The following is a 230,686-nucleotide window of genomic DNA, read 5'->3' as shown; positions in this document are numbered from 1 at the left end:
AGCCAGGCAGCCCAGGCTTCCTTCGACACCGATTCGTAAATCTTCTTGCCCAGTTCGCCCGGGTACGGCGGGAAATCCAGTCCTTCGGCTTCCTTGTTGAGTTTGATGCAGTGGATCGTGCGGGCCATCTGTGCTCCTGAATCAGTGTAGAGATAAAGCGTGATTATAAGGCACTTTGCGCCTGCCCTCGCGGGGCCGTCGCGGCCTGGCGACACGCCGTTTGCCGCGCCCTTGCGCTGGATCAAATTTGATCTGCGCCGCCCCAGCTAGTAAGATGCCTTATCGCGCCAGCCGCTGGCTGCGCCTCTTCCAAGCAAGTAGTAACAATTAACCAATATGGAATCCCTATGACCTCAGTGAAAGTCCATGGCATCGACGTCAGCAATACAGGCAGCTTCGCGCTGTTTGGCGGCATCAACGTGCTCGAATCGCGCGATCTGGCCATGCGCGCCTGCGAAGAATATGTGCGCGTGACGCAAAAACTGGGCATTCCCTATGTGTTCAAGGCCAGCTTCGACAAGGCCAACCGCTCGTCGATCCATTCCTACCGCGGTCCGGGCCTGGAAGAAGGCATGCGCATCTTCCAGGACGTCAAGGCGGCGTTCGGCGTGCCCGTGATTACCGACGTGCATGAGCCATGGCAGGCGCAGCAGGTGGCCGAAGTGGTCGATGTGCTGCAACTGCCCGCCTTCCTCGCGCGCCAGACGGACCTCGTCGTGGCCCTGGCGAAAACCGGTAAAGTCATCAACATCAAGAAGCCGCAATTCTTGAGCCCTGGGCAGATGGCCAATATCGTCGAAAAATTCAAGGAAGCGGGCAACGATCAACTGATCCTGTGCGACCGCGGCACCTGCCTCGGCTACGACAATCTGGTGGTCGACATGCTGGGCTTTGGCGTCATGAAGAAGACGTGCGACGACCTGCCCATCATCTTCGACGTCACGCACGCGCTGCAGCAGCGCGACCCCGGCGGCGCCGCCTCGGGCGGCCGCCGCCAGCAGGTGGCGGACCTGGCCCGCGCCGGCCTGGCCGTCGGCATCGCCGGCCTGTTCCTGGAAGCCCATCCTGATCCCGACAACGCCCGTTGCGACGGCCCCAGCGCCTTGCCGCTGGACCAGCTGGAGCCATTCCTGGCGCAACTGAAGGCGCTCGATGACCTGGTCAAATCGTTTGCGCCGCTGAATATCAAGTAATGATATTTCAGTAAAGAAAAAGCCCGGCATGCCGGGCTTTTTCAGTTTTACAGGGTCTTGATCAATACTTGCGATTTACGCTGCCAGTTATACATATGCTGGCGGTCCTTCGGCAAATCGTCGACGGTGGCCGGCACGAAGCCGCGCTTCTTGAACCAGTGCGAGGTACGCGTGGTCAGCACGAACAGCTTGTTCAGGCCGGCGGCGCGCGCGCGGTTTTCCATGTGTTTCAGGATGCGTTCGCCGTCGCCCTGGGCTTGCACTTCCGGGTTGACGGTCAAACATGCCATTTCCGCCATCTTTTGCGCAGGGAACGGGTACAGGGCGGCGCAGCCGAAGATCACGCCATCATGCTCGATGACGGAGAAATAATCGATTTCGCGTTCGATCAGCTCGCGGCCCCGCTTCACCAAAGTGCCGTCCGCTTCCAGCGGTTCGATCAGCTTGATGATGCCGCCCACGTCTTCGATGGTAGCCTGACGCAAACTTTCCAGGTTTTCATGGCTGATCATGGTGCCCACGCCATCATGGGTAAACAATTCCAGCAGCGCCGAACCATCCATCGAGAACGGTACGATGTGCGAGCGCTCGACGCCGTTGTGGCATGCCTTGACGCAATGTTTCAAGTAAAACGCCGTCGCGTCGGGCAGAAAGCCCGCCATCAGCACGGCTTCGGCCTGGTGCGACGACAGTTCGCGGATTTCCACGCCCGTCGCGTCTTCCATCATCGGCGTTTCGGTAATGAAAATCAGTTTATCCGCGTGCAGGGCGATGGCGGCGCTGCACGCCACGTCTTCCATGGTCAGGTTGAACGCTTCACCGGTAGGCGAGAAGCCCAGCGGCGAGAGCAGCACCAGGCCGTCCGAACCGAGGATGGAATGGATGGTTTCGGCGTCGACCTTGCGTGTGATGCCCGTCAGTTCCAGGTCCACGCCATCGATCACGCCCAGCGGGCGCGCCGTGATGAAGTTGCCGGAAATGATACGGATGGCCGCATGCGACATGGGCGTGTTCGGCAAGCCCTGGCTGAACGCGGCCTCGATATCGAGGCGCAGCTCGCCGGCGGCTTCCTTCGCGCATTCCAGCGCGGCGATGTCGGTGATGCGCACGCCGTTGTGGAAGCGGCCTTCGACGTTACGCAAGGCCAGTTGTTCCGCCACCTGCGGCCGCGAGCCGTAGACAACAGTGACATTGATGTCCAGCGCATGCAGCAGGGACAAATCATGGGCCAGCACCTGCAGCGCCCCGGCGCTGACGAGTTCACCGGGGAAGGCGACCACGAAGGTCTTGCCGCGAAAGGCGTGGATGTAGGGCGCGACGGAGCGCAGCCATTGGACGAATTGGGTAGGGTTTTCCATTAAGCGCATTATAATTCGCTGCGCGATGTGCGCGCTTAAAATACCTGTAAAAAACAATGTCTTCAGCCAGCAATAAGTCTTCCCCTCCTTCCAACGTTGCAAATGTGCCCGCCAGCGGGGATGTTGCCGCGCCTGCCGCCACGCCTGCGCAGGGCCGCGCGCGCCCGCCCGTGAGCCAGCAAAGGCAGCAGCCGCCGCGCGCGGAACAACAGAAACAGCAACAGCAGCAGCAGCAGCGATCGGCAGAGGGCAGGCCCCAGGCCGCGCGTCCGCCGCGCGAGGGGCAGGAAAGCCGCGAGAGCCGTGACGCAGCCCGCGCCGCGCGCGAAGCGGAAAAGGCCTTCCGCAATCCGCTGCCGCCGATTACGTATCCGGAAGACTTGCCCGTCTCGGGCCGGCGCGCCGAAATCGCCAAGGCATTGACGGAAAACCAGGTCATCATCGTCTCGGGCGAGACGGGTTCCGGCAAGACGACGCAGTTGCCGAAGATTTGCCTGGAGCTGGGACGGGGACAGAAGGGCATGATCGGCCACACGCAGCCGCGGCGTATCGCCGCCTCGTCGACGGCCAAGCGCATTGCGCAGGAACTCGGTACGCCGCTGGGCGAAACGGTGGGTTTCAAGGTGCGCTTTACCGATACCCTGAGCCGTGGCGCGTCCGTCAAGCTGATGACGGACGGTATCTTGCTGGCCGAGACGCAGACAGACCCGTTGTTGAAAAATTACGACACCATCATCATCGATGAAGCGCACGAACGCAGTCTGAACATCGATTTCCTGCTCGGCTATCTGAAGCAGCTGCTGCCGCGCCGGCCCGATCTGAAAATCATCATCACCTCGGCCACCATCGATGCGGAACGCTTCTCGCGCCATTTCGGCACACCGGAAAAACCGGCGCCCGTGATAGAAGTGTCGGGCCGTCTGTACCAGGTGGAAGTGCGCTACCGTCCTGTGGAACGCGAACAGGTGGCCATGCCTGGTGCCGCCAACCCCGACAAACCTGGCCAGCGCACCGCGGCTGCGCGCGAAAAGCGCGACTTGATGGATGCCGTCGTCGATGGCGTGGAAGAACTGTGCCGCATCGGCTCGGGCGACGTGCTGGTGTTCTTGCCGGGCGAGCGCGAAATCCGCGACTGCGCCGAAGCGCTGCGCAAGCACCATCCGCCGCACGTGGAAATCCTGCCCCTGTTCGCCCGCCTGTCGGCCGAGGAGCAGGAGCGCGTGTTTAAAACCAGCAATGCGCGCCGCATCGTGCTGGCCACCAACGTGGCGGAAACCTCGCTGACCGTACCGGGCATCCGCTACGTGGTCGACGCGGGTCTGGCGCGCGTGAAACGCTACAGCTACCGCAATAAAGTGGAGCAATTGCAGGTCGAGCCGATTGCCCAGTCCGCCGCCAACCAGCGCGCCGGCCGTTGCGGCCGCGTGGCCGATGGCGTCTGCATCCGTTTGTACGAAGAGCAGGATTATCTGCTGCGCCCGAAATTCACGGAACCGGAAATCCTGCGTTCCTCGCTGGCGGCCGTCATCCTGCGCATGAAATCCCTGCACCTGACGGACGTGGAAACCTTCCCCTTCATCGAGCCGCCGCTGGCGCGCGCGATCGCCGACGGTTACCAATTGCTGCAGGAACTCGGTGCCGTCGACGAGGTCAACAAACTCACGCCGCTGGGTAACAAGCTGGCCAAGCTGCCGCTGGACCCGCGCGTGGGCCGCATGATCCTGGCCGCGCTCGATAACGCGTGCTTGAGCGAAGTGCTGATCGTCGCCTCGGCCCTGTCCGTGCAGGATCCGCGCGACCGCCCGATGGAACACCAGCAGGCGGCTGACGAGGCGCACAAGAAGTTTGCCGATGAAAAGTCGGAATTCCTCAGCTACCTGAAAATCTGGCGCTGGTTCGAATCGGCCATCGAGCACAAGAAAACCAACCGCCAGTTGCAGGATAATTGCCGCACGAATTTCCTGTCGCAGATGCGCTTGCGCGAATGGCGCGACGTGCATTCGCAGTTGCTGACCATCGTCAAGGAGCAGGGCTGGCGCCTGAACGAAGCGCCGGCCACCTACGATAACCTGCACATGGCTTTGCTGACCGGCTTGCTGGGCAATATCGGTTTCAAGGGCGAGGACGAGCCGGGTGCGGGCTACCTGGGCGCGCGCGGCATCAAGTTTCATATCTGGCCCGGTTCCTCGCTGCTGAAAAAGCCGGGCAAGTGGATCATGGCGGCCGAGCTGGTCGACACGACGCGCCTGTACGCGCGCTGCGTGGCGCAGATCCAGCCCGAGTGGCTGGAAAAGGTCGGCGAGCATTTGCTGAAGAAATCGTGGGGCGAACCGCGCTGGGAAAAACGCTCGGCGCAGGTGACGGCATCCGAACGGGCGACCTTATATGGCCTGGTGGTGTACAGCCAACGCCGCATCAACTACGGCAATTTCAACTTGCCGGAAGCGCGCGAAATCTTCATCCGCGACGCGCTCGTCGGCGGCGACTTCGACACGCGCGCGCCGTTCTTTGCGCACAACCATAAATTGATCAAGGACATTGAAAACCTCGAACACAAGTCACGCCGCCTGGACGTGCTGGTCGACGATGAACTGATCGCCGCTTTCTACGATAAATTGGTGCCGGCGGACGTGTGCAATGGCGCCGGTTTCGAGAAATGGCATAAAGAGGCCACGCGCGACAATCCGAAGCTGCTGTATCTGAACCGCGAAGAGCTGATGCGCCACGAGGCGGCCGGCGTGACGACGGACCTGTTCCCGAAAACCATGTCCGTGACGGGCCTGGAAATGGGCCTGACCTATCACTTCGAGCCGGGCAGCGTGCGCGATGGCGTGACCTTGGCCGTGCCGCTGTATGCGCTGAACCAGTTGCCGCGCGAGCGCTGCGAATGGCTGGTGCCGGGCATGCTGAAGGAAAAAGTGCATCTGCTATTAAAATCGTTGCCGCAAAAGCTGCGCCGCCACTGCGTGCCGCTGCCCGACTATGCGGCCAAGTTCTGCGAGCGCGTGCATGCAGCGGGCGTGTTTGGCCGCGGTGACCTGATCGACGCCATCATTCTCGACATCCGCACGCAGATCACCATCAATGTGCTGACGACGGATTTCAAACCGGAAACCCTGCCTGCCCATCACTTCATGAATTTCAAGGTGATCGATGAGCACGGCCGTCAGCTGGACATGGGCCGCAACCTGGCCACCCTGCAAGCGGAATTCGGCGGCCAGGCGCGCCAGAGCTTCCAGAAACTGGCCGAAGTGTCGGGCGTGTCCGGTACGGGCACGCCCGGTGCCAAGGTGGCGGGCGCGCAAGTGGCGTCGCGGCTGCAGGCGCAAGCGCAGGGCGCCGCCGCCAATGCGGCGGCAGGCAAGGGCGGTGCGCCAGCCAAGGGCACAGCCGCTGCCGCGCCGGCATCGCCGAATGCCACCGTCTCGCAGCACATGGGCTTGACGGCCTGGACCTTTGGCGAATTGCCGGAGTTGTTAGAAATCGTGCAAGGCAAGCTGACCCTGATCGGCTTCCCCGCCCTGGTCGACAAAGGCACGCATTGCGACCTGGAAGTATTTGACGATCCGACCGTGGCCGCCCGCACGCACAAGATCGGTTTGCGCCGTTTGTTCGCGCTGCAAATGAAGGAGCAGATCAAATACGTCGAGAAAAGCATTCCCGGCCTGCAGCAGATGGGCATGCAATTCATGGCCCTCGGTTCGCAGGAAGAGCTGCGCGAGCAAATCATCAACAAGGCGCTCGACATCGCCTGCCTGCAAGATCCGCTGCCGCTGGACGCCGCCTCGTTTGCCAAGCGCCAGACGGAGGGCAAGTCGCGGTTGGTTCTGTTGGTGAATGAAATTGCCCGCCTGCTGTCGCAAGTGCTGACGGAATTCCACGGCTTGCCGAAGCGGCTACAAAATATTCCCGCAGCGGCGGCCACCGATATCCAGGCGCAGTTGCAGGGCCTCGTGCATAAGCGCTTCCTGACGGAAAACGAATACACGCAGCTGGCGCATTTCCCCCGCTATTTGAAGGCGATCAATGTGCGCCTGGAAAAACTGCGGGCCGACCCCGCGCGCGATATCAAGCTGATGGCCGAATGGCAATCGGCCGCCGCGCCGTATCTGCGCCAGACCAAGGACCGCCAGGCCGGCAAGAACACGGACCCGAAACTGGTCGACTTCCGCTGGATGCTGGAAGAGCTGCGCGTGTCGCTGTTTGCGCAGGAGTTGCGCACGCCGATGCCGGTGTCGGCCAAGCGCCTGCAGAAAGTATGGGAGTCGATGCAACGGTGATGGCACCTCTATAAACCTACCGCGCAGCTCACTATCGCGTCGGCGTTGCTCACCGTACTAGAGTACGGTTGCGCTACTCAACGCGATATTGAACTTGCTCGCTACGGTTTCTAGAGGCGCCTTGACGCTAACGATGGGCAGCAACATGCTCCGCTAATCCATCCTACCCGACCTACGTTCCACCTGATCTCTCAAGTGCGCTTGTTGAGATCATCATCATCGCTGAGCGATGAGCGCGAACCCAGGTCGCTCTGGCTGCCGCCCGTGCCGGCGCGGCTGCCGCTCATGGAACTGCCGGACATGCTGCCTTCGCTGCCCGATTGCAGGCTGGCGCCGCTGCGCAGGTCGCTGCCGGAGGGCATGTGGCCGCCTGCCATGGCGCCGCTGCCGTAGCGCGTGCCGCTGCCATAGAACGCTTCCATCTGCTGGTTCCACGCTTCGCTGCCCATGTCGGGCCAGTTGTTCTTGTCGAAGCCGGGAGCGTCTTTCAGCAGGTCTTTGTCGACGTTGAGCAGGAAGCGCTTGTTGACGGTGTCCAGGGTCAGGCGTTCCCAGGGCACGGCAAACAGCTTGTCGCCCATGCCCATGATGCCGCCGAAGGACAGCACGGCATAGGCGATCTGGCCGGTGCGCATGTCGAGCATGATTTCCTTGATGTCGCCCAGTTCCTCGTCGTCGTGATTGTAGACATCGTCCCCGATCAGGGTATCGGCCCCCATCAGGGCCGGCCCCGGGCCGTCGTGGTTGCGGTACATGCCCAGGATGTCGCGGTCCAGATAGCTCATGGTGTTCTCTCCTCGTGTGAAGTGCTGATTGAACATCCAGATTAAGCATACGCACTATGTAGCGTTTGATCTGCCTCAATGGTGCCAGCGGCACTTTATCGGTGTGCAACCGTACGGTGTGGTCAGCCAATTGCGGTACTCTATGCGTTCCAAGGAGGAGGCCGCACATGCTGACGATGCAACGCTGCAGAGGGATGAACTTGCGGTACGCTCCACAACGACACGCGCGCCGCGCGCCATGGTAAAGCCCGCCACCAAATGGCTGCGCGGGCTGTTGCGCGCCGGTAAGGCGCAGCAGCGCACGGCGACCAAGCTGGCCAAGGTGCTGTTCGGCCCGGTGCCGGCCAAGCCCAAGGCCAAACCCCGCAGCAAGCCCGTGGCCAAGACCAAGGCCAAAGCAATCGCCAAGCCGCGCGCCAGGCCCGCCAGCGACGCGGTGCCCGCCCTGGCGCCCTTTGCCACGCCCCTGTCGCCACCGCGCGTGCGCAAGCGAACGGCGCCTCCGCCGGGCAAGTGGCTGGCCGCCCACTATGCGCCGTTGCCGGAACTGGGCCAGTTGCCGGGCCGGCGCCTGCCGTATTTCCTGTACCTGCCCGAGAAGGCGCCAAGCGCCGCCATGCGCAGCCGGGGGCGGCCGCTGCTGGTAATGCTGCACGGCTGCGAGCAGAGCGCCACGCAGTTTGCCGAAGGCACGCGCATGAACCGCCTGGCCGAACGCAAGGGCTATGCCGTCCTGTATCCGCAGCAATCGCTGCGTTCGCATGCGCGCCGCTGCTGGAAGTGGTACGACAAGCTGACGCAGGAGGGTGGCGGCGACGTGCGCCTGATCGTCGGCGCCATCGAGCAGGTGGCGGCCCGCTATGCGATCGACCGCGCGCGCATCTATATCTGCGGCATTTCCGCCGGCGCCGGCATGGCGCATATCGTGGCCCTCAACCATCCTCATCTGTTTGCGGCGCTGGGCCTGCATTCCGGGCCCGTGTTTGGCGCCGGGCATAACCTGATCGGCGCGCTGGGCGTGATGCAGCATGGCGCCAGCTCCCGTGCCGACGCGGCCATCGATGAAGTGCTGGCGCGCCAGCCGGCGTTTCCCCGCCTGCCCACCATCTTGCTGCAAGGGCTGGCCGACAAGGTGGTGCGGCCCATCAACCAGACGCAGCTGGTGCGCCAGAGCGTGCGCGTCAACCGCTTGCCATTCGATACCGTGGTGACGGCGCAGCGCCTGCCTGGCGGCGCGGCGGGCGGGCGCAATCCGGCGCATGCGTATGCGCTGCACGATTATCAGGTGGGCAAGGATGTGCTGCTGCGCGTGGCGCAGGTCGAGCACCTCGAGCACGCGTGGAGCGGCGGCGACGCCAGCCTGCCATTCAACGACAAGGCCAGGCCCGACGCCAGCAAGATGCTGCTCGATTTCTTCGCCAGCCACCGCCGCCGGTAAGCCAGTGTGCCGCGCGCCGCAACGGTGCGCGGGCACTGGTACGCATCGTTCTTCCTTTCCCCCACAGGGCTGCTGCCGCGCGCCGGCACGCTGGCCGCGCCCTTTCCAGCGCAGATTTCCCAATGTCGCAGCAGCATGAATTTTGCAAAGTGGTATTGTTTCGGTATTTAAAAATTACAAAAATAGGCGCTAAAAATACGAACTGGTATACAATTGGTACACGTTTTCAGTGTGAGCGTGTCTGCCGCCCCATGCCCCGACGGCAGATACGCACTGACGGCAGCCACCCACGTTACGGAACGCGCCATGTCCATCAAGTCCAAGCAGTTGCTGTGGTTCTTTGCGTTTTTCCTCGTCTTTGAACTGAATATTTATTTGTCGAACGACATGATCATGCCGGCCATGCTGGGCATCGTCGGCGAGTTCCAGGCAAAGGAAAAATTCGTTCCCCTGTCCCTGAGCCTGTATCTGCTGGGCGGCAGTTCCCTGCAGATTTTCCTGGGGCCGCTGGCCGACACCATCGGCAAGCGCAAGCTCGTGTTGACCGGCAATACCTTGTTCCTGCTGGCCACCTTGGCCGTGCCATTTTCCACGTCGATCGAGCAATTTCTCGTCGCCCGTTTCATCCAGGGCATGGGCTGCTGCTTCATTTTCGTCGGCTATGCCATGATCCATGAACTGTTCGACGACATGGCCGCCGTCAAGCTCAGCAGCATCCTGTCGAGCACCACCATCCTCGCGCCCCTGGCCGGCCCCATCCTTGGCAGCGCCATCATCAGCCGGCTGGACTGGCGCTACGTCTTTTTCCTCTCTGGCCTGCTGGCGCTGCTGTCCTTGCTGGGCCTGTTCAAGACCATGCCGCGCGCGGCGCCGGCCGTCATGCGCCCGGACCTGGCCGTCATGCGCCCGGACCTGGCCGCCATCGTGCGCAGCTATGTCGCCATTTTCAGCAACGGGCGCTTCATGTTCGGCATGTTCACGGCCGGGCTGGCCACTGTGCCCTTGACGGCCTGGATCGGTTTTTCGCCTATTTTCGTGCTGCAGGAAATGGGCGCCTCGTACGCCACGTATATCGCCCTGCAATGCGTGATCTTGTCGGGCTTTGTCCTCAGCAGCATCGCCATCCAGCGCCTGCGCCAGGATTTTCCGCTCGTTTCCCTGCTGCGCCTGGGCGGGCTGATCGCAGCCGCCGGCATGCTGGGCGCCGGCGCGGGCCGCCACCACGTCGACGTGTTTGCCGCCTGCATGTTTGTCTATTCCATCGGCTTTGGCCTGTTCAATGGCGCCCTGATCCGCAGCGCGATCACGGCCAGCAAGGAGTCGATGACCTTGACGACGGCCGCCATGAGCTTGCTGTACTGCATTTATCTGTCCGCCTGGCTGCAGCTGTACAACGTGCTGTGCCAGCGCTTCGGCTATGCGCTGGAAACGTATGCGCTGCTCAATATTCCCGTCATCGTGGTCATCACGGCCTGCCTGCTGCTGTTTACGCGGGGCATGGCGGGGCGCCGGGAAAGCGGGGTGCGGCTGGCCCGGCACTGAAGGCGCAGCGATGCGCCTGTTCTCGACCTTGTTTTACCTCCTGCGAAGTTCATTGACACTCTCCTGCGGAAAATGGTGCGCCCATGAAAATAGATGACCTGGCCTCGAAACACGATCAAGCAAAGATTTTCAACCTCGAATACGAGTTCCGCATCAACCGGCTGAAACTCGATTACATCACCCTGGCCGATGTCCGGCCCGCTGGCAGCGACCTGGAGCAACTGGCCGTGGAGCACCAGGCGGGCATCGCGGCCTTGCGCAGCTTCGTCGCCCTGAACTTCAACCATTTCAACGCGGCAAGCTGCTCCTCTCTCAGCTGCATCCCCACGCGCGCGCTGGGTGACGACGAGCGCTACCTGCACCGCATCTGGATGGGCGGCCCCTTGCCGGCCATCGCTTCCGAAGCGATCTGGCAGTGGGGCGCGGCGCTGGAGGAAGTCCGCTACAACGGCGGCGCGCCGTACGTCTCCATCCTGTGGGTGTGGGATGCGCAGCAGCTGCGCAATGACGAGCGCTTCAGCCCCACGGGCGGCGCCGGGCGCTACACGATAGGCCGCTACGCCATCGGCGGCACGACCCTGCATATCAACTCGCTGCGCGCGCTGGCGCTCGATTTCGCGCCGGCCCGCTTCGGCATCCTCGATACCCTGCATACGCAGCGCTACTTCGCCACCTTGTCCGATTATTTCCGCATCCTCATCATGTGCGAATACGGCGGCATGTATATGGATGTCGATACGGTGCCGCATAATCCGGCGACGATTTTCCTGATGAAGCCGGAAGTGCCCGATTATTTCCAGCGCAGGGAAGGCGAGGGAGAAGAGCGCCGGCATGTCAGCTGGATGAATCTGTTTCTCGATGAAACGGGCATGCTGATCGCCAAGAAGAACGATGCGGCGCTGCGCGTGATCCAGCGCAATGTGAACCTCGCCTATGCGGGTATCGATGCGCAGGTTCCCCGTTCCTGCCCGCAATTCGAGGCGCAGCTGTTTGGCCAGTTCTATGCTGAATGGAAGAAGAACCTGGGCGTGACCCTGCTCAGCCATGCCGAGTTCTACCAGCGCTATTGCGTGTTATATGACGGCGCGCGCGAAGCGGTGGCGGGCGGCATCCGCGGCATGCGCCTGCTGGACGATATCATTACCGACATGCACGTCCCCTTGAGCGACGAGGAACGGCGCGCATATGCCCGCTGCGTCGCCAGGCTCGACGACATCGACTGGCGGCTCGATGATCCTTTGCGCCTGCCCGACATCGTCGACGTGTTCGACATCGAGGAAGTGCCGCGCATGGCGTATGCGGCCCAGCTGCGGGCCGACATCGATCATTTTCACTATTACTCGGTGCTGTCGGACGACCCGCAGCTGGACCGCGTGAATGCCGTCTTTTGCCGCTACCTGTTGGCCCACCGTTCGCAGCAGATTACCGCCGGCAATTTCTGGCGCCCGACGGTGGGCCGCCACGGCAGCCGCATGCCGGCCGCCGGCGATGCGCCCCCGCCAGGCGACGAGGCGCAGGCGGACTTGCTGTCGCATGCGCCGCTCACGCTGGTGGCGGGCGAATTGCTGGACGACGAGACGAAGAACCGCATGGCGAAACTGCTGTTTGCCACCAGCTACCTTGAATACTGCTCGTTCGGCAACAAACTCAATCTGCAATTTGTCGAATTGCAGCGGCGGCAAAATATCGACCCGTATCTGGAACACATCCACGGCCTGCATGACGAGGACGGGCGTTTCATCGGCTTTTTCACGGCCGCGACGATGGACGAGTTCCAGGCCTGCGGCGCCGTGTCATATTATCGCGACGACATGAAGGCGCTTGACGATGCGTATGACGCCTTCGTGCTCGCGCATGCGCGCGCCGACGACTGTTTCGTCAGCAGCCTGGCCATCGACGAGAAATACCGGGGCCAGGGTTTGTTCCGGCAAATGTTCCATGAAATCCGCGACCTGGCCAGCCGCAAGGGCTGTGCGCGCATCACCTTGACGGTGTGGGAAAAGAGCGAAGCGCTGCAAGTGTATCTGCACAAGGGGTTTCGCAGCGTGGGCACGTTCGACTACGCCTACAGCCTGTTCTATGACCGGCTGCATTTTCTCGTGTATGAGGGTAACTGAGGAAGGATGCTGAAGGGTAGCGGGGCGGTCGGCAACCGCCCCGTGATGAGGCTTACAGGGCCAGGAAGGCCACGGCAGACACGGCCGTTGGCAGCAGGGCGCCGGCCAGCAGACCGACGGCGCCGATCGATTCATCCTTGAAACCGCGGCGCAGCAGGGCCACGCCGGCCGGGTTCGGCGCATTGGCGATGACGGTCAGGCCGCCACCGGCCACGGCGCCGGCCATCAGCATGTATTTCGCTTCGTCCGTCATGCCGACGATCAGCGAACCGAGGTAAGTGAGGGCCGCATTGTCGGTAATCGCCGTCAAGCCCAGGGCGCCGAAGAACAGGGCCAGCGGTTTCAGGCTGGAAACGATGGGCTGCAGCCACCATTGCTGCATGCCGCCCAGTACCACCAGGCCGCCCAGGAAGAAGCCGACCAGCAAGCCTTCCTTCAGGATCAGCGGGCTTTGATAGCGCTCATACGCCTGCACGAAGCCGAGGAAGAACAGGAACAGGCCGATGAACAGCACGGGATGGTGCGCCAGTGTCACCACGCCGGCCAGCACGATCATGTGCACCAGGCTGACGGCCAGCGGCACTTTCGGTGCTTCCACCTCGCCCGCTTTCGGCTTGATGTCGGAAGTGTTGCTGTGCAGGTATTTGCGCAGCAGGATGCTCACGCCCGTGGCGTTGACGAGTACGGCGATGGCGGCCTTCCAGCCGAAATGGCTGGCCATGTAGGCGCTGTCCCAGTTCCACGTGGTGGCCACCATCAGCACGGGCGGCGCCGCGTACGAAGTGAGGGTGCCGCCGATGGAAACGTTGACGAACAGCACGCCCAGCGCGCCATATTTCAGCCATTCAGGGATGCCCGGGCGGAAGATTTGCGGCGCCAGCATCAGCGCGGCCAGGGTCATGGCGGCCGGTTCCGTGATCAATGAGCCCGTCAGCGGCACGAGCGCCAGACCCAGCCAGACGAGGGCCAGTTCCGTGCGCAGCGGCATCACGCGCGCCACGCTTTTCAACAGGCGCTGCACGGCGTCGAGCACGGGGCGCGAGGCGGCCACGACCATGACGACAAAGACGAACAGCGGCTCCGTGTAATGGCGCGACTCGGCATACTCGATGGCCGCATCGCTGCCCGAGACAAAGGCCATGATAATGATCAGGATGAAAGCCCAGAAGCCGAACACGACTTCGACTTCGCCCAGCAAGTGCAGCAGGCCCGCATGGCGGGGATGGCGCCGCGACAAGGTTTCAAACGACTTGGCGGCAAAAGTGTGGATGAGCGCAAGGCCGAAGACGATGGCGCTGATGATTTGGATGGTGGTCAAATGCGTTTCCTTATGAACGGAGGAAGCCACCCGGTGCATTGCCGAGCGGTAAGGAGAGTGCTTATGGTACAGCAATCGATACCAAAAACGGGGTTTTTCGGACATGGCGGAGCGGCCCCTGCGGTAGCGGCAGTGAGATAAACCTTGCCAAAAGCGGGGCTGGATAGTACTGTATATGCATACAGTATTCATCTATCTATTCAATGATGCAACATTCTCAATTGATGGCCTCGCCGGAAGCCTTGCACCCGTCTTTATGGCGCGCATCGCAGCTGGGGCAGGGCGCCACGCGCTGCCTGGACACGGGCTTTGCCGCCCTGTCCGCGCAGCTGCCCGGCGGTGGCTGGCCCAGCGGCAGTCTCATCGACCTGCTGGTGCAGCAGGCGGGCAGCGGCGAATTGCGCCTGCTGGCGCCCGCGCTGGCGCAACTGCAGGGCTTGCCCATCGTGCTGCTGCAGCCGCCCCATCCGCCGCAGGCGCTGGCCCTGGTGGCACAGGGGCTGGCGCCGTCGCAGCTGCTGTGGCTCAAAAGCGCCGGCAGCAAGGATGCCCTGTGGGCGGCGGAAAACATCTTGCGCAGCGGTACGTGCGGCGCCTTGCTGTTCTGGCAGCAGCACGTGCGCGCCGACAGCCTGCGCCGCCTGCACCTGGCCGCGCAAGGCGGCAACACCCTGTTTTGCATGCTGCGCCCGCTGCACGGCGCGCAGGATGCGTCGCCGGCGCCGCTGCGCCTGTCCGTGCGCCCGGCCGCCGGCGGCATCGAGATCGGCTTCATCAAGCGCCGGGGACCGCAGTGCGACGCGCCCCTGTTCCTGCCCCTGCAACCTCCTTCATTATTGCCACGCCATGCGACTCTGGATCGGCCTGTGCCTGCCCCGGCTCCCGCTCGAAGTGTTTTGCCCGCGCTGGTCGGCTGACCATCTGGGCGTAGTGCTGGAGCAGGAGCAAGTGATGGCCGTGTCGCCGCTGGCGCTGGCCGCCGGCATCCGGCCTGGCATGCGCCGCGCCGGTGCGTTGATGCTGGCGCCGCAGGCGCGCCTGCACGAGCGCTCGCTTGAACTGGAAGCGCAAGCCTTGCAAGCGGTGGCGCTGGCGCTGCTGCAATATTCGCCGCTGGTGGCGCAAGGCGAGGAAGCGACCCTGCTGGTCGACGCGGGCGCCAGCCTGCGCCTGTTTGGCGGCGTGCGCGCCCTGTGCCGGCAGATCGCGGCCAGCTTGCGCGCGCTCGGCTACACGGCCCAGCTGTCGTGCGCTCCCACAGCGCGCGGCGCCTGGCTGCTGGCGCGCGCCGGCACGCGCCGGAGCCGCGTGCTGGGCATGGAGAGCCTCACCCGCCGCCTCGACGGCCTGCCGTGCGCTCTGCTGCCGCCCGCGCGCCCTTACCTGGACTGGTTCGAGGGCATCGGTTGCCGCACCCTGGGGCAGCTGCGCCACTTGCCCCGGCCCGGCTTGCAGCGCCGCTGCGGCGGGGCTTTGCTGGCCATGCTCGACGATGCGCATGGCCACAGCACGGAACTGTGCGTGTGGATTGAGGCGCCGCCCACGTTTCGCGCCAGCCTGGAATTGTTCGACCGCGTGGAGCACGCCGACGCGCTGCTGTTCGGCGCGCGCCGCCTGCTGCAGCAAATGACGGGCTGGCTATGCGCGCGGCAATTCGCCGTCGAGCGCATTCAATTGCTGCTGGCGCACGAGCGGGGCAGGGTGGCGCGCCCGCCCACCGTCATCGACCTGGCGCTGGGCGAGGCCGTCTGGCGCGACGAGCACCTGGTGCGCCTGCTCAAGGAGCGCCTGGCGCAGCTGGCGCTGGAGGCGCCCGTCATCGGCTTGACCTTGGAAGCGCTGCAGGTGCAGCCGATGGCGGCGCCCAGCGACAGCCTGTTCCCCGAGCCGGGCGGCACGCCGCAGGAACGCCAGCGCCTGCTGGAATTGCTGGTGGCGCGCCTGGGGAGCGAGAATGTCTTGCAGGCCGCACCGCGCGCCGACTACCGCCCCGAAGCGGCCAACCAGTGGCTGCCGCTGCCGGCCAGGCCAGGAGCAAAAATCGCGCAGCCGGACTTGCCGCCCGGCTTGCCCGGCATGCCCCGTCCCGGCTGGCTGCTGGCCCAGCCCATCGCCCTCTTGATGCGCGAGCACCGGCCGTTTTATGGCTCGCCCCTGAAAATGGTGTCCGTTGCCGAGCGCATCGAAGCGGGCTGGTGGGGCCAGTCGCAGGCGCGCGATTATTTTATTGCCGAAGGCCTCGACCACGCCCATTACTGGGTCTACCGCGAACGCATCGCCGGCAGCGCGGAAGACGCCGCGCCGCGCTGGTTTTTGCATGGCTTGTTTGGCTGAATGCGCTGTCCTGCTGAAATTGCCATGCTTGGCTATACTGGCTTCCCGGTGCCGCATCTTTCATTGAAACAAAGGATATCCATGACACAGCTTTCCGACTTCCCCATTACCCAAAAATGGCCTGCACTGCATCCCGAGCGCCTGCAGCTGTATTCGCTGCCCACGCCGAACGGCATCAAGGTTTCCATCCTGCTGGAAGAGCTGGGCCTGGCGTACGAGCCGCACCTGGTCAGCTTCGAGCAGAATGACCAGCTGTCGCCCGCCTTCCTGTCCCTCAATCCGAACAACAAGATTCCCGCCATCCTCGACCCGGACGGTCCCGATGGCAAACCGCTGGCCCTGTTCGAGTCGGGCGCCATCCTGCTGTACCTGGCAGAAAAGACGGGCAAGTTCATCCCGCAGGACGCGGGCCTGCGCTATGAAACGATCCAATGGCTGATGTTCCAGATGGGCGGTATCGGCCCCATGTTTGGCCAGGTGGGCTTCTTCCATAAATTTGCCGGCAAGGACTACGAAGACAAGCGTCCGCTCGAGCGCTATCTTGGCGAAGCCAAGCGCCTGCTGGGCGTGCTCGAGCAGCGCCTGCAGGGCCGCGACTGGATCATGGGCGAGCAGTACACGATTGCCGACATCGCCATCTTCCCGTGGGTGCGCTGCCTGGTGGGCTTCTATGGCGCAGGCGACCTCGTCGGTTTTGGCAATTTCCCGAACGTGCGGCGCGTGCTGGATGTTTTCCTGGCCCGGCCTGCCGTTGCCAAAGGCGTCAATATTCCTAAGCGCGATTAACGCAGGCAGTGGCCGGGCGGCGCTACAATGCGCCATCGGCCGCCCTGCGCGGCAGCTTTGATCTGAGACAATGAAATCCACCCGGCAAGATTTTCCCGGCGCACACGGCCATGTGCTGGCGGCGCGCCTCGATGCGCCAGACGGCGCCATCCGCGCCTACGCGCTGTTCGCCCACTGTTTTACTTGCGGCAAGGACGTGCTGGCCGCGCGGCGCATCGCGCAAGGCTTGACGGAACATGGCATCGCCGTGCTGCGCTTCGACTTCACGGGACTCGGTGCCAGCGAAGGCGAGTTCGCCGCCACGAATTTCTCGTCGAACGTGGACGACCTGGTCGCCGCCGCCGACTTTTTGCGGGCCAGGCACGCCGCACCGCAATTGCTGATCGGCCATAGCCTGGGCGGCGCCGCCGTGCTGGCCGCCGCGTCGCAAGTGCCGGAAGCCACTGCCATCGCCACCCTGGCCGCGCCGAGCACGCCCGCCTACGTGACGCGCATGTTCAGCGACCACCTGGAGAAAATCGCCGCCGAGGGCGAAGCGCTGGTGCAGCTGGAAGGGCGGCCTTTCCGCATCCGCCAGCAATTCGTCGACGACGCGGGCAGCCACAGTTTAAAGGAACACATCGCCGGCCTGCGCCGAGCCCTGCTGGTGATGCACGCGCCGAACGACACGACGGTGAGCCTGTCGAATGCGATGGATATCTTTACGGCGGCCAAACACCCGAAAAGCTTCGTTTCGCTCGACGATGCCGACCATTTATTGACGGGGCGCGATGACGCGGCGTATGTCGCCAACGTCATTGCCGCGTGGAGTGCGCGCTATTTAACGCAAGCAATCGATGGCTGATGACTGCGAGGTTTAAGGCATGAGGTTGTTTTACCTCCATGCATGATTAATGGTTGGCTGCCTTTTATTCATCTTCAGGCAGGTCCAGCCATATCTGATACAAGCCATTGTGTAATAGGATGCGGGCACAGCATTCAAATACTGAGTATTCGTTCAGGTCGCCAGCGACGAGTGCGGCGTGAAAATCGCGGGCAATGTACTTGGACAGGTAACCAGTGATACTGCCGGACATTTCTACCGATATCGCACCATCGGGATGCCGGCGCAGAAGGGCGGGTAAGCTATTGCTGGCAAACTCTTCACCATAGGTAATGATGCTTCTGGCTATTTGTTCCTGATGCGTAAATACTCCTGCCACCTCGATGCCGAACTTTCCCTCCCCCGTAATGATGGGGATGATGTCATTTGCAATGGCGATTGTATTTACAGTTGTGGCGACTGTAATGCCCTCTGACACACTTACAGCAGATTCTACGTTGTGCAAGTGGCTATACCAATGCTCTTCGCTCAGAATGGTGAGTTCGCAACCTGACTCCTGATATGCAATCGCTTTTTCTATTTTTCTGCCATGCGTCGAATGCAGCCAGTTCTCATTGCCGGTGACACCAACCACTAGATAATTGAGTTTATTGGTGATCCCATTCAGGCAGATGCCGCCACGTTGCTCGATTTGTGCTTGACACCACGAGCGTGTACCAGACTGAAATGTTCCTGTGAAACAGAAATATTTCCCTTTGAATGTGACGGGAGAATTGTTGTTTATCGGCAAACGTGTACTCGGTTGCGCCGAGGGATCATGTGTGTCTGGAATAACTGTGCTACCGATGGTGTTTCTCAATAGGATGAGTATTTCCGTGGCATCGTTTGATTGCATGGCGCCCTCAGAAAGCGCAGCAGCCAGACGTGGATACAAGGCTTTGGCTGGCCAGAGCAATGCCACTTTACGATTGGCTTCCATCCAAGCTAACAGAAACTCCACTTCGCCTTGCGTGACCACGTTATCTGCAAGTACGCCTTTGATTATGCCGATGAGCTCGTCAACCTGGCGATCAGCGACAGCTTGATGGCGAAATGCTGTCACGGACTGTGTATTTTCTGATGAAATAGCCAGGCTCCTTCAAGAATTTGAATATTACAAGAATGCCTGGTGATTCTACTGTACTAGTATTGCCTTCCTGTGCATTGAATTACTTTTTTAGCTAAAAAAAAGCCGCCTCTGCAAATACAGACGCGGCGTTTTGGCTGAAAAGGTAAAGGATCAGTCTTCGTCAAACTCGGCCGAAAGATCCTTCCAGCCTTTACTGATTGCAAAGGCGGAAAATTCCTCGGGCGCTTCCAGAACGATCAGTTTCTTGTCTTGCAGGCCAAGGTCGCCATGGCCGAAGTCGGGGCCAACGTAGCCGAGGCTGCGCAGGCGGGCCAGGATGTGGCCGACCAGGGTCTTGTCCTTGTAGGCGCCCGCTTCGAGCGGGGCGGCGAAATCGACGTAGACGTCGATGATGCCGTAGCCTTCGTCGAAGATGCGGATGGCCTTGATGTCGTGGGCACGGCCGGAGCCGTCGGTGGCCTTGAAGGGGCCGCTGAGCTGGATGTCGGTGTCATTATTCATGCCGCCAGCATACACCAAAAGCCGGCCCCGCATGGGGGGCGCCATGCAAAATCCCCTTGGAAGGAGCTTGTAAAAATTTCTTACAAATTTCGCGAGGTCTGGGGTGCTTTTCGCCAATTTCAAGGCCTTGAAGGCCGCTTGATCGTCCTTAGATTGGTAACAAGCGGATGCTCATGGTGAGGTCCGCCCCTCTTATCGCTTCATTTGAAAAGGATATTTATCATGCGTACTTTTGACCTTGCTCCCCTGTATCGTTCCGCCATTGGCTTTGACCGCCTGGCACAGCTGCTCAACGAACAACGCGCCGATGCGCAACCGAGCTACCCACCGTACAACATCGAACTGGTGTCGGAAGATAAATACCGCATCGTGATGGCCTTGGCCGGCTTCTCGCGCGAAGAGATCGACATCATCACCGAACGCGACTCCCTGCACGTCACGGGCCGCAAGCAGAAAGATGGCGTTGAGCGCACGTTCTTGCACCGCGGCATCGCTGCCCGCGATTTCGAACAGCGTTTCCAGCTGGCCAACCACGTGAAGGTCACGGGCGCCACGTTTGAAAACGGCATGCTGACCATCGACCTGGTGCGTGAAGTGCCGGAAGCGCTGAAACCGCGCAAGATCGAGATCGGCAGCGGCGGCGATACCGTCAGCGTACTGGAACAGCGCCAGGCAGCCTGATCTGAGCTGATCTGAGCCGACCCCGGCGCCCCTCCGGCGCCCAGGCAGGCTCTTTCCATGCAGTAAAATACTGGCCGGTTGATCCGGCCAGTGTCACGTCCGGAGCCCGTTCGGGGCCTCCTTGATCGCCATGCGACATGCGTGCGGCAGGCAAGATTAAACCCTGCTTAAAGGCGCAAATGCCTGTTTCCAAATGGAAAAATGTTAAGCACCGCCTAAGACTCGTGGCCCACTATTGCATACATCAAAATCTCATTGAATGAGGAGCAATTCATGGAACAGCAAAAGAATACCGCATCCCTGAAAATCAAACGCACCGTAGCCGCGCTGGCCGCGATCGGTGTGCTGGGCGCCGGTGGCGCCATGGTGGTGCATCAGAACAATGCTGGCGCGAATGCCGCAGCGGCCGCCGCCGCAGCACCCGTGGCCGCCACTGTCGCGCCTGCCGCTGCCTCGCCGCTGGTGGCCTTGCCCGACTTTAGCCAGATCGCTTCGCGCAACAGCCCGGCCGTCGTCAATATCAGCGTCACGGGCAGCACCAAGGTGGCCTACGACCCCTCGGCCCAGGCTGGCAATGACGATTTCGGCAACGATCCCTTCTTCGAATTCTTCCGCCGCTTCCAGGGTCCGCAAGGCGGGCAGCGCGGCGGCCGCGACGTGCCCACGCACGGCCTCGGCTCCGGCTTCATCGTCAGCCCCGACGGCATCATCATGACGAACGCCCACGTGGTGCGCGATGCGCGTGAAGTGACCGTCAAGCTCAACGACCGCCGCGAATTCCGCGCCAAGGTGCTCGGTACGGATCCGAAGACCGATATCGCCGTCTTGAAGATCGACGCCAACAACCTGCCCATCGTGCCGCTCGGCCATTCCAGCGACCTGAAAGTGGGCGAGTGGGTGCTGGCCATCGGTTCGCCATACGGCTTCGACAGCACGGTCACGGCGGGCGTGGTCAGCGCCAAGGGCCGCTCCTTGCCGGACGACAGCAATGTACCGTTCATCCAGACGGATGTGGCGGTGAACCCCGGCAACTCGGGCGGCCCGCTGTTCAACACGCGCGGCGAAGTGGTCGGCATCAATTCGCAGATCTACAGCCAGACGGGCGGCTTCCAGGGCTTGTCTTTCGCCATCCCCATCGACCTGGCCGGCCGCATCAAGGATCAGATCGTGGCCACAGGCAAGGCCAGCCATGCCAAGCTGGGCGTGACGGTGCAGGAAGTCAACCAGGGCTTTGCCGATTCGTTCAAGCTGGCCACGCCGGAAGGCGCGCTGGTCGCCAATGTGGAGCGGGGCAGCCCGGCCGACAAGGCGGGCCTGAAGTCCGGCGACGTGGTGCGCAAGGTGAATGGCCAGCGCATCATCGGCTCGGCCGACTTGCCGGCGCTGGTGGGGACCTCTTTGCCAGGCGACAAGATCAGCATGGATGTCTGGCGTGACGGCAAGATCGTCAGCCTGACGGCAACCCTGGGCAATGCGGCCGACAAGGTGGCCGAAGTGGCGAAGAGCGACAGCGCCGCCGGCAAGGTAAAGCTGGGCCTGGCCCTGCGTCCGTTACAATCGGATGAAAAACGCGAGGCGGGCATCAGCGCCGGCCTGCTGGTGGAAGACGCGGGCGGCGCCGCCGCGAATGCCGGAGTGCAGCCGGGCGACGTGCTATTGTCGGTGAATGGCCGTCCCGTCAACACGGTCGAGCAGGTGCGCGACGTGGTGGAAAAATCCGCCAAGTCGGTCGCCTTGCTGATACAGCGGGGACCCGACAAGATTTTTATTCCCGTACGTTTAGGTTAATGAAGAAGCAAACCCAAGGGCAAATACTGGGGTCGAACCCTCAGGGTTCGACCCCGGTTTTTCGCCTTTGGGGTGAAAAATTGAACAAGGAGCAGCCATGCGCTTATTGCTGGTAGAAGACGATACGATGATCGGCGAGGTGGTGCTCGATTTGCTGCGCGCCGAGCATTACGCGGTGGACTGGGTCAAGGATGGCGACATGGCCGATACGGCCCTGCAGACGCAGACCTATGACCTGGTGCTGCTGGACCTGGGCTTGCCGCGCAAGGATGGACTCGACGTGCTGCGCTCGATGCGTTTGCGCAAACTCGACACGCCGGTCCTCGTGGCCACGGCGCGCGACGCCGTCGAGCAGCGCATCGCGGGCCTCGACGCGGGCGCCGACGATTACGTGCTCAAACCGTATGACCTCGATGAATTGCTGGCACGCATACGCGCCTTGCTGCGGCGCGCCTCGGGGCGGCCGGAACCGATCTTCGAGCACCAGGGCGTGTCCATCAATCCGCTGACGCGCGAAGTGATCGCCGAGGGCCACCCCGTCAACCTGTCGGCGCGCGAATGGGCCGTGCTGGAAGCGCTGATCGCGCGTCCCGGCATCGTGCTGTCGCGGGCGCAGCTGGAAGAAAAACTGTACAGCTGGAAGGATGAAGTCAACAGCAATGCCGTGGAAGTGTATATCCACGGCTTGCGCAAGAAGCTGGGCAGCGACTTGATCCAGAACGTGCGCGGCCTCGGCTACATGGTGCCTAAGGCATGAGGATGAAGGTCACGGTGACGCATTCGCTGCGCGGCCGCCTGCTGTGGTTTTTGCTGGCGGCCATCATCATGGCGGCCTTGGCGCAGGCGTCGATCGCCTACCGCAGCGCCCTGTACGACGCCGACCAGATTTTTGATTACCACATGCAGCAGATGGCCCTGTCGCTGCGCTCCGGCGCGCCGCTGGCCAACCATGCGCAAGCCTTGCCGGCCGACCCCGTCAACAACGACATGGTGGTGCAGGTGTGGACGCCGGACGGCGTGCAGGTGTTCCGCTCGATCACGCGCGCGGAACTGCCGCAGCGCGCCGTGCTGGGCTTTTCGAATGTAAAGGCGAACGGCACGACTTACCGCATCTTTTCCGTACAAACCAGTTCCCAGACCGTGCAGATCGCCCAGGACATGGCCGTGCGCAAGCGCATGGCCGGCAGCCTGGCGCTGCGCACGGTGGGGCCCATCGCGCTGATGGCGCCGATATTGATGCTCGTCGTCTGGTGGGTCGTCAGCGGTTCGCTGGCGCCCGTCTCGCGCGTGCGCAAGCAGGTGGCGGCGCGCCAGGCGGACGATTTATCTCCCGTTTCGGAAGCGGGCTTGCCCGACGAAGTGCGCCCGCTGGTGCATGAGCTGAACTTGCTCTTCGGGCGTGTGAAAACGGCGTTCGATGCGCAGCAGCACTTTGTTGCCGATGCCGCGCATGAATTGCGCACGCCGCTGGCGGCCCTGAAGCTGCAAGTATTGAGCCTGGAACGGGCCGAGTCGGCAGAAAAACGCAGCCTGGCAATCAGTCGCGTGAGCGCCGGCATCGAGCGGGCCACGCGCCTGGTCGAGCAGCTGCTGGTGCTGGCACGCCAGGAAGCGAGCGCCGCCAGCGGCGACCAGCTGCAGGCGGTGGACTTGAACGATGTCGTCAAGCGCGCGCTGGGCGACATGGCCGGCATTGCGCAGGCGCGCAAGATCGACCTTGGCCTGCATCACATGGACCCGGCCAAGGTGGCGGGGCAGGCCGATGCGCTCAACATCATGCTGCGCAACCTGGTCGACAACGCCATCAAGTACACGCCGCAGGGCGGCACGGTCGATATCGACCTGCGCGCCAGCCCCGTCGGCGTGACCTTGTCGGTGGAAGACAACGGCCCCGGCATTCCGCCCGAAGAGCGCGAGCGCGTCTTCAGCCGCTTCTACCGCGTGCCCGGCACGGACGCCAACGGCAGCGGCCTGGGGCTGGCCATCATCAAGGCCATCGCCGAGCGCCATGGCGCGCGCCTGGTGCTGGACAAATCCGAGCGCCTGGGCGGCCTGTGCGTGCGCGTGGAATTCCCGCAAGCCGTGAAAAAATAATATTTTGATCATGATCTTTGGCATGTTGCATTGACGCGCGCGCCGCTGGCATATATTGTCTGCGCAATAAGCAATCAAGCAAACGGAGCGCAGCATGCAGAAGATCGGCTTTTCAGGCACACTCGACCCCATCACCAACGGCCATATGTGGGTGATCGGCGAGGCGCGTTCGCTCGCCGACGAGGTGATCGTGTTCCTGTCGCAAAACCCCGCCAAGAAGCCGCAATTCCCCGCCGAAGACCGCAAGCGCATCATCGAACAGAGCGCGCGCGAATGCGGCTGGGACAATGTGCAGGTGGTCATCGTCAAGGGCGACTACACGGCGCGCGCGGCGAAAAAGCATGGTTGCGACTACCTGATCCGCGGCATCCGCACGACGGCCGATTTCGACTATGAAAACCTGATCCAGCAAACCAATGTGGACGTGCTGCAGGGCGCCAAGACCATCTTCGTGATGCCGCCGCGCGACCTCGGTTCCGTCAGCTCCAGCTTCGTCAAGGCGCTGGAAGGCCCCGTGGGCTGGAACTGGACCATGAAGAAATTCGTCCCCGGCCCCGCCTACCAGGCGTGGATACTCGACTGCCTGCGCAAAGAGTGGGAGGCGCTGTGGAACTACGCCACCGCCTCGCCAGCGGACATCGCGCTGGCGGATCACTGGTTCGCGCACCTGACGGGGCCGCAGGCATATGGCGGTGCGGACCGCCACTATCACAACCTCGACCACCTGGTGCACGGCCTGTCCGAGATCCGCGTGTGGGCCGACAATACCTTTGCGCCCAAGCGCGACAGCGCGCTGGTCAAGAAAGCGTTCTGGTTCCACGACGCCGTCTACAGCCACGACGACGATGCCCTGTATTCGAGCGAAGAGGCGAGTGCCCAGCTGTGGCTGGCCAGCGGCCTCGATGCGGGCGACAACCTTGATGTGGCGCAACTGATACGCGCCACCGACCACTTCCAGGGACCCGGCATCAGCCACGCGCTGAAGGACGCCATGCTCAGCGCCGACCTGGCCATCCTGGGGCAAGATGAAGAGGTGTATCAAGCCTACACGCAAGCCATCGGAAGAGAATACGCGCACGTGGACCCCGTGCGCTTCAACGAGCAGCGGGGCCTGGCCCTGCAGCACCTGAGCGCCAAGGCGCAGGCGGGCCAGCTGTTTGGCGATGCGTATTTCGCCGACCAGTACAACGCGCGGGCCATTGAAAACATGCAGAAAGAGATCGCGGCGCTGGCGGGCGGCTGATCGGATGCGCCCATGTTGGCCGCTGCCCGCCTCTATTGCATGGACTGCTTCACCGCATGCTGTACCTGCAACAGCATCGAGTCGCATTCGGCGCGCAGTTCCACGGTTCTGCGGTTGATGGGGCCCCATAGGCGGCGCCTGAGCCGAAGCCCGAGCGCCGCCAGTTCGACGGCGAAGGCGGGACAGGACTTGGAGAGTTGCTGGAATGCCAGGCCAGCCTTTTCCGTACCATGATTTTCCAGCTCGTCAGGCTTGCAATGCACGCCTTCCCGGAAGACCGATAGCAGTTCCGTGGAGTTCGCATACGAGGCGAATAGCTGGCGCATCAGGGCCGAGTGTCCTATCAGGTTATAGCTGGATTGGAACAGCCCCGCCTCCGCCGTGTCTGCCGCCATATTGCGGGCACTCCTGTCGCGGCCTTCGCAATAGCGGCCAGAACTTTCGCGCATGCCCAGGCCCGTCAGGAGGACATACAGATGCCGCAGGGTATCGGCGCCATCCTTGTCATTCTGCATGCCCAGGGCCGCGAATTGCTCGTCATACCAGTCCAGCGCATCGTTGTCGTCGTTGCCATGTGCGGCTGCGGCCATGGTCACGGCAATGGTATCGCCCTTGCTCCAGTTCAGGTATGCCTTGGCAAATGCCATGGCCATGCCCTTGATGTAGCCTGCTGGCGCGACGCCGCGGTCGAGCCAGCGGTAACGTGCCAGTTCGGTTCGGGCCGCGATTTCCAGTATTGTTTCTTGCAGCTGGGCCCCTAACTCGGCTGTCAAACGAGCTGGCGGCGGCAAGGCCGATGCCGTCAGCGGGGCGGTGGCGATGTCGCTCAGTTGCTTATCCATGGGTATGCTCCGTTTCTCATTGCGATATGGGTTTGTCATCGCAATCTGGAGAAAGTTCGCAGCAAGGGATTTATTCAGCCTCGGGTTTGCCAATTCGCAGGCAGGAGTCGATTTCGGCCGGGGCGAGCCCGCTCAAAGCCGTAGTCCGGGCCAATTGAGCGATGCGCACGGTTTTACTCCTGCCGTTTCTGCTGGAGCTGACGCAACTGTTCCTGCCGAGCTGCCGCGCCGGCCCGTGCGCGTGACTTTAACGGGTTGTGGCCGCCGCCTTGGCGCGCGCCGCATGCAACTTCTTGAAGCTGTCGATCAGGCGCTGGTGCCGGTCGAGGCCTTCCAGTTGCATGCTGGTCGGGGTCAGGCCGAAGAAGCGCACGCTGCCGTCCACCGAGCCCAGCACCGCGTCCATCCGTTCGTTGCCAAACATGCGGCGGAAATTGACGACGTAGTCGTCCAGCTCCAGTTCGTCGTCGAGTTCCACTTCCAGCACCACGTTCAAGGCTTGATAGAACAGTTTGCGCTCGAGCGTGTTGTCGTTGTACTGCAGGAAGGTTTCCACCAGCTCTTTCGCTTCTTCGAATTGCTGCAGGGCGAGATGAATCAGCAGCTTCAATTCCAGGGTCGTCAGCTGGCCCCACACGGTATTTTCGTCAAACTCGATGCCGATCAGGGTGGCGATGTCGCCGTATTCGTCGAGCTCGCTGTTTTCCAGGCGGTCGAACAAGTCTTCCAGGCTGGCATCGTCCAGGCCATGCAAGTTCAGGATGTCGGCGCGGAACAGCAGCGCCTTGTTGGTGTTGTCCCAGATCAGATCTTCGACCGGATACACTTCCGAATAGCCGGGCACGAGGATACGGCAGGCCGTGGCGCCCAGCTGGTCGTACTCGGCCGTGTAGACTTCTTTGCCCATGCCGGCGAGGATACCGAACAGGGTCGCCGCTTCCTCGGCATTCGAATTTTCGCCGTGGCCGGAAAAATCCCACTCGACAAAATCGTAATCGGCCTTGGCGCTGAAGAAGCGCCACGAGACGATGCCGCTCGAATCGATGAAGTGTTCGACGAAGTTGTTCGGCTCGGTGACGGCTTCGCTGGCAAACGTCGGCTGCGGCAAGTCGTTGAGGCCCTCAAAGCTGCGGCCCTGCAGCAATTCCGTCAGGCTGCGCTCGAGCGCCACTTCCAGGCTCGGGTGCGCGCCGAACGAGGCAAACACGCCGCCCGTGCGCGGGTTCATCAGGGTGACGCACATCACCGGATACACGCCGCCCAGCGACGCATCTTTGACCAGCACGGGGAAACCTTGCTCTTCCAGGCCGGCGATGCCGGCCAGGATGCCCGGGTATTTCGCCAGCACGTCCTGCGGCACGTCGGGCAGGGCGATTTCGCCTTCGAGGATTTCGCGCTTGACGGCCCGCTCGAAAATTTCCGACAGACATTGCACCTGCGCTTCAACCAGGGTATTGCCGGCGCTCATGCCATTGCTGACGTACAGGTTTTCGATCAGGTTCGACGGGAAATACACGACCTCGCCATCGGAGTGGCGCACATACGGCAGCGAGCAGATGCCGCGCTCCGTATTGCCAGAGTTGGTGTCGATCAGGTGCGAACCGCGCAGCTCGCCATCGGGATTGTAGATGTCGAGGCAATACTCGTCGAGTATCTCCTTCGGCAGCGCATCCTTGCGGCCCGGTTTGAACCAGCGCTCGTTCGGGTAGTGGACAAATGCCGCGTTGGCGATGTCCTCGCCCCAGAACGATCCCGCGTAGAAATGGTTGTTGCTGAGGCGCTCGATGTACTCGCCCAGGGCCGACGCCAGCGCGCTTTCCTTGGTCGCGCCCTTGCCGTTGGTGAAACACATGGGCGAATGCGCGTCGCGGATATGCAGCGACCACACGTTCGGAATGATGTTGCGCCACGAGGCGATTTCAATTTTGATGCCCAGGCCCGCCAGCAGGCCCGACATATTGGCGATGGTCTGTTCCAGCGGCAAATCCTTGCCGACGATATAGGTATTCGCGCCAGGGGCCGGATTCAGGGCCAGCAAGGCTTGCGCATCGGCGTCCAGGTTCTCGACTTCTTCAATGACGAACTCAGGGCCCGTTTGCACCACTTTTTTCACCGTGCAACGGTCGATCGAGCGCAGGATGCCCTGGCGATCCTTGGCCGAGATATCGGCCGGCAACTCGACCTGGATCTTGAAAATCTGCTGGTAACGGTTTTCCGGATCGACGATATTGTTTTGCGACAGGCGGATGTTTTCGGTGGAAATATTGCGCGTATCGCAATACAACTTCACGAAGTAGGCAGCGCACAGGGCCGACGATGCCAAAAAGTAATCGAACGGGCCAGGCGCCGAACCATCACCCTTGTAGCGGATGGGCTGGTCGGCGATGACCGTAAAATCATCGAACTTGGCTTCGAGACGCAGCTTGTCGAGAAAGTTGACTTTAATTTCCATGAGGTAATCCAATACTGTGCTTATGAGTTAGGCGCTATTATCCGTGCTTTCTGCCGCAGGGCAAACATTGTTCACTGCGGCTGTGCTGGCTGGGAGCGGCCGGGGCAATGAGGCAGGCTGATAATTGGGTGAGGCGACGTAACTGAACATGCGAATAACATTGATGCGCCACGGCGAGCCGCAACTCGCCAAGGGCGGCTGGATAGCGCCCATGCAAATGGGGCAGTGGATTGATCTCTACGATCAATCGCTGATCAAAGAGGGCGATATTCCTGTGGCGTGCCCTGTGGCAGCACTTGCCGCGTCGACCATCGTGGCCAGCACGGCGCCCAGGGCATGCTCATCTGCCAGGGCATTGGGCGAATTGCCGTTCATGCAAGAGGCGATTTTTATTGAGGCCGGGCTTCCCTTTGCGCTCTGGAAAGCACCCTGGTTGCCGCCTCAAGCTTGGGCAGCGATTTTTCGCCTGCTCTGGCTTTGCGGTTATGCGCGCGGCTCGGATTCGTTCACGCTCACCCGGCGGCGCGCCAGGGCTGCCGCCGAGCGGCTTGTCGCGCTTGCCGCCAAGGGGCCTGTGCTGCTGGTCGGACATGGCATCATGAATCGTTTGATCGGCAAGGAGCTGCAGGCATTGGGTTGGCTTGCCCGCAACAGGCAAGGCAGCCGCTACTGGAGCATGGGCGTGTATGAACTGTGAAAGTGCGCTGTGAAACTGGTGCGGCGTGGATCGATACAATAGATGTTGATGTTGTCGAAACGCTTGGACCTTCCCATTGCGAAGGTCAGCGTCGTCCATAAAGAAGGCCGTGCCGATGCAAATTTCCATGAATGATGTGATCGCTGAGCAAGAAGTGATAGCCCTCTACAAGGCCAATCACTGGTCGTCCGCGGAAAAGCCCAAAGAGCTGATGGCCGCGCTGCGCAATTCCCACAGCCTGGTGACGGCCCGCGCCGATGGCAAATTGATTGGCATCGGCAATGCCATTTCCGATGGCCATCTGGTTGTCTACTTTGCGCACATGCTCGTCGATCCGATGGCGCAAGGCCAGGGCGTCGGCAGAAAGATGATGGCGGCCATGCTGGAAAAATACGCGGGGTTTCACCAGCAAATGCTGACAGCGGACGGCAAGGCCATCGCGTTCTACGAATCCATGGGTTTTGTTCGCGCCGGAAAAACAGAACCCATGTGGATCTATGCGGGCGATGAGCATTGAATGGTGACGCCGACATAAAAACAGCGGCTGCCCATGCTGGCGCAGCCGCTGTTTTTTTTATGCGGAAACGGTGATCAGAACTTCACCCACAGCCGGCCAAAATACGAAGCGCCGTTCAGGCCGAACTGCACGCTGTCGTATTTGAAACCATTATCCGTCTCGTTTGCGTTTTGCGTGGTGGGCTTGACGTTGAAGATGTTGTTGCCGCCAAAGGTCAGCTTGGTGTTCTTGTTGATGCTGTAAGTAAAGCTCAGGTCGGCCGAGGTCTTGGCCGCGTAGCGGGCGTTCGGCACGCCGGCGGCCGTGCCGCTGAACGTGCCCAGGGTTTGCGGGCCAAAGTAGATGACGCGCAAGTCGGACTCCAGCTTGCCCGTGATGTAGTCGAAGCCCAGGGTGGCTTTCGCGCGCGGGCCGCCCTGTTCGATGAACAGGCGTTCGCGCTCGGACAGCAGCACATCCTCGAAGCCCGTCAGCGAGGCGGGCGTCTTGACTTTCGTCACTTCCGTTTTGCTCAAGTTCAAGGCCAAGAAGGTGTTCAGGCGGTTGCCGGCCAATTCTCCCTTGTGCGAAGCCGTCAGGTCCAGTCCGCGCGTGCGCGTGTCGACGGAATTGACGAAAAATTGCGCCTCCGTCACGCCCAGCTGGGCCAGGCGTGCCCCCAGGTCCGGGTAATTGCCGGCATTGAAACGGCCCGACAGCACGATGCGGTCCTTGATCTTGATGTTGTACAAGTCGGCTGTGACGGAAATGGCTTGCGTCGGCGTCCAGGTGGCGCCGAACGTAAAGCTGGTGGATTTTTCCTCTTTCAACTTGGGAATGCCGGCCGCGTTGGCGACGGCGCCGCCATTCGGCGCCAGCACCACGTCGGTGGCCACGCCGCCGACGAAGTCGGTAAAGGTGGACGAGAAATACACTTGCTGCAACGATGGCGCGCGGAAACCCGTGCTGGCCGAGCCGCGCAGCAGCACGTTCGGCGCCACTTTATAGCTGGCGGCCAGCTTGCCCGTCACGGTGGCACCGAAGTCGCTAAATTTTTCATAGCGCAAAGCCGCCTGGGTTTTCAGGCGCTCCGTCCAGTCCAGTTCCACGTCGCCATACGCGGCGATACTGTGGCGTTTGGCTTTCGTCACATCGCTGGGCTGGAAACCGGGAAAGCCCTGGCTGCGGCCATTGCCGCCCACGCCCACGCCGTCGACGTCGCTGTAGGAGCCCGGTTCGCCGGCCATGATCTTGTATTCCTCGCTGCGGTATTCGGCGCCGAAGGCCACGTTCATGCCGCGCATCACCGTGTCGTAGTAGCGGCTGAAGTCGGCGTTGCTGGTCAGTTGCTGGAACGAAAAGCCACCCGCATCAAAGCTGCTGGCGCTGACGCCCTTGCCGCCGTTCATCAGGTCGAGATTGGCGATCGAGGCGTTCAGGGTATGGCTGACGTTGTAGCGCATCTTGTTGTAGCCATAGGTTTGCGAAAAGTCCGCATGCCATTCGCCGATCTGGCTGCGGTGGCCGATGGTGGCGTACTGGTCGTCGATCTTGCCGTTAATGAAAGGCACGAAACCATCGGGGTACATGGCGGCCGAATTGCGGGCAGGGACGTCAACGCTGCCGATGCCGTCGCGGCCAAACGCGGCGCTCGAGGCATCGCGCGTCTGCGCGCCGGCCGTGAAGTACAGCTTGCCCGTGCCGCTGGTGGCGTAGTCGCCATTCACGTACAGGGTTTTGTTTTCGGATTTGGTGTCGCCGATGATGCGCATGCTGTCCGCGTCGGCCCGGTTCGAGCGGCCCCGGTCCAGGTATTCGCCCGTGATGGCGATCGTGCCCTTGTCGCCCAGCGCAATGCCGCAGTAGGCCGAGGTCATATAATTCTTGCCGTCGCCTTCCGAATACTGGCTGTAGCCGGCCACCGCTTCGCAGCCCAGGCTTTTTTTCAGTTCGATGTCGATCACGCCAGCGATGGCGTCCGAGCCGTACTGCGCGGCGGCGCCGTCGCGCAGCACTTGCACGTTCTTGATCGCCAGCAAGGGAATCGCATTCATGTCCGTGCCCGTATTGCCGCGGTTGCGCGCGCCGAACAGGTTGACGAGGGCCGTCGTATGGCGCCGTTTGCCGTTCACCAGCACGAGGGTCTGGTCGGAACCGAGGCCGCGCAAGGCGGCTGAATCGACCAGGTCGGCCCCGTCGGCGCCCGACTGGCGCGTGGAATTGAACGAGGGAGAAATGTATTGCAGCGACTGCGCCAGGTCGAACTGGCCGCCTTGCTCGGCCACCTTGGAAATCGGAATGATATCGACCGGCACCATGGTATCGGTGGCGGAACTGGCGACGCGGCGCGAGCCGACCACGCTGACCGTTTGCACGGGGCCGTCCGTGGCCGCAGGGTCGTTGCTCTGCGCCATGGCGGCGGGACTGAAGGCGGCCAGGGCGGCGCTGCCGTACAGGCTGATGAGGACTGCTTTACGCAAGGTGGTGAGGGTCGGCACGCAGTATCTCCAAGTGGCTGATGAGCAAGATTCGTGACTTGATTCTAGTGCCATCATTTCATCATTCACCAGCGATACTTTGTTTTGTTATTACAAATTTGTAGTAACTGTTGTTTCCTGGTTGATTATCTTTTCGCCGCTGCCTGGCTTGCCTTGTACTGGTGCAGCATGCCCCGTTCAGGTGCTGCGTTGCACCATGCCTCCCACCCATATTGCCTGCGCGCTGTATTGCACCTCGATCAAACATGGCTGCTGCGTCACGTGGCCCTGATGCAGGCGCAGCGACTGTTGCAAATGCGCTGACAGCGCGCCTGCCGCCACGCCTGTGGCGCTGTCTTCCAGTGCCGGATCGAGGTGGTTGAAGTTGCGCCCCTCGTACTCGTGCTCACCCGTGCGGCAATACGCATAGCAGCCATTGATTTGATGTAAAGCGCTCCAGTCGGCGATCAGTTCCAGGTTCGGCCGCAGCGCGCGCAGGGTGGTGCGGTCGGCCACTTCCAGCAGCAGTTTCGGACTGCCGACGGAGGCGATGACGGGCGGTGACAGCAAGTGCATGTGCTGTCCCATCAGTTCGGACGGCACATATTTTTCCAGCATGACGAGCGGTGCCGGCTGCGGCGCCAGGCCGATAAACAGACCGGCTGCGTTGTACACCAGCTGCAAGGCTTGTCCGCGCATGGCCGTGGTGACCGTCAGGGTTGCTGGCGCGCCAGGCGCCGTCAGCAGCACATGCGCGGCCGCCAGGGTGGCGTGCAGGCACAGCGGACTGCGCGTGTGCGGATAAAAATAGTCGAGCACGAGGCATCCCTCCGCGCCGTCCGCCTGCCGGTCGATGAAGACGCAGGCGCTGACCTGGCGCTCGCGGGCGAATTGCTGGCGCGCCGTTTCGCTGCTGCCGTCGTTTTCCACGACCAGCGCCGCATTGCCGCCACCGGGTGCGGCGCCGAAACATTTCAAGAGATGGACGATCATGGCGGGCGATGCGCAAGGTAAAACACCAGCATAACCGAGAAGCCGTATTCCAGATGAGTATAATATACTGTGTTTATATACAGTATTGAGGTAGATCATGTGGGGCGCCGTCTTACCCGAGTATGCTGAGTTGTACTGCCTGAGCAATTTCAGCTTCCTGCATGGGGCCTCGCATGCGGAAGAGCTGGTGGCGCGCGCCGTCCAGCTTGGCTACAAGGGGCTGGCCATTACCGACGAGTGCTCGCTGGCGGGTGTCGTGCGCGCGCATGCGACGGCCAAGCGGGCTGGTTTCCCCTTGATTGTCGGCGCGCATTTTCACTTGACGCAGGCCGACGGCAGTCCGGCCCTGTCCCTGCTGGCGCTGGTGCGCGACAGCGACGGTTATGGCAACTTGTCGGAACTGATCACGATGGCGCGCACGCGGGCGGCCAAGGGGCGCTATTTGCTGACGCCAGACGATTTTGCCGCGCCTTCGGCCGAGTTTGCCCATTTGCGGGGACTGCCCGGCTGCCTGATGATCTTGCTGCCCAGCTATCCGGCCCAGCCGGAAACCGTGCGCGCGCAGGGCGCGTGGATGGCGGCCACCTTTGGCGGCGAGCGCAGCTGGATCGGCCTGAACCTGCTGCAGCGGGCGCAGGATGACGCGCACCGCAGCGCCGTGCAGGAGGCGACGCAGGCGCTGGGCTTGTCCGTGGTGGCTGTGGGCCATGTGTGCATGCACGTGCGTTCGCGCAAGCCCCTGCTCGACACCCTGTGCGCGATCCGCGTGGGCAAGTCGGTGGATGAGTGCGGCTACGCGCTGGCGCAAAACGCGGAGCAGCATCTGCGCGCGCGTCTGCGCCTGGCCAATGTGTATCCGCGGCAGGCGCTGGCGGAAACCGTGCGCATCGCCAAGAAGTGCACATTTTCCCTCGACAGCCTGCGCTATGACTATCCAGTCGAGCTGGTGCCGCACGGCCACACGCCGGCGACCTATCTGCGCGAAGAAACGTATGCGGGCGCGCGCAGCCGCTTTCCGCTGGGTATTCCGGCCAACGTGCAGGAGCAGATCGAGCAGGAACTGGAACTGATCGCCGAGCTGTCGTATGAAGCGTACTTTTTGACCGTGTACGACATCGTGCGCTTTGCCCGCTCGCAAAATATCCTGTGCCAGGGCAGGGGCTCGGCCGCCAATTCGGCCGTCTGTTATTGCCTGCACATCACGGAAGTGGACCCGGCGCGCGGCAACTCGCTGGTCGGGCGCTTCATGTCGCGCGAACGCAACGAGCCGCCCGACATCGACGTCGACTTCGAGCACCAGCGGCGCGAAGAGGTGATTCAATATATCTATGGCAAATATGGCCGCGAGCGGGCCGCGCTGGCGGCCGTGGTGATCAGCTACCGGCCGAAGAGCGCCTTGCGCGACAGCGGCCGGGCGCTGGGGATCGACCTGGCCATCGTGGAAAAAGTGGCCAAGGCGCATCGCTGGTTCGACGGCAAGCGCGATCTGCTGGAGCGCCTGGCCGAATGCGGGCTCGACCCGGAGGCGGCATTGTCGCAGCAGTGGGCCGGCCTGGCGCAGCAACTGCTGGGTTTTCCCCGCCATCTGTCGCAGCATCCGGGCGGCTTTGTGATTGCGCAAGGAAAATTGTCGCGACTGGTGCCGATTGAAAACGCCAGCATGGCCGAGCGCAGCGTCATCGAGTGGGACAAGAATGACCTCGAGGAGCTGGGCTTGATGAAGGTCGATGTGCTGGCGCTGGGCATGTTGTCGGCCCTGCGCCGCGCCCTGGAGCTGGTGGGGGCGCGGCGCGGCGAGGAATTCCGCCTGCAGGATATTCCCGCCGAAGACCCCGCCACCTACGACATGATGTGCCAGGCCGACACCATCGGCGTGTTCCAGATCGAGTCGCGCGCCCAGATGAGCATGCTGCCCCGGTTGCGCCCCCGTGAATTCTACGACCTCGTCATCGAGGTGGCGCTGGTGCGTCCCGGCCCCATCCAGGGCGGCATGGTGCATCCGTATCTGCAGCGGCGCCAGCAGAAAGAACCGGTCGACTATCCGAAGGGTCTGGAAAAGGCGTTGGGACGCACCCTGGGTATCCCGATTTTTCAGGAGCAAGTGATGCAGGTGGCCATCATCGCCGCCGATTTCACGCCCGGCGAGGCGGACCAGTTGCGGCGCGCCATGGCGGCCTGGAAGCGCAAGGGCGGCATGAACAATTACCATGACCGCATCGTCGATGCCATGGTGGACAATGGCTATGAAAAAAAGTTTGCCGAGGCCATCTTCAGCCAGATCGAGGGCTTTGGCGAATACGGTTTTCCCGAGTCGCACGCGGCCAGTTTCGCCCTGCTGACGTACGCCAGTTCCTGGCTGAAATGCCACGAACCTGCCGCCTTTCTGTGCGCCTTGCTCAACAGCCAGCCCATGGGCTTTTACAGTCCCTCGCAACTGGTGCAGGATGGTCGCCGGCATGGCGTGCACGTGCTGCCCGTCGACGTGGCCATCAGCGGCTGGGAAGCGGCATTGGAAGACGGGCAGGGCGCGGCGCCCGCCGTGCGCCTGGGCTTGAACAGCCTGTTCGGCATGCGCGCCGAGGCGGCCCTGCGCATCGAGGATGCGCGCGCCATGGCCGCTTTTGTCGACGTGGCCGACCTGGCCCGCCGTGGCGGCCTGGACCGTCATGACTTGCAGGTCTTGGCAGCCGGCAACGCCCTGCACGCGCTGGCCGGCCACCGGCGCGAGGCCTTATGGCAGGCGGCCGGCGCCGTGCCCGACAGGGATTTGCTGCGCGTCACCACGCAAGAGGAAGACTTGCCCGTGTTGGCCGCACCGACGGAAGGCGAGAGCATCGTCAGCGATTACCGCGCGCAAGGCCTGACTTTGGGTCGCCACCCGCTGGCGCTGCTGCGCAGGCAATTGCTGGAGCAGCGTTTCCTGCCCGCGTCCGCGCTGGCCAGCTACACGGATGGCCAGCTGGCACGCGCCTGCGGCATCGTCACCGTGCGCCAGCGTCCGGGCACGGCCAAGGGCGTGATCTTCATGACACTGGAAGACGAGACGGGCACCGTCAACGTCATCGTCTGGCCCGACCTGGTGGAAAGCCAGCGGCGCGAAGTGCTGAGCGCGCCGCTGCTGGGCGTGTACGGCGTGTGGCAGCGCGAGGGTATCGTGCGCAACCTGGTGGCCAAGCGCCTGGTCGACATGTCGCATTTGCTGGGACGCTTGCGCACCAGCAGCCGGGATTTCTGTTGATGCTTGTCAACATTATCCAGCTGATGGCATGATTGTTATATGACTACTTTGCCCGAACCGATACTGCGTCCCGCCCTGGTTGCCGACGCGTCCGCCATCGTCGCCCTGATCGACGACCTGATGCCCTTTTTGACCCTGCACCCGGATGGCGCGGGGGCGGAAAAGTTCATCGAACATTGCCGCCAGCCAGCCATCGAAGGTTATCTGTCGCAGTCGCGCTACGCGTATCAGCTCGCGTATATCGACGGCGCACTGGCTGGCGTGGTGGCGATGCGCGACAACACGCATCTGTTCCACATGTTCGTGCCGCGCGCCATGCACCGGCGCGGCATGGCGCGCCGTTTGTGGCAGGCCGCCCGCGATGCGTCGCTGGCCAAAGGCGATGTGACGGCCTTTACCGTCAACTCCTCGATGTATGCCTTGCCCCTGTACACCAGCCTGGGCTTTGTCGCCACGGGGCCGAAGGTGGAGGAGGGCGGGATTGCTTTCGTGCCGATGCGCATGGAATTGACTGCCTGATTACCAGCGCACGATCTTCCCCGGATTCATGATGTTCTTCGGATCGAGCGCGTGCTTGAGGGCGCGCATGGTGTCGATGGCGCCCTCGCCATGTTCTTCCACGAGGAAGGCCATCTTGTGCATGCCCACGCCGTGTTCGCCCGTGCAGGTGCCGTCCATGCCGATGGCGCGCGTGACCATGTCGCTGTTGACCTTTTCCGCGCGCGCGATGTCGGCCGGGTCATCGGGATCGACCAGCATCTGCACGTGGAAATTACCGTCGCCGACGTGGCCGATGATGGCGTAGACGAGGCCCTGCGCTTCGCAATCGGCCTTGGTGGCGAGGATGCATTCTGCCAGGCGCGAAATCGGCACGCAGCAGTCGGTGGAAATGGCGCGGCTGTCGGGGCGCATCTGCAGTAGCGCGAAATACGCGTTGTGGCGCGCGGCCCACAGGCGCGAGCGGTCTTCGGGGTGGCTGGCCCATTCGAAATCGCTGGCGCCGTGTTCCGCCGTGATGGCTTGCACCAGCTGCGCTTGCTCGGCCACGCTGGCCGGCGTGCCGTGAAATTCAAACAGCAACAAGGGTTTCTCCGGCAGCGCCATCTTGTCGTAGGCATTGATGGCTTTCACGCCATTTTCATCGAGAAACTCGACCCGCGCCACAGGAATACCCATCTGGATGGTCTGGATCACGGCGCTGACGGCTTCGCCCGTGCCGGGGAACGAGCACACGGCGGCCGAGATCGCTTCCGGCAGCGGATACAGTTTGACCGTCACTTCCGTGATGATGCCCAACGTCCCTTCGCTGCCGACGAACAAGCGCGTCAGGTCGTAGCCGGCCGACGATTTTTTCGCCCTGGTCCCCGTCTTGATGATGCGCCCATCGGCCGTCACCACCGTCAGGGCCAGCACGTTTTCGCGCATGGTGCCGTAGCGCACGGCGTTCGTGCCCGAGGCACGCGTGGCGGCCATGCCGCCCAGCGAGGCATTGGCGCCCGGGTCGATGGGGAAAAACAGGCCCGTGTCGCGGATTTCTTCGTTCAGTTGCTTGCGCGTCACGCCAGCCTGCACGGTGGCCGTCAAGTCTTCACTATGCACTGCCACCATCTGGTGCATTTGCGACAGATCAATCGTCACGCCGCCATGCAAGGCCAGCACGTGGCCTTCAAGCGAGGTGCCGCTGCCATAGGCGATGACGGGCACGTCGTGTGCGCTGCACAGCTTGACGGCGGCCGCCACTTCCTCGGTGGAATGGGCGAAGATGACGGCGTCCGGCAGCATGGGCGGATAGCTCGACTCGTCGCGGCCATGGTGTGCACGCATGGCTTGCGTCATGGAAAAGCGGTCGGCAAAGATCAGGGAAAGTACGGCAGCAAGGGATGCGGGCAGCGGTTTTTTCAGTACCGCCAACTGGTCAGTTTGATTCACGCGAGTCCTCCGTTTTTTTTATTCTACCCCGCGCCCGGGGATTTTATCGGTGGACTCTCGCATCAGCCGCGCTGATCGGGCTTGCCTGCCGGCGACCCTGCCACTAGTGGGACGTGAGCATGTCACCCTGGTGACGATGTCCCAGTACCTCATAGCCGACGACCGTGATGACCGGTGCAAAGAGCAGAATGCCGAGGCATTCAACGATATTCGCGCCAAAGATCGCCGCCATGATCGCCGTCGCGATGACGGCAGCTGTTGCGAGCAGAAGCCATAGATGCAGTTGATCGTAGCGGCGCACAAGAAAATAGTGGAGCGCATAAATCAAGGCGAGAAAAATGGTCACGGGAATCGCGGTGGCGAGCAGGGCCGGGAGTGTGCCGATATGGGCCTTGTTTTCAATCAGGTTCGCCGCGACGTCAAGACCCGCGCCCGTTGCCACAATAGATGCAATGATCAATATCTGCCCATAGCTCCAGATGAAAGCGCGTGAGCGATGCACGTGCAGCACATGCGCCGACGGTAGAATGGAGTACACCCACCACATGCCAAAGGTCAGCCCGACGCCTGCAATGCAAGCGAGTGCCGTTTCCAGCGTCCAGCCCTGGTGCTCCATTTCGGCAGACAAGGTCGCGACCGTACCGACCAGTCCTTCACCCAAGGCAAGGATGGCGAACAGGCTGTAGCGTTCGGCAATGTGCTCCGCGTGCCAGGGCGTACCGCCATCCTTGCGCTCCGCCAGCACGGGGCCGGCAAACTCGATGAGAAACCAGAGGGCAGCCAGGGTCATGGTCACGTCCATCGAGAAAGGGAAAAGAATAATCGCTATCCAGCCTATCTGGGCAATCGCAATGGCGGCGGCATAGGTGAGGCACGCGCGGCGCCGCGCGAGGTCTTGCCTCGCTGCCCGCAACCATTGAAATATCAGCGCCACGCGCATGATCACGTAGCCGAGTACCATCACCGAATTATCCAGCTGCTGGCCGTGTTCGAGGGAAGAGAACAGGCGCGGCAAGCCTACCGCCAGCACCAGCACGCCCGTCATCTGTACCATTGTGGTGATGCGGAAAATCCAGTCGTCAGTGTCGTAGGCGGATGCAAACCACGTGAAATTGAACCAGGCCCAGCAGATGCAGAGGCTGGCGAAGCCAAACCCGATGAGCGCGCTGGCGTAATGGCCTGCCGCGAGCGCGTGTGCGAACTGGGCGGCGGCAAACGCAAAGCATGTGACGAAAGTCAGGTCGAATAACAATTCCAGGGACGATGCGACGCGGTGTGGTTCGTGCGGATCGCGTCCGGACATCCGCCGTAGGTGATGGTGGAAAACTTTGACAACAGAATCAGATGTGCTCATGCTTTATTCCTCGCCTGCGTACGCGATATATCAAGGTGGTTTCAAGAATCAGGTACGGAGTAGCCCGCGAATTGTCCATATGGGAAAATTCAGGCATGGCCCACCCCGGTCAAGCTCTGTCAGGCGGGAAAATCCGTAGATGCGGAGAGGTCGCGCCACATATCCATTTCCTGTGCCACAAAGGCGTTTTTTTCGGCAATCGCAGCCAGCGTGTCTGTGCCCATGGGAAGACGCAGTGGTGGATGGGGCGTGTCTGCAAGGCGGAGCATGGCGGCCGCCAATTTTTGGGGATCACCGGGCTGATTGTGGTTAAGCGCCAACGCCTGTTTGCGCACGGCGCCTGAAGTCGCCGCGTAATCCTCAATTTCATCGGGCGCTACGAGCAGCGACGATGCATCCAAGAAATCGGTGCGGAAATAGCCTGGCTCGACGACAGTGGCGTGAATTCCCAGTGGCTTGAGCTCGGTATGCATGGCCTCGGTGATGCCTTCGACGGCAAATTTTGTCGATGAATACACCCCGAATCCTGCCGCAGCCTGATAGCCGCCTATCGATGAAATATTGATCACGTGACCGGAACGCTGCGCGCGCATTGCCGGCAGCACGGCGCGCGTCACGTTCAGCAAGCCGAAGACATTCGTGTCAAACATCCGTCGCACATCCGCATCGCCAGACTCTTCCACGGCAGCCAGCAGACCGAAGCCCGCATTATTGACGAGCACGTCAATACGCCCAAAATGTTCCAGCGCAACGCGCACACCCTGCCTGGTTTGTTCCTCATTCGTCACGTCTAGCGCAAGCGGCAACAACGCGGCGCAGCTGCCAAGCCGCTCGACGATCGCGGCGACGTTACGCCCGGTTGCGACCACCGCATTGCCGTCCGCCAGTGCCGCCTCTGCAATCAATGCGCCGATGCCTCTTGATGCACCGGTGATCAACCAGACGCGCTTGAATTCATGCTGTTGAACGTTATTCATCATTCTGCTCCCGAGGTGTTTAAAGGGCGAATGATAAAAGCAAAAATTAGCATGAACTAGTGGTCAAATGCTAGAATGATAATCAACTAAAACTTGCTAATCATCATCGCTCCATGAATGATATCCGCGCCATTACCATCTTCGTCCGCACGGCAACGCTGGGCAGCCTGCGGCGCGCGGCCATTGACCAGGGCATTTCGCCACAGGCGGCCAGCCAGTCGGTGATCCAGCTGGAAAAATCACTTGGCGTGCGCCTGTTCCATCGGACCACGCGCAAGCTGAGTTTGACGGAAGAGGGCCAGCGCTTGTTCGATAGCGTGAAACCGGCACTTGCCATACTGTCGTCGTCCCTCGACGAAGCGCGCCGGTCCAAGGAAGAGGTCAACGGGATATTGCGCATCAACGCTCCCCGGTCGCTGGGGCTTTCGGTGCTTTGGCAATTTTTTGAATTATTTCAGCAGCATAATCCCAAAGTGCAACTCGACATCCAGCTCGATGACCAGTTCACCGACCTGGTGAGCGGACGCGCCGATGTGGGTTTCCGGGGAGGGCCGCCGCCTTCGGCAGGGGCGATTGCGCGGCGGCTCATGCCCATCCAGTTGATCGTTTGCGCATCGCCAGACTACATCCAACGCCACGGCGCACCTCAAACGATAGACGAACTGAGCCAGCACAGCTGCACCGGCTATCGGTGGGCAAATACAGGCAAGGTTGCGCAATGGCAGTTTCAGATCGGCGACGAGATTGTGCATCGGGACATCCCGGCAGTCATTTGCGTGAATGACACCGCGATGGAGACACAGGCTGTGTTATCGGGTCTTGGTATTGGACAACTAGGTAGTTTCGAGGCCATGCCACATATCCGCAGCGGCCGGCTTGTGCCTTTGCTCATGCAGCATGTCAGCGAGTGCGGCGCCATCTATATCTATTACGGGCATCGAGCGGAACAGTCACTGCGGGTGAGGACTTTTATTGATTTTATGATCGGGAAACTTGCTGATAACCGTGCTTTTTTCCTGGATCGGTCCGAATTGGCCGCTTCCGTTCCTTTGCTGAAGGCACGTCCTCATGCACAGATCGGGGGCGCCGGGCGCCAGCGTTGATTTTTGCCAGTTGTAAAAAATTTTCATGGCGTGCCGTGCATTGGTTGTAAATGAGAATCATTTCCATTAAAATGCCCGCCAGTAGTTATTTTGCAATGCGTGCTTCCACCCGAAAGGCCATGCCCATGAGATTTCCCCTGTCCTTCGCCGCCGTCCTGCCCGCCTGCGTACTGGCCCTGAGCGCTTGCAGCAGCGTCGCACCCGTCAACGGATCCGGCGCGACCGCCGCCGCGCCCGCTACTGCGCAAGACGTGCGCCAGCTGGGCGAGATCGTCGACCTGCGCAGCGGCCAGCGCTTGACTGCCGAACAATTGCTGGCCCAGCTGGCCGCCGCGCCGCGGGTCATCGTCGGCGAACAGCATGACCAGCTCAGCCATCATCAGATCGAACAATGGCTGTTGCAGCAACTGCAGGGCCAGCGTCCGCAAGGCAGCGTGCTGCTGGAAATGCTGAATCCGGACCAGCAAGCCAAGGTGGACAAGGTCAAGCCATGGCTGCAGACGGATCCCGTCGTGCGCCCAGAGCACGTGGCCGAGCTGCTGGCGTGGCAGCGTAACTGGAAGTGGGAGCAGTATGGCGACCTGGTCATGACCGTGATGCGCGCGCCGTATCCCGTCTGGTCGGCCAACCTGGACCGCAGCGAGATCAAGCAACTGTTTATCGACAAGCCGGCCGTGCAGGGCAAGCACTCGAACCTGGCCAACGATGCCAAGGTGCATGACAAATTGAAGGACATCATCCGCGTCATGCACGACAACCAGATCGACGAACCGCGTCTGGCCGCCATGCTGTCGGTGCAGCAGCAGCGCGACCGCCGCATGGCCGAGCGCCTGCTGGCAGCGCCCGCGCCGGCCGTGCTGATCGCCGGCGCCTACCATGCGCACAAGGACCTGGGCGTGCCGCTGCACGTGCAGGACTTGACGGGCGGCCCGACGCCGCTGGTGCTGGTGCTGGCACAGCAGGGCGCCACGGTGCTGGCGCCGCAGGCCGATTTCGTCTGGTTCACGCCGGTTGTTGCACCTGCCGTTGCCAGCGCCAAATAATTTTTTGTATGTCCGCCGGGCGTTCTGCCCGGCATTCTCCCCCAGCAAGCTCCCCCGCAGCAGCCAGGTAGTCCGTCCGTTTTTTTTGCATGCGCGTGCGCGCCGTTGGCGCAGCCATGCCTGTTACCTGTCAAAGTTCTCATGCGTATCTCTTGTCTTAAAGCCGCCAGCTGCGGTGCCGTTCTTTCCTTCTGTCACGCCACCGCGCAAGCGTCCGCCTTGCCGCATGACATGTCGCCGCTGGGCATGTTTTTCGCCGCAGACCAGGTCGTCAAAAGCGTGCTCATCGGCTTGCTGGGCGCCGCGCTGGCTACCTGGGTGGTCTTGCTGGTGAAAGGCGCCAGTTTGCTGCAAGCCAGGCGCGCGGCTGCGCAAGCCGTCGCTGTGCTGAAGACGGCGATCTCCTTGCCGGACGCGGCAGCAAAGAGCGGGGCGTCCATGCTGGCGCAGCAGCTGCTCGGCGACGTGCAGCAGGAACTGAAGTTGTCGCACGCCAATGCACCGGCGGCGGCCCTGAAGGAGCGGGCTGGCTTTCGTCAGGAGCAGTGGATCGCGCACAATGTACGCAGCATGACGCAAGGCATCGGCCTGCTGGCCAGCATCGGCGCCGTGGCGCCGTTCGTCGGCCTGTTCGGCACCGTGTGGGGCATCATGAACAGTTTTATCGGCATCGCCGTCAGCCAGAGCACGAATCTGGCGACAGTCGCGCCCGGCATTGCGGAAGCCTTGCTGGCGACCGCCCTGGGCTTGGTGGCGGCGATACCCGCCGTCGTCATCTACAACGTGCTCAGCCGCGGCATCAACCAGTACAAGGCGCAGCTGCGCGCCGCTTCCGCGCAAGTGCTGCTGATGCTGAGCCGCGACCTCGACATGCGCCAGCAGGCCTGAGCCATGGCGTCCCTGTTTCCTTCGTCGGACGACGACACGGCCGACATGCCGGAGTTGAGCGAGATCAATGTCACGCCCTTCATCGACGTGATGCTGGTGCTGTTGATCATTTTCATGGTGGTCTCGCCGCTGGCCACCGTCGACCTGAAAATCGACTTGCCTGCCGCCACGGCCAAGCCCGAACCGCGTCCCGAAAAACCGCTGTTCGTTTCCCTGAAAGCCGACCACAGCCTGTACCTGGGCGAGTCGCCCGTGGCGCGCGAGCAGCTGGGCAGCCTGCTCGACGCCCAGACGGGTGGCGACCGCCAGCGCACGCTGTTTTTCCAGGCCGACAAGCAAGCCGCGTATGAAGACGTGCTGGGCGTCATGGACGCTCTGCGCCAGGCCGGCTATCTGAAAGTGGGCCTGGTGGGCCGGGAGGGCGGGTGAATCCGCGCCCTGCATTGAACTGGGGCATCGCCACGTCGCTCGTGGTGGCCGCCGCGTTGGCGCTGCTGCTGTGGGCCAGCTGGCAACCCGTCACCGTGGCGCCCGCCAACCCGGCGGCCAGCGTGATGCTGGTCTTTGCCGCGCAAGCGATGTCGCCGGAAACGCGGGTGGCGCATGCCGTGGGCGTGCGCCAGTCGGCCGCGTCCAGCGCCGCACGGCCGCCCAAGAGTGCAGTCCGGCAGGAAGCCTTGCCGGTGCTGGCACGCGCCGCCGCGCCGGACATCGTCGCCGCGGAAAAAGACACCAAGGCAGCGGCCAGTCCGTCGCCCGATCCCGGCAAGGATGCCGCGAAGGAAGCGTCTGTGCCTGCGCAGGCCAGCAGTAGCGCCACACCGGCGCCAAGCCCCGTGCGCGGTCCGCAGGCGGCGCCGTTCAACAGCGATACGCCGCCCGCCAGCGCGGCGCCCGCCAGCTGGCAAAGCCAGGTGCTCGGCCACCTGGCGCACTTCAAGCGCTATCCGGGCGACGCGCGCCAGCGCAAGAAGGCTGGCGTCGCCTGGGTGCGCTTCCAGGTGGACCGCGACGGCAAATTGCTGGCCAGCGAACTGGTCACCTCGTCGGGCACGGTGCTGCTTGACCGCGAAGCCTTGCAAGTGCTGCAGCGCGCGCAGCCGCTGCCGGCGCCGCCCGCCAGCGTATTGCGACAGGGCACGGTGACGGTCACCTTGCCCGTGTCGTTCAAGCTCGATGCCGGGAACGGTCACGGCGCCAGCTGAATTTTTCAATCACATAAGAAATCGAGGGTGTATGCATATCAAGACAATGACGCAGGCCGTGGGCATCTGCATGGCTTTGCTCGCGCAGCAGGCATGGGCGCAGCAGGCGCAAGACAGTGGCAAGGTGGAATTTTCGCCGCTGAATGTGTCGGGTGAAACTGTCCCGGCGGAACAGCAGGCGCTGGAGAAACCGGGCGCCGTCAGTGCGCGCGGGGCCGATACGCGCTTGCAGAGCGTCGATCAGATCGTGCGCAGCATGCCGGGCACGTTTACCCAGATCGATCCGGCGCAGGGCGCCGTCAGCGTCAACATCCGCGGCCTGTCGGGCCTGGGGCGCGTCAACATGATGGTCGATGGCGTGAGCCAGAATTACTATGGCAGCGCGCCGTCATCCGTGTCGCACGGCGGCGTGCCCAGCAGCCAGTTCGGCGCCCTGATCGACCCGAACTTCATCATCGGCGTGGATGTGTCACGCGGCAATGTCGTCGGCGGCGACGGCGTCAATGCGCTGGCCGGCAGCGCCAATTTCCGCACCATCGGCGTCGATGACGTGGTCTTCTCCGGTGAAAAAACGGGGGCGCGCACGAAAATGTCGACCGGCAATAACGGCGTGGGACGCAGCGCCATGCTGGCCGTGGCCATGAAAAACCCCGCCTTCGATGGCGGCAGCGTGGGCTTCATGGCCGCCACGAGCGCTAGCGTGATCGGCAACAACTACAAGAATGCCAAGGGCGTCAACAGCGAGGAATTCGGTTTCGGCTACAACCGCTATTACAAGCAGAAACCCAAGTCGCAACTGCTCAAGCTGGATCTCAAGTTGAGCGACTTCCATGCGCTGGAACTGTCGGCGCGCGATTACCGCAACACGTTTACGCGCCGCGATATCCAGAGCAATGACTACTACGTGAAATATCACTACACGCCGTTTTCGGAATTGATCGACCTCAATGTGGTGGCCAGCAGCAGCCGCGGCAACCAGAAATACATGCCCGAGGCGCTGACCAATTTCATCAACACGAATGCGGCCAACCGCGCCGACGCCATCGACATCAACAACACCAGCAGCTTCAAACTGGCCGGTGGCGACGCGCTGGTGACCATCGGCGGCAAGCTGATGCGCAATAAATACAGCAAGCACGTGGAAAGCCTGGTCGATGATCCGGACAATCCGGACGCGAACCAGCAATCGATTGAAAACAATACGTTTGGCCCCGAGGGCGTGCAAAAGATCAGCAGCCTGTATGCGGGCCTGCAATACAACCGCGGCATTGTTCAGGTCAGTGCGGGTCTCAACACCACGCACTTTGATTTGACCGGCTATAAGCCCGCCTGCGATCCGCGCGTGCAGTGTTTCCCGCAAGGGGCGAGCAATATTGCGCTCAAGGAGCACGGCATCAGTCCTTCGCTGCTCGTTTCCGCGCAAGTGACGCCGTGGTTCCAGCCATTTGCCAGCGCCGAGCGCACCATGCGCGGGCCGAATCCACAGGAAGTATTTTTCTCGAATGACGGCGGGGCCTCGATGAATCCTTTCCTGAAGGGCGAGAAAGCGACGACCTACCAGCTGGGTTTCAATTCCAGCTTGCATGGCTTGCTGAGCAAGAATGACGTGCTGAACTTCAAGGCTCTGTATTTCAAAAGCAAGATCGACGGCTATATCACCAGCCAGTCCTTCCTCGTGTGCGACCGCGGCCGCAAGTGCAATATCGCGGAAGTGCTGGCCAACGACTGGCAGAATGTGGATGACTACATGACGAACATGTATATCTACATCAACTCGACCACGCCCGTGTACTCGCGCGGATGGGAACTGGAAGCGCAGTATCAGCTGGGGCCGGCCTATGCGCGCCTGTCGTACACACGCGAAACGACGCGCCAGCCCACCTCGATCGCCAGCGCCTGGTTTGGCGCGGCTGACATCAGCGAGCTGCCCAGCGTGTACTACAACCTCGACGTGGGTACGCGCTTGCTGGACAACAAGCTGGAAGTGGGCGCCATCCTCAAGCACACGGGCTCGAACCGCCGCCTGTCGCCGGACAATGAAGCCGATGAAGCGACGGGCGAAGTGCTCAAGGCCGAGAATCCAAAGATCCCGGCCGTGATCGACTTGTATGCGAGCTGGCAGGTGACGAAAAATCTGTTCCTGCGCCTGTCCGTGCAAAACGCCATGAACAAGGATTTCTCGGAAGCGCTGAACCGTTTGAACTCGATGCCGTCCCAGTCGCAGGACAACACGCCGCTGAGCACGGCGCGGGGCAGGACGTATGTAGCGGGGCTGGAGTACCGGTTCTAGTCAAACCCAAGTGCAAATACTGGGGTCGTACCCTCAGGGTACGACCCCGGCCCTGCGCTTGGGGTGAATTAATACTCGCGTGGTGTCGTTCCATAATAGCTGTGAATGGAGTTCACCCACGTGGTATCGGCCATGTTCGGCCAGTTATCCGTATCGAAGCCGGGCGCGTTTTCGATGCGCTCCTTGTCGACGTTGAGGGTGAAGCGCTTGTTGACGGTGTCGAGCAGCAGCGCTTCCCACGGCACGGCGAACAGCTTTTCGCCGATGGTGAAGACACCGCCGTGCGACATGACGGCGTAGGCGATTTTGCCGCTGCGCATGTCGATCATGATTTCCTTGATTTCGCCCAGATGTTCATCCTTGGCGTTGTGCACATGGTCGCCGATCAGGGTGTCGGCACCCATCAGTTCGGGGCCGGGACCTTTGTGGCCGCGGTTGACATACATGCCGTAGGCGTCGCGTTCTTCGTAGCTCATGATGGACCTCCTGTTGAAAATGCCAGTCTGCCGCCAGGGTGCGGCAGGGTCTGTTCGCTCGCCCACACAAAGTATGGAATTGGAAATATTTCAATTATTGCCAGCTTGCAATTTTGTTGTGCGTAGACAGCAGGAGGGGGAGGGATAGTCGGTATTTGCCGCAAATTTCCGCGCGCGGGGAGCGACGCAGGCGGGCTTTAGTGTATAATTTCAATTTCCCGCACGTGCCGTTCGGCACCATCTGCAATGACCAAATTTGTCTTCGTCACTGGTGGCGTTGTGTCTTCCCTTGGAAAAGGGATTGCCGCCGCCTCCCTCGCCGCGATCCTCGAATCGCGCGGCCTTAAAGTCACCATGCTCAAGCTCGACCCGTATATCAACGTCGATCCTGGCACGATGAGCCCTATGCAACACGGTGAAGTATTCGTCACCGATGACGGGGCCGAAACCGACCTCGACCTCGGTCACTACGAGCGCTTCATTTCCACCCGCATGAAAAAGGTGAATAACTTCACCACTGGCCAGATCTATGAATCGGTGATCCGCAAGGAACGCCGGGGCGAATATCTGGGCAAGACCGTGCAGGTGATTCCGCATATCACCAATGAAATCCAGGATTACATCCGCCGTGGCGCCGAAGGCTACGACGTGGCCCTGTGCGAAATCGGCGGCACTGTCGGCGATATCGAATCCCTGCCATTCCTGGAAGCGGCGCGTCAGCTGAGCCTGCGCGCCGGCCGCAAGAACACGGCTTTCGTCCACCTGACCCTGGTGCCTTACATCGCCTCGGCCGGTGAACTGAAAACCAAGCCGACCCAGCACTCGGTGCAAAAGCTGCGCGAAATCGGCATCATGCCGAATGCGCTGCTGTGCCGCGCCGACCGCGCCATCCCGGAAGACGAACGCGCGAAAATCTCGCTGTTCTCGAATATCGAAGAGCAGGCCGTCATTTCCGTGTGGGACGTCGACACCATCTACAAAGTGCCGCAAATGCTGCACGACCAGGGCCTCGACAAGATCATCTGCGACGCGCTGGACCTCGATCCGGCACCGGCCGACCTGTCGATCTGGAGCAAGCTGATCTACACGATGGAGCATCCGAAGGCGGAAGTGACCGTCGGCATGGTCGGCAAGTATGTCGAGCTGACCGAGTCGTACAAGTCGCTGATCGAAGCGCTGCGCCACGCCGGCATCCACACGGAAAGCCGCGTCAACATCGAGTACATCGATTCGGAAGAAATCGAAACGACCGGTTGCGAGAACCTGGGCAAGTACGATGCCATCCTGGTACCGGGCGGCTTCGGCAAGCGCGGCGTGGAAGGCAAGATCAAGGCGGCCCAGTTCGCCCGTGAAAACAAGATCCCTTACCTGGGCATCTGCCTGGGCATGCAAGTGGCCCTGATCGAATACGCGCGCAACAAGGCAGGCATGCCGAACGCGAATTCGACCGAGTTCGACCTTGATACGGATCAACCTGTCGTTGCACTGATCAATGAGTGGCAAAACCACGATGGTAAAGTCGAGTTGCGCGATGAAAACTCGGACCTGGGCGGTACCATGCGCCTGGGCGCGCAGACCTGCGCCGTCAATCCGGGCACCCTCGCCGCCGAGATCTACGGCAGCGTGGTGACCGAGCGTCACCGTCATCGCTACGAAGCCAATAATCACTACCTGGCCCGTGTCGAAACGGCTGGCCTGATCGTGTCGGCCCGCACGCCGAGCGAAGATTTGTGCGAAATCATGGAATTGCCACGCACGGGTGAAAATGCCCACCCATGGTATATGGGCGTGCAATACCATCCTGAGTTCAAGTCGACGCCACGCACCGGCCATCCGTTGTTTACCTCGTTCATCAAGGCAGCGCTGGCGCACAAAGAAGCCAACGCCGCTGCGGAATAACGCGGTCGATCGCGACAGTATTACCCGTAAGACAGCTCCCGGCCAGATCGTTCCCGCCGGGAGTTTCTTTGCCCCCTTTGTGCAATTGCGCATCAGAACGCAGTGTGCAGCCCCCTGTTAAGCTTAACTTTGGAGAATGACATGAGTGCTATTGTTGATATTATCGGTCGCGAAATCCTGGACTCGCGCGGTAACCCGACCGTCGAATGCGATGTGTTGCTGGAATCGGGCGTGATGGGCCGTGCGGCTGTGCCGTCGGGTGCCTCGACCGGTTCGCGCGAAGCCGTGGAATTGCGCGATGGCGACGCCAAGCGCTACTTCGGCAAGGGCGTGCTGCAAGCATGCGAAAACATCAATACCGAAATCTCCGAAGCCATCATGGGCCTGGACGCCAATGAACAGGCTTTCCTGGACCGTACCCTGATCGACCTGGACGGCACGGAAAACAAATCGCGCCTGGGCGCCAACGCCATCCTGGCCGTCTCGATGGCCGTTGCCAAGGCTGCCGCCGAAGAAGCGGGCTTGCCGCTGTACCGCTATTTCGGCGGTTCGGGCGCCATGCAGATGCCAGTGCCGATGATGAACGTCATCAACGGTGGCGCACACGCCGACAACAACCTGGACATCCAGGAATTCATGATCATTCCCGTGGGCGCCCCGTCGTTCAAGGAAGCCGTCCGCTACGGCGCGGAAGTATTCCACACGCTGAAAAAGATCCTGCACAAGAAGGGCCTGAACACCAACGTGGGCGACGAAGGCGGTTTCGCGCCATCGCTGGCCAACCATGAAGAAGCCATCAAGCTGATCATCCAGGCCATCGAAGAAGCGGGCTACGAGCCAGGCACGCAGATCGCCATCGGCCTCGATTGCGCCGCGTCCGAGTTCTACAAGAACGGCAAGTACGAAATGGAAGGCGAAGGCCTGAGCCTGAGCGCTACCGAGTTCACCAACCTGCTGGCGACCTGGTGCGACAAGTACCCGATCATCTCGATCGAAGACGCGATGCATGAAGGCGACTGGGACGGCTGGGCGATTCTGACGGCGGAACTGGGCAAGAAAGTGCAACTGGTCGGCGACGACCTGTATGTCACCAACACCAAGATCCTGAAAGAAGGCATCTCGAAAGGCATCGCCAACTCGATCCTGATCAAGATCAACCAGATCGGCACCCTGACGGAAACCTTCGCCGCCATCGAAATGGCCAAGCGCGCCGGCTACACGGCCGTCATTTCGCACCGCTCGGGCGAAACGGAAGATTCGACCATCGCCGATATCGCCGTTGCCACGAACGCCCTGCAGATCAAGACCGGCTCGATGTCGCGTTCGGACCGCATGGCCAAGTACAACCAGCTGCTGCGTATTGAGGAAGACCTGGGCGACATCGCCAGCTACCCTGGCCGCGATGCGTTCTATAATCTGAAGTAAGCTGATGTAAAACCCACTGGCCGGCCGGAGATATCCGGCCGGTTTGTTAACTGAATACCCCATGCGCCTGATTACGCTCGCCCTGGCAGCCCTGCTGCTGTTGATTCAATTTCCCCTCTGGCTGGGCAAAGGCGGCTGGCTGCGTGTTGCCGACATGGAAGCCCAAGTGGCGGTGGCGAATAAAAAGAATATGGAATTGAAGGCGCGCAACGCCAAGCTCGAATCCGAAGTGCGCGACCTGAAAGATGGGACGGGCGCCGTCGAAGAGCGTGCCCGCTACGAGCTGGGCATGGTCAAACAGAATGAGATTTTCGTGCAGATCGTGCGCAAGGGACAAACCCCGCCACTGCTGGAAACGCCGGTGGACGCCGCTGCGCCACACTGAGTACTGACTACCAACTACTTCCCGCTTGCCAGCCTGGACCGATTGCCAGGCTGACCTGTCACATGACTACTTTGTTACCTTGTACTGCTGCACACGATTGGCCGCATGGCGCGGCGTGCTGCTGCCTTGCTGCTTGCTGATCAGAAACGGGCCTTGCCGGTCGAGATCAGATAAAAATGGATGCTGGTGACCACGACGGCGACAGCGATCAGTGCGGTTTCGAGAAATATCATATAAAAATCCTTTCAGTGTTTTTTATCCGCGCGACGCCAGAAAACGCAATTCCGAAGCCAGATTCGGCATCAGGTTTTCGTAACGGGCCGCTTCCGAGTTCAGCAGGGCGATGTCGCGCTTGCTTGGGCGCACATAGCGCTGTTCTTCGACGTTGCTGGTGCTGGTGTTCGTGGCGATGACTTCCTTCTGTGCCAGTTCGCTGTACGGCTTGGAAGCGAGCAGGGCGCCGAGGAAGGCGCGCGTGGCGCGGCCCAGGTTGCTGAAGTAGTTGTCGTTGTCGTTGCTGTAGGTGTTGGTAAAAGTGGACATATGCCCTCCATGAATGGTCTGTTGTTGCATTGCACAATAATGGAGTTTGCGATATGCGTCCAATTTCAAATTCCAATTTCAGAAATTCAAGAAACGCATAATAAGGGCGTAGCCATCGGCCACGCCCTGAAAATGAATGTGTTACTAAATGTTTATCCTGCGGTTTATCCTGCGGCGATGCGTCCCAAACCCGGATCGTCGCTGAAAAAGCCGTCGAGTCCCGTCTCGATGTAGCGCCGCATTTCCGCCACGGAACCGGCTTCGTTGCGCGCATTTTCGCCATTGCCGTCGCGGAAGTCAGCTGCCAGGAAACGGTTTTCCGGGCGGAAGGTCCACGTATGCAAGAGCAAGCCCGCCTGGTGCGCATCGTCGACGATGGACGAAGGTTTTGCCAGGCGCTGGTCGGCGCCCAGCGCGATGATTGCTCGCGTGGGCGGCGCCACCACGTCCGCATAGGCGGCGATGTCGCGCAGGCCGGCTGGCGTGATCATTTGCCCGAACGTCAGCTTGCCGCCTGCCTTGGCCACGTCCATCGGGCGGATATCGCCACCCACCACCAGCTGCATCAGGCGCACGTTGGCGCGCCGTCCCAGCTTCTCGCGCAGGTATTTCAAATTCGCCACCTCGAAGGACTGGATTTCGATCGGCGCACGGCGCGTGTATTCGTGCGCCAGCAGGGTCGAGAGGAAACGGTCTTCCAGCGCCAGGCCCGCATCGCGGAAATAGGTCGAGCTTTTCAGCTCCGGCACGAGGCCGATGATGCGTCCGCTGGCGGCTGATTGCGCTGCAACAAAATCGATGATTTCTTCCCAGGTCGGGATCTGGAATTGTCCATCGTACAAGGTGTTGCCGGTGCGTACTTTCGGCAGCCGTTCGATGGCGCGCAGGGTTTTCAGTTCGGCCAGGGTGAAGTCGTCGACGAACCAGCCTTCGTGCCATTCGCCATCGACCATCTTCTTGCCGCGCCGGCTGGCAAATTCAGGCCGGCGCGCCACGTCGGTGGTGTCGATCAGATTGCTTTCATGGCGCGCCACGAGGATGCCGTCGCGCGTGGCGACCAGGTCCGGCTCGACGTAGTCGGCGCCGTCGAGGATGGCCTTGGCGTAGGACGCCAATGTATGCTCGGGGCGCAGGGCGCTGGCGCCGCGGTGGGCGAAGACCAGCGGCCGCGCCGGTGGCGGAGCCAGCAGGCCGGCCGCAAAGCCGGGCGCGGCGGCCAGGGCCAGGCCGCCCACGGCCGCCTGGACGAAGCTGCGGCGCGAAAAATGCCGTTGCGGCAAGATTGATGTGCGCATCAGAAATCCGCCGTCAAGGTGAGGAAGCCCTGGCGCGGGGCAATCGGGAAGGTGTTATAGGTCTTGTCGGCCGCGCCGACCACCACGTTCAGCGAGCCTTCGCGGTTGGCCAGGTTGCTGACGTTGACACGCCAGCGCGGGTTTTTCAGCCAGCTGGCCATGGCCGGCAGCTTGCCCGACACGCCCAGGCCCATCAGGAAGTAGCTGGGGACCGATAAATCGTTGGTGTACGTCGCGTAGCGTTTGCCCACATAGTCTCCCGTCAGTTGCACTTCGATATCGCCAAACGTCGCGGAAGCAACAAACTTGTTCAGCCATTCCGGCGAGCCCGGCACGTTCTTGCCGGCCGTCAGTACCAGCGCGGCGCCATTGTTGTAATTGTCCGCGTACTGCGAGCGGTTGTAGGAAAGGGCATTGTAGAACGAGAAATTGTTGCCGAAGTGCACAGTACCCGCGATATCGATGCCGTCCGTGCGCACGCTGCCCACGTTGGCCAGCACGGGGTTGCCGCCTATGATGGAGGAAATCACGGGGGTTGGGCTGATCTGCAGCAAACGGTTGCTGAAATCGACGTGGTAGACGTTGACCTGGCCATCGATGGCCGTGATGGCGCCCAGGTTCAAGGCGTGGCTGCCGCGCACGCCCACTTCATAGGTGAGGGCCGTTTCCGGCTTGGCATCGCGCTTGAACAGGTCGAACGCGGCCTGGCTCGACAAGCTCCACGGCGAGGCGCCGCCGCCGCCATAGGTGACGAACTGGCGCATGTTTTTCTGGATATTGAAATACAGCTGGTCCTGCGGCGTGAAATCCCAGCGCGCGCCCACTTGCGGCAGGAACCATTTTTTCGTGTTGATGGTGCCGACCGGCAAGGCCGTCGAACCGCCGGAAATGGCGCCCTTGGCCGGCTGCACGGGGAACTGGCCATCGGCAAATTGCAGGCTGGACTTGAAGCCGGCCTGCAGGGCGATATCGGGGCGGATGCGCCATTCATCCTGCAAGTGCAGCTGCACCACCTTGTTGTCGATCTCGCTGCCGTACTGCGTGATCAAAGGATTGCTGGGGCGGTCATACGGCGAGGTCGGGTTGTTGACGTCCAGCGCATACCAGCGGCGGTAGGCGGACGAGCGGTTCTGTTCCAGCCACAGGCCCGCTTCCAGCTGATGCTCGCCGATTTCCTTGCGCAGGGTGGAAAGGAAGCCGCCGCGCTTGATGTCGTATTCCGTCGTGCGCACGGCATAGCCCGAGTTGCCGAAGACTTCTTTCAGGTTCTGTTTCGGGTAGTACACGCTGAACAGGCCGGGCAAACCGGCCACGCCGATGGGACCGGCCACCACGCCCGCGCCGTCATCCTTGTGGTAATACACCTGGTTAGACCACGTCATGCCTTCGGACAAGTTGGCGTCGAACTTGGCATACGCCAGGTAATCGGTGCGCTGCGCATCGCTGTAGTAATTGCGGTAATTGTTGCCGTCCGCGGCAGGCGTCGCGCCCGTCGGCGACAGGTAATTGAGGGCCGCCTTGAAGTCCGGGTACAGGAAGGGACGCGTGTACGGCGCGCTCGTTTCGCCGGCCACGTGCACGGTGCTGTCTTCGTTCGGTTCGATCTTGTCCGAGTAATTGAAGAACAGGGTCAGCTTGCCCGCTTCGCTGCGGTTGACGTACTTGGCGTTGAACTGGTCGCCGCCCTGGCGCGCGTCGAAATCCCAGGCCCGCGCTTCATGGTGCAGGATGGAAAAGTAGGCGCTGCTGCCGTCGCCGAAGGCGCCCGTATCGTAGCGGGCAAACGTGCGCGAGGTGCGGTGGCTGCCCACGGTTTGCTGCACGCTGGCGCCCTGCGTGGCCAGCGGGTCGCTGGAATAGGTTTCGATGGTGCCGCCCAGGTTGCTGGTCGAGGCCGTGGCCAGGTCGCCCGCGCCGGACGACAGCACGACGCTGCGCACGTTTTCGCTGATGACGGCGCGCTGCGGCGACAGGCCGTTGTAGTTGCCGTACTGCTGGTCGCCCAGCGGCACGCCATCCATGGTGTAACCGAGTTGCTGGCCGGAAAAGCCATGCACGAATAGCGACAGGTTCTGCTCGTTGTTGCCCCATGGATCGGCCGTCTGGAAGCTGACGCCTGGCAGGGTTTGCAGGGCTTTCAGGGGATTCGTGCCGGGCAGGATTTTCTGGATTTCATTCTTGCTCAGGGCGACGGAAGAACGCGTCTTGCGCGAGGAAATTTCCACGGTGGTCATCGGTGCGCCGTCATCAGCGGCGGCGGCCATGTCGGTGGCGGCCGAAGCCACGGCGGCGGCGACGGCCGTTTGCGCCAGGGCAGGCAAGCTCAAGCCTGCGGCGCAAGCGCCCAGCAAAACGTGGAAGGAATGGCGGCGCAGGGCCAGCGTCAAGTGGGTGGTCATTATCAGCCTGTGGAAAGTATTGGGAGGAATACAAGCTGCGCAGCGTAACGGCGGCGCGTGACGGGCTGATGACGAACTGATGACGGGAGGATGACAGCGGAAACAAAAGCGCCACCTCAAGGGCGGCGCGAAGAATATTACAATTAGTTAATGCTGGCTGCGGGTGGAATCAACACTTCCGCTGGCGCATCCGTGACGAACAGCTGCGCGCAATCGACCTTGTCGAATTCGTAGTGCTGGCCGCAGAAATCGCAGTTCACGCCCACTTGTCCCACTTCTTCCAGGGTGCTGTTGACTTCTTCCTCTCCCAGCATCTTGAGCATATTGCCCACTTTTTCACGCGTGCAACTGCAATGGAAGCTCGGGTGCAGCGGGTCGAAGACGCGGATCGTTTCTTCCCAGAACAAACGCTGCATCAGGGTATCGATATCGGTCGACAGGATTTCCGCCTCTTTCAGGGTCGACGCCAGCATCACGGCACGGTTCCACGTGTCGAGCGCGTCTTCTTCCGACACAGGCGTCGCTTCGGCCTTGCCGCCATGGTGGGGCAGCTTTTGCAGCAGCAGGCCGCGCGAGACGGTGTCGTCCGTGGCCAGCCACAGACGCGTATCAAGCTGTTCCGAGCGCAACATGTAGTTTTCGATCACGGTCGCCATGTCGTCGCCGTCCAGCGGCACGATGCCCTGGTACGGTTGCTGGCCTGGCACCTTGTCGGCCGGGTCCAGGGTGATGATGAAGCGGCCCTTGCCGGTGGCGTTGAGCAATTGCGGCACGGTGGCCACGTCGGGGATGGCGGCATCCGGATCCAGCTTGGCCGTGGCGCGCAGGCGCAGGTCGGAGTCGCACTCGACCACCATCAGGCGCACGGGACCGTCACCATGGATTTGCATGATGATGGAGCCGTTGAATTTCAGGTTGGCCGACAGCAGGGCGGCGGCAGCCACCATTTCGCCCAGCACTTTTTTCACGGCCGTCGGGTAGGCGTGGCGCGACACCACTTCCTGCCAGGTGTGGGACACGTCGATGAACTGGCCGCGTACGGCGGCGTTGTCGAAAATAAATTTTTGCAGGGTATCCTGGCCGCTAACGGCTGCGCTGACCGCGCCCGTGGTTTCAGTCGTCATTCTCTTATCCAATCTTCTTGAGTTGCGTATTAAATAGCTGGCCGCGTTGCACATAGTTCACGGCGTTGCTTTGTAGCCTGGTGATATCGTCTGCCGTCAGGGCCCGCACGGCTTTCGCCGGTGAGCCGATGATCAGCATATTGTCGGGAAATTCCTTGCCTTCCGTGACCAGCGCACCCGCGCCGACGAGGCAGTTCTTGCCGATCTTCGCGCCATTCAGGATCACGGCCTGGATGCCGATCAGGGCGCCATCGCCGATCGTGCAGCCATGCAACATTGCCTGGTGGCCAATAGTGACGTTCGATCCGATGTCCAGCGGGTAACCCGGATCCGTGTGCAGCACGGCGCCTTCCTGCACATTGCTGTTGGCGCCCACGGTGATGCGTTCGTTGTCGCCGCGAATCGTGGCGCCGAACCATACGGACGTATTCGCTTCCAGGGTCACCTTGCCGATCACATTGGCCGTGTCGGCAACAAAAGCGGAAGCATCAATCTGCGGCGCATCGGCGCCCAATTGGTAGAGTGTCATCGTTAGCCTGTGGCGGTGGTGGAAGCGCCGGGCACGGCCGGACGCGGAAGTTTTGCGCTATTTTACGCTGTTGCAGGGCAAGTCCGAGCGTCGGGCGTCAATCCGGTATAATTATCGAACGGTCGTACTTTTATGCCCGCACTATCTACAGACACAGCATGTGGCGCCATCTGCGCCACTTTCAAGGCAGGCAATCGATGAAACCCATGAAACTTTCCCGTTCCGAATTCATCAACATCCGCGGCGCCCGCACGCACGTACGCCACTGGGGCCGCGAAGGGGCGCCCATCCTGTTCATGGTGCACGGCTGGATGGACGTGGCCGCCTCGTTCCAGTTCGTCGTCGACGAGCTTGCCGGCGACTGGCACGTGATCGCCCCCGACTGGCGCGGCTTTGGCCTCAGCGACTACACGCAATCGGACACCTACTGGTTCCCCGACTACCTGGCGGACCTCGACGCCATGCTGCTGCATTACTCGCCGGACGCACCCGTCAACCTGCTGGGCCACAGCATGGGCGCCAACGTGGCCGGCCTGTACGCGGGCGTGCGGCCCGAGCGCATCAGCCGCTTCATCAACCTGGAAGGCTTCGGCATGATGGCAACAAAACCGGAGCAGGCGCCGGGCCGCTACGCCAAGTGGCTGGACGAATTGCGCGAGCCGCCCGCGATGCGCAGCTATCCCACGCAAAAGGCCGTGGCCGAGCGCCTGCAAAAGACCAATCCGCGCCTGCCGGACGAGCGCGCGGCTTTCCTTGCCGAGCACTGGTCGGCGCAGAACGAGGCGGGCGAGTGGGACATCATGGGCGACCCGCAGCACAAGCGGGTCAATCCCATCCTGTACCAGGTGGAAGAAGTGATGGCGTGCTGGCGCCGCATCACGGCGCCCGTGCTGTGGGTGGAGGCCGATGATACAAATATGTGGCAATGGATGGGGCCAAAGGAAGAGGCGCGCATTGAAATCGACCGGCGTTTGGCCTGCATCAAGGATGTGCGCTGCGAGATGATGGCGGACGCGGGCCACATGCTGCATCATGATCAACCGGCGGCACTGGCGCGCCTGGTGGAAGCCTTTTTGGCCTGATGTGTGACGGGAACGCCGCAGCGCGATTGGACAAGCAGCGTACAATGAAAACTTCTTCCATGCTGAGCCCGTGCAGGGTATTGTTTTCACATGCTTAAAGTCGACCTGCATTGTCATTCGAATATCTCCGACGGCGTGTTGTCTCCCGCCGCCGTGGCCGCGCACGCACGCAAGGCGGGCGTCGATGTCTGGGCGCTGACGGATCACGATGAAGTGTCGGGCGTGGCCGCCGCGCGCACGGCCGCGCTGGATCTGGGCATGCGCTTCGTGGCTGGCGTGGAAATTTCCATTACCTGGGCTGGCGAAACCGTGCACATCGTTGGCTTGCAAGTCGATGAAAACAATCCCGGTCTGGTGCAGGGCTTGCACCAGACGCGTTCCGGGCGCGATGCGCGTGGCCGCGAAATCGCCCGCCAGCTGGATCTGGCCGGCATCCCCGACGCCTATGAAGGGGCACTGAAATTTGTCGGCAACCCGGACCTGATGTCGCGCACGCACTTTGCCCGCTACATCGTGGAAATGGGCAAATGCGCGAACATTCCCGACGTGTTCAAGAAATACCTGTCGGAAGGCAAGCCCGGCTACGTCGAACACCGCTGGGCCACCCTGGCCGAAGCAGTGGGCTGGATACGCGGCGCGGGCGGCGTGGCCGTCATCGCCCATCCGGGCCGCTACCGCTTCAGCGACATGGCGCAAGGCGTGCTGTTTGATGAGTTCAAGCAGCTCGGCGGCGTGGCCATCGAAGTCGTCACGGGCAGCCACAGTCCGGACCAGTATCCGGAATACGCGCAACTGGCCAACGCCTACGGCTTCCTCGCTTCGCGCGGCACGGATTTCCATGCGCCAGGCGAGTCGCGCGTGGATTTTGCCATGCTGCCGCCTTTACCTGCCAACGTGACCCCGATCTGGCACGACTGGTTCTAGGGCGCGGCTGGCCTGCGCCTGCCGCGCTGGCTTGAAAAGTCGCGGCCGCATACTTATCTTTTAGCTATTCTTGTTTTTCCGGAGCCAACGCCCATGAAACGTATCGTCCTGTTTATTGCAACCAACCTGGCCGTGATGCTGGTGCTGTCGCTCGTGCTCAGTTTGCTGGGCGTGGGCAATCCGGCGCGCGGCAGCACCCTGAACTTGGGCAGCCTGCTGGTGTTTTCGCTGGTGGTCGGTTTCACGGGGTCGATCTTTTCCCTGTTGATCAGCAAACCGATGGCCAAGTGGAGCACGGGCGCGCGCGTGATCGACAACCCGACCTCGTCGACGGAATTGTGGCTGGTCAATACCGTGCGCGCGCTGTCCGAGCGGGCCGGCATCGGCATGCCGGAAGTGGCCGTGTACGAAGGCGACGCGAATGCGTTCGCCACGGGCGCCTTTAAAAATTCGGCGCTGGTGGCCGTCTCCACTGGCTTGCTGCAAAGCATGAACCGCGATGAAGTCGAAGCCGTGCTGGGCCATGAAATCGCCCACGTGGCGAATGGCGACATGGTAACGCTCACCCTGATCCAGGGCGTGGTGAATACCTTCGTCGTCTTCATGGCCCGCGTCGTGGGCTTCTTCGTCGACAATGTGCTGTTGAAAAATAACAATCGTGAAGGCGGCGGGCGCGGCATCGGTTACTTTGTGACCGTGATGGTTTGCGAAGTGATCTTCGGCTTGCTCGCTTCCATCATCGTCGCCTGGTTCTCGCGCCAGCGCGAATTCCGCGCCGACGCCGGTTCCGCCAAGCTGCTGGGCAGCCCCACGCCGATGATGCATGCGCTGGCTCGCCTGGGCGGCGTGCCGCCGGGCGAGCTGCCGCAATCGATGCAGGCGTTGGGCATCAGCGGCGGCAATGGCGGCTGGGGCGCACTGTTCGCCACCCATCCGCCACTCGAACAACGCATCGCCGCGCTACGCGGCGTACAATAATGCTAACTTAACAAGCTGGTTCGCCAGAACGTTTACACATGAGTCAATTCTTTCATATTCACCCTGACAATCCGCAATTGCGCCTGATCAAGCAGGCGGCGCAGATCATCCAGTCCGGCGGCGTCGTGGCCTTGCCCACGGATTCTTGCTACGCGCTGGTATGCCAGCTCGACGACAAGGGCGCCGTCGAGCGCCTGCGCCGCATCCGTGGCGTGGATGAAAAGCACCATCTGACCTTGCTGTGCCGCGACTTGAGCGAGCTGGGCGTGTACGCCCGCGTGGACAATCGCCAGTTCCGCCTGCTCAAGGCGGCCACGCCGGGCGCCTATACCTTCATCCTGGAAGCGACGAAGGAAGTGCCGCGCCGCCTCAGCCATCCTTCGCGCAAGACCATCGGCCTGCGCGTGCCGCAACACCGTATTGTGCAATGCCTGCTGGAAGAGCTGGGCCAGCCCTTGCTGGGCGCCACCCTGACCCTGCCCGGCGACGAAGACAGCCTGACGGATGCCGACACCATCCGCGAGCGGCTGGAAAAACTGGTCGACCTGATCATCGATGGCGGTGTCTGCGCGCATGGCCCCAGTACCGTGATCGACCTGACGGGGCCGGAGCCGGAAGTGGTGCGTGTGGGACGCGGCGACCCGGCCGTGCTGGGTTTGTAGAGGGGCAGGGCGCGTCCTTTGCCGGGCTGGTCTTCACCTGTTCTTAATGACAACGTAAGAAAGGGCATAGTTCGCCTCTGGTAGAATCGCGGTCATGAGCGATTTCAATACGATAGTCCAGACCGTTGCGGTGTACCTGGTGCCGGTGCTGTTTGCCATTTCCCTGCATGAGGCGGCGCACGGCTACGCGGCCCGCTATTTCGGCGATCCCACGGCCTCGAACGAGGGCAGGCTGAGCCTCAATCCCATCCGGCATATCGATCCTTTCGGCACGATCCTGCTGCCCCTGATGCTGTATTTCACGATCCAGGTGCCGTTCGGCTATGCCAAGCCGGTGCCCGTCGATTTCAGCCGCTTGCGCAATCCGAAGAAGCAGATGGCCTGGGTGGCGTTTGCCGGTCCTGGCGCCAATTTCGTCATGGGCTTCGGCTGGATGATCGCCTTTGTCGTGCTCAGCGTTATGCCGCCGACGGAAATGGGCATGTTTTTCCGCAAGATGGCGGGCGCCGGCGTCAGCGTGAATGCGGCCATGTTCGTGTTTAACCTGATCCCCGTGCCACCCCTCGATGGCGGACGCATCATGACGGGCTTGCTGCCGATGCAGCTGGCGCGCCCTTACGCCAGCATCGAGCGCTACAGCCTGTATGTGTTTGGCGCCCTGGTGCTGCTGATGTACACGGGCGTATTGAACCGCGCCTTGCTGGCGGCGATCGAATTTGTCATCGGCATTTTTGTCACCCTGGTCACGCCCCTGACGGCGCTATTGACTTGATGCCAACAACCGGATGCACGCAAATAATTGATGGAAGTACCGATGCAAGTAACTGAACCAATATTAGAAACCGAAGCGATTTCCGGCTGGCTGCGCCGCTGGGCGCCCCTGATTCCCGGCGGCGAAGTGCTGGATCTGGCCTGCGGCGCCGGCCGCCATGCGCGCCACCTGGTGAGCCTGGGCCACCCCGTGATCGCGCTCGACCACGATCCGGAAATGCTGGAAAAGGCGGCCGGCACGGGCATCACCACCTCGCTGGTGGACCTGGAAGCGCCGGGCGCCGTGTGGCCCTTCGCGCCCGGCCGTTTTGCCGGCATCGTCGTCACCAATTATCTGCACCGGCCGCTGCTGGACGCCATGATTGCCAGCCTGGCGCCCGATGGCGTGCTGCTGTACGAAACGTTTGCCGAGGGTAATGAGCAGTTCGGCAAGCCGTCGAATCCGAAATTCCTGCTGAAGGAAGGCGAAATGCTGACCTGGGCGGTGCAGCACGGCTTGCGTGTGGTAGCGTATGAGGATGGGCGCGTGGAACAGCCAAAAGCTGCTCTGGTGCAACGAATTTGCGCCGTCCGGCCGGATTTTCCACGGTTGGCAGCGCTGCTGCCGACGTTTTGAGCGGCCATACTATGTCAGAATGCACCACAGGCGCGGGCTATCCGCTACAATCGTTGTTTTATTTATCGGCGCTATAAACTTACTATGATCAAGGGCAGCATTGTAGCAATCGTCACCCCGATGCACGCTGACGGCAGTCTGGACTTTCCAGGTCTGCGCAAGCTGATCGACTGGCATATCGCCGAGGGTACGGACAGCATCGTCATCGTTGGCACGACGGGCGAATCGGCAACAGTCAGCGTGGAAGAACACTGCGAACTGATCAAGTTGACCGTCGAACATGCCAAGGGACGCATTCCTATCATCGCCGGCGCCGGTGGCAACTCCACGGCCGAGGCCATCAAACTGACGCGCTATGCGAAAGAAGCGGGCGCCGATGCTGTCTTGCAAGTGGTACCGTACTACAACCGTCCTACCCAGGAAGGCATGTACCAGCACTTCAAGGCCATCGCCGAAGCCGTCGACATCCCCGTCATCCTGTACAACGTGCCGGGCCGCACGGTTGCCGACATGAGCAACGAGACCATCGTGCGCCTGTCCGCCATCCCGAATATCGTCGGCGTGAAAGATGCGACCGGCAATATCGGCCGCGGCATCGACCTGCTGCGCCTGGTTCCAGCCGACTTCGCCGTGTACTCGGGCGATGATCCGACGGCCATGGCGCTGATGTTCTGCGGTGGCCACGGCAACATCTCCGTGACGGCCAACGTCGCGCCGCGCGCCATGCACGAACTGTGCGTGGCAGCGATGGCGGGCGAACGTGCCACGGCGATCGCCATCAATAACAAGGTTTTTCCTCTGCACCAGAAATTGTTTGTCGAGCCCAACCCGGTGCCCGTCAAATGGGCGCTGGCCGAAATGGGCCTGATGCCAGCCGGCATACGCTTGCCGCTGGTGCCGCTGGCTGAAAATTGCCATGCCACCGTGCGCGATGCCTTGCGCGACGCTGGCATTCTGTCTTAAGCCGAACTTCAAGCCCGGACTTGACCAGTCCGGACCTTCCCTGATTCCAGCTGCTACTTAGCTTCTTATCCAGTTACGACATGACTAATTGCAAGAAAACCCCATCGGCGCCTGCCACCATCGCCGTCCGCGGCATCGTCATCGGCGCCGTCGCAGCCAGCCTCGCGGGCTGTGGCATGATCAGTTCGGTAGTCGGCGGCGACAAGGTCGATTACAAATCGGTCAAGAAAGCCAGCACCCTGGACGTGCCGCCTGACCTGACGCAATTGCAGCAGGACAACCGTTATTCATTGCCGGATTCGAAAAACGGCGTGGCCACGGCTTCCGGCTACAACGCCCAGCGCAACGCCACGGCCGGCACGCCCGTCATCATGGGTGCCGACGGCGTGGTTGGTGTCGTGCCCGTCACGGCCGGCGGCGTGAAGGTCGAGCGCGCGGGCAACCAGCGCTGGCTGGTCGTCAAGCAGTCGCCTGAAGTGCTGTGGCCGCAGCTCAAGCAATTCTGGGAAGATTCGGGCTTTACCGTCGCCATCGACCAGCCCACGGCTGGCATCATGGAAACCGAGTGGAACGAAAACCGCGCCAAGCTGCCGCAAGACTTTATCCGCAACACCATCGGCAAGGCTTTCGATTCGATGTACTCGACCGGTGAAAAAGACAAGTTCCGCACCCGCGTGGAACGCCTGGCCGATGGCTCGACCGAGATCTACATCAGTCACCGCGGCGTGGAAGAGGTCGTCACGGGCCGCGACAAGGAAACCACCACCTGGACCGCGCGTCCCAACGATCCGGGCCTGGAAGCGCAATTCCTGGCCAAGCTGATGACGCGCCTGGGCGCGGCCAGCGACGAAGCGCAAGCGAAGACGGCCGTCGACGGCGCCATCGTGCAGCCGCTGCACGCCAAGCTGGTGGGCGACGCCGCCACGCCGGCGCGCGCCATCGAAGTCGATGAAGGTTTTGACCGCGCCTGGCGTCGTGTCGGCCTGGCGCTGGACCGCGTTGGCTTCACCGTGGAAGACCGCGACCGCACGCAAGGCACGTATTTCGTGCGTTACGTCGATCCGGACGCGGTCAAGAAAGATGGTTTCTTCTCGAAACTGTTCAGCTGGGGCTCGTCCTCGGACAAGGACAAGGAAGCGCAGCGCTACCGCGTCCTCGTCAAGGCCGGCAATGGCTCGACCAGCCTGGTCAGCATCCTCAGCAACGAAGGCCAGCCGGACGTCTCGCCAGTGGCCGAGAAGATCCTGGGTCTGCTGAACGACCAGTTGAAATAAGTGGTGTGACAGCGGCAGGTTTGAAAACCTGCCGCGCATTAAAAAGGCTGGCCCGGTGCAAACCGGGTCAGCCTTTTTTATTGCCTGCGTCCGGCGTCATATCCTGCGGACAAAACGCCAGACGCAAAAAAGCCGACCCGAGGGTCGGCTTTCTTTAGTGCAGGGTGCTAAATTACTTAGCAGCCGATGCAGCAGCCGAAGCAGCCGAAGCAGCGTCGGTAGCGGCCGAAGCGGCAGCCGAAGCAGCAGCAGCAGCGTCGGTAGCGGCCGAAGCAGCAGCGTCAGCAGCAGCAGCTGGAGCAGCTTCAACTGCTGGTGCTGGTGCTGGGGTTTCAACTACTGGTGCTGGTGCAGGAGCTTCTTCTTTTTTGCTGCAAGCAGCCAGAGCAACAACCATCAGGGAGGCGATCAGCAGGGATTTTTTCATTTGTTTTCCTTAATTATTTCAAAAAATAAATCAATATTGTTGCGATGAATAATTACCGGTAATTATCGCTCGTTAGGTCGTCTTCGAAGGCTTTTCGTACCAGGTGGTGCCTGCCAGACAACGGAAACTTCCTAACCGAATATTATAGCGATTTTTGGTGCGTCGCAATAGGAGCAAGAGGCAAATTCGCAACTATTTTGTGATATCGCAATATTTGCCGAAGCAAATTGCAAGCAAGTGTAAGCGATTTGCGAAAGCGCGACAAAACGATATAAAAATAATATGTTTTATTGCGCTAGCTCAGATGCTGATATTCCACCTGCTGTAATACCACTTTTGCTACGCCGCACCCATTCAAGCCAGTTCGATCCAGCCATCCTGATACCACGTATATAAGGCATCCATCACGTCATCGGAAGCCTGGGCCACGGCGGCGCCATCAAGGGCGCGTTCGTTGGCCAGGGTTTCCAGGGCCGTTTTATCGGCCTTGCCAATGGCAAACGATTCGCCATTGATGAAGACATTCTTGCCACGATACAGCATCAGCGTCTTGCGCGACAACACGACACCCTTTTTCTGTGCGGCGTCCGCGAAGCGGCCCACCGTCAGCGGCTTGGACAGCGGCGTGAAAAACACATTGTGCTTGGGTTCCGACAGGTGTTCACCGAGGAAAATGGTCACGTCTTCTTCCGTGAAGCGCACCTTGTTCATTTCTTCCGCGATGGTGCTGAGCATTTCGCGGGGGATTTCCGCCGGCTTGCCCGACGCTTTCAGGTCCGGATCGCTATAGATACCCGGCAAGTCGATCGAGTCGGCCATGAATTGCAGGAAAGCTTCGCCCAATTCCTGGAACGTCGGCGAGCGGAAGCCGATCGAATACGTCTGGCAATCGCCGATGGCCACGCCGTCGTGCGCGTAGTGGGGCGGCAAATACAGCATGTCGCCCGGTTCCAGCGTGAATTCTTCGTCGGGCGTGAAGTTGCTGAGGATTTTCAGCGGCAAGCCGTCGATCAGGCTCAGGTCCTTCTGCGCGCCGATGCGCCAGTGGCGCTTGCCCTGGCCTTGCAGCAGGAACACGTCATAGGAATCGAAATGCGGGCCCACGCCGCCGCCATCGGTGGCGAAGCTGACCATCAGGTCGTCCAGGCGCGCGTCCGGCAGGAAACGGAACTGGCGCAGCAGGGCGTCGGCCTTGGCGCTGTGCAGGTTGGCGCCCTGCACCAGCAGGGTCCATTCCTTCTGTTTCAGCGAGGGCAGGCTGGTCAGTGGACCTTGCTGCATGTTCCAGTGGCCATCCGCATGGCTGACCAGGCGCGATTCGACATGGTCGAGGGTAGCCAGCTCGGCCAAGGCCTTGAAATCGAACAGCGCCTTGAAGCCAGGCACGGCTTGACGGATCAACAAGGGTTTTTTATGCCAGTAGTCGCGCAGGAATTGCGCCGGCGTGATATCGCCGAGGAGAGTTAATGTTTTCATGCGCCCATTATAACAACCGGAAATGCAGGAATGCGCCTGCCGTTGGCGGCGTGAAGGTATAATTTGCCAGCTTATACAATGAAAGGAAGCATAATGAAGATTGCCAAAAATACGGTCGTGACTGTCAACTACAAACTGTCAGACGCGCAAGACAATCTGATCGAAGACGGCCGCCAGCCGATGGTCTACCTGCACGGTGATTATGAAAACACCCTGCCAAAGATCGAAGAAGAGCTCGATGGCAAGGAAGTTGGCTATTCCAACACGATCCAGATCGAACCGGATGATGCTTTCGGTGAATACGATCCAGCCCTGGTGAAGGTCGAGCCACGCAATCGCCTGCCTGAGCCGCTGGAAGTGGGCATGCAGTTCGAAGGCATGCCGGAAAGCGATTCGCCGGACGAAGAAGCGATGATCTTCACGGTCACCGACATCGCCGACGACAAGGTCGTGCTGGATGGTAACCATCCTCTGGCCGGCATCGCGCTGCGCTTCTCGCTGACCGTCGCTGACGTGCGCGAAGCCACCGAAGAAGAAATCGCCCACGGCCACGTGCATGGCGCACACGGCCATGACCATGGTGATGATGAAGATGAAGGCGACGAAGGCGATCACTTCCGCACGCATCCTATCCACTAACACCTGACCAAACCTACTGCGCGGCGCGCTTTGCGCCCGGCGATGCTCACCGTACTAGAGTACGGTTGCGCTTCTCGGCCACAAATCACTGCCGCTCGCTACGGTTTTGTCAGGCGTCGTGACGTTTGTTGGTCGTGACGTCTGTTGTTGGATAGATGAAGGCTGGCTGCGTGCCGGCCTTTATTTTATCGGCGCACGGTCGACGCCCTGGCCCTGGCTTGCGCCGATGGCCTGACGGCGCGTTGACGCACCTCAAAGAATGGCGTCTTGCCGGGCCGTACGGCGATGGCGGACCAGTCGTTGTCGATGCTGACGTGGCCCAGGTTGCCTTTCCAGCTGATTTTCGGCCCGCCTGTTTTGGCCGCTGCCTTTTTACTCTTTCCTTCCTTGCCATCCGCGTCGCCATCGCGCTGCGTATCAACCAGTAACACCTTGCCGCTGAATTTTTTCGCCAGGGTGCGGATCTGCTTGCGCGGTCCGGCAAAGCCGTCCTGTTTCGAGCTGAAGCTGGGCAGCAGCGAATTGTCGTCTTCATCGAGCGCGCCCACGTCGCCATCGGAAAACAGCACGATGCCGTCGAGCTGCTTGCGCTGGGCCATGGCGAACAGGCGCTGCAGCCAGGAACGGTTGGCGACCAGGCGGTCTTCGAACTCGCTATTGCGTCCCGCTTCCGGCAAGAAATGGTTGTTATTGGCGGGCAGGTTGACGGTGGCAAACAGCACGCCGCCGTATTCCCAGTGGGCGTTTTCCGCATAGCTGCGGAACTTCGCCGTCGATGACAGCCGTGACAGGGTCAGCTTGCGCTGGCCCAGGCTCTGGTCGTCGGCAAAATACACGTCGCGCAGGCGGTTCAGGCGTTCGATGGCGTTGACCCTGCCGCGCGAATTGCGGCAGTTGGCCCAGTCGCTGGCCGACAACGAGACGATCAGCGGCGGCCCGCTGGCGTCCAGCAAATCCTTGCGCTGGCCATACAGCTTGTCGCTGCACGATTCGCTGGCTGCCTTGATGCCGGTGGCCACGACGAAGGAGGCATTGAAGGCGCTCGTGTCGGCGATGGCTTTTTTCAGGGGACCATCGTCCGGCCCCGCGTTGAAGGAATGGCCCAGCACGGCAAACTCGAAGCCGGCCTGATCGCTTTGGGCGGCCAGCGCCGCTTGCCACGGCAGGCTGGCAGCCAGCAAGCCGGCGGCCAGCAGGTGGATCGTGCCGCGCCGGCAGGTCATGCGGCGGCCAGCCGTTTCAACTGGTACAACTGCTCCAGCGCATCGCGTGGCGTGAGCGCATCGGGATCGAGGTCGGCGATGGCGTCGAGCAAGGCTTGTTGCGCGGCGTTCAGTGCGGCCAGCGGCGCCGCCGCTTCCTCTTCTTCCTCTTGCGCATATGGATCGCTTGCCGGCGCGGCGAACAGGTCGCGCTGCGGCGTGGCGTCGAGCGCCTGCGCTTCCAGGCGCGCCAGATGCTTGCGCGCAGCCTTGATCACGGGCTGCGGCACGCCAGCCAGTTGCGCCACCTGCAAGCCATAGCTTTGCGAAGCGGGACCGGCCTGCACGGCGTGCAGGAAGACGATGCTGTCCTTGTGTTCGACGGCGGACAAATGCACGTTGGCGGCGCTCGGGTGGCTGTCCGGCAGTTGCGTCAGTTCAAAGTAATGTGTGGCGAACAGCGTAAAGCTGCGGCTCGTATCGATCAGATGGCGCGCGATAGCCCAGGCCAGAGCCAGGCCGTCGAAGGTCGAGGTGCCGCGGCCCACTTCATCCATCAGCACCAGCGAGTGCTCGGTGGCGCCGTTCAAAATCGCCGCCGATTCCGTCATTTCCACCATGAAGGTCGAGCGTCCGCCCGCCAGGTCGTCGGTGGCGCCGATGCGCGTGAAGATGCGGTCGATGGGGCCGATGGTGGCGGACGCGGCCGGCACGTAGCTGCCCACGTAGGCCAGCAAGGTGATCAGGGCCACCTGGCGCATGAAGGTCGATTTACCGCCCATGTTCGGACCGGTAATCAACAGCAAACGGCGTTCGTTGACGAAGCGGCAGTCGTTGGCGATGAAGCGTTCGATCTGCTTTTCCACCACCGGGTGGCGGCCTTCGACGATGTTGATGCACGGCTCGTCGACCAGTTGCGGCGCGGCCCAGTTGTGTTGCTGCGCATGTTCCGTCAGCGCGTTCAGGGTGTCGAGCTGGGCCAGGCCCTGCGAGATGGTCTGCAAAGTCCCAATGTGCGGCGCCAGGTCGGCCAGCAGCAGGTCGTACAGCATCTTTTCGCGCACCAGCGCCTTGTCCTGCGCCGACAGGGCCTTGTCTTCGAAGACCTTCAATTCCGGCGTAATGTAGCGCTCGGCATTTTTCAGGGTCTGGCGGCGGCGGTAGTCGTCCGGCACCTTGTCCGTCTGGCCGTGCGTGACTTCAATATAGAAGCCGTGCACCTTGTTGTATTCCACGCGCAGGTTGGCGATGCCGGTGCGCGCGCGTTCGCGCGTTTCCAGGTCGAGCAGGAACTGGCCCGCGTTTTCCGACAGCGCGCGCAATTCGTCCAGTTCCGCATCGAAGCCGGTGGCAAACACGCCGCCGTCGCGCACCATCGCGGCCGGTTCCTGCGCCACGGCGCGCACCAGCAAGTCCAGGCAGGCCGTCGGTGTGGCCAGCGCCGCGTGGATGGCGGCCAGCAAGCCCGTTTCGCCGCCCTGGCCAGGACCATAACAACGGACCACGTCGCCGCGCAGGGCCGGCAGTTGCAGCAAGCCGTCGCGCAGGGCTGCCAGATCGCGCGGACGCGCCGACAGCAGCGCGATGCGCGTGGTGATGCGTTCGATATCCGGCACTTGCGCCAGGGTGGTGGCGAGCGGACCGGCCGCTTCGCTTTGCGCCAGCGCGGCGATGGCTTCATGGCGCGCCCGCGCCACGTTCTGGTCGCGCCGCGCATGGTGCAGCCAGTGGCGCAGCATGCGTGAACCCATGGCCGTGCGGCAATGATCCAGCAGGGAAAATAAAGTGGGCGATTCCTGGCCGCGGATGGTTTCCGTCAGCTCCAGGTTGCGCCGCGTGGCCGCGTCCAGGCCGATGAATTCGCTTTCCGTTTCTGTCGTCAGGGAGCGCACATGCTGCAAGCCGCGGCCTTGCGTCGATTGCGCATAGCGCAGCAGCGCGCCGGCCGCGCCGAACGCGGCGCCTAGGCCATCGGCGCCAAAGCCCGTCAAGGTCGCCACGCCCAATTGATCCAGCAGGGCCTTGTGGCCGCCGACCACGTCGAAATGCCAGTCCGGCACGCGGTTGATGTGCGTGCCTGCGTAGTCGTCGAACAGGTTGCCATTGTCGCCGCTGAGAATTTCGGCCGGCACGATGCGCTCGAGCTCCTGCTGCAGGCGCGCGGCCACGGTGGCGCTGTCGCCGGAAAACTCCATCAGTTTCAGCGCGCCGCTGGCCAGCGACAGCCAGGCCAGGCCCGTCGTCACCGTCTTGCGCTGCGTGATGCTGCACATGGCCAGCAGCGGGCGCTCGGCCTTCTCGGGCAGCAAGTCCGCATCCGTCAGGGTGCCCGGCGTAACCACGCGCATGACCTTGCGCTCGACGGGGCCCTTGCTGGTGGCCGGATCGCCGATCTGCTCGCAAATGGCCACCGATTCCCCCAGCTTGACCAGCTTGGCCAGGTAACCGTCGAGCGAATGAAACGGCACGCCGCACATCTTGATCGGGTTGCCACTGGCCACGCCGCGCGCCGTCAGGGTAATGCCCAGCAGGCGCGACGCTTTTTCCGCATCCTCGAAAAACAGCTCGTAGAAATCGCCCATGCGGTAGAAGACCAACATCGTCGGGTGGTTTTCCTTGATGCCTAAATATTGCTGCATCATTGGCGTAAGCTTTTCAGCGGAATTTTTCTTTGCCGCGGCGGCGTTGATTTCTTTTGGGACGGTGGTCATGTGTTCTTTGTCGTTGGTCCGGCGGCAGGAAAGGCATGCCTGCCGGGCTGTGGGTGGTGCTGTGTGCGTGCCAGGCCGCGCCAGAGGGCGGAGCTTGGGTTCAAGGCCGTCATTTTACCGCTTTCGGCGGGCGGGGCGGCGTATTGCGTGCGGATGTGAAAAAGCCAATCGCGCCATGGTGGCGATTTCGTTGACGGGCCAGGCGCGATGAATTGTCTCGGCCGATGCCAGCGAACTAGTGCAAGGGCCTATGCTTCAACGAGGGTTGTGCTTCGGATACAGGTCGCCGGTATGTCGGCAGCAGCAGGTGTAGGCGACGCCGTGATGGAAAATCTGTGGGTGAATCGATCACACCGTCCGTACGCGCATCAAATAGACGTCATATAAGCATCCCGGCCGCAGTCTGATTGCGGTGCTGTCCTGCCACACCGGGATGCCTGCGGAGATTACCAGCTGCTGCTGCCGCCCACCGAGCTTTCCGGGTCGAAGGAGAAAACGCGCAGTTCTGGCTGGACGTCTTCGCCGCGCATGATGCGTACGGTCATGACGAACGACAATTCCCAGCGGCCGCTTGCATAGCCCACGTCCAAATTGTGCTTCCATTCCTGGCGGATGCGGTGCAATGCCGGCGGTTCTGGTTCACCCAGTAGTTGTTGGATTTCGAAGTCCAGCGGCAGCTGATAGGTGGCACCCACTGCTTGTAAAAATGGTGATGGCGGTGAGTAAATTGTTGGTACTTTCGGACCAATCTGCGTCAGTTGCGGTACGCTGATGATGCAACAGTCGACGATCTGGAATGAGGTGAAGCCACTGTCCTTGGAGCCGCAGCAAGTAATGTCGAGATATACATGTTGGCCCTTCTGGAAGTGTACGCCACCCATGTAGGGGCCGTGGCGCGGATCGGCCGTGCCGTCGCACGAGGTGAAACTGTAATCAAGCTGGTTGGTAATTTGATCTGCATCAAAATGCACGGATAACTTCATCCAAGGGCTTACAGGCGTCATTTTTTACTGTCTCTTTCCAGGTTGATGAGAAATTGTTGGTAGCGGCCGTCGCGCCGCAGGTTCAATAGATCAGGTGTGGACTCGATCAGATTGAGGGGGTAGCCAAGCTTGCTGGCTTTAAATAACGCATCAAGGGCTTCGCTGCGGTTTCCGATGAGCTCGTGAGTGAGGGCGGCGCGAAACTGCACATCCGCTACTTGCGGCCCCAAGCTGAGAGCATGCATGACCCTGCTAAGTGCCTGCTTCTTTTGCTGCGCATAGGCTTGGTAGAGTGCCATGCGCGAATTGATGGTGGTATCGTTGGGCATGCGGTCGAGTAACGGTTGCAACAGGGCAATGGCTCGTTGATACGATTGTTTTGAAGCCTGAACCTGACTTGGTACCCAGCGCTGCGCGTCGGCTAGGTTTGCCCACAGTAAATAGATACCCGGGCCGCCTTTTTTCTCGGAGACAGCGTTTTCAAATGCCTTGACTGCACCCAAGTAATCACCCTTGGCAAAGAGGGATGTGCCCAAATTGGTGTACAGCTCCCAATGGGGGCTGATCTGTAATCCCTGCTGCAAGACTTGCAGAGCCTCGTCACTACGATTCTGTCGCAACAGGGCAGCGTTCAAATACGCATAAGTAATGGGTGACTGAGGGCGCATACGTATGCTTTTGCGGAATGCTTGCTCCGCACTGATGTAGTCATCTTTCTTGTAATACATGTATCCGAGGAGGGAGACGAGCACGTGTTCCTGTGGATAGACAGTCATGGCTTGGTCTAAGACGGACTTCGCCAGTTCGAACTTGTGGTCGACAATGTATAGCCTGGCTTTGCCATACATGGCCAGAAAATTTTTCGGTTCCAGATTCAGCGCAATGCTTGCCTCGCGCAGCGCCTCCTCCTTTTTTCCCTGGAATTCATAAGCCCAGCTCTGCGCGACATGGGCAAGCGCCAATTGGTCATCTGTTGCCAGCGCTTGTTTTGCGCTGACATTGGCGCGTTGTAGCCAGGTGTCGTCACGGCCCTCGCCAATATAGCGTAGGCTTGATGCCAGAGACAGGCCTGCTGCCGCGGCTGCATTGCTAGGATTATGTTGCAGCACGGCCGTAAATTGCGCTAAGGGAAGTTTTTGGCTGGTGTCAAGGTCGAATGTCCGCAGGGCATCCATGCCTGCTTTCATGGCAGCCATCTCGGAGAAGACCAACGTTGCTTGCCGCTCCCGTAGCTTGTCCAACATGTTCGGCCCTTGCCATGCTGCCAGCGCCAGTCCGACAAGCGCGCTGGCAAGCAGTACGGTGCGCTTTACGGGTACCTGTAACCGGATGGCAATCGACACCGGTGGCTTGGCTGGCTCTACTTCAGCGGCTTGCATATCCGCCGGCGCTGAAGATGCCGGCTGCGCCCCGATCGCCTCGCGCACGTCGCGCATGGTGCGTGGCCGTTCGGCCGGGTCGTGCGCCGTCATCGCGCGCACGAGGGCGTTGATGGTGGGCGGGACGGTTTCCGGCAGGTCGGGCCAGGCTTCCGTCGCCTGCATGTGGGCGGCGGCCAGGGCCAGGCCGTTCAGGTGGGCGAAGTGGCGCTGGCCGGCCAGCATTTCGTACAGCATGGCGCCCAAGGCATACACGTCGCCGCGCGTGTCGGGCAGGCGGCCCATCAGGCGCTCGGGCGCCATGTAGGCGATCGTGCCCTGCAAGTCGCACAGGGTGGTCGTTTGCGTTGCTTGCGGGTCGATGTGGCGGGCCAGGCCGAAGTCGAGGATGCGCACCTTGCCATCCGCCTCCAGCATCAGGTTCGACGGTTTCAGGTCGCCGTGCACGAGGTCCATGGCGTGCGCCTCGTCCATGGCGTCGGCGATCTGGTAGGCGATGTCGAGCGCGGCTTGCAGGTCAGCCTTGCCGCTGTGCATGAACTGGCCCAGGGTCTGGCCTTCGACCAGTTCCATGACGATGGACTGGCTCGTGCCCTGGCCCTCGATGGCAAAGATGCGCACGAAGGCCGCATGCTTGAGCGAGGCGGCCAGGCGCGCTTCATTGATGAGTTTTTCCGGATGCAGCACGTCGGCTTGCGGTTTCAGGCGTTTCAGCGCCACGCTACGGCACAGCTTGGCATCCCAGGCTTCGAATACATGGCCGAAACCGCCTTCGCCCAGCAAGCGGCGCACTTCATAGTGCCCGCTGATCGTGTCGTCTTGCGGTGGGGTCTGACGCAGGGAGTCGAGCAGTTCCATATACCTTGGCTTCAGAGTGCATCAACGTGGGCGTCCAGCATCGAAAAAGGGTAATGCGATGTTTGAATGCTCAAGATGATTGATTTTGAGTAACTTCCTGATTTAAAACGATTGTTTCGAATAAGTCAATTAATATTGACAAGGAGTGAACAAAAGTTGCCAATGCAGGCGATTGCCATTTTGGCGGCGGACAAGCCGTCAATGTGCTCGAGCGCAATGACGACTGTGTCGTCGCGCCTGATAATGCAGATGGGAGCGGCAACGTATGGACCGGTGCCGCGGTATGCGCTGGACAGGAACAGGAGGCAGTATGCGTGGCGTGATCCGCTTGAACGACCCCACCAGCCATGGCGGCAAGGTGGTGGGGGCGGCGCCGGACAGTACGGTGCTGGGCGTGGCCGTGGCGCGCAAAGGGGACCCTTGCGTGTGCCCGATCAAGGGCCATGTGCGCTGCGTGATCGCCGAGGGAGATCCGCAGGTGCTGATCGATGGCGTGCCCGTGGCCTTTGACGGTCACAAGACCAGCTGCGGCGCCAGTCTGATGTCCACCGTGGGCAACAGCGGGCGGGGCTAGACGACGCAGGCGTCGATGGCCGCGCCCAGCTTGTCGACGATTTCTTCGACGTGGCTGGCGGCTATGATGTAGGGCGGCGCCAGCAGGATGTGGTCGCCGTGCAGGCCGTCGATGGTGCCACCCATGGGGTAGCACATCAGTCCGTTTTGCATGGCGTGCGCCTTGATGCGCGCGTGCAGGCGGCGGGCCGGGTCAAACGGTTGCTTGGTATTGCGGTCCTGCACCAGTTCCAGGCCCAGGAACAGGCCGCGGCCGCGGATGTCGCCCACGTGCGCATGGCCATCGAAACGCTGGTGCAGCCGCTCTTGCAGCAAGCCGCCCATGGCGCGCACGTTGGCCAGTAAATCACGTTCCTCGATCTGCCGCTGCACGGCCAGGGCGGCGGCGCAGGCCGTGGCGTGGCCGATATACGTGTGGCCATGCTGGAAGAAGCCCGTGCCGGCACGGATGGTGTCGCGGATATCCTTCGATACCATGACGGCGCCGATGGGTTGGTAGCCGGCGCCCAAGCCCTTGGCGATGCAGATCAGGTCGGCCGTGACGCCTTCCTGCTCGCAGGCGAACAGGCTGCCCGTGCGCCCCATGCCGCACATGACTTCATCGAGGATCAGCAGGATGCCGTGGCGCTGGCAGATGTCGCGCATGCGCGCAAAATAGCCGGCCACGGCGGGCAGGGCGCCGGCCGTGGCGCCAACGACGGGTTCGGCAATGAAGGCCATGACGTTGTCCGCACCCAGTGCGGCGATATGGTCTTCCAGCTCCTGGCCCAGGCGCGCCACGTAGTCTCCGTCCGTTTCATAGGCTGGCTGGTCGCGCCAGGCGTAGCAGGGAGAGACATGGGTCACGCCAATGAGCAGCGGCTCGAACTGCTGCCGGCGCCAGGCATTGCCGCCCGTGGCCAGCGCGCCCAGGGTGTTGCCGTGATAGCTCTGGCGGCGCGCGATGACGTGGCGGCGCTGCGGCTGGCCCTGTTCGACGAAATACTGGCGCGCCATTTTCAACGCGCTTTCCACGGCTTCCGAACCGCCCGAGACGAAATACACGCTGTCGATGCCGGCAGGCGCGCGGGCGACGAGGAAATCGGCCAGTTGCTCCATCGGCTCGCTGGTAAAAAACGCGCTGTGCGCGTAGGCCATGCTGGCGATCTGCCGCTGCACGGCGGCAATCACGGCCGCATCGGAATGGCCGAGGCAGGAGACGGCCGCGCCGCCGCAGGCGTCCAGGTAGCGCTTGCCATCCGCATCGATCAGGTAAGGGCCATCGCCGCCCGTGGCGACAGGATAGCTGGCGGTCAAGCTGCGGTGGAAGACATGGCTCATGGCATCGCTTTCTTATCGGCAAGGTAGATGGCCGATTATAGGAGGCGCTGCGCCGCAATGCAACGTTTGATGTATTTGTTTTTAATTTACATCATTTGATGTTTTTGCGTAGGCGCCCAGCGTCCGCAGCTGCTTTTCCGCCGCGCCGATGGCGTGTACGGCGTCCGGCCCCGCGCGCGCCACCAGCAATTCCACCAGGCTTTCCACGGCCGCGACGCCGGCCACGATGGAGGGGAAGAACGACGGGCTGTCGACGGCGATGACGATGCTGGCGTCAGCCTGCAGGGCCAGCGGCGACATGGCGCTGTCGCTGATGGCGACCACCTGGCAGCCGGCCTGGCGTGCCGCCTGCGCCACCAGCAGCGCTTCGCTGGAATACGGCGCGAAACTGATGACGACGACGGCTTCGTCCGCCTGCAGGGCGCGCAAGTCCATTTCCAGCGTGCCGCCCTGGCCACTCAGCAGTTGCACGCTGGGGCGCAGCAGCCGGTACAGGTAGTGCAGGGTGTAGGCGATCGGGTGGGCGGCGCGAAAGCCGGCCACGTGCACGCGGGGCGCCGCCTGCAGCAGGCTGGCGGCCGCGTCCAGGGCGGCGTGGTTGGCGCTTTCCGTGGCGGCCAGGTTGCGCTGCTGCACCGTGAACACTTCGGTGACCAGATTGCCTTCCTTGCCAGCCAGCGCGTTGGCTTTTTCAGCATACCCGGCCGGCCCGGCGCGCAGGCGTTCGACGAAGATGGCTTTGAGTTCCGGCCAGCCGGCAAAGCCCAGCTGCTGCGCCAGGCGCACGAGGGCGGCCGATTGCACTTGCGCGCGCGCGGCGATGCTGCGCATCGACGACACGGCCACTTCGTCCGGATGGTCGGCCAGGTAGCGGGCGCCGGCCTGGAATTGCGGGCTCAGTTCCGCATGGCGCGCCTTGATCAGGTCCATCAGTGCCGCATAGGAATCGTGGGGTGTCGCTGCCTGCATCGCCGTGCCTCATTGAATAGGTTGCGGCGATGGTACAGGATTCGTCAGCGCGCCGGTAGCGGCGCGCCTTGCGCCAGGGCGGCCGTGCGCGGACGCAGGCGGGCAAACAGGTGCGGCCCGGCCGGCTGGCGGCGCGGTCCCGTCGTCAGCACGCGCAGGGCGGTGGGCAGCGGCACGTCGTGGCAATGCAAAAACAGGGCGGCGGCGCCCGTGCCGGCCATTTCCTGCAAGGCCAGCGCATGCTCGACCAGCGCCGCCGTGCGCATGTCGAGCCGCACCGGGATGTCGGGTTGAAATAGCTGTGTGTCGACGTACCGTGCATCGCGCATGCTGTCCCCGCCGGGTTCGATGGTCAGACTGCCAGCATAAAAGCGCCCCGGCGCCGCCACTTTGCGTTAAATCAATTCCTGTGTCGGATAGATTCCACAAGGCAAAAAAAACGCCAACCGTTGCCGGCTGGCGCTGAAAACCCTCGCAGGAAGAAAGGGGGGGTATGAGTTAGTAACTCCAGCGAACGGAGAGGCCCACGACCTTGTCATAGCGCCGCACATCGCGCACGTAGTCCGGCGTGTCGTGGTAGTCGCGGTAGGTCGAGTCGAGCAGGTTGTTCGCGTCCAGGGTCACCGTGGTGTGCGGGTTGAGCTTGTACGACACCGACGCGTCCAGGGTTTTCGTCGGCGCCACGGTCAGGTGGATGCCCTTGCCGCGGTAGTTGTAGTCGTCGACGTACTTGTCGCGCCAGCTGTAGGCCAGGCGCGCCGACCACGCTCCCTGTTCGTACAGGCCGACGATGTTGGCCGACCACTTCGACATGCCCGTGAACGGATGCGCGCTGCCATTCAATTCTTCCAGCTCGCCCGTCATGTAGGTGGCGTTCGCCTGCAGGCCCAGGCCGCTCATCCAGCCCGGCAGCTTGTCGTAGAACTGTTGATAAGCCATTTCCACGCCTTGCAGATGGCCCTTCGAGGTGTTGCGCGGACGCGTAATGTCGTACTCGATGCCGCCATACGTTTCCTTGGCCGAACCGGACAGGATGTAATTCTTGAAGTTGTGGCGGAACACGGTGGCCGTGACGGAGCCCGTCTGCGCGAAATACCATTCCAGCGCCACGTCGAGATTCTTGCCTTCCACGGGTTTGAGGTCGGGATTGCCGCCGCCGCCCGTCGGGCGCACCATTTCCAGGCTCTGGCCCAGGCTCACGCCGGGGTTGAAATCGGCGAAGTTCGGGCGCTGCACGGCCTTGCCGGCCGTCAGGCGGGCGACCAGGTCCTGGCGCAGCATGGCTTTCAGGGTCATGCTGGGCAGCACGTCCGTATCCGAGGTTTTTACGCGCACGGGCGTGATGATGCCGTTTTGCGCGGAATTGCCCTGCAAGTCCTGCTTGGTCTGCACCACGCGCACACCCAGGGTGCCATCGACCGGCACTTGCGCCAGGTCAAAGCCGATGCGTGCCTTGCCGTAGACGGCATTGGTTTTTTCCACATCCTTGAAGTGGGTCATCGGATCGTCGGGACTGCGTTCGCTGCTGCCCGTAAACAGCTGGCGCAGCGCGGCCGTGTTGTTGAGCATGAAGTCGCGGCACGGCGTGAGCCAGCTTTGCAGGCCGAAGTTGCCCGTGTTGTCGTGCGAGGTGCAGGCCAGGCCGGGAATCGCGTCCGCAGTCATGATCGACGTCAGCCCGCCCTGGCCATTTTTTTCGCGGATCGATTCGGCCTTGCGCTTGGCCAGGCGCACGCCGCCCGAGAATTCGCGGAAGAAGCCCGTGCTGTCCATGTCGTAGGTAACGTCGCCGCGCCAGTCGGTCGAGCTGCCTTCGTCGTGGTTGTGATTGTCGTAGAAACCGAGCAGGGTGTAGTTCTTCGGGTCCGTCATGTTGTAGCCGGGGTAGCTGATCTGCGCGCCGCCGTTGACGTTCGTGCTGCCGATCACGCTGGTCGGATGGGCGAGGAAGTCGAGGATGGGGAATTCGCGCTCGAAGTTGCTGACCGTGCGCGCCAGTTCCGTCGTGGCGCGCAGCTGCGGCGTAATGTCCCAGCGCGCGCCGATGGCGCCTTGCGAACCGATCGAGCGGTCGCGCCGCGCCTGGGTCGAGCCCAGCGTGAACGGCGACCATGGGCCGTCGATCTTGCCCACCGTGGCCGCCTGGTTGGTGCCGGGGATCAGGGTGATGTCCGGGTTCTGGCCCCAGGGCAGCGAACCGACGAAGAACTGGCTGTCGAACGCGTGCTTGATCAGGGTCGACATGCCTTCCGCATACACTTCCACCTGCGAGTTCGGGCGCCACTGGAAGGCGGCGTTGGCCGCGTAGCGCTTGCGGTCGCCCACGGTGGGGATCATGCCGACGGAATCGGGGCCCGTGATGTTGCCCGCCTCCGGGCGCTTGACGGGTTCGGCGTTCCAGATCGTCTCGTCATAGTATCTGCCGCGCTGGTAGGACAGGCCGAGCAGGGCGCCGAATTCGCCGTATTGGGTCTTCCAGCGGTTCGAGACCATGCCGCCGACGTTCGGGTCCGTCGAGCCGGACTTGTCGCGGTGCTCGGCGCGCACGTTGCCCGATGCCGTAAAGCCCTTGAAGTCGAACGGTCGGTTGGTGCGCACGTCGATCACGCCGGCCGTGCCGCCTTCGACCATGTCGGCGCCCTGCGATTTGTACACGTCCACGCGCTGCAGCATGGCCGTCGGAATGTCGGCCAGATACAGGCTGCGGCCCACGGACGTGAACATTTCCCGGCCGTTGAGCAAGGTCACCACGCCGGGCAAGCCGCGGATGATGACGGTGCCAGCCTCGCCGCCCTCGCGGCGGATCTGCACGCCCGTCACGCGGCCGAGGATTTCGGCCACGTTCTTGTCGGGGAATTTGCCGATTTCATCGGCGACGATGGAGTCGACCACCTGGTCGTTGTTTTTCTTGATCGTCTGCGCGCTCTGTGCGGCCCTGCGCACGCCCGTGACGGCGACGACGGCGATGCCGCCATTGTCGGCTGCCGCCGGTGCTGCTGCCGGTGCCGTTTCTTCCACCGGTGTGTCCACGGCGGGCGCCTGTTGCGCCCAGACGGAAGCGCTGCTCAGCAGGCCTGCGCCGGCCAGCGCGGCCACCGTCGCCTTCAAGGCCAAGCGTGTGTTTTGTGCGGACGTGCGGGTGCCCGTTGCCATCAATTGCTTCATCTTGTCTCCACCTGTATTTTAGTTATGTTGAGAACGCTGCGGCAGTCGCCGCCAGAGCTGGAACCTGCTCAGAAACATGGTAGGTGGGAATGACTTTGCCCCACAAATGACTTCTTTTGCGATGTCAATACCGATTCCGGTATCCCTGCTGCATTCATGCGCCCTGGCGGTGCGCCGCGCGTTGCCGAACCTGGCGCGTGCGCGTTGCGGACGCTCCACAGGCAGTGTCAGGCGGCGCAGGGCGCGGCGGTTTGCGCCAGCCAGGCCATGAAGTGCGCCTGCGGCATGGGGCGGGCAAAGTAAAAGCCCTGCAATTCATCGCAGCCGGCGTGGCGCAGCACGTCGGCATCGGCCGCGCTTTCCACGCCCTCGGCGGTGACCGTCAAGCCCAAGGTATGGCCAAGGCCGATGATGGTTTTCGTCACCGCCAGATTCTGCGGCGAACCGTGGATATCCTGCACGAAGCTCATGTCGATTTTCAGCTTGTCGAGCGGGAAACGGCACAGGTAGTTCAGGCTCGAATAGCCGGTGCCGAAATCGTCGATCGACAGCGCAAAACCGAGCGCCTTGATGGCGTGCAGGGTGGCGATGGTGTCGTCCACGTTGTCCATCAGGATCGATTCGGTCAGTTCGAATTCGATCTGTCCCGGCGTGACGGGAAACTCGCGCAGCACTTCGCGCAAGGTGGCCACCAGGCCGCCGTTTTTCAGCTGGATGGCCGACAGGTTGATCGACACGGCGATGTCGCCCGCGCCCGCCTCGCGCCAGGCCAGCTGCTGGCGGCACGCTTCGCGGATGACCCATGCGCCGATGGAGACGATCAGGCCCGATTCCTCGGCGGCGGGTATGAAGCTGTCTGGCGCGATCAGGCCGTGCTGCGGATGCTGCCAGCGGATCAGGCTTTCCACGCCATTGACGCGGCTGCTTTTCGCATCGATGCGCGGCTGGTAGTACAGCACCAGTTCGTGACGCTCGATGGCGTGGCGCAGATCGCTTTCCAGGTGCAGCTGCTGCAACTGCTGCTCCTGCATCTGCGGCGTGAACATGCGCGCGTGATCGCGTCCGCCGCTCTTGGCCTGGTACATGGCCGCATCGGCGTGGCGCATCAGGGTATCCATGTCGTCGCCGTGGTCCGGGTAGACGGCCACGCCCACGCTGCACGAGACATACAGCGCGTTGCCTTCCACCTGGTGCGGCTCGCGCATGGCCGGTATCAGCCGCGTGTCGAGCAGGGCGGCGATGGCTGCGGCGTCGCCGATGCCGTTGAGGATGACGACGAATTCATCGCCGCCCAGGCGGCTGACGGTGTCGCCTTCGCGCACCAGCTGCAGCAGGCGCTTTGAGACCGATTGCAGCAGCGCGTCGCCCACATGGTGGCCCAGTGCGTCGTTGACGTGCTTGAAACGGTCCAGGTCGACGAACAGCACGCCCACCTTTTCACCGCTGCGGCGCGCCTGCGCGATGGCGGCCGCCAGGCGCAGTTTCGACACGTGGCGGTTCGCCAGTCCCGTCAGCGCGTCGTGGTGGGCCATGTGCTCGATCTGCCGCTCGCTGGCCTTGCGTTCGCTGATGTCGAGCGAGCTGGCGATGAAATGCGTGGTGACGCCATCGAGGCCGCGCACGGCGTTCATCACCAGCCAGGCGGGATAGCTTTCCAGCGACTTGCGCTGCACCCGGATCTCGCCCTGCCAGTAGCCGCGCCGCGCCAGGGTCCGGCGCAGGCTGTCGAGCTGTTCGGGACTGTTGTCGGGCGCGAGCAAAAAGGCGGGACGCTTGCCGATCAGCTCCACCATGTCGTACAGCGAGTGGCGGCGGAAGGCCTGGTTGACGGTGATGATGCGCATGCCGGCGTCCATCACGATCAGGCTTTCGGCCGACGCCTCGAAGACCTTGGCCCACAGTTCCAGGCGCGACTCCATCAGCTTCATCTTGTTGATCGGCGTGAAGGTCGACAGCACGGCGCGCTGGCCCTGGTAGTCGATCAGGCGCGCGGAAATCAGGGCCCACGTGGGCGTGCCGCCGCCGCTCCAGCACACTTCGAATTCATCGACGGCGCCCAGGTCGCTCAAGCGCTGGAAGAAGCGCGAACGGGCTTGCGGACTCATGCCGCCCACCCATGGATCAAGTTCCAGGCCGCCCTGCCACGCGTGCGCAGCCTGGTTCGCGTGCAGCACCTGGTGATGCGGGATCGAGGTGACCATCAGCGGAATGGGAATGGCGTCGACCAGCTGGCGCTGCGCATCAGCCGCGCTGGCGCGCGCCACCAGTTCCTGTTGCGCCATGCGCTGGAAGTCGAGCTGCTGCAGCATGGTATTGAAGGCGCGCACCAGGCGTCCCGTTTCATCTTCGCTGTCCCAGATGGCGCGCAGGCTATGGTCACCCGTTTCGCGCACTTCCTGCGCCACGCGCGCGAGGCGGCGGATGGGCAGGGCGATCTGGCGCGCGACGAAAAACACCAGGCCCAGTATCATCACCAGCAGCAGCACGGCCGTGCCCAGGTGCAGCCACATGCGCGTAAAAAAGCCGTCCACGCGCAGCTGGATCAGCCGCTGCAATTCATTCGCCGTGTCGCGCCATGCCAGGCGCAGGGCGGCGAGCGCCGCGTCGTCGTGCCGCAGCAGTGCCTGCGTGCCGGCGGGGGGGACTTGCGCGCCGGCCAGCGTCTGGGTGCTGGCGCGGAAGCGCGCCACGGCTTGCTGCAGGGCCGCGCGCGAGGCTTCCAGGTGCTGGCGCAGCAGCGGCGTGCTGGCCGCGAACGCTTCCGTGTAGTCGCTGCCGATGCCGCCCATGGTGGCGTCCATGCGTCCTTCCAGGATCAGGAACTGGGTCTGCAGGCGCTGGCGCTGCGCGCCTTCGGCCGTCGCCAGCTGCAAGGCCAGGGCGCGCGTGCTGTTGATCACTTCCAGCAGCTCGGGAAAGCGCAGGATCACCAGCGACATGGTGTAGTAGCTGTCCAGGTCCGGGTCGAGGATCAGGTTCGACTGGTTGCCCACGCGCGTGAGCAGTGCGCGTCCGGCGACAAAGGCGGGCGAGGGCGCGATGCCGTCGTCGGCTGGGGCGGTAGTGCTGCCGGCCTGGCGCAGCAGGGCGGCAAATTGCGCATTGAGTTCGGCGCTGCGCATGCCGGCGCCGAAGCGGCTTTCTGCCTGTTCCACGGTCGCTGCCTGCGCGCCCGCTTGCGCCGTGCCGCGCGCCAGGGGCAGCAGGGCATCGCGGATCGCGGCGATGTAGTCATTGCCCGCCATCTCCTTGCGCGAGAAATCGATGGCGATATATTTTTCGTTGATGAGGATGCCGGAAATGAAGATCACGGCGGACAGGTCGAGCAAATAGATCAGCGCCAGTTTGCGCCCCACCGTCAATTTTCCGATCATGCGCGAGATTCTGCCCAGCATGCGTGCCCCACCTTCTCGTCAGCCCCTACATGTTTTCTTATGTGCAATTTTCATGCCTGAATTTACAAGCTTGCAAGGGGGCTTTTGCACCATGCGGGTGCGCGCAGGGAGGTGGCGGGCACCAATAAAAAGGGCGGCCCGCAGGCCGCCCTTGTGTGCGATGCGACTACGCTCAGGCTTCGGCGACGCGCTTGGCGATGTGCGCCAGCGCTTCTTCCACCTGGTCGATCAGGATCAGGCACAGATCGCCTTCGCCGAGGCGCGCCAGGGCCTTGTCGATGGCGACGAATTCGCCGTTGATTTCATCGATATGCGTGGTGCGCTTGGCGCCGTTCAAGCCCTGGCGCAGCAAGGCCACGACTTCGCCGTCGGCGCGGCCGCGCTGGCATTGATCCTGGTACAGCAGCACGTCGTCGAAGGCGGCGCCGAGGATTTCCGTCTGCTGGCGGATGTCTTCGTCGCGGCGGTCGCCGGCGCCGCTGATGACCACCGAGCGGCGCTTGGCCGGCATGCTTTCCACGGCCTGCACCAGCGCCAGGATGGCGTCCGGATTGTGGCCGTAGTCGGCGATCAGGGTGGCGCCCTTGTAGTCAAAGACGTTGAAGCGGCCCGGCGCATTGTCGGCTTCATTGGCAAAGGTTTTCAGACCCAGCGCGATGGTTTTCCAGTCCAGGCCCACGGCCCAGGCGGCGGCCAGTGACGCCATGACGTTGTCGACCTGGAAGCCGATGGCGCCGTTGCGCGTGATCGGCACTTGCGACAGGGCGATTTCGTGGCGTTCCTTGCCCTGCGCCGCGACCAGCTTGCCGTCTTCCACATACACGACGCGATTGCCTTGCGCGCGGTGCGTGGCCATCACGGGATGCGTCTTGTCGGCGGCGAAGAAGGTCACCGTGCCGCTGCAATTTTTGGCCATGCGGGCCACGGCCGGGTCGGTGGCGTTCAGCACGGCCACGCCGCTGTCGGCCACGTTCTGCACGATCACGCGCTTCAGGACCGCCAGGTCTTCCACGGTGGTGATGTAGTTCAGGCCCAGGTGGTCGCCGGCGCCGATATTCGTCACCACGGCAACCTGGCAGCGATCAAAAGCCAGGCCTTCGCGCAGCATGCCGCCGCGCGCCGTTTCGAACACGGCCGCGTCCACGTCCGGGTGCAGCAGCACGTTGCGCGCGCTGCGCGGGCCGCTGCAGTCGCCGCTGTCGATCTGGCGTCCTTCGATGTACACGCCATCCGTGTTGGTCATGCCCGTGCGCAGGCCGGAGGTGGTGAGCAGGTGGGCGATCAGGCGCACGGTGGTGGTCTTGCCGTTGGTGCCCGTGACGGCGACGACGGGAATGCGGCCATCGTCGCCCTCGGCGAACATGGCGGCGATGATGGCTTCACCGACGGGGCGCGGCTTGCCGAACGACGGCGCCAAATGCATGCGCAGGCCAGGCGCGGCGTTCACTTCGACGATGCCGGCGTTTTGCTCTTCCAGCGGTTTCAAAATGCTTTCGGAGACGACGTCCACGCCGCAGATGTCCAGGCCCACCATGTGCGCGGCCGCGACGGCGCGCGCCGCCACTTCCGGGTGCACGTCGACGGTGACGTCGGTGGCCGAGCCGCCCGTCGACAGGTTGGCGTTATTGCGCAGGATGACGCGCTGGCCGACCGGCGGCACGGATTCGGCCACATAGCCCTGCTTGGCCAGGCTGGCCAGGGCGATGTCGTCGAAGCGGATCTTCGTCAGCGAGGTGGCGTGGCCGCTGCCGCGGCGCGGATCGAGGTTGACCTGGTCGACCAGTTCGCGCACCGTGTGCTGGCCGTCGCCCACCACCTGCGGCGGGTCGCGGCGGGCTGCGGCCACCATCTTGTTGCCGATGACGAGCAAGCGGAAATCGTGACCCGGCAGATAGCGTTCGACGAGGATATCGTCGCGGAATTCCTGCGCCGCGAGGAAGCCGGCCGTCAGCTGTTCGCGCGTGGTGACGTTGACGGTGACGCCCTTGCCCTGGTTGCCATCTTTTGGTTTCACGACGACGGGCAGGCCGATCTCGCAGGCGGCGGCCCAGGCGTCGTCCGCATCGATGGCGACGCGGCCATGCGGCACCGGCACGCCGGCCGAGTCCAGCAACTTCTTGGTCAGTTCCTTGTCTTGCGCGATGGCTTCGGCAATGGCGCTGGTGCCATCCATTTCGGCGGCCTGGATCTTGCGCTGCTTGCTGCCCCAGCCGAACGTCACCAGGCTGCCTTCGGTCAGGCGGCGGAACGGAATGTTGCGCGCCACGGCGGCGTTGACGATGGCGCCCGTCGATGGACCGAGGCGCACGTCTTCATCGAGTTCCTGCAACTGGTGCAGGGCGCCGGCCAGGTCGAACGGCGCATCGTCGAGCGCGGCCTGGCACAGCTTCTGCGCCAGGGCCAAAGCCAGGCGGCCGACGGCTTCTTCCGAGTATTCGACGACGACCTGGAAGATGCCCGTTTCCAGGGTCGGCGTGGTGCGGCTGAAGGTGACGGGGCAGCCGGCTTGCGCCTGCAGGCCCAGCGCCGCCAGTTCCAGCACCTGCGCCATCGGCGCGGCGTTGTAATTGCCCAGCGGTTGCAGCGGGCTCAGTTGCGGAAAGAGTGCGCGCAGGCGGGCTTCGAAGCCGGGCAGCTGGGCGATGTCGAGTTCCTGCGTGGTGCAGGAAACAATGGCTTCCACGGCGGTGTCGTGGCTCCAGAGGTTAGGGCCCCGCAAGGCCCGTACGCGAGATACTTCCATAATTAAACCGTAATCCTGTTGTGTTCTTGTGGGCCCGGCCATCCTGGCCGGGCTTGAGTGCTGCTTTGCCTGTTGCCGATTAGTTGCCGATGCAGCCAGGGGCCGCATCAAACGTGCGCAAGCCTGCGCAGATCAAATCGACGGGCAGGTTCAGGGCCCACGCGGCGGCCGCGACGGCCAGCACGCTGTCGACATTGCCGGCCGTGGCCGGTTTCAGCAGGTCCAGGCACAGCAAGACCGTTTCGATGCCGCCTTCGGCCAGCACGATATGGTTGCCGCGCACGAAGACAGCGCGCTGGCCGGCGGCCAGTTGCGCCGCGATGGCTGGCAAGCCGCCGTCCTGCGCATACAGGGTCACGGTGCCGTCGCACAGCTCGGCCAGTTCCAGCACGTGCGCGTTGGCGGCGTTGAGCACGGCCACGCCCGTCGGCACCACCACGTCGACCTGGCTGCGCACGGCCTTGTACAGGCCCGCTTCGTCCAGTACGTCGAAATCCTTGACGCTGTCGAGGCTGCCCATGTCCGTGACGACGCCGATCTGGCATTTGTCGTAGGCCAGGCCTTCGGCCAGGATCATGCGCGGATTGCTCTCGAACAGGGCCGTCTGCACGGTGCGGTTGAGCAGCAAACGCTGGCCCGCGTCCCAGTTCACGCAATCGCTGCTGACGACACGGCGCTGGTCCAGATACATGCCTTCGCTGCAGACCGCGCCCGTGTGCAGGCCCGACAGGTTGAGCAGCTTGCACAGCATGCGCACGATCAGGCTGGCGCCGCGCGTGCCCGTCACGCCGATCAGCGGAATGCGGCCCGTTTCCTCGGGTGCGAACAGATGGTCGACGATGGCCGCACCGACAGGGCGGCTCTGGCCCACGCCAGGCTTGATGTGCGCCAGCAGGCCGGGGCTGGCATTGACTTCGATGATGGCGCCGCGCTGCTCTTCCAGCGGACGCGTGATGTCGGTGGTGACCAGGTCGATGCCGGCGATGTCCAGGCCCACCACGCGCGCGGCCAGCAAGGCCGCATGCACGACGGACGGGTGCACGTCGTCCGTGACGTCGATGGCCACGTTGCCGTTCGGCTGGATCAGCACTTTCTGGCCCGCCTGCGGCACGGACAGGGCGGTCATGCCCTGGCGCTGCAGTTCCAGCACGATTTCACCCGATTCGTGCGGCTTGACGGTGCCCAATGGGAAATCTTCGCCTTCGCCGCGGCGCGGGTCGGTATTGATCTGTGTGTTGACCAGTTCCAGCACGGTCGAGACGCCGTCGCCGTCGACCCACAGCGATTCACCCTTGGCAGCCGCGATCAGCTTGTTGCCGACCACGAGCAGACGGTGTTCGTCGCCCGTGATGAAGCTTTCCACCAGCACGGCCGAGCTGTCGCCCTTGCGCGCGGCCAGTTCATAGGCGGCCTTCACGTCGGCTTCCGTCATCAGGTTGAGCGAGACGCCGCGGCCATGATTGCCGTCATACGGTTTCACGACGACGGGCACGCCGATGTCCTGCGCTTCTTCCCAGGCCGCTTCGGCGCTGCGCACCAGGCTGCCCTCAGGCACGCGCACGCCGCACGATTTGAGCAGGAATTTGGTCAGATCCTTGTCGCTGGCGATGCCTTCGGCGATCGCGCTGGTGCGGTCCGTTTCGGCCGTCCAGATGCGGCGCTGCGCGGCGCCGTGGCCCAGTTGCACCAGGTTGCCGTCGTTCAGGCGCAGCGAAGGGATGCGGCGCTCGGTGGCGGCATCGACGATGCTGGCCGTGCTCGGGCCCAGGCAGCGCGCATCGACCATGTCGCGCAGGGGCGCCAGGGCCGCTTCCAGATCGTAGGCTTCATCGTTGATGGCGGCCATCAGCAGTGTGCGCGCGGCGGCCAGGGCGGCGCGGCCCACGTGCTCTTCGCGCGTGCGGAAAGCCATCTTGTAGACGCCGCGCTGGCTGGTCGAGCGCGTCTGGCCGAAGCCGGTGCGCATGCCCGCCAGGTTTTGCAGTTCCAGCACCACGTGCTCGAGGATGTGGGCCGACCACGTGCCTTCGCGCAGGCGCTCGAAAAAGCCGCCCCGTTCGCCCACGCCGCAGCGGTGCTCGATCATGCCGGGCAGCCACGCCACCAGGCGCTCGTACAGGCCGGGCAGGGTATTGGATGGATAGTCTTCCAGTTCGCCGATGTCGACCCAGGCTTCAATCACCGGGCGGTAAGTCCAGATGTTGGGGCCGCGCAAGTGGGTGACGCGGGCAAATTCGATGTTCTTCTTCTTGATCATGTAAGTGGTTTCTTGATAACAAGCCAGGCGTCTGGGCGCCAGATACTTTATGTTGGCTCTACAGAGTCTTTTCAGGCTCGTGCTTGGTTCTTTATCCCGGGTATGCGCAGTGTGCCACTTTTAGCGGCCTCTTGTCGCGTTTGCTGCCCTTATTCTGCTGGTGTTGTCATTCTAATTGTTACTAATTGTTGCCATACTTGTTATAAAGATACCGACTCTGGGCTAAGCTGGAGCATTTGCGCAACAGCGGGCTGTTGTATACTTGCTCCCGTACGACGGACGCCCATTTTTTTGCGCCGTTTCGCCATCATTCCTTACCGGCAGGCATCCATTCGATACAATACAGGAAATTGCCACTGGTGCATCCACCTCGCCATCGCGCAGTACACAAACATTGATCGGGCGTCTGCCCCATCCCCCAAATCCCGCCCTGAAGGGCTTGGCCTCGAGCCGGAGTATGCTTTACGATGACAACTGAACTGAGTGTTCCTGCAACAACTATTCCCCTCACCTCGCTGCCTGAACACTGGCTGGCGGAAGTGGAGAGCAACCTTTCTCCAGGGGAGAACGTTTTAAGTAGCGTTGAGGTTGACCTCGATGCGCGATTACGTTTCACAAAAGGCATAATAGTTGTCACCGAGAAGCGTTTGCTGGCCCGTTCGCCGGGCGATACCGTCTGGAAAAGTTGGTCTTTCCGCCACGGACTGCGCCTGACGCACCACGACCACGCCGGTGTCGGCCACCTGGAATTGTTCGATGACCACGGCCGCCTGGCGTCGTGGCGCTTTACCCTGGGCCAGAACCTGCATGCGATCCGCGTGCTGGAACAGTTCGTCGAGCGCCTCGATAGCCACCTGACGGGCCAGCCCGTGCTGGAAGCGGAGCAGGAAGTCTGTCCTAGCTGCAAGGCGCCTTTGGAGCCGGAGCAGGAAGAGTGCCCGATCTGCGCCAAGGTGCTGCACACGCCGCCATCGACCTGGACCCTGTTCCGCCTGTGGCGCTTCGCCCATCCCTACCGTGGCCAGCTGGCCCTGGGCTTCATGCTGATGCTGCTGAGCACGGCCGCGCATATGATTCCGCCCTACCTGACGGCGCCGTTGATGGACAATGTGCTGATCCCGTATCAGAACGGCAAGCATATCGACCCATGGCTGGTGGTGTACTACATGAGTGGCTTGCTCGGTTCGGCCCTGCTGGCCTGGCTGCTGGGCTGGGGCAAGACGTATGTGCTGGCCCTGGTGTCCGAACGCATGGGCGCCGACTTGCGCTCGGCCACGTATGAACACCTGATGAAGCTGTCGCTGGAATTTTTCGGCGGCAAGCGCACGGGCGACCTGATGGCGCGCATCGGCAGCGGCAGCGACCGCATCTGCGTCTTCCTCTCGCTGCATTTGCTCGATTTCGCTTCCGACGTGCTGATGATCATCATGACGGGTGTGATCCTGTGGTCGATGAACCCGTGGCTGGCCATCATGACCCTGGCGCCATTGCCCTTCATCGCCTGGATGATTCACCTGGTGCGCGACCGTTTGCGCACGGGCTTTGAAAAGATCGACCGCGTGTGGAGTGAAGTGACCAACGTGCTGGCCGATACGATTCCCGGCATCCGCGTGGTGAAAGCGTTTGCGCAGGAAAAACGCGAAGCGGCCCGCTTCCGCGACGCCAACGCGCACAACCTGGCCGTCAACGACAAGCTCAATAAAGTCTGGTCGCTGTTCTCGCCCACCGTTTCCTTCCTGACGGAGATGGGTTTGCTGGTCATCTGGTGCTTCGGCATCTGGCAGCTGTCGCGCGGCGAGATCACCGTCGGCGTGCTGACCGCCTTCATCGCCTACAGCACGCGCTTCTATGGCCGCCTCGATTCGATGAGCCGCATCGTCTCCGTGACGCAAAAATCGGCCTCGGCCGCCAAGCGCATCTTCGACATCCTCGACCACGTGTCGAGCGTGCCGGAACCGGCGCAGCCCGTGAAGCTGGACAAAATCGAAGGCAGGATCGACTTGCGCGAAGTCGGATTCCGCTATGGCAACCGGGCCGTCAACCGCGGCATCACCCTGAACATCAAGGCGGGCGAGATGATCGGCCTGGTGGGTCACAGCGGTTCGGGCAAGAGCACCCTGGTCAACCTGATCTGCCGTTTCTATGACGTCTCGGAAGGCGCGATCTTGCTCGATGGCGTCGACATCCGCTCGTTCGCCGTGTCCGACTACCGCCGCAATATCGGCCTGGTGCTGCAGGAGCCGTTCCTGTTCTTCGGCACCATCGCGGAAAATATCGCCTACGGCAAGCCGCACGCGACGCGCCAGGACATCATCGCCGCCGCGCGCGCCGCGCATGCCCACGAATTCATCCTGCGCCTGCCGCAAGGCTACGATTCGATGGTGGGCGAGCGTGGCCAGGGCTTGTCCGGCGGCGAACGCCAGCGCATCTCGATCGCCCGCGCCTTGCTGATCGACCCGCGCATCCTGATCATGGATGAAGCGACATCGTCGGTCGACTCGGAAACAGAGAAGGAAATCCAGAAGGCGCTGGACAATCTGGTGCAGGGCCGCACGACGATCGCCATCGCGCACAGGCTGTCGACCCTGCACCGTGCCGACCGCCTGGTGGTGCTGGACCGCGGCCAGGTCGTCGAAGTGGGCAGTCACGATGAACTGATGGCGAAAGAGGGCGCCTATTTCCGCCTCTACGAAGCACAGGCGCGCAACAACGAACTCGCCCTGGATGACAAGGAATAAGCATGGCCAGTACAACTTTTACATTAAGCCGCGACACCTTCGGCAAGCTGGTGATGACGGACGCGGACGGCCAGGTCTTTGAAGGCGTGGCGCCTGTGCGCGCCTTCCCCATCCAGTCGCCGGACGAAGGCATTTCGCTGGTGCTGGGCAATGGCAAGGAAGTGGCGTGGATCGACCACATCGACGCCTTGCCGGAACCGGCGCGCAGCCTGTTGCAGGAAGAGCTGGAAGGGCGCGAATTCATGCCCGAGATCGCGCGCGTGAAAAGCGTGTCCAGCTTCGCCACGCCATGCACCTGGCATGTCGACACGGACCGCGGCGAGACGCAATTCGTGCTGAAAGGCGAGGAAGATATCCGCCGCATCGGCGCCACGTCGCTCTTGATCGCCGATAACCACGGCATCCACTTTTTGATCCGCGACATGTTCAATATCGACAAGACGACGCGGAAGATCCTCGACCGCTTCCTGTAAGCGATGCAACAATCAAAAACGGCGCCTTCAGGGCGCCGTTTTACTTTCCATATTCTTTGTCGCTGCCAGTTGCCCTGGATCTGCAGTCATTCCCTTCTCCATTTACGGCGCCGTGCAGTCTGCATGCCCTTCCCAATACATCTCATAAGTCCATTCGAGCACGTAATAATGATGTTCTCTATTCGACTGGAAATCGGGCTGGTAGCGACACGCTTTGTCGCAAGCTTATGGATCATGGAGGAATGTAGTCTGATGGTGATTATTGGTGAGATTCTTGAGGGCAATATCCTTTACACTGCCTGATTTCTAAATTGCAATATATGTTGTCATTGTAGGTATATCAGCCTGGGATTTTTATTCATGGATAAGTTTTACTTTCGACATCAGTTCGAAGAAATCGCAGCAAAAAGAAATCATCTCAAGCCTGTTTATGTCGCCTATGGCCTGATGAACTCCGGTAAAAGTTCATTGTTGAATATGTTAACGAACAATATTGAAGTGGAGTTTTTTAAGACCAATGATATTCGCGAGACGACAGAAAACAAGGAATTCGACGGGGAACGGTGCATTTTCATCGACACTCCCGGCCTCGATGCGAATCATCAAGATGATACTCAAGCCGCATCGGGAGTACGTCAGGCCGATATCGTATTGTTTGTTCATCAGCCTCAGGGTGAGTTGGAAGCAAATGAAATCAGCTTTCTGCAAACGTTGGTTTCATCGTTCGGTGAACACGCATCCAAGCATATTGTTATCGTATTAACAAAAATGGACAAGGAAGATGCGATGAAAATCGATGCGATTGCGCGCCGTATCGGTGAACAGTGTGAATCGGAATTGAATTTTTTGCCAAGCATTTTCAAGGTGTCAAATAGTCGGTATCGAGCAGGAAAACTCAAGAGTCAAGAGGTGTTGGTGGAGCGCAGCAGCATTCCTGAACTTCTTGTTCATCTGGAGAGCCTTGCTGCAAAAGCAATGTCTTCACGCCGGCGGCGCATGCAGGACGAAGTGAGCACCTTGCTCGATGCGATAGGGCTGGCGGAGCAGAAATTGCATGGCGAAAAATTGCACCTGCAAGCGCAAATTAGTCAGGGTTTTATTGGCTTTAATCAGCAAATCGGGCAATTGCGCGCTTTTCTCGATACCAAGGCATCATTTTTCGAACGAATTTAGCACTTGAGGAGTAGAAATGGCACTGCCATGGTTAATAGGCGCCGCGATCGTGGGCGCAGTGGGGGCAATCGCGACGGCAGTCAAGAGCGGAAGCAGCGAGTCGAGCTCTTCGTCCGGTAGCAGCGATAGTCGCAATACGGCAGAGGAGCGCCGCCGCCATGAGATCGCGGCCGAAAAGCGTGAGAGGGAAGAAAAGACGAAACGACAGGCGGATGCCCGAGCCCTGTTTCAGCATGAAGGTTTGGACATTGGCCGTAATTTGGCTGACTCGATGCAGGACTGGGTCAGAACCAGTGCGATTGGCCAGGAGTCTTTCAAAGCGCGTCTGACCGCATCTGGTTATCGCTTGGCCCCCGTTGCAGTCAGTCCGGACAAGCAGGTGGAAGATTTGTTGCGTCGTTCGCTGGACGCCGATGAAGACTTGAATGCGACGATACAAAATCTGGATTTCTATGCTGCTGTGTATGCAGTGCGCCTGGAGGGAGGCGTAGCGCTTGCACGCACGCTTGCCAACCTGGAGGTGCTCGCATATGAACAGGAAGAGTTGATCAAGCTCAAGCATGAGATCCGCAAATTCGAATATGAGGCGTCGCTGTCGATGGCGACCCATTCTTAAGGTAGTCAAATGTCTAAAACGGCAGTAAAAACTTCCCGTAATCGTCGGCAACTGATTGACTCCTTCGATAGCTTGAAACATAGTTTTGATGGTTCTTTGCAACATGCGCGGGACGTGGAGGCGGCATTCGAAGCAGTACGTCGTGATTTTATTACGCGCATCTCCCGCGATTTGCATGCCACTCGCAAGCGCTTGCCGGAAAACAATCCCGTTCGCGAAGAAGTGATGGCGTTTATTGACCTGATGGAACGTACCAGTGTCGCGTGGGATGCCAAGGTAGCGGGACGTGAAAAAGGAATTGCCTTTCGCGCCCACTTTGAAGATTCCCTATTGGTGTTTGTTAATGGCAAGGTCAAGTCGGGAAAAAGCTCGCTGGGCAATTACATGGCGTGGGGCGACACCGATCCTTCGGATGAACAGAAGGATCTCGTAGCAGATACGCTAAAACCACGCTTTTTTTCGCACGCGAAATCCGATGTCGCTGGAGGTGACGGTGAGAAAGAAGCTGAATTGCGTCGCGAGTTCCGTGTAGGCGCCACCGAAGCCACCAGTTCCATTCAGGGTTTCTCATTGCCGGGACTGACGTGGGTCGACTCGCCTGGCATGCATTCGCTCAATATACAGAACGAGCAGCTGGCCCGTGATTATGTGGAACATGCGGATCTCATTCTCTATACGATCAAGTCAGATTCCCCTGGACGTGAAAGCGATCTCGTTGAAATTGCCCATTTGTTGGGCAAGGGGAAAAGAATACTGTTGCTGTTGACTGGTAGTGACGACATGGAGGAGGAACTCGGCGACGATGGTGAATCCCTGGTCCAGACGTGGGTCATGAAGGACGAGGATCGACGGATGCGCCAGCGTACTTATGTACGTGATGCCTTGGAAAAAAACTACCCCGGGCAGTCACTCGAGGACGTTGGCATCATTTCCTTTTCCGCCCGCTATGCGCAATTGCATGCCGACGATGCGGATGCCTACAAAGACAGCGGCATGGGTGATGTGTGCGGGGCGCTGTCGGATCTTTGCCTGTCGGAAGGCTTGCGCATCAAGCAGCGTACCCCGCTGAACAATCTCTCGAACTTCCTGCAAAGTTGCAGCGACGACCTGCAACCTTACCAGGCCTTGATTGACGGATTTCGGCAACCGCTTACAGATCTGAAGGCGAAGTCGTCGAATAGCCTGAATGTCTGCATTCAGCAGGGACAAAGTGCGCTTACCGTCTTTATCGACGATTTTTTTGAGACGGGGGCCAGAGCGCGTGATGACGCCGCTGACATGAGGCGGCAGCTAGCCGCTTTCCAGGCGGCGCTCAATGTCCGCTACCAGGAAATTGCAGCTGAGCAGCTTGGCCGGATATTCAGCGAAGTCTTGAGTGGCTTCGATGAAGCAGTGCATGCCACGTATAGCAACAGTGAGCTGGTGCGCTTGCATGATTTTGAGCTTGAAACAGCCACTGAAAAGGTCGCCAAGGTGCGCAGCGGCACACGCAAGCGCAATACCTTGATTGGTACGGCCTTAGGTGGTCTGACAGGCTTTCTTCTCGGTGGTCCCGCCGGCGCGGCAATTGGCGCCAGCCTGGCCGGTGGGGTGGGCGGAGCGATGGGTGACAGTGCCAGTACGCAATATGACGAAATCGTCATTACTGTCGGTGATAATTGGCTGGACATTCGCCACAAGGCGCTGGCAAGCGCAAACCAGGCATTGCAGGAATGTATGCGCACCAGTGCCGCACGCCTATGGCATTTGATGGATCGCGATGTGGAGCAAATTCTCGCTGGATTGACCGGCGAAATTGCTACGTTCGACAAGCAAGTGCAGAAACTGCTGCATCAAACCAAAATGAATTGAAAGAGCGAATATGGTAATCAATACACAGCAATTATTATCGGCCTACGAGGATGCGCAAGCTTTTGTCAATGATCAGGGTGAGCTGCTGGAAAAGTTTGGCCCGATTGCACATATATTCGAAGAGAAAAAGAAAAAAGCCGATGCCGTGATCATGATTTATGGCGTTTACAATGCCGGCAAGAGCACCTTGATCAATGCCTTGCTTGGCAAGGAAGTGGCGGCTACCGATGATGTACCTTTGACTGATCGCGTATCGGCCTATCCGTGGCGTACATATGACATTCTCGATACGCCTGGTGTCGACGCGCCGATTGAACACGAGAATGTGACGCGGGAACACATGCTCAAGGCTGATGTCGTTATTTTTGTCGTTGATCCACTAGGTACTGCGGAAGAGTTAAAAACCTTGCAGGTGTTGATGGATCTGGTGCAGGAGGGAAAACAGGTTTTCCTGGTCTTCAATGAAAAGAAACCATTGCCAGAGAATGATTACATCCGTCTGAAGGATCAGACACGCCTGCGCCTGCAGGAACTGGCTGCCGCGCGTTGCCTCGTCGATGTATTGAAAGACATTCCGATGGTCAAGATCAATGCCAAGAGGGCATTGCAAGGCTATTTGAACGAGCAGCCCAAACTGGTGGAGTTGAGTGGTTTGCCCATGCTTGAAAAGCAGTTGATTGCTTTCCTGCAGAATATCTCGTCCGATGAAATCTACGGGCGCCTGAAGCTGCAATTGAGCCAGTTTTTGCAAGAATATGTGCAATTGCTGCAAGGCCGCGCGCAATCGGGCGCAGGTAGAAAGTATGATAAGTTGCTACGCAATGTAGGTCTGGAGAAGTCGCGGCTGGCACACAGCATGGCACGTGAATTGAGCCGCCAGCGCCAAAGAATCCATGACAAGAGCAAAGCTTGCATTCGTACTTCGCCAGACGATTGCCAGACGCAGATCGAGAAGATGATGATGCAGGCTGCGGAGGATGTTTGTACAACATTGACGTATGAAGTGCAGGCTTTTGTTGCCACGATCGAAAATGAAATTGATGAAGTGCAATCGGCATTGCCACACCTGGTACTTGCGCAGCAGACGGTGAAATTGCCCGACATAGACGCTGCTGGCGGAGGGCCGGAATACGATGCAATGGCGTCGGCCAGTAGCTTTGACAGCGCTGCGCTGAAGGGCGCCGTGCATCAGATTGGCTCGCTGGCCAAGCCAGAACATATCGTTAGCGGCTTGAAGCTGGTGAAGGACGTAATGCCGACCCTGATGAAGGGAATCGGCGCCAAGACCATGGAGAAATGGGCCGCGCAGCTGACTTCAAAATGGATACCCTACGTCGGCATTGTGTACACCGTAGGGGAAACGTTGTACAGCCTGTTTTCGAAGGACCCCGAGGAAGAGAGTTTGCGTAAGCAGCATGCTGAACAGCAGCAGTCCAACGAGCGTGCGATACAGCAAATAGACGACTTTGCGCTGGAGCTGGCGGATGGTTTCGAAATGTCCATGCGCGAAGCGATGACAAAGGAAGTAGAAAAATTTTTTACCAATATCGCCGCACAGGTTGAAATGCTGCGTCATGGCTTCAATGAAACCGAGCAAGCCAATAGCCAGCGTCTTGGACAATTGCTGGCAATTCAGCAACAGGTATCGGATGCCTGATGCCTTCTTCTAATCGGCAAGCGTTTCCTTGTAGCGGCTGTGGAAAGTGCTGTAGCCGTGTGCATCAGAGCGCCGAAACAGCGTGGCTGGACCGGGGGGATGGGGTATGCCGCAACTATGATGAGGCTGGCAAGCAGTGTTTGATCTATGCTGATCGGCCTCTTGTCTGCCGCGTCGAGGAGTATTACCTCCAACATTTATCGACGCAATTTACATGGGGCGAATTCGTCAAAATCAATCTTGATATTTGCGCCGCGCTTTAATGTGCGCAGACGGCCGTCGGACTGCCATGACGTGGCAGGAAGACGGATGGACCGGCGGAGACATTAGCAGTCGATTCTCTTCGGTATCGTACCTGTCTTAGACAGTTAACGTGCACTGGCTTCCGCCCTTGATCGTTGTTCTGCAAGCCGCCGCTTTTTGCGGCGGCTTGCTATTTCTTCCTATTGAAACGCCACTTCCGCAAAGCTGCGCAATTTGCGGCTGTGCAGCCGGTCCACGCCCTGGCGGCGCAGCAGTTCCACGGCGCGGATGCCGATGCGCAGGTGCTGGTCGACCCGTTCGCGGTAGAAGTGGTTGGCCATGCCGGGCAGCTTGATTTCGCCGTGCAGCGGCTTGTCGCTCACGCACAGCAAGGTGCCGTAGGGGACGCGGAAACGGAAGCCGTTGGCGGCAATCGTCGCGCTTTCCATGTCCAGCGCGATGGCGCGGCTCTGGCTGAAACGGCGCTCCGGCGTGCGCTGCGGCAGCAGTTCCCAGTTGCGGTTGTCGGTGCTGGCCACGGTCCCCGTGCGCATGATGTGTTTTAAGTCATGGCCAGTCAACTGGGTGATTTCCGCCACGGCCGTTTGCAGCGCCTGCTGGATTTCCGCCAGCGGCGGGATCGGCACCCACAGCGGCAAGTCTTCGTCGAGTACGTGGTCTTCGCGCACATACGCATGCGCCAGCACGTAGTCGCCCAGGCTTTGGGTGGTGCGCAGGCCGGCGCAATGACCGAGCATCAGCCAGGCGTGCGGGCGCAGCACGGCGATATGGTCGGTGATGGTTTTTGCATTGGCGGGACCGACGCCGATATTGACCATGGTGATGCCGCTGCCGTCCGCGCGCAGCAAATGGTAGGCGGGCATCTGCGGCAGGCGCGGCGGCGCGGCGCCCAGCGCATCCTCGCTTTCCACCGTCTGGCCGACCCGGCGCGTGACGACGTTGCCCGGTTCGACAAAGGCGATGTAGCCGTCGTCGTCCGAGGGCGCGGCGGCGTCGGGCGCGCGGTCCATCATGGCGTGGCCCAGGCGGATGAATTCGTCGATGTAGAACTGGTAGTTGGTGAACAGGACGAAGTTCTGGAAATGCTGCGGCGACGTGCCGCTGTAATGGCGCAGGCGCTGCAGTGAATAATCGACGCGCGGGCCCGTGAACAGCGACAGCGGCTGCGCTTCGCCATGCGCCGGTTCGTGCGTGCCGTTGGCGATGCCGTCGTCCATGGCCGACAGGTCGGGCAGGTCGAACAGGTCGCGCATGGCCAGGCGGCGGCCCGCATCCATATTGCCTTCGATATGGTCATGCTCGGCGAACGAGAAATGCACGGGAATGGGCTGGGCGCTGACGCCCACTTCCAGGTGCACCTTCTGGCCGCTGTTATGGTTTTTCAGCAGCAGGGTGAATTGGTCGAGGTAGTAATCGCCGAACAGGTCGGGGCGCGTCAGGGTGGTTTCAAACACGCCGGGGCCGGCGACAAAACCGTAGGCCAGCGGCGAGTCGGCGCGCGCCACGGTGTCGGTCTGGATGCGCACGAAGGGGTAGCAGGCGCGCACGCGCTCGTGCATGTCTTCGCCGGCGACAAAGCGCTGCAGCGCATCGCGCAAGTGTTCGATGCTGCTGCGGTAAATGGCTTGCACTTGTTCCAACGCCAGGCGTGGATCGTCGAAGCGGGAGGAGGCGATGAAGGGGGGCGTAAGCAAGCGGATTCTCCTTGTAGCGGTTCGTGCATACCATTGTAAGGCAGCGGGGCAACTCTTGTCGGCGCATCTGGGGCCGCTTGACGGATTCAAATAGAATCTGTATTCTATTTGAATGGTCAGACTCGCAAAATTCAACGAAAACAACTTCATCGACAGCGCGATCGCCGTCGCCGCCCAGTGCGGCGTGGGCGCCGTGTCGATGGCCGCCATCGCCGTCAAGGCCGGTGCCCCCATCGGCTCCGTGTATCACCGCTTCGATTCGCGCAACGCCATCCTGGCGCGCGCGTGGCTGCGCGTGAAAAGCGACTTCCGCGAGGAAGTGGCCAGCCGCTGGCTCGGTGGCGACACCTGGGCCGGCGTGCATGGCTTGCTGGACTGGTGCCGGCGCAAGCCCGTGTATGCGCGCTTCCTGCTGCAATGCGCGGACAGCCCTGATTTCAGCAGTGGTCTCAGCGAGGAATTGCTGGCCGCCGTGGAAGAAGAGCAGGCCGCGCTCGATGCCTGCTTTGTCCGCTGTGCCGAAGCCATGCCCGCCACCACGGAACTGGACCTCGACCACATGCTGCTCAAATTCGTCCTGATCGATGCCCCCGTGGCTGTCGTCAAGCCTTACCTGACCCAGGAGCGGCCGATACCGGCCAGCGTCGACGCCATGCTGCGTGCCTCGCACGACGCCGTGCGCGGCTGGGCCGCCCACACCACACACACTAACCAAGAAGAAAACCATGCGCTATTCCACCCAGCTTGAACACGGCAAGAAAATCCCCCTGCACGACGAAGAAGGTTTCATCGGCATGCGCGCGGCCGGCCGTATCGCCGCCGACACGCTCGACTACATCGCGCCTTTCGTGAAACCGGGCGTCTCGACGGCCAAACTCGACGCCCTGTGCGAAGAATTCATGCGCGCCGCCGGCGCCATTCCGGGCACCATCGACTACCACGGCTACAAGCACGCCAGCTGCATCTCCGTCAATCACGTGGTCACGCACGGCATCCCGTCCGAGACCAAGATCCTCAAAGTGGGCGACATCCTCAACATCGACGTGACGCCGAAGTTCCAGGGCTGGTTCGGCGACACCAGCCGCACCTTCAAGGTGGGCGCCGTCTCCATCCTGGCCAACCGCCTCGTCAACACGGCGTATGACGCCATGATGGCCGGCATCCACACCGTGCGTCCGGGCGCGACCCTGGGTGACGTGGGCGCCGCCATCGAAGCGGTGGCCAAGGCGCAGGGCTTTTCCTCCGTGCGCGACTTCTGCGGCCATGGCGTGGGCCAGGTCTTCCACGACACGCCGCAAGTGCTGCATTACGGCCGCGCCGGCACGGGCATCGTGCTGGAGCCGGGCATGATTTTTACCATCGAGCCGATGCTCAACGTGGGCAGCTACCAGGTCAAGGTCTTGCCCGACAAATGGACGACGGTGACGAAGGACCGTTCGCTGTCGGCGCAGTTCGAGCACTCGCTGGCCGTGACGGACACGGGTTTTGAAATCTTCACTCTGACCGGTTCGACCGAGCCGCTGGTGTAAGCATGGATGAGGCGCGCCGGCAGCAGCTCACCGATATCGTCGCCGCGAAAGCCGGCGTGGATGTCGCTTGCGCGGCGCGCCACCTGGCGCTGCATGACGACGACGTGGCGGCCGCCCTGCGCGGCATCGACGCCGAACGCTACACGCTGACGCAGCGCCTGCTGAACAAATACGGGCGCGATCCGGAAGACGCGCTGCAGCACGTGGCGTTGGCCGTGCTGCAGCAGGAAGACATCCGCAGCGACAGCGTATTGCGCCTTGATCGCATCGCGGCCCTGGCGCCGCCCGTCGCCGGCATGGTGCTGCTGGCCGAGTGGCTGGCCTATGTGGACTGGGAAGGTTTTGACAGCGCCCTGTACGCGAATATCGACGCGGTGGCGGCGATCATCGCCGGTGCATTGGACCTGCCCGAGGTGGCTGCCAACCTGCTGCAAACGCGCGATGAAGCCGTGTTCGAAACGCAGCGCCCCGCGCTGGCCGCTGCGGCCCTGCTGTTCATTGAGCGCCACACTACGCAGTTTCCCTGACGGCTGGCGCTTTGCCGCCGGCGGGCGCGCGTCTTACAATGGCGGCAAGCACTGTTGCCCCATTTTGAAGACTTCCGCATGAGCGATTTTCCCGAAGATATCTACACCGAGCCGTCCGCCGACGTGCACACCCTGAACAACCTGGGCCCCTTGACCGGCATGGCCGGCATCTGGACGGGCACGCGCGGCCTGGACGTCAAGCCGAAGGCGGACGGCCCGCGCAAGCAGGCCTTCGTCGAGCGCATCGAACTGCAGCCGATCGACCCCGTCACCAACGGCCCGCAGCTGTTCTACGGCTTGCGCTACTACATCCACATCACCAAGCCGGATCAGGTCAAGACGTATCATGAACAGGTGGGTTACTGGCTGTGGGAGCCGGCCACGGGCGCCGTGATCCAGACGCTGGCCATCCCGCGCGGCCAGATCGCCATGGCATCCGGCACGACGACGGCGGACGCCAGCAGTTTCGAACTGGTGGCCAAGCGCGATTCGACGGCCTACGGCATCTGCTCGAACCCCTTCCTCGAACACGCGTTCACCACCGTCGAATACCGCATCAAGGTCGATATTCACGCCGATGGCACGTGGGGCTACGACGAGGACACGGTCATGCTGATCCGCGGCAAGGACGAACCGTTCCACCACACGGACCGCAACCTGCTGACGAAAATCGGCGAGCCGACGCCGAATCCGATGGCGCTGCAGGCGCTGGCGGCCGCTGCCGCTTAAGGCTGTCCCTGGGCGACCGCCTTGATCGCGCGTTCCTCGCCCATGGCGGCCGCGATCTTCCAGCGCTGCATGGCGCTGGCGCGGTCGGGGCGTTTCAGTCCCGCCCCTTCCCAGTCCATCAGTCCCAGGTTGTAGATGTCGCCCGCGCTGCCCTTGTCGGCGGCGAGGGTGAACCATTTGCGCGCTTCCTTGTGGTTGACGGGGATCTGGTAGCCGCGCACGTGGTACAGGCCCAATAAGTGCATGGCTTGCGCATTGCCCTTGCCGGCCGCCTGTTTCAGCAGGTCGAGGCCGCGCGCCATGTTGCGCGGTTCCTGCCAGCCTTCGGCCAGCATCACGCCTTTCGCCGTCAGCGCATAGCTGTCGTTCTTCACGAGTCCCTTGCCGATCAGCGGCTTGGCGGCTACCTGGCGCGCTGCGCGCTGCTGCGCCGTTGGCGCCGTGACGGGGCCGGGTTTGCCTTCGCCCATCAGCAGCATCCAGCCATACAGGCCATACGCACCGGCGTCGCCCTTGCCGACCAGGTTCTCCAGCATGGCCAGCGCCTGCACCTTGTCGCCATTTTCATACAGCTTGACGGCTTTGGCGCTGCTCGCATCTTGCGGCACGACGGCTGGCGCATGGGGCGCGACGGGCGCCGACGCGATGGCCGCTTGCGGCGGCGCGGACACCGGGCGCACGCGCACGGGCAAGCCATAACTGGCGGCCAGCACGGCCAGGCTGGCGGGCGCGAGGATCAGCACGTGCGCCAGCTGGTTGCGGCGGCCCTTGCCGGCGATGCCCATGGCCCGTTCGGCTTGCTGCTCGCCGCCCAGTGCTTCGCTCAGTACGGCTTTCACCTTGCGGTTGAACAGCCAGTAGCCGGCGCCCGTGACGAGCAAGCCGGCGACGGCGGCGGCACCGCGTCCCGCGAAAAACCAGGTGGCGATGGCGGCGGCCAGGGCGGCCAGCGCGCTTTTCCACCAGAATTGCTTGGCCAGCCGCGTGTAGACCTGGCGCAAGGCGCCCAGCACGCAGGTGCGCACATTGTTGGCATAGTCGGCGGAGACGACGTCGACGTGCGCGTGGTCGGTTACTCCGCTGAGCACCGATTCAATCACGTCCGCATTCAGTTCCGAGGCGGCCACGTCGCGCAGCGGCGTCAGCAAACCCTGCACGTGGGCCGAGAACAGGCCGTCGTCGGCGCTGCCGGCCAGCGCATCGCTGAGCGCCTTGAGGTCGCCGCGCAGCAGCTTTTCCACGATGTCGTCCAGGGTCAGCCAGCGCAAGTCCGTGCCGTACGCCACCAGGTGGTGCTTTTCGGCGTTGCACGATGCGTCGAGGCGCACGATGCGCAGCTTGGCCGCATACAGGGCGTCGACTTCCTGCGGCTGGTCTTCATTGTAAATGCTCACTTTCGCCAGGCCCAGGCTGCTGGCAATGGCGGCCAGTGAGTGCACGCTCTCCTTGTCGCGGATGCGGCGCGCGTCGTCGGGCGCCTGCTTGGGCAGGCTGACGCTGTAGCCGGGCGCCACGTGCACGTCGACCCAGGCCGCCTTGCCCACCTTGCCGGAACCGTCGCACGGGTTGCAGCGCAAGTCGCCCACGCCGCTGCAGGTGCGGCAAGTCACCTTGCCGCTGGCGCGGCAGGTGCCGCAATTGATGCTGCCGGAACCGTGGCAGGTGTTGCAGCTGACCTTGCCGAAGCTGCAATGGTAGCAATTACGGTATTCGGTGCGGTACTGGGGCCGCGTTTCGCTGTGGTAGCTGGTGTGCGAGCTGCCGTTGCTGTAAGTGGTAGTGGGCACTTGCACCGTGATGTAGTCGGTGACTTGCTCGGACACCGTGCCGCTGCCGCTGCAATACGAGCACGACACCTTGCCGCTGCCGTAGCAGCCATACGCGTCGCAGCTGACGGTGCGCCCGCCGTGGCAGCTCCAGCACGTTTCCGTCGTCGCGCCATAACAGGTGTGGCAGCCGATGCGGCCTTTGCCGGTGCAGTTGCTGCAGGTATCGAGGTGCCAGTACTTGACGGCGTGCGGCAGATAGACGCCCGCTTCGATGCCGTTGTAGGCCTGGGCTGCCTGGCGCAAAACATTGTCGAGCTTGCCCGCCGCGCGGCGCAGTCTTTCCTTTTCCTGCGCGTGAGCGAGCGCTCCCACCTCGTGGGAGCCACAGTGGCAGTCATTGCCCGCCGGCGTGAAATAGCCATTGATGACGCGCTGTTCGAAGCGCGCTTCGAGCGCGTAGTTTGCTTGCAGGGAAAACTCCTGCAGTACGTCTTCTTCGTCCAGCGGCGTGATGTCGTGCGGCTCGAAACGCGTCTTGTCCTGCACCAGGGTGCGCAGCTTGCCCAGCACCGTGGGTATCTCTTCCTTGTCGAGCCGGAGGGGTGCTGGCGCCGTCACGACCGTCTCCGTCACCTGCGGCGCATCCTCGCTGCCTGGGGTTTCATGGGTCGTCTCGGTGCTGGGGTTCATGCGCGTCCTTTTGCTCTCTGGAAAGATGTTTGAATTTTAGCATCCCCATATGACAAACCATGACAAAGCGGATCCGCTTTTCAGCGCAGGCCGCGGCGGAACTGGTCGGGCGTGCCGCCGCTCTGGCGGCGAAACATGGCGATGAAGGCCGAGGCCGTGCTGTAGCCCAGTTCCAGCGCGATCGCCTGCACGGTGTCTCCCTGTTCCAGCAGGGGCAGGGCGGCCAGGAAGCGCTGGCGCTGGCGCCATTCGCCGAACGGCATGCCCAGTTCGCGCTGGCAGCGGCGCGCCAGGGTGCGCTCGGTCACGTGCAGCTGCGCGGCCCACTCCGCCAGTGAGCGGTTACTGCCCGGCTCCGCCTGCAGGGCGGCCAGCAGCGCCGCGATGACGGGCTCGTCGCTGCCGGGCAGGTAGTTGCGGCTGCACGGCGCCAGTTGCAGCTGGTCGACCAGCACCTGCGCCAGGCGCTGGTCGGCTTCGGTGGCGGGCGTGGTGACGTTTCTTTCTGCAAAGTCGCCGAGTATGGCTTTGAGCAAGGGACTCAATACCAGCGCGCACGGCTGGGCCGGCAGTTGCGCGCACAGGCTGGCGTCGATGTAGGCCGAGTGAAACACGACATCCTGGCGGATATAGCCGTCATGCAAGGTCTCGGGCGGTATCCACACGGCGTACTGGGGCGGCGACAGGTAGCGCTGGCCCGCCACCATGATTTCCATCACGCCCGTGGAGCAATACGTGAGCTGGCCCCACGGATGGCTCTGGTAATCGAACTGCTGGTGCGCGTGGTAATCGTCGAGACGGAAATATACGGGATAGGGCAGGGCGTCGGAAACGGCGGGGAAATGCTGGTTGCTGGCCATGGTGTCTTTGTCCTGTTCTTCGCATCGTTTGTCCGGTATTCATTATATCCATGGAATCAGACCATGCGAAAATGGCGGTATTGAATACTGGAGTACGCCGCATGCAAGTGAAACACTATCTGTTGCCCGTGATCGCCGTGCTGATCTGGGCCATCAATACCATCGTCAGCAAGATGGCCGTGGGCGTGATCGATCCGGCCGCCATCTCGTTCTACCGCTGGCTGCTGGCCGGCGTGCTGCTGGCGCTGGTGTTCGCCCGTCCCGTATGGAAGCAGCGGGCCGTGGTGAAACCCTACCTTGGCAAACTGTTTGTACTGGGCATGCTGGGCATGGTCATGTACCAGTGCCTCGCCTACATCGCCGCGCAAACGACGACGGCGACCAATATGGGCATTTTGGCGTCGATGATGCCGCTGCTGGCCGTGGGCCTGTCCGTGTTGCTGCTGGGCGAGGCGCCCACCGTGGGTGGCGTGTTTGGCGGCCTCGTGTCGCTGCTGGGACTGGCCTACTTGCTCAGCCATGGCGATCCGGCCGCCCTGCTCGCCCATGGCGCGGCCGTGGGTGACGCCCTGATGCTGCTGGCGTGCCTGTCGTATGCGGGCTATGGCGTGTTGCTCAAGCGCTGGAAAATTCCCCTGAATAACTGGCATTCCTTGCTGATCCAGGTCTGGTGCGCCGTGCCCGTGCTGTTCGTGTATTACCTGAGCCAGTCTGCGCCGCCCGTCACCAGCGCCGGCTTGCCGTTGGTGCTGTTTGCCGGCATTCCCGCCTCCATCCTTGCGCCGTTTTTGTGGATGCACGGCCTGGCCAAGCTGGGACCGAGCCGCGCCACGACCTTGATGAATCTGCTGCCCGTGTTCACGGTGATCATCGCCATGCTGTTCCTCGGTGAAACCCTGCACAGCTACGATGTGATCGGCGGCGGCGTGACCCTGCTGGGCGTGGTGATGGTGCAGTACCTGAAACGTCCGTTGCGCCGCGCCAGCGCCTAGTTTTTTTGTTATGCTGGTGTTTTGCACAAGGAGGCGCCATGCCAAGCATCGATACTCTGTTGAGCGAACTGGAAGCATTCGGCAACACCAATGACGCGGCGCATGCGGAGCGGACCAGCCGCATGCTCAACATCACGCGTGACACGGGCGAATTGCTGGCCGTGATGGTGCATGCGCGCGGCGCGCGGCGGGTGCTGGAAATCGGCACGTCGAACGGCTATTCCACCCTGTGGCTGGCGCGCGCCGTGCAGGCGCTGGGCGGCAAGGTGGTGACGGTGGAAAAGGCGCAGGACAAGTTCGACATGGCGCATGCCAACTTTGTGCGCGCGCAATTGCAAGGCGTGATCGGCCAGCTGCTGGCGGACGCGGGCGACGTGCTGCGCGATGCGGCGGACGGCGCCTACGATTTCATCTTCCTCGATTCCGCGCGCCAGCAATACGCGCAGTGGTGGCCGCAGCTGGACCGCGCGCTGGCGGCCGGCGGCGTGCTGGTGGTTGACAACGCCAGTTCGCACTACGCGGACATGGCGGAGTTTCTTGAGGCCATCCGCGCCGACAGCCGCTACACGACGTGCCTGGCCACCGTCGGCAAGGGCGAATTCATCGCCGTCAAGGCCGGCAACTGATGTTCAGATGTTCTTGCGCCAGTTGGCGCAACAGGGGCAGGGACGCATGGCCGGCATCGGCTTGCCAGGCCAGGCCGATGCCGGCCGCCAATTCCTCGCCCTCCGCCAATTTTCGGTAGGCCACGCCGTCCAGGCGCAGCGCGCGGAAGGAGTCGGCCAGCAGGGCCATGCCCTTGCCGGCCGCCACGTCGCCGAGCAGCACATGGTGATCGGGCGCTTCACGCAGGAAATGCGGCGCGAAGCCATGCCGGCGAAACACTTGCTGACAATGGTCGAAGAAGGCGGGCTGGCGCGCCCGTTCGAACCAGTAGACGGATTCCATCGAAATGTCGGCCAGGCTGAGCTTGCGCTTTTTCGCCAGCCGGTGGCCGGCGGGCAGGGCCAGCATCATGGGCTGGCGCGCCAGCGGCTGCACGGCCAGTTCGAACGTGGTGCTGGGCAAGGCAAGCAGGGCCGCATCGAGCTGGCCCTTGCGCACGCTAGCCACCAGGCGCGGCGATGGTGCCGCCGTCAATTCCAGACGGACATTGCCCAGCTGCCCCTCCAGCGCCGCCAGCAGCGGGCGGAACAGGCCGGCCGCCACGGAGCTCGTCAGACCCAGGCGCAGGCGCGCGGGGGCAGCATCGCGCTGCAGTGACGCTTGCGCCGTCTCCAGCAAATCGAGGATGTGCAGCGCCTGCGGCAGCAGCGTGCGTCCCGCTTGCGTCAAGGCCACGCCCTGCGTGTCGCGCTCGAACAGGCGCGCGCCCAGCTTGTCTTCCAGCCCTTTGATGGCGCGCGACAAGGGCGGCTGGGTCATGTGCAATTGCTCCGCCGCCTGGCGGAAATTCAGGCAGCGGGCGACGGCGCAAAACAGGGTCAATGCGTGGGTATCGAGGGCTCTCATACCATAAAGGTATCACGAAATCGGGCATTCCCTTGCCAGACGGCGCGGTCCAGACTGGCCGCATTGACATTGAGGGGAGATCAACATGCAACTGCAACAACGACGGATCGGCAATAGCGGCTTGACCAGCTCGGCATTGGGCCTGGGCTGCATGGGCATGTCGGAGTTCTATGGCGCCACGGACGAGGCGCAATCCCTGGACACCCTGGACGCGGCGCTGGCGGCCGGCGTGACCCTGTTCGACACGGCCGACGCCTACGGTTTCGGCCACAACGAGCAATTGCTGGGACGCTTCCTGGCGCGCCACCGGGGCCAGGCGCTGGTCGCCACCAAGTGCGGCCTGGCGCGCGAGGCGGGCAGTTATGCGCGCCGCGTCGACAATTCCCCCGCCTACATCCGCCAGGCGTGCGAAGCGTCGCTGAGGCGCCTGGGCGTGGAGAGCATCGACCTGTTTTACCTGCACCGCCTGAACCTCGACACGCCACTGGAAGCGTCGATGGGCGCGCTGGCGCAACTGCGGCAAGAGGGCAAGATCCGCGCCGTGGGCTTGTGCGAAGTGAGCGCCGCCACCTTGCGGCGCGCGGCGGCCATCTGCCCCGTGGCGGCCGTGCAGAGCGAATACTCGCTGTGGACGCGCGAACCGGAGCAGGGCGTGTTGGCCGTCTGCCGCGACGTGGGCGCGAGTTTCTTTGCCTACAGTCCGCTGGGGCGCGGTTTCCTGGCGGGCGCCATCGCCGATGCGGCCAGTCTGGACGCGGGCGACTTTCGCCAGTTCAATCCCCGCTTCGCGGCCGATAACCTGGCGCGCAACCAGGCCATCGTCGCCCAAGTCAGGGACATGGCGCGCGCAAAAGGCTGCACGCCGGCCCAACTGGCGCTGGCCTGGCTGCTGGCGCAAGGCGATGATGTCATTCCCATCCCCGGCACCAAGCGCATCGCGTATTTGCACGACAACCTCGGCGCGCTGGCCGTGCGGCTGGACGGGGCGGAACTGGCGGCGATGAACGCCGCCTTTCCCTTGGGTATGGCGGCGGGCGCGCGCTATACGGACGAAGGCATGAAGGGCGTCGATGCCTGAAAAAAAGGCTCTGTCATCGATAAATAGGGGATCTGCCTGAATTTTTCCTTGGCTGTGCTGTCTGACTCTGCATACCCGCCATGCAGGAGCCGATCATGCAGCCAGCCGAATGGATACGCTTTATCGCGCAGTTTGCGCAGTTGAACCGACGCCAGCGACAGGCAGGAATAGCCTTGCTGTGTGGCAATGGGCCACACGATGTGACCGTCACGCTGCTTGAAAACGCTACGCAAGCACGCCTGGGCTGTCCCGCCTGCCAATCGTGTCACCTGCACCGGCATGGCCATGCGCACGGCCTGCAGCGCTACCGCTGTGTATCCTGTGGGCGCACATTCAATGCCTTGACGGGCACGTCGCTGGCGCACTTGCGCCATAAATCGCTGTGGCTCGACTATGCGGATTGCCTGCTTGATTCCAGGTCGGTACGCCAGGCCGCTCAGCAGTTGGGACTGCACCGCAACACCACGTTTCGCTGGCGACACCGTTTTCTCAGCGTAGCAAAGACGGATCGGCCGCATTGTCTGCATGGCATTGCCGAGGCCGATGAACTCTACGTGCTGGAATCAGAAAAGGGATCCAGGCAGATGACGCGTCCGGCGCGCCGCCGTGGCGGCCATGCCCATCAGCGCGGCATTTCCAATGAACAGGTTTGCATCCTGGTGGCGCGCGACCGTACGGGCCAGACCCTCGATTTCGTCACGGGCAAAGGGGCGTTGACGAAGGCACAGCTGCATCATTCGCTGCTACCCGTTATCGACAAGGACGTGCTGCTGGTGACCGACGGTCATGCCGCCTATCAGGCTTTTGCGAGGGAAGCGGGCATCAGCCACCAAGCAGTCAACTTGTGCGTTGGCATCCGTGTGCGAGGGGCCGCCCACGTACAGAACGTCAATGCCTATCACAGCCGCTTGCGCGAATGGATACGGCCCTTTCACGGCGTGGCGACGCGCTACCTGCCGAACTACCTGGGCTGGCGCTGGATACTCGACGCCAGGCGCATCCGTTCATCGGAAACGTTATTGAAAGCAACGTTGGGCGAATTCCCACACTTGACGGTGACATAGCCGAAAAAAACGCGCGAGTGTACGCCAGCGTACCTAACTGGCACTTTCTCTGCGGGATAATTGCCGGTGATCTGCTAGCATTTGGCAGGTTGTACCGTGTTCAACGGTCAGGTATCCGATGAGGTGGATGTTGTTAGATGACGATATTTTCGATATAGAACTGAAGTTATTGCTTGAGGGAATACTGCTGCGCTATCAGCACGATTTCCGTGATTATTCCGTGGCGTCGCTGCGCCGGCGCATGCGCCAGGCCATGGAGCGCTTCGGCTGCGCCAGCCTGTCGCAATTGCAGGACCGCATCTTGCACGAGCCGGCCATGTTCGCGCAGATGCTGCAGTTTTTCACTGTGCAAGTGAGCGAGATGTTCCGCGATCCCGCCTATTTTCGCGCCTTGCGCGAAAAAGTCGTGCCCATCCTGCATACCTATCCTTCCATCAAGATCTGGGTGGCCGGCTGCAGCAGCGGGGAAGAGGTATGGTCGCTGGCCATCTTGCTGGAAGAGGAAGGCTTGCTTGAGCGCAGCATGATTTACGCGACGGACATCAACGTGGAAGCGCTGGCCGCCGCCGAAGCGGGCATTTATCCGATCGAGCGCATCGCCCAGTTCAGCGAGAATTACCAGCTGGCGGGCGGCAAGCGTTCGCTGTCCGACTATTACACGGCGGCCTACAAGGGCGCCATCTTTGAGCGGCGCTTGCGGCGCCAGTTCGTCTTCGCCGACCACAGTCTGGCGACGGACAGCGTGTTTTCGGAGGTGCACATGGTTTCCTGCCGTAACGTCATGATTTACTTCAATAAAGACTTGCAAGACCGCAGCCTGGGCCTGTTCCACGAAGCACTGGTGAACCGGGGTTTCCTGGGGCTGGGCATGAAGGAAAGCCTGCATTTCAGCCGCCATGCGGCCAGCTTCAACGAGCTGAGTCCGGCTGAACGCATCTTCCAGCGTGCCTGACATGCTGCCAAGCTGCGACGTGGCGCCACCGCCCGCTGGCCTGCGCCTGATCGCCATCGGCGCCTCGGCCGGCGGCGTGGAAGCGCTGGGCATCGTGCTGCGTGCCTTGCCCGCTACCTGCCGCGCCACCGTGGTGGTGGTGCTGCACCTGGCGCCTGGCCGCTCGAGCCAGTTGCCGCATCTGTATGCGGAACGTTGCCAGTTGCCCTTGCGCGAGGCGCAGGACAAGGAGCCGCTGCAAGCCGGCACCGTGTATTTCGCCCCGCCCGATTACCACCTGCAAGTGGAACCCGATGGCTGTTTTTCCCTGTCGCAGGAAGCGCCCGTGTATTTTTCGCGCCCGTCCATCGACGTCCTGCTGGAAACGGCGGCCCTGGCCTATCGGCGCGCCATGCTGGCCATCATCCTGACGGGCGCCTCGGCCGATGGCGCGGCGGGCCTGGCGCGCGTGCGGCAACTGGGTGGCAGTGCCTGGGTGCAAGACCCGCAACGGGCCAGTTGTGGCATCATGCCGGCGGCCGCGCTCAAGCGGGCCGGTGCCGACCGCGTGCTCGATTTGCCGCAGATGGCTGCCAGCCTGGCATTGCTCGGCGATGGCGAACACAAGTGAATGGAAATAGTGCAGTGCGTGTAATATATGTGAGAATTGAAACAATGTTTATGTCCATATCGAAACACGATGGCATCTTGCCGTTGCGATGCCTGAAGATGACCCCGTGACAGCACCTATCCATATCCTCGTCGTTGACGACATCGCGCAAAACCTGGTCGCCGCCGAAGCCGTGCTGGCACGGCCCGGTATTGTCATCCTGAAGGCAAGCTCGGGCGCGCAAGCGCTGGAATTGCTGTTGACGCATGAAGTGGCGCTGGCCCTGATCGACGTGCAAATGCCGCAGATGGATGGCTTCGAACTGGCCGAGCTGATACGCGGCAGCGAGCGCACGCGCAGCATTCCCCTGATTTTCCTTACGGCCGCGTCGCGCGAACCGAGCTACAGTTTCCGTGGCTACGAGGCGGGCGCCGTCGATTTTCTGTACAAGCCCATCGACGTGAAAGCCTTGCAAAGCAAGGTGGCCGTGCTGGTCCAGTTGTACCAGCAAAAACGCGAATTGTCGGCCCAGCTCGACGAGCTCAAGCATGCATTGCACCTGAATGAACTGTTCACGGCCGTGCTGGGCCACGACTTGCGCACGCCCTTGTCGGTGGTGATGAATGGCGCCATGCTGTTGCCGATGATGAGCGACCACCCGAAGGTGGTCGTCACGGCGCAGCGCATCGAAAGCAGCGCCAAGCGCATGGCGCGCATGGTCGACCAGTTGCTGGACCTGGCGCGCATCCGCTCCGGCACGATGGAGTTGCGCAGCAGCACGCACGACTACCTGGCGCTGGCGCGCGCCATCGTCGACGAGTTCGAGACGGCTGGCCAGGCCGCCCTTGTCGAGGTCAGCAGCGTGGGCGAGCTGCACGGGCTCTGCGATGCTGGCCTGCTGTCGCAAGTCATCTCAAATCTGTTAAACAATGCCCTCACGCATGGCGAGCCGGGCGCGCCGGTGCAACTGGCCCTGGACGGACGCGACGCGGACAGCATTCAATTGCGCATCGCCAATCGCGGCGTCATCCCCGCCGCCTTGCTGCCGACCCTGTTCGAACCGTTCCAGCAGGCGGGCGAGAAGCGCAAGAAGGGGCAGGGCCTGGGACTTGGCCTGTACACGGTCAACATGTTCGTCAAGGCCCACGGTGGCACGGTCGAGCTTACTTCGACGGCTGCGCAGGGCACGCTGGCGACCGTGCGTATCCCGCGCCAGTGCCAGGTGCGCGTGCAAGCGGGACTGTCCACATGAGCGCGCCAGCCTGGCCGCGCGGCGGCGGCAGCATGGGAGAACTGGTGCGCCAGCGCGACTGGTCCGCTACCAGCCTGGGCCCGCTCGATGGCTGGCCCGCCCATTTGCGCACCAGCGTCGACATCGTGCTCCATTCGCCGATGGCGATGGTGCTGATGTGGGGCCCGCAGCACGTGATGATTTACAACGACGACTACATCCACATCGCCGGGGCGCGCCATCCGGCGGCGCTGGGCGATACGGTGCCGGCCGTCTGGCCCGAAATCTGGGACTGGAACGCGCGCATCCTCGACGCGGGGTTGCGCGGCGAGACGCAGGTGCACCGCGAATGCTGTTTGCCGCTGTTGCGCGACGGCCAGCGCGCGGACGTCTGTTTCGACCTGTTTTATACGCCCGTGCATGGCGCCGACGGCCAGATCGATGGCGTGCTGTGCACGGCGCTGGAATTGACGGCGCGCATGGAAGAGGGGCGCCAGCTGAAGCTGGCCACGGCCGAGCTGGGCAAACTCAACACGACCTTGCAGGCCGAGGGCGAGGCCGTGCGCGCGGCCAACCGCCGCCTGGGCGAGGAGCGCGCGCTGCTGCGCGCCCTGTTCCAGCAGGCACCCAGCTTCATGGCTCTGCTGCGCGGGCCGCGGCACGTGTTCGAACTGGCGAATGAGCATTATCTGCGCCTCGTGGGGCACCGCGATTTGCTGGGCAAGACAGTCGAAGTGGCCTTGCCCGAAGTCAAGGCGCAAGGTTTCATCGAACTGCTCGACCAGGTCTACCGCACGGGCGAACCTTACGAGGGGCGCCAGGTCAAAGTGGATTTGCAGACGGCGGATGGGCAGACGGGGCAGCGCCAGATCGATTTCGTCTACCAGCCCATCAAGGATGACGAGGGCGCGGTCACGGGTATCCTCGTCGAAGGCATCGACGTCACCGAGCGCATGGAAGGCGAGGAACGCTTGCGCCTGGCCCAGCAGGCCGGTGGCATCGGAACCTTCGAATGGTTCCCCGAGACGGGCGCGATGCTGGTGTCGCCCACCTTCCGCCGCCTGTGGGGCATTGCCGACGAGGAAGAAGTGACGGAACGCCTGCTGGTGAGCCTGGTCGATGCGCGCGACCAGCAAAAGGTCGGGCCCAGCAAGCTTGCTGTGGCGCCCAATCCCCTCGAATACGTGGAATACCGCATCCGCCGCCCTGCCGATGGCGCGCTGCGCTGGATCGCGCGCCAGGGCGAGGTGGTGGCCGGCCGCGTGCCCGGCCAGCGCCGCTACGTGGGCGTGTCGTTCGACGTGACGGAGCGGCGCCAGATCGAGGATGAACTGAACGCCAGCCAGGAGCGCATGGCCGCCATTTTCGGCCAGGCGTCGGTGGGCTTGTCCGAGCTGGGCCTCGACGGCAGTTTTCAGCGCGTTAACGGCGCCCTGTGCTGCATGCTGGGCCGTTCCGCCGAAGAACTGCTGAGCCTGAACATGAATGACATCATGCATCCGGCGGACGTGCCTGGCAACAGCGTGCTGTTCCAGCGCTTGGTGGAAACGGGCGAGTCGTTCTCGCTGGAAAAGCGCTACCTGAAACCCGATGGTTCGCAAGTGTGGGTGTCGAGCAATGTCAGCCGCCTGGTCGATGAGCAGGGTCATACGCGTTCCTTGATCGCCGTCAAGACGGACATCACGGACCGGCGCCGCGTGGAAAAAGCGCTGCATGAATTGAACGAAACGCTCGAACACCGGGTCGAACAGGAAGTCAACGAGCGCACCAAGGCGGAAGACGCCTTGCGCCAGGCGCAAAAGATGGAAGCCGTGGGGCAGCTGACAGGGGGGATCGCGCACGACTTTAATAATGTGCTGCAAATCATTTCCGGTAATTTGCATTTGTTGCATCATCTGGCGGGCACGGATGGCTTGATGCGCCAGCGCCTGGACACGGCGATCGCCGCCGTCGAGCGGGGCGCCAAATTGTCGTCGCATTTGCTGGCGTTTGCGCGGCGCCAGCCCTTGAAACCCGTCGTGGCCGACCTGGCGCGCGTGGTGCGCAACATGGATGCCTTGTTGCGGCGCGCCTTGGGCGAAGCGATCGACATCGTGCTGGTGGGCGGCGGCGGACTGTGGAATACCCTGGTCGACCGCAGCCAGATCGAGAACGTCATCCTCAACCTGGCCATCAATGCGCGCGACGCCATGGATGGCGCGGGCAAGCTGACCATCGAGCTGGGCAATGTCGTGCTCGATGAACAGTATGTGCACAACCTGGTCGACGTACCGGCCGGCCAGTACGTGATGCTGTCAGTGACGGACACGGGCCGCGGCATGAGCGGCGCCGTCCTGCAGCGCGCGTTCGAGCCGTTTTTCACGACGAAGCCGGAAGGCGCGGGAACGGGCCTGGGTTTGTCGATGGCGTATGGCTTCGTCACGCAAAGCCGCGGCCATATCCGCATTTACAGTGAACCTGGCGTGGGCACGGGAGTCAAAATCTATTTGCCCCGTTCCCTGATGGCGGAAGCGGACGAGGAACTGGAATTGAGCGGCGTCGTCACGGGTGGCACGGAAACGGTGCTGGTGGTGGAAGACGACGTCGGTGTGCGCACCACCGTGGTCGACATGCTCGGTGCGCTGGGCTACAAGGTGCTCAAGGCCGAGGATGGCGAAAGCGCGCTGGCCGTGCTGCACAGCGGCGCGCAGATCGATTTGCTGTTTACGGACGTGATCATGCCCGGTCCCGTCAGCAGCACGGAGATGGCGCTGCAGGCGCGCCAATTGCAGCCCGATATCGCCGTGCTGTTTACGTCGGGCTACGCGCAGGATGTCATCGTGCACGAAGGCAGGCTCGACGCAGGAGTGGAATTGCTTAGCAAACCCTACCGGCGCGAAGAGCTGGCACGCAAGCTGCGCCATGTGCTGGCCAATCGCCAGCAGCAAATGCGTGCGCGCCAGTTTGAGCGGTCCGGCGCGCCGGTGGCCGGCATTCAGGCGGACGGCAGCACGGCGTCCAGCGTGCTGGGCGGTGGCACGCCGGGGCTGGACTTGACGGGCCATGCGCCAACACCGCAGGGTGACATGCCGACATCGATGAAAATACTCGTGGTGGAAGACAATCTCGATTCCCAGCTGATGGTGTGCGAACTGGTGGGCATGCTGGGCCACACGGTCAGCGGCGTGTCCGATGGCGAAGCGGCGTGGGAATTGCTCAACGAGCAAGACTTCGATATCCTGTTTACGGATGTCAGCCTGCCCGGCATGTCCGGCATCGCGCTGGCGCGCATGGTGCTGCGCGACAAACCGGACATGCGCATCATCTTTTCCACTGGCTATGGCAAGGAATCGATGGATGAGCTGGGCTTTTCCGCCAGCGTCTTGCGCAAGCCTTATGATTTGATGGAGTTGCAAGCGGCACTCGACCAACCCTGACGGGCACGCGCCGGCATGGCTTGCCCGTCTCACCCGCAGAGGTAAGGCATGACCCCTGAACTGACGATGCTGGCTTGTACTTTGGTGCTGGCGCTGGTGCAAATCCTGCTGCCCGCGCTGTTTCGCACGCGCGAAACGGGCACGGCCTATAACGTGAGCGCGCGCGACGGCGACGGGCCGCCCGTGGGCAAGATCACGGCCCGCTTGCGGCGGGCCCAGGCAAACCTGTTCGAAACCTTGCCCCTGTTCGCCGCCGCCGTGCTGATCGTCCATGTGACGGCGCAGGAAAGCGCGCTGACCCTGTACGGCACGGCCCTGTACCTGGCCGCGCGCGTGCTGTATTTACCGCTGTATGCGTTTGGCGTGCCCGTCGTGCGCACGCTCGTCTGGTGCGTGTCGATTGCCGGCCTGCTGATGCTGTTCTGGGCCATCCTGTTTACTTCTTGAAGTCCTACACGGGCTGTGGCAGCCGTCCTATGGCGGCGCGCCAGGCCCGGCCGTAAAGTAACTGCAGCCAGGCGCAAGGGCGCCGGCATGGCGCTTTTACTTTTGGGATAGCAATCATGCAGGCTACTGCGAACCAATCCGGCAAGTCCGGCAAGCACATACAGCGCCTGCTGCGCACGGTCTTTGGCGTGACGCGGTTGCGCGCGGGCCAGCAAGACGTCATCGACAGCGTGCTGGCCGGGCGCGACACCCTGGCCATCATGCCCACCGGCAGCGGCAAGTCGCTGTGCTACCAGTTGCCCGCCGCGCTATTGCCGGGCGCCACTTTGGTCGTGTCGCCGCTGATTTCGCTGATGAAAGACCAGCTGGAAAAACTGCATGAACTGGGCATCACGGCCGTGCAGCTCAACAGCAGCCTGTCGCGCACCGAAGAGGACGAGGCCATCGCCCGCATCAGCCAGGGTGGCAGGCTCATCATCTTTTGCACGCCGGAACGCCTGGCCAGCGCCGATTTTCTGTCCCTGCTGGCCAGTGCGCCGCCCAGCCTGGTCGTCATCGATGAAGCCCATTGCATTTCCCAGTGGGGCCACGACTTCCGTCCCGCCTATCTGGAAATCGCGGCCGCCCTGCGCGCGCTGGGCCGTCCGCCCGTGCTGGCGCTGACGGCCACGGCCACCGCAGAAGTGATCGACGATATCGACACGCAGCTGGAAGCGCGCAAGCTGCAAGTCATCAATACCGGCATCTACCGCGCCAATTTGCGCTACCGCGTGATCCAGGTCACGAATGCCGGAGAGAAACAGGACGAAGTCTTGCGCCTGCTGCGCGAGACGGCCGGCGTGGGCATCGTGTATGCGGCCACCGTCAAGGCCGTCGAGGACCTGGCGGCGCGGCTGGAGGAGCTGGGCGAGAGCGTCACGTGCTACCACGGCAAGCTGGCGGCGCGCGAGCGCAAGCACAACCAGGATTTGTTCATGAATGGCGAACGCCGCATCATGGTCGCCACCAATGCTTTCGGCATGGGCATCGACAAGCCCGACACGCGCTTCGTCATCCACTTGCAGGTGCCGGCCAACCTGGAAGCGTACTACCAGGAATCGGGCCGGGCGGGACGCGACGGCTTGCCCGCCGACTGTACCTTGCTGTACTTCCAGGAAGACAAGCGGGTGCAGCAATTCTTTCTGGCGAAGCACTATCCCACGGCGGAAGAACTGGCGGCCATCGTGGCGGCCGCGCAAACATTGCCAGCCACGTTTGCGTTCGCTGCGCTGGCGTCCAGCTTGCCCGAGTTTTCCGACGGCCACTTGAAGGTCTGCCTGAAATTGTTAAAAGACGGCAAGCTGCTGCGCCAGGACCGCAAGCTGGGCTACCGCTTGACAGCGCCGTCGTCCGCCACGCCTTCGTATGCGCAACTGGCGCAGATCTATGTCGACAAGCAGGAGCGCGACAAGCAGGCGCTCGAGCAAATGGTGGCGTATGCGCAAAGCGGCCTGTGCCGCTGGAAACTGCTGCTCGATTACTTTGGCGAGGCGGGCGATTTTGAGCGCTGCTGCACCTGCGACAATTGCCTGTCGCCGCCCGCGCTGGCCGCGCCCATCTCCCTCGACGAGTTCCCTCCAGCGCCTGCTGAAGCGCCGCCGCCCGCGCCGGCGCCCCAGATCGCCGTCGGCAGCCGCGTGCGCGTACCGCGCTACCAGATCGGCACCGTGCTGTCCGTGGCGGGCGACCAGGTCACGATTGCCTTTCCGGAAAACACCACGCGTACCTTCATGGCGGAGTTCGTCGTCCCCGCGTGAAACCATGGTGCGCTGCCGAACAGTGATCTGGCGCAAGCGCGCTAGAATCAGCCCATTCCAACGCGCTTTTTTCAAGGCAGGGGGCAGGGCATGGCAGACATGGTGGTGGTGCGCAAGGAAGGCTTGTACTGTGTGCCGGGTCAGTTTTACATTGACCCGTGGCGCCCCGTCGAGCGCGCCATCATCACGCATGCGCATGCCGACCATGCGAGAGTTGGCCACCGGCATTACCTGTGCGCCGCGCCTGGCGAGCAGGTATTGCGCGCGCGCCTGGGCGCCGTGTCCATCCAGGGCCTCGCGTATGGCGAGACCATCGACCATCACGGCGTGCGCGTGTCGCTGCATCCGGCCGGCCACGTGCTGGGTTCGGCCCAGGTGCGCATGGAAGTGGGCGGTGAAGTGTGGGTGGCGTCGGGCGACTACAAGCTGCAGCCGGACCCCACGTGCGTACCGTTCGAGCCCGTGCGCTGCGATACCTTTATTACGGAATCGACGTTCGGCCTGCCCATCTACCGCTGGCAGGCGCCGCAGGAAATCAATGATGACATCAACCAGTGGTGGCGCAGGAATGCGGCCGAAGGGCGCACCAGTGTGCTGTTCTGCTATGCCTTCGGCAAGGCGCAGCGCATCCTGGCCGGGCTCGATCCTTCCATCGGCCCCATCATCTGCCATGGCGCGGCGCAGGCCTTGACGCAGGTCTACCGCGAATCGGGCGTGGCCTTGCCCGCCACCGTGATGGTGAGCGACGTGACGGACAAGGCGGCCCTGAAGACGGCGATGGTGATCGCGCCGCCGTCGGCCGCCGGCTCGCCGTGGATGAAGCGCTTCGGCGACTACAGCGATGCGTTCGCCAGCGGCTGGATGCTGCTGCGCGGCGCGCGACGGCGGCGTGGCGTGGACCGGGGTTTTGTTCTGTCCGACCATGCCGACTGGCCCGGCCTGATGCAAGCGATCACGGCCACGCAGGCTGAACGCATCATCGTCACGCATGGCTCGATTCCCGTGATGGTGCGCTGGCTGCAGCAGAACGGCTGGCAGGCGGGCGGCTTCGAGACGGAATATGGCGACGACGAGGCGGAAGACGGCGTAGTGGCACAGCAGGAGGCAGCGCCCCATGCGTGACTTTGCTCGGCTGTACGCGGAACTCGACGAGACCACGTCCACCAGCCGCAAGCTGGCGGCCCTGCAAGCCTATTTCCGCTGTGTTTCGCCCGAGAATGCGGCCTGGGCCGTGTACTTCCTGGCCGGCGGCAAGCCGCGCCAGGCCGTGCCCACCAAGTTGCTGCGCGAGTATGCGACCGAGCGCGCGGGCCTCGATGCCTGGCTGTTCGACGAGGCCTACCACGCCGTGGGCGACCTGGCCGAAACCATCGCCCTGATCCTGCCCGCGCCAGCCAAACGCAGCGACGTCGGCCTGGCCGAGTGGGTCGAGCAGCGCATCGCGCCGTTGCGCGGCGCGCCGCCCGACACCATCCGCGCCGACTTGCTGGCCTACTGGGACGAGCTGGAAACGCGCGAACGTTTTTTGTTGATCAAACTGATCGGCGGCGGCTTTCGCGTGGGCGTCTCCAAACTGCTGGTGACGCGCGCGCTGGCCTCCATTGCCGCCGTCGACAGCAAGCTGATCGCCCAGCGCCTGATGGGCTGGACTGATGGCAAGGTCAGCCCCACGGGCGCGGGTTTTCTCAAACTGATCGCCGCGCAGTCCGATGGCGAACATGCGCTGCGCGGCGGCCAGCCATATCCGTTTTTCCTCGCCCATCCCTTGCAGGCGGGGCCGGAGAACTTGGGCGACGTCGGCGGCTGGCTGGCCGAATGGAAATATGACGGCATGCGTGCCCAGCTGCTGCGCCGCGAAGGCGTGAACTGGCTGTGGTCGCGCGGCGAGGAATTGATCACGGAGCGCTTTCCCGAACTGGCGCAGCTGACTTTGCCCGAAGGCACCGTGCTCGATGGCGAAATCCTTGTCTGGCAGCCGGGCGACGTGCCGGCACCCTTTGCCGATTTGCAACAGCGCATGGGCCGCAAGAGCGTCTCGCCCAAGTTGCTGACCGAATTGCCGGCCGTGCTGGTGGCCTACGATGTGCTGGAACTCGATGGCGTGGACGTGCGCCAGCTGCCCCAGATCGAGCGGCGCGCATTGCTGGAAACGGTGGTGGCCGGCGTGGCTTCTCCCGCGCTGCGTTTGTCGCCGCGCATAGCGGCGGCAAGCTGGGAGGCGCTGGCCGCCATCCGCAGCGAATCGCGGGCGCGCGGCGTGGAAGGCTTGATGCTCAAGGCTAGGTCGGCCGCGTATGGCGTGGGCCGCACGAAAGACGTGGGCACCTGGTGGAAGTGGAAGATCGACCCGTATGCCGTCGACGCCGTGCTGATCTACGCCCAGGCGGGCCACGGCCGGCGCGCGTCGCTGTACACGGATTACACGTTCGCCGTGTGGGATGACGTAGCGGAAGGCGAGCAGGGGGAACGTAAGCTGGTGCCGTTCGCCAAGGCGTATTCGGGCTTGACGGATGCGGAAATCGGGCAAGTCGATGCCGCCATCCGCAAGACGACGATAGAAAAATTCGGCCCCGTGCGTAGCGTCAAGCCGACGATGGTGTTCGAGATCGGCTTCGAAGGCATCGCCGCGTCCAGCCGCCACAAGGCGGGCATCGCCGTGCGCTTTCCCCGCATTCTGCGCCGGCGTGACGACAAGGCCATCGCCGATGCGGACACCCTGGCCACCCTGAAGGCCATGCTGGCGCAAAACACATGAGCAAGCGATGAGCAAAAGCGCGCTGGCGCAGCGCATCGACGCCTGGTTCGGCATGCGCGGCTGGTCCATATTCCCGTTCCAGCGCGCCGTCTGGCGTGCGGCTGCACAGGGGCAATCGGGTTTGCTGCATGCGAGCACGGGATCGGGCAAGACCTATGCCGTCTGGTTCGGCGCCTTGCTGCGCGCCGAGCGGCTGGCGCGCAAAAGCAGAAAGCAAGGCTTGCGCGTGCTGTGGATTACGCCCATGCGAGCGCTGGCGGCCGACACCGTGCGCGCCCTGCAAGGTTCTAGCGCAGAGCTTGCGCCCGGCTGGCGCATCGAGGCGCGCACGGGCGATACCAGTGCCGCGCAGCGCGCGCGGCAGGCGAAGGCCTGGCCCGACGTGCTCGTCACGACGCCGGAAAGCCTGTCATTGATGCTGAGCCAGGCGGATGCCCGCGAACGTTTTAGTTTGCTGGAAACCGTGATCGTCGACGAGTGGCATGAATTGATGGGAAGCAAGCGCGGTGTGCAGGTGCAGCTGGCGCTGGTCCGCTTGCGCCGCTGGAATGATACGTTGATGACGTGGGGCCTGTCTGCCACCCTGGGCAATTTGCGGCAGGCGCAGGACGTCTTGCTGGGCGAGGAAAACGCCGGCGTGCTGGTGGAAGGGAAAATTAAAAAACGCATCCTCGTCGACAGCCTGATTCCCACCAACCCCACGCGCTTTCCCTGGGGCGGCCACCTGGGCATTCAGATGCTGCAACCGCTGATCGCCGAGATCGAAGGCAGCGCCACCACCCTCGTGTTTACCAACACGCGTTCGCAGGCCGAGCTGTGGTACCAGCACCTGCTCGATGCGCGGCCCGACTGGGCCGGCTTGATCGCCCTGCACCACGGTTCGCTGGACCGCGAAGTGCGCGAGTGGGTCGAGCAGCACCTGAAAACGGGCGAACTGAAAGCCGTCGTGTGCACGTCCAGCCTGGACCTGGGCGTCGATTTCCTGCCCGTCGAGCGCGTGCTGCAAGTGGGTAGCGCGAAAGGCATCGCGCGCCTGGTGCAGCGGGCCGGGCGCAGCGGCCATGCGCCGGGGCGCATTTCGCGCGTCACCCTGGTGCCCACCAACAGCCTGGAATTGCTGGAAGCGGCTGCTGCCCGGGCCGCCCTGGCGCAAGGCCACCTGGAAGCGCGGCCCGTGCCGGACAAGCCGCTCGACGTGCTGGTGCAGCACCTGGTGACGATCGCGCTGGGTGGTGGTTTTGCGTCGCCCGAGTTGTACGCGGAAGTGCGCGCCGCCTGGTCGTACCGGGACCTGACCCTGGACGAGTGGCAATGGGCGCTCGATTTCGTCGCGCGCGGCGGGCAAAGCCTCACCGTGTATCCGGAATACCGGAGGGTGCTGCCCGATGAGGAGGGCGTGTACCGCGTGCCGGACGTGGCGCTGGCGCTGCGCCACCGCATGAGCATCGGCACCATCGTGTCGGAGGCGGCGATCCAGGTCAAGTTCCTCGGTGGCGGCCGCATCGGCAGCATCGAGGAATCGTTCATCGCGCGCCTGAAGTCGGGCGACCATTTTCTGTTTGGCGGGCGCATCCTGGAATTCGTGCGCGTGCACGAAATGACGGCCTACGTGCGGCGCGCCACAGGCAGCCGCGGCGCCGTGCCGCGCTGGCAGGGTGGCAAGATGCCGCTGTCGTCGGAACTCGCGCATGCCGTGCTCGACCAGTTGCAACTGGCGCAGGAAGGCAAGGCCAGCGGGCCGGAAATGCGCGCGCTGGCGCCGCTGCTGGCCATCCAGCAGGCATGGTCGAGCCTGCCCACGCGCGCGACCTTATTGCTGGAAACCTTGTCCAGCCGCGAAGGCCACCACCTGTTCATGTATCCGTTTGCGGGACGCTCCGTGCACCTGGGCCTGGCGTCCTTGCTGGCCTACCGCATCGCGCGCGTGCAGCCGGCGACCTTGTCGATCGCCGTCAACGATTACGGCTTTGAATTGCTGGGCGCGGACGAGATCGATTTTGCGCCGCTGTTGACGGGCGCCAGCGGCGCCGATCTTGCCCTGTTCAGCACGGACAATCTGCTCGAGGACGTGCTGGCCAGCCTGAATGCGACGGAATTGTCGCAGCGGCGCTTCCGCGAAATCGCCCGCATCGCGGGATTGGTGTTCCAGGGCTATCCGGGCCAGCCGAAAAGCGCGCGCCAGTTGCAGGCCTCGTCCTCGCTGTTTTTTGAAGTGTTCCGCAAGCACGACGCGGCCAATTTGCTGCTCACGCAGGCGCAGCGCGAAGTGCTGGAACAGGAGCTGGAATTGACGCGCTTGCGTGACACCTTGCGCGAGCTGCATGGACGCGCCATTTCCCTGCAGCCGCTGGAGCGGGCCTCGCCCTTTGCCTTCGGCCTGATGGTCGAGCGCTTCCGCGAACAGCTGACGACGGAAAAGCTGTCGGACCGGGTGGCGCGGTTGGTCAGCGCGCTGGAAAAGGCGGCCGCATGAGTGAGTCGCAGCAGGCGCACTGCGTGGTGGAACTGGCCGGCGAGATTGTCTGGCTGCTGGCACACAAGGCCGTGTACTGGCCGGCATGCAAGATGCTGATCATCGCCGACATCCATTTCGGCAAGGCGGCCGCGTTCCGCGCGCTGGGCGTGCCCGTGCCGCGCGGCACCACCACGCAAAACCTGCAGGCGCTCGACGCCTTGCTGGCCACTTACGCTTGCGAGGAAATCGTCTTTCTCGGCGACTTTCTGCACGCGCGCGCCGCGCATGCACCCGCCACCGTGGCCGCCATGCTGGCCTGGCGCGCGCGCCATCCGGGCCTGCGCCTGACGGTGGTGCGCGGCAACCATGATGCGCATGCGGGCGACCCGGCCGCCGCGCTGGGGATACGCATGGCCGATGAACCGTACTCGGTGGGCAAGCTGTCGTTCTGCCATCACCCGGATACCGCCGCGCCCGGCTATGTGCTGGCCGGCCACGTGCATCCCGTGTTTCACTTGCGCGCTGAAAGAGGCGGCTTGCGCCTGCCGTGTTTCCTGCTGGGCCAGCAGCGCGCCATCTTGCCCTCGTTTGGCGCATTTACGGGCGGCCATGCGGTGCTGCCAGCCGCTGGCGAACGTGTCTACGTGACGGCCGACGCGGCGATTTTCGCACTACCCACTAACTGCTGAGTGTTTGGTACTTTTGGTGGAAAACTAAAAGTAACTACGCTACCGTAGGCGGGACTCATCCTACATGCGCTCTTGCCATCCTCCTATTTCTTGTGCCCCATGTGCGCACTAAGATGACGGTTCCCTTGCCATGCGAGGGGGAAGAATTGCATGGTTTGCATTGTTTTTTGCATTGTTTCTGATTCCATCGATCAAGGAGATCATCATGGCCACATCGAGCGACAATAAACAGCAAGGTAGTAAAACCAGTAGCGGCAGCGGCAGCGGCGGCAACAAGCAAAGCGATACCAGCAAACGGGGTTTCGCTTCCATGGATCCCGCCCAGCAGCGTGAAATCGCCAGCGAAGGCGGACGTGCCGCGCATGAAAAAGGCACGGCGCATGAATTCACGTCGGAAGAGGCACGCCGTGCAGGCAGCCAAAGCCACAAGAACGATGCCAACCGGCAAAGCGCTTCCAGTTCCAGCGGGACGCGCGACAATGCCAGCATGAACCAGGATGGCAACCGTGACAGTGGCAACAAGCAAAGCGGTGGTTCGGGATCCAGTTCGGGGTCGCGCAACAAGCAGTAAGAAGCAGTAAGAAGCAGTAACAAGTAGTCACGAGCAGTAGCAAGCAGTAGCAAGTGAGCATGACCAGCGGCAGGCAGGTGCGCCGCTGGTCATGTCGCATCTGTCCGCTTGCCGCACAATTTTGATGCAATGCAGCAGCCATGGACTATGATGAATGAGCTGGGCTGGCAAGGTGCCATCACCGTGCCATCACCTCGCAGTCAACTTGCAGCCAACTTGCACTCAGGTACTCACTCACGATCAGGGAGAAGATAATGGGCAACTCGAATACGCCGCACGCGGGCAATAGCCAGGGCGGCACGCCATCCACGGCGGGCAGCAAGCAAAGCACGGCCGATTCGGCCGAAAACTTTGTGCTGGTCGATAGCGAGCAAGGCCTCGATATCGGCGACGATCTGTTTTCCATCGGCGAAGTACGGCGCGCCGACCGCTTGCCCCATCACCAGTCCGGCGTCGCCGGACAGAGCCGACAGAGCGCCGACGATGCGCCGGACACCACGGGCAGTACGGGCGTCTGAACTTTCCTTCCTGACTGTTTGATCATCCCCACAGGGCCAGCCGCAAAGCGTGTTCGCGCACGCCGGCTGGCCATGCCTGCGTGCGCGCGGGTCAATCACGAAGGCTCGGCTACAGATCGACCCGGCCGTGTTCGCCCAGGTCCTTCGGCGGCTCGCCCGTGATGGCGGCCTTGGCCATCTCATAGAATTGCATCATCTTGCTGGCGCTGCTATCCCAGTATTCGGCCGACTGTATCGTCACTTTGATCAGCGACAGCTTCGGATCGTCGAGTCCGCCCGGGAACCAGGCTTTCACCAGCGGGCTCCACAACTCCTCCGCCTTGGCGCGGTCCTTCAGCAGCTGCGCGTGGCCGCAGACGGAGACATACAGGCTGTCGCCCGTGTCGACGAAGCTGACATTGACTTGCGGATTGTTCAGCAAGTCGCGCGTGTAGGCGGCCTCGTCCGAGACAAAGAACCAGATGTGCCCTTCGCTATCGACCTGCTGCTGCGTCAGCGGCCGGCTGGTGAGCGTGCGCATGTCGTCGCTGGTGGTCAGCATGCCGAATTTGACGTCCTTGATCTTGGCCGCGATGCTGGCCAGTTGTTCGCTGGAATACTGTTGCATGTCCTTGCTCCTGTTTGATTGTCCTGAACAACAGCATAGGCGGGCGCGGCGCGCGGCTCTGTACGGCAGCTTACGTAGCAGGCCAGCTTTGTTTCAAAGCTGTTACAAAACGCTGGCCCGGCGGGGCGCCCCATGTATTGACTTAATAAATGATAATCATTATCATTTGTTTGAAAATATCAGCATGCACTTTGATTGAAGGATGGGAATGAAGCACACTGACTTGTCGCGCCACCTGGCCCGCTCCTTGCAAGGAGCAATTGATGGGTAATGCGGGCGCCGCAGACAAGGCCAAGAACAACGCCAGCCGCGCCGTCTGGCTGAAGAACTTGCATCAATGGCATTGGATCAGCTCGGCGCTTTGCCTGCTGGGCATGTTTTTGTTCGCCATTACCGGCATCACCCTGAACCACGCCGGTCAGATCGAATCCAAGCCGTCCATCACGCGCCAGAAGGCGGAATTGCCGGCGCCCCTCGTCACGCAACTGGCCGCCTATGCCGCCAAGCACGATGGCGCCAACGCGCCGATGCCGGCCGCCGCCGAAGCCTGGCTCAAGCAGCAGTGGTCGCTCAATGCGGGCGGGCGTCCCGCCGAATGGTCGATCGATGAAGTGTATTTGCCGCTGCCCAAGGCGGGCGGCGACGCCTGGGTGCGCATTGGCCTGGAAGACGGGGCCGCCGAATATGAATTAACGGACCGGGGCTGGGTATCCTGGCTCAACGATGTCCACAAGGGCCGCAACACGGGCGTGGCCTGGAGCTGGTTCATCGACATTTTTGCCGGCGCCTGCATCGTGTTTTGCCTGACGGGTTTGCTGATTTTGAAGTTCCATGCGGCCAACCGGCCATTTACCTGGCCGATGGTTGGCCTCGGTATCTTGATACCTTGCGCGATCGCCTTGCTGTTTATTCACTGATCGTTTTTATTTTTCCTTTTTACAGGCACACCATGAAATTACGCTACTCCCTGGCGCTTGGCCTTCCCCTGATCGGTACGTCGGCGATGGCGGCCGACCTGGCCCTCAAGATTGAAATCCCGCAACTGAACGTGGCGGAATATCACCGTCCCTACGTGGCGGCGTGGCTGGAAACGGCCGATCAAAAGGTCGTCGGCAACCTGACGGTGCTGTATGACGTGAAAAAGAAGGACAAGGCAGGCGAAAAATGGCTGAAGGACATGCGTCAATGGTGGCGCAAGAGCGGCCGCGACCTGGCCATGCCGGTTGACGGCGTCAGCGGCGCCACGCGTGCGCCGGGTGAACATACCCTGACTTTCCCTGGCGCCAAGGCCTTGCTCGACAAGCTGCCGGCCGGCGAATACCAGGTGGTGGTGGAAGCGGCGCGCGAAGCGGGTGGACGCGAACTGGTGCGCGTGCCGTTCCAGTGGCCGCTGAAGTCGGCCCAGTCCGTGCCTGCCAAAGGCAAGGAAGAACTCGGCAATGTCGTCGTCCAACTCAAACCCTAAGGCGCACACCATGTTCAAGCAATTCAACAAATCCCTGATCGCCCTGGCCCTGGCCGGCCTGGCCATGAACGCCCACGCCCACCGCGGCTGGATGGTGCCATCGAGCACGATGGTGGAAAGCAAGGACGCCTGGGTGACGGTGGACGCGGCCGTCTCCGACGGCCTGTTCGAGATCGACCACCAGCCGCTGCGCCTGGACGCGCTGCAAGTCATCGGTCCGGACGGCGCCAAAGTCACGCCGGCGAACACGGTCACGGGCCGTTTGCGCAGCGTCTTCGACGTCAAAATGGAAAAGCCGGGCACGTACAAGGCGGCCATCGTGTCGCAAAACGTGATGGGCAGCTACAAGCTCAACGGCGAGCAGAAGCGTTTCCGCGGCAACGAAGAGACCTTCAAGAAGGAAGTGCCGGCCGATGCGCAAGAGTTGAAAATCACGCGCACGGCAGCGCGCCTGGAAACTTTCTTCAGCAATGGCGAAACCAGCACGGAAGTGTTCAAACCGACCGGTGTGGGCCTGGAATTCGTGCCAGTGACGCACCCGAACGACTTGCGCGCGGGCGAGAAAGCCACGTGGCGCTTCCTGATCGATGGCAAGCCGGCGGCGAACCAGGCGTTCAGCCTGGTGCCAGGTGGCGTGCGCTACCGTGGCGTGCTCGGTGAAATCCGCCAGAGCACGGATGCCAAGGGCGAGATCACGTTTACGGTGCCAGCGGCCGGCATGTATTACCTGAGCAGCACCTGGCCAGCGGCCGCCCCGGCCGTGGCCGGCCAGCCGCCCGCCATGCCCGAGCGCCGCATGACGTACGCGGCCACCGTGGAAGTGCTGCCGCAGTAAGCGGCGGCATCGTCACGAAAGCGCCGATGCGCCGGGTCCTGCTGCCGCAGCATATTTCCGATCAGGTCGCGCCGCCCGGCGCCGCGATCCGGGACTTGCGCGGCCTGACCATGGGCACCAGCTGGTCGGTGCGCCTGCTCGAATCCGCCATGCCGGGACGTGCGGGCAGCGCCGACTTGCAGCAGGGCTTGCAGCAGCAGCTGGACCTGGTCGTGGCGCAAATGAGCCACTGGAGCGACGAGTCCGACCTGGGCCGCTTCAACCGGGCCGAGGCGGGCAGCTGGCACAGCCTGCCCGCCGCCTTTTGCGAGGTGCTGGGTTTTGCCATGCACGTGTCGCAAGCGTCCGGCGGCGCGTACGACCCGTGCGCTGGCGCACTCGTCAACCTGTGGGGCTTCGGCCCCCGCCACCGTTACGATGAGCCCGGTTTTCTGCCGCCGAAAGACGATAGCGTGGCCTTGCTGCTGGCGCAGCGCCAGCGCCGCCGCCTGGAACTGGACTTGCCGGCCCGCCGCGCGCGCCAGCCAGGCGGCTTGCAGCTCGATTTGTCCGCCATCGCCAAGGGCTATGGCGTGGACCGCCTGGCCCGCTACCTGGAGAGCCAGGGCATCCATCATTACCTGGTCGAAGTGGGCGGCGAGCTGCGCGGCACCGGCAGCAAGCCCGACGGCCAGCCGTGGTGGGTGATGCTGGAACAGGTCGATGGCGCTGCCGATAGTGCCGGTCATGCACAGCATCCGCCGGAAATGTTGCTGGCGCTGCACGGCCTCTCCGTGGCCACCTCGGGCGACTACCGGCGTTTCTTCCAGGATGGCACCGTGCGTTTCTCACACACCATTGATCCGCGCAGCGGCATGCCGATCGCCAATCAACTCGCTTCCGTCACCGTCGTGCACGAGCAGTGCATGGCGGCCGACGCCTGGTCGACGGCCCTGACCGTGCTGGGTGTCGAGGCCGGCATGGCGCTGGCCGAAGAGCAGGGCCTGGCCGCGCGCTTCGTGCAGCGCGACGGCGACGGCTACCACGAAACGCTGAGCAGCCACATGCTGGCCATGCTCGACGAATGAACGATTAATCCATGATTTTTACGCACGATACGACACGGCTGGCCTTGCTGGCCGCCCTGTCCCTCAGTTATGCGGGCGTGTGCCTGGCGCCTTGGCTGCGCGCGCGCGCCAAGCGCCGCGCGTCCGAGGCCGCCAAGGCTGCCCTCGCCAACAGTCCCGCCTGGCTGGTGGCGTATGCGAGCCAGACGGGCAATGCCGAGGAACTGGCCACGCAAACGGCACAGAGCCTGCAACTGGCCGGCATTCCCGTGCGCCTGTGCGCGCTGGCCGAACTCACGGCGATTGATCTGCAACAAGCGGAACGGGCCTTGTTCCTGGTCAGCACGTATGGCGAAGGCGACGCGCCCGACAATGCGGCCGCCTTCATGGGCCGCCTGATGACGGGCGAGCTGGCGCTACCGCAATTGCATTACGCCGTGCTGGCCCTGGGCGACCGCAGCTATGGCCAGTTCTGCGGCTTCGGCCGCGCGCTCGACGCCTGGCTGGCGGGGCAGGGCGCGTCGCGCCTGTTCCAGCGCATCGAAGTCGACCGCAGCGCCAGCGTGGCCATCGAGCAATGGTTCCAGCACCTGAGCCACCTGGCCGGCACCAGCGATGCGCCGGACTGGAGCGCGCCCGCCTTTGGCGACTGGCGTTTGAGGCAGCGGCGCCACCTCAACCCTGGCAGCGCCGGCGGCGCCATTTATCACGTGGAACTGGCGCCCGTAGCGGGTGCTTTGCCTGACTGGCAGTCGGGCGACCTGGTGCAGGTGACGGCGCCTGCCGACCCGTCGCAGCCGCGCGAATATTCGATCGCCTCGATCCCGCGCGATGGCGGCGTGCACTTGCTGGTACGCCAGCATGCGCATCCCGATGGCAGTCTGGGCCTGGCCTCTGGCTGGCTGACGGCGCAAGCCAAGGTGGGCGACGTGGTGCAGCTGCGCTTGCGGCGGCACAAACGCTTCCGCCTGGAAGACAATGCCCAGCGGCCATTGATTTTGATCGGCAACGGCAGCGGCATCGCCGGCTTGCGCGGGCATTTGAAAAGCCGTGTGCTGGCAGGACAGCGGCGCAACTGGCTGATCTTTGGCGAGCGCAATGCGGCCCACGATTTCCATTATCGCGAAGAAATTGAGGGCTGGCACGCCAGCGGCGACTTGCCGCGCCTGGACCTGGCGTTTTCACGCGACCAGGCCGAGCGGACCTACGTGCAGGACCGCCTGCGCGGCAATGCCGACGAGGTGAAACTGTGGCTGGAACAGGGCGCGGCCATCTATATTTGCGGCAGCCTGGCCGGCATGGCGGGCGGCGTCGACCAGGCCCTGCAGGAAATCCTGGGGCGGCCCGCGCTCGACGCGCTGGCAGCCGAAGGACGCTACCGGCGCGACGTCTACTGAGTTTTTGACGCCGCCAGCGCGTTCGCGCGCGCACGGCTATCATGATTGTTTCATTCAAGGAGACACATCATGAGCGACAGCATTTACGACATTCCCTTGCGACGCATCAATGGCGAGCCCGCCAGCCTGGACGCGTACCGTGGCAAGGTCGTGCTGGTGGTCAATGTCGCCTCCGCCTGTGGCTTGACGCCGCAGTACGAAGGCCTGGAAAAACTCTACGCCGACAAGCAGGCCGAGGGTCTGGTGGTGGCCGGTTTTCCCGCGAATGAATTCGGCGCGCAGGAGCCGGGCAGCAATGCCGAGATCGCGGACTTTTGCCGTGGCACGTTTGGCGTGCAATTTCCCATGTTTGAAAAAATCGTCGTCAAGGGGCCTGGCCAGCATCCGCTGTACCAGCGCCTGGTGCAGGAGCAGCCCCGGGCGCAGGAAAAGCCGGGCAGCGATTTCCGCGCCAAGCTGGCCGGCTATGGCATCACGCAAAAGCAGCCCAGCGACGTGCTGTGGAATTTCGAGAAGTTTTTGATCAGCAAGGATGGCAAGGTGGTGGGGCGTTTCGCGCCCGACACCACGGTCGATGATGCGCTGTTGCGCGAGGCCATCGCGCGCGAATTGCAGGCTTAGGCTCTAGTCGGCGGCGTCCAGCGCGGCTGGCTCCATTTCGCCACTCACTTCCTGCAAGCCGCGCGCCAGGCTGGAAATGCTGGGGTTGTCGATGAAGACGCAGCGCTTGCCCGTGCGCTTGCAATAATCCTTCACGCGCCAGTAGGCGCTGTGGCTGATGCAGCCCGTCTGGCAAATCACCAGGTCGGCCGCCGCCAGGCTCGAATCGAGCAGGTTGGCATTGTCTTCCAGTCCGCCGTCGTGGTGGGCAAACTGCGCGCCGACCCGTTCGATCAGGGCGCGGTAGGTGGCGACATTGCCACTGCGTCCGCCCACGCACAAGACGCTTTGATCGACGAGGCGGATCGGCATTTTCAGCTTGCCGCCGGTCGGCACTTCCAGCTTCGGCGCCGGTGGCGGTGCGACAGCAGCTGGGCGTGGCTGGGCCTGCTTCAATTCCGCGATTTGCTGGCGCAATTCCTTTTCGCGCTCATCCATCTGCGCCAGGCGCTCGACCAGGCGGGTGCGTGATTCCAGCGCCGGGATGGCCGCCTGCAATTGGGCCAGTTCCGCGCGCAAGCCATCGATGACGCTATCCTTGCCGATGGATTCCGCCCGCGTGCGCAGCAGCACGGCTTCCTGGCGTTCCAGCTCGCCTGTTTTTTCCATCAGTGCGGCCTGACTGCGTTGTTGCAGCTTGGCCAGTTCGTGCGCCAGGCGCGCGTTTTCTTCCTGCAGGGCCGTAAATTTTCCCATGTCGGCCCGCACGCAGGCGCCGGCCTGGTGCTGGATCATGTGCAAGTCGCGGCACATCTGCTCTTCCAGTTCGGCATCGCAGCGCGGGTGCGTCAGACCGGCCCAGAAAGCGCCCGACACGTCGCCGTTGGCGACGGCCATGCGCCACAGTTCGGCCACTTGTTCCGTGGTCTTGGCGCCGCGAAAGCGCAGGATCACGGGGGCGTAGCGGCGTTCGAGTTCCTTTTGCAGCGCTTCGGACAGGCGATTGCGCGCGCCGCATTCCGTCACGGCGCCCACGTGCACTTCGTAGTCGTCGGCCAGCACGCGTCCGCCCGTCATCTTGCCCACCAGCTTGCGCAGGTAGCCCAAGGGCAAGCCCACGCCGACCAGCGGGCAATGACAGGTATGCGACAGTTCCCACAGCCGGCGGCGGCGCGAAGCGAGCGCGGCCGTGTCGGCCCCGCCGCTGGAACAATTGCTGATGACGGGCAGGGACTGGTCTTTGTCACACATGGCGATATCCTGTTGGACGGTGGGGATGGAAAAGAAATTATTGCGGCAGGGGCGAGGCAGGGCGCTTGGTGCTCAGTATGCGTGCCAGGCGATCGAGCAAGGTGCTCCTGGGCGGGGCGGGCTTGTGCAGCGCCACCACGGCGGCCCATTGCTGCGACAGTTGCTGACACGTCGCTTGCAGCACGGGACCCAGGCCGGGCGAACCCGACAGCACTTGCAGATGGCGTTCGATGACACCGGCCAGTTTCTCGCAGGGACTGCCCGCATGGTAGTGCGACATCAGGTGCAGCACGGCCGACAGCAGCAATTCAGGCTGCTGGCCTTGCGGAGAAGGAAACATCGGGGAAGGTCGGTCGTTCGTCATCAAACACTCCTGTGCGGTGGTTTGGCTGGCTGCGCGCACGGGGCGCGACTGGCTGGCGAGTGTGGTGACTGGCTGCCGTGCTGCTTCAGGCAGTCAGGATCAGCTTGTTCAATTGGGTGACGCGCAGGCGATAGATCTTGCCGCTGTGCTCAATCTCCACTTCGCGTCCCTGCTGCAGCAGCGCTTCGCTGGTGATGCGGCGTGCCGGCTGGGCCATGCTGACGGGAGGACGGACGTGGGCGGTAGCGGCATCCTGGATCAAGGCTGGTTTTGAGCTTTGCATGTTGGGCTTTCTTTATCTCAGTTGAGAATGATTCGTATTTGCATTATTGTTGAATGTGGCCCGAAAAGCAAGGCTTATTTGTGCGGAATCCGCGCTTTTTTATGGAGACATGGCAGCGTGGACGATCGTGCTGCGCAAAGCAGGCCGCAGGAGCGGCGCGGGAGGCGGGGGCGGCAAAAAAGACCCGGCAAGGCGTTGTGCGCCTTGGCCGGGTCAAGCCTGTGCCAAGCTTGAGGAAATCGTGATGAAGCTAGATGGTAGCCAGCAATTGCGCCGAGGCGCTGGCGGCGGCGGTGGTATCGGCCTTGAGCTTGGCGGCGGCCAGTTGCTTGGCGCGCGAGCGCGACGGCGGCAGGCGGCGCAGGGTTTTCAGGGCGTCCGGATCCTTGATGCCGATGGTGCGCTGGTCAACCGTGATCAGGCCGATTTCATTGAAGGCGGACAAGGTGCGGCTGACCGTTTCCAGGGTCAGGCCCAGGTAGCTGCCGATTTCATGGCGCGTCATGCGCAGGTTGAACAGTTTGCTCGAGTAGCCCATCTGCGCGAAGCGGTCGGCCAGCGAGACGAGGAAGCGCGCCACGCGGGCTTCGGCGCTGAGTGCGCCCAGCATGCCGATCATGGCTTGCTCGCGCACCAGTTCGCGGCTCATCACGCCGTACATGACGTTTTCCAGTTCCAGGTGGACTCTGCCCAGCGCCGTCAGCTTCTTGAACGGCAGCAGGATCAGGTCGCAGTCGGACAGGGCCACCGCTTCCGAGGAGTAATGGCGCGAGTGGATGCCGTCAACGCCCAGCATGTCGCCCTTCATGGGGAAGCTGAGTACCTGTTCATTGCCGAATTCATCGATGAGCACGGTTTTCAGGAAGCCCGAATTGACGATGTACAGGGTGTCGAACGGCTGGCCGATCGTGTGCACGCGCTGGCCCGTCTTGAATTGCACGTGCTGGAACAGCAGTTCGTCGGCGGCGATGGTGCAGGCGCTGGAGATATGCAGCAGGTCGCACACCTCCTTCAGGTTCGACCAGAGCCGGCCCTGGCGCTGGCGCCCCGCTTCCATTGGAGAAGAGGGGGCCAGCGATGGTGAGGCAGCGCGGGTGTCGGGCGTTTGCGTGGACAGCATGTTCATCTCCTGGTGACAGGTAGTTCAGAGTTGAATGACGGGGTGCACGGGGCGGCGGGCAGGCAAGGGTCGGCGGCGCGCGTCCAGGCAGGTAATGCTCAATTCGCTGAAGACTTGCTGTGTGATGAAATAACTTTCCAGCAACTTGATTACTGGTTTCAGTATGCCAACAACCGTATGCAATTAATATCAGCAGTGGCTGAATATGGCAGTAGGAGCTGTGGTAGGTGAGGTAGGATTGTTCCTACAGTTGGCGCGCGGGCGCGCGCCAGGAGGATCACGTCTTGAAGGGCGATAGCAGGCGGTGCGCGACGGCATACTGGACCATTTCGGATAGCGAACTCATGCCCATCTTTTGCATGATGCGCGTCTTGTGCGTACTCACCGTTTTGACGCTCAGGTGCAGGTTGTTGGCAATTTCCGTGATCGACTTGCCTGCCACCAGCAGGGAAAAAACTTCGAATTCGCGGTCCGACAACTGTTTATGCAGCAAGCTTTCATTCGGCATCATGATGTTGAGCACGAGTTGCTCCGCCACCTCGGCGCTGATGTAGGGGCGCCCGGACGCCACCTTGTGGATGGCGCCCACGAGCTGGGTGCCCGCGCTTTCCTTGGTCAGATAGCCTTGCGCGCCGGCGCGGATGGCGCGCACCGCATATTGCTCTTCCTCGTGCATGGTGAGGATCAGGATCGACAGCTTGGGCGCCTCGCTGCGGATTTGCCGGATCAGGTCGACGCCGCTGCGGCCCGGCATCGACAGGTCGAGCAGCAACAGGTCGAAGCCGCCCTGGCGCACGTGGTTGAGGACTTCAAAGCCGTCGATGGCTTCACCCACGATGTCGATATCCGGCGCGCCGTCAAGGATGCGCTTTAATCCTTCACGCATGATGGTGTGGTCGTCGGCAATCACAATACGTATCATAGGCGGGCAATCTGGTGGCGTGTAATCTGCTCTGTCCGTCACCGGACAATCAAATGTTAAGAAACGAGAAACGTTGTCATTTTAACTGAAGCGGTCGCGCCTTTGCCTTTTTCTTGGTGTGCCGGCAATGGCGCTGGCCCCGTGGCCATGTGACCTTTTATTTTGCCGCGGGTTCCTTGATCAGCCTGTGCACGAGCACGGGCAATTTCGAGTGCGACAGCACTTTATTGGTGACGCTGCCCAGCAGCAACTGACCCCAGCCGCTGCGGCCATGCGAGCCCATGAAGATCAGGTCGCATTGCTGCAGTTGCGCCACTTCCACGATTTTCAGGGCGGGGCTGTCGGAAAATGCCGTCAGGCCTGTCGCCTGCAGGCCCCGCTTGGCGGCCGCGTCGAGGATGGGCTGCCAGTGGTCGGCGCCCGCCTTGCGCATGGCGATGCGGTATTCCTCCTCGCTGGGATAGCTTGGTGGAATGATTTCGATGTACACAGGGTACTGGTATTCGGGCGCCACGTACACGGCAAGGATGTCGGCGTGCATCTGTTCGGCAAAGGCAACGCCGGCACAGGCCGTCAAGTTGGAGACGGTGGAGCCGTCCGTGGCGATCAGAATTTTCTTATACATGGCAGGTCCTTTGGCAGTGACTCAGCGCGCGCAACGCCTCTTATTGTAGACGCGGCGGCAGCATTGTATTCATGTAAAGACTTGATAATTATCAATACTACTGCACCTTCAGTATAGACAACATTGGCAGAAAGATCGTGTTTAGCTGCAACGATGGCCGAGCAGGGCTGTTGCGCAGGCGCCCGCAGGCAGGATTTCTTGTGTCGCGCGTGGTCTTGCACGCACGCCAATGGTAGTATTTCAAAATACAACAGCAGGAACACTTATTTCCTGGCGGAAAAGCTCTTGTGGGCCTGCTTTGCACCAGGAAGCGCGTTTTGAGATTTACCAACAGGGCGGCGCCCTGCTACACTCGCACCATCGCAGCGGTATTGCCTCAAATCATCTTAATCGAGAAATTGTGGGTATCAGTCTGTAAAACGCACAGTTCAGGCGGAATTTTGACAAATTATGGAGAAGCAGGGATATGACCAACGCCGCTGATGATTTCGATGCATTATTCGATGAAGTATCCGCGCAAAGCGCGGCCGCAGCCACGCCGGCGCCTGCCGCCGCGCCTGCTCCCGCCGTGATCGCGGATGACGATTTTGACGCGCTGTTCGATTCCGTGTCGGCCAGCACCGCCGTGCCGGCGGCCGCCGAGCCGGTTGCGGCCCCCGTGGCCAGCGCCGACGCGCCTGGCGAAGCGGCCGATCCGGTCGACCAGTCCGACAAGCCGATGTTCGAGCGCCTGGGCGGCATCGTGCGCCTGCTGCACGATTCGCTGCGCGAACTGGGCTACGACAAGGCGTTGACGGAAGCGTCGTCGCAGATCGTCGACGCCCAGGACCGCCTGGAATATGTCGCCACCCTGACGGAACAGGCCGCCAACAAGGTACTCAACACGCTCGACGAAGGCATGCCGGCGCAGGACGTGCTGTCGAAAAAAGCCAAGGACATGGACGGCCGCTGGACGGCCCTGTTCGACGGCAAGCTGAGCCTGGAAGAATTCAAGGCCCTGGCCGGCGATTCGCGCCAGTTCGCGCAAGCCGTTGCCGAAGCGACGGAAGCGGAAAAAGCACGCTTGCTGGAAATCATGATGGCCCAGGACTTCCAGGACATCACGGGCCAGCTGATCAAAAAAGTGGTCAACATCACCAAGACGGTGGAAAACGAGCTGGCTCAGCTGCTGCGCGACAACGCGCCGGCCGAGGTGCGCGAAAAGCTGGCGCAAAAGCCGGTGCCGCTGATGCAGGGCCCGTCCGTGCCGTCGGTGGCGCTGGACCAGGATAATGTAGACGACCTTCTTGCGGATTTGGGATTCTAATGGACGATATGCTCAAGGATTTCGTCGTTGAGGCGATGGATCTTGCGGTTAATGTTGAAGAGCACTTATTGCGCCTCGAGCGTGATCCTGACAACAAGGAAACACTGAATGCCGTGTTTCGTTCCTTCCACACCATCAAGGGCGGCGCCGGCTTCATGGGCTTGCCCGCGCTGGTGGCGGCCTGCCATCTGACGGAAAACCTGTTTGACGCCTTGCGCACGGGCGCCGCGCCCGTGACGCCGATCGCCATCGAGGCGGCGCTGCAAGCGTCCGGTTTCGTCGCCGACCAGCTGACGGAACTGGCGAATGGCGCCGCGCCGGAAAGCTTGCCGGCCATGCCGGAAGAGCTGGAACACATCCTGACGAACGCCATCGAAGGCAAGGGCATGGATGCGCCTGCGCCTGCCGCCGCCGTGGTGGCGGAAGTGGCCGCACCGGTTGCCCAGGCCGCCGAAGTCGTCGCGGCCGCGCCTGCCACCGCCGTGTCCACGGCCAGCGCCGATGGCCTGGACTGGGAAGCCATGTACAACGCCGTCGTGCCGGCCGCTAGCCAGATCTCTGCCGCACCGGTGTCCGCCGCCGCCGCGCCTGCCGCCGTGGCCGCCGCGCCTGCTGCCGCTGCCGCCGCCAAACCGGCCGGCAAGGCCTGGGATGGCGCGGAACGCCGCGAAGAGCGTCCGGAAGTGCGCCATGCCGCGCCCGTCAAGGAAGACAGCATCCGCGTCGATGCCGTCAAGCTCGACGCACTGCTGGAGGTGGCCGGCGAATCCGTGCAGGCCGCCAACCAGGCTGCCGTGCTGCTCGAACGCTTGCTGCAATTCAAATTCGAAGGCCAGGCCGCCACCTTGATGGCAACTTTGGCGGAAACCCTGGAACGCGCTTCGCGCTACTCGACGGAACTGCAGCGGGCCACCCTGGCCACGCGCATGCAGCCCGTCGGCCGCCTGTTCCAGAAATTCCCGCGCCTCGTGCGCGAGTTGGCGAAAGACCTGGGCAAGGATGTCGAACTGACCATCGAAGGCGCGGAGACGGAAGTCGACCGCGTCGTGGTCGACAGCCTGTACGATCCGCTCGTGCACATGCTGCGCAATTCGCTCGACCATGGCGTTGAATCGCCGGAAGCCCGTCTGGCTGCCGGCAAGCCCGCCAAGTCGTATATTTCACTGAAAGCATGGCAGGAAGCCAACAGCGTCATGATCGTGCTGCAGGATGACGGCAAGGGCATGGACCCGGTCTTCCTGCGCAGCAAGGCCCAGCAAAAGGGCCTGATCAGCGAAAACGCGCAGTTGAGCAACGACGAATGCTTCCAGCTGGTGTTCCTGCCGGGCTTCTCGACCAAGGAAGTTGCCTCCAGCGTTTCCGGACGCGGCGTGGGCATGGACGTGGTGAAGACGGCCGTGGAGAAAAACCGCGGCGCCATCCACATCGAATCCACGCTGGGCAAGGGCACGAAATTTGCCATCCGCCTGCCGATCGAACTGTCGATCGTGCCGACCATGCTCGTGTCGACCTCGGGCGCCGCGCTGGCGCTGCCGATGGCGGTGGTGCAGCGCGTCGTCGAATTGCCGGAAACCTTCATGGAAGTGGGCGGCGCGCCGGTGCTGAAAGACCAGGGCCGTCCATTGCCCGTGCGCTCGCTGGCCGGCTCGCTGGGCTACGAATCGTGCAGCGAACGCGTCGGCATTGTTGTCGCTGCGCCACAGCCGTACATTCTCGCCGTGGAAGCCGTCGATGGCACGGCCGACCTCGTGATCAAGCCGATGACGGCCATCACTGTGGAAGGCATTACCGGTACTGCCCGCTCGGCCGAAGGCGAGCTGGTGCTAGTCGTGGGCCTATCGTTCCTGATGGATGGTTGCAGGGGAAGTGTGCGCATGGCTGCCTAACAACACAGGCCAGTTCACATCCAGCCCGCTGCAGACCTCTGCAGCGGGCTTTTTTTTCGGCTTTTTTCGATTTTTATTCGCCCCGCCGGCATTTTGGCGGATTTTCGTATCAGCAATTTTTTGGCCATATCTGCAAAGCGCACCAAATTTTGTATCGCCCATCCGACGCTGGGGCGGCTTTTGGTTCTGCATTGCACAATATATGGCATAATCATTGCCGATCCCTTCGATCAGTACGACAGATCACTTAAACAGGCTGTGGCAACGCTGCATATATCATGATGAAGACGCTTTACGACAAACTCTGGGAATCCCACGTTGTTCGGGCCGAAGATGATGGCACGACAATTTTGTATATCGACCGGCACCTGCTGCACGAAGTTACCAGCCCGCAAGCCTTCGATGGCCTCAGCGTGGCGGGCCGCCAGCCGTGGCGCATTTCCGCCAACCTGGCCGTGGCCGACCATAATGTGCCGACCACCAGCCGGGTCGAAGGCATTGCCGACCCCGTTTCGCGCCTGCAGGTGGAAACGCTGGACAAGAACGCCAAGCACTACGGCTTGACCTACTTCAACATGAACGACAAACGCCAGGGTATCGTGCACGTGATCGGCCCGGAACAGGGCGCGACCCTGCCCGGCATGACAGTCGTCTGCGGCGACTCGCACACGTCCACGCATGGCGCCTTCGGTGCGCTGGCGCACGGCATCGGCACGTCCGAAGTGGAACACGTGCTGGCCACGCAAACCTTGCTGCAAAAGAAATCCAAATCCATGCTGGTGCAAGTCGACGGCGCCTTGCCGGCCGGCGTGACGGCGAAAGATATCGTGCTGGCCATCATCGGCAAGATCGGCACGGCCGGCGGCACGGGCTACTGTATCGAGTTCGGCGGCTCGGCCATCCGCGCGCTGTCGATGGAAGGTCGCATGACGGTGTGCAACATGGCCATCGAGGCGGGCGCGCGCGCCGGCATCATCGGCGTGGACGACACCACCATCAATTATGTCAAGGGCCGCCCGTTTTCGCCGGCCGGCCCGCACTGGGAACGGGCCGTGGCCTACTGGCGCACCCTGCATTCGGACCCGGGCGCCCGCTTCGACCTCGTCGTCACGCTCAACGCGCAAGAAATTCAACCGCAAGTGACGTGGGGCACGTCGCCGGAAATGGTCATCGGCATCGATGGCCGGGTGCCAGACCCGGACAATGAAAAAGACAGCGTCAAGCGCGACGCCATCGAAAAAGCCCTCGTCTACATGGCCCTCAAACCGAACACGCCGATCACCGACGTGCGTATCGACAAGGTCTTCATCGGCTCCTGCACCAATTCGCGCATCGAGGATTTGCGTGCGGCCGCCGCCGTGGTGCGCGGCAAGTACCGCGCCTCCAACGTGACCCTGGCGCTGGTGGTGCCCGGTTCCGGCCTCGTCAAGGATCAGGCCGAACGCGAAGGCCTGGACCGCATCTTCAAGGATGCCGGCTTCGAATGGCGCGAGCCCGGTTGCTCCATGTGCCTGGCCATGAATGCGGACCGCCTGGAGCCGGGCGAACGCTGTGCGTCCACCTCGAACCGCAACTTCGAAGGCCGGCAAGGGCAGGGCGGCCGTACCCACCTGGTGTCGCCCGCGATGGCGGCCGCGGCGGGTATCGCCGGCCACTTTGTCGACGTGCGGGGATTGCGATGACGGCAGGGACTGGCGCCGCTGGTTTACACTAGCGGTATCAGTCCCATCTTTCTTATCGAGAACTCATCATGAAAAAACTCTTCGCCCTCCTCATCGCCACCGTGATCCTGTCTGGCTGCAACACCGTCTCCGGCATAGGCCGCGATGTGCAGAAAGTCGGCCAGGTTGTCACTGGCGCCGGCGGAAAATAAACCGCGACGTGCCGGCGCCCTGCGCCGCGCGTCTTACCGAGTAGAAACAGCATGGATAAATTTACGATTTACGAAGGCCTGGTCGCCCCGCTGGACCGCGCCAACGTCGACACCGACGCGATTATCCCGAAGCAATTCCTGAAATCGATCCACCGCAGCGGCTTCGGCCCCAACCTGTTCGACGAATGGCGCTATCTCGACCATGGCGAACCGGGCCAGGACAACAGCCGCCGCCCGCTGAACCCGGAGTTCGTGCTCAACGAGCCGCGCTACCAGGGCGCGTCGATCTTGCTGACGCGCAAGAACTTCGGCTGCGGCTCCTCGCGCGAACACGCGCCGTGGGCACTCGATCAATATGGCTTCCGCGCCATCATCGCGCCTTCCTTCGCCGATATCTTCTTCAACAATTGCTACAAGAACGGCTTGCTGCCCATCGTGCTGTCGGAAAGCCAGGTCGAGCACCTGTTCAATGAAGTCAAGGCGTTCCCCGGCTTCAAGCTGGTGGTGGACCTGGAACAGCAATGCGTGCGCACCAGCAACGGTTCTGTGTCGTATCCGTTCGAGATCGACGCCTTCCGCAAATATTGCCTGATGAATGGCCTTGACGATATCGGCCTGACCCTGCGCCACGCCGACGATATCCGCGCCTTCGAAGAACGGCATCTGACCAATCAGCCCTGGCTGGCCAACGTTATCTAAAGATCATTCCATGAAAATTGCAATCTTACCCGGCGACGGGATCGGTCCTGAAATCGTCGCGCAAGCCGTCAAGGTCTTGAATGTGCTGGGCGAATCGTTCGAGCTGGAAACGGCGCCCGTGGGCGGCGCCGGCTATGCGGCCCATGGCCACCCGCTGCCGGAAGGTACTCTGGCGCTGGCGAAAGCGGCCGATGCCGTGCTGTTCGGCGCCGTGGGCGACTACCAATATGACAACCTCGAGCGCCAGTTCCGTCCCGAGCAGGCGATTTTGGGCTTGCGCAAGAACCTGGGCCTGTTCGCCAACCTGCGTCCCGCGATTCTGTATCCGGAACTGGCGGGCGCCTCGACCCTGAAGCCGGAAGTGGTGTCGGGCCTCGATATTTTGATCATCCGCGAATTGACGGGCGACATTTATTTTGGCCAGCCCCGTGGCGTGCGCGAGTGCCCGGATGGTCCGTTCAAGGGCCAGCGCGAAGGTTTTGACACCATGCGCTATGCGGAAGGCGAGATCCGCCGCATCGCCCACGTGGCTTTCCAGGCTGCGCAAAAGCGCGACAAGCGCCTCACCAGCGTGGACAAGGCGAACGTGCTGGAAACCTTCCAGTTCTGGAAAGACATCGTCATCGACGTGCACAAGGAATACCCGGATGTTGCACTCGATCATATGTATGTCGACAACGCGGCCATGCAACTGGTGCGGGCGCCGAAGAAATTCGACGTCATGGTGACCGGTAACATGTTCGGCGACATTTTGTCGGATGCGGCCGCCATGCTGACGGGCTCGATCGGCATGTTGCCGTCGGCCTCGCTGGACGCCAACAACAAGGGTCTGTACGAGCCATCGCACGGCTCGGCGCCCGATATCGCCGGCAAGGGCATCGCCAATCCGCTGGCGACGATTCTTTCTGCCGCCATGATGCTGCGCTATTCGCTGAACCGCGAAGAGCAGGCAAACCGCATCGAGGCAGCCGTCAAGCACGTGCTGGCGCAGGGCTTGCGCACGGCCGACATCCACGAAGCGGGCACGACTTTGGTCGGTACCGAGGCCATGGGTGATGCAGTTGTAAAAGCTCTGGGATAAAATAGTCTAATGACGGCAGTCGCCGTCTCATCTTGAGGAATGGTAATGAAATTAGTTGGCTTGGTAGGTTGGCGCGGTATGGTCGGTTCGGTCCTGATGCAGCGCATGCAGGAAGAGGGCGATTTCGCCCACATCGAACCGGTGTTTTTCACGACGTCGAACACGGGCGGCTCGGCGCCGGCCATGGCGAAGAATGAAACCATCCTCAAGGATGCCAACAACATCGCCGAACTGTCCAAGTGCGACATCATTATTTCCTGCCAGGGCGGCGACTATACGAGCGCTGTCTTCCCGCAGCTGCGCGCAGCGGGCTGGAATGGCTACTGGATCGATGCGGCCTCGACCTTGCGCATGGAAAAAGACGCCGTCATCGTGCTCGACCCCGTCAACCTGCACGTCATCAAGGATGCGCTGGGCAAGGGTGTCAAGAACTACATCGGCGGCAACTGCACCGTGTCGTGCATGATGATGGGCCTGGGCGGCCTGTTCCAGCACGACCTGATCGACTGGATGACGTCGATGACCTACCAGGCGGCATCGGGCGGCGGCGCGCAGCACATGCGCGAACTGCTGACGCAATTTGGCACCATCAACGGCTCCGTCAAGGCGCTGCTGGACAACCCCGCTTCCGCCATTCTGGAAATCGACCGCCAGGTGCTGGCTACCCAGCACGGCTATTCCCCGGATGAAATCAAGCAGTTCGGCGCGCCGCTGGCCGGCAACCTGATCCCGTGGATCGACAAGGACCTGGGCAATGGCCAGTCGAAGGAAGAGTGGAAAGCGGGCGCGGAAACCAACAAGATACTGGGCCGCGGTCTCGATTTTGGCACCAAGGAAATTCCAGTCGACGGCCTGTGCGTGCGCATCGGCGCCATGCGCTGCCATTCGCAAGCCTTGACCATCAAGCTGAAAAAAGACGTGCCGCTCGATGAAATCAACGACATCATCGCCAGCAACAATCAATGGGTCAAGCTGGTCCCGAACACGCGCGAAGCGTCCGTGCGCGACCTGTCGCCGGCAGCCGTCACGGGCAGCCTGACGATTCCTGTCGGCCGCGTGCGCAAGATGAGCATGGGTGGCGAATACCTGTCCGCGTTCACCGTGGGCGACCAGTTGCTGTGGGGCGCGGCCGAGCCGCTGCGCCGTATGTTGCGTATTTTGCTGGACGCGTAAGCGCCACAAATTGCTGATCAAGATCAAGCCGGGGCTGTTTTCCCGGCTTTTTTTTCGTCCTGAGCCCGTCAAGGCTCAACCATGCGGAGCTTGCATAGCTCTGGGCATGATGATATGTTGATACCTCTGGAAAAGTAACAGTTTTCCCATGTCAACTAAGATGCCGCCAACTATGCCTGTACACACTCGTCCCCGGGTCGCCTCCCTTGCCATTCAAACACTCAGCAGCGCTGTCGCCTGCGCGGTGTTATTGTCACCGGCGGTATCCGCAGCCGAGCTGGGCAAGATCACGGTGCTGTCCGCCGCCGGCCAGCCGCTGCGCGCCGAGGTCGAATTATCGGCCGTCAAGCCAGGCGAGGCGACCAGCCTGCTGGCCAAGCTGGCGCCGCCTGACGCTTACCGCCAGGCCAACGTGGAATTCAATCCCGCCCTGAATGCGCTGACGTTTGCCGTGGAAAACCGCAACGGCAAGTCCTTCATCCGCATCAGTTCGGCGCAACCGGTTGCCGAGCCCATGGTCGACCTGCTGCTGGAACTGAGCAGCAAGAGCGGCCGCCAGGTGCGCGAATATGCGTTCGTGCTCGACACGCCGGAAGCGCGCCAGACGCGCGGCGCGCAAGTGACGGCGCCAGTCGAGCCGGGCAAGGCCAAGCCGGCCGCCGCTGCCGCCGCCGAGACTGCGCCGCCCGCCGCGAAAAAGGCGGCAGGAGAGTACAAGGTCAAGGCGGGCGACACCCTGAGCCGCATCGCGAGCGAACTGAAGCCATCTGGCGTTTCGCTCGACATGATGCTCGTCGCCCTGTACCGCGCCAATCCCGACGCCTTCAAGGGCGAGAACATGAACCGCATGCAGGCCGGGCGCATCCTGGCCGTGCCGGGCGCGGACACCGTGCGCGCCACCGGCGCGGCCGAAGCGAAGGGCATCGTGACGGCGCACGCCATCGATTTCGACGCCTACCGCAACAAGCTGGCGGGCCAGGTGTCGCAAAGCAAGCCGGCCAAGGCCGCGCAAGCGACGCAAAGCACGGCTGGCAAGATCGGCGCGACGAAGGTGCAGGAAAAGCCGACGGCCGTGAGCGAATCGCAAGACAAGCTGAAGCTGTCGAAGGCGGAGCCGGCGGCCAAGTCGGCCGGCAAGAGCGCCGTCGCCAGCGAAGAAGACAAGATCGCCAAGGCGAAACAGGTCGATGAAGCGGCTGCCCGCGTCAAAGAGCTGGAAAAGAACGTCAGCGACCTGGAAAAGTTGATGGCCGTCAAGAGCAAGGCCATGGCCGACAAGAGCGCGCCGGCACCCGCCAAGCCAGCCGAGGCCGCTGCCAGCGCATCGGTTAGCGCGCCTGCCAGCGCCGTTGCCAGCGCACCGGCCGAAGCCCTGCCACCCGTGCCGAAGGCGAAACCGGTGCCGCTGGTGAAAAAACCATCGCCGCTGGAACCGACCTTTGCCGACAAGATCAACGACCACCTGGGCGCCATCGGCATCGGCCTGGCCGCGCTGCTGGCCGCCGTGGCCGCGCTGGTGATCGCGCGCCGCCGCAAGGAGACGCCGCCGCCCTCCGAAGCTATCGCTCCCGTGCTGGAGCCGGAAGCGCCAGTGGCGCCGCCGACGACCGGCCTGGCGCCGGAAGACCAGCAGTCCGAAGCGAGCAACCACCTGTTCGGCACGGGTGCGGCCGCTGCCGGCGTGGCCGCCGCAGCGGGTGCCAGCATGCTCGATGCGAATGAAACCGACCCGGTCGCCGAAGCGGACGTGTATATTGCCTACGGCCGTGACGGCCAGGCGGAAGATATCCTCAAGGAAGCCTTGCGCATCCACCCCGAGCGCCATGCTGCGCGCTTGAAATTGCTGGAAATCTATTCGGCACGCAACGACGTGCGCGCGTTTGAAGACCAGGCCAGCGAGCTGTACAGCCTGACGCGCGGCCAGGGCGAAGAGTGGCCGCAGGCGGCCGCGCTGGGCCTGGCGCTCGATCCCACCAATCCCCTGTATGGCGATACGGAAGACGACGCCGTCGTCAGCCTGAGCAAGAGTGTTGGCGACGATTTGCACGGCCAGAGCATGGATTTGTCCGACGACTTGTCGACTCCTGCGCCCGCGCCGCTGGCCGAGCTGGCGCCGGCCGAGCCGGTGTCGTCCGTGGCGGCCCGCGACGTGCGCGATCCCCTCGATTTTGACCTCGACAGCCTCGATTTCGAGCCCGTCTCCACCAGCGATCCGATCGTCATGCCGGGGCCGGACAGCAAGCCCGTCTCCGCCGCGCACGATGCGCAGTATGACGCCAGCATGGATTTCGGCCTGGACTTGGAGCCGCCAGCCGGCCCCGTGAATGGCGTGGGCGCCGGCTTGACGCCTTTGCCTGATCCCTTGAAGGATGTCGACCTGGCCCATTTCGACCTCGACGAGCCGGTGGCGCCCGCTGCCGCGCCGGTCGCGGCGGCCGAGCCTTCCATCGACAGCCTGTTTGACGATGCGCAAACGCCCGCCACCTTGCCGGAAGCCATACCGCCGGCACAGGAGTTCGACCTGTCCGGCATCGACCTGGACCTCAACGATGGCAAGACGGCCAGCGTGGGCGTGGACGACCCGCTGTCGGCCATCCACATGGAAATGGATACCAAGCTGGACCTGGCGATCGCTTACCAGGAAATCGGCGACAAGGAAGGCGCGCGTGAGCTGATCGATGAGGTCATCAAGGGTGGTAGCGAAGAGCAGGTCAAGAAGGCGAATACCATGCGCGCTTTGCTGAGCTAGCAATGCCCGCCGGCGCGGCAGGCTGCTGCGCCGGTATAATGCTTCGATGCAAAATATTACGACAGCAACGCCACTCAAGCGTATCGTCCTCGGCCTGCAGTACGACGGCACGGCCTGGCACGGATACCAGAAGCAGGAAGATGGGCAAACGGTGCAGGACCAGCTGGAAAACGCGCTGGAGCAGTTCGCCCGCGTGCGCCTGGCCACCACTTGCGCCGGCCGCACGGATACGGGCGTGCATGCGCTCGAGCAAGTCGTGCACTTCGATACGGACCTGAACCGCGACGTGCACTCGTGGGTGCGTGGCGTCAACGCCTTCCTGCCGAAATCCATCGCCGTGCGCTGGGCCAAGGAACTCGAAGGTGATCCGACGGTCAATGACTTCTTCCACGCCCGTTTCAGCGCCCGTGCGCGCACCTATCATTATGTGTTGTACAACAACGCTACCCGTTCGCCGCTGGTGGAAGGGCGTGCCGGCTTCTTTTTCCGCCCGCTCGACGTAGAGCTGATGCGCCAGGCCGTGCAGCCGCTCTTGGGCTGGCACGATTTCACGGCCTTCCGCGCCGCGCAATGCCAGGCCAAGTCGCCTGTCAAGCTCATGCATGACATCCGCATCGAGCGGCGCGGCGATTGCGTGATTTTTACGATTACGGCCAATGCCTTCCTGCACCACATGGTGCGCAACCTGGTCGGCTCGCTCGTCTACATCGGCACGGGGCGGGAAAAGCCGGAATGGCTGGGGCATCTGCTGGAAAGCAAGGACCGCCACGCTGCCGCGCCCACCTTCATGCCGGACGGCCTGTACCTGGCGCAGATCGATTACGATCCGAAATGGGCATTGCCGCAGGACAGCAGTAGCGCTTTGCCCTGGTTTTGATCTGCATCAAATCAAGTAAAGGATTGCCATGCCTCGCACACGCATCAAGATCTGCGGCCTGACCCGCGCCGAAGACATCCAGGCCGTCGTGGCGGCCGGCGCCGACGCCATCGGCTTCGTGTTCTATCCGAAAAGTCCCCGCTACGTCACGCCCGAACAGGCAGCTGTCCTGATCGCCGCCGTGCCGCCCTACGTGACGACGGTGGGCCTGTTCGTCAACGCCACGGTGGAAGAAGTGCGGGCAACGAAGGCCGTGGCGCCTTTGTCACTGCTGCAATTTCATGGCGACGAGACGCCAGAACACAGCGCCGCGCTGGCTGGCGCCGTGAATACGCCGTTTACGCAAGTGTTCCGCGTCAAACCCGACACCTCCTTTGAAGATTTGCTAGAATACGAACAGCGCTATCGCGCCGCCAGTCCCTTGTTCTCCAGCCTCTTGCTCGATACCTATGTGGATGCCTATGGCGGTGCAGGAAAGGTATTTGATTGGTCCCTCATTCCAAAAGAACTCGCGCCTCGGGTCGTTTTAAGTGGTGGCTTGAGCGTACAAAACGCGACTGACGCAGTGGTGCGCGTGCGCCCTTACGCCGTCGATATCAGCAGTGGTGTCGAAGCGTCCAAGGGCATCAAGGACGCATCCCGAGTCCGCGCGTTTATCGCCGCGGTGCAGGATGCCGATGCCATCATTGCCAGAGGAAACAACCATGAATGACCACACCACCGCGCCCGGCGCAGCCGCCGCATTGTTCCACGCCACCGATTACCCGTTTCCCGACCTGCGCGGCCACTTCGGTCCGTACGGCGGCTCCTTCGTTGCCGAAACGCTCACGCATGCGCTGGCGGAGCTGAAAGACGCCTACGCCCGCTACAGCGTCGATCCGGAGTTCCTCGAAGAATTCCGCTACGAGCTGAAGCACTTCGTCGGCCGCCCATCGCCGATCTACCACGCCAAGCGCTGGTCCGAGCTGGCCGGCGGCGCGCAGATCTATTTCAAACGCGAAGACTTGAACCACACGGGCGCGCACAAGATCAATAACGTGATCGGCCAGGCCTTGCTGGCCAAGCGCATGGGCAAGCCGCGCATCATCGCCGAGACGGGCGCCGGCCAGCATGGCGTGGCCACGGCCACCATCTGCGCCCGCTTCGGCCTTGAATGCGTGGTCTACATGGGCAGCGAAGACGTGAAGCGCCAGGCGCAGAACGTGTACCGCATGAAATTGCTGGGCGCGACCGTCGTGCCCGTCGAATCTGGTTCCAAGACCCTCAAGGATGCGCTGAACGAAGCCATGCGCGACTGGGTCACGAACATCGAAAACACGTTTTACATCATCGGCACCGTGGCAGGCCCCCATCCGTATCCGATGATGGTGCGCGACTTCCAGTCCGTGATCGGCGAGGAATGCCTGGTGCAGATGCCGGAAATGACGGGCCGCCAGCCCGACTACGTGCTGGCCTGCATCGGTGGCGGCTCGAACGCCATGGGCATCTTTTACCCGTATATCGACCAGAAAGATGTAAAACTGATCGGCGTGGAAGCGGCTGGCGAAGGACTGGACACGGGCAAGCACTCGGCGTCGCTGACGGCCGGCTTCCCGGGCGTGCTGCACGGCAACCGCACCTATCTGCTGCAAGATGACAATGGCCAGATCATCGAGACGCATTCCGTCTCGGCCGGCCTCGACTATCCGGGCGTGGGTCCGGAACACGCGTGGCTGAAAGACTCGGGCCGCGCGCAATACGTGTCCATCACGGATGACGAGGCGCTGCAGGCTTTCCACGACTGCTGCCATATCGAAGGCATCATCCCGGCCCTGGAATCGTCGCACGCACTGGCCTACGCGGCCAAGCTGGCGGCCACCTTGCCGAAAGACCAGATCGTGCTGGCCAACCTGTCGGGCCGTGGCGACAAGGACATGCATACCGTGGCGGAGCGCATGGGATTGAATTTCTCTTAACCCCAAAGCAAGAACCGGGGTCGGACCCTCAGGGTCCGACCCCAGCATTTGTCGTTGGGTTTGAAAAATATTCCATCTATTTACCGTCAAGAAAGATCACCATGTCCCGTATCGCCACCACCTTTGCCAATTTAAAATCGAACAACAAGACCGGCCTGGTCACTTTCATCACCGCCGGCGACCCCGGCCCTGACGCCACCGTGCCGCTGATGCACGCGCTCGTCGAGGGCGGCGCCGATGTGCTGGAACTGGGTGTGCCGTTTTCCGACCCCATGGCCGAAGGTCCCGTCATCCAGCGGGCCTGCGAGCGGGCATTGAAATTCAATGTCGGCATCCACGACGTGTTCGGCTACGTGCGCCAGTTCCGTGAAACGAACCAGACGACGCCCGTGGTGCTGATGGGCTATGCCAACCCGATCGAGCGCATCGGCAGCGCCGCCTTCATCGCGGCGGCGCAAGCGGCCGGCGCCGACGGCGCCATCGTCGTCGACTATCCGCCGGAAGAGTGCGAGGAATTCGCGGCCGCCATGCGCGCAGCGGGCCTCGACCTGATCTTCCTGCTGGCGCCCACCTCGACGGAAGAGCGCATCGCGCAAGTGGCCAAGGTTGGCGGCGGCTTCAGCTACTATGTGTCGCTCAAGGGCGTCACGGGCGCCGGCAACATTGATACGGAACAGGTGGCGGAGCGCCTCGCTGCCATCCGCCAGCATGTAAAATTGCCTATCGGCGTGGGCTTCGGCATCCGCGATGGCGCCACGGCCAAGGCCGTGGCCAAGGTGGCCGATGCCGTCGTGATCGGCAGCCGCATCATCCAGGAGATAGAAAATGCCCCAGAAGGCGGCGCCGTCGACGCCGTGCGCAGCTTTACGGCAGGCATCCGCGCCGCACTGGACGCCTGAGCAAGCTTGTTGTTTACGCAAGCTCGGGTGGCGGCAAAGTTCGACAGCCCGGCGATAAACGGCTACACTTCGGCCACTGATTTGCCTGTTATTGTGCAATAGATAAAATTTTTGGTGGCGCCCTGCGGGGCGTCGCCGTTTACCGTCTGCCGGGGGCGTCCACCGACGCTACCCCTACAAGGGCCCAAGGAGAAAATATGAGTTGGTTGGAAAAACTGCTGCCACCGCGCATCCAGCGTTCGGACGCCGCCGCGCGCAAGACCATGCCGGAAGGCCTGTGGGTCAAGTGCCCGTCGTGCGAAGCCGTGCTGTACCGTACGGACCTGGAATCGAATTTGCACGTGTGCCCGAAATGCGACCATCACATGCGCATCCGCGCGCGTGAACGCCTCGACAGCCTGCTCGACGCGGGCGGCCGCTATGAAATCGGCCAGGAAATCCTGCCTGTCGACACCTTGAAATTCAAGGACAGCAAGAAATACCCGGATCGCCTGAAGTCCGCCATGGAAGCGACGGGCGAGACGGATGCGATGGTCGTCATGGGCGGCGCCATCATGAGCCTGCCGGTTGTCGTGGCGTGCTTCGAATTCGAATTCATGGGCGGCTCCATGGGTTCCGTCGTGGGCGAGCGTTTCGTGCGCGGCGCGCAAATCGCGCTGGAACAGAAAGTGCCGTTCATTTGCATCACCGCCACCGGTGGCGCGCGCATGCAGGAAGGCTTGCTGTCCCTGATGCAGATGGCCAAGACCACCGCCATGCTGACCAAGCTGTCGGAAAAGAAATTACCATTCATCAGCGTGCTGACCGACCCGACCATGGGCGGCGTGTCCGCCTCGTTCGCCTTCATGGGCGACGTCGTGATCGCCGAACCAAAAGCGCTGATCGGCTTTGCCGGCCCGCGCGTGATTGAAAACACCGTGCGCGAAAAACTGCCGGAAGGCTTCCAGCGCGCCGAGTTCCTCGTCACCAAGGGCGCCGTCGACATGATCGTCGACCGCCGCAAGATGCGCGAAGAAATCGCCCGCTTGCTGGCCTTGTTGCAAAACCAGGCTGTCGAAGTACTGGCGTAACGCCAAAGTAACAGGCCGGGCGGTGTCCGCAGGACACGCCCGGTTGCCACGCTACACCGTCTGCGCGCCGCGCGCACTGTCTCCTCATCAAGAAGTCTCCCATGCAAAACCTCCCCACCACCTTGCCGGACTGGCTCGCCATGCTGGAAACCCGCCATTCGGAAACCCAGATCAACATGGGCCTGGACCGCGTGCAAGCCGTCAAGGCGCGCATGCAACTGGCTTTTACCTGCCCCGTGATCATGGTGGCGGGCACGAATGGCAAGGGTTCCACCTGCGCCATGCTGGAATCCGTGCTGTTGCGTGCCGGCTACAAAGTGGGGCTGTACATCAAACCGCACTTTCTCGATTTTAACGAGCGCGCACGCGTGCTGGGCGAGATGGCCAGCGATGAGCAGATCGTCGCCAGCTTCCATGCCGTCGAAGCCGTGCGCGGCGACACGCCGCTGACGTATTTCGAATTCACCACCCTGGCGATTTTGCAGCTGCTGTCGCAGGCGAAGCTGGACGTGGCCATCCTGGAAGTGGGCCTGGGCGGGCGCCTGGACGCCGTCAACGTGATCGACGCCGATGTCGCCATCGTCACCAGCGTCGACATCGACCACACGGATTACCTGGGCGACACGCGCGAAGCGATCGGCTTTGAAAAGGCCGGCATTTTCCGTCCGGGCAAGGCGGCCATCTGCAGTGACCCCGTGCCGCCGCAGTCGCTGATCGACCATGCCGAGGCCATCGGCGCCGACCTGTGGCTGATGGGCCGCGATTTCAATTATTCGGGCGACAAGCAGCAGTGGAACTACGGCGGGCGCGAGCAGCGCCGCAATTCGCTCGCGTATCCAAGCTTGCGCGGCGCCAACCAGATACTGAATGCGACGGCCGTGCTGGCCGCCTTGGAAGTGCTGAAGCTGAAACTCCCCGTGGGCGCGCAGGAAGTGCGCACGGGCCTCGTAACGGTGGAACTGCCGGGCCGCTTCCAGGTCTTGCCTGGCCGCCCCAGCGTGATCCTCGACGTGGCGCACAATCCCCACGCGGCCTCGGCGCTGAACCAGAACCTGGGCAATATGGGTTTCCACCCGTACACCTATGCCGTGTTCGGCTCCATGCAGGACAAGGATATCGATGGCGTATTGGCGGCGATGAGCGAACACGTCGACCACTGGTGCCTGACGGGCCTGCCTTCGCCGCGCGCGGCCACGGCTTCCGAGCTGGCCGCCAAGGTACAGATCATGCTCGAAGACAAGCCCGACAGCAGCGAACATACTGTGTCTATTTTCGATGATCCGGCACAAGCTTTTGCAAATGCAATGAGCCGGGCCGGTGAGAATGATAGAATTGTGGTCTTTGGTTCTTTCCTCACCGTTGCCGGCGTGATGAAGGCCCGAAAATCCTCACTTCACTGAAACGCACTCGACTGAAAATCACGCATGGGCTTGTTCTCGAAACTGTTTAAAAACAAGCAAGAATCCTCTGGCGAAGACAGCGGCTTTTATGTCCCTGGCGAAGCACAGTCGCCGACCCGCAAGCGCGCAGCCAACACCTCCGGTGGCGGTGGATCGCGCCGTGGCGGCAAGGAAGCGCCGGATCCGGTCTTGCCTGAAAAAAAGCGCGCACGCCGCCGCCTGGTCGGGGCCATTGCCCTGGCCCTGGGCGTGGCTGTCGGCTTGCCGATGCTGCTCGATTCCGAGCCGAAGGCGCCGTTCAACGATATCGCCATCGACATTCCGTCCAAGGAAAAGGCTGTTGCGCCTGCACCGGCGCCCGTGCCGGCCGTCCCGGCGCAAGCTGCAGCGAATGGCCTGGACCAGTCCGAGGAAATCGTCGATACGCCGCTGCCGCCTGCGGCCAAGCCGACGCCCACACCGGCACCCATGCTGGCCGCCGCCCAGCCTGCAACGGTCAAGCCAACTTATGTGGAACCGAAACCCGAGCCCAAGCCTGTCAAGGTGGAGCCGAAACCGGAACCGAAACACGAAAGCAAGCCCGAGCCGAAACACGAGTTCAAGCCCGAGCCCAAGCATGAAGTAAAACCGGAAGCCAAGCCCGAACCGAAGCCTGCCAAGCCGGCGCAATCGGCCGACGATGCCGCGCGCGCGCTGGCGATTCTGGAAGGCAAGCCACAAGACAAACCGCAAGAGAAGGTGCAGGACAAGGCGCACGACGCCGGCAGCGGCAAGTTCGTGGTGCAGGTGGCGGCCCTGGCGACGCAGGACAAGGTCGACGAATTGCAGGACAAGCTGCGCGAAGCGGGCATCAAGTCGTACACGCAGAAAGTCTCCAGCCCGGCGGGCGAGCGCATCCGCGTGCGCGTGGGCCCGTTCGGCAGCCGCGAAGACGCCGAAAAGACCCGCGCCAAGCTGCAAAAGCTGGGCCTGGGCGGCAGTCTGGTGCCGGCGTGATGTTGCAAGGCTGAGCGCGCGTGACGATCTTCGATTACCTGGTGCTGTTCGTGCTGGTGACGTCCGTGCTGATCAGCATGATGCGTGGCCTGGTCAAGGAAATACTTTCATTGGTCAGCTGGGTCGTGGCGTTCGTCATTGCCAACGCCTATGGCGCCACCCTGGCGAAATTCCTGCCGGAAGCCGTGCCGGGCGAGGCCATCCGTTTGTTGCTGGCCTTCGTCGTGCTGTTCATCGGCGTACGCATTTTGATGGGATTGCTGTCCATGACGGTCGACGCGCTCGTCAAGGTGACGGGCCTGAGCCTGGCCGACCGCACCCTGGGCACCCTGTTCGGCGTGGCGCGGGGGCTTGTGATCGTGTTGACCGCCGTCATCTTGTGTGGCATGACGTCTATACCGCAGCAGCCATTCTGGAAAAACGCGCAGCTCAGCCCGCTCGCGGAGCAGGGCGCGCGCGCCATCAAGCCTTATCTGCCTGCCGCTTACGCGCAGCATGTGAAATTTTGAATTTTTTTAAAATCAGTAGCACAGTTTAGGAGCACACCATGTGTGGCATCGTCGGCGTCGTTTCCCATCAACCTGTCAATCAATTGCTCTATGATGCATTGTTGCTCCTGCAACATCGCGGTCAGGACGCGGCAGGGATTGCGACCAATCACAGCAGTATGTTTTCCATGCACAAGGCCAATGGCCTCGTGCGTGACGTCTTCCGTACGCGCAACATGCGTTCGCTGCAAGGCACGACGGGCATCGGCCATTGCCGCTACCCGACGGCCGGTTCGTCGAGCGAAGAGGAAGCACAACCGTTCTATGTGAATGCGCCGTTCGGCATCACCCTGGCGCACAATGGCAACCTGACCAACTGGGAACAGTTGAAGCTGGAAATGTTCAAGAACGACCGCCGCCACATCAATACCGATTCCGACTCGGAAGTGCTGCTCAACGTGCTGGCGCATGAAATCCAGGAAGCGACGACGGGCCTGAACCTGGACCCGGAAGCCATCTTCAAGGCCGTTACCGTGCTGAACCGCCGCGTCAAGGGCGGTTATGCTGCCGTGGCGCAAATCGCCGGCGTGGGCTTGCTGGCCTTCCGCGATCCGCATGGCATCCGTCCGCTATGCCTGGGCATCAATGAAACGGAGCAAGGTCCCGAATACCTGATCGCTTCCGAATCCGTGGCCCTGGAAGGCATGGGCTTCCGCTTCGTGCGCGACATCGGTCCCGGCGAAGCCGTGTTCATCGATGCCGACAAGAAATTGCACAGCGCCCAGTGCGCCGACAATGCCAGCCTGAACCCGTGCGTCTTCGAATTCGTCTACCTGGCCCGTCCCGACTCCGTCATCGACGGCGCCTCCGTGTACGCCACGCGCCTGAAAATGGGCGAATACCTGGCCGAAAAGATCCGTGCCGAGTTGCCAGGCGTGCATATCGACGTGGTCATGCCGATTCCCGATTCCTCGCGTCCGGCCGCCATCCAGCTGGCCATGGCGCTGAACATCGAGTACCGCGAAGGCTTCATCAAGAACCGCTACATCGGCCGTACCTTCATCATGCCGGGCCAGGCGGCACGCAAGAAATCCGTGCGCCAGAAGCTCAACGCGATCCCGTCCGAATTCAAGGATAAAGTGGTGCTGCTGGTCGACGATTCCATCGTGCGCGGCACCACCAGCCGTGAAATCGTGCAGATGGCGCGTGAAGCGGGCGCGACGAAAGTCATCTTCGCCTCGGCAGCGCCTCCGGTGATCTACCCGAACGTGTACGGCATCGACATGCCGACGCGCGACGAACTGATCGCCTACGGCCGCACGACGGAAGAAGTGTGCCGCGAAATTACGGCCGACTACCTGGTCTACCAGGATATCGGCGCGCTGAAGCAGGCGATTGCCGACGTCAACCCGGCGCTCACCAACTTCGAAGCATCGTGCTTCGATGGCGTGTACGTGACGGGCGACGTGTCGCAGGAATACCTGGACCGCCTGGAATATGCGCGCCACCATCCGAAGGCGGCAGCGCCCGAAGATACGCCACGTTCCCAGCTGAACCTGAACCTGGCGACGACAGAAGCATAAGTACCTGCCCGGCCGATGCCGGGCTTTTTTTCGGGGTCAGACCCGTCGGGGGAATGCGCGCCAGTGGTGCGCATTCCGATCCCGGAGGGACTGACCCCAGCATTTGCCTTGGGGTTACGTGGCAAATCGAATATTCGGAATTCTCACCATGACCACCAAAAAAACCTACGGCTTTACCACCACCATCCTGCATAACGACCGCCGCAAGGGCATCGAGCATGGCTCTTTGCACAAGCCCGTGCACACTTCCGTTGCCTTCGGCTACGCCGATGCGCGCCAGCTCGCGTCTGTGTTCCAGGGGAAAGAGCCGGGTTTCCGCTACGGCCGCCAGGGCAATCCGACCGTCTCCGCGCTGGAAGACAAGGTCAACAAGATGGAAGACGGCGTGGCGACTCTGTGCTTCGCCACCGGCATGGGCGCCATCGGCGCCGTGGTGCAATCGTTGCTGCGCGCGGGCGACCATGTCGTGTCGTCGGCCTTTTTGTTTGGCAACACCAACAGCCTGTGGCAAACGGTGACGGGGCAGGGCATCGGCGTGTCCTTCGTCGACGCCACCGATGTCGCCAACGTGGCGGCTACCATCACGCCGGCCACGCGCATCGTCTTTGTGGAAACCATCGCCAATCCGCGCACGCAGATCGCCGACCTGGCAAAAATCGGCGACTTGTGCCGCGAGAAGGGCATCTTGTACATCGTCGACAACACCATGACGACGCCTTACCTGTTCCGCCCGAAAGCCGTGGGCGCGGGCCTGGTGGTCAATGCACTGACGAAATCCATCGGCGGCCACGGCAACGCCCTGGGCGGCAGCTTGACGGACACGGGCGTGTTCGACTGGACGCGGTATCCGAACATTTTCGAGAACTACAAGAAGGCGGCGCCGGCGCAGTGGGGCATCGCGCAAATCCGCGCCAAGGCCTTGCGCGACTTCGGCGCTTCGCTGGGGCCGGAAGCGGCGCACCATATCGCCGTCGGCGCGGAAACCATGGCCTTGCGCATGGACCGCACCTGTTCCAATGCCCTGGCGCTGGCCACCATGTTGCAAGCGGACCCACGCGTGGCGGCAGTGCATTACCCAGGGCTGGCGTCGCACCCGCAGCATGCGCTGGCCACCGACTTGTTCCGCAGCTATGGCTCGCTGTTCAGCTTTGAGCTGAGGGATGGCATCGACTGCTTCGATTTCCTCAATCGCCTGAATTTGGCTATTCCAGCGAGCAACCTGGGCGACACGCGTACCCTCGTCATTCCCGTCGCCCACACAATTTTCTATGAGATGGGTGCCGAGCGCCGCGCCAGCATGGGCATTGCCGAATCCCTGATCCGCGTGTCGGTGGGTATCGAGGATGAGGCAGACTTATTGGAAGATTTCAGCAGCGCGCTGGATGCATAAGCAGCCGCGCATGTAAAAAGGGCCGCGACAGTCATGCTGTCGCGGCCCTTTTTTACGCTGAAAGCTTAATGCCAGCTGCGCATCAGTCCGACGGCCAAACCTTCCAAAGCAAACTCGTCTTCCGGTGATACGGTGATCACCTTGAAGTCCGGGTTTTCCGGCAGCAGTTCGATGACGGAACCCGTTTTCTTGTAGCGCTTGACGGTGACTTCGTCGCCGATGCGGGCGACGACGATCTGGCCGTTCTTGGCGCTGTCGACCTTTTTCACGGCCAGTAAATCGCCATCCATGATGCCGGCGTCGCGCATGGACCAGCCGCGCACCTTCAGCAGGAAGTCGGGTTTGGCCGAGAACAGGGCCGGGTCGACGTTGTAGCTCGCTTCCAGGTTTTCCTGTGCCAGGATGGGCGAGCCGGCGGCCACCCGGCCGATCAGGGGCAGCGACATCAGCAACGCTGCCGGCACTTTCGATGGCGCCGCTTCGGCGGCCGCACCGATCAGGCGGATGCCGCGCGAGGTGCCGGGCGAAATCTCGATCGCACCCTTGCGGGCCAGGGCCTGCAAATGCTCTTCGGCCGCGTTGGCCGATTTGAAACCCAGTTCATTGGCGATTTCGGCACGGGTGGGAGGAAAGCCCGTGTTTTCAATCGCGTCTTTGATCAGGTTCAGGATTTGTTCTTGTCGTGCTGTCAGCTTGATCATGAGCGGTGGGTGCATACTAAAATGCTGTCTATATGAACAGTCTGTATTTTTGTACAGTATCGTCCACTATGCAAGGGGATTTCCGTGTTTTCGGCGAATTTCGCAAGAAATAGTCGGCCATTGGCGGAAAGCACGCTGGCGCACGGTCTTTTCGGACGCTGGTGGAAGGAATGATTGAAACGTTTGCAAAAGGCGGTTATAATCTTCGGCTGACCTTCCCACACCCGTCTTGACGCCGGGGTGGGCGATTATCAATCCGACCTGAAGGAGTTTGCATGCGTCATTATGAAATAGTCTTTATCGTCCATCCGGACCAAAGCGAGCAAGTGCCCGCGATGATCGAACGCTACAAAGCCAGCGTAACCACCCGCGGCGGTTCGGTTCACCGCGTGGAAGATTGGGGCCGCCGTCAAATGGCTTACTCGATCCAAAAGCTGCCTAAAGCACACTACATCTGCCTGAACATCGAATGCGACAACGAGACCCTGGTCGAGTTGGAAACAGCATTCAAATTCAATGATGCCGTGTTGCGTCACCTGACCGTTAAAATGAAGAAAGCTGAAACAGCTCCTTCGCCGATGATGAAATCGGTACAACGCGAAGACGCGGCCAAAAGCCACCGCACCGAAGCACCAGCAGCCGCTCCAGCCGCAGCAGCAGCTTAATTCTTGACCAGGATCGTGCGCTGAACCAGCTACAAGTCACCGCCATCATTGCCGAGCGCGAAATATTGCGCTATACCCCGGCAGGGCTGCCGATTGTGAATGCAGTATTGCAACACAGTTCGCAGCAGATGGAAGCAGGGATTGCCCGTTTGACCGAGTTTGATGTTGCCGCGCTAGCCGCTGGCGAAATTTCAGGCCGGTTCAGTCAGGCAAGCTTGGGCGGGGTATATCAGTTCACGGGTTTCCTGGCCAGGAAGAGCCGCAACAGCAAGAGTTTGGTGTTTCACATCATTGATTTTAGTGCAGTCAATTCTGACTAGCGCATTTTAGATACAGGAGCCTGACATGGCATTCGGTAAAAAGTTCGACAAAAATAAGCTCAAGCTTAAAGAAAAACGCAAACAGCAAAACCCGTTGTTCAAACGCAAGAAGTTCTGCCGCTTCACCGCAGCTCACGTTGAGCAAGTCGACTACAAAGACGTCGACACGCTGAAAGACTTCGTCCAAGAAAACGGCAAGATCATGCCAGCACGCCTGACCGGTACCAAAGCGCACTACCAGCGCCAAGTTGACACCGCAATCAAGCGCGCTCGCTTCCTCGCGCTGCTGCCATACACCGATCTGCACCACGCTTAATCGGTCAGATATTCCTGGAGAAGAACTATGCAAATCATTCTGTTAGAAAAAGTTGTTAACGTCGGTAACCTCGGCGAAGTCGTCAAAGTCAAAGACGGTTACGCACGTAACTTCCTGATCCCGCAACGCCTGGCACGTCGTGCTACGGCAACCGCTGTGGCTGAATTCGAAGTCAAGCGCGCCGAACTGGAAAAAGCTGCTGCCGCCAAACTGGCCGCATCGCAAGCCCAGGGCGAAAAACTGAGCGGCCTGACCGTTCAAGTTGCTCAAAAAGCTGGTGTTGATGGCCGTCTGTTCGGTTCCGTCACCAACTTCGACATCGCTGAAGCGCTGACCAAGCAAGGTTTTGCTGTTGAAAAAGCACAAATCCGCATGCCTACCGGCCCGCTGAAGATCGTTGGCGAGCACAACGTTTCGGTTGCTCTGCACACCGACGTGGTTGTGGAAGTTGTTATCGCTGTCGTTCCAGACGCGAACGCGTAATTGTCTGCGGGCCTGGCCCGCAAGCATTGCCGCACTATGAAAAGCCGGGTTCGCCCGGCTTTTTTGTGGCCTTTTTTTCGCTCAATTTCAGCCCTTTATTTTTGCCAGCACGCCGAAGCGGGTATAATTCGCGCCATGAACGCCCCCTCTGATCCGCAACTGGATTCCCTCCGTATTCCGCCGCATTCGATCGAAGCAGAACAATCCGTTATCGGTGGTCTGCTGCGCGACAATGCCGCATATGACCGCATCGCCGACTTCATGCATGCGGAGGATTTCTATCGCTATGACCATCGCATCATCTTCGAGCAAATCGTCAAGATGGTTAACGCTTCCAAGCCAGCCGATGTCATTACTGTTTTTGAAACCCTGACCCAGCTCGGCAAGGCCGATGATGTGGGCGGACTCGCTTACCTGAACGCCATGGCGCAAAACACGCCATCGGCCGCGAACATCCGGCGCTACGCCGAGATCGTGCGCGACCGCGGCGTGCTGCGCAAACTCATCACCGTCGCCGACGATATCTCCGGTACGGCCTTCAGCCCGCAAGGCAAGGAAGTCAAGCAGATGCTTGACGAGGCCGAATCGAAGATTTTCGCCATCGCCGAAGAAGGCGCGCGCGGCGCCCAGGGCTGGACCGCCATCCAGCCCCTGCTGACACAGGTGGTCGAGCGCATCGACGAGCTGTACAGCCGCGACAACCAGAGTGAAATCACGGGCGTGCCCACCGGTTTCATCGACCTCGACCGCATGACCTCCGGTCTGCAGCCGGGCGATCTGGTGATCGTGGCGGGCCGTCCATCGATGGGCAAGACGGCGTTTTCCGTCAACATCGGCGAAAACGTGGCCATCGACAGCGGCTTGCCCGTGGCCGTGTTCTCGATGGAGATGGGCGGCGCCCAACTGGCCATGCGTATGCTTGGCTCCGTCGGGCAGCTCGACCAGCACCGCCTGCGTACTGGTCGCCTGAACGACGAAGACTGGCCGCGCCTGACGAATGCGATCCAGAAGATGAACGACGCGCAGTTGTACATCGATGAAACGCCGGCGCTCAACTCCATCGAATTGCGCGCCCGCTCGCGCCGTTTGTCGCGTCAATGCGGCAAGCTGGGCCTGATCATCGTCGATTACTTGCAGCTGATGTCGGCCAATACGCCGGGCGACAACCGCGCCACGGAGATTTCCGAGATTTCGCGGGGCTTGAAAGGCCTGGCGAAAGAACTCGGTTGTCCCGTGATCGCGCTGTCCCAGCTGAATCGCTCGCTGGAACAACGTCCGAACAAACGTCCCGTCATGTCCGACTTGCGCGAATCGGGCGCTATTGAGCAGGATGCCGACGTGATCCTGTTCATTTACCGCGACGAGGTGTATAACCCCGACTCGCCAGACAAGGGAACGGCCGAAATCATCATCGGTAAACAACGTAACGGTCCAATCGGCAGCATCCGCCTCACCTTCATGGGGCAGTACACCAAATTTGGCAATTACAGTGGTGGCCTGGCGCTTTACCAAGGCGACTAACACAGCAGCACTGATATTCCATTGGCCGCCCCCTCATACGGGGCGGCTTTCTGTAGTAAATAACACGACTCAATGCTTAACGGAGAATGACATGTTTGGACGCTTGATGCCCACTGAGGGCAAGTTTTTTGAATTGTTTAACCAGCACGCGGAACTGTGCGTCAAGGGCGCGAAAGAGATGCTCGGCCTGATGACCAATTTCGACGACCTGGAAAACCGCGTACATGCGATCGAAAGCATCGAGAAACAGGCGGACAAAGTCACCTACGCCACCGTGGAAATGCTGCACAAGACCTTCATCACGCCGATCGACCGCGATGACATCCATCAGCTGATCACGCGCCAGGACGACATCCTCGACCTGCTGGAAGATGCGGCGCAAACCGTCTCGCTGTACGACCTGAAAGCCGTCACGCCGGAAGCCAAGCGCCTGGCCGAACTGGTGCTGGCCTGTACCGAAAAAGTGCGCGACGCCGTCGCCATGCTGCACAACATGGACAACTCGCGCAAGATCGTCGCCATCTGCGAAGAGATCGACCGCCTGGAATCGGACGCCGACCACGTGATGCGCGCCGCCATGTCCAAGCTGTTCCGCGACGAGCCGGACGTGCGCAACCTGATCAAGCTGAAAGCGATCTACGAAATTCTGGAAACCGTGACCGACCGTTGCGAAGATGTGTCCAATATTATCGAAGGCATCATCGTCGAAAACGCGTAAGCGTTGGGCCTGTCCTGAACCAGAATCAGAAAAGAAACTACAATGACCATACAAATCAGCATCTACGTGCTAGGCCTGTTGATCGTCCTCGCGCTGCTGTTTGACTTCATGAACGGCTTCCACGATGCCGCCAACGCGATCGCCACGGTGGTCTCGACGGGCGTATTGAAACCGCAGACCGCGGTTGCCATGGCCGCCACGTTCAACTTCGTCGCCATCTTCGTGTTCCACCAGCTGACCGTGGCCGCCACGGTGGGCAAAGGAACCATCGATCCGGCCGTGATCGACCAGTACGTGATCTTCGGCGCGCTGATGGGCGCCATCTTCTGGAATTTGTTTACCTGGTACTACGGCATTCCCTCGTCGTCCTCGCACGCGCTGATCGGCGGCCTGGTGGGCGCCGCTGTCGCGAAGTCCGGCACGGGCGCGCTGGTCGCCGCTGGCCTGTGGAAAACCGTGGCCTTCATCGTCATCGCACCGGTACTGGGCTTCGTGTTCGGTTCCATCATGATGCTGCTCGTGTCGTGGATTTTTGTCCGTTCGACGCCGCGCAAGGTCGACAAGTGGTTCCGCCGTTTGCAACTGGTATCGGCCGCCGCCTACAGCCTGGGCCACGGCGGCAACGATGCGCAAAAAACCATCGGCATCATCTGGATGCTGCTGATCGCCGCCGGTTATTCCAGCGCGGCCGATGCCATGCCGCCGATGTGGGTCATCATCTCGTGCTACACGGCCATCAGCTTCGGCACCCTGTTCGGCGGATGGCGCATCGTCAAGACCATGGGCCAGAAGATCACCAAGCTCAAACCGGTGGGCGGCTTCTGCGCCGAAACGGGCGGCGCGATCACCCTGTTCGTCTCGACGGCGCTGGGCATTCCCGTGTCGACCACGCACACCATCACGGGCGCCATCGTCGGCGTCGGCTCGTCGCAAAAAATGTCGGCCGTGCGCTGGGGCGTGGCGGGCAATATCGTCTGGGCCTGGATCTTCACGATTCCTGCGTCCGCTTTCGTGGCAGCAGTCGCGTGGTGGATTGGCCACCACATCATGTGATGGATAGCCAACGCCAGTAAAAAGGGAGCCTTGCGGCTCCCTTTTTTTTATGCGCCGGCCAGTTCCACCGTCAGCCCCTCACAGGCGAGGAACACCTGCAAGCCGGCCAGGCGGCTCGCATAGCGGTCCATCACGTCGGCAAACACGGCTTCGAGCTGCTCGTCGCTGCGGGTCGGTTCGTGGTGGGTGCAGTACAGGCGCCGCGCGCCGCAGCGCAGGGCCAGGTCGAAGGCGGCGTCGAAGGTGCCGTGGCCCCAGCCCTGCTTGCCCGGGTATTCCTCGCGCGTGTACGAACAATCCATGATCAGCGCGTCGACGCCGGCGACCAGCGCGTCGATGCCGGCCTGGCGCTGCGCATTGCGCGCCGCGCAGGCCGCATGCTCGGCATGGCCGGGCGGATGCAGGTTGTAGAACGGTTCATGGTCGCCGCTGAAAAACAGCGCGGCGCCGCCGCAGTCGATGCGGTAGCCGAGGTTGATGACCGGATGGTTCATTTCCGCTCCGCGCACGCGCGCGCCGCCCACCTCGACGGCTTCGCCGGGTGCCAGGGTGCGGTACTCGATGCAGGCCGCCATGGCCGCTTCGCTGACGGGAAAATAGCTGTTTTGCAGCTGCACCGCCATCACGTGCTCGATGCCGCGTCCGGCGGCCGCATCGTGGGCGCCGTGCAGGCGCATGCGGTTGCCGGCCACGAACAGGGGCGAAAACATGGGCAGGCCGTGGATGTGGTCCCAGTGGCTGTGCGTAATGAAGACGTGCGCGTCGACGGGTTCGCCTGGCGGCAGGTGCTGCGCCAGCGAGAAGATGCCGCTGCCCGCATCGAGAATGATCAGGCTATCGTTGTCGGTGCGCACTTCGATGCACGTGGTGTTGCCGCCGTAGCGCGCCGTGCGCGGGCCGGGGGAGGGGATGGAGCCGCGCACGCCCCTGAACGTGAATTTCATTCAGTACCTTGTTACGGTGTAATTATTGTTGATTCTATTCTAATTAATAAGATTGGCGGCAACATTTATGCGTGTTGCGATACGGAAAGTTATTTCATTTTGTTGTAACTAAGTAATGTACAGTGTGCGGGACGGCCGTTACACTGGCGCTTGCCGGTTTCCCTTTTCTTTACCTGATTGCCACCAACATGCCTCAGTTGCACCCTGAGAAAATCGCCCACAGACTGGAGCAATTGACCGAACTCAGTGTCGCGCTCGGCCACGGCCTGGGCGGCGAGGGGCACGATATCGGCGCGCTGTTGCAGCGTATCGTGCTGCTGGCAAAAAGCATGAGCGGCGCCGATGGCGCGACCCTGTACCGGCCCGTGGCCGAGGGCCGCCAGCTGGCGTTCGACATCAGCGTCAACGACAGCCTGGGCATCGCGCAGGGCGCGGACATGGGCTTGCCGGGCGTGCCCCTGTACGACGCTGCCGGCCAGCCCAATCTGGCGTCGGTGGCCGCGTATGCGGCGAACCTGCGCCGCAGCGTGAATATCGCCGACGTCTACCGCGACGAGGCCTTCAATTTTTCCGGCATGCGCGAGTTCGACCGCCACCACGGCTACCATACGCAATCGATTTTGACGGTGCCCATGAGCGACCATGAGGGCGACCTGATCGGCGTGCTGCAGCTGGTCAATGCCAAGGATGGCGAGACGGGCCAGGTGCGCGCCTTTTCCTCGACCGACCAGCGCTTCATCGAGGCGCTGGCCGCGCAGGCGGGCGTGGCGCTGACGAATCAATTGCTCATTTCGCAGCTGGAAGAGCTGCTCGAGTCCCTGGTCACCCTGATCAATATCGGCATCGATGAAAAGTCGCCGTACACGGGCCGCCACTGCCAGTTCGTGCCCGAGCTGACGATGCTGCTGGCCGACGCCGCGCACGCCACGCAAACGGGGCCGCTGGCCGATTTCCGGCTCAGCGACAACGAGCGCAAGCAGCTGTGGCTGGCCGGGCTGCTGCACGACTGCGGCAAGATCACCACACCCGTGCACGTGGTCGACAAGGCCACCAAGCTGGAAACGATTTTCGACCGCATCGCCCTGATCGACACGCGCTACGAAGTGCTGCTGCGCGACGCCGAGATCGCGGCCCTGCGCCAGCAGGCGGCGCAGCCGCAGCAACAAGATGCCATTGCCCGCGCGCTGGAACGGGAGCAGGCGGCGCTGCGCGAAGAGCGCGATTTCATCCGCACGGTCAACGTCGGCGGCGAAAGCATGGCGCAGGCGGACCAGGAGCGCGTGCGGCAGATCGCCAGGCGCCGCTGGCGCGCGGCCGATGGCGAATTGCGCGATTTTCTCGACGCCGACGAGACGGAAAACCTGACCATCCGCGCCGGCACCCTGACGGCGGCCGAGCGGGCCATCGTCAACAACCATATCAGCGTGTCGATCCGCATGCTCGAAGCGCTGCCGTGGCCCAAGCACCTGCAAAAAGTGCCGGAATACGCAGGCGGCCACCACGAGCGCATGGATGGCAAGGGCTATCCGCGCGGGCTGACGAAAGAGCAGATGTCGGTGCCGGCGCGCCTGATGGCGATCGCCGATATTTTCGAGGCGCTGACGGCGCGCGACCGCCCCTACAAGAAGGGCAAGTCGCTGTCCGAATCGCTGCGCATCCTGGGTAACTTTAGCCTGAACGGGCATATCGACCCGGAGCTGTTTGACGTTTTCATCCGCAGCAAAGTCTATCTGACCTTCGCTGAAAAGCACATGCATCCGAGCCAGATCGATGCCGTCGACGAGGCGGCCATTCCGGGCTACACCCCTTGAAGCTGTCGCTGGCCTGGCGCAAGCATGGGGCGCGAACGCTGCTGGGCATATTCCTGAGCGTGGCGGCGGCCGTGCTGTGCCTGGCCGGCAATGACACGATTGCGCGGCTGGACGCCATGCTGGGCGACTGGCGCATGCGGGCCGAGACGCCGCAGCTCGACCGCCGCATCGTCATCGTCGACATCGACGAGCAAAGCCTGGCGCGCGTGGGCCGTTTTCCCTGGAGCCGCGACGTCCAGGCGCGCCTGGTGCGCCAGCTTACGGGCCATTACGGCGTGGCCGCGCTGGGCTTTGACATTGCATTCCCCGAAGCGGACACCAGTTCCGGCTACGCCGTGCTGCAAGGCCTGGCGCAGGGCGAACTGGCTGGCGTGGCCGGCTTGACGGCGCAGCTGGAAAAACTGCGCCCGGCCATGGATTACGATGGCCTGTTCGCCGAAGCCATGCGCGGCCAGCCCGTGGTGCTCGGCTACAGCGTCTCGGAGCAGCAAAGGAAGGGCGTGCTGCCCAAGCCGGCCTTCACCGTCGCCGACCTGAATGGCCGCACGGTGACGGCTTACGTGGCGCGCGGCTACGAAGCCAATATCGCGCCCCTGCAGGCGGCCGCGCAGGGCGCCGGCATCTTCACGGCGCTGACCGATGCCGATGGCGTCGTGCGTTCCTCGACCCTGTTGCAGCGTATCGGCGACGGCTATTACCCGTCGCTGTCGCTCGCCACCGTCGCCGTCTACCTGCAGGCGCGCGCCATCGCTCCCCGTTTCACGGGCACGGCCGACACCCTGTCGGCGCGCGAGCTGGCCGGCGGCGGGCTCGAACACATCATGCTGTTTACGCCGCGTGGCGCGCTGGCGATCCCCGTCGGCGAAGCCTTGACGACGACGGTGCAGTACCGCGGCGCGGGCGGCCCCGATGGCGGCGCCTTCCGCTATGTCTCGGCGTCCGACGTGCTGGCCGGCACGGTGCCTGCCGCGCTGCTGAAGGGCGCCATCGCGCTGGTGGGCACCACGGCGCCCGGTTTGAACGATATCCGCGCCACGCCCGTGAATGCCGAATATCCGGGCGTGGAAGTGCACGCCAACCTGATCAAGTCCATGCTCGACGGGCGCTTCAAGGCGCGGCCCGACTATGCGCTGGCATTGGAACTGGTGCAGATCGTGCTGTTTGGCCTGTTGCTGGCGGGCGCCCTGGCCGTGTTGCCGCCGGCCGGCGTGATGCTGGCGACGCTGGGCGCGCTGGCGGCCGCCATCGGCATCAACCTGTACCTGTACACCGCGCACGACCTGGTGCTGGGCGGCGCCGTGCTGCTGTTGCTGATCGCGGCGCTGTTCATCGCCAATCTGGCGTGGGGCTACTTTTTCGAGGTGCGCAAGGGACGCGCGCTGGTGGCCCGTTTCGGCGAATACGTGGCGCCCGAGCTGGTGGCCGAGATGGCCGACGATCCGCAGCGCTACACCATGGAGGGCGAGAACCGCGAACTGACGGTGCTGTTTGCCGACGTGCGCGGTTTCACGGCCATTTCCGAGCAGCTGGCGCCGGCCGCGCTGCGCGAATACATCAACGCCTACCTGACGGCGATGTCGGAAGATATCCGCGACAGCCATGGCGGCACCCTGGATAAATACATCGGCGACGCCGTGATGGCGTTCTGGGGCGCGCCCGTCGCCTTTGGCGATCACGCCAGCCGGGCCGTGGCCAGCGCGCTGCTGATGCAGGCCAGCGCGGCGCGGCTGAACCTGCAGTTTTGCGCGCGCGGCTGGCCGGCGCTGCGCATCGGCATCGGCCTCAATACGGGGGCCATGCATGTGGGCGACATGGGCTCGCGCATTCGCCGCGCCTATACCGTCATGGGCGACAGCGTCAACCTGGCCGCCCGCCTGGAAGGCGCCAGCAAGCTGTATGGCGTGGGCATCGTGGTGGGCCAGGCCACGCGCGCCGCCGCGCCGGATTTCCTGTACCGCGAACTCGATCGCATACGCGTGCTGGGCAAGCAGGAAGCGGTGGCCATCTTCGAGCCGCGCTGCCTGCTGGCCGGCGCCCCCGCCGCCGAACTGGCGCAGCTCGAACGCTGGCACGCGGCGCTGGCCAGTCTGCGCGCGCGCGACTGGGCGGCGGCCGGCGCGCAGCTGGCCCGTTTGCAGGCGGACTTTCCCGACGACGATCTGTACCGGCTGTACGCGGCGCGCCTGGAGCAGTACCGCGACGCGCCACCGCCGGCCGACTGGGATGGCGTGACGGAATTGCACAGCAAGTAAGGCTGTGAGCGCGCCGGAAAATGCTAGCGATTGCGGCATTTTTATCCTGCTGCGCGCATGGTTTGTTGCGCTGCGATGAAAATCGCGGAGAAATGTTAGAAATTTCTGACTGGAAACTAAAAGCCGTCTAAAATTTGTCTTCAATCCATTGCCGGACGTGCAGGCGCCTGCGGGCCGCGCGCTTGTCCGGTTACACAAGAAATCCTTCACATGACATATCGTTTGGTGCACCTGCTTGCGGGTTCCGCGCTGCTGTTCGCCGTCGGCGCCGCCGGCGCTGCCGTTTCCGTGGATGAGGCCGTCCCTGCCGCGCAGGAAGACGGCGTGCCGCGCTTCGAGATCCGCCGCTTTGACGTCCAGGGCAATACCCTGCTCACCTCCGCGCAGGTGGACGCCCTGCTGGCGCCCTTTACAGGAGCGCAGCGCGATTTTTCCGATATCGCCCGCGCCGTCGAGGCGCTGGAAGCGGCTTATCGCGAGCGTGGTTACAGCGCCGTGCAGGTGCAATTGCCCGAACAGGAACTGGAACGGGGCGTGGTGCGCCTGAGCGTGCTGCAAACGCCGCTGGGCAAGCTCGCCATCAGTGGCAATGCCTGGGTCGACGAGGCCAACGTGCGGCGCGCCTTGCCGTCCCTGCGCGAAGGCGAGACGCCGAACGTGCCGGCCCTGTCGCAAAGCCTGAAGCTGGCCAATGAAAATCCCGCGCGCAAGATCGAAGTGCGCCTGCAGGCCGACGAGCCGGCCGGCGCCATCGACGCCATCGTCACGGTGGCCGATGAAAAGCCGTGGAAAGCCATGCTCAATGTGGACAATACGGGCAATGCGCAAACGGGCAAGACGCACGTGGGCGTGGTGCTGCAGCATGCCAACCTGTTCGGCCGCGATCACGTGGCCAGCCTGCAATACACGACCAGCCTGGAAAAGCCGGACAAGGTGGGCGTGTATGGCGCCGGCTACCACTTGCCGCTGTATGCGCTGGGCGACTCGATGGATTTTTTCGCCAGCTATTCGAACGTCGATTCGGGCAGCATCTCGGCCGGCATTGTCGACCTGGCCGTCAGCGGCCAGGGCAGCATGGCCGGCATCCGCTACAACCAGAACTTTGCCCGCAGCGGCGATTTCGAACCCAAGCTCGTGTACGGCGTCGACTACAAGGCTTACCGCAACAGCGTGCAGCTGTTCGGCATGGAACTGGGCGCCGACGTCACCGTGCATCCGCTCAGCGTCAGCTACATCGGCAACTGGACCTTGCCGACGGGCGAGACCAGCGTGGCGCTCACCTTCGCGCATAACATTCCCGGTGGCAAGCACGGCGCGCAAGCCGATTTCGACCGGGTGCGCGCGCACGCCAAGGCCGCCTACAACACCTTGAGCCTGAGCGCCAGCACGGGACGCGTGCTGGCCGGCGACTGGCAATGGCGCGCGCTCGTCAACGCGCAAGTCACGCCGGATGCGCTGGTGCCTGGCGAACAGTTCGGCGCCGGCGGCGCTTCGTCCGTACGCGGTTTTGCCGAGCGCGAGGTATCGAACGATTCGGGTGCCAACCTGAACCTGGAATGGTACACGCCGAACTGGTGCGGCCAGGCGCTCGGCTACCAATGCCGCGCGCTGGCTTTCTATGACACGGCATGGCTGCGCCGCAACCACGCGCTGCCCGGCGAAAGCGCCTCGCAGGCCATCGCCAGCGCCGGGCTCGGCCTGCGTTTGCTGCTGAGCCGTTACGCCAATTTGCAACTCGATTACGCCCACGTCGTCAATGGCGGCGACACGGGACAGCGCGATGCCAACCGCCTGCATTTCCGCCTCGGCTTGGCCTACTAGTATCAGGATGAACACCATGCACAACAACGTCCCGCACGCCTCCGTTTTCATCCTGACGCCACCGTTTGCACCACCCTTGCGCCGCACGGCGCTGGCACTGCTGCTGGCCGGCTGTTTCGGCGCGGCGCAGGCCAACCCCGCCTTGCCGCAGGTGGTCAACGGACAGGCGACGTTCAACCAGCAGGGCAACATCTTCTCGATCACGAACACGCCCAACACCATCATCAACTGGCAGAGCTTTTCCATCCATGCGGGCGAAATCACGCGCTTCATCCAGCAAAACGGCAATAGCGCCGTACTCAACCGCATCACGGGACAAGACCCCAGCAAGATCCTGGGCAGCCTGGAATCGAACGGCAAGGTCTTCCTGATCAACCCGAACGGCATCGTCTTCGGCCAGGGCGCGAAAGTGGACGTGAATGGGCTGGTGGCGTCCAGCCTGGGCATGACGAACGAAGATTTCCTGGCCGGCAAGCGCCAGTTCACGGCCGGCGGCGTGGCCGGCGGCGTCGGCAATGCGGGCACCATCAATGCGGGCAAGGGCGGGCAAGTGCTCCTGATCGCGCCGAACGTGGAAAACACTGGCATTATTACAGCGCCGAACGGCGAAGTGATCCTGGCGGCCGGGCGCAGCGTGCAGCTGGCCGACCCCGGCAATCCGCAATTGCGCGTGCTCGTTTCGGCGCCGGGCGACCAGGTCCTGAACCTGGGCCAGATCATCGCCCAGGGCGGCAGCATCGGCATGGCCGGTGCGTTGCTCAGCCAGCGCGGCGTGCTCAACGCCAACAGCGCCGTCGTCGGCGACAATGGCCGGATCGTCCTCAAGGCCAGCGGCAAGGCGCTGCTCGAAGCGGGCAGCGTCACCAGCGCCACGGGCGCGGCCGGCACGGGCGGCCAGATTCACGTGCTGGGCGAGCAGGTGGGTTTGCTGGGCAATGCGAAGGTCGACGCCAGCGGCGCGGCGGGCGGCGGCACGGTCTTGCTGGGCGGCGACTACCAGGGCAAGAACGCGGCCGTGCAGAATGCGCGCCAGGTACTCGTCGGCAAGGACGCCAGCGTCAATGCCGATGCGATCGTCAGCGGCAACGGCGGCAAGGTCATCGCCTGGGGTGATGACTCGGCCCAGGTGCGCGGCAGCATTTCCGCGCGCGGCGGCGCCCAGGGCGGCGACGGCGGCTTCGTGGAAACCTCGGGCCATTACCTGGCCGTCGACGGCATCCGGGTCGATACCAGCGCCCGCTCCAGCAGAGGCACGCGCGGCATCTGGCTGCTTGACCCATTCGATATCGATGTCGTGCAGGGCAGTGGCGGCAGCCTCAATGATGTGGACCAGTTCCTGGAGGGGCCGCCCGCCAGCAGCACCAGCATCGGTGCCGATACCATCTCCAACGCCAGCAGCAATGTGATCTTGCAGGCCCTGCACCGTATCAATTTCAGCGCTGCCGTCAACATGGTGAATGCCGACATCGGCCTGAGCGCCACGGCCGGCGAGACGATCAATGTGTACGCGCCCATCAGCACCAATGGCGGTAACGTGACCCTGTCGGCGAACGACGCCAGCAGCGGCGGCGCATACGGCCCCGGGTCGAACGTCATCCTGAACGCGGCGATCACGACGAATGGCGGCAGCGTGTCCCTGTCCGGCGCCAGCGTGGTGGGTGCGGGCGTGGTCAGTGTCGGCAATGGCAACCTGTTCCTGCGTGCCAACCATGCGGGCGGCGAAATTAACCTGACGGGCGGCGGCGCGCGGCTGGTCGGCAGCGGCATCGCCAACCAGAGCGTGACCCTGCAGGCGGACAGTATCACGCTCGGTGGCACCTTGAATTTCGGCGGTAGCGCCGCAGGCGCCAACGTGACGATCAAGCCCCTGAGCAGTGCGCGCAGCATCGACCTGGGCAGCAAATCGGGCACGGCCCTCAGCTTGGACGCGATTGAACTGGCTGGCATCTCGGCCGCATCGCTGACCATTGGCGACGGCACGAACACGGGCGGCATGCGGATATCGGATGCGCTCGCCAGGTCCGGCGATCTGCACCTCAATTCAGGTTCCGCCATCACGGCCACGGGCGCCGTGACGGTGGACGGCAGCTTTGTGCTCGACGGCGGCAGCTGGGTGCAAAACGCGGCCGTCCTGCCAGGGTTCAGCGCCAGAAGCTTTGCCATCGGCAGCGGCGCCAGCTTCCTGCGTGCGGTCGGCGGCGATGGCGGCGCGTCCTCGCCCTATCTGATCGCCGATATCCATGGCTTGCAAGGCATCGGCAGCCTTGGCTTCGGCAACAGCTATCGCCTGGCCGGCAACATCGACGCCAGCGGCACCGCGAACTGGAACGATGGCCAGGGTTTTGTGCCGATCGCCGGCAGCGGCGGCGGTTTTTCCGGCGTGTTCGATGGCGGCGGATTTACTCTCAGCAATTTGAAAATCGACCGCAGCGGACGGTCCGGTTCGGCGGCAGGCCTGTTCGGCACCGTCCAGGGCGGCACCTTGCGCAACCTGACCCTGAGCGGCGGCAGCGTCACCGGTACGGCCAATGTGGGCGCGCTGGCGGGCGAGGTCGTCAGCGGCATCATCGACGGCGTGAACAGCAGCACGACCGTCAGCGGCCAGCGCAATGTCGGCGGCCTGGTGGGCAGCAACGGCGGCGCCATCACCTTGTCCAGCAGCAGCGGCGCCGTCACCGGCGTCAATGCCGATGGCGGCGGCGCCATCGGCGGCCTGGCGGGATGGAATGCATCCAGCGCCAGCATCACGACCTCGTACGCCACCGGCGTGGTGACGGGCGCGCGCGAGATGATCGGCGGCCTGGTCGGCAACAACCAAGGCGCGCTGAGCCAGTCTTATGCCACCGGCAATGTCACTGGCGCGCGCAGCATCGGCGGCCTGGTGGGCCTGAACGGCGGCAGCATCGACGACGCGTATGCCAGCGGCGCCGTGGGCCGGGCCGGCGTTGCCGATCCCATCCTGGCCTGGGAAAACATGGGTGGACTGGTCGGCGAAAGCACGGGCAGCGTCAGCCATGTCTTCAGCAGCGGCGCCGTGACTGGCAACGGCTATGCGGCCGTGGGCGCGGTAGCCGGCCGCGTGGCCTCCGGTTCCCCGTTCAGCTATGGTTTTTTCAATTATGAAACGTCGCTGGTGCAGATGGATGGCGGTGGTTCCAGCGGACGCAGCACGGCGCAGATGCAGCAGCAGGGCAGTTTCAACGACTACAATTTCGGCAGCACCTGGCGCATCTACGAAGGCTACACGACGCCGATGCTGAAGGCTTTCCTCAAGCCGCTGCAAGTGAATCTTTCTGGCAATGCCGCGGGCAAGGTCTACGATGGCCAGCTGGCCGCCTTCCTCGGCGCGATCGGCTATGTGGGATTGCTCGACGGCGACACTGGCGTGAATGGCAGCCTCGGCTACGGCAACGCGCGCAACGTGGGCAGCTATGCGGCGACGGGCCTGTGGTCGACCAAGTACGACATCACGATGGGCGGCACGACGACCTTCGCTATCACGCCGCGCGCGCTGACGGTGAGTATCGGCGGCAATGGCAAGATCTATGACGGCACCCTGGGCTACGACGGCGTCAATTTCGTGCTGGGCAATGTGGTGGCGGGCGACAACATCAGCATCAGCGGCAGCGCCGCCTTCCTCGACAAGAATGCGGGCGGCAGCAAGGCCGTGCACGCCAGCGGCCTGGCCCTGGGCGGCAATGAGCTGGGCAACTACAGTCTGGCCGCGACGACGGCGGACGGCACGGCCGCCATCACGGCGCGCGTGCTGAACTATAGCGTCACCGGCGCGCAAAGCCGCGTGTACGACGGCACCGTGCAAGCTGGCCTGAATGGCTATTTTGAAGGCATGGTTTCGGGCGACCAGGTCGGCATGGCCGGCTTGCAGGGCAGCTTCCGCGACAAGCATGTCGGTACTGGAAAAACGGTTGATTACCAGGTGGCGGCAGGCCAGCTGACGGGCGCCGATGCGGGTAACTATGTTCTCAATGGAAATGCGGGCAGCACCACGGCCGACATCACGGCGCGCACCCTGAACGTGAGTTTTAATGGCGTCAACAAGACCTACGACGGCACGACGGGCGCGCAAGTGAACTTTGGCGACGACCGCATCCAAGGCGACGCCTTGACGGTGGCGGGCAATGCCGCGTTTGGCAACAAAAAAGCGGGCATGGGCAAGGCAGTACATGTGACGAACGTGGGTGTGAGCGGCGACGACGCGGGCAACTACGTGCTCAATAGAAATGCGGGCAATACCACGGCCGATATCGGCGCGCGTGCGCTGAACCTGTCCGGCGTGGTCGGCAACAAGGTCTACGATGGCACGACGGGCGCGCAGCTGAGTCTGGGCGATGACCGTGTCGCCGGCGACAGTTTAGTGGCCTCGGCAGTGGCCAACTTTGCGGACAAGAACGTGGGCGTAGGCAAGGCCGTGCAGCTCGCTGGCGCGGCGCTGACGGGCGCCGATGCGGACAATTACTTTATCGTCCTGCCGACGGGCTTGCTGGCCAGCATTACGCCCGCCAGCCTGACCCTGGTTGGTCTGAGTGCCGCCGGCAAGGTGTATGACGGCAGCACGAATGCGGCAGTCAGCGCCACGGCGAACGGCGTGCTGGGCCAGGATGTGGTCAGTGTGGTTGGCGGCAGCGGCAGCTTTGCCGACAAGAATGCGGGTGCCGCAAAACTGGTGACGGCCAGCGGCTTCCGCCTGGCGGGCGCCGATGCGGGTAACTACACCCTGGAAACGACGGGCGGCACGGCGCAGGCATCGATTGCGCAAAAGCAATTGTCGACCTGGGTTGGCAGCGGCAGCGGCTTGTGGAGCGATGCGGCCAACTGGGACGGCGGCGTGGTGCCGGAAGGTGCGAACGTGCTGGCCGTCGACTTTAGCAACAGCAAAGGCATCGTCACGTACAGCGCGGCGGCCGGCAACACCATCCTGAAAAACCTGAACTCGGCGACGGGCTTGCTGTTGACGGGCGGCAGCCTGACCCTCGGCGAGAATGTGCCGGACCGTTCCCTGTTGGGCAGCCTGGAAGTCAACGGCGGCAGCTTGCTGCTGAACGGCAGCCTGTCGGCGGACCGCTATGCGCAAGGCGGCGGCGTGCTGAGCGGCAACGGCAACTTGCTCGTCGCTAACAGTTTTAATCAGACGGCCGGCGCCATCCGGCTGGCGGGCCAGCTGGCCATCACGCAAGCGGCTGGCGATCTGCGCTTCGCCAGTCTGGCGGCGAATGATGTGACATTGAGCGCCCTGAACGGCGCCATCGGCCAGGACGGCGCCTTGCTCGCCGGCAGCGTCACTGCGCAAGCGCGCGACGGCATCGTGCTGGGCCATGCGGGCAACCAGCTGAGCAGTTTTACCGCAAGCAATAGCGCAGGGGGCGGCATTACGCTGAACAATACCTCGGCGCCGGGCACCCTGACCTTGGGAACGCTCACCACGGGCGCGGGCAATATCGCCATCGACAACACGGGCGGCGTCGCGGTTGGCAATATCAATGCGCATGGCGGCAACGTCAGCGTGACGGCGCACAGTCCCGTCACCGTCGTCGGCAAGATCGAAGGCAATGACATCGCGCTCGATGCCAGCACGGACGTGCTGCTGGGCGATGGCGCGCAACTGGTGGCGGCGCGCAATGTCAGCATGACGGCGGGGCGCGATATCAATGTCGGCGGCAATGCGCAGATCGCTGGCGGCGGCAATGTCAGCGCCAGCGCGGGCGCTAACGTACGCTTTGCGGACACGGCAAGTTTTACCTTGCCGGCAGCGGCCAGCATGAGCGTGCTGGCGAAAACGGGCAGCATCACGGGAGGCTCGGGCGTGCGCATCAACCGCCAGCGCAGCGGCGTGACCTTGCTGGCGCCGAATGGCACGGTGAGCATGGCGGACGCCATCTTCCTGCCAGCGACCACCATCGACAAGCCTGTGATCGACGCCGCCACGAGCGCGGCCATCGATGATGCCTTGCGCATCATCAAGCAAGCCGATCGTGCCAACGATACGCTCGTGTCCGCGCCGCAAGCCAAGCCGGACGACAAGAAGAAAGACAGCAAGGATGTTGCCGACGCCAAAGATAAACCCACAGGATACAAATTCGATGATGCCGCTAAAAAAATGTACTGCAATTAAGGCCTTGCTGTGGCTGGCCCTGACATGCGTGGGTGCGCACGCCTGGGCCGGACAGGTGGCCGGTACCGTCATGCAATTGAGTGGTCCGCTGATGGCCAAGAAGATGGACGGCAAGGTGAAAATCCTGGCCATCAAGTCCGAGGTCGAGCAGGGCGATACCTTGCTGACGGAAAAGGAGACTTATGCCTTGATCAAGCTGATCGACAATAGCGAAATCACGCTGAAGCCGAACACCAGTTTCGTGATCGAGCAATTCAGCTACACGGCCGAGCAGCCCGATGGCGACCATGCCATCTTCAGCTTGCTCAAGGGAGGCTTGCGCTCCGTCACGGGCCTGCTGGGCAAGCGCAACAAGGAGCGCTTCGAGATGAAGACGCCGGCCGCCACCATTGGCATCCGCGGCACGACGTTTATTGCCAGCTATGTCGCTCCCTCGGCAATGCCGTTGCCAACGGCGGCGCCATCGGCAGGACCAGGCCTGGCTCCGGGCCTGTATGTGCACGTGCTTGAAGGCCTGATCCAGGTGAGCAATCCGGCTGGCGCGCAAAACTTTGCCCCTGGCCAGTTTGGCTTTACACCCAACTTCAGGCAGCCGCCTGTGTTGTTGCCCGTCAATCCAGGCCTGCCGTTCACGCTGCCGCCGGCCTTTTTGCCATCGCCCTCAAGCGGCGGCGCTCCGGCTGGCGGCACCAAGGCGGCCGCCATCGACTGCGTGGTGCGCTAAGTCTTCAAGCAAGCTCTGCACACCGTGCAAATAGGGCTTGACCTTCCCATCATGGGATAGCAGATCCTGACCCTATTCGTTAATCTTTCGTACAGGATCTGCCATGAACCAGAGTACACTCGCTCCCGCCAATTCCAGTCCGCCCCCTCCCGCCGCCGCGCATGCGCAGGCGCTGGCCATCGAAGGCATGACTTGTGGCTCGTGCGTGGGCCGCGTGGAAAAGGCCCTGGCCGCCGTGCCCGGCGTGACCCAGGCCAGCGTCAACCTGGCCACGGAAGTGGCCAAAATCACATCCGATACGCCGATTCCCCTGGCCACCTTGCAGGCGGCCGTGGAAAAGGCCGGCTACACGGTGGCGCAGCGCGAGATCGACCTGAATATTGCCGGCATGACGTGTGCCTCTTGCGTGGGCCGGGTGGAAAAAGCCTTGCTGAAAGTGCCCGGTGTGCTGGCGGCCAGCGTCAACCTGGCCACGGAAAGCGCGCGCATCAAGGTGACGGGCGGCCTGGAAGCAGGCACCCTGATCGCCGCCATCGACAAGGCCGGCTATGCAGCCACGGTGCCCGCTGCCAGCGCGGCCAGCGCGCCCGCTGCCGCACCGAACCGCGACGGCATGAAAGTGGCGTTCGCGGCCGTGCTGGCTTTCCCCTTGATGCTGCCGATGCTGCTCGAGTGGGCCGGCATCCATTTGATGCTGCCCGGCTGGCTGCAATTCGCCCTGGCCACGCCCGTGCAGTTTTACTTTGGCGCGCGTTTCTACAAGGCCGGCTGGAAGGCGGCCCGCGCTGGCAGCGGCAATATGGATTTGCTGGTGGCGCTGGGCACGAGCGCCGCGTATGGCTTGTCCGTCTACCAATGGCTGACGGCGGGCGAAATGCTGCCGCACCTGTATTTCGAGGCGTCGGCCGTCGTCATCACCCTGGTGCTGCTGGGAAAATGGCTGGAAAGCCGCGCCAAGCGCCAGACGGCCTCGGCCATCCGCGCGCTGCAAGTCTTGCGTCCGGAATCGGCCCGCGTGCGCCGCGACGGCGTCGAGATCGATTTGCCCGTGGAACAGGTAAAAGTGGGCGACCTGGTGGTCATTCGTCCCGGCGAGCGGGTGGCCGTCGATGGCGTGGTGGTGGAAGGCGCCAGCCAGATCAATGAGTCCTTGATCACGGGCGAAAGCTTGCCGGTCGATAAGCATCCGGGCGACAAGGTCACGGGCGGCGCCATCAATGCCGACGGCTTGTTGCTGGTGCGCACGCAAGCCGTGGGCGGCGAGACGACCTTGTCGCGCATCATCCGTCTGGTGGAAGATGCGCAGGCGGCCAAGGCGCCGATCCAGCACCTGGTCGACAAGGTCAGCGCGATCTTTGTTCCCGTGGTGCTGGTGCTGGCGCTGCTGACCATGCTGGGCTGGTGGTTCGCCACTGGCGAGCTGGAGAACGCCATCATCAATGCCGTGGCCGTGCTCGTCATCGCCTGCCCGTGCGCGCTGGGCCTGGCCACGCCGACGGCCATCATGGCCGGCACGGGCGTGGCTGCCCGTTACGGCATTTTGATCAAGGATGCGGAAGCGCTGGAAGTGGCGCACGCTGTCAATACCGTCGTGTTCGACAAGACGGGCACCTTGACCATTGGCAAGCCTGCCCTGGCGGCCCTGCATGCGCATGGCATCGACGATGCCCGCCTGTTGCAACTGGCGGCCAGCATCCAGCGCGGCAGTGAACACAGCCTGGCGACGGCCGTGCTCGATGCGGCTGGCGCGCGCCACATCGAGCCCTTGCCCGCGACGGCCCTGTCGGCCTTGCCGGGCCGCGGCCTGGCAGCACAGGTCGATGGCCTGGAGCTGAAACTGGGCAGCACGCGGCTGATGCAGGAGTTGAACGTGGACATGACGCCGTTGGCGGAGCAGGCCTTGTCGCTGGAAAACACGGGAAACACGATTTCGTGGCTGGCGTCGGGATCGGAACTGCTGGGCTTGTTCGCCTTTTCCGACCAGGTCAAGCCGAACGCGCAGGCGGCCATTGCCCACTTGCACAGCCTGGGCATCCAGACGGTGATGCTGACCGGGGACAACCAGGGCAGCGCGGACGCCGTCGGCAAGCTGCTGGGCATTGACACGGTGGCGGCGAAAATGCTGCCGGCCGATAAAACCGCTAAAATTGTCGCGCTGAAAGGCGAGGGCGCGAAGGTGGCCATGGTGGGCGACGGCATCAACGATGCGCCCGCGCTGGCGGCCGCCGACGTGGGCATCGCCATGTCGACGGGCACGGATGTGGCCATGCATGCGGCCGGCATCACCCTGATGCGCGGCGATCCGGCCCTGGTGGCGGACGCCATCGATATCTCGCGCCGCACCTACAGCAAGATACGGCAGAATCTGTTCTGGGCATTCATTTATAACCTGATCGGCATTCCCTTGGCCGCCTTCGGCCTGCTCAACCCCATGGTGGCGGGCGCGGCGATGGCCTTCAGTTCGGTCAGCGTGATCAGTAATGCCCTGTTGCTGCGCCGCTGGAAAGCCCGCAGCGCGCATACCAAGGAGTCATAGGATGAATATCGGCCAGGCGGCAAGCGAGACGGGCGTATCGGCAAAAATGATACGCTACTACGAGAGTATTTCATTGTTAAAACCCAGCGCGCGCAGCGACGCCGGTTACCGCATCTACACGCCGAACGATTTGCACGCCCTGCGTTTCATCAAGCGCGGGCGGGGGCTGGGCTTTTCGCTGGAGCAGATCCGCGAGCTGCTGTCGCTGTGGCAAAACGACCAGCGCGCCAGCGCGGACGTGAAAGGCATCGCGCTGGCCCATGTCGCCGATTTGAATCAACGCATCGCCGAACTGACGGAAATGCGCGATACCCTGGCGCACCTGGCGCAATCGTGCCATGGCGACGACAAGCCCGATTGCCCCATCCTGCAAAGCCTGGGGCTGGCCGGTGACAAGGAAGCGAAAGCATGTTGCCCTTGATGTAAGTCAACGGAGGTGGATATGGCGTATGAACTGTACTATTGGCCCGCGATACAGGGGCGTGGCGAATTCATCCGTCTGACCCTGGAAGAGGCGGGCGCCGACTACCGCGACGTCGCCCGCTTGCCTGAGCGCAAGGGGCAAGGCATTCCCGCGATGCTGGCCTGCCTCGACGGCGGCAGCACGCCACAGGCCGCCTACGCGCCGCCCGTGCTGCGCGATGGCGAGGTGCTGATCGGCCAGACGACGAATATCCTCTTGTATCTGGGCCGGCGCCTGGGCCTGGCGCCACGCGCGGAAAGCGGCCGTTTGTGGCTGAACCAGCTGCAGCTGACGATGGCCGACTGGCTGACCGAAGTGCACGACACGCACCATCCGCTGTCGATGAATCAATATTACGAAGAGCAAAAACAGGCGGCCATGCTGCGCAGCGCGGATTTCCGCCAAACACGTTTACCCAAGTTTCTCGATTATTTCACGCAAGTGCTGCTGAACAGCCGCGGCCAGTATCTGGTGGGGGCCAGACTCACGTATGGCGACCTGTCGCTGTTCCAGATGCTGGCCGGCCTGCAGTATGCGTTTCCGCAAGCCATGGCGCGCCTGGCGCCGCAGTATCCCGCCTTGTTTGCGCTGCACGATATGGTGGCGGCGCGGCCGAATATTGCCCGCTACCTGAAGTCAACGCGCAGGATACCCTTCAACGAAGAAGGCATCTTCCGCCATTATCCCGAACTGGATGGATAAAAAAACAGCCGGCGCAAGGGCCGGCTGTCTTGTCGAATCGACTGCTGTTATTTCGCGCTGGTAACGGGAAAGCCCGCCTCCACGATGGCGGCGCTGATGGCGCCCAGTTCGGCCGGTGATTCCACCGTGACGCGCTTGCTGGCCAGGTCGATTTGCACCTGGGCTTGCGGATCGATGGCTTGCACCGCTTTCGTGACCGAGCCGACGCAATGGCCGCAGCTCATGTTTTCAACTTGTAACTGATACATGCAAGCACTCCTTGAATGGTTAAGTGTGTCCACTGTAAGCCTTACCCCAATGGTAAGGTCAAGCTTAGTGCAGCAGAAAATCGTCAGCCTGCATGGGCGGCGGTATGTTCTCGTCCTGCACGGATTCGCGCAAGCTGATGTCGATGGCGCGGCACATGGCCGACAGCGGCAGATCGTTGGCGTCTTCGCCGAACGGTTCCTCGATCTCGTCGCCCAGCGCATCGAGGCCAAAGAAGGTGTAGGCGACGATGGCGACGACGAAGGGCGTCATGAAACCGAGCGAATCGACGAGGCCGAAAGGCAGCAGGAAGCAGTACAGGTAGGCCGTGCGGTGCAGCAGCAGCGAATACGAAAACGGAATCGGCGTGCTGCGGATGCGTTCGCACGAAGCGCCCGCGCCCACCATGGCCGAGACCGTGTTATCGATCTGCGTGGCCTGGATGCTGTCGATGCGGCCTTGCCGGACGCAGTCGGCCAGGTCGTGGCCCATCTGCAGCATCAGGTAGTCGGACGGATTCGATGCCTTGCAGGCCGCGTCCCATTCGGCCGGACGCAGCAGCGGCTGCAGGTCGGCCGGCCCGCGCGTGTCGCGCAGCTGGTGGCGCAGGGCGTGGCAAAAGGCGATGGTGCGGTAAATCATGCGCACGCGCACGTCTTCCAGGCCCAGCCTGGCGTGGGCCGGCGTATCGCTGCGTATCATCGTCTGGCACTGGCGCGAGAAATTCCGGCTGCGCAAGACCAGTTCGCCCCACAGCTTGCGCGCTTCCCAGTAGCGGTCGTAGGCGGCCGTGTTGCGAAAGCCCAGGAAGATGGCCAGCGGCAAGCCGATCAAGGTAAACGGGATGGTCGTGAGGATCACCTTGTGGTCGAACAGGGTGCCGTGGCACCAGGTGACGAGGGTGGCGATCAGGGTATTGACGATGAGCGTGGTGCGGATGCGCGGCAGGACGGAACCGCGCACCACGAGGAACAAGCGCAGCGCCGAAGGACGCTCGCGCACGATCATGCGGTGCTCCCTGTGGGGAGCTGGGCTGGCGGGGAACGGCGCGCCCGGTGATCGTTAAAAGGGGTAAGACGGAGTGGCAATGGCCGGGAACAAAAAGCCCGCGAGGTATGCGGGCTGAGCAGGGTGTGCATGGGAAGCAGTGTAGGGGAGACGGCTTGAGTATAGGCCGCTGACCCGTTTCCAGCCAATTCACAGTGATAATGGGCATCATTCATTTCATGAATGAATATTTCATTTGTAATTTAAATTCGCGTCATCACCTCAATGACGATTGTCTTTTTTCTTGCGCTGTGGCCAGTCGCAGCACTCGAAGATATCAGCAGTATCACATGCCTTGTCCAGGCAGTTCATCGATGGCAAGTCACAGGGCACGTCGCAGTCGCAATACCCCGCCTGTGCCTGGCGGCGCGCGCTGCGCCGTACTTGCGGATGCAGCGCGAGGTGTTGGCGATGCCGTTCGCCGCAGGCGCGCAAGCGGCGTTGCAACAGGGGCAGGCCCGTGCGCAAGCCATGACGTTCAATCACCCGGTAGCCATAGGCGGAGCAGCTGTCGCGCCCCGTCAGCACGCGGTAGGCGCAGGAAAAACCTTTCCATGGCGACAGGTAGCGCTGGTAGGCGCGAATGGCCCACAGGGCCAGGCGTGTGCCGCAAGTGTCGAACGAGAAAATGCCAGCTCCTTTGCCGAGGGCGTCAAGACGGTAGTGCGAGCATACGACAAGTGCCAAAAAAATAATAGCGCCAGCGGCCTAGGCTGCCATGATTTTCCAGCCATACCAGCCGAATGCCGCCACCCACGCCAGCAAGATCGCCAGCCCCGGCAGCAGCAGCCACTTCACCGCCGCCTCTTCCCACGCCGCATACGGCTTGCCGCCGCGCATGATGGCCAGCAGCGCCTGCCCCCCGTTCAAACCGGCAAACGGCAGCAGGTTGAAGGCGCACAGTTTCAACGAGAACAGGGCGAACGCCAGTGCAAAGCCGTGCGTGCGCGCAAACGTTTCCCCATCACCCAGCAATGCCTGCGCCGTCGACAACGGCGCCAGCGCACCGTGGACGATCTGCCCGAAGGCAGCGACAACGCGCTCCCAGCCCGACGCCCCCATGATGCCCAGCGACAAGGCCAGCAGCACCCCCACGCCGCTCAATGGCAGCAGCGCCTGCTTCCACAGCGGCTGGAAGTTATAGGCGTCAAGACATGGATCGTCGTCATACAAGGTTTCCTCGCGCGTATCCTTCAGCACCACGTTGCCGGCCAGGGGCAGCAGCTTGACCTGGACCTTTCCCACGGCCAGCAGGGTAGGTCCCACGCCATAGCTGATGCTGCGCACGGTAATGCCGAATGCGCGAGCGCACGCGGCCATGACGGAAATGTGGATGAGCATGAAGAGGGCGGCGCAGAGCAACAACGGGAGAATGGGATGCATTGCAGGAAAGTTGGGATGGTCAAAGCCATGTATTAGAACATAGCGCCAGGAAAGCTCTTGCCCGGTTGCGCGCATGTCAATCGAATCACTCTTGCTAGAAAAATAATTCTGAGGTGTAATGTCTTTAGCAAAAATATATATTTAGTAATTTTCAGGCGCGAGATCGCCTATTGGGAGTCGCTGATGCTCGCTTCGCCGCTTACGGACTTCACGCAAGCCACCAGATTACTGCAATTGACCACGCCACTGGGCGAAAATCGCTTGCTTGCCGAATGCGTGCGCGGCGAAGAAGGGCTCAGCCAGGGGTTTGCGTTTCAGATCGCGGCCCTGTCCACGGACGCCGCCATCTCGCTGCGCACGCTGATCGGTCAGCCCGCCCTGCTGCAGTTGTTGACCGCCACCAGCACCGACGACTGGCGCCCGTTTCACGGCCATGCGTTATTCGACCCGGACAGCGATGACGAACGCTATTTTTTAATCGTGCGCACGGTCCATTAGATGGATAACAACTTGAGCGCCGACTTGCAGGCAAGCATCGCGCAGAAAATCAGTACCGGCGTGCTGGCCATGGCGATCAGCAAGGAGCTGGACAGCGGCCAGCACGGCCTGGCGGCCATGACGGCCATGGCGGGCGCCAACTGGGTTTGCATAATAAATCAAGGTGCTCTAAACATCACGTGCAAATAATTTTTGATTTGCCAAAAAGAATTATAAAAAAGGTAAAGAATGAATGCATTATTAAGTTCTGCTGACTTTTCGAAAAGAAAGAGGGAAAATTTGTTGTCCTATGTTGTCTACGAAGAGAATTTTACAGGATTCATCACCTGTATTGAAAAATTGCGCAAGGCTTTTAGACAGCCAGATGAGAAATTAAGAGAAATCCCCTTATATAATTTCATGGTGGCTACTCAAGAGCAGGCATGGACTGTCGTCAATAATCTCGCAAATATGTACAGTGCTGGGCATAGTATAAATGAAATTAGATCACGCTACCCAGAGGCATTGGAGTGTTGGGAGCTATATGCGAGATATAATGAGGAATGTGACAATAGTCGAAAAAATGAAAATGACCGTGGATTTCCTCATTTCGCATTGCCTGGAAAAGACTATAACAAAGTAAATAGAATGCTTTGTTTTGGAATTTTATTGGGTTGGGGTGGTTTGATTTCGAAGTTGATTCCAATTATAGATTTCAATAATCACGAAAAAGATGGGATGATTGAGAGGATATTAAGCTATTACTCCGAAAATCGATCTGTTTCCTTGAATGATTGCGTGCGGCATCTGCCATATTTTAAGACATTGAAAATTTTTTCAGCCGCGGAAAAAGATCGTCCAGCTTTGATGGCCGAGTATTTGGACGATTGGTACCACGCCAGCCGGCGTGAGCCTTATTACGATGCGCATACGCGCGATATCTCGTTCTGGGGTTATTGGTCTTGGGAGGCCGCAGCCATCACTTTTTTGCTCGACATCGACGACAGCAGTTATGCCAGCGCGCAGTTCTATCCCAAGGACCTGGTCGATTTCGCAAGGCAGGCCAGAAAGGATTACGCGCCGGAAGGCAGCGCCCCGATGACGCCCAAGGAACTGCGCGCCAAGGCCGGCGATCCCTGTCCCAAGGCAGGATTATGGCAGTCGCTCGATGTGGAGCCGGAACTGCGTCGTTATCAACAGAACGAGGAAATGGATAATCTGGGCTCGGTGTATGGATTGACCGTCTGGCGATTTACCGAACAATGACTTTATGAGTAAGGATTTTTCTGAGTCTTGTGCGACGATCTTCCATCGTACATCATTGTAAAAAATGCCGATATAGGATTTTATTGAACGAATCTAAATGCCTGTCGATTCCCAATGCTTGGCCGTATTGATGTTAGAGATGGCAATAAGTTGTGAAATTGTTTTAAATATGCGCAAGGCGAAATTAAATAATGGATTAAAAATGATCTATGAGAAAAATTATTGATATCGGAAATTTTACTCGGAAAAAGAGAGATGAATTATTATCCTATGATATCTATAAGGAAAAGTGCGACGATATAGTTGAAACTTTTGATGTTGTGGGTGATGGTCTTAATAAAAATCAAGTTCATCTGAATAAGATTGAACCTGTAAAGCTAATGGTCGCCACCCGAAGGCGATCTTGGGATGCAATAGATTTTCTCTCTGTTCAATATAGTGCCGGTATTGAGATTAAAAAAATAAGAAATTTTTATCCTGAGGTGCTGAGTTATTGGGAGTCCTACGCCAAGTATAACGAGATTTATGATTCTCGACAAATATCGGAAGGTGATAGAGGTTTTCCACATTTCGAATTGCCTGGTAATGATTTTGATCGTGTAAATAGGATGATGTGTTTTGGTATTTTATTGGGCTGGGATAATGCAATTCCACTTCTGGTGCCAATCATTGATTTTAATAATTACCAAAAAGATGGGATGCTGGAGCGGCTGCTCGGGTTCTTTGTCAGTAGCCGACCGGAACCTCCCGACTCTTGTTTGCGGCATCTGCCATATTTTAAGACATTGAAAATTTTTTCAGCAGCGGAAAAAGATCGCCCAGCTTTGATGGCCGAGTATTTGGACGATTGGTACCACGCCAGCCGGCGCGAGCCATATTACGATGCGCATACGCGCGATATCTCGTTCTGGGGTTATTGGTCTTGGGAGGCCGCAGCCATCACTTTTTTGCTCGACATCGACGACAGCAGTTATGCCAGCGCGCAGTTCTATCCCAAGGACCTGGTCGATTTCGCAAGGCAGACCAGAAAGGATTACGCGCCGGAAGGCAGCGCCCCGATGGCGCCCAAGGAACTGCGCGCCAAGGCTGGCGATCCCTGTCCCAAGGCTGGACTATGGCAGTCGCTCGATGTGGTGCCGGAACTGCGTCGTTATCAACAGAACGAGGAAATGGATAATCTGGGCTCGGTGTATGGATTGACCGTTTGGCGATTTGTCGAACAATGACTTCATTGCGTATCTTTTTTAGAGTATAGGATAGTCATATTCCGTTGCGCAGAATTCGCAGCGAGATGCCGATTCAACCGTTTTATGTTTGTGAAGTGCCGGATAAAAATGACTTCAATGTTGAGTGAAGTGGTTTTCTTGAGTAAAAAAAGAGAAAATTTACTGGATTATGGAATTTACAAAGAGAATTATAATTCTTCGATGAGATCTTTTGATAAGTTAAAGCGAACGCTTCAACAAAAGGAAGAGGATTTAAGGAAAATTCCATTATATAATTTTATGGTGGGGACACAGCATCGTGCATTCGTCGCGATTGATCTGTTGTCAACGATGTATAGCGCGGGACATGAGGCAAATGAACTTCGATCATTCTATCCAGCTGCCTTGGAATATTGGATGCTTTACGCAAGCTATAACGAAGCTTATGACGAGAGTTTGAAAAATGAAATTGAGCGTGGCCACCCTCACTTCGCATTGCCTGGAAAAGACTACAATAAAGTAAATAGAATGCTTTGTTTTGGAATTTTATTGGGTTGGGATGGTTTAATTCCGAAGCTGATTCCAATTGTAGATTTCAATAATCACGAAAAAGATGGGATGATTGAGAGGATATTAAGCTATTACTCCGAAAATCGATCTGTCTCCTTGAATGATTGCGTGCGGCATCTGCCATATTTTAAGACACTGAAAATATTTTCAGCATCGGAAAAAGATCGTCCAGCTTTGATGGCCGAGTATTTGGACGATTGGTACCACGCCAGCCGGCGCGAGCCATATTACGATGCGCATACGCGCGATATCTCGTTCTGGGGTTATTGGTCCTGGGAAGCCGCAGCCATCACTTTTTTGCTCGACATCGACGACAGCAGTTATGCCAGCGCGCAGTTCTATCCCAAGGATCTGGTCGATTTCGCAAGGCAGGCCAGAAAGGATTACGCGCCGGAAGGCAGCGACCCGATGGCGCCCAACGAACTGCGCGCCAAGGCCGGCGATCCCTGCCCTAAGGCTGGATTATGGCAGTCGCTCGATGTGGTGCCGGAACTGCGTCGTTATCAACAGAACGAGGAAATGGACAATCTGGGTTCGGTGTATGGATTGACCGTCTGGCGATTTACTGAACATGAACAATGACTGCATTGCGTATCTATTTTCGAGTCTGAAAAAGCATCACTTGAAATCCAGGATATAGTCCGCTGCACGGGACGCATGGCCCTGCGGGGCAGCAGCCAAGCGCGGCACACGTAAAAAAGCCCCGGCCGCAATCGCTGCAGCCGGGGCTTTCGAATGAATGGGCAGCTTGCGCCGCCCGCTATCAGTTACTGCACGTTACAGCACTTCGCTGGCGTGGTCGGCCAGGCGCGAACGCTCGCCGCGGGCCAGGGTGACGTGGCCGCTGTGGGTCCAGCCCTTGAAGCGGTCGACCACGTAAGTCAGGCCGCTCGAGCCTTCCGTCAGGTACGGCGTGTCGATCTGTGCGATGTTGCCCAGGCACAGGATCTTCGTGCCGGGACCGGCGCGCGTGACCAGGGTCTTGACTTGTTTCGGCGTCAAGTTTTGCGCTTCATCGATGATGAGGAACTTGTTCACGAACGTGCGGCCGCGCATGAAGTTGAGCGACTTGATCTTGATGCGCGAGCGGATCAGGTCTTGCGTTGCCGCACGGCCCCATTCGCCGCCATCCGAGTCGGACTTGTTCAGCACTTCCAGGTTGTCGTCGAAGGCGCCCATCCATGGCGACATCTTTTCTTCTTCCGTGCCTGGCAGGAAACCGATGTCTTCGCCCACCGGCACCGTCACGCGGGTGACGATGATTTCATTGTAGAGCTTGGTTTCCAGCACTTGCGCCAGGCCGGCGGCCAGGGCCAGCAGGGTCTTGCCGGTACCGGCCTGGCCCAGCAGGGTGACGAAGTCGCATTCCGGATTCATCAGCAGGTTCAGGGCGAAATTCTGCTCGCGGTTGCGCGCCGTCACGCCCCACACATTGTTCTTCGTGTGGCTGAAGTCGCGCAGGGTTTGCAGCACGGCCGTCTTGCCGTTGATCTGTTTTACCTGGCCGTAGAATGGCGTTTCGCCGTTTTTCGGTTCCAGGTAGATGAACTGGTTGACCAGCAAGGATGGAATGAACGGGCCCGTCACGCGGTAGAACGTCGAGCTGTAGCCGTTCTTGCTTTCCTGCCACGATTCCATGTCCTTGCCGTGCTTGTTCCAGAAGTCGTCCGGCAATTGCACGATGCCCGAGTACAGCAAGTCCGTGTCTTCCAGCACATGGTCGTTGAAGTAGTCTTCGGCCGGCAAGCCCAGGGCGCGCGCCTTGATGCGCATGTTGATGTCCTTCGACACCAGCACGACAGGGCGGCCTTCCTGCTCTGCTTCCAGCGAACGCACGACGGCAAGGATCTGGTTGTCGGCCTTGCCCACTGGCAAGCCAGCCGGCAGGTCGGCGCTTTGCAGACGCGTCTGGAAGAACAAGCGGCCCTTGGCGTCCTTGTTGCCCAGCTTGGACAGCAGGATGCCGTGTTCGATGGCGTCGTCGTCCGTGTTGCTGATCAGGGCGTCGAGCGTGCGCGAAACCTGGCGTGCATTGCGCGCCACTTCCGTCATGCCCTTTTTATGGTTGTCCAGCTCTTCCAGGGTCATCATCGGCAGGTACACATCGTGTTCCTCGAAGCGGAACAGCGACGATGGGTCGTGCATCAGCACGTTCGTGTCGAGCACGAACAGTTTGCTGATGCCGCGCTGGTCGGCGGCGCGGCTGGCGGACGACTTGAGCTGCACTTCCACCGCCTTGTGCTTGGCCGGATGTGGCTGCTCGGCTTGCTTGACGGGCTTGATCGGCGTGACCTTGCCTTTTGCCGCCGGCTTGGCTTTCGCTGCGGGCGCAGCAACGGCGGCAGGCGTGGCCGCAACAGGCGCAGGTGCAGGTGCAGGCGCTGCTGGCTTGGCGACCATCAGGGCCGCCACTTGCTTGATCTTCGTGGCCGCATTGCGGACCGGCTTGGCAACTTCGGCGATCGCCGCTTCAATGATCGGTGCAGCCACTTTCTTGGCTGCCGGGGTTTTGGTGGCCGGGCGCGCTGCGCCTGCGGTTGGGTAATCTTGGGTGGCCAGGATGGTGGCTGGCTTGCTCGGTAATTTTGGCAGTGGCATCAGGATCTCAATCAAAAAATTTCTGGAATGAATCGCCCATGGGCAGCCAGCTTCTGGCGGCACTTCTCATGGGGTGGATGCGGGGGAACAACAATGCTACAGGACGAGTAACTGCCGGAAGGCCGGCAGCATGGCCGGTCATGGACGCCATAGTCGGGCTGCAGGCCCGCCTGGCGGAGTGGATGGAGGCGCTTCGTTGACTCAAAATGGCGATAGGTACCGTGAACTGAACTGCGGTTGAACCAGGCTCGCTGGAAGCCGACAACGCGCATTGGATCAATATGGACGATCAATTCAGATGCGCTACGAATTCCAGCACTTCTTCCACGTGAGTTGCGACCTTCACGCCTCTCCATTCTTTCACCAATCGGCCCTGGGCGTCAATCACAAACGTGCTGCGCTCGACGCCACGAACCGTCTTGCCGTACATCTGTTTCATCTTCATGACGTTAAACAGCAGGCAAACGGCTTCGTCCGGGTCGGAAATGAGCTCGAATGGCAGCTCCAGCTTGGCTTTGAAGCTTTCGTGCGAGCGCAGGGAATCGCGGCTGATGCCGTAGATTTCCACGCCGGCAGCGACGAATTGCGAATACGCATCGCGGAAGGCGATGTTTTCCGTGGTGCAGCCAGGAGTGTTGTCCTTCGGATAGAAAAACAGCACCGTGGCCTTGGCCGGACGGCCCAGCAACTGAAAGGTCTTGCCGCTGGTCATGGCGGCGCTAAAGTCGGGTATGCTAACGAGGGATTGGCTATCAGCCACAGGTTCTCTCCTGAACGGTGATCATCAGCGCTGGTTTTTAATCTGGCAACGCATCCAGGTGCAACAATACAGCATTCAGGCCGCTTTGCCCTGCACAATCAGGCGTCCCGAACGGCCTGGCAACTCATCCCAGGTGACGGGACAAACGGGCAAGTCCGTATTTTTTATCTTTTCATAATAATCGCCCATCGCTGCAAACTGGTAGCCCTGGGTTTTCCAGCCAGCCAGCAGTTGTTCGAAAATGGGGGCGAGTTTCTGTCCTTCAAGTTCCGCATGCAAGGTATACACGTGATCGCGGGGATTATCCGCCGTCAGCGACAATATATGCGCGGCAACATTGCCGGTCGTGATCAGCTTGCCGTCGATTTCGCAGCCCAGCAATTCATCCAGGGTGGGCAGAGTGGTGGGCAATTGTACGCATTGCAGGATGGTGTTGCCGTTGCGCACGCGGTGCGGGCCATTGCTGGCATGCACCATGGCGCCGCGCGCGTCGAGCATGGCGCGGCCGTCGGAGGCAAAGCGGTAGCCGGCCGTGTCGTGTTCGACAAAGGCGCTGACATTCATTTGCCAGCCGGCCGCGCCGTGCGTGTGTGGCTTGGCGCCAAACACTTGCTCGTAGCGGTTGGCGGCCTTGCGCATCATGTTGATGGTCCAGGCGGCGTTGCGCTTGGCCACGTTGTCTTGCCACAGGGTGTGATCCCAGGTGTGGATGCCGCACTCGAAACCGGCATCGCGCACGGCGCGCAATTGCGCCGCGCATTGCTTGCCGATATCGGGTCCCGGCAGCAAAGTGCCGTACATCAATGTTTTCAAGCCGTAGTGTTCGACCACCGAGGTGCGCGAGACCTTGCTGAAAAAGCCCGGCTTCAAGGCGCGCCGCAGGGCCCAGCCCGTATGGTCGGGGCCCAGCGAGAACAGAAAAGTGGCCTTGGCCTGGTGCGCGGCCAGCATGCGCACCAGATTGCCCATGCCTTCACGGGTGCCGCGATAGGTATCGACGTCGATTTTCAGGGTCAGGAACGGCTTGCTCAACATTAATCCATCAGTGCTTTGGCTTGGGCTACCTGGCTGCGGTAGGCGTCGAAAATATTGCGCAGGGAATCGGCCATGGTGGTGGTCGGCGCCCAGCCCAGCTCTTCGCAGGTATTCGTGATTTTCGGCACGCGGTTTTGCACGTCCTGGTAGCCGGCGCCGTAGTAGGCGCCCGAGGTCGTTTCCACGATGTTCACGTGTTTCGCGCCTTCGGCGTATTCCGGATATTCGGCGGCCAGGGTCAGCATCATGCCGGCCAGGTCGCGGATCGAATAGTTATTGATCGGATTGCCAATGTTGTAGATCTTGCCGCTGGCGATGCCGTTCTTGTTGGCGATGATGCGCATCAGCGCATCGATGCCGTCGTCGATGTAGGTGAACGCGCGTTTCTGCGCGCCGCCGTCGACCAGCGAGATGTTTTCGCCGCGCACGATATGGCCGAAGAATTGCGTCACCACGCGCGAGGAACCTTCTTTTGGCGTGTGGATCGAGTCCAGGCCCGCGCCGATCCAGTTGAACGGACGGAACAGGGTGAAGTTCAAACCTTCCATGCCGTAGCCCCAGATCACGCGGTCCATCAGCTGCTTGGCGTTCGAATAGATCCAGCGCGGCTTGTTGATCGGGCCGCAGATCAGTTCCGAGTTTTCCGGGTCGAATTCCTCGTCATGGCACATGCCATACACTTCCGAGGTCGACGGGAAGACCAGGTGCTTGCCGTACTTGGCGGCCGAGCGGACGATGGGCAGGTTGGCTTCGAAGTCCAGTTCGAAGACGCGCAGCGGCTGCTTGACGTAGGTCGACGGCGTGGCGATGGCCACCAGCGGCAGGATCACGTCGCATTTCTTGACGTGGTATTCGACCCATTCCTTGTTGATCGTGATGTCGCCTTCGAAGAAGTGCATGCGCGACTTGTAGTTGTCATCTTCCAGCAATTCCGTGATGCGGTCCGTGTTCATGTCCATGCCGTAGACATGCCAGTCGGTGGTTTCCAGGATGCGCTTGGACAGGTGGTGGCCGATGAAGCCGTTGACGCCTAAGATGAGGACTTTTTTCATGTGAGATTCTCTTGTGTGATATCAGTGTGTGCTGACGCGGGTGGTCAGACTTGCTTGCAATTGCTGAGCCGAAACCGGCTCCCCGGCAGCCCTCAGCGCGGAAATGGCCAGCATGCGGCCGTCTCCGCAGACGCCAAAGATGCAATTATCCACTACCGCCAAGCCAGGTGGCAAACTTCCTGCTGAAAGCTTGCTTAAACGGGCTTTTTCGATGATGTAAATGACATCGTTGACTTCGGTGAACGCGCCGGGATAGGGGGGCGCGACGGCCCGGTGCAGGTTGTATACCTGCTGCGCCGGTAACTTCCAGTCGATGCGGCCGTCTTCCGGCGTGCGTCCGCCAAAGTAGCCGCCCTGGCGCAAATCGTTGAGCTGGCGCGGCGCCGTGCCGTCCAGCAAGGCCGGCAACACGTGCCACAAGGTTTGTTCGGCCGCCACGGTGACCTTGCCGAAGACTTCGAAGGCCGTGTCGTCGGGCAGGATGGGCACGGCAGTTTGCGCGACGATGGCGCCGGCATCGGGCTTGACCGTCATTTCATGCAGGGTGGCGCCCGTTTGCGGGGCGCCATGCAGCACGGCCCAGTTGACGGGCGCGCGGCCGCGGAACTGCGGCAGCAGTGAGCCGTGCATATTGTAGGCGGGCGCGACTTCCAGGATGCTGGCCGGCAGCATGTGGCGGTAGTAAAAGCTGAACAGCATGTCCGGTGCCGCCGCCCGCACCTGCGCCAGCAACTCGGGCGCGCGCGCGTCCGAAGGCGTGATGTAGGGGATGCCTTCAGCCTGGCACAGGCTGGCGACGGATTCGAACCACAGGTTTTCCGTGGGGCTGTCTTCGTGCGTGACGACGAGGGCGATGTCGACGCCGCCGGCCAGCAGCACCTTGATGCAGCGCACGCCGACATTGTGGTAGCCGAAGACGACGGCGCGTGGGGCGCCCATCAGCGGCCCACCTGGCGCTTTTCCAGGCGCACATACGATGCCGCCTCGGCTTCCGCCTGGACCATGCCGTCCTGCAAGATGGTTTGCACCACGTAGCGGGGACGGGCGCGCACTTGCTGGAAGATGCGTCCCACGTATTCGCCCACCAGGCCGATGCCGAACAGGATCACGCCCATCAGGAAGAAGGCGATGGCGAACAGGGTAAACACGCCCTGCGCCTCGGCGCCGAACAGGAAGCGGCGCGCCAGCAGATAGATCACCAGCACGGCCGAACTGAAGGACAGCAGCATGCCCAGCATGGAAAAGATTTGCAGGGGTATCAGCGAAAAGCCCGTGACCAGGTCGAAATTGAGACGGATCAGGCTGTACAGCGAATATTTCGACTCGCCGGCCGAGCGTTCCTCGTGCTCGACGGTAATTTCCGTGGGCTTGCGGGCAAACGTGTAGGCCAGGGCAGGCACGAAGGTGTTGACCTCGGCGCACTGGTTGACCAGGTCGATCACGTTGCGGCCATACGCGCGCAGCATGTTGCCCTGATCGGTAATCTTGATATTCGTGATCTTTTCACGCAGACGATTCATCATCTTCGAGGCCAGGGTGCGCCAGGCGGAATCTTGCCGCTTGCGCCGGATCGAGCCCACGTAATCGTAGCCTTCGCGCATCTTCGCCACCAGGTTGCCGATTTCTTCGGGCGGGTTTTGCAGGTCGGCGTCGAGCGTGACCATGATTTGCCCGCGCGACGCTTCAAAACCGGCCAGGATGGCCATGTGCTGGCCATAATTACCGTTGAACAGGACGACGCGCGTGACGTCGGGGCGCTGGCGGAACTGCTCCGCCAGGATGGCCACCGAATTGTCGCGGCTGCCATCGTTGACGAAGATGATCTCGTAGCTCGTCTGCAGGGCGTCCAGAGCCGGATACAGGCGGGCGAACAGGCTGGCCAGGCCATCCTGCTCGTTGTAGATTGGAATGATAATGGACAGTTCAGGTTTCATCGGCGCGCTGCTCATTTGATGAGTATGGATTTGACGGTGGCGACGGCGCGTTCCACGTCCTGTGTCGTCATGGCGTAGAACATCGGCAAGGTCACGGTCAGGCGGCCGATCTTTTCCGAGACGGGGAACATGCCCTCGGTAAAGCCGCGTTCGCGGTACATGGTAAACAGGTGGATCGGTGCGTAATGATAGCCCGTTCCCACGTTTTGCTGCGCCATTTGCTGCATGAAGTCAGCGCGCGTGCCGGGGCCATTGTCGGGCAGGATGATCTGGAACAAATGCCAGTTGCTGTTCTCAAAATCCTGCACCGGCAGCTGGGCGCCGCTCAGGGCTTCGAAGTCGCTGCCGAATTGCTCAAAGTAATGGCGCGCGAGCGCGCGGCGGTGGGCCGTGATCGCATCGATATTAGCGAACTGGCCCAGGCCGATGGCGGCCATGATGTCGCTCATGTTGTATTTGCCGCCCAGCACGTCGACGTCGATGCCGTCGACGCCGCTGCGCGTGACGCCCTGCAGCCGGTATTTCTCGGCCAGCTTCGCTTCTTCCAGGTTGTTCAGGACCAGCGCGCCGCCTTCGCCCGTGGTGATGTTCTTGTTGGCCTGGAAGCTGAACGAGACGAAGTCGCCAAACGCGCCGATGCGCTTGCCTTTCCAGGTGGAGCCGAACGCTTGCGCCGCGTCTTCCACGACGCGCAGCTTGTACTTGTCGGCAATCCCGTACAGGCGGTCCATGTCGACGGGCAAGCCGGACAGGTAGACGGGGATGATGGCTTTGGTGCGCGGGGTGATGGCCGCTTCCAGCTTGTCGAGGTCGATATTGCGCGTGACGGGGTCGATGTCGGCAAACACGGGCGTGGCGCCCACTTCGATGATGACGTTGGCCGTCGCTACCCACGACACGGGCGTGGTGATGACTTCGTCGCCGGGGCCTATGCCGGCGATGCGCAGCGCGATTTCCATGGTGCACGTGCCCGAATTGAAGGTGCGCACGGGACGCCCGCCGAAATACTCGGACAGCTGGGCTTCGAAGGCCTGCACTTTCGGGCCGCTGGTGATCCAGCCCGAGCGCAGCACGTCGCCGACGGCGGCGATGGTCGCTTCATCGATGGTGGGTTTGGAAAAGGGCAAAAAGGGCAGGGTAGAGGTCATGGGCGCAATTCTTGAATCTGTGTTGGGTCAGGGTATCGGCATCGCCGAGGCTGCCAGTGCCGTGAAAGGCGGCTGGCAGGCATGGCTATTTTATATCGTCAGTATGGCGGCGCAGCCAGTTCAGCGGTGAAAAATCCAGCTGATGCGGGGGCGGGGCAGGCTGGCCGGGGGCGCGGTCCGTGCTGCCTCGCGCCCCGGTTAAACATTATTTGTTGGCAATGACCATGCGGCGCGCATCTTCGGCAATCACGCGCATGGGCACGCCACGCGCTTGCAATTCCTTGTAACGGTTCAGGCTGATAATGGCCATGCCGCGCACGCCCGCATTGGCATCGTTCGTCCATTGCGTGATGAAAGTCTCGATGTCCGGAATGGACAGCTCGGGCTGCTGTTTCAGGCCAAACGTGAACTCATCCCAGTAATCGACGAGGATCACGGGCCGCTGCAGGTAATACGTCAGCGACTGCTCATAGATGCCGACAGAATACAGCTTGGTATCGGCCGTCAGTTCGGCCTGGATCTGCGGCAGCATGTCGGTGCCTGCGCGGTTCTGGCCATACAGTTCGGAGCCGGCCAGGATGCAGTGCGTGGCCAGGAAGCCGGCGCCGGCGATCGTCAGCACCGTCATGTCGCGGCGCAGCTGGCGCGCATGCAGCAAGGCCAGGGCGCCGCCGGCCAGGGCGAAGAAGCCGGCCGCCATCAGCCATGGCTGGTAACCCTTGAGCGCGACCAGGGCTTCCGCGTCGCGTGCGCTGGCCTTGCCGAAGGCGATCGGTCCGCCGATCAGGATGGCCGCGCCCAGCACGCACAGCAGGCCGGCGGCGAACAGGCGCTGGCGGCGCGAAGCCGATTCCAGATACAGCGCCACCAGCAGGGCCAGCGCCGGGAAGACGGGCACGATGTAGCCAGGCAGCTTCGAGGTTGAATAGCTGAAGAAGAAGAAAATGAAGACGGCCCAGATCAGCAGCATCAAGCGGGGCTGGAAGGCGCCTTCCTGGCGCTTGAATGCGGCGGCCAGGCTTTGCGGCAGCACGCCTATCCAGGGCAGGATGCCGGGAATGAGCAGCACGAGGAAGTAGTACCAGGCGCCTTCGCGCTTGTGGCCCTTCATCAGGAAGCGCTGGAAGTGCTCGTGGATGAAGAAGAAGTGCGGCTGTTCCGGATTGCGCAGGGCGACCAGCACGAACCACGGCGTGGCGATGGCGAAAAACACCAGCAAGCCCTTGACCAGGTGCAAGCGCGTCCAGATGCGCCAGTCGCGCGCGCACAGCGAATACAGCACCAGCACGGCGCCCGGCAGCACGATGCCGATCAGGCCCTTGGCCAGCACGGCCAGCGCCATGGCGGCCCAGCAGGCCAGCATCCAGTTGCGCCGCTCATTCGCCGTGGCGTCGTCGCGCTGCGCGATCAGCAGGCTGCCCAGGGTGAGGGTCATCATGCCCGACAGGCCCATGTCCAGCGAATTGATCTGGCCGGAAGCGAGCCAGAACAGGCTCGACGCCAGCACCAGGCCGGCATACAGGCCCACGCGCGGGCCGAACACTTTTTTGCCCGCGTAGGCCGTCATGCACACGCCGATGATGCCGCACAGGCCAGTCCACAAACGTGCCTGCCATTCGCCCAGGCCGAAGGCGGCGAAGGTCAGCGCATTCATCCACGTTTGCAGCGGTGGCTTCTCAAAGTATTTGATACCGTTCAGGCGCGTGGTGATCCAGTCGCCCGTGACGAACATTTCGCGCGCCATCTCGGCGTAGCGGCCCTCGTCGGGCGGTACCAGGGTACGGATACCCAGCGCATACAGGGTGACGACGATGAAGATGCCCAGCAGCGACCACATCAGCACCCGCGACGAGTGCAGCTCGTTGACGTTGATTTTCATGCGGCCTTGCCCGCGGCCGGGGCCAGGATCAGGGCCAGGGTGGCCTTGCGGCCTTCGCCCATGAGGATATTGTAGGTGCGGCAGGCAGCCTGGCTATCCATGCATTCGACGCCGATGCGGCGCATGGTCAGCGCTGCCGTCAGTTTCGGATGCACGAAGCGCTGGCGCTCGCCCGTGCCGAGGATGACCACGTCGGGTGCGTCGGCCAGGATTTGCGCGAAATGCGCCTCGGTCAATTCTTCGAAACTGGTGACTTCCCACGCCCGTGGCGGTGTTTCCGGCATGACGATCAGGCTGTAGTTGTACGGCTGGGCATTGATCTCGACGCCGTTTTCGTCATAGCCGGTGACAGTCTGGTATTGTTGGGTGCTGCTGGCATGGAGTTTCATGGCGATATCGGGGGCTGGTCGTGTCGGTTGATCGGTGCGCGCGCGGCCAAACTGCGTGCCGCGGCCAAGGGCGTAAGCATGCCATAAATGACAGAAAAGAGCGACTGAAAAGCAACATCCTTTCCAAATTGCAATGTTCGGCGCCACAGTGGCGATGCCTGCTTTCGCCATGGTAATGCTGCAAGATTAAGGGAAGATGAAGATGGCACCCGCCCGATTGCCGTGCGGAGGCGCCGGCGTGGCAGAATCGGCGTCAAATGCTGGGGTTGGCCATGTTTAATTTGATAAAATGGCCTGTTTTCGGCGAGAATGGTTGTTTTCGCCTTGCAGTCTTTCGCATCGCAGTTTCACGGGTTCATAGTTCTGGCGCGGCTATCATGCTGCAAGTTCTGGTCACCGCGCCGCATCACGACAGGGATTTATTTTGCGACCGATTCAGAAATCGAATAAATTGGCGGACGTCTGCTACGACATCCGCGGCCCGGTCCTGGAAAAATCCAGGCAAATGGAAGAAGAAGGCCACAAGATCACCAAGCTCAATATCGGCAATCTGGCCGTATTCGGCTTCGATCCGCCCGACGAGATCGTGCGCGACATGATGCTCAATCTGCAGAACGCGGCCGGCTATACGGATTCGAAAGGCATGTTCGCGCCGCGCAAGGCCGTCATGCACTACACGCAGGGCAAGAATATCGCCGGCGTGACCATCGATGACATTTACCTGGGCAATGGCGCTTCCGAACTGATCGTCATGTCGATGAACGCGCTGCTCAACAGTGGCGACGAAGTGCTGGTGCCGGCGCCCGATTACCCGCTGTGGACGGCCGCCGTCAGCCTGTCGGGCGGCAATCCCGTGCATTATGTGTGCGACGAGCAGAACGAATGGTATCCCGACATCGAGGACATGCGCCGCAAGATCACGCCGCAGACCAAGGCCATCGTCGTCATCAACCCGAACAATCCCACGGGCGCGCTGTATCCGGTTTCCGTGCTGCTGCAGATCGTCGAACTGGCGCGCCAGCACCAATTGATCATTTTCGCCGACGAGATCTACGACAAGGTGCTGTACGACGAAGCCGAGCACGTGTCCATCGCCTCGCTGGCCGACGACGTGCTGTTCATCACCATGAACGGCCTGTCGAAGAATTACCGCTCCTGCGGCTACCGTTCCGGCTGGATGGTGGTCTCGGGCGAAAAACGCCACGCAAAAGATTACATCGAAGGCCTCAACATGCTGGCCTCGATGCGGCTATGCGCCAACGCGCCGGGGCAGTTTGCTATCCAGACGGCGCTTGGCGGCTACCAGAGCATACAAGACCTGGTGGGGCCCGGCGGGCGCCTGTTGAAACAGCGCGACCTGGCGCACAAGCTGCTGACCGATATTCCGGGCGTCACCTGTGTCAAGCCAAAGGCCGCGCTGTACATGTTCCCGCGCCTGGACCCGGAGATCTACCCGATCGCCGACGACCAGCAGTTTGCCTATGAATTACTGGCCGAAGCGAAGGTCCTGATCGTGCAGGGTACGGGCTTCAACTGGATCGCGCCCGACCATTTCCGCGTCGTCTTCCTGCCCAACTCCGATGACCTGACCGAGGCCATGGGGCGCATTGCGCGCTTCCTCGAAGGCTATCGCAAGCGTCACGGCCGGGGCTGAACCAGCCAGCAGCAATCTCGATCAACCTGGCGTCGCCCAAAGGGGGCGCCACTTATGAGCAGTCAAGCACAACTATGAAATCCATCAAGATCGGCCTGCTGGGCCTGGGCAACGTCGGTTACGGCACGTTCAGCGTCCTGAAACGCAACCAGGAAGAAATCAAGCGCCGCGCGGGCCGCGGCATTGAAGTCGTCGCCGTCGCCGTGCGCGACGTGGCGCGCGCCGAAGCGCTTGTCGCCGGCGGCTGCAAGGTCGTCAACGACCCCTACCAGATCGTCAACGATCCCGAGATCGACATCGTCGTCGAACTGATCGGTGGCTACGACCTGTCGAAAACCCTGGTCATGCAGGCGATTGCCAACGGCAAGCACGTGGTCACGGCCAACAAGGCCCTGCTGGCCGTGCACGGCAACGAAATCTTCGCCGCCGCCCAGGACAAGGGCGTGATGGTGGCCTTCGAGGCGGCCGTCGCCGGCGGCATCCCCATCATCAAGGCGCTGCGCGAAGGCTTGACGGCCAACCGCATCGAATGGATCGCCGGCATCATCAACGGCACCACCAATTTCATTCTGTCCGAGATGCGCGACAAGGGCCTCGATTTCGCCACCGTGCTGAAACAGGCGCAGGAACTCGGCTATGCCGAAGCCGACCCTACCTTCGACATCGAAGGCGTCGACGCCGCGCACAAGGCGACCATCATGTCGGCCATCGCCTTCGGCATCCCGGTGCAGTTCGACAAGGCCTACGTGGAAGGCATCAGCAACCTCAATGCCGTCGACATCCGCTACGCCGAGCAGCTGGGCTACCGCATCAAGCTGCTGGGCATCACCAAGCGCGCCACCGTCAACGGCGTGGAAGGCATCGAGCTGCGCGTGCATCCGACCCTGATCCCGGCCAAGCGCCTGATCGCCAACGTGGAAGGCGCCATGAACGCGGTGCTGGTGCATGGCGACGCCGTCGGCGCCAGCCTGTACTCGGGCCGCGGCGCGGGCGCCGAGCCGACCGCTTCATCGGTGATCGCCGACCTGGTCGACATCACGCGCCTGGCCACGGCCGACCCGGAACACCGCGTGCCGCACCTGGCGTTCCAGCCGAATGCGATGACCGATATCGCGATTCTGCCGATGTCGGAAATCACCACCAGCTACTACCTGCGCATGCACGTGGCCGACCAGCCGGGCGTGCTGGCCGACCTGACGCGCATCCTGGCCGAACGCGGCATCTCGATCGACGCCATGCTGCAAAAAGAGCCGGCCGAGGGCGAGACGCATACGGACATCATCATGCTGACGCACCAGACGCAGGAAAAGAACGTCACGGCCGCCATCGAGAAGATGGAAGCGTTGAACAGCGTGGTGGGCACGGTCACCAAGATCCGCCTGGAAAACCTCAGCTGAGCGTTTGCCGCGATCCATGCAAAACGGCGCCCGCGGGCGCCGTTTTTTTATGCGTGATGTTGCCGGATGACGGCGCCCACGCCCATGTGGTCATGGCCAGTAGGTCGGATTAGTGCGGCAAGGCCGCACGTAATCCGACAACATTGTTGGCATGGATGGTGCTGTCGGATTACGGCCCTTCGGACCTGATCCGACCTACGCCTACGCCGCTCAAGGCGCGGCGACCGGGCCCACGTCCATGCCGTCATAGCTGGCCAGCTGGTTTTCCTGCGCAAACACCATCAGTTCGCCATTGCGCGCGTGCAGGCTGTCGACGCCATGTACTTCGGCCTTTTCCACGTGCAGCACCCACACTGGCGGTGCCGCCGGGTCGTCGAGTTCTGGCTGATACAGCTCCACCGGGCGGTAGCCCTGCAGCGCCAGCAGGGTGGCGGCCTGTTCCAGCGGTTCGGAGGTGGGGTTGGTGAAGTAATAGCCCCACAGCAGCGGCTGGGACAGGTCCCACGGCGCGTTCTCGGCGATATTGGCAAACAGTTCGGTTACATCTTCTTTGGTCATCATGGCGCTGCCTTCCTTAAAATCTCAGGACGCGATCTTAGCATCGACTGGCGCCGGGGCGAAATACACGCCGACTTTCAGCCCGTGTCCATTCGCCGCCGTCGCCAGTTCCAGGCGCGCGCCGTGCAGGGCCACGATGTCGCGCACGATGGCCAGGCCCAGGCCGGCGCCGCCCGGATTGCTTTCCAGCGCCGCGCCGACGCGGTAGAACGGCGTGAACACGCGTTCGCGTTCCGCCGGCGGGATGCCGGCGCCGCTGTCTTCCACTTCCAGCAGCGTTTCGTCTCCACGGCCGCCCGCGCGCACGCGCAGGATCACGCTGCCGTCCTGCGGCGTGTAGCGCAGGGCGTTGTCGACCAGGTTGGCCACCATTTCATGCAGCAGCAGGGCCTGGCCATGCACGGGCGCTTCGTCGGGCGCTTCCAGCGACAGGTCGATATTTTTGCCGACGGCGGCCATGGCCATTTCCAGCCCCACCTGCTGCGCCACGTCGCGCAAGGGCACCGTGTCCATCGCCAGATTCTCGCCGCCATGCTCGATGCGCGCCAGGGTCAGCAGGCGGTTGGCCAGCAGCACGGTCGAATCGGTGGTGACGGCGATCGAACGCACGATGTCGCGCAGGGCGGCGATGTCCGGCGGCGCGCCCGCCTGGCGGTCGCATTCGCGCATGGCCAATTCGGCCTGGGTTTTCAGCACCGTCAACGGCGTGCGCAGCTGGTGCGAGGCATCGGCGATGAAGCGGCGCTGGCTGGCGATCAGCTGCTGCAGGCGCGACATGGAGCCGTTCATGGCGCTCACCAGCGGGCGCATTTCCTTGTGCACCAGCGTGGGATCGACGTCGGACAGGTCGGACAGGGTGCGCGTCTCGACTTCCGTTTTCAGGCGCATCAGCGGGCGCAGCACCAGGCGCACGGCAAACCACACGAGGGCGCCCATCACCAGTATCATCGCGGCCTGCCAGATCAGGGTATCGAACAGGATCTGGTTCGACAGGCCGCGCCGCGCGTCCAGCGTCTCGGCCACCTGGATCAGGGCGATGCCGCGCATCGAGTCGTCATACACGGGCTGCAGCAGGGCGGCGATGCGGATCGGCTTGCCGTGGTAGTCGGCGTGGTAGAAGCGCACCAGGGCCGGATAATTCTGCGAGCGGGGCACGTTTTTCGGCACGGGCGGCAAGTCGCCATAGCCCGACACCAGCTCGCCATTGATGCCCGTCACCTTGTAGTAGATGCGGCCCAGGGTGTCGGTCTCGAAGCTGTCGAGTGCCACGTACGGCACTTCGGCCACTACCTTGCCGTTGACGATGGAGACTCTTTCGGCCAGCGCCCGCGTCGACGCCAGCAGGGAGCGGTCGTAGGCCATGTCGGCTGCGTCGAGCGCATTGCGGTAGACAAAAACGGCATCGAGCAGCACCAGCATCACCAGCGGGATGAGCAGCCAGCGCAGCAGCTGGCTGCGCAAACTGCCCAGCGGCCGGCCCTGCGCCCGGCGCCGGCGCAGGCGTTCCAGCAGGGGCGGGCGTGGGGCGCGCTCGGTCATTTTGGCGCGGCCGGCGCCATCGCGCTGCGCGGCTGCAGCAGGTAGCCGATGCCGCGCAGGGTGGTGATGACGGCGCCGTCGGGCGAGCCGCTTTCCACGCCGTTCTCGAGTTTCTTGCGCACGCGGTGGATGTACAGTTCGATGGCGTCGAGGTTGGCGTCGTCGGCCAGCGCGAAGACTTCGTCGAAGAGTTTTTCCTTCGAGACGGCGCGCCCCGAGCGCGTGATCAGCGCTTCGAGCACCGCGTGTTCGCGCGGCGTCAGCGCCAGCGCCGCGCCGCCATAGCTGAACATGCGCGTGACGGTGTCGAAACTGAGGGCGCCGCAGGTGTGCACAAGGGCTTCGTTGCCCTGGCTGCGTCGCAGCAGGGCTTTTACGCGCGCTTCCAGTTCGGCCAGTTCGAACGGTTTGGCCATGTAGTCGTCCGCGCCCAGGTTCAGGCCCTGTACTTTTTCATCGAGGCCGCCGCGCGCCGTGAGTATCATGACGGGAGTCTTGCCGCGCGTGCCGCCGCGCGCGCGCAGGCGGCGCAGCACGTCCAGGCCATCCATCTTCGGCAGGGTCAGGTCGAGCAGCACCAAAGAATATTCCTGCGTATGCAGCAGGGCGTCGGCATCGGCGCCGTTGTGGGCGGTCTCCACCGTCAGGTGCGCGTCGCGCAGGGCCTTTGCCAGCCAGTGCGACAGCTCCAGATGATCTTCCACTAGTAATATGCGCATGGTCTCCGCCATTCGGTTGAAACGATACAGTGTAAGCCTGCTGGCGCCGCGCCGACAGGGGCGGCGATGAATAAGTTTGTCCTCCTTGTGGCTGGCGGACGACACCTGTCAGTCTGAAAGCGAATTGAAAGGATCACGATCATATAGTGTGATCCTGATTCATGAAATTGATCAGGCATATCACCAATAACTATATCTAAGGGAGACACTTTACATGAAGAAAACCGCATTCTCGCTGGCCGCCATGGCGGTACTCGCCGCAGCCGGCAGCGCCCACGCCCAGTCGAACGTCACCCTGTACGGCCGCCTGGACGCCGGCATCAGCAACACCAGCAACGCCGGTCCGAACAAAAGCTCGATGACGCAAGTGAGCTCCGGCGGCATGAACACCTCGCGCTGGGGCATCCTGGGCAGCGAAGACCTGGGCGGCGGCCTGAAAGCCGTCTTCAATCTGGAAGGCGGCATCCTGGTCGACACGGGCGCGGCCGACGGCGCGCTGTTCAAGCGCCAGGCCAACGTGGGCCTGGAAGGCGCGTTTGGCCGCGTCGTGCTGGGACGTTCGTTCACCACCGTGTACGATTTCGTGCTGCCGTTCGATCCGATGGCGTATGCGCCGTTCTACTCGTGGGCCACTTCGGCAAACGCGACGGGGCCGAGCAAATACGGCATGACGACGGCCTTCGACAACATGGTCAAGTACTCGGGCAAGACGGGCGGCTTCAGCTACGGCGCATCGTACGGTTTCGGCGAACAGTCGACGGGCAATTCGGACAGCGCCAAGCTGTCCACGGCCGTCACCTACAAGACCGGTCCTGTCAGCCTGCTGGCCACGTATGAACAGGTCAACGGCAACACCATCGCCGGCGGCGCGCGCGACAAGACCACCGTCTACCACCTGGGCGCCATGTATGACGACGGCCCGTGGAAAGTGCAGGCGGCGGCGCGCGACTACAAGCTCGATCCTGCGGCAGCCGGCAAGGCCGACGTGCGCGGCACCCTGTACTGGGGCGGCGTCAGCTACAAGACCACGCCGGTCGTCACCTTGACGGGCGTGATCTACTACCAGGACGTGAAAAACGTGGCCGCCAACCTCAATGCCGATCCGATCATGTACGTGGCGCGCGTGCGCTATGCCCTGTCCAAGCGCACCGACCTGTATGTGGCGGGCGCCTACGCCAAGGCCAAGCACAACCAGCTGGTCAGCCTGTCGCGTGACGACGCCGGTTTCGGCGACACGCAGCGCGGCCTGATCGCCGGCATCCAGCACCGCTTTTAAGGCATGAGCATGCTGCGCACCGCGTTCCTGTCGTTGCTGTTGTCGTTTGCGCCGCTGCCCGCGCTGGCGGCAGCGGCCGCGCCTGAAGTCGACTGCGTGGTGCCGTCCAAGCCGGGCGGCGCCATGGACCTGACCTGCAAGCTGGCGCAGAAAGGGCTGCTGCAGCCCGATCCGGCGGCGGCAGCGCCGTTCGCGTCCTCGGTGCGCATCAGCTATCTGCCGGGCGGCATCGGCGCGGTGGCGTGGCGCTCGATGGGGTCGCAGCGCCGGCGTGCCGAAGCCAACACCCTGGTGGTGTTTTCGGGTGGTTCGCTGCTGAACCTGGCGCAAGGCAAGTTCGGCAACGCCAAGACGGGCGACGTGCGCTGGGTGGCGGCGCTGGGCGCCGACTACGGCATGATCGCCGTGCGCAGCGACTCGCCCTACAAGAGCCTGGCCGACCTGATCGCCGCGCTCAAGCGCCACCCCGACAAGGTGCTGATCGGCGTGTCCGGCACCATCGGCAGCCAGGACTGGGTGAAGATGGCGCTGGTGGCGCGCAAGGCCGGCATCGACCCGAAAGTGCTGCGCTTCGTGGCGCTGGAAGGTGGCGGCGAGATCTTCACGGCGATGCAGGCCAACTACGTGCAGGTGATGTCGGGCGACACGTCGGAAGCGACCCTGAACGCGGGCGACAGCCATGCGCGCGTGCTGGCGGTGCTGTCGGAAAAGCGCTTGCCCGGCGTGCTGGCCAGCGTGCCGACGGCGCGCGAGCAGGGCGTCGACGTGGTCTGGCCCATCATCCGCGGCCTGTGGATGGGGCCGCAAGTGCCGGAAGCGGATTACCAGCGCTGGGTGGCCACGTTCGACCGTGCGATGGCCACGCCGCAGTTTGCCCAGTGGCGCACGCAATCGGGCATGTATCCGTTCGCGCTGACGGGCGACAAATTGACGCAGTACGTGAACCAGGCAGTCGAACGCTACTCCAGGCAGGCGGCCGAACTGGGCCTGATGCGCTGAATCCAATAGCAAACCAAACAACAATCACAGACGGAGACAAACCATGCAAACCAAAACCATTCTCGCCATCGCCCTGGCCGCCGCTTTCGCGGGTAGCACCGGCGCCGCTTTCGCGCAGGTGCCGGCAGGTTATCCGGCCGATTACCAGAAGATCATCGACGCGGCCAAGAAGGAAGGCAAGGTGGTGATCTACAGCGCCACCGACAGCAAGGCCGCCGCGCCGCTGATCAAGGATTTCAGCGCCCTGTATCCCGGCATCTCGGTCGAATACAACGACATGAATTCGACGGAAGTGTACAACCGCTTCATTTCCGAAGTGGCCGCCGGCGGCAACACGGCCGACGTGATGTGGTCATCGGCGATGGACTTGCAGATGCGCCTGGCCTCCGATGGCTACGCCCTGAAATACAAGTCGGTCGAAGCGGGCAAGATTCCCGGCTGGGCCATGTGGGACGACCAGGCCTACGGCACCACGTTCGAGCCTGCCGCCATCGTCTACAACAAGCGTTTGCTCGATCCGAAGGAAGTGCCGAAGAACCACGACGACTTCGTCAAGCTGATCGCCACGCCGAAATTCAAGGACAAGGTCACCACCTACGACATCGAAAAGTCGGGCGTGGGCTTCATGTTCATGGCGCAGGACGCGAAGGAATATCCGCAGTTCCTGGCGCTGCAAAACGCGTTTGGCACGGCCAAGGTGCGCGTGCAGTCGTCGACGGGCACCATGATGGAGCGTATTTCGTCGGGCGAAAACCTGATCGGCTACAACGTGCTGGGCTCCTACGCCCTGGTGCGGGCCAAGACCGATCCGTCGATCGGCGTGGTGCTGCCCAAGGATTACACGCTGATCCTGTCGCGCGTGCAGTTCATCAACAAGAACGCGAAGAACGTCAACGCCAGCAAGCTGTGGCTCGACTACATCCTGTCGCACCGCGGCCAGACCATCATTGCGAACGGCGCCAAGCTGTTCGCCATCCGCGCCGACGTCACGGGCGAGACCACCTCGGCGGACCTGATCAAGGAAATCGGCGCGGCCAATGTCAAGCCGGTGCCGGTGCATCCGATCATCCTGCAATTCCTGGGACCTGCCAAGCGCATGGCATTCCTCAAGCAATGGAAAGAAACAGCCGGCAAGAAGTAACGCCGTTCTGGCCGTCCGCAGGCGCGTGCCCGCGGACGGATGCCGTACCCTTCATTCATTGGATTCATCATGCAAACTGCTATCTTGCCGCTGCCTGCACGGTCGCGCTCTCCCTTGTCGCGCCTGAACTGGCCGCGCGGCGTGGTCGTGGCGATCACCATGGTCGCCATTTTCCTGCCGCTGTTCCTGATTTTTTACCAGAGCTTTTTGAACGCGCCGTTTTTCATGCCGGTGCGCGAATTCGGCTTTGATTCCTATCGTTTCATCTTCGATGATCCCGATTTCTCGATGGCCTTCAAGAATGGCCTGATGCTTGCCTGCGGCCTGACCGTGATCGCCGTGCCGCTGGGCGGCATGCTGGCCTTCCTGATGGTGCGCACGGATTTGCCTGGCCGCGGCTGGGTGGCGCCGATGCTGCTGGTGCCGATCTTTGTCTCGCCGATGGTGATGGGCTTTGGCTACGTCGTGTCGATGGGACCCGTGGGCTTTTACTCGGTCTGGGCCAAGGAGCTGTTCGGCTTCGTGCCCTGGAATATTTATTCCTTCACCAGCATCGTCATCATCGCCGGCCTGACGCACGTGCCGCACGTCTACCTGTATGCCTCGTCAGCCCTGAAAAGCCTGGGTTCGGACGTGGAAGAGGCGGCCCGCGTGGCCGGCGCTTCGCCGGTGCAGGTCATGCTCAACGTGTCGCTGCCGATGATCATGCCGGCGCTGGCGTATGCGGGCGTGCTGGTGTTCTTCCTCGGCTTCGAAGTATTCGGCCTGGTGCTGGTGCTCGGCGATCCGGAAGGCCATCTGGTGCTGCCGACCTATCTGTACAAGCTGACGAATAAACTCGGCACGCCGTCGTACCACCTGATGGCCGCCGTCGCCGTCTGCCTGGTGATGGTGACCATGCCGCTGGTGATGATACAGCGCTGGCTGCTCAAGTCCGCCAACAAATATGTGTCGATCAAGGGCAAGGGCGCGCGCAGCAAGGCGATGCCGCTGGGCCGCTGGAAGTGGCTGGCGTTTGCCTTGCTGGCAGGCTGGCTGATCTTCACCATCATCCTGCCTTTGAGCGGCATCGTGCTGCGCTCCTTCGTGCAGTACTGGGGCGAGGGCGTGCACCTGGCCGACGTATTGACCTTGCAGCACTTCCGCGACATTTTCGACCAGCCATCGCTGGTGCGCGGCATCGTCAACACCATCCTGATCGGCGTCGTCGGCGGCGCGCTGGCCGTGGGCTGCTACAGCTTCATCGCGCTGGCCATGCACCGCAAGCAGGACGGCATCACGCGCCTGCTCGACTACAGCGTGCTGGTGCCGCGCGCCGTGCCGGGTTTGCTCGCCGGCCTGTCGTTCCTGTGGGTATTCCTGTTCGTGCCGGCCTGGCTCGACGGCATATTGAAGGGCATGGACAACGGCGTGGCCCTGTGGCTGAGCGGCCATGTGATCCCCGTGCTGCGCGAAGTGCGCTCGACGATCTTCGCCCTGTGGCTCGCGTATTCGGTGGTGTGGATGGCCTACGGCATGCGTTTGATTTCCACGGCGCTGCTGCAAGTGGGACCGGAGCTGGAAGAGGCGGCGCGCGCCGTCGGCGCCAACCGTGGCCAGGTGACACGCGACGTGACCCTGCCGCTGATCAAATACGGCTTGCTGGGCGCCTGGCTGATGGTGTTCCTGATCTTCGAGCGCGAATATTCGACGGGCGTGTACCTGCTCTCGCCGGGCACGGAAGTGATCGGCGCCATGCTGGTGTCGCTGTGGGCGGGCGGCTCGACCGATCTGGTGGCGGCGCTGTCCTTCATCAATATCACCCTGGTGGCCATCGGCCTGGGCATCGCGCTGCGCTTTGGCGTGAAGTTACACAACTGAGCCGCATAACTAAATACAAAGACTGAGACCACATCATGAATGAATTGACCGTCAATGAGCTGTACCTCGACTACGGCACCGGCGCTTCCGCCAACCAGATCCTGAAGGGTGTCTCGATGCACCTGAAAAAAGGCGAAGTGGTCGCCCTGCTGGGGCCTTCGGGCAGCGGCAAGACCACCTTGCTGCGCGCCGTCGCCGGCCTGGAAAGCCCGAAGGCGGGCACCATCCAGATCGGCGAGCGCAATGTTTTCGATGGCGCGAAGCATTTCGAGATGGCGGCCGAGCACCGCAACCTGGGACTGGTGTTCCAGTCGTACGCGCTGTGGCCGCACAAGACCGTGTTCGACAACGTCGCCTACGGCCTCAAATTGCGCAAGATGGGCAGCACGGAAATCGCCGCGCGCATCAAGGAAGTGCTGACGCAGCTGGGCCTGGGCCACCTGGGCGAACGCTATCCGCACCAGCTGTCCGGCGGCCAGCAGCAGCGCGTGGCGATCGCCCGCGCGCTGGTGTACAACCCGCCCGTGATCCTTCTCGACGAACCGCTGTCCAACCTGGACGCCAAGCTGCGCGAGGAAGCACGCGCCTTCCTGCGCGAACTGATCGTGCGTCTGGGCCTGTCGGCCCTGATGGTGACGCATGACCAGGGCGAGGCGATGGCCATTTCCGACCGTATCCTGCTGCTGAATAACGGCAAGATCGAGCAGCAGGGCACGCCGCAAAGCATGTATGAAACGCCGGACACCCTGTTCACGGCCGAATTCATGGGCAGTAACAACCGCTTGCCCGGCAAGGTGGTGCAGCGCGAAGGCAATCAGGTGCGCCTGCAGGTCGATGGCGTGTCCATGCAGGGCGTGGCGCGCGGCGCCAACGTGGGCACGGAGGTGACCACCATGATACGCGTCGAGGAAGTCAAGATCAGCGCCACGCAGGTCGACAACGCCATCGAGCTGCCGCTGCTGACGTGCATGTACCTGGGCGACCGCTGGGAATGCCTGTTCGAGCGCGGCGGCGCCGAAAACATCAGCCTGCGCGCCTATTCGCGCCACAAGCTCGAAGCGGGCAAGTACTGGCTGCACATGCCGGCCGATAAGCTCTGGGTGTTTTAACGTTGGCGAGGTGGCCATGCTGGCGCACAGTATATTGCCCTTCCTGTGCGGCACTGGTCACCGGATTGGCGGGCGCCACCATCTGTTGCGCCTGCCCGGATTGATGATCGCACGGACTCCCTGTTCATCGTCATCGCCCTGGCCCTGGATACATGCTTTGGCCTCGCCTTCCTGCATACTGCTCCCCGCTACATGGCCGGCGCGGCTCGGTGCAGCTTCTTGATGCTGCTGGTCGCTGCCCTTCGGGCTGGCCTTGTCGCACTGGCAGGGCATCCATCCCTGCAAGGCCATCCTGGCCACCTCGTCCGATGGCGTCGCCAATATGTCGCTGACAGCCAAGACCCTGCATATGGGCGCGCCCATCGTCACGGCGTTTCATGTTTTTTCATGCTGATATGTAAAGCCGCCAGAGTTGAATCGGCCGGCTGGAACTGGCATAAAGCAAACGCTCTGTATCGTCCTTGCCGCGCACCTGCTTTAAGCCATGCGTGGGTAATATGTGGCTGCCCGTTTTTCCAGGGCATTTCATCCTGGCGACGCACTGGCCAGTCATGCCCGGCGACCGTATTTTCCGCGCCATTGCGCCATGTTGAGTGTGTTATCTAAAAACAACGCTCCACTTTGTGGTATGCGCACCTTGTTTTGATCATGGATAAAAAAACACCCGTTCCGAGAATGCCGGCGGTTTGCCGGAGAATGCTTATTCTCCCATTGAAAATAATCGATGTGAATGTTGCAAATAGTAACTAAAGTGAGGTCAAACTTTAAAAGATGGATTTTGTATTTGCATTTAAAAAGTTGCTCCACGGCCATTTATTTTAGTTATTTTTACTTCCTTCGTTTATAATTTGAAAAGAACGCCGGCGAGGCTTTTTGCGCAGTTTTGACGTGAGTTCGCCTTTTTTGAGCTCAGGGATATGCATATGCGCACCGACGGTGTCCGTTTTTCAATTGTCAGACATGCCGCATGGGCGCCAGGCCTGGAAACGCCGCAGCAATGGCGCGCGTGGGCGCAAAGCACCTTGCCCGTCGCACCGATTGCTGCTGCTGGCGAGCCGGGCGTGCGTGCGATGACGCCGATGCTGCGCCGCCGCGCCGGTCAGCTGGGCAAGATGGCGCTCGAAGTGGCGTACGCCTGCCTCGGCGAACAGCGTGATATTCCGCTCGTCTTTTGTTCCCGCCATGGCGAGGTGGCGCGCGCCGTCGAACTGTTGTCGGCGCTGGCCCAGGGCGAACCCCTGTCGCCGACGGCATTTGGCATGGCCGTGCACAATGCCAGCGCAGGCCTGTTTTCCATCGCCCGCGCCGATACGGCGAATCAGCTGGCCATCGCTGCCGGTGCGGCCAGCCTCGAAGCCGCGGTGATCGAGGCGTGCGGCTTGCTGGCCGATGGCGCTGCGCAGGTATTGCTGGTGCTGGCGGAGTGTCCCTTGCCGGTGCCATTCGAAGCTTTTGAAGACTGCCATGAGCAGTCGCATGCGTTTGCCTGGCTGCTGCAGGCCGAGGCTACCCCTGGCACCGCTTTCAGCCTGACGTGGCGCGCCCGCGGCAGTGATGACGCGTTGGCGGTGGCCGCCGGCGCCATGCCGGGCAGCCTGGCCGTATTGCGATTCATGCTCGGCGAGGCTCGCACGTTCGAGCATGCGGCCAACCGCCAGGCATGGTGCTGGAGCCGTCATGCATAGGCTGAAGGCTGTCCGTACCGGCCTGTCGATAGGCTGGCGTACCATCGCGACCGCGCTCAGTTTTGCCGCCTTCGGCCTCGGTGGCTTGTTGCTGCGCGTGCTGGTGTTTCCCGTGCTGCAGATGCTGGTGTGGCGGCGCGAGACGCGCATTGCCTGCGCGCGCACCATCATCCGCTGGAGTTTTCGCTTGTACATCGGTCTGATGCGTTTTCTCGGCGTACTGCGCTACGACTTGCACGGTCTCGACAAGCTGGAACGCGGCGGCTTGCTGATCCTGGCCAATCATCCGACCCTGATCGACACGATTTTCCTGATGGCGTATGTCAAGCAGGCCGATTGCATCGTCAAGTCCGATTTGTGGAATAACCCGTTTACGGGTGGTCCCGTGCGCGCGGCAGGCTATATCAATAACACGGGCGGCGCCGAACTGGTGGACGCCTGCCTGGCATCGCTGGAGCGCGGCAACAACCTGATCATTTTCCCGGAAGGCACGCGCACGCCATGCAGCGGCGAGGTCGTGCTGAAGCGGGGCGCGGCGAATATCGCCGTGCGCGGCCGCCGCGACGTGACGCCCGTGCTGATACGTTGCCTGCCCAGAACCCTGGGCAAGGGCGAGCCATGGTGGCGCGTGCCGGCCCGCCGTGCGCATTTCGAGATCGCCGTGCAGGACGACCTGGCGATCGGCGAGTTTACCGGCGGTGGCGCCAGCGACGTGATGGCGGCGCGTACCTTGACCACTCATTTGCAACATTACTTTAGCGGGAAACAGGAACAACATGCTTGAACAAGAAGTGAAGGAACTGATCATCGATGCGCTGCAACTGGAAGACGTGAGCGCTGCCGATATCGATACGGATGCGCCCCTGTTTGTCGAGGGCCTGGGACTCGATTCGATCGATGCGCTGGAACTGGGCGTCGCCCTGCAAAAAAAATACGGCATTTCCCTGTCGGCCGATTCGGCCGATACGCGTCGCCACTTTGCCTCGGTACGGGCGCTGGCGGCCATGGTTGACACTCACAGAAAGAAGTAAGGAGCAGCAAAATGGTAGATATGAGCGCAATGAGCCGCGATGAATTGTACGCATGGGTGGTGCAGCTGCTGGCCGAAATGTTCGAGCTCGACCCGGCGGCGCTGACGCCGCAGTCGAATCTGTATGCCGAACTCGATATCGACAGCATCGACGCGGTCGACCTGGCGGTCAAGCTGAAGCAGCTGACGGGCAAGCGCCTGCAGCCGGAAGTGTTCAAGACCATCCGCACGATCGACGATGTGGTCGAGGCGCTGCGCGCGATGTCGGTGTCGGAACAGGCGGCATAACGCGTGCTGCTCAATGCCGTCGCGTTGCTGCTGACCGTACTGTATCCGTTGGCGATCTGGTTCGGTCACGGCCAGGTCGAGCCGCGCTGGCTGGCGCTGTTGCTGTTGCTGGCCGCCGCCTGCCGCCTGCCCGCGCTGAAGCTGCAGCGCGCCGCGCGCTGGTCGGTGGCCGCCGCGCTGCTGCTGGCCGCCATCGCCCTGTGGCGCAACCTGCTGCTGCCGCTGAAACTGTATCCGGTACTGGTCAACGTCGTCTTGCTGGCTACCTTCGGCTACAGCTTGTGGGCACCGCCGTCGGTGGTGGAACGCCTGGCGCGCTTGCGCGAGAAGGATTTTCCGCCCGCCGCCGTGCGCTATACGCGCCGCGTGACGCAAGTCTGGTGCGTTTTTTTTATCGTCAATGGCACTATCGCGCTGGGTACGGCACTGTGGGCCAGCGAAGCCGTCTGGTCACTGTACACGGGCGTCATCGCCTATGTCCTGATGGCCCTGTTATTTGGCGGCGAGTATCTCGTCCGCCTGCGTTTTAAGCGTTTGCACCATGTCTGAATCTTCCCTGCCGCAAGCTACTCTGCCTGACGCACATCCGCCGATTTCCCCGCTGGCGCGTCTTGCGCTGTTCATGCATGGCCGCCCGCCGGCCATGCCCGTAGGCTGGCGCGATGGCGCGGTGCTCGATCACGCGCACTTTGCGGCGCGCATGTCCGCCTGGGCCGGCTTGCTGGAAGGCCAGGCAGGCCGCCATTTCGCCCTGTACCTGGACGACAGCATCGAGTTTGGTGCCGCCTTGCTGGGCGCCTGGCAAGCGGGCAAGACCGTCTGGCTGCCGGCCGATACGCTGCCGGCCAGCTGCGCTTCGCTGGCTACGTCCGTGGACGGTTTCCTGGGGCAGTTCCCGGCAGCGCATGCGCCGCTGCCGCCGCCATCGGACAGCCTGGCCGAGCGTGCGTGGACGCAACTCGCCGACGATTTCCCGGCGCTGGTGGTGTACACCTCGGGCAGTACGGGCGCGGCGCAAGCTATCCCGAAAAAGCTCTCGCAGCTGGCCAGCGAGGTGGCCACGCTGGAGCAGCTGTTTGGCGAACACGCCGATGGCGCGGCCGTCGTCGCCACCGTCTCGCACCAGCATATCTACGGCTTGCTGTTCAAGGTCCTGTGGCCGCTGGCGGCCGGGCGTGCCGTGCATGCGCACAGCGTGGACTACCCGGAACAGCTGGCTGCCTTGCTGGCGCGCGGTCCGTGCGTGCTGGCCGCCAGCCCCGCGCACCTGAAACGCCTGCCGGAACACATCGACTGGTCCGGCGCGCGCGCGCAGCTGCGGGCCGTGTTTTCCTCGGGCGGGCCGCTGGCCCTGGACAGCGCGCTGGCTGCGGGACATTTGCTGGGCCGCGTGCCGCGCGAAATCTTTGGCAGCTCGGAGACCGGCGGCGTAGCCTGGCGCCAGCGCGTGCCGGAGCGCCCTGACGACGAGAGCTGGCAGGGTTTTCCCGGCGTCGACTGGCGCCTGATGGCTGACGGCGCGCTGGAAGTGCGTTCGGCGCACTTGGCCGACGATGGCTGGCTATGTTTGGCCGACCGCGCGCGCGAAACGGCGCCAGGACGCTTCCAGCTGCTGGGACGCAGCGACCGCATCGTGAAGATCGAAGAAAAACGCATTTCCCTCAATGCCATCGAAGCGGCATTGCTGGCCACGCCGCTGGTGCTGGACGCGCGCGTGCTGCTGTGCGATGCGCCGGCCGGCGAGCGTCAGAAGGTGGCCGCCTTTGTCGTCTGCAGCGCCGCTGGCCGTGCGCTGCTCGATGCCGAAGGCAAGCTGGCCCTGAACCGCCAGCTGCAAACGGCGCTGGGTGGGCAGGTCGACGCCATTGCCATGCCGCGCCGCTGGCGCTACCTGGAACAATTGCCCGTCAATGCGCAGGGCAAGACGACGCAGGCGCTGTTGCTGGCATTGCTCGAGAAACCCCGCTTGCCGCATGCGCGGCTGATCGAGCGTTCGGCCGACGGCGAAACGCCACGGTTGCTGTTCCAGCTGCGCGTGCCGGCGAACCTGTTCTATTTTGACGGCCATTTCACGGGCGCACCCTTGCTGCCCGGCGTGGTGCAAGTGGAGTGGGCGCTGCACTTCGCGCGCCAGCACCTGGACCTGCCCGCGCGGTTCCGCGCCATGCATGCGCTGAAATTCCAGCAGCCGGTGCTGCCGGACCGGCCGGTCCGGCTGGCGCTGGAATACGACGCGCTCAAGGCCAGCCTGCAATTTCGTTATCTGTCGGACGCCGGCCAGCATGCCAGCGGCCGCATCCTGTTTCACCCGAATGCCGCTGCCGTTCCCGATGGCGGCGCCGATACACCCACTCCAGCAGCGAGCGCATGTTAGATAAAAAATTCTCACCCGAACGCCAGACCGCCTTTGCCGCCCGTTTCGAGGCGCAAAAAATCGCTTTCGGTCCCGTCGTCTTTCAATGCGTGCGCTATGCCTGGAAGCGCGGCATGCTGCAGGCATTGGCCGATACAGGCCACAGCGGCTTGAGTGTGGCCGAGATGGCCGCCAGCGGCCGCTGGACGGAATATGCGCTGAAGGTGGCGCTCGAATCGTGCCTGTCGGCCGGCGTCGTCTCGCTGCGTGACGGCGCGTATGTGCTCGATAAAGTCGGTTTTTGCATGCTGACGGACAGCATCACCCAGGTCAACCTGGACTTCATGCATGACGTTTGCTACCAGGGCTTGTTTGACCTGGACCGTTCGCTCGACGCCGAGCAGCCGCTGGGATTGGCCGCGCTGGGCGAATGGCCTACCCTGTACCAGGGCCTGTCTGCCCTGTCGGAGCCGGCCAAGGGCAGCTGGTTCGCCTTTGACCACCATTATTCGGATACCTCGTTCCCCGAGATATTCCCGGACGTCTTTGCCACGGCGCCGCGCCGCATCATGGACATCGGCGCCAATACGGGCAAGTTCGCCAGTGCGGCGCTGGCCTACCATGCGGGCGTGGAACTGCACCTGGTCGACCTGGAGCGCCAGTTGGCGGTGGCCGACCAGACTCTCACCGATGCCGGCGTGCGTGAGCGGGCGCATTTGCACGCCTGCGACCTGCTCGACGACGCGGCGCCCCTGCCGGCCGGCATGGATCTGATCTGGATGAGCCAATTTCTCAGCTGTTTCAGCGAGCCTGCCATCGCCAGCATCCTGCGCCGCGTGGCGCTGGCGCTGGGGCCGAACGGGCAGGTGCTGATCATGGATACCTTCTGGGATCGCCAGCAGTACGATATCGCCGCCTACTGCCTGATTAACACTTCGCCATACTTCACGGCCATGGCCAGCGGTAACAGCAAGATTTACCAGAGCACCGATTACATCCGCCTGGCGCAAGCGGCCGGCCTGGAGTTGTTGACCACGCGCGACGGTATCGGCTATTGCCATTCGCTGCTGCGCTTTGGCCGCGCCGGAGCGCACAGTGACTGAAGTGCGTTTTCAACCGTGCATCGTGATTCCCGTGTTCAATCATGAACACGCGATCGGCGCTGTGGTGCAGCGCCTGCTGCCGCATGGCGTGCCGCTGATCCTTGTCGACGACGGCAGCTTTGACGCCGGCGCGCGCACCCTGGATGCGCTGGCCGCCGCGCATCCTTTGCGCGTGACCCTGCTGCGCCATGCGCACAACCAGGGCAAGGGTGGGGCGGTGCTGACGGGCTGCCGCCACGCGCATGCGCACGGCTACAGCCATGCGCTGCAGATCGATGCCGACGGCCAGCATGAAACGGACGATGTGCCGCGCTTCCTGGCGCAGGCGCAAGCCACGCCGGCGGCCGTGGTGGTTGGCTACCCCGTGTACGACGCTTCGGTACCCAGGGCGCGCTACTACGGCCGCTATGCGACGCACGTCTGGGTATGGATCAATACCCTGTCGCTGCAGATTCGCGATTCCATGTGCGGCTTTCGCGTCTATCCGCTGGCGTCTTTCATGGCGTTGGAAGAGAAGTGCCAGCTGGGACAACGCATGAATTTCGACACCGATGTGCTGGTGCGCCTGTACTGGGATGGTTTGTCGATGGAGAATCTGCCCACGCGCGTCGGTTACCCCAGCGACGGCGTCTCGCATTTTGAGCTGTGGCGCGACAACGTGCTCATTTCGCGCATGCACGCGCGTCTGTTTTTCGGCATGCTGTGGCGCGCACCGCGCCTGCTGGCCCGCCACTGGCGCGCGCGATGACGGCGGCACCGCAGCCGTCGCGCGGACACTGGTCCGGCTTCAATGAAGTCAGCTTCGTGGCCGGCATGCGCCTGCTGTTCTGGATCTGCCGCGTTTTCGGCCGCTGGCCTTTTCGCATCGTGCTGTACCCGGTGCTGGCGTGGTACGTGCTGACCAAGCCGCGTGCGCGCCGCGTGTCGCGCAGCTACTTGCGCCGCGTCGTGGCCTGCGGCGGCCCGGCAAACCTGAGCGTGCTGCGGCACTTCGCCACGTTTGCCGAAACCATCCTCGACAAGATGCTGCTATGGGGCGGCCTGTACGACACGCGCAGCGTGAGCCTGTACGGCGTCGACGGCGACGATGGCGTCAACCGCTGCCTGGACGAGGGGCGCGGCGCCTTGCTGATCTGCGCCCACCTGGGCAACCTGGATTTGTGCCGCGTACTCTCGCAGCGCAATACGCGCCTGAAACTGACAGTGCTCGTGCACACGCGCCATGCGCAGGCGTTCAACCGCATGCTCGAGCGCCTCAATCCGGACAGCCAGCTCAATCTGATGCAGGTGACGGAAATCACGCCTGCCACGGCCATGCTGCTGGCGGAAAAGGTGGCGCAAGGCGAGTTCGTGGTGATCGCCGGCGACCGCGTTCCCGTCTCGCCGCAGCCGCGCGTGGCGGTGGCGCCGTTCCTGGGCCAGCCGGCCGCCTTTCCGATCGGCCCGTATGTGCTGGCCAGCGTGCTGCAATGCCCGGTGTATCTGCTGTTTTCCATGCGCATCGGCCAACGCTCGGAAGTGCATTTCGAACTGTTCCGCGAGTCGCTGCACCTGCCGCGCAAGGCACGCGAGGCGATGCTGGCCGAACTGGCGGCCGCCTATGCGGTGCGCCTGCAATACCACTGCCTGCGCGCGCCGCTCGAATGGTTCAATTTCTACGATTTTTGGCAACTCCCCGATACTTCAAGACTGGATACTCCCGATGCAACTCGCTGACCTGAAAAACACCCGGCGCGCCGTCCGCTTCGACCGCGAGCGGTTGCGCATCGAAGACATTACCGATATCGCGCATGGCCGGGCCAGCGCCGAACTGTCCAGCGACCCCGTCTTTCTGGCGGCGATCGCGCGCGGCGCCGACTTTCTCGACCGCCTGCTGCGCGAGGATGGCACGATCTATGGCGTGACCACTGGTTACGGCGATTCGTGCACGGTGACCGTGCCGCCGGAACTGGTGGCCGAACTGCCGCACCACCTGTACACCTATCACGGCTGCGGCCTGGGCGAATTCTTCACGCCGGCGCAGACGCGCGCCATCATGGCCACGCGCCTGGCGTCGCTCTCCAAGGGGTTCTCCGGCGTCAGCGTGGAACTGCTGGCGCAGATCGCGCGCCTGCTCGATGCGGGCCTGCTGCCGCTGATCCCGTCCGAAGGCTCGGTCGGCGCCAGCGGCGACCTGACGCCGCTGTCCTACCTGGCGGCCGTATTGTGCGGCGAACGCGAAGTGTGGCGCGACGGGGTACAGGTGGCGGCCGAACAGGCGCTGCGCGAAGCGGGCATCACGCCGCTGCGCCTGCGTCCTAAGGAAGGCCTGGCGATCATGAACGGTACGGCCGTCATGACGGCGCTGGCCTGCCTCGCGTATGAGCGCGCCGAATACCTGACGCGCCTGACGACACGCATCACGGCCATGGCCTCGTTTGCGCTCGACGGCAACGCGCACCATTTCGATGAAACCCTGTTCTCCGTCAAGCCGCATCCCGGCATGCAGCAAGTGGCGGCCTGGCTGCGCGCCGATTTGCCCACCGATTCCTGGGAGCGTAATGGCAAACGGCTGCAGGACCGCTACTCGATCCGCTGCGCGCCGCACGTGATCGGCGTGCTGGCCGACGCCTTGCCGTGGCTGCGTTCGTCGATCGAGAATGAACTCAATAGCGCCAACGACAACCCGATCATCGACGCCGAAGGCGAGCGCGTGCTGCATGGCGGCCATTTCTACGGCGGCCATATCGCCTTCGCCATGGACAGCATGAAAAATACGGTGGCCAACCTGGCCGACTTGCTGGACCGCCAGATGGCCTTGCTGGTCGACAGCCGCTACAACCAGGGCTTGCCGGCCAACCTGTCTGGCGCCACGGGGCCGCGCGCGGCCATCAACCACGGCCTGAAGGCGCTGCAGATCAGCGCCTCCGCCTGGACGGCCGAAGCACTGAAGCTGACCATGCCGGCGTCCGTGTTTTCACGCTCGACGGAATGCCACAACCAGGACAAGGTCAGCATGGGCACCATCGCCGCGCGCGACTGCCTGCGCGTGCTGGAACTGTGCGAGCAGGTGGCCGCGGCCTTGCTGATTACCGTGCGCCAAGGCGTCTGGCTGCGCTGCAAGGTCAGCCCCGACGTGCCGCCGCAAGCGGCGCTGGCGGCGATGCTGGAGGCGCTGGCCGCCGATATCGCACCCGTCGAGGAAGACCGCCGGCTCGACCCGGAACTGCGCGTGCTGCTCGAACGCATGCGCGCCCAGGCGTGGCCGTTGTACGGAGCCGGGCATGACTGAGACGCATAAAGTGCGCGGCAAGAAGGCCACGCCCAGCCGCTGGCACGCCGAGGTGGAGATGCAGGTGCAGTTCTTCGACCTGGACCCGATGGAGATCGTCTGGCACGGCCGCTACGTGAAATACCTGGAAGTGGTGCGCTGCGCGCTGCTCGACAGCATCGGCTACAACTACGTCGACATGAAAGCCTCCGGCTATGCCTGGCCCGTGATCGACATGCACTTGCGCTATGTGGCGCCAGCCACCTTCGGCCAGCGCCTGACCTTGCGCGCCGACCTGGTGGAGTGGGAAGACCGCTTGAAGATCGAGTACCTGGTCAGCGACAGCGTGACGGGCAAGCGCCTGAACCGCGCCAGCACGACGCAGGTGGCCGTCGATATCGCCAGCGGCGAGATGTGCTTTGCCTCGCCGCCGATACTGTTTGAAAAATTGGGATTGAAGGCCGTATGAAAAGACAATTCAAAGTTTTGCTGGCAGGCCTGTGCCTGATGGCGATGGCGCCGCTGCACGCGGCCGCGCCCGTGGCAAAGATCGAGGCCATGCTGGCCAAGCCGCAGCAGCTGTGCGGCCGTTTCGACCAGAGAAAGCAGCTGGCGGGCATGAAGAAGGCGCTGGCCTCGAATGGCCGCTTTTGCGTGGTGGCCGGCAAAGGTGTGCTGTGGCGCACCTTGCAGCCGTTTCCGAATACCCTGCGCCTGACGCGTGATGAGATCGTGCATTTCCAGGGCGAGCGCGTGGCCATGCGCCTCGATGCGAAGACGGAGCCGGTGGTCAAGATGATCAACAGCGTGCTGTTTTCGCTGCTGGCCGGCGACCTGGCGCAACTCGATACGCTGTTTGAAGTGGACGGCAGCATCGATGGCGGCACCTGGCAGGTGGCGCTGAAGGCGCGCCAGCCGGCGCTGGCCAAGGCCATCGGCAGCATCCGCCTCGATGGCGGCGCCTTCGTGAAAAACATCAGCATCAGCGAAGCGAGCGGCGACCGCACGAGCATCGTGTTTTCAGCGATAGAAACGGGACCGTCCGCCATCACGGCGCAAGAGGCGGCCCTGTTTTGAACGCATTGACGAAGCGTGGCCGCAACGCCGGGCGCCTGCTCGCGATCGCCTGGGCGCTGGTGGTGGCGCTGCTGCTCGCGCATAACGCCTATCTGTGGCTGGGCAAGCGCATCGCTCCCGAAACCGACATTCTTGCCTTGCTGCCGGTGCAGGAGCGCGACCCGGTGCTGCAGGCATCGTTTACGCATATGGTCGACGCGGCGCAGCAGCGCGTGGCGGTGCTGGTCGGCGCGGCCGAATGGAGCGATGCGAAGCGCGCGGCTGACGCCTACGGCGCCGTGCTGGCGCGCCACGCGGGCCTGTTCCAGTCCACGCCGCTCGACGAGCAGACGCAGAACGACTGGCTGGCCCTGTTCCAGCAGCACCGATTGACCCTGCTGACGGCGCCGCAGGAAACGCAGCTGCGCCAGGAAACGCCCGCATTCTGGCGCGATTCGGCGTTGAGTCAGCTCTACAGTCCTTTCGGCGGGCCGAAACTGGGCGCCTGGCAGGACGATCCTTTCGGCCTGTTCAGCGGCTGGGTGCAGGAACGCGCGCAGGAAACCCCCGTGCGGCCGCGCGACGGCCATTTGTTCGTCGCCGACGGCGAACGCCAGTATGTGCTGCTGCCGCTGACCTTGCGCCTGCCCGCCTTTTCGCTGGGCGCGCAGGAAAGCGCGCTGCCCGTGCTGGCGCAAGCCGAGGCGGCGGCGCGGCAAGCCGTTGCCGGCGCGGACATCATCAGCGCCGGCGTGATCCTGCATGCGGCTGCCGCCAGCAGCCAGGCGGCGGGCGAGATGTCGACCATCGGCCTGGGCTCTTTGGCCGGCATCATCCTGCTGACGTGGCTTACCTTCCGCTCGGTCAAGCCGATTGCGCTGATCCTGCTGTCGATCGGCATCGGCTGCCTCGGTTCCCTGTCCGTGTGCTGGCTGCTGTTCGGTAAAGTCCACCTGATGACCCTGGTGTTTGGCGCCAGTCTGATCGGCGTGGCGCAGGATTACGGCATTTACTTTCTATGCAACCGCCTGGGCGCCGATCCGGCGCTCGACTCGCGCGCCTTGCTGCGCCGTTTGCTGCCGGGCCTGTGCCTGACCTTGCTGGCCGCCGTCATCGGCTACCTGGGCCTGGCCCTGACGCCATTCCCCGGCCTGCGCCACATGGCCGTGTTTTCCGCCCTGGGCCTGGTGTTTGCCTGGCTGACGGTGGTGTTCTGGTTCCCCGCGCTGATAGGCGGCGGCACCCTGAAAAGCGGCGTCCTGGTCGCGCGCTACGGCGCGGCGCGCGCGCGCTGGCCGCTGCTGCGCGCCAACCGCGCCACCCTGATCGGTGGTGTGCTGTTCGCCGTGTTTGCCGTCTTCGGCATCAGTCGCCTGGGCGTCAACGACGATATCCGCTTGCTGCAAACGCCGCCCGCGCACCTGATACGCGACCAGATCAAATTGAGCAAATTGCTCGATGGGCCCACGCCGGTGCAGTTCTACCTGGTGCGCGGCGACAGCGCGGAAGCCGTGCTGCAGCGCGAGGAAGTGTTGAAGCAGCGCCTGCTGCCGCTGATCGCGCAAAAGCACATCAGCGGCGTCCAGGCCATGTCGAACTGGGTGCCTTCGCTGCGGACGCAGGCGGCGCGCCGGGCCTTGCTCGACACGGCCATCCTGCGGCCGGGCGCAGCGCTCGACTTGCTGGCGCAGTCCGTCGATGAAGGTCCCGAGTGGGCCGGTAAGGTACGCGCGCAGTTGGCGCAAGCCGGTGCGCCGCTGTCGATCGATGCCTTCCTGAAGGTGCCGGCCAGCGAGCCATGGCGCCACCTGTGGCTGGGCAAGGTGGAAGGCGGCTATGCCTCCATCGTCGCCTTGCGCGGCATGCAGTATGCGGCCATTCCCCTGCTGGCGCAGGCGGGCGAGGGCATGCCCGGGGTGCAGTGGGTCGACAAAGTCAGTGAAATTTCTTCGGTGCTGGGCCGCTACCGCGTCTACATGGGCGCCGTGGTGCTGGGCGCCTACCTGGTGGTGTTCGGCTTGCTGCTGCCCCGTTACCGGCGCCGTACCTGGCGCGTGCTGGCGCCGACGGCGCTGGCCAGCGTGGCGGCCCTGGCCTTGCTCGGTTATTTGAACCTGCCGCTGCAACTGTTCCACGTGCTGGCGCTGATGCTGTTGCTGGGCGTGGGCGTCGATTACGGCATCTTCATGCAGGAGCATCCGGATCGCCGCAACAATACGCCGTGGCTGGCCGTGGGCTTGTCGGCGGCCAATACCATTCTGTCTTTCGGCTTGCTGGCCTTGAGCAAGACGGCCGCCTTGCAGGCATTTGGCCTGACCATGCTGATTGGCACGGCGCTGGTATGGCTGCTGTCGCCGTGCTTTGCCACAGCCGATCCTCGTAGCGCGGCCGATGCCGCAGGAGAAACCTGATGTTTTTGCACTGTCAACGATGGGCGCCGGCACTGCTGCTGGCACTGGCCGGCTGCGCCAGCACGCCTCCTTCGGCACCGGCGCGCCTGGGCCTGAAACTGGCGCCGGCCGCGCTGGGCGCCACGGTCAGCGTGCAGCAGCACCTGGTCGTCGAACGGGCAGGGCGCATCGACGAACTCGATGCGGCGCTGGAAGTGGAACCGTCGCACCTGGATCTGGTGGGACTGGCGTTCGGCCAGCGCGTGCTGTCGCTGCATTACGACGGCAAGGAGATGACGTCGTGGCGCCACCTGATGCTGCCGGCACAGGTGCGCGCCGAGGACGTGCTGGAAGACATGCAACTGACCCTGTGGCCGCGCGAGGCGATCGCGCAAGCCTTGCCGACTGGCTGGCGCATCGAGGACAGCGGCTTGCGCCGCACCCTGTTCCTGCATGACGAGGCGGTGACGGTGATCGACTACAGCGCCATGCCGCGCTGGAGCGGCACGGTGGTGCTCGACAACCTGCGCTACCGCTATCGCCTGACGATACAGAACGCCCCGGAAGGAAGCTGAATGACTGGCTTGACCGTGTATTTGAATGACTGCGGCATCGTCTGCGCGCTGGGGGCCAGCCGCGACGAGGTGCGCGCGCGCCTGTTTGCCGCGCACAGCGGCGTGCTGCCCGTAGATACCTACACGCCGGGGCGCATGCTGCCCTTGGGTGTGGTCGATGCGGCCCTGCCATCGGTGGCGCAGCACGGCATCGCCGCGCGCAGCCGCAACAACCGGATGGCGCTGGCGGCGCTGGCGCAGATCCGCCCGGCCGTGGAACAGGCCATCGCCTGCTACGGCGCGGACCGCGTGGCCGTGGTGCTCGGCACCAGCACGTCGGGCATCGCCGAGACGGAAGGCGCGATCGGCCAGCATGTGGCGGGCGACGGCTTGCCGGACGCCTTTCATTATGGGCAGCAGGAGATGGCGTCGCCGGCCCTGATGCTGGCCGAGGAACTGGGCATCGACGGCCCGGCGCTCGTGCATTCGAGCGCCTGTTCATCGAGCGCCAAGGCGATGGCCAGCGCGGCGCGCCTGATCCGCATGGGCTTGTGCGACGCCGTGCTGACGGGCGGCGTCGATACCCTGTGCGGCTTTACCGTGGCCGGTTTTTCCGCGCTGGCATCCGTCAGCGAACTGCGCTGCAATCCGCTGGGCGCGGGCCGCGACGGCATCAATATCGGCGAGGGCGCGGCCCTGTTCCTGATGACGGCGCAGCCGGCCGCAGTGGCCTTGCGCGGCTGGGGCGAATCGTCCGACGGGCACCATATGTCGGCGCCCGATCCCGCAGGCGGCGGCGCGCGCCTGGCTATTGGCCAGGCCCTGGCGCGCGCGCGCATCACGGCGGCGCAAGTCGACTACGTGAATTTGCACGGCACGGCCACGCAGCAGAACGATGCGATGGAAGCGCGCGTGGTGTCCGACCTGTTCGGCGCCACGGCGATGGTCAGCTCTACCAAGCCGCTGACGGGCCATGCGCTGGGTGCGGCGGCCGCCATCGAGGCCGCCCTGTGCTGGCTGGCGATGCAGGACGATAACGCCGAGGGCCTGCTGCCGCCGCACCTGTGGGATGGCGTGCCCGATGAATCCCTGCCGCCGCTGCGCCTGGCCTTGCCCGGCGCGCGGCTGGGGCGTCCGCTCGACTGGGCGCTGAGCAACTCGTTTGCCTTCGGCGGCTCGAACGCCGCCCTGCTGTTCGGGAGGGGAGCATGAGTTTTCCTCCTATCCGCGAGCTGGTGCCCCATTCCGGTGCCATGGTGCTGCTCGACCGGGTGTTGTCGGCCGATGCGGAAAACCTGTGCGCCGAAGTCACCATCCATGCCGGCAGCGTGTTGTATGACGCGACGTCGGCCGGTGTGGGCAGCTGGGTCGGCATCGAATACATGGCGCAGGCGATCGCCGCGCATGCGGGCTACCTGGCGCGGCTGGCCGGCGCGCCCGTGAAGATCGGTTTTTTGCTGGGGGCGCGGCGCTACGAAGCGCAGCTGCCCCTGTTTGTGGATGGCAGCGTGCTGCAGGTGCATGTGCAGCAGGCCTTGCAGGGCGAGAATGGACTGGGCGCGTTCGAGTGCCGTATCGAGATGGCGGGCGCCGTGCTGGCGCAGGCGACGATCACGGTATTCCAGCCCGAGGATGCAAAGCAATTTCTGCAGGAGAGTATGAATGGAGCGCAGCATGAGTAAAAGTGTATTGGTGACGGGCTCGTCGCGCGGCATCGGCAAGGCCATCGCCTTGCGGCTGGCGCGCGACGGTTTTGACGTGGTGCTGCATTGCCGCAGCGCGCGCGGCGAAGCCGACGCGGTGGCGGAGCAGGTGCGGGCGCTGGGGCGCGCGGCGCGCGTGCTGCAGTTCGATATCGGCGACCGTGCCGCGGCAGCTTGCGCGCTGGAAGCGGACATCGCCGAACATGGCTGTTACTACGGCGTGGTGTGCAACGCCGGCGTGGCGCGCGACAATGCGTTTCCCGCCATGTCGGGCGAGGACTGGGACATCGTCCTGCAAACCAACCTCGATGGTTTCTACAATGTGCTTAACCCGCTGGTGATGCCGATGGTACAGCGCCGCAAGCCGGGGCGCATCGTCACCATGGCGTCCGTTTCTGGCCTGATCGGTAACCGCGGGCAAGTCAATTACAGCGCCGCCAAGGCCGGCATCATCGGCGCGACCAAGGCGCTGGCGCTGGAACTGGCCAAGCGCGCCATCACGGTCAATTGCGTGGCGCCGGGCCTGATCGAGACGGACATGATCAGCGAGGTGCCACTCGATGAGGCGCTGAAGATGATCCCCGCGCGCCGCGTCGGCACGCCGGAAGAAGTGGCCGCCGCCGTCAGTTTCCTCGTCGGCGAGGAAGCGGGCTACATCACGCGCCAGGTCATTTCCGTGAATGGAGGCATGGCATGAGCCGCCGCGTAGCCGTCACCGGCATGGCCGGCATCAGCCCGATCGGCAATGACTGGCCAGCCATCCGCCAGCGCCTGGGCGAGTACCGCAATGCCATCGTGCGCATGGAGGAATGGGCCGATTACGAAGGCTTGAATACGCAGCTGGGCGCGCCGGCCGCGCCGTTCGCGCTGACGGACCGCTACAACCGCAAGGCCGTGCGCAGCATGGGGCGCATCGCGCTGATGGCCACGCGCGCCAGCGAACTGGCGCTGGAACATGCTGGCCTGGCCGGGCACCCCGTGGTGAAAAGCGGACAGATGGGCATTTCCTTCGGTTCTTCGGCGGGCACGCCCAGCGCCATCGGCGACTTTGGCCGCATGATGGAAGAACGCACCACCAAGGGCATCAACGCCACCACCTACATCAAGATGATGGCGCACACGGCGCCCGTGAATATCGGCGTGTTTTTTGGCGTCACGGGCAGGGTGATTACCACCTCGAGCGCCTGCACCTCGGGCAGCCAGGGCATCGGCTACGCCTACGAGACGATCGCCGGCGGCAAGCAGCTGGCGATGATCGCCGGCGGCGCCGAAGAACTGTGCGCCACCGAGGCGGCCGTCTTCGACACCCTGTTCGCCACCAGTACGCGCAACGACGCAGGCGACTCGACGCCGCGCCCGTTCGACGCCAGCCGCGATGGCCTGGTGATCGGCGAAGGTGCCGGTTGCCTGATCCTGGAAGAATTCGAGCATGCGCAGGCGCGCGGCGCCGCCATCCACGCCGAGCTGGTGGGCTTCGGCACCAACAGCGACGGCTGCCACGTGACCCAGCCGAACGCCGCCACCATGCGCCAGGCGATGCTGCTGGCGCTGGCCGACGCGGGACTGCAGCCATCCGATATCGGCTACATCAATGCGCATGGCACCGGTACGCAGCAGGGCGACATCGCCGAATCGCAAGCCACGTTCGAGGTGTTTGGCGAGCGCACGCCTATCAGTTCGCTGAAAAGCTACATGGGCCACACCCTGGGTGCCTGCGGCGCGCTGGAAGCGTGGATCAGCATCGAGATGATGCGCGAAGGCTGGTTCGCCCCCACCATCAACTTGCAGCAGGTCGACCCGCAGTGCGCGCCGCTCGACTACATCGCCGGCGAAGGCAGGGCGATTGAAACCGAGTACGTCATGTCGAACAACTTTGCCTTTGGCGGCATCAATACGTCGCTGATCTTCAAGCGTTACCGGCCGTGACCTCGTTGCAAACTGCCTGCCGGCGCTACGCCGGCCGTGCATGCCTGCTGGGCATGCTGGCGGCGTTGACGGCATGTGGCACCCTGTCGCGCATGGAAATCGACTCCGACAAAGCATCGGGCGAGCGCTATGCCATCAGCGGCGACTTGCGCAAGGAAGTCGATGCGCTGGCGCAGCCGCTGGTCGACAAGGGCGCCACGCCTGGTGTGGTGGTCGGTGTCCTGTTGCCCGATGGCAGCGTGCAGTGTTTTGGCTATGGCACGACCGAGCATGCCGTCAGCGGTCACCGGCCCGATGGTGATACCCTGTTTGCCGTCGGATCGATCAGCAAGGGTTTCTTGAGCGCCACCACGGCGGTCCTGGTGCAGCAAGGGGTATTTGCCTGGGATGACAAGCTCGAACAGTTGCTGCCGCCAGGTACGCCATTGAGCGCCTCCGCGCGCAAGATCACATTGCTGCAACTGGTCACGCATACTTCGGGCTTGCCGCGCCAGCCATTCACGCCGCAAACCCTGTTGTACTTCGTCAAGTATCTGTTTACGGGCGAAAGCTTTTACCGGCATTTCGACCGCGACTATCTGCTGGCCTACCTTGCCGATTTTGATGCACCCGCAACGGCAGCGCCCAACTATTCGAATATCGGCTATGGCTTGCTGGGCCATGTGCTGGAACTGCGCACGGGGAAAAAGATGGATGCACTGGTCAGTGAAACCATCTTGCAGCCACTTGCACTCGGCAGCACCGGTTATCACCCGCAGGGCTTGCCTGGCTTTGCTGCGCGTGCCCATGGCCATGTGGGCGACCAGCCCAAATTCATGCGACGCGGTAGCGAAGCGCCGGATTGGGAGTTCACCGATGTGTTGACGGGCTCGGCTGCCTTGTATTCGACAGCGAATGATCTGTTGCGCTATGCACGGGCGAATATCCGGGGCAGCGAGGATCCGGTGCTGGACCGCGCCTTGAATGACACTTTAAGTGTGCGTGTCAACCGGCCAGTCGAGGCGGCGGCACTGGCCTGGCTGGTGGATGATATCGATGGCAATAAAATTACCTATCAGGTGGGTTTCGTGGCAGGCTACTCCAGCTATATTGGTCTCGATGTGAAGAATCGGACGGGGGTGGTGGTATTGCAAAACAGTTTTAACTGGACCAATAGCATCGGCCACCGTTTGTTGTTGAGAATTTCCAGGCGAAAATCTATTTAAATGTAAAATTGCGGTTCAGATAACTAATGGAGTAATTGTGAAACATGGTTTTAAGCTGTTATTCGTGATGATGTGTAGTCTTGCCATTGCCGGATGCAAGAGCCGCCCGGTACCGCGTTCTGCCTACCAGACGACCTTGCCGCAAGTGGGCACGGTGGTGACCATTGGTATTGGTGAAAGAATGTTGACCAAGAGCGATGCGTTGGAAACGCGGGCGCTGATTTTGACGCAGGATCAGCCTCTCGGCGAGTATATTGTGCGTAAGGGAACGTATTCGCAAATTGCAGACAAGGAAGAATATCAAACCTTCGGCAGTGTGGTGATTGCGAATGCGCAGGGTGCCGTTGCCAAGCATAACAAGCTGCATCTGTTTAGCAAGGATGGTTCCGTATGCATTGGGCGTGCGCCGTGCGCAAAGCTCGATTACGTGATGGGCGTCACGACAAACTACCAGCAGGCAAGTTTCCAGAGTACCTTGATTTACAGTGGTCGCATCGGTGACAAGATCACCCTAGGCTATCGTGAATTCGATCACAACATGGCACGGGCGGCGTTTAGTAATGATGTGACTTACGATTTGTCCGAATCCATGATTCTGGGCTACAAGGGCGCAAGGCTGGAAGTACTGCACGCGAGTAATACTGAAATTAGCTATAAAGTCCTGGCAGGATTTGATTGAAGCGCTGCTGCGCCGTGATATTTCTCGCCTATGTACAGATTATCGACACGGCGTAGCTAGCTCTGGTTCTCTCTTGGTTATCCTCAGGCGGAAATGACCTGTCGGCAAATCCGCTAAAACGTCATGCAATTGGCCTTCTTGTCGGACATGCTTGCGCTGCAAAAACGCGCCCACTCGGCAGGCCCCCGATGTGGTTGTGAATATTGTCAGCAATTACAAGCAAATTGAAATTTCAGTGCCACGGAATTCGAATGCCATAGAGGCAACATAATGTCGGACGTGGCCTTGAAGGGCGCGTTCGTGAAGTTGAAAGTAGCGAAGTAAGCAGCAGGGAGGATCGGTGCACCGCACAAACGTCGGCAAGGCGCTCAATTTACTAGCAGCGACGGGAAACCGCGCTGATTCTTTTGCCGAGCCGGTACCGGCGAATTATGGCAGACTATTCCTTTGACTATCGAATCGCTGTCATGTTTTCAACCCTGTCCAACACCGGCGCCAGCATCTGCCTGCTCGATATTCGTACAATCGCCGTTGCGCAGCTCCGTCAGTATGAAACGTGGCTGGGTCCGGCGGAAGCGGCCCGGTACGCAGGCTTTGTGCGGCCGCAGCGCCGGCGCCAGTTCCTGCTGGGACGCGCACTGCTGCGTGCAAGCATGGGGGAAATGCTGGAAGTGGCGCCTGAGTCCATCGCGCTGGAAGAAAGACCAGGTCAGGCGCCGCGGCTGCTGGCGCCCGCCGGCGGTCCCTATTTCAGTATTTCGCACAGCGGCCACTGGGTCGCTTGCGCATTGAGTGGCACCACGCGGCTGGGGCTCGATATTGAGCTGCGCGATTCTGGACGAGACGTGCTGGCGCTGGCGCGCCAGGCGTTTGGCGCGGCCGTGGCGGCGGATCTGGAAATGCTGCCACAGGAGGAGCGCCGGGAGGCGTTTTACCAGCGCTGGAGCGAGGCGGAGGCGCGCTACAAGCTGGGCATGGACGCGGGCGTTTGCGTGACCTTGGCGCATGCCGAGCTGTCCATCGTGCTGTGCAGCGGCGCGCCGCTGACACTCGCGCCCGCCTTGCTATTGTCTGGCCTGGTGCCAGACTAATTCCCCCGCACCACGATTTCCTGCACCTTCGGTTCGCGCTGGCGCATGAAGCGCACGATGGAATCGACGCTGACGACGTCGATCTGGCGCGTCATGCGGCGCTCGAACGGGTGATCGTCAAAAGCGATATTCGCGCGGAACATGCGCGCGCCCAGGCGCGTGGCGGCGGGTATGCTTAGTGTTTGCGGCGCGTAGCTGGCGCTGCGCAGCCAGGCTTGCGCTTCGGCGCGCGTTTCTATTTTGCCAGGCTCGTTGCCGGCAGCGGCCAGGATTTCCAGCACCCACTGGTTCGAGTTCTGGTATTTGGTGGAAAACGGGTAGGCCAGCATATTGTAGTGCGGCTCATGCATACGCTTGGGCGTGCTCGACGTCAGCAGGCGCGCCAGTTGCTGCTGCGTATCCTGGCCGGGAATCAGGATCAGGGATTCATAAATGAACACATCATCCATGAAGAAATTTCCCAAGCCTTCATTGAACAGCGACGATTGCGCCGTGCCGCATTCGTTGAGTTCATGCACCACCAGCCAGCGCCCTTTCGGGTGGTCGCGCCAGGCCAGGGCC

200 protein-coding genes (2 of these 200 cut by a window edge) are annotated in these 230,686 nt (G+C 62.3%); 138 read left to right on the top strand and 62 right to left on the bottom strand.

Features of this window, described 5'->3' with window-relative positions:
• On the bottom strand, positions 1-128 hold the start of the coding sequence (locus tag FG13_RS12370; RefSeq protein ID WP_034750797.1) for an oxidative damage protection protein. Its footprint begins 145 nt before the window's first position; the window shows 128 of its 273 coding nt (coding positions 1-128); its start codon is at positions 126-128; the stop codon falls past the left edge of the window.
• A gap of 219 nt (positions 129-347) precedes the next feature.
• Between FG13_RS12370 and kdsA the strand changes: the two genes are divergently transcribed.
• Positions 348-1,193, top strand: a complete 846-nt coding sequence (kdsA, locus tag FG13_RS12365) for a 3-deoxy-8-phosphooctulonate synthase (RefSeq protein ID WP_034750794.1) — start codon at positions 348-350, stop codon at positions 1,191-1,193.
• A 47-nt stretch (positions 1,194-1,240) separates the two neighbouring features.
• On the opposite strand, the gene argA is transcribed toward kdsA, so the two are convergent.
• Positions 1,241-2,551, bottom strand: coding sequence for an amino-acid N-acetyltransferase (gene argA / locus FG13_RS12360; protein ID WP_046685875.1), 1,311 nt, complete (start codon positions 2,549-2,551; stop codon positions 1,241-1,243).
• Positions 2,552-2,607: 56 nt separating this feature from the next.
• Here argA and hrpA point away from each other — a divergent pair, with 56 nt between their 5' ends.
• Entirely contained in the window at positions 2,608-6,831 is a 4,224-nt protein-coding gene (hrpA, locus tag FG13_RS12355) for an ATP-dependent RNA helicase HrpA (protein WP_081922549.1), read from the top strand.
• Between the two features lie 191 nt (positions 6,832-7,022).
• Here hrpA and FG13_RS12350 read toward each other — a convergent pair whose 3' ends face one another.
• Positions 7,023-7,616 (bottom strand): PRC-barrel domain-containing protein, encoded by a 594-nt coding sequence (locus FG13_RS12350; RefSeq protein WP_035821241.1) that lies wholly within the window; start codon positions 7,614-7,616, stop codon positions 7,023-7,025.
• A gap of 238 nt (positions 7,617-7,854) precedes the next feature.
• Between FG13_RS12350 and FG13_RS12345 the strand changes: the two genes are divergently transcribed.
• The 3 genes from FG13_RS12345 (at position 7,855) to FG13_RS12335 (ending at position 12,713) form a co-directional block, all read left to right on the top strand.
• On the top strand, positions 7,855-9,054 hold the full coding sequence (locus FG13_RS12345; RefSeq protein ID WP_035821239.1) for an extracellular catalytic domain type 1 short-chain-length polyhydroxyalkanoate depolymerase: 1,200 nt from the start codon (positions 7,855-7,857) through the stop codon (positions 9,052-9,054).
• Positions 9,055-9,360: 306 nt separating this feature from the next.
• On the top strand, positions 9,361-10,596 hold the full coding sequence (locus FG13_RS12340; protein WP_035821237.1) for an MFS transporter: 1,236 nt from the start codon (positions 9,361-9,363) through the stop codon (positions 10,594-10,596).
• An 83-nt stretch (positions 10,597-10,679) separates the two neighbouring features.
• The gene (locus tag FG13_RS12335) at positions 10,680-12,713 is read left to right on the top strand and encodes a GNAT family N-acetyltransferase (RefSeq protein WP_035821231.1); all 2,034 of its coding nucleotides are present in this window, start codon (positions 10,680-10,682) and stop codon (positions 12,711-12,713) included.
• 52 nt (positions 12,714-12,765) lie between these two features.
• On the opposite strand, the gene FG13_RS12330 is transcribed toward FG13_RS12335, so the two are convergent.
• Positions 12,766-14,031, bottom strand: coding sequence for a putative Na+/H+ antiporter (locus FG13_RS12330; protein WP_035821230.1), 1,266 nt, complete (start codon positions 14,029-14,031; stop codon positions 12,766-12,768).
• A 206-nt stretch (positions 14,032-14,237) separates the two neighbouring features.
• On the opposite strand from FG13_RS12330, the gene imuA reads away from it, so the two are divergent.
• The 4 genes from imuA (at position 14,238) to FG13_RS12310 (ending at position 17,995) form a co-directional block, all read left to right on the top strand.
• Positions 14,238-14,948, top strand: a complete 711-nt coding sequence (gene imuA, locus FG13_RS12325; RefSeq protein WP_035828001.1) for a translesion DNA synthesis-associated protein ImuA — start codon at positions 14,238-14,240, stop codon at positions 14,946-14,948.
• Positions 14,878-16,365, top strand: coding sequence for a Y-family DNA polymerase (locus FG13_RS12320; RefSeq protein WP_081922548.1), 1,488 nt, complete (start codon positions 14,878-14,880; stop codon positions 16,363-16,365). The genes imuA and FG13_RS12320 overlap by 71 nt, the downstream gene beginning before the upstream one ends.
• An 81-nt stretch (positions 16,366-16,446) precedes the next feature.
• Positions 16,447-17,151 (top strand): glutathione S-transferase N-terminal domain-containing protein, encoded by a 705-nt coding sequence (locus FG13_RS12315; protein ID WP_035821226.1) that lies wholly within the window; start codon positions 16,447-16,449, stop codon positions 17,149-17,151.
• A 70-nt stretch (positions 17,152-17,221) separates the two neighbouring features.
• Positions 17,222-17,995 carry an alpha/beta hydrolase family protein gene (locus tag FG13_RS12310; RefSeq protein ID WP_035821224.1) on the top strand — a complete coding sequence of 258 codons (774 nt, stop codon included), beginning with the start codon at positions 17,222-17,224 and terminating at the stop codon, positions 17,993-17,995.
• Between the two features lie 64 nt (positions 17,996-18,059).
• Here FG13_RS12310 and FG13_RS29005 read toward each other — a convergent pair whose 3' ends face one another.
• Together FG13_RS29005 and FG13_RS12300 are read right to left on the bottom strand one after the other, a co-directional pair.
• Positions 18,060-19,076 carry a BRCT domain-containing protein gene (locus FG13_RS29005; protein ID WP_051958975.1) on the bottom strand — a complete coding sequence of 339 codons (1,017 nt, stop codon included), beginning with the start codon at positions 19,074-19,076 and terminating at the stop codon, positions 18,060-18,062.
• 177 nt (positions 19,077-19,253) lie between these two features.
• Positions 19,254-19,604: a hypothetical protein gene (locus FG13_RS12300; protein WP_035827997.1), complete on the bottom strand. Its 351-nt coding sequence runs from the start codon at positions 19,602-19,604 to the stop codon at positions 19,254-19,256.
• Positions 19,605-19,826: 222 nt separating this feature from the next.
• Between FG13_RS12300 and FG13_RS12295 the strand changes: the two genes are divergently transcribed.
• The 5 genes from FG13_RS12295 to coaD all read left to right on the top strand — a co-directional run bounded on the left by FG13_RS12295 (position 19,827) and on the right by coaD (position 25,410).
• Positions 19,827-20,285, top strand: a complete 459-nt coding sequence (locus FG13_RS12295; protein WP_035821223.1) for an Hsp20 family protein — start codon at positions 19,827-19,829, stop codon at positions 20,283-20,285.
• A 273-nt stretch (positions 20,286-20,558) separates the two neighbouring features.
• On the top strand, positions 20,559-22,073 hold the full coding sequence (locus FG13_RS12290) for a Do family serine endopeptidase (RefSeq protein WP_051959604.1): 1,515 nt from the start codon (positions 20,559-20,561) through the stop codon (positions 22,071-22,073).
• 97 nt (positions 22,074-22,170) lie between these two features.
• A complete protein-coding gene (locus FG13_RS12285; RefSeq protein WP_010400558.1) occupies positions 22,171-22,830 on the top strand; it encodes a response regulator in 660 nt (219 codons plus the stop codon).
• A 2-nt stretch (positions 22,831-22,832) separates the two neighbouring features.
• Complete coding sequence (locus tag FG13_RS12280; protein WP_035821221.1) at positions 22,833-24,167, top strand: ATP-binding protein; 1,335 nt, start codon at positions 22,833-22,835, stop codon at positions 24,165-24,167.
• A gap of 94 nt (positions 24,168-24,261) precedes the next feature.
• Entirely contained in the window at positions 24,262-25,410 is a 1,149-nt protein-coding gene (gene coaD, locus FG13_RS12275) for a pantetheine-phosphate adenylyltransferase (RefSeq protein WP_035821218.1), read from the top strand.
• A 32-nt stretch (positions 25,411-25,442) separates the two neighbouring features.
• Here coaD and FG13_RS12270 read toward each other — a convergent pair whose 3' ends face one another.
• The gene (locus FG13_RS12270; RefSeq protein ID WP_051958974.1) at positions 25,443-26,252 is read right to left on the bottom strand and encodes a hypothetical protein; all 810 of its coding nucleotides are present in this window, start codon (positions 26,250-26,252) and stop codon (positions 25,443-25,445) included.
• Positions 26,253-26,499: 247 nt separating this feature from the next.
• The gene (locus FG13_RS12265; RefSeq protein ID WP_035821215.1) at positions 26,500-28,704 is read right to left on the bottom strand and encodes an OsmC domain/YcaO domain-containing protein; all 2,205 of its coding nucleotides are present in this window, start codon (positions 28,702-28,704) and stop codon (positions 26,500-26,502) included.
• Between the two features lie 163 nt (positions 28,705-28,867).
• Here FG13_RS12265 and FG13_RS12260 point away from each other — a divergent pair, with 163 nt between their 5' ends.
• Together FG13_RS12260 and FG13_RS12255 are read left to right on the top strand one after the other, a co-directional pair.
• Entirely contained in the window at positions 28,868-29,401 is a 534-nt protein-coding gene (locus tag FG13_RS12260) for a histidine phosphatase family protein (protein WP_035821212.1), read from the top strand.
• Between the two features lie 127 nt (positions 29,402-29,528).
• On the top strand, positions 29,529-29,918 hold the full coding sequence (locus FG13_RS12255; RefSeq protein ID WP_200880278.1) for a GNAT family N-acetyltransferase: 390 nt from the start codon (positions 29,529-29,531) through the stop codon (positions 29,916-29,918).
• Positions 29,919-29,992: 74 nt separating this feature from the next.
• Here FG13_RS12255 and FG13_RS12250 read toward each other — a convergent pair whose 3' ends face one another.
• Positions 29,993-32,395, bottom strand: coding sequence for a TonB-dependent receptor plug domain-containing protein (locus FG13_RS12250; RefSeq protein ID WP_035821207.1), 2,403 nt, complete (start codon positions 32,393-32,395; stop codon positions 29,993-29,995).
• A 177-nt stretch (positions 32,396-32,572) separates the two neighbouring features.
• Positions 32,573-33,367, bottom strand: coding sequence for a PhzF family phenazine biosynthesis protein (locus FG13_RS12245; protein WP_035821205.1), 795 nt, complete (start codon positions 33,365-33,367; stop codon positions 32,573-32,575).
• A 97-nt stretch (positions 33,368-33,464) separates the two neighbouring features.
• Here FG13_RS12245 and FG13_RS12240 point away from each other — a divergent pair, with 97 nt between their 5' ends.
• Complete coding sequence (locus tag FG13_RS12240; protein WP_035821203.1) at positions 33,465-36,605, top strand: error-prone DNA polymerase; 3,141 nt, start codon at positions 33,465-33,467, stop codon at positions 36,603-36,605.
• A gap of 39 nt (positions 36,606-36,644) precedes the next feature.
• On the top strand, positions 36,645-37,124 hold the full coding sequence (locus FG13_RS12235; RefSeq protein ID WP_235211722.1) for a GNAT family N-acetyltransferase: 480 nt from the start codon (positions 36,645-36,647) through the stop codon (positions 37,122-37,124).
• On the opposite strand, the gene FG13_RS12230 is transcribed toward FG13_RS12235, so the two are convergent.
• The 3 genes from FG13_RS12230 to FG13_RS12220 all read right to left on the bottom strand — a co-directional run bounded on the left by FG13_RS12230 (position 37,125) and on the right by FG13_RS12220 (position 40,865).
• On the bottom strand, positions 37,125-38,534 hold the full coding sequence (locus FG13_RS12230) for an FAD-binding oxidoreductase (RefSeq protein WP_035821201.1): 1,410 nt from the start codon (positions 38,532-38,534) through the stop codon (positions 37,125-37,127).
• 103 nt (positions 38,535-38,637) lie between these two features.
• On the bottom strand, positions 38,638-39,888 hold the full coding sequence (locus FG13_RS12225) for a low temperature requirement protein A (protein WP_200880277.1): 1,251 nt from the start codon (positions 39,886-39,888) through the stop codon (positions 38,638-38,640).
• A 119-nt stretch (positions 39,889-40,007) separates the two neighbouring features.
• A complete protein-coding gene (locus FG13_RS12220) occupies positions 40,008-40,865 on the bottom strand; it encodes an oxidoreductase (RefSeq protein WP_035821198.1) in 858 nt (285 codons plus the stop codon).
• Positions 40,866-40,978: 113 nt separating this feature from the next.
• On the opposite strand from FG13_RS12220, the gene FG13_RS12215 reads away from it, so the two are divergent.
• The 6 genes from FG13_RS12215 (at position 40,979) to FG13_RS12190 (ending at position 47,394) form a co-directional block, all read left to right on the top strand.
• Entirely contained in the window at positions 40,979-41,968 is a 990-nt protein-coding gene (locus FG13_RS12215; protein ID WP_051958973.1) for a LysR family transcriptional regulator, read from the top strand.
• 125 nt (positions 41,969-42,093) lie between these two features.
• Positions 42,094-43,011, top strand: coding sequence for a ChaN family lipoprotein (locus tag FG13_RS12210; RefSeq protein ID WP_035821196.1), 918 nt, complete (start codon positions 42,094-42,096; stop codon positions 43,009-43,011).
• A gap of 246 nt (positions 43,012-43,257) precedes the next feature.
• Entirely contained in the window at positions 43,258-43,899 is a 642-nt protein-coding gene (gene exbB, locus FG13_RS12205) for a tonB-system energizer ExbB (RefSeq protein ID WP_235211721.1), read from the top strand.
• 3 nt (positions 43,900-43,902) lie between these two features.
• Positions 43,903-44,328 (top strand): TonB system transport protein ExbD, encoded by a 426-nt coding sequence (exbD, locus tag FG13_RS12200; protein ID WP_051958971.1) that lies wholly within the window; start codon positions 43,903-43,905, stop codon positions 44,326-44,328.
• Positions 44,325-45,104, top strand: coding sequence for an energy transducer TonB family protein (locus FG13_RS12195; protein ID WP_051958969.1), 780 nt, complete (start codon positions 44,325-44,327; stop codon positions 45,102-45,104). Before exbD ends, FG13_RS12195 begins: the two co-directional genes overlap by 4 nt.
• Before the next feature lie 31 nt (positions 45,105-45,135).
• On the top strand, positions 45,136-47,394 hold the full coding sequence (locus tag FG13_RS12190) for a TonB-dependent receptor domain-containing protein (RefSeq protein ID WP_035821192.1): 2,259 nt from the start codon (positions 45,136-45,138) through the stop codon (positions 47,392-47,394).
• 68 nt (positions 47,395-47,462) lie between these two features.
• On the opposite strand, the gene FG13_RS12185 is transcribed toward FG13_RS12190, so the two are convergent.
• Entirely contained in the window at positions 47,463-47,870 is a 408-nt protein-coding gene (locus tag FG13_RS12185) for a PRC-barrel domain-containing protein (protein WP_035821190.1), read from the bottom strand.
• A 246-nt stretch (positions 47,871-48,116) separates the two neighbouring features.
• Here FG13_RS12185 and FG13_RS12180 point away from each other — a divergent pair, with 246 nt between their 5' ends.
• The 3 genes from FG13_RS12180 to ftsB all read left to right on the top strand — a co-directional run bounded on the left by FG13_RS12180 (position 48,117) and on the right by ftsB (position 51,579).
• Positions 48,117-49,769 carry a CTP synthase gene (locus FG13_RS12180; protein ID WP_035821188.1) on the top strand — a complete coding sequence of 551 codons (1,653 nt, stop codon included), beginning with the start codon at positions 48,117-48,119 and terminating at the stop codon, positions 49,767-49,769.
• 141 nt (positions 49,770-49,910) lie between these two features.
• Complete coding sequence (gene eno / locus FG13_RS12175; RefSeq protein ID WP_035821185.1) at positions 49,911-51,194, top strand: phosphopyruvate hydratase; 1,284 nt, start codon at positions 49,911-49,913, stop codon at positions 51,192-51,194.
• 61 nt (positions 51,195-51,255) lie between these two features.
• Positions 51,256-51,579: a cell division protein FtsB gene (gene ftsB / locus FG13_RS12170; protein ID WP_035821182.1), complete on the top strand. Its 324-nt coding sequence runs from the start codon at positions 51,256-51,258 to the stop codon at positions 51,577-51,579.
• Positions 51,580-51,834: 255 nt separating this feature from the next.
• Here ftsB and FG13_RS12165 read toward each other — a convergent pair whose 3' ends face one another.
• The 5 genes from FG13_RS12165 to FG13_RS12145 all read right to left on the bottom strand — a co-directional run bounded on the left by FG13_RS12165 (position 51,835) and on the right by FG13_RS12145 (position 57,469).
• Positions 51,835-52,122, bottom strand: coding sequence for a hypothetical protein (locus FG13_RS12165; protein ID WP_035821181.1), 288 nt, complete (start codon positions 52,120-52,122; stop codon positions 51,835-51,837).
• Positions 52,123-52,286: 164 nt separating this feature from the next.
• Positions 52,287-53,417: a glycerophosphodiester phosphodiesterase gene (locus tag FG13_RS12160; protein WP_035821179.1), complete on the bottom strand. Its 1,131-nt coding sequence runs from the start codon at positions 53,415-53,417 to the stop codon at positions 52,287-52,289.
• The gene (locus FG13_RS12155) at positions 53,417-55,816 is read right to left on the bottom strand and encodes a TonB-dependent receptor (protein WP_035821177.1); all 2,400 of its coding nucleotides are present in this window, start codon (positions 55,814-55,816) and stop codon (positions 53,417-53,419) included. The genes FG13_RS12160 and FG13_RS12155 overlap by 1 nt, the downstream gene beginning before the upstream one ends.
• 143 nt (positions 55,817-55,959) lie before the next feature.
• Positions 55,960-56,940 carry an Hsp33 family molecular chaperone HslO gene (hslO, locus tag FG13_RS12150; protein ID WP_051958968.1) on the bottom strand — a complete coding sequence of 327 codons (981 nt, stop codon included), beginning with the start codon at positions 56,938-56,940 and terminating at the stop codon, positions 55,960-55,962.
• A gap of 4 nt (positions 56,941-56,944) precedes the next feature.
• Positions 56,945-57,469 (bottom strand): gamma carbonic anhydrase family protein, encoded by a 525-nt coding sequence (locus FG13_RS12145; protein WP_035821175.1) that lies wholly within the window; start codon positions 57,467-57,469, stop codon positions 56,945-56,947.
• Positions 57,470-57,675: 206 nt separating this feature from the next.
• On the opposite strand from FG13_RS12145, the gene FG13_RS12140 reads away from it, so the two are divergent.
• The 8 genes from FG13_RS12140 (at position 57,676) to bamC (ending at position 64,739) form a co-directional block, all read left to right on the top strand.
• Positions 57,676-58,551, top strand: a complete 876-nt coding sequence (locus FG13_RS12140; RefSeq protein WP_035821173.1) for an alpha/beta fold hydrolase — start codon at positions 57,676-57,678, stop codon at positions 58,549-58,551.
• A 90-nt stretch (positions 58,552-58,641) separates the two neighbouring features.
• Positions 58,642-59,475 carry a 3',5'-nucleoside bisphosphate phosphatase gene (locus tag FG13_RS12135; RefSeq protein ID WP_035821170.1) on the top strand — a complete coding sequence of 278 codons (834 nt, stop codon included), beginning with the start codon at positions 58,642-58,644 and terminating at the stop codon, positions 59,473-59,475.
• A gap of 93 nt (positions 59,476-59,568) precedes the next feature.
• Positions 59,569-60,453: a protease HtpX gene (gene htpX, locus FG13_RS12130; protein ID WP_035821167.1), complete on the top strand. Its 885-nt coding sequence runs from the start codon at positions 59,569-59,571 to the stop codon at positions 60,451-60,453.
• Between the two features lie 38 nt (positions 60,454-60,491).
• The gene (locus FG13_RS12125) at positions 60,492-61,115 is read left to right on the top strand and encodes an L-threonylcarbamoyladenylate synthase (RefSeq protein ID WP_035821164.1); all 624 of its coding nucleotides are present in this window, start codon (positions 60,492-60,494) and stop codon (positions 61,113-61,115) included.
• Between the two features lie 94 nt (positions 61,116-61,209).
• Positions 61,210-61,887: a site-2 protease family protein gene (locus FG13_RS12120; RefSeq protein WP_035821162.1), complete on the top strand. Its 678-nt coding sequence runs from the start codon at positions 61,210-61,212 to the stop codon at positions 61,885-61,887.
• Between the two features lie 42 nt (positions 61,888-61,929).
• A complete protein-coding gene (locus FG13_RS12115) occupies positions 61,930-62,502 on the top strand; it encodes a class I SAM-dependent methyltransferase (protein WP_035821159.1) in 573 nt (190 codons plus the stop codon).
• A gap of 84 nt (positions 62,503-62,586) precedes the next feature.
• Entirely contained in the window at positions 62,587-63,465 is an 879-nt protein-coding gene (gene dapA, locus FG13_RS12110; protein ID WP_035821156.1) for a 4-hydroxy-tetrahydrodipicolinate synthase, read from the top strand.
• Positions 63,466-63,545: 80 nt separating this feature from the next.
• Positions 63,546-64,739, top strand: coding sequence for an outer membrane protein assembly factor BamC (gene bamC / locus FG13_RS12105; RefSeq protein WP_035821154.1), 1,194 nt, complete (start codon positions 63,546-63,548; stop codon positions 64,737-64,739).
• 172 nt (positions 64,740-64,911) lie between these two features.
• On the opposite strand, the gene FG13_RS29455 is transcribed toward bamC, so the two are convergent.
• Both FG13_RS29455 and FG13_RS12095 read right to left on the bottom strand, forming a co-directional pair.
• The gene (locus FG13_RS29455) at positions 64,912-65,166 is read right to left on the bottom strand and encodes a hypothetical protein (RefSeq protein ID WP_034783358.1); all 255 of its coding nucleotides are present in this window, start codon (positions 65,164-65,166) and stop codon (positions 64,912-64,914) included.
• A 354-nt stretch (positions 65,167-65,520) separates the two neighbouring features.
• The gene (locus tag FG13_RS12095; RefSeq protein WP_035821152.1) at positions 65,521-66,642 is read right to left on the bottom strand and encodes a cupin domain-containing protein; all 1,122 of its coding nucleotides are present in this window, start codon (positions 66,640-66,642) and stop codon (positions 65,521-65,523) included.
• Positions 66,643-66,735: 93 nt separating this feature from the next.
• On the opposite strand from FG13_RS12095, the gene FG13_RS12090 reads away from it, so the two are divergent.
• The gene (locus tag FG13_RS12090; RefSeq protein ID WP_035821149.1) at positions 66,736-67,281 is read left to right on the top strand and encodes an FKBP-type peptidyl-prolyl cis-trans isomerase; all 546 of its coding nucleotides are present in this window, start codon (positions 66,736-66,738) and stop codon (positions 67,279-67,281) included.
• Between the two features lie 185 nt (positions 67,282-67,466).
• Here FG13_RS12090 and FG13_RS12085 read toward each other — a convergent pair whose 3' ends face one another.
• The 4 genes from FG13_RS12085 to FG13_RS12070 form a co-directional block, all read right to left on the bottom strand.
• Positions 67,467-68,504 (bottom strand): hypothetical protein, encoded by a 1,038-nt coding sequence (locus tag FG13_RS12085; RefSeq protein WP_035821147.1) that lies wholly within the window; start codon positions 68,502-68,504, stop codon positions 67,467-67,469.
• A complete protein-coding gene (gene mutS / locus FG13_RS12080) occupies positions 68,501-71,194 on the bottom strand; it encodes a DNA mismatch repair protein MutS (RefSeq protein WP_035821145.1) in 2,694 nt (897 codons plus the stop codon). Before mutS ends, FG13_RS12085 begins: the two co-directional genes overlap by 4 nt.
• A 446-nt stretch (positions 71,195-71,640) precedes the next feature.
• Positions 71,641-72,165, bottom strand: a complete 525-nt coding sequence (locus FG13_RS12075; protein WP_161784179.1) for a hypothetical protein — start codon at positions 72,163-72,165, stop codon at positions 71,641-71,643.
• Between the two features lie 29 nt (positions 72,166-72,194).
• Complete coding sequence (locus FG13_RS12070; RefSeq protein WP_051958966.1) at positions 72,195-74,414, bottom strand: serine/threonine-protein kinase; 2,220 nt, start codon at positions 74,412-74,414, stop codon at positions 72,195-72,197.
• Between the two features lie 310 nt (positions 74,415-74,724).
• On the opposite strand from FG13_RS12070, the gene FG13_RS12055 reads away from it, so the two are divergent.
• Positions 74,725-74,988 carry a PAAR domain-containing protein gene (locus FG13_RS12055; protein WP_035821137.1) on the top strand — a complete coding sequence of 88 codons (264 nt, stop codon included), beginning with the start codon at positions 74,725-74,727 and terminating at the stop codon, positions 74,986-74,988.
• Here FG13_RS12055 and FG13_RS12050 read toward each other — a convergent pair.
• The 7 genes from FG13_RS12050 to FG13_RS12020 form a co-directional block, all read right to left on the bottom strand.
• Positions 74,985-76,307, bottom strand: coding sequence for an aspartate aminotransferase family protein (locus FG13_RS12050; protein WP_035821136.1), 1,323 nt, complete (start codon positions 76,305-76,307; stop codon positions 74,985-74,987). The two genes, FG13_RS12055 and FG13_RS12050, sit on opposite strands and share 4 nt — an antisense overlap.
• 81 nt (positions 76,308-76,388) lie before the next feature.
• Positions 76,389-77,276 (bottom strand): MurR/RpiR family transcriptional regulator, encoded by an 888-nt coding sequence (locus FG13_RS12045; protein WP_051958964.1) that lies wholly within the window; start codon positions 77,274-77,276, stop codon positions 76,389-76,391.
• A gap of 44 nt (positions 77,277-77,320) precedes the next feature.
• The gene (locus tag FG13_RS30665; protein ID WP_152598754.1) at positions 77,321-77,605 is read right to left on the bottom strand and encodes a hypothetical protein; all 285 of its coding nucleotides are present in this window, start codon (positions 77,603-77,605) and stop codon (positions 77,321-77,323) included.
• 169 nt (positions 77,606-77,774) lie between these two features.
• Positions 77,775-80,441: a TonB-dependent receptor gene (locus FG13_RS12035; RefSeq protein WP_035821132.1), complete on the bottom strand. Its 2,667-nt coding sequence runs from the start codon at positions 80,439-80,441 to the stop codon at positions 77,775-77,777.
• Between the two features lie 227 nt (positions 80,442-80,668).
• Positions 80,669-83,836 (bottom strand): EAL domain-containing protein, encoded by a 3,168-nt coding sequence (locus tag FG13_RS12030; RefSeq protein ID WP_035821130.1) that lies wholly within the window; start codon positions 83,834-83,836, stop codon positions 80,669-80,671.
• Between the two features lie 172 nt (positions 83,837-84,008).
• On the bottom strand, positions 84,009-86,579 hold the full coding sequence (gene cphA / locus FG13_RS12025; RefSeq protein ID WP_035821128.1) for a cyanophycin synthetase: 2,571 nt from the start codon (positions 86,577-86,579) through the stop codon (positions 84,009-84,011).
• Between the two features lie 79 nt (positions 86,580-86,658).
• A complete protein-coding gene (locus FG13_RS12020) occupies positions 86,659-88,836 on the bottom strand; it encodes a cyanophycin synthetase (RefSeq protein WP_035821126.1) in 2,178 nt (725 codons plus the stop codon).
• Positions 88,837-89,303: 467 nt separating this feature from the next.
• On the opposite strand from FG13_RS12020, the gene FG13_RS12015 reads away from it, so the two are divergent.
• The 7 genes from FG13_RS12015 to FG13_RS11980 all read left to right on the top strand — a co-directional run bounded on the left by FG13_RS12015 (position 89,304) and on the right by FG13_RS11980 (position 97,607).
• Positions 89,304-91,574, top strand: a complete 2,271-nt coding sequence (locus tag FG13_RS12015) for a cyanophycin metabolism-associated ABC transporter (RefSeq protein WP_081922546.1) — start codon at positions 89,304-89,306, stop codon at positions 91,572-91,574.
• 2 nt (positions 91,575-91,576) lie between these two features.
• Positions 91,577-92,047, top strand: a complete 471-nt coding sequence (locus FG13_RS12010) for a cyanophycin metabolism-associated DUF1854 family protein (protein ID WP_035821124.1) — start codon at positions 91,577-91,579, stop codon at positions 92,045-92,047.
• 360 nt (positions 92,048-92,407) lie between these two features.
• Positions 92,408-93,220, top strand: coding sequence for a GTPase (locus FG13_RS12000; protein WP_081922545.1), 813 nt, complete (start codon positions 92,408-92,410; stop codon positions 93,218-93,220).
• Positions 93,221-93,236: 16 nt separating this feature from the next.
• Complete coding sequence (locus FG13_RS11995; protein WP_035821118.1) at positions 93,237-93,836, top strand: hypothetical protein; 600 nt, start codon at positions 93,237-93,239, stop codon at positions 93,834-93,836.
• A 9-nt stretch (positions 93,837-93,845) separates the two neighbouring features.
• Positions 93,846-95,687, top strand: a complete 1,842-nt coding sequence (locus FG13_RS11990) for a dynamin family protein (protein ID WP_081922544.1) — start codon at positions 93,846-93,848, stop codon at positions 95,685-95,687.
• Between the two features lie 10 nt (positions 95,688-95,697).
• Positions 95,698-97,344, top strand: a complete 1,647-nt coding sequence (locus FG13_RS11985) for a GTPase (RefSeq protein ID WP_035821117.1) — start codon at positions 95,698-95,700, stop codon at positions 97,342-97,344.
• Complete coding sequence (locus tag FG13_RS11980) at positions 97,344-97,607, top strand: YkgJ family cysteine cluster protein (protein ID WP_035821115.1); 264 nt, start codon at positions 97,344-97,346, stop codon at positions 97,605-97,607. Before FG13_RS11985 ends, FG13_RS11980 begins: the two co-directional genes overlap by 1 nt.
• A gap of 180 nt (positions 97,608-97,787) precedes the next feature.
• Here the strand turns inward: FG13_RS11980 and FG13_RS11975 are convergent, their stop codons facing one another.
• On the bottom strand, positions 97,788-99,302 hold the full coding sequence (locus tag FG13_RS11975) for an AMP nucleosidase (protein ID WP_034750639.1): 1,515 nt from the start codon (positions 99,300-99,302) through the stop codon (positions 97,788-97,790).
• Between the two features lie 112 nt (positions 99,303-99,414).
• On the opposite strand from FG13_RS11975, the gene FG13_RS11970 reads away from it, so the two are divergent.
• The 4 genes from FG13_RS11970 to FG13_RS11955 all read left to right on the top strand — a co-directional run bounded on the left by FG13_RS11970 (position 99,415) and on the right by FG13_RS11955 (position 102,087).
• Positions 99,415-100,050, top strand: a complete 636-nt coding sequence (locus FG13_RS11970; protein ID WP_051958962.1) for a TetR/AcrR family transcriptional regulator — start codon at positions 99,415-99,417, stop codon at positions 100,048-100,050.
• Positions 100,028-100,831: a type I methionyl aminopeptidase gene (gene map, locus FG13_RS11965; RefSeq protein ID WP_051958961.1), complete on the top strand. Its 804-nt coding sequence runs from the start codon at positions 100,028-100,030 to the stop codon at positions 100,829-100,831. The genes FG13_RS11970 and map overlap by 23 nt, the downstream gene beginning before the upstream one ends.
• Positions 100,832-100,833: 2 nt before the next feature.
• On the top strand, positions 100,834-101,358 hold the full coding sequence (locus FG13_RS29000; protein WP_051958960.1) for a hypothetical protein: 525 nt from the start codon (positions 100,834-100,836) through the stop codon (positions 101,356-101,358).
• Between the two features lie 78 nt (positions 101,359-101,436).
• Positions 101,437-102,087 (top strand): FABP family protein, encoded by a 651-nt coding sequence (locus FG13_RS11955; RefSeq protein WP_035821113.1) that lies wholly within the window; start codon positions 101,437-101,439, stop codon positions 102,085-102,087.
• Here FG13_RS11955 and FG13_RS28995 read toward each other — a convergent pair.
• Both FG13_RS28995 and FG13_RS11940 read right to left on the bottom strand, forming a co-directional pair.
• Complete coding sequence (locus tag FG13_RS28995; RefSeq protein WP_051958956.1) at positions 102,084-104,546, bottom strand: tetratricopeptide repeat protein; 2,463 nt, start codon at positions 104,544-104,546, stop codon at positions 102,084-102,086. The two genes, FG13_RS11955 and FG13_RS28995, sit on opposite strands and share 4 nt — an antisense overlap.
• Positions 104,547-104,626: 80 nt before the next feature.
• Complete coding sequence (locus FG13_RS11940; protein WP_035821107.1) at positions 104,627-105,406, bottom strand: AraC family transcriptional regulator; 780 nt, start codon at positions 105,404-105,406, stop codon at positions 104,627-104,629.
• A gap of 101 nt (positions 105,407-105,507) precedes the next feature.
• Between FG13_RS11940 and FG13_RS11935 the strand changes: the two genes are divergently transcribed.
• Together FG13_RS11935 and FG13_RS11930 are read left to right on the top strand one after the other, a co-directional pair.
• Positions 105,508-106,398 carry a DMT family transporter gene (locus FG13_RS11935; protein WP_035821105.1) on the top strand — a complete coding sequence of 297 codons (891 nt, stop codon included), beginning with the start codon at positions 105,508-105,510 and terminating at the stop codon, positions 106,396-106,398.
• 38 nt (positions 106,399-106,436) lie between these two features.
• Positions 106,437-107,024, top strand: a complete 588-nt coding sequence (locus FG13_RS11930) for an O-methyltransferase (protein WP_035821102.1) — start codon at positions 106,437-106,439, stop codon at positions 107,022-107,024.
• Here FG13_RS11930 and FG13_RS11925 read toward each other — a convergent pair.
• Positions 107,008-107,910 carry a LysR family transcriptional regulator gene (locus tag FG13_RS11925; protein WP_035821101.1) on the bottom strand — a complete coding sequence of 301 codons (903 nt, stop codon included), beginning with the start codon at positions 107,908-107,910 and terminating at the stop codon, positions 107,008-107,010. The genes FG13_RS11930 and FG13_RS11925 overlap by 17 nt on opposite strands.
• A gap of 85 nt (positions 107,911-107,995) precedes the next feature.
• Here FG13_RS11925 and FG13_RS11920 point away from each other — a divergent pair, with 85 nt between their 5' ends.
• From FG13_RS11920 to FG13_RS11855, 14 genes are all read left to right on the top strand, one after another.
• A complete protein-coding gene (locus tag FG13_RS11920) occupies positions 107,996-108,988 on the top strand; it encodes an aldo/keto reductase (protein WP_152598753.1) in 993 nt (330 codons plus the stop codon).
• Positions 108,989-109,083: 95 nt separating this feature from the next.
• Positions 109,084-110,052: an IS1595 family transposase gene (locus tag FG13_RS11915; RefSeq protein WP_035827967.1), complete on the top strand. Its 969-nt coding sequence runs from the start codon at positions 109,084-109,086 to the stop codon at positions 110,050-110,052.
• Positions 110,053-110,179: 127 nt separating this feature from the next.
• Positions 110,180-111,004: a CheR family methyltransferase gene (locus FG13_RS11910; RefSeq protein ID WP_200880276.1), complete on the top strand. Its 825-nt coding sequence runs from the start codon at positions 110,180-110,182 to the stop codon at positions 111,002-111,004.
• Between the two features lies 1 nt (position 111,005).
• A complete protein-coding gene (locus tag FG13_RS11905; RefSeq protein WP_035821099.1) occupies positions 111,006-111,614 on the top strand; it encodes a chemotaxis protein CheB in 609 nt (202 codons plus the stop codon).
• A gap of 106 nt (positions 111,615-111,720) precedes the next feature.
• Positions 111,721-112,845 carry a hybrid sensor histidine kinase/response regulator gene (locus tag FG13_RS11900; protein WP_051959603.1) on the top strand — a complete coding sequence of 375 codons (1,125 nt, stop codon included), beginning with the start codon at positions 111,721-111,723 and terminating at the stop codon, positions 112,843-112,845.
• Positions 112,842-116,240, top strand: a complete 3,399-nt coding sequence (locus FG13_RS11895) for a hybrid sensor histidine kinase/response regulator (RefSeq protein ID WP_035821097.1) — start codon at positions 112,842-112,844, stop codon at positions 116,238-116,240. Before FG13_RS11900 ends, FG13_RS11895 begins: the two co-directional genes overlap by 4 nt.
• A gap of 48 nt (positions 116,241-116,288) precedes the next feature.
• On the top strand, positions 116,289-116,687 hold the full coding sequence (locus tag FG13_RS11890) for an MAPEG family protein (RefSeq protein ID WP_035821095.1): 399 nt from the start codon (positions 116,289-116,291) through the stop codon (positions 116,685-116,687).
• Between the two features lie 116 nt (positions 116,688-116,803).
• Positions 116,804-118,483 (top strand): RecQ family ATP-dependent DNA helicase, encoded by a 1,680-nt coding sequence (locus FG13_RS11885; RefSeq protein WP_035821093.1) that lies wholly within the window; start codon positions 116,804-116,806, stop codon positions 118,481-118,483.
• A gap of 90 nt (positions 118,484-118,573) precedes the next feature.
• A complete protein-coding gene (locus tag FG13_RS11880; protein ID WP_035821091.1) occupies positions 118,574-119,605 on the top strand; it encodes a ligase-associated DNA damage response exonuclease in 1,032 nt (343 codons plus the stop codon).
• The gene (locus FG13_RS11875; protein ID WP_035821089.1) at positions 119,598-121,238 is read left to right on the top strand and encodes an ATP-dependent DNA ligase; all 1,641 of its coding nucleotides are present in this window, start codon (positions 119,598-119,600) and stop codon (positions 121,236-121,238) included. The genes FG13_RS11880 and FG13_RS11875 overlap by 8 nt, the downstream gene beginning before the upstream one ends.
• 7 nt (positions 121,239-121,245) lie before the next feature.
• Positions 121,246-123,711 carry a ligase-associated DNA damage response DEXH box helicase gene (locus FG13_RS11870; protein WP_035821086.1) on the top strand — a complete coding sequence of 822 codons (2,466 nt, stop codon included), beginning with the start codon at positions 121,246-121,248 and terminating at the stop codon, positions 123,709-123,711.
• Positions 123,708-124,382 (top strand): ligase-associated DNA damage response endonuclease PdeM, encoded by a 675-nt coding sequence (gene pdeM / locus FG13_RS11865; protein ID WP_035821084.1) that lies wholly within the window; start codon positions 123,708-123,710, stop codon positions 124,380-124,382. The genes FG13_RS11870 and pdeM overlap by 4 nt, the downstream gene beginning before the upstream one ends.
• 205 nt (positions 124,383-124,587) lie before the next feature.
• Positions 124,588-124,953 carry a KGG domain-containing protein gene (locus FG13_RS11860; protein ID WP_035827964.1) on the top strand — a complete coding sequence of 122 codons (366 nt, stop codon included), beginning with the start codon at positions 124,588-124,590 and terminating at the stop codon, positions 124,951-124,953.
• Positions 124,954-125,207: 254 nt separating this feature from the next.
• Positions 125,208-125,471 carry a hypothetical protein gene (locus FG13_RS11855; RefSeq protein ID WP_035821081.1) on the top strand — a complete coding sequence of 88 codons (264 nt, stop codon included), beginning with the start codon at positions 125,208-125,210 and terminating at the stop codon, positions 125,469-125,471.
• 109 nt (positions 125,472-125,580) lie between these two features.
• Here FG13_RS11855 and FG13_RS11850 read toward each other — a convergent pair whose 3' ends face one another.
• A complete protein-coding gene (locus FG13_RS11850; RefSeq protein ID WP_035821078.1) occupies positions 125,581-126,078 on the bottom strand; it encodes a pyridoxamine 5'-phosphate oxidase family protein in 498 nt (165 codons plus the stop codon).
• A gap of 263 nt (positions 126,079-126,341) precedes the next feature.
• Here FG13_RS11850 and FG13_RS11845 point away from each other — a divergent pair, with 263 nt between their 5' ends.
• From FG13_RS11845 to FG13_RS11820, 6 genes are all read left to right on the top strand, one after another.
• Positions 126,342-126,995, top strand: coding sequence for a PepSY-associated TM helix domain-containing protein (locus FG13_RS11845; RefSeq protein WP_035821075.1), 654 nt, complete (start codon positions 126,342-126,344; stop codon positions 126,993-126,995).
• A gap of 32 nt (positions 126,996-127,027) precedes the next feature.
• Positions 127,028-127,543: a DUF2271 domain-containing protein gene (locus FG13_RS11840; RefSeq protein ID WP_034783417.1), complete on the top strand. Its 516-nt coding sequence runs from the start codon at positions 127,028-127,030 to the stop codon at positions 127,541-127,543.
• Between the two features lie 10 nt (positions 127,544-127,553).
• Entirely contained in the window at positions 127,554-128,378 is an 825-nt protein-coding gene (locus FG13_RS11835; protein WP_035821073.1) for a DUF4198 domain-containing protein, read from the top strand.
• A gap of 26 nt (positions 128,379-128,404) precedes the next feature.
• On the top strand, positions 128,405-129,445 hold the full coding sequence (locus FG13_RS11830; protein ID WP_035821071.1) for an FAD:protein FMN transferase: 1,041 nt from the start codon (positions 128,405-128,407) through the stop codon (positions 129,443-129,445).
• Between the two features lie 11 nt (positions 129,446-129,456).
• Positions 129,457-130,821, top strand: coding sequence for a sulfite reductase subunit alpha (locus FG13_RS11825; protein WP_035821069.1), 1,365 nt, complete (start codon positions 129,457-129,459; stop codon positions 130,819-130,821).
• A 69-nt stretch (positions 130,822-130,890) separates the two neighbouring features.
• Positions 130,891-131,442 carry a glutathione peroxidase gene (locus FG13_RS11820; RefSeq protein WP_035821067.1) on the top strand — a complete coding sequence of 184 codons (552 nt, stop codon included), beginning with the start codon at positions 130,891-130,893 and terminating at the stop codon, positions 131,440-131,442.
• A gap of 3 nt (positions 131,443-131,445) precedes the next feature.
• On the opposite strand, the gene FG13_RS11815 is transcribed toward FG13_RS11820, so the two are convergent.
• From FG13_RS11815 to FG13_RS11790, 6 genes are all read right to left on the bottom strand, one after another.
• Positions 131,446-132,672: a DUF2325 domain-containing protein gene (locus FG13_RS11815; RefSeq protein ID WP_081922543.1), complete on the bottom strand. Its 1,227-nt coding sequence runs from the start codon at positions 132,670-132,672 to the stop codon at positions 131,446-131,448.
• Between the two features lie 37 nt (positions 132,673-132,709).
• Entirely contained in the window at positions 132,710-133,036 is a 327-nt protein-coding gene (locus FG13_RS11810; protein WP_051958954.1) for a hypothetical protein, read from the bottom strand.
• Positions 133,037-133,121: 85 nt separating this feature from the next.
• Positions 133,122-133,319, bottom strand: a complete 198-nt coding sequence (hemP, locus tag FG13_RS11805; protein ID WP_034750559.1) for a hemin uptake protein HemP — start codon at positions 133,317-133,319, stop codon at positions 133,122-133,124.
• A gap of 250 nt (positions 133,320-133,569) precedes the next feature.
• The gene (locus tag FG13_RS11800) at positions 133,570-134,376 is read right to left on the bottom strand and encodes a Crp/Fnr family transcriptional regulator (RefSeq protein WP_035821063.1); all 807 of its coding nucleotides are present in this window, start codon (positions 134,374-134,376) and stop codon (positions 133,570-133,572) included.
• 340 nt (positions 134,377-134,716) lie between these two features.
• Positions 134,717-135,361 carry a response regulator gene (locus FG13_RS11795; protein ID WP_034783426.1) on the bottom strand — a complete coding sequence of 215 codons (645 nt, stop codon included), beginning with the start codon at positions 135,359-135,361 and terminating at the stop codon, positions 134,717-134,719.
• A 157-nt stretch (positions 135,362-135,518) separates the two neighbouring features.
• A complete protein-coding gene (locus tag FG13_RS11790) occupies positions 135,519-135,986 on the bottom strand; it encodes a universal stress protein (protein ID WP_035821061.1) in 468 nt (155 codons plus the stop codon).
• A gap of 466 nt (positions 135,987-136,452) precedes the next feature.
• On the opposite strand from FG13_RS11790, the gene FG13_RS11785 reads away from it, so the two are divergent.
• The 18 genes from FG13_RS11785 (at position 136,453) to FG13_RS11705 (ending at position 157,411) form a co-directional block, all read left to right on the top strand.
• The gene (locus tag FG13_RS11785) at positions 136,453-137,292 is read left to right on the top strand and encodes a protein phosphatase CheZ (protein ID WP_035821059.1); all 840 of its coding nucleotides are present in this window, start codon (positions 136,453-136,455) and stop codon (positions 137,290-137,292) included.
• Complete coding sequence (locus FG13_RS11780; protein WP_035821057.1) at positions 137,292-139,178, top strand: chemotaxis protein CheA; 1,887 nt, start codon at positions 137,292-137,294, stop codon at positions 139,176-139,178. Before FG13_RS11785 ends, FG13_RS11780 begins: the two co-directional genes overlap by 1 nt.
• Positions 139,179-139,456: 278 nt before the next feature.
• Complete coding sequence (gene leuC, locus FG13_RS11775; protein ID WP_035821055.1) at positions 139,457-140,860, top strand: 3-isopropylmalate dehydratase large subunit; 1,404 nt, start codon at positions 139,457-139,459, stop codon at positions 140,858-140,860.
• A 68-nt stretch (positions 140,861-140,928) separates the two neighbouring features.
• Positions 140,929-141,051 carry a lipoprotein gene (locus tag FG13_RS29450; RefSeq protein ID WP_010400408.1) on the top strand — a complete coding sequence of 41 codons (123 nt, stop codon included), beginning with the start codon at positions 140,929-140,931 and terminating at the stop codon, positions 141,049-141,051.
• Between the two features lie 51 nt (positions 141,052-141,102).
• On the top strand, positions 141,103-141,750 hold the full coding sequence (gene leuD, locus FG13_RS11770; protein ID WP_035821053.1) for a 3-isopropylmalate dehydratase small subunit: 648 nt from the start codon (positions 141,103-141,105) through the stop codon (positions 141,748-141,750).
• Between the two features lie 10 nt (positions 141,751-141,760).
• The gene (gene leuB / locus FG13_RS11765; protein ID WP_035821051.1) at positions 141,761-142,831 is read left to right on the top strand and encodes a 3-isopropylmalate dehydrogenase; all 1,071 of its coding nucleotides are present in this window, start codon (positions 141,761-141,763) and stop codon (positions 142,829-142,831) included.
• A 45-nt stretch (positions 142,832-142,876) separates the two neighbouring features.
• Positions 142,877-144,004, top strand: coding sequence for an aspartate-semialdehyde dehydrogenase (gene asd / locus FG13_RS11760; RefSeq protein WP_081922542.1), 1,128 nt, complete (start codon positions 142,877-142,879; stop codon positions 144,002-144,004).
• Between the two features lie 250 nt (positions 144,005-144,254).
• Complete coding sequence (locus FG13_RS11755) at positions 144,255-146,753, top strand: FimV/HubP family polar landmark protein (protein WP_051958952.1); 2,499 nt, start codon at positions 144,255-144,257, stop codon at positions 146,751-146,753.
• 46 nt (positions 146,754-146,799) lie between these two features.
• Positions 146,800-147,630: a tRNA pseudouridine(38-40) synthase TruA gene (gene truA / locus FG13_RS11750; protein ID WP_035821044.1), complete on the top strand. Its 831-nt coding sequence runs from the start codon at positions 146,800-146,802 to the stop codon at positions 147,628-147,630.
• A gap of 28 nt (positions 147,631-147,658) precedes the next feature.
• Positions 147,659-148,342 (top strand): phosphoribosylanthranilate isomerase, encoded by a 684-nt coding sequence (locus FG13_RS11745; protein WP_035821042.1) that lies wholly within the window; start codon positions 147,659-147,661, stop codon positions 148,340-148,342.
• Positions 148,335-149,585 (top strand): tryptophan synthase subunit beta, encoded by a 1,251-nt coding sequence (gene trpB / locus FG13_RS11740; RefSeq protein WP_035821039.1) that lies wholly within the window; start codon positions 148,335-148,337, stop codon positions 149,583-149,585. Before FG13_RS11745 ends, trpB begins: the two co-directional genes overlap by 8 nt.
• Before the next feature lie 101 nt (positions 149,586-149,686).
• On the top strand, positions 149,687-150,484 hold the full coding sequence (gene trpA, locus FG13_RS11735; protein WP_035821037.1) for a tryptophan synthase subunit alpha: 798 nt from the start codon (positions 149,687-149,689) through the stop codon (positions 150,482-150,484).
• Between the two features lie 197 nt (positions 150,485-150,681).
• On the top strand, positions 150,682-151,554 hold the full coding sequence (accD, locus tag FG13_RS11730) for an acetyl-CoA carboxylase, carboxyltransferase subunit beta (protein ID WP_010400390.1): 873 nt from the start codon (positions 150,682-150,684) through the stop codon (positions 151,552-151,554).
• A 101-nt stretch (positions 151,555-151,655) separates the two neighbouring features.
• Positions 151,656-152,954 (top strand): bifunctional tetrahydrofolate synthase/dihydrofolate synthase, encoded by a 1,299-nt coding sequence (gene folC, locus FG13_RS11725; protein WP_035821034.1) that lies wholly within the window; start codon positions 151,656-151,658, stop codon positions 152,952-152,954.
• Positions 152,955-152,978: 24 nt separating this feature from the next.
• Entirely contained in the window at positions 152,979-153,950 is a 972-nt protein-coding gene (locus FG13_RS11720; protein ID WP_035821032.1) for an SPOR domain-containing protein, read from the top strand.
• A 20-nt stretch (positions 153,951-153,970) separates the two neighbouring features.
• On the top strand, positions 153,971-154,459 hold the full coding sequence (locus FG13_RS11715; RefSeq protein WP_035821029.1) for a CvpA family protein: 489 nt from the start codon (positions 153,971-153,973) through the stop codon (positions 154,457-154,459).
• Positions 154,460-154,497: 38 nt separating this feature from the next.
• Complete coding sequence (gene purF / locus FG13_RS11710) at positions 154,498-156,021, top strand: amidophosphoribosyltransferase (RefSeq protein WP_034750508.1); 1,524 nt, start codon at positions 154,498-154,500, stop codon at positions 156,019-156,021.
• 148 nt (positions 156,022-156,169) lie between these two features.
• Complete coding sequence (locus FG13_RS11705) at positions 156,170-157,411, top strand: cystathionine gamma-synthase family protein (protein ID WP_035821026.1); 1,242 nt, start codon at positions 156,170-156,172, stop codon at positions 157,409-157,411.
• 65 nt (positions 157,412-157,476) lie between these two features.
• Here the strand turns inward: FG13_RS11705 and lexA are convergent, their stop codons facing one another.
• Positions 157,477-158,112 (bottom strand): transcriptional repressor LexA, encoded by a 636-nt coding sequence (gene lexA / locus FG13_RS11700; protein WP_035821024.1) that lies wholly within the window; start codon positions 158,110-158,112, stop codon positions 157,477-157,479.
• Positions 158,113-158,387: 275 nt separating this feature from the next.
• Here lexA and rpsF point away from each other — a divergent pair, with 275 nt between their 5' ends.
• From rpsF to FG13_RS11665, 7 genes are all read left to right on the top strand, one after another.
• Positions 158,388-158,777: a 30S ribosomal protein S6 gene (gene rpsF / locus FG13_RS11695; RefSeq protein ID WP_034750499.1), complete on the top strand. Its 390-nt coding sequence runs from the start codon at positions 158,388-158,390 to the stop codon at positions 158,775-158,777.
• A 20-nt stretch (positions 158,778-158,797) separates the two neighbouring features.
• On the top strand, positions 158,798-159,097 hold the full coding sequence (gene priB / locus FG13_RS11690) for a primosomal replication protein N (RefSeq protein ID WP_034783455.1): 300 nt from the start codon (positions 158,798-158,800) through the stop codon (positions 159,095-159,097).
• Between the two features lie 25 nt (positions 159,098-159,122).
• The gene (gene rpsR / locus FG13_RS11685; protein ID WP_010400024.1) at positions 159,123-159,413 is read left to right on the top strand and encodes a 30S ribosomal protein S18; all 291 of its coding nucleotides are present in this window, start codon (positions 159,123-159,125) and stop codon (positions 159,411-159,413) included.
• 27 nt (positions 159,414-159,440) lie between these two features.
• Positions 159,441-159,896 (top strand): 50S ribosomal protein L9, encoded by a 456-nt coding sequence (rplI, locus tag FG13_RS29445; RefSeq protein WP_034783456.1) that lies wholly within the window; start codon positions 159,441-159,443, stop codon positions 159,894-159,896.
• 135 nt (positions 159,897-160,031) lie between these two features.
• Positions 160,032-161,417: a replicative DNA helicase gene (locus tag FG13_RS11675; protein ID WP_034750488.1), complete on the top strand. Its 1,386-nt coding sequence runs from the start codon at positions 160,032-160,034 to the stop codon at positions 161,415-161,417.
• 91 nt (positions 161,418-161,508) lie between these two features.
• Entirely contained in the window at positions 161,509-162,135 is a 627-nt protein-coding gene (locus tag FG13_RS11670; protein WP_010400015.1) for a DUF47 domain-containing protein, read from the top strand.
• Positions 162,136-162,177: 42 nt separating this feature from the next.
• Positions 162,178-163,188 carry an inorganic phosphate transporter gene (locus FG13_RS11665; protein ID WP_034783457.1) on the top strand — a complete coding sequence of 337 codons (1,011 nt, stop codon included), beginning with the start codon at positions 162,178-162,180 and terminating at the stop codon, positions 163,186-163,188.
• Positions 163,189-163,235: 47 nt separating this feature from the next.
• Here FG13_RS11665 and FG13_RS11660 read toward each other — a convergent pair whose 3' ends face one another.
• A complete protein-coding gene (locus FG13_RS11660; RefSeq protein WP_035821020.1) occupies positions 163,236-164,132 on the bottom strand; it encodes an MBL fold metallo-hydrolase in 897 nt (298 codons plus the stop codon).
• A gap of 188 nt (positions 164,133-164,320) precedes the next feature.
• On the opposite strand from FG13_RS11660, the gene FG13_RS11655 reads away from it, so the two are divergent.
• The 8 genes from FG13_RS11655 (at position 164,321) to FG13_RS11620 (ending at position 180,571) form a co-directional block, all read left to right on the top strand.
• Positions 164,321-165,943, top strand: coding sequence for a GAF and HD-GYP domain-containing protein (locus FG13_RS11655; RefSeq protein ID WP_035821018.1), 1,623 nt, complete (start codon positions 164,321-164,323; stop codon positions 165,941-165,943).
• Positions 165,940-168,195, top strand: a complete 2,256-nt coding sequence (locus FG13_RS11650) for a CHASE2 domain-containing protein (RefSeq protein ID WP_035821015.1) — start codon at positions 165,940-165,942, stop codon at positions 168,193-168,195. Before FG13_RS11655 ends, FG13_RS11650 begins: the two co-directional genes overlap by 4 nt.
• 210 nt (positions 168,196-168,405) lie before the next feature.
• Positions 168,406-170,016: a ShlB/FhaC/HecB family hemolysin secretion/activation protein gene (locus tag FG13_RS11645; protein ID WP_035821013.1), complete on the top strand. Its 1,611-nt coding sequence runs from the start codon at positions 168,406-168,408 to the stop codon at positions 170,014-170,016.
• A 16-nt stretch (positions 170,017-170,032) separates the two neighbouring features.
• A complete protein-coding gene (locus FG13_RS30450; protein ID WP_051958951.1) occupies positions 170,033-176,146 on the top strand; it encodes a YDG domain-containing protein in 6,114 nt (2,037 codons plus the stop codon).
• On the top strand, positions 176,115-176,870 hold the full coding sequence (locus FG13_RS11635) for a FecR family protein (RefSeq protein ID WP_035821010.1): 756 nt from the start codon (positions 176,115-176,117) through the stop codon (positions 176,868-176,870). Before FG13_RS30450 ends, FG13_RS11635 begins: the two co-directional genes overlap by 32 nt.
• Positions 176,871-176,973: 103 nt before the next feature.
• Entirely contained in the window at positions 176,974-179,406 is a 2,433-nt protein-coding gene (locus FG13_RS11630) for a heavy metal translocating P-type ATPase (RefSeq protein WP_035821008.1), read from the top strand.
• Position 179,407: 1 nt separating this feature from the next.
• The gene (gene cueR, locus FG13_RS11625; RefSeq protein WP_035821007.1) at positions 179,408-179,827 is read left to right on the top strand and encodes a Cu(I)-responsive transcriptional regulator; all 420 of its coding nucleotides are present in this window, start codon (positions 179,408-179,410) and stop codon (positions 179,825-179,827) included.
• Between the two features lie 21 nt (positions 179,828-179,848).
• Positions 179,849-180,571, top strand: coding sequence for a glutathione S-transferase (locus FG13_RS11620; protein ID WP_035821005.1), 723 nt, complete (start codon positions 179,849-179,851; stop codon positions 180,569-180,571).
• 47 nt (positions 180,572-180,618) lie between these two features.
• On the opposite strand, the gene FG13_RS11615 is transcribed toward FG13_RS11620, so the two are convergent.
• The 4 genes from FG13_RS11615 to FG13_RS11600 all read right to left on the bottom strand — a co-directional run bounded on the left by FG13_RS11615 (position 180,619) and on the right by FG13_RS11600 (position 183,205).
• On the bottom strand, positions 180,619-180,819 hold the full coding sequence (locus tag FG13_RS11615) for a heavy-metal-associated domain-containing protein (RefSeq protein WP_035821003.1): 201 nt from the start codon (positions 180,817-180,819) through the stop codon (positions 180,619-180,621).
• A 64-nt stretch (positions 180,820-180,883) separates the two neighbouring features.
• Complete coding sequence (locus FG13_RS11610; protein WP_035821001.1) at positions 180,884-181,825, bottom strand: bestrophin family protein; 942 nt, start codon at positions 181,823-181,825, stop codon at positions 180,884-180,886.
• Between the two features lie 261 nt (positions 181,826-182,086).
• Positions 182,087-182,551 carry a membrane protein insertion efficiency factor YidD gene (gene yidD, locus FG13_RS11605; protein WP_235211719.1) on the bottom strand — a complete coding sequence of 155 codons (465 nt, stop codon included), beginning with the start codon at positions 182,549-182,551 and terminating at the stop codon, positions 182,087-182,089.
• A 21-nt stretch (positions 182,552-182,572) separates the two neighbouring features.
• Positions 182,573-183,205: a site-2 protease family protein gene (locus FG13_RS11600; protein WP_152598751.1), complete on the bottom strand. Its 633-nt coding sequence runs from the start codon at positions 183,203-183,205 to the stop codon at positions 182,573-182,575.
• 225 nt (positions 183,206-183,430) lie between these two features.
• Between FG13_RS11600 and FG13_RS11595 the strand changes: the two genes are divergently transcribed.
• The 5 genes from FG13_RS11595 to FG13_RS29435 all read left to right on the top strand — a co-directional run bounded on the left by FG13_RS11595 (position 183,431) and on the right by FG13_RS29435 (position 187,347).
• Entirely contained in the window at positions 183,431-183,745 is a 315-nt protein-coding gene (locus tag FG13_RS11595; protein WP_035820997.1) for a hypothetical protein, read from the top strand.
• Complete coding sequence (locus FG13_RS30445) at positions 183,746-183,934, top strand: hypothetical protein (protein WP_161784178.1); 189 nt, start codon at positions 183,746-183,748, stop codon at positions 183,932-183,934.
• A gap of 39 nt (positions 183,935-183,973) precedes the next feature.
• The gene (locus tag FG13_RS29440; RefSeq protein ID WP_081922541.1) at positions 183,974-184,990 is read left to right on the top strand and encodes a PoNe immunity protein domain-containing protein; all 1,017 of its coding nucleotides are present in this window, start codon (positions 183,974-183,976) and stop codon (positions 184,988-184,990) included.
• 209 nt (positions 184,991-185,199) lie between these two features.
• Positions 185,200-186,216: a PoNe immunity protein domain-containing protein gene (locus FG13_RS30660; RefSeq protein WP_200880275.1), complete on the top strand. Its 1,017-nt coding sequence runs from the start codon at positions 185,200-185,202 to the stop codon at positions 186,214-186,216.
• Between the two features lie 108 nt (positions 186,217-186,324).
• A complete protein-coding gene (locus FG13_RS29435) occupies positions 186,325-187,347 on the top strand; it encodes a PoNe immunity protein domain-containing protein (protein WP_161784177.1) in 1,023 nt (340 codons plus the stop codon).
• 195 nt (positions 187,348-187,542) lie between these two features.
• Here FG13_RS29435 and FG13_RS11575 read toward each other — a convergent pair whose 3' ends face one another.
• The 7 genes from FG13_RS11575 to FG13_RS11545 form a co-directional block, all read right to left on the bottom strand.
• Positions 187,543-189,363, bottom strand: a complete 1,821-nt coding sequence (locus FG13_RS11575; RefSeq protein WP_035820992.1) for a PhoH family protein — start codon at positions 189,361-189,363, stop codon at positions 187,543-187,545.
• A gap of 289 nt (positions 189,364-189,652) precedes the next feature.
• A complete protein-coding gene (locus FG13_RS11570) occupies positions 189,653-190,123 on the bottom strand; it encodes a peroxiredoxin (protein WP_034785468.1) in 471 nt (156 codons plus the stop codon).
• A gap of 75 nt (positions 190,124-190,198) precedes the next feature.
• Positions 190,199-191,158 carry a polysaccharide deacetylase family protein gene (locus FG13_RS11565; protein ID WP_035820990.1) on the bottom strand — a complete coding sequence of 320 codons (960 nt, stop codon included), beginning with the start codon at positions 191,156-191,158 and terminating at the stop codon, positions 190,199-190,201.
• The gene (locus tag FG13_RS11560; protein WP_035820989.1) at positions 191,158-192,210 is read right to left on the bottom strand and encodes a bifunctional UDP-4-keto-pentose/UDP-xylose synthase; all 1,053 of its coding nucleotides are present in this window, start codon (positions 192,208-192,210) and stop codon (positions 191,158-191,160) included. Before FG13_RS11560 ends, FG13_RS11565 begins: the two co-directional genes overlap by 1 nt.
• Positions 192,211-192,231: 21 nt before the next feature.
• Positions 192,232-193,149: a formyltransferase gene (locus FG13_RS11555; protein ID WP_035820987.1), complete on the bottom strand. Its 918-nt coding sequence runs from the start codon at positions 193,147-193,149 to the stop codon at positions 192,232-192,234.
• Positions 193,149-194,144, bottom strand: coding sequence for a glycosyltransferase (locus FG13_RS11550; RefSeq protein WP_035827954.1), 996 nt, complete (start codon positions 194,142-194,144; stop codon positions 193,149-193,151). Before FG13_RS11550 ends, FG13_RS11555 begins: the two co-directional genes overlap by 1 nt.
• 11 nt (positions 194,145-194,155) lie before the next feature.
• Positions 194,156-195,292, bottom strand: a complete 1,137-nt coding sequence (locus tag FG13_RS11545; RefSeq protein ID WP_035820985.1) for a DegT/DnrJ/EryC1/StrS family aminotransferase — start codon at positions 195,290-195,292, stop codon at positions 194,156-194,158.
• On the opposite strand from FG13_RS11545, the gene FG13_RS31100 reads away from it, so the two are divergent.
• Positions 195,291-195,422, top strand: coding sequence for a hypothetical protein (locus FG13_RS31100; RefSeq protein WP_268747014.1), 132 nt, complete (start codon positions 195,291-195,293; stop codon positions 195,420-195,422). The genes FG13_RS11545 and FG13_RS31100 overlap by 2 nt on opposite strands.
• A gap of 75 nt (positions 195,423-195,497) precedes the next feature.
• On the opposite strand, the gene FG13_RS11540 is transcribed toward FG13_RS31100, so the two are convergent.
• Complete coding sequence (locus FG13_RS11540; protein WP_035820983.1) at positions 195,498-197,171, bottom strand: glycosyltransferase family 39 protein; 1,674 nt, start codon at positions 197,169-197,171, stop codon at positions 195,498-195,500.
• Positions 197,168-197,560: an Mth938-like domain-containing protein gene (locus tag FG13_RS11535; RefSeq protein WP_035820981.1), complete on the bottom strand. Its 393-nt coding sequence runs from the start codon at positions 197,558-197,560 to the stop codon at positions 197,168-197,170. Before FG13_RS11535 ends, FG13_RS11540 begins: the two co-directional genes overlap by 4 nt.
• 424 nt (positions 197,561-197,984) lie before the next feature.
• Between FG13_RS11535 and FG13_RS11530 the strand changes: the two genes are divergently transcribed.
• Together FG13_RS11530 and FG13_RS11525 are read left to right on the top strand one after the other, a co-directional pair.
• A complete protein-coding gene (locus FG13_RS11530) occupies positions 197,985-199,214 on the top strand; it encodes a pyridoxal phosphate-dependent aminotransferase (RefSeq protein WP_034750427.1) in 1,230 nt (409 codons plus the stop codon).
• A gap of 74 nt (positions 199,215-199,288) precedes the next feature.
• The gene (locus tag FG13_RS11525; RefSeq protein WP_035820979.1) at positions 199,289-200,611 is read left to right on the top strand and encodes a homoserine dehydrogenase; all 1,323 of its coding nucleotides are present in this window, start codon (positions 199,289-199,291) and stop codon (positions 200,609-200,611) included.
• Positions 200,612-200,821: 210 nt separating this feature from the next.
• On the opposite strand, the gene FG13_RS11520 is transcribed toward FG13_RS11525, so the two are convergent.
• The 3 genes from FG13_RS11520 to FG13_RS11510 are packed head-to-tail and all read right to left on the bottom strand — an operon-like array spanning position 200,822 to position 203,427.
• The gene (locus FG13_RS11520; protein WP_051958944.1) at positions 200,822-201,172 is read right to left on the bottom strand and encodes a ribonuclease E inhibitor RraB; all 351 of its coding nucleotides are present in this window, start codon (positions 201,170-201,172) and stop codon (positions 200,822-200,824) included.
• Between the two features lie 21 nt (positions 201,173-201,193).
• Positions 201,194-202,708 (bottom strand): sensor histidine kinase, encoded by a 1,515-nt coding sequence (locus tag FG13_RS11515; protein ID WP_051958942.1) that lies wholly within the window; start codon positions 202,706-202,708, stop codon positions 201,194-201,196.
• Positions 202,705-203,427, bottom strand: a complete 723-nt coding sequence (locus tag FG13_RS11510; RefSeq protein ID WP_035827948.1) for a response regulator — start codon at positions 203,425-203,427, stop codon at positions 202,705-202,707. Before FG13_RS11510 ends, FG13_RS11515 begins: the two co-directional genes overlap by 4 nt.
• A 214-nt stretch (positions 203,428-203,641) precedes the next feature.
• Here FG13_RS11510 and FG13_RS11505 point away from each other — a divergent pair, with 214 nt between their 5' ends.
• From FG13_RS11505 to FG13_RS11375, 27 genes are all read left to right on the top strand, one after another.
• Complete coding sequence (locus FG13_RS11505; RefSeq protein ID WP_035820978.1) at positions 203,642-204,703, top strand: porin; 1,062 nt, start codon at positions 203,642-203,644, stop codon at positions 204,701-204,703.
• A 3-nt stretch (positions 204,704-204,706) separates the two neighbouring features.
• Positions 204,707-205,702 carry a tripartite tricarboxylate transporter substrate-binding protein gene (locus FG13_RS11500; RefSeq protein ID WP_081922539.1) on the top strand — a complete coding sequence of 332 codons (996 nt, stop codon included), beginning with the start codon at positions 204,707-204,709 and terminating at the stop codon, positions 205,700-205,702.
• 43 nt (positions 205,703-205,745) lie between these two features.
• Positions 205,746-206,843 (top strand): ABC transporter substrate-binding protein, encoded by a 1,098-nt coding sequence (locus tag FG13_RS11495; RefSeq protein ID WP_035820977.1) that lies wholly within the window; start codon positions 205,746-205,748, stop codon positions 206,841-206,843.
• A gap of 69 nt (positions 206,844-206,912) precedes the next feature.
• A complete protein-coding gene (locus FG13_RS11490) occupies positions 206,913-208,703 on the top strand; it encodes an ABC transporter permease (protein WP_035820976.1) in 1,791 nt (596 codons plus the stop codon).
• A gap of 35 nt (positions 208,704-208,738) precedes the next feature.
• Entirely contained in the window at positions 208,739-209,812 is a 1,074-nt protein-coding gene (locus tag FG13_RS11485) for an ABC transporter ATP-binding protein (RefSeq protein WP_035820974.1), read from the top strand.
• 235 nt (positions 209,813-210,047) lie between these two features.
• Positions 210,048-210,206: an AbrB family transcriptional regulator gene (locus tag FG13_RS29430; RefSeq protein WP_081922538.1), complete on the top strand. Its 159-nt coding sequence runs from the start codon at positions 210,048-210,050 to the stop codon at positions 210,204-210,206.
• Between the two features lie 529 nt (positions 210,207-210,735).
• Complete coding sequence (locus FG13_RS11475; protein WP_035827944.1) at positions 210,736-211,497, top strand: beta-ketoacyl synthase chain length factor; 762 nt, start codon at positions 210,736-210,738, stop codon at positions 211,495-211,497.
• Entirely contained in the window at positions 211,490-212,281 is a 792-nt protein-coding gene (locus FG13_RS11470; RefSeq protein WP_035820970.1) for a lysophospholipid acyltransferase family protein, read from the top strand. The genes FG13_RS11475 and FG13_RS11470 overlap by 8 nt, the downstream gene beginning before the upstream one ends.
• The gene (locus tag FG13_RS11465; RefSeq protein ID WP_035820969.1) at positions 212,274-212,528 is read left to right on the top strand and encodes a phosphopantetheine-binding protein; all 255 of its coding nucleotides are present in this window, start codon (positions 212,274-212,276) and stop codon (positions 212,526-212,528) included. Before FG13_RS11470 ends, FG13_RS11465 begins: the two co-directional genes overlap by 8 nt.
• Positions 212,529-212,548: 20 nt before the next feature.
• Entirely contained in the window at positions 212,549-212,815 is a 267-nt protein-coding gene (locus tag FG13_RS11460) for an acyl carrier protein (protein WP_374106831.1), read from the top strand.
• A 3-nt stretch (positions 212,816-212,818) separates the two neighbouring features.
• Positions 212,819-213,364 (top strand): membrane protein, encoded by a 546-nt coding sequence (locus FG13_RS11455; protein WP_035820966.1) that lies wholly within the window; start codon positions 212,819-212,821, stop codon positions 213,362-213,364.
• On the top strand, positions 213,357-215,189 hold the full coding sequence (locus FG13_RS11450) for an AMP-binding protein (RefSeq protein ID WP_081922537.1): 1,833 nt from the start codon (positions 213,357-213,359) through the stop codon (positions 215,187-215,189). Before FG13_RS11455 ends, FG13_RS11450 begins: the two co-directional genes overlap by 8 nt.
• Complete coding sequence (locus FG13_RS11445) at positions 215,183-216,271, top strand: class I SAM-dependent methyltransferase (RefSeq protein WP_035820965.1); 1,089 nt, start codon at positions 215,183-215,185, stop codon at positions 216,269-216,271. The genes FG13_RS11450 and FG13_RS11445 overlap by 7 nt, the downstream gene beginning before the upstream one ends.
• Positions 216,264-217,019 carry a glycosyltransferase family 2 protein gene (locus FG13_RS11440; protein ID WP_035827941.1) on the top strand — a complete coding sequence of 252 codons (756 nt, stop codon included), beginning with the start codon at positions 216,264-216,266 and terminating at the stop codon, positions 217,017-217,019. The genes FG13_RS11445 and FG13_RS11440 overlap by 8 nt, the downstream gene beginning before the upstream one ends.
• Positions 217,016-217,987 (top strand): LpxL/LpxP family acyltransferase, encoded by a 972-nt coding sequence (locus FG13_RS11435; RefSeq protein WP_035827940.1) that lies wholly within the window; start codon positions 217,016-217,018, stop codon positions 217,985-217,987. The genes FG13_RS11440 and FG13_RS11435 overlap by 4 nt, the downstream gene beginning before the upstream one ends.
• A complete protein-coding gene (locus tag FG13_RS11430) occupies positions 217,974-219,542 on the top strand; it encodes an HAL/PAL/TAL family ammonia-lyase (RefSeq protein ID WP_035820963.1) in 1,569 nt (522 codons plus the stop codon). Before FG13_RS11435 ends, FG13_RS11430 begins: the two co-directional genes overlap by 14 nt.
• On the top strand, positions 219,535-219,990 hold the full coding sequence (locus tag FG13_RS11425) for an acyl-CoA thioesterase (RefSeq protein ID WP_035820961.1): 456 nt from the start codon (positions 219,535-219,537) through the stop codon (positions 219,988-219,990). The genes FG13_RS11430 and FG13_RS11425 overlap by 8 nt, the downstream gene beginning before the upstream one ends.
• Positions 219,987-220,598, top strand: coding sequence for a LolA family protein (locus FG13_RS11420; protein ID WP_035820959.1), 612 nt, complete (start codon positions 219,987-219,989; stop codon positions 220,596-220,598). Before FG13_RS11425 ends, FG13_RS11420 begins: the two co-directional genes overlap by 4 nt.
• Positions 220,599-220,603: 5 nt before the next feature.
• Positions 220,604-222,988, top strand: coding sequence for an MMPL family transporter (locus FG13_RS11415; protein WP_035820958.1), 2,385 nt, complete (start codon positions 220,604-220,606; stop codon positions 222,986-222,988).
• Positions 222,988-223,542 carry a DUF3261 domain-containing protein gene (locus tag FG13_RS11410; RefSeq protein ID WP_035820956.1) on the top strand — a complete coding sequence of 185 codons (555 nt, stop codon included), beginning with the start codon at positions 222,988-222,990 and terminating at the stop codon, positions 223,540-223,542. Before FG13_RS11415 ends, FG13_RS11410 begins: the two co-directional genes overlap by 1 nt.
• Positions 223,543-224,733 carry a beta-ketoacyl-ACP synthase gene (locus FG13_RS11405; RefSeq protein ID WP_200880274.1) on the top strand — a complete coding sequence of 397 codons (1,191 nt, stop codon included), beginning with the start codon at positions 223,543-223,545 and terminating at the stop codon, positions 224,731-224,733.
• Positions 224,730-225,203: an ApeP family dehydratase gene (locus tag FG13_RS11400; protein WP_035820954.1), complete on the top strand. Its 474-nt coding sequence runs from the start codon at positions 224,730-224,732 to the stop codon at positions 225,201-225,203. Before FG13_RS11405 ends, FG13_RS11400 begins: the two co-directional genes overlap by 4 nt.
• Entirely contained in the window at positions 225,196-225,921 is a 726-nt protein-coding gene (fabG, locus tag FG13_RS11395) for a 3-oxoacyl-ACP reductase FabG (protein WP_442905203.1), read from the top strand. Before FG13_RS11400 ends, fabG begins: the two co-directional genes overlap by 8 nt.
• Positions 225,918-227,150: a beta-ketoacyl-ACP synthase gene (locus FG13_RS11390; RefSeq protein ID WP_035820948.1), complete on the top strand. Its 1,233-nt coding sequence runs from the start codon at positions 225,918-225,920 to the stop codon at positions 227,148-227,150. Before fabG ends, FG13_RS11390 begins: the two co-directional genes overlap by 4 nt.
• The gene (locus FG13_RS11385) at positions 227,147-228,355 is read left to right on the top strand and encodes a serine hydrolase domain-containing protein (RefSeq protein ID WP_200880273.1); all 1,209 of its coding nucleotides are present in this window, start codon (positions 227,147-227,149) and stop codon (positions 228,353-228,355) included. Before FG13_RS11390 ends, FG13_RS11385 begins: the two co-directional genes overlap by 4 nt.
• Positions 228,356-228,392: 37 nt before the next feature.
• Positions 228,393-229,034, top strand: a complete 642-nt coding sequence (locus tag FG13_RS28970) for a hypothetical protein (protein ID WP_051958936.1) — start codon at positions 228,393-228,395, stop codon at positions 229,032-229,034.
• A 467-nt stretch (positions 229,035-229,501) separates the two neighbouring features.
• Positions 229,502-230,125 (top strand): 4'-phosphopantetheinyl transferase family protein, encoded by a 624-nt coding sequence (locus FG13_RS11375; protein WP_035820945.1) that lies wholly within the window; start codon positions 229,502-229,504, stop codon positions 230,123-230,125.
• On the opposite strand, the gene FG13_RS11370 is transcribed toward FG13_RS11375, so the two are convergent.
• Positions 230,122-230,686 carry the 3' portion of a DUF2145 domain-containing protein gene (locus tag FG13_RS11370; protein ID WP_035820943.1) on the bottom strand. The gene runs 221 nt beyond the window's last position, so the window shows 565 of its 786 coding nt (coding positions 222-786); the start codon falls outside the window, past its right edge; its stop codon occupies positions 230,122-230,124. The genes FG13_RS11375 and FG13_RS11370 overlap by 4 nt on opposite strands.

This window comes from Janthinobacterium sp. RA13 (assembly GCF_000745325.1).
Classification (GTDB): domain Bacteria; phylum Pseudomonadota; class Gammaproteobacteria; order Burkholderiales; family Burkholderiaceae_D; genus Janthinobacterium; species Janthinobacterium rivuli.
This window is presented reverse-complemented; position numbering and strand designations above follow the sequence as displayed.

Excerpts from the sequence above, each read along its gene's own strand:
- FG13_RS11985 (WP_035821117.1), top strand. The coding sequence starts at position 95,698 with ATGGTAATCAATACACAGCAATTATTATCGGCCTACGAGGATGCGCAA.
- FG13_RS11575 (WP_035820992.1), bottom strand. The coding sequence starts at position 189,363 with ATGCCACTGCCAAAATTACCGAGCAAGCCAGCCACCATCCTGGCCACC.
- FG13_RS12350 (WP_035821241.1), bottom strand. The coding sequence starts at position 7,616 with ATGAGCTATCTGGACCGCGACATCCTGGGCATGTACCGCAACCACGAC.
- FG13_RS12345 (WP_035821239.1), top strand. The coding sequence starts at position 7,855 with ATGGTAAAGCCCGCCACCAAATGGCTGCGCGGGCTGTTGCGCGCCGGT.
- FG13_RS11790 (WP_035821061.1), bottom strand. The coding sequence starts at position 135,986 with ATGTATAAGAAAATTCTGATCGCCACGGACGGCTCCACCGTCTCCAAC.
- htpX (WP_035821167.1), top strand. The coding sequence starts at position 59,569 with ATGAAACGTATCGTCCTGTTTATTGCAACCAACCTGGCCGTGATGCTG.
- FG13_RS12265 (WP_035821215.1), bottom strand. The coding sequence starts at position 28,704 with ATGGAAATTAAAGTCAACTTTCTCGACAAGCTGCGTCTCGAAGCCAAG.
- FG13_RS12340 (WP_035821237.1), top strand. The coding sequence starts at position 9,361 with ATGTCCATCAAGTCCAAGCAGTTGCTGTGGTTCTTTGCGTTTTTCCTC.
- FG13_RS11875 (WP_035821089.1), top strand. The coding sequence starts at position 119,598 with ATGCGTGACTTTGCTCGGCTGTACGCGGAACTCGACGAGACCACGTCC.
- FG13_RS11645 (WP_035821013.1), top strand. The coding sequence starts at position 168,406 with ATGACATATCGTTTGGTGCACCTGCTTGCGGGTTCCGCGCTGCTGTTC.
- FG13_RS11565 (WP_035820990.1), bottom strand. The coding sequence starts at position 191,158 with ATGTTGAGCAAGCCGTTCCTGACCCTGAAAATCGACGTCGATACCTAT.
- FG13_RS12155 (WP_035821177.1), bottom strand. The coding sequence starts at position 55,816 with ATGACCACCCACTTGACGCTGGCCCTGCGCCGCCATTCCTTCCACGTT.
- FG13_RS11460 (WP_374106831.1), top strand. The coding sequence starts at position 212,549 with ATGAGCGCAATGAGCCGCGATGAATTGTACGCATGGGTGGTGCAGCTG.
- FG13_RS12015 (WP_081922546.1), top strand. The coding sequence starts at position 89,304 with ATGACAACTGAACTGAGTGTTCCTGCAACAACTATTCCCCTCACCTCG.
- FG13_RS11910 (WP_200880276.1), top strand. The coding sequence starts at position 110,180 with ATGTTGTTAGATGACGATATTTTCGATATAGAACTGAAGTTATTGCTT.
- FG13_RS11855 (WP_035821081.1), top strand. The coding sequence starts at position 125,208 with ATGGGCAACTCGAATACGCCGCACGCGGGCAATAGCCAGGGCGGCACG.
- trpA (WP_035821037.1), top strand. The coding sequence starts at position 149,687 with ATGTCCCGTATCGCCACCACCTTTGCCAATTTAAAATCGAACAACAAG.
- FG13_RS11815 (WP_081922543.1), bottom strand. The coding sequence starts at position 132,672 with ATGTGTGACAAAGACCAGTCCCTGCCCGTCATCAGCAATTGTTCCAGC.
- FG13_RS28995 (WP_051958956.1), bottom strand. The coding sequence starts at position 104,546 with ATGAACCCCAGCACCGAGACGACCCATGAAACCCCAGGCAGCGAGGAT.
- FG13_RS11540 (WP_035820983.1), bottom strand. The coding sequence starts at position 197,171 with ATGAAAATCAACGTCAACGAGCTGCACTCGTCGCGGGTGCTGATGTGG.
- FG13_RS11510 (WP_035827948.1), bottom strand. The coding sequence starts at position 203,427 with ATGCGCATATTACTAGTGGAAGATCATCTGGAGCTGTCGCACTGGCTG.
- rpsR (WP_010400024.1), top strand. The coding sequence starts at position 159,123 with ATGGCATTCGGTAAAAAGTTCGACAAAAATAAGCTCAAGCTTAAAGAA.
- ftsB (WP_035821182.1), top strand. The coding sequence starts at position 51,256 with ATGCGCCTGATTACGCTCGCCCTGGCAGCCCTGCTGCTGTTGATTCAA.
- FG13_RS29455 (WP_034783358.1), bottom strand. The coding sequence starts at position 65,166 with ATGAAAAAATCCCTGCTGATCGCCTCCCTGATGGTTGTTGCTCTGGCT.
- pdeM (WP_035821084.1), top strand. The coding sequence starts at position 123,708 with ATGAGTGAGTCGCAGCAGGCGCACTGCGTGGTGGAACTGGCCGGCGAG.
- FG13_RS11785 (WP_035821059.1), top strand. The coding sequence starts at position 136,453 with ATGACCAACGCCGCTGATGATTTCGATGCATTATTCGATGAAGTATCC.
- mutS (WP_035821145.1), bottom strand. The coding sequence starts at position 71,194 with ATGACCACCGTCCCAAAAGAAATCAACGCCGCCGCGGCAAAGAAAAAT.
- truA (WP_035821044.1), top strand. The coding sequence starts at position 146,800 with ATGCAAAATATTACGACAGCAACGCCACTCAAGCGTATCGTCCTCGGC.
- rplI (WP_034783456.1), top strand. The coding sequence starts at position 159,441 with ATGCAAATCATTCTGTTAGAAAAAGTTGTTAACGTCGGTAACCTCGGC.
- FG13_RS11830 (WP_035821071.1), top strand. The coding sequence starts at position 128,405 with ATGCGCCGGGTCCTGCTGCCGCAGCATATTTCCGATCAGGTCGCGCCG.
- FG13_RS12280 (WP_035821221.1), top strand. The coding sequence starts at position 22,833 with ATGAAGGTCACGGTGACGCATTCGCTGCGCGGCCGCCTGCTGTGGTTT.
- FG13_RS11470 (WP_035820970.1), top strand. The coding sequence starts at position 211,490 with ATGCATAGGCTGAAGGCTGTCCGTACCGGCCTGTCGATAGGCTGGCGT.
- FG13_RS11545 (WP_035820985.1), bottom strand. The coding sequence starts at position 195,292 with ATGACCTCTACCCTGCCCTTTTTGCCCTTTTCCAAACCCACCATCGAT.
- FG13_RS11595 (WP_035820997.1), top strand. The coding sequence starts at position 183,431 with ATGCTCGCTTCGCCGCTTACGGACTTCACGCAAGCCACCAGATTACTG.
- FG13_RS11475 (WP_035827944.1), top strand. The coding sequence starts at position 210,736 with ATGCGCACCGACGGTGTCCGTTTTTCAATTGTCAGACATGCCGCATGG.
- FG13_RS12285 (WP_010400558.1), top strand. The coding sequence starts at position 22,171 with ATGCGCTTATTGCTGGTAGAAGACGATACGATGATCGGCGAGGTGGTG.
- bamC (WP_035821154.1), top strand. The coding sequence starts at position 63,546 with ATGACTAATTGCAAGAAAACCCCATCGGCGCCTGCCACCATCGCCGTC.
- FG13_RS11825 (WP_035821069.1), top strand. The coding sequence starts at position 129,457 with ATGATTTTTACGCACGATACGACACGGCTGGCCTTGCTGGCCGCCCTG.
- FG13_RS11705 (WP_035821026.1), top strand. The coding sequence starts at position 156,170 with ATGACCACCAAAAAAACCTACGGCTTTACCACCACCATCCTGCATAAC.
- FG13_RS12140 (WP_035821173.1), top strand. The coding sequence starts at position 57,676 with ATGAAACTTTCCCGTTCCGAATTCATCAACATCCGCGGCGCCCGCACG.
- FG13_RS12020 (WP_035821126.1), bottom strand. The coding sequence starts at position 88,836 with ATGATCAAGAAGAAGAACATCGAATTTGCCCGCGTCACCCACTTGCGC.
- FG13_RS11955 (WP_035821113.1), top strand. The coding sequence starts at position 101,437 with ATGAGCGATTTTCCCGAAGATATCTACACCGAGCCGTCCGCCGACGTG.
- FG13_RS11600 (WP_152598751.1), bottom strand. The coding sequence starts at position 183,205 with ATGCTCATCCACATTTCCGTCATGGCCGCGTGCGCTCGCGCATTCGGC.
- FG13_RS30665 (WP_152598754.1), bottom strand. The coding sequence starts at position 77,605 with ATGCGCGATGCACGGTACGTCGACACACAGCTATTTCAACCCGACATC.
- FG13_RS11820 (WP_035821067.1), top strand. The coding sequence starts at position 130,891 with ATGAGCGACAGCATTTACGACATTCCCTTGCGACGCATCAATGGCGAG.
- FG13_RS12045 (WP_051958964.1), bottom strand. The coding sequence starts at position 77,276 with ATGCAGGCAGCGACACCCCACGATTCCTATGCGGCACTGATGGACCTG.
- FG13_RS11450 (WP_081922537.1), top strand. The coding sequence starts at position 213,357 with ATGTCTGAATCTTCCCTGCCGCAAGCTACTCTGCCTGACGCACATCCG.
- FG13_RS12180 (WP_035821188.1), top strand. The coding sequence starts at position 48,117 with ATGACCAAATTTGTCTTCGTCACTGGTGGCGTTGTGTCTTCCCTTGGA.
- FG13_RS29440 (WP_081922541.1), top strand. The coding sequence starts at position 183,974 with ATGAATGCATTATTAAGTTCTGCTGACTTTTCGAAAAGAAAGAGGGAA.
- FG13_RS11660 (WP_035821020.1), bottom strand. The coding sequence starts at position 164,132 with ATGAAATTCACGTTCAGGGGCGTGCGCGGCTCCATCCCCTCCCCCGGC.
- FG13_RS11525 (WP_035820979.1), top strand. The coding sequence starts at position 199,289 with ATGAAATCCATCAAGATCGGCCTGCTGGGCCTGGGCAACGTCGGTTAC.
- FG13_RS11930 (WP_035821102.1), top strand. The coding sequence starts at position 106,437 with ATGCCAAGCATCGATACTCTGTTGAGCGAACTGGAAGCATTCGGCAAC.
- FG13_RS12270 (WP_051958974.1), bottom strand. The coding sequence starts at position 26,252 with ATGGATAAGCAACTGAGCGACATCGCCACCGCCCCGCTGACGGCATCG.
- FG13_RS11490 (WP_035820976.1), top strand. The coding sequence starts at position 206,913 with ATGCAAACTGCTATCTTGCCGCTGCCTGCACGGTCGCGCTCTCCCTTG.
- FG13_RS12295 (WP_035821223.1), top strand. The coding sequence starts at position 19,827 with ATGCGTACTTTTGACCTTGCTCCCCTGTATCGTTCCGCCATTGGCTTT.
- FG13_RS12035 (WP_035821132.1), bottom strand. The coding sequence starts at position 80,441 with ATGAAGCAATTGATGGCAACGGGCACCCGCACGTCCGCACAAAACACA.
- imuA (WP_035828001.1), top strand. The coding sequence starts at position 14,238 with ATGCAACATTCTCAATTGATGGCCTCGCCGGAAGCCTTGCACCCGTCT.
- accD (WP_010400390.1), top strand. The coding sequence starts at position 150,682 with ATGAGTTGGTTGGAAAAACTGCTGCCACCGCGCATCCAGCGTTCGGAC.
- FG13_RS11895 (WP_035821097.1), top strand. The coding sequence starts at position 112,842 with ATGAGCGCGCCAGCCTGGCCGCGCGGCGGCGGCAGCATGGGAGAACTG.
- FG13_RS30450 (WP_051958951.1), top strand. The coding sequence starts at position 170,033 with ATGCACAACAACGTCCCGCACGCCTCCGTTTTCATCCTGACGCCACCG.
- leuD (WP_035821053.1), top strand. The coding sequence starts at position 141,103 with ATGGATAAATTTACGATTTACGAAGGCCTGGTCGCCCCGCTGGACCGC.
- FG13_RS11915 (WP_035827967.1), top strand. The coding sequence starts at position 109,084 with ATGCAGCCAGCCGAATGGATACGCTTTATCGCGCAGTTTGCGCAGTTG.
- FG13_RS11435 (WP_035827940.1), top strand. The coding sequence starts at position 217,016 with ATGACGGCGGCACCGCAGCCGTCGCGCGGACACTGGTCCGGCTTCAAT.
- FG13_RS11745 (WP_035821042.1), top strand. The coding sequence starts at position 147,659 with ATGCCTCGCACACGCATCAAGATCTGCGGCCTGACCCGCGCCGAAGAC.
- FG13_RS12310 (WP_035821224.1), top strand. The coding sequence starts at position 17,222 with ATGAAATCCACCCGGCAAGATTTTCCCGGCGCACACGGCCATGTGCTG.
- FG13_RS12335 (WP_035821231.1), top strand. The coding sequence starts at position 10,680 with ATGAAAATAGATGACCTGGCCTCGAAACACGATCAAGCAAAGATTTTC.
- FG13_RS31100 (WP_268747014.1), top strand. The coding sequence starts at position 195,291 with ATGGGCGCAATTCTTGAATCTGTGTTGGGTCAGGGTATCGGCATCGCC.
- FG13_RS11810 (WP_051958954.1), bottom strand. The coding sequence starts at position 133,036 with ATGACGAACGACCGACCTTCCCCGATGTTTCCTTCTCCGCAAGGCCAG.
- exbD (WP_051958971.1), top strand. The coding sequence starts at position 43,903 with ATGGCGTCCCTGTTTCCTTCGTCGGACGACGACACGGCCGACATGCCG.
- purF (WP_034750508.1), top strand. The coding sequence starts at position 154,498 with ATGTGTGGCATCGTCGGCGTCGTTTCCCATCAACCTGTCAATCAATTG.
- FG13_RS11515 (WP_051958942.1), bottom strand. The coding sequence starts at position 202,708 with ATGACCGAGCGCGCCCCACGCCCGCCCCTGCTGGAACGCCTGCGCCGG.
- FG13_RS12125 (WP_035821164.1), top strand. The coding sequence starts at position 60,492 with ATGAGTCAATTCTTTCATATTCACCCTGACAATCCGCAATTGCGCCTG.
- asd (WP_081922542.1), top strand. The coding sequence starts at position 142,877 with ATGAAATTAGTTGGCTTGGTAGGTTGGCGCGGTATGGTCGGTTCGGTC.
- FG13_RS11560 (WP_035820989.1), bottom strand. The coding sequence starts at position 192,210 with ATGAAAAAAGTCCTCATCTTAGGCGTCAACGGCTTCATCGGCCACCAC.
- FG13_RS30445 (WP_161784178.1), top strand. The coding sequence starts at position 183,746 with ATGGATAACAACTTGAGCGCCGACTTGCAGGCAAGCATCGCGCAGAAA.
- FG13_RS11655 (WP_035821018.1), top strand. The coding sequence starts at position 164,321 with ATGCCTCAGTTGCACCCTGAGAAAATCGCCCACAGACTGGAGCAATTG.
- FG13_RS11505 (WP_035820978.1), top strand. The coding sequence starts at position 203,642 with ATGAAGAAAACCGCATTCTCGCTGGCCGCCATGGCGGTACTCGCCGCA.
- argA (WP_046685875.1), bottom strand. The coding sequence starts at position 2,551 with ATGGAAAACCCTACCCAATTCGTCCAATGGCTGCGCTCCGTCGCGCCC.
- FG13_RS29450 (WP_010400408.1), top strand. The coding sequence starts at position 140,929 with ATGAAAAAACTCTTCGCCCTCCTCATCGCCACCGTGATCCTGTCTGGC.
- cphA (WP_035821128.1), bottom strand. The coding sequence starts at position 86,579 with ATGGAAGTATCTCGCGTACGGGCCTTGCGGGGCCCTAACCTCTGGAGC.
- FG13_RS12070 (WP_051958966.1), bottom strand. The coding sequence starts at position 74,414 with ATGGAACTGCTCGACTCCCTGCGTCAGACCCCACCGCAAGACGACACG.
- cueR (WP_035821007.1), top strand. The coding sequence starts at position 179,408 with ATGAATATCGGCCAGGCGGCAAGCGAGACGGGCGTATCGGCAAAAATG.
- FG13_RS12055 (WP_035821137.1), top strand. The coding sequence starts at position 74,725 with ATGCGTGGCGTGATCCGCTTGAACGACCCCACCAGCCATGGCGGCAAG.
- FG13_RS11465 (WP_035820969.1), top strand. The coding sequence starts at position 212,274 with ATGCTTGAACAAGAAGTGAAGGAACTGATCATCGATGCGCTGCAACTG.
- folC (WP_035821034.1), top strand. The coding sequence starts at position 151,656 with ATGCAAAACCTCCCCACCACCTTGCCGGACTGGCTCGCCATGCTGGAA.
- FG13_RS11720 (WP_035821032.1), top strand. The coding sequence starts at position 152,979 with ATGGGCTTGTTCTCGAAACTGTTTAAAAACAAGCAAGAATCCTCTGGC.
- FG13_RS12220 (WP_035821198.1), bottom strand. The coding sequence starts at position 40,865 with ATGAATAACGTTCAACAGCATGAATTCAAGCGCGTCTGGTTGATCACC.
- FG13_RS12120 (WP_035821162.1), top strand. The coding sequence starts at position 61,210 with ATGAGCGATTTCAATACGATAGTCCAGACCGTTGCGGTGTACCTGGTG.
- trpB (WP_035821039.1), top strand. The coding sequence starts at position 148,335 with ATGAATGACCACACCACCGCGCCCGGCGCAGCCGCCGCATTGTTCCAC.
- FG13_RS12165 (WP_035821181.1), bottom strand. The coding sequence starts at position 52,122 with ATGTCCACTTTTACCAACACCTACAGCAACGACAACGACAACTACTTC.
- FG13_RS12085 (WP_035821147.1), bottom strand. The coding sequence starts at position 68,504 with ATGACCTGCCGGCGCGGCACGATCCACCTGCTGGCCGCCGGCTTGCTG.
- FG13_RS11860 (WP_035827964.1), top strand. The coding sequence starts at position 124,588 with ATGGCCACATCGAGCGACAATAAACAGCAAGGTAGTAAAACCAGTAGC.
- rpsF (WP_034750499.1), top strand. The coding sequence starts at position 158,388 with ATGCGTCATTATGAAATAGTCTTTATCGTCCATCCGGACCAAAGCGAG.
- leuB (WP_035821051.1), top strand. The coding sequence starts at position 141,761 with ATGAAAATTGCAATCTTACCCGGCGACGGGATCGGTCCTGAAATCGTC.
- FG13_RS11885 (WP_035821093.1), top strand. The coding sequence starts at position 116,804 with ATGCAGGCTACTGCGAACCAATCCGGCAAGTCCGGCAAGCACATACAG.
- FG13_RS11665 (WP_034783457.1), top strand. The coding sequence starts at position 162,178 with ATGACCATACAAATCAGCATCTACGTGCTAGGCCTGTTGATCGTCCTC.
- eno (WP_035821185.1), top strand. The coding sequence starts at position 49,911 with ATGAGTGCTATTGTTGATATTATCGGTCGCGAAATCCTGGACTCGCGC.
- FG13_RS11425 (WP_035820961.1), top strand. The coding sequence starts at position 219,535 with ATGACTGAGACGCATAAAGTGCGCGGCAAGAAGGCCACGCCCAGCCGC.
- FG13_RS12185 (WP_035821190.1), bottom strand. The coding sequence starts at position 47,870 with ATGAGCTACGAAGAACGCGACGCCTACGGCATGTATGTCAACCGCGGC.
- FG13_RS11520 (WP_051958944.1), bottom strand. The coding sequence starts at position 201,172 with ATGATGACCAAAGAAGATGTAACCGAACTGTTTGCCAATATCGCCGAG.
- FG13_RS11410 (WP_035820956.1), top strand. The coding sequence starts at position 222,988 with ATGTTTTTGCACTGTCAACGATGGGCGCCGGCACTGCTGCTGGCACTG.
- FG13_RS12260 (WP_035821212.1), top strand. The coding sequence starts at position 28,868 with ATGCGCCACGGCGAGCCGCAACTCGCCAAGGGCGGCTGGATAGCGCCC.
- FG13_RS11375 (WP_035820945.1), top strand. The coding sequence starts at position 229,502 with ATGTTTTCAACCCTGTCCAACACCGGCGCCAGCATCTGCCTGCTCGAT.
- FG13_RS11925 (WP_035821101.1), bottom strand. The coding sequence starts at position 107,910 with ATGAGAGCCCTCGATACCCACGCATTGACCCTGTTTTGCGCCGTCGCC.
- FG13_RS12320 (WP_081922548.1), top strand. The coding sequence starts at position 14,878 with ATGCGACTCTGGATCGGCCTGTGCCTGCCCCGGCTCCCGCTCGAAGTG.
- FG13_RS29000 (WP_051958960.1), top strand. The coding sequence starts at position 100,834 with ATGGATGAGGCGCGCCGGCAGCAGCTCACCGATATCGTCGCCGCGAAA.
- lexA (WP_035821024.1), bottom strand. The coding sequence starts at position 158,112 with ATGATCAAGCTGACAGCACGACAAGAACAAATCCTGAACCTGATCAAA.
- FG13_RS11555 (WP_035820987.1), bottom strand. The coding sequence starts at position 193,149 with ATGGGCGCCCCACGCGCCGTCGTCTTCGGCTACCACAATGTCGGCGTG.
- FG13_RS12245 (WP_035821205.1), bottom strand. The coding sequence starts at position 33,367 with ATGATCGTCCATCTCTTGAAATGTTTCGGCGCCGCACCCGGTGGCGGC.
- hrpA (WP_081922549.1), top strand. The coding sequence starts at position 2,608 with ATGTCTTCAGCCAGCAATAAGTCTTCCCCTCCTTCCAACGTTGCAAAT.
- FG13_RS11670 (WP_010400015.1), top strand. The coding sequence starts at position 161,509 with ATGTTTGGACGCTTGATGCCCACTGAGGGCAAGTTTTTTGAATTGTTT.
- FG13_RS12290 (WP_051959604.1), top strand. The coding sequence starts at position 20,559 with ATGGAACAGCAAAAGAATACCGCATCCCTGAAAATCAAACGCACCGTA.
- exbB (WP_235211721.1), top strand. The coding sequence starts at position 43,258 with ATGTTTTTCGCCGCAGACCAGGTCGTCAAAAGCGTGCTCATCGGCTTG.
- kdsA (WP_034750794.1), top strand. The coding sequence starts at position 348 with ATGACCTCAGTGAAAGTCCATGGCATCGACGTCAGCAATACAGGCAGC.
- dapA (WP_035821156.1), top strand. The coding sequence starts at position 62,587 with ATGATCAAGGGCAGCATTGTAGCAATCGTCACCCCGATGCACGCTGAC.
- FG13_RS12210 (WP_035821196.1), top strand. The coding sequence starts at position 42,094 with ATGAGATTTCCCCTGTCCTTCGCCGCCGTCCTGCCCGCCTGCGTACTG.
- FG13_RS11420 (WP_035820959.1), top strand. The coding sequence starts at position 219,987 with ATGAAAAGACAATTCAAAGTTTTGCTGGCAGGCCTGTGCCTGATGGCG.
- FG13_RS11675 (WP_034750488.1), top strand. The coding sequence starts at position 160,032 with ATGAACGCCCCCTCTGATCCGCAACTGGATTCCCTCCGTATTCCGCCG.
- FG13_RS12050 (WP_035821136.1), bottom strand. The coding sequence starts at position 76,307 with ATGAGCCATGTCTTCCACCGCAGCTTGACCGCCAGCTATCCTGTCGCC.
- FG13_RS12115 (WP_035821159.1), top strand. The coding sequence starts at position 61,930 with ATGCAAGTAACTGAACCAATATTAGAAACCGAAGCGATTTCCGGCTGG.
- FG13_RS11400 (WP_035820954.1), top strand. The coding sequence starts at position 224,730 with ATGAGTTTTCCTCCTATCCGCGAGCTGGTGCCCCATTCCGGTGCCATG.
- FG13_RS12000 (WP_081922545.1), top strand. The coding sequence starts at position 92,408 with ATGGATAAGTTTTACTTTCGACATCAGTTCGAAGAAATCGCAGCAAAA.
- FG13_RS11630 (WP_035821008.1), top strand. The coding sequence starts at position 176,974 with ATGAACCAGAGTACACTCGCTCCCGCCAATTCCAGTCCGCCCCCTCCC.
- FG13_RS12225 (WP_200880277.1), bottom strand. The coding sequence starts at position 39,888 with ATGAGCACATCTGATTCTGTTGTCAAAGTTTTCCACCATCACCTACGG.
- FG13_RS11500 (WP_081922539.1), top strand. The coding sequence starts at position 204,707 with ATGAGCATGCTGCGCACCGCGTTCCTGTCGTTGCTGTTGTCGTTTGCG.
- FG13_RS12010 (WP_035821124.1), top strand. The coding sequence starts at position 91,577 with ATGGCCAGTACAACTTTTACATTAAGCCGCGACACCTTCGGCAAGCTG.
- FG13_RS12135 (WP_035821170.1), top strand. The coding sequence starts at position 58,642 with ATGCTTAAAGTCGACCTGCATTGTCATTCGAATATCTCCGACGGCGTG.
- FG13_RS11800 (WP_035821063.1), bottom strand. The coding sequence starts at position 134,376 with ATGGAAGCGGGGCGCCAGCGCCAGGGCCGGCTCTGGTCGAACCTGAAG.
- FG13_RS11850 (WP_035821078.1), bottom strand. The coding sequence starts at position 126,078 with ATGCAACAGTATTCCAGCGAACAACTGGCCAGCATCGCGGCCAAGATC.
- FG13_RS12095 (WP_035821152.1), bottom strand. The coding sequence starts at position 66,642 with ATGAAAACATTAACTCTCCTCGGCGATATCACGCCGGCGCAATTCCTG.
- FG13_RS11535 (WP_035820981.1), bottom strand. The coding sequence starts at position 197,560 with ATGAAACTCCATGCCAGCAGCACCCAACAATACCAGACTGTCACCGGC.
- FG13_RS11935 (WP_035821105.1), top strand. The coding sequence starts at position 105,508 with ATGCAAGTGAAACACTATCTGTTGCCCGTGATCGCCGTGCTGATCTGG.
- coaD (WP_035821218.1), top strand. The coding sequence starts at position 24,262 with ATGCAGAAGATCGGCTTTTCAGGCACACTCGACCCCATCACCAACGGC.
- FG13_RS12300 (WP_035827997.1), bottom strand. The coding sequence starts at position 19,604 with ATGAATAATGACACCGACATCCAGCTCAGCGGCCCCTTCAAGGCCACC.
- FG13_RS11780 (WP_035821057.1), top strand. The coding sequence starts at position 137,292 with ATGGACGATATGCTCAAGGATTTCGTCGTTGAGGCGATGGATCTTGCG.
- FG13_RS11995 (WP_035821118.1), top strand. The coding sequence starts at position 93,237 with ATGGCACTGCCATGGTTAATAGGCGCCGCGATCGTGGGCGCAGTGGGG.
- FG13_RS11430 (WP_035820963.1), top strand. The coding sequence starts at position 217,974 with ATGCAACTCGCTGACCTGAAAAACACCCGGCGCGCCGTCCGCTTCGAC.
- FG13_RS12090 (WP_035821149.1), top strand. The coding sequence starts at position 66,736 with ATGAAGATTGCCAAAAATACGGTCGTGACTGTCAACTACAAACTGTCA.
- FG13_RS11880 (WP_035821091.1), top strand. The coding sequence starts at position 118,574 with ATGGCAGACATGGTGGTGGTGCGCAAGGAAGGCTTGTACTGTGTGCCG.
- FG13_RS12190 (WP_035821192.1), top strand. The coding sequence starts at position 45,136 with ATGCATATCAAGACAATGACGCAGGCCGTGGGCATCTGCATGGCTTTG.
- FG13_RS11940 (WP_035821107.1), bottom strand. The coding sequence starts at position 105,406 with ATGGCCAGCAACCAGCATTTCCCCGCCGTTTCCGACGCCCTGCCCTAT.
- FG13_RS11620 (WP_035821005.1), top strand. The coding sequence starts at position 179,849 with ATGGCGTATGAACTGTACTATTGGCCCGCGATACAGGGGCGTGGCGAA.
- FG13_RS11980 (WP_035821115.1), top strand. The coding sequence starts at position 97,344 with ATGCCTTCTTCTAATCGGCAAGCGTTTCCTTGTAGCGGCTGTGGAAAG.
- FG13_RS11390 (WP_035820948.1), top strand. The coding sequence starts at position 225,918 with ATGAGCCGCCGCGTAGCCGTCACCGGCATGGCCGGCATCAGCCCGATC.
- FG13_RS11840 (WP_034783417.1), top strand. The coding sequence starts at position 127,028 with ATGAAATTACGCTACTCCCTGGCGCTTGGCCTTCCCCTGATCGGTACG.
- FG13_RS12255 (WP_200880278.1), top strand. The coding sequence starts at position 29,529 with ATGAATGATGTGATCGCTGAGCAAGAAGTGATAGCCCTCTACAAGGCC.
- FG13_RS11970 (WP_051958962.1), top strand. The coding sequence starts at position 99,415 with ATGGTCAGACTCGCAAAATTCAACGAAAACAACTTCATCGACAGCGCG.
- FG13_RS12240 (WP_035821203.1), top strand. The coding sequence starts at position 33,465 with ATGTGGGGCGCCGTCTTACCCGAGTATGCTGAGTTGTACTGCCTGAGC.
- FG13_RS12315 (WP_035821226.1), top strand. The coding sequence starts at position 16,447 with ATGACACAGCTTTCCGACTTCCCCATTACCCAAAAATGGCCTGCACTG.
- FG13_RS12160 (WP_035821179.1), bottom strand. The coding sequence starts at position 53,417 with ATGCGCACATCAATCTTGCCGCAACGGCATTTTTCGCGCCGCAGCTTC.
- FG13_RS12030 (WP_035821130.1), bottom strand. The coding sequence starts at position 83,836 with ATGCTGGGCAGAATCTCGCGCATGATCGGAAAATTGACGGTGGGGCGC.
- FG13_RS11890 (WP_035821095.1), top strand. The coding sequence starts at position 116,289 with ATGACCCCTGAACTGACGATGCTGGCTTGTACTTTGGTGCTGGCGCTG.
- FG13_RS11550 (WP_035827954.1), bottom strand. The coding sequence starts at position 194,144 with ATGAAACCTGAACTGTCCATTATCATTCCAATCTACAACGAGCAGGAT.
- FG13_RS11445 (WP_035820965.1), top strand. The coding sequence starts at position 215,183 with ATGTTAGATAAAAAATTCTCACCCGAACGCCAGACCGCCTTTGCCGCC.
- FG13_RS29435 (WP_161784177.1), top strand. The coding sequence starts at position 186,325 with ATGACTTCAATGTTGAGTGAAGTGGTTTTCTTGAGTAAAAAAAGAGAA.
- hslO (WP_051958968.1), bottom strand. The coding sequence starts at position 56,940 with ATGACGACTGAAACCACGGGCGCGGTCAGCGCAGCCGTTAGCGGCCAG.
- FG13_RS11795 (WP_034783426.1), bottom strand. The coding sequence starts at position 135,361 with ATGATACGTATTGTGATTGCCGACGACCACACCATCATGCGTGAAGGA.
- FG13_RS11615 (WP_035821003.1), bottom strand. The coding sequence starts at position 180,819 with ATGTATCAGTTACAAGTTGAAAACATGAGCTGCGGCCATTGCGTCGGC.
- fabG (WP_442905203.1), top strand. The coding sequence starts at position 225,196 with ATGAGTAAAAGTGTATTGGTGACGGGCTCGTCGCGCGGCATCGGCAAG.
- FG13_RS11405 (WP_200880274.1), top strand. The coding sequence starts at position 223,543 with ATGACTGGCTTGACCGTGTATTTGAATGACTGCGGCATCGTCTGCGCG.
- FG13_RS11990 (WP_081922544.1), top strand. The coding sequence starts at position 93,846 with ATGTCTAAAACGGCAGTAAAAACTTCCCGTAATCGTCGGCAACTGATT.
- FG13_RS11845 (WP_035821075.1), top strand. The coding sequence starts at position 126,342 with ATGGGTAATGCGGGCGCCGCAGACAAGGCCAAGAACAACGCCAGCCGC.
- map (WP_051958961.1), top strand. The coding sequence starts at position 100,028 with ATGCGCTATTCCACCCAGCTTGAACACGGCAAGAAAATCCCCCTGCAC.
- FG13_RS11905 (WP_035821099.1), top strand. The coding sequence starts at position 111,006 with ATGCTGCCAAGCTGCGACGTGGCGCCACCGCCCGCTGGCCTGCGCCTG.
- FG13_RS12215 (WP_051958973.1), top strand. The coding sequence starts at position 40,979 with ATGAATGATATCCGCGCCATTACCATCTTCGTCCGCACGGCAACGCTG.
- FG13_RS11495 (WP_035820977.1), top strand. The coding sequence starts at position 205,746 with ATGCAAACCAAAACCATTCTCGCCATCGCCCTGGCCGCCGCTTTCGCG.
- FG13_RS11635 (WP_035821010.1), top strand. The coding sequence starts at position 176,115 with ATGATGCCGCTAAAAAAATGTACTGCAATTAAGGCCTTGCTGTGGCTG.
- FG13_RS11870 (WP_035821086.1), top strand. The coding sequence starts at position 121,246 with ATGAGCAAAAGCGCGCTGGCGCAGCGCATCGACGCCTGGTTCGGCATG.
- FG13_RS11485 (WP_035820974.1), top strand. The coding sequence starts at position 208,739 with ATGAATGAATTGACCGTCAATGAGCTGTACCTCGACTACGGCACCGGC.
- leuC (WP_035821055.1), top strand. The coding sequence starts at position 139,457 with ATGATGAAGACGCTTTACGACAAACTCTGGGAATCCCACGTTGTTCGG.
- FG13_RS11610 (WP_035821001.1), bottom strand. The coding sequence starts at position 181,825 with ATGATCGTGCGCGAGCGTCCTTCGGCGCTGCGCTTGTTCCTCGTGGTG.
- FG13_RS12145 (WP_035821175.1), bottom strand. The coding sequence starts at position 57,469 with ATGACACTCTACCAATTGGGCGCCGATGCGCCGCAGATTGATGCTTCC.
- FG13_RS12235 (WP_235211722.1), top strand. The coding sequence starts at position 36,645 with ATGACTACTTTGCCCGAACCGATACTGCGTCCCGCCCTGGTTGCCGAC.
- hemP (WP_034750559.1), bottom strand. The coding sequence starts at position 133,319 with ATGCAAAGCTCAAAACCAGCCTTGATCCAGGATGCCGCTACCGCCCAC.
- FG13_RS30660 (WP_200880275.1), top strand. The coding sequence starts at position 185,200 with ATGAGAAAAATTATTGATATCGGAAATTTTACTCGGAAAAAGAGAGAT.
- FG13_RS11835 (WP_035821073.1), top strand. The coding sequence starts at position 127,554 with ATGTTCAAGCAATTCAACAAATCCCTGATCGCCCTGGCCCTGGCCGGC.
- FG13_RS11920 (WP_152598753.1), top strand. The coding sequence starts at position 107,996 with ATGCAACTGCAACAACGACGGATCGGCAATAGCGGCTTGACCAGCTCG.